Source organism: Rhodanobacter fulvus Jip2 (assembly GCF_000264315.1).
Lineage (GTDB): Bacteria > Pseudomonadota > Gammaproteobacteria > Xanthomonadales > Rhodanobacteraceae > Rhodanobacter > Rhodanobacter fulvus.
Genome location: NZ_AJXU01000028.1, coordinates 228,252 through 398,253, shown reverse-complemented (window position 1 = coordinate 398,253; position 170,002 = coordinate 228,252). Strand labels below are relative to the sequence as shown.

Here is a 170,002-nt window from a genome sequence, read left to right as displayed (position 1 = left end):
CCGTTCACGGGGGAAGGTGCCGAAGGCGGATGGGGGCAAGCTCGTCTCCACCCACCCACACCCCACCTTTGCTAGATTCAAAACCATTCCCCCCATCAGGCACAGGACGCATGACCACTCTTCCCGTCGACGCGCACGATCCGGCGGCTGCCGGCGACAACCGACTGGTCGTGGCCATTTCCTCGCGTGCGTTGTTCGACCTCGGCGACAGCCACTCGCTGTTCGAACGCGACGGGCTGGATGCTTATCGCAACTTCCAGATCGAGCACGAGAACGAGATCCTGCAGCCCGGCGTGGCGTTTCCGCTGGTACAGAAACTGTTGGGGCTCAACAAGCTGGCCGGTGACGTGCCGCCGGTCGAGGTGATCCTGCTGTCGCGCAATTCCGGCGACACCGGTTTGCGCATTTTCAACGCGATACAGCATTACAAACTGGAGATCAGCCGCGCGGCCTTTACCAGCGGCGCGCCGACGTCGGATTACATCGCGCCGTTCAAGGCGGATCTGTTTCTTTCCGCCAATGCCGAAGACGTCGGCCGCGCGCTCGCCGCCGGTGTAGCCGCCGCCACCATCCTGCCCAGCACCGCGCCGCCGCGCGCCAGCGAGCAGTTGCGTATCGCGTTCGATGGCGATGCCGTGCTGTTTGGCGATGAGGGCGAACGCGTGTCGCGCGAGGAAGGGTTGGAAGCGTTCCATCGTAGCGAGGCCGAGCATGCCGCCGAGCCGCTTTCGGTGGGCCCGTTTCGCGGCTTTCTCACCGCGCTGCACCGCTTGCAGGCGGCGTTTCCCGCCGAAGACTCACCGATCCGCACGGCATTGGTCACGGCCCGTTCCGCGCCCGCGCACAAGCGCGTCATCCTCACCCTGCGCCGCTGGGGCGTGCGCATCGACGAGGCACTGTTCCTGGGGGGCCGCGACAAGGGGCCATTCCTGGATGCCTTCGGCGCCGACATCTTTTTCGACGATTCCCCGGCCAACGTGGAATCCGCGCGCATGCATGTGGCGACGGGGCATGTGCCCCACGGCGTTAGCAACCGGTGACGCAAGTCCATGGCGGCGGATGACGCCTGTCACTGGAGCGGCCAGGCGCGCGACTCTGCCGTATGCGCACGGTCGTGAACGGAGAGATGAGCATGCGTGCGAAAAGCAATACGAGCAGGCATCGGGTTGATCCCGGCCTTGATGGTGATCCACGGCATGCAGTGGAAGCCGCGGACTGAGGGCCGCGTCACACCACCCGCGTGCGCTTCCACCAGCGGGTGACCTTGTCCTCGCGTATGAAGGTGAACAGGCCGGCGCCAAGGATGATGGCAATGCCGACCGCCATGGGCCAATCCAGCTGGTCGCCGAACAGCACGTAGCCCAGCAGCACGGCCCACAGCATCTGGCTGTACTGGGTGGGTGCCACGTGATTCGCCGGCGCCCGGCGCGTGGCCAGCATCAGCAACACCGCGCCGAGTGCGGCAAGCAGGCCGTAGCCGAGCAGCAACAGCCATTGGTCCAGGTGCGGCCAGCTAAAGTTGGTCAGCATCAGCATGCCGGCGAGCGTCGTCGAGCCGATCACGCCGGCGCCGTACAACGTGATGCGTTTTTCGTGCGGCCCGGACAGGCGCAGGGCAATCATCGAGATGGCACCGGCAAGGCCGCAGACAAGCGCGGCAAGATGGCCGGCGCCGAGTTCGCGGAAGCCCGGCCGCAGCACCACCAGTACACCGAGGAAGCCAGCCACTACCGCCGACCAGCGGCGCCAGCCGACGTGTTCCTTCAGCACCAGCACCGACAGGATGGTGACGAAGATCGGCATCAGGAAGATCAGTGCGAAGGCCTCGGCCATCGGCAGCGCGGTGAACGCGATCACGGCGGCGGTGGTGCCGATGGCGCTGGCGACTGCGCGCACGACCCACAAACCCTGGCGTTGCGCGAGCAGAACCTCGCTCCAGCGGTCGCCCTCTCCCTTGATGAAGGGCAGTGCGCTCAGGCCCAGCAAGGCGCCGAAAAATACCGCTTCATAAGCAGGCAGCGAGCCGTGCAAGAGCTTCACGAACGCGTCGCTCAGCGCGAAGGCGGCAAAGGCCAGAAAACCGAGCAGGATGCCTTTGAACATGGGTATCCGAAGAGGGGCAGGGAAGCTTCGATCGCAGCATGCATGCTGCGCGATGAGCGGGGCGCGACGATTGTCCCACGGCCCTGCCGCTGCGCCTATCGCCGATGCTGCAGCTTGCCATGACCGCTCCGGGTGGCCGGACTAGAATGCGGAGCTTGCCTTGACCTACGGACTCCATTGCATGGCTACCCGTCTCGACCCGCTCGATCTGTACGATGTTCGTTCGCTGCTCACCGACGAGGAGCGCCTGGTGCAGGACTCCGTCGGCCGTTTCGTCGACGAACGCGTGTTGCCGATCATCGGCGACTGCTTCGACCAGGGCCGCTTCCCGAAGGAGCTGATCCCGGAGATCGCCGGCCTCGGCCTGCTTGGCGCCACCATCCCGGAGGAATACGGCGGCGCCGGCATGAACGGCGTCAGCTATGGCCTGATCTGCCAGGAGCTGGAACGCGGCGATTCGGGCCTGCGCAGTTTTGCGTCGGTGCAGAGCTCGCTGTGCATGTACCCGATCTTCGCCTACGGCAGCGAGGAGCAGAAGAAGCATTACCTGCCGCCGATGGCTGCTGGCGAGGTGATCGGCTGTTTCGGCCTGACCGAACCGCACGGCGGCTCCGATCCGGCCAACATGAAGACCAACGCGAAGAAGGATGGCGGCGACTGGGTCATCAACGGCGCCAAGATGTGGATCACCAACGGCAACCTGGCGCACATCGCGATCGTGTGGGCGCAGACCGAGGACGGCATCCAGGGCTTCGTGGTGCCGACCGACACGGCCGGCTTCAAGGCGCAGGAAATCCACAAGAAGATGAGCCTGCGCGCCTCGGTCACCAGCGCGTTGTTCTTCGACAACGTGCGCGTGCCGGACAGCGCGCGCCTGCCCAACGTGAAAGGCTTGAAGGGTCCGCTGGGCTGCCTCACGCAGGCGCGCTACGGCATCACCTGGGGCCCGATCGGCGCCGCACAGGCCTGCCTCAAGGAAGTGCTCGACTACACCGCCCAGCGCATCCTGTTCGGCAAGCCGCTGGCGTCCAATCAGGCGGTGCAGCTGAAGCTGGCCGACATGGCCCGGCGCATCACCACCGCGCAGCTGCTGTCGCTGCAGCTCGGCCGGCTGAAGGACGCGGGCAAGATGCAGCCGACCCAGGTGTCGCTAGCGAAATGGAACAACTGTCGCATGGCCATCGACATCGCACGCCAATGCCGCGACATCCTCGGCGGTGCCGGCATCACCACCGAACATTCGGCCATCCGTCACGCGTTGAACCTGGAGTCGGTGATTACCTATGAGGGCACCGAGACGGTGCACGAATTGGTGGTGGGCCGCGAACTGACTGGCATCAATGCGTTCTGATTTGTTGGCGCTTCTTCCGAAGGCCGGGCGAGGGTAGCGAAGGCATGACACATTTTGGTCCGACGCTGGAAACCGACCGCTTGATCCTGCGCCCGCCGTGTGCCGAGGATTTCGACGGCTTTGCGGAGTTGCAGGGCGACGCCGATGCGAGCCGGTTCATTGGCGGGCCGGTGACGCGGGCGGAGGCATGGCGGCGCTTTTTGTGGCAACCGGGCGCCTGGTTCGTGCAGGGCTTCGGCATGTTCGGCGTGATCGAGAAGGACAGCGGCCTGTGGATGGGCCAGATCGGCCCATGGAAACCGGAGGGTTGGCCGGGCAACGAGATCGGCTACGCCTTTCATCCGCGCGCCTGGGGCAAGGGCTATGCCACCGAAGCCGGTGTTGCCGCCATCGACTGGGCGCTGGACACGCTCGGTTGGGACGACATCATCCATTGCATCGACCCCGGCAATGTCGCCTCGCAGAACGTAGCGAAGCGCCTGGGCTCGACGATGAAAGGCCAGGGCAAACTGCCTCCTCCGTACCAGGATATGACGATGGATATCTGGGGCCAGAGTCGCGAACAATGGCGTCGGCGCCGCGCATGAGCCACCTCACGCCCGCGCTCTATGCCACCCTCGCCGAAATCGTGCCCGACCTGCATGTGCATTGCGTCGATCCTTGGTGCCTGATCGGCAGCACGGCGGCCCTGCTGCTCGGTGCGCAGGCCAGCGTGGCGGACGTGGATGTGCTGACCTCGCGCGCCGATGCCGAGGCACTGATGACGCTTTGGGCGCCGCGACGCGAGCCCGCGTTCACCCCGCCGGACAGCGATCGGTTCCGCTCGCACTTCGCCCACTTCCGCTTCCCCGGCGCGCCGGTCGAGGTGATGGGTGCGCTCGAACTTTTTGCCGATGGCGGTTGGCAACCGGTATGGCCAGACAAACTCGTGCTCATCGGTGTGGGCGGCGTGGCCGTGCCGGTGCCATCGATCGATGACCAGATTCGACTCTGCGAACGCTTTGGCCGCCAGAAAGATCTGAGCCGAAAGGCGGCGTTGCGCGCCTTGATGGCGCCATCTTTCAGCCTGCCAATGATGCCGCCGCATTGATCCATGCCGCGGCTGTCCAACCAACCCAAGACCATGCCATGACTGCCATCCCATTCGCCCTCGGTGCCCGCCACAAGAATTTCAACCGCGCCGAGGTCGTCGACCAGAATTTCATCGAGTTCGTGCAGCTGTGGCAGGGCGAAGTCCGCCATGCACCGCACGACGACGAAGCCGTGCTGCCCGGCAGTGCGCTGGACGTGCGCGGCTTCCGCGAACTGCTGGAATCGCAGCTGATCAGCCGCCACGTCGACCTGATGGCGCGCGTGCTGCGCGTGCAGAACAAGGTGTTCTACACGATCGGTTCGTCCGGCCACGAAGGCAATGCGATGGTGGCGCGGCTCACCCGCCACACCGATCCGGCGTTCCTGCATTACCGCTCCGGTGCCTTCATGGCCGAGCGTTTCCGCAAGATTCCCGGCATGGATCCAGTTGTCGATTCGGCGCTGAGCTTCGCCGCCAGCAAGGACGATCCGGCCTCCGGCGGCCGCCACAAGGTATGGGGCAGCAAGCCGTTGTGGGTGCTGCCGCAGACCTCGACGATCGCCTCGCACCTGCCCAAGGCGCTGGGCACGGCGGTGGCGATCGAGCAGGCGCGGCGCATCGGCCATCAGCTGCTGATCCCCGGCGACAGCATCGCCATCTGCTCGTTCGGCGACGCCTCCAGCAACCATGCCACCGCACAGACCGCGTTCAACGCGGCGGCGTGGACGGCGTACCAGAAGCTGCCCGCGCCGGTGCTGTTTGTGTGCGAGGACAACGGCATCGGCATCTCGGTGAAAACACCCTCCGGCTGGATCGCGAACAACTACCAGCATCGCGCCAACCTCGACTATTTCTTCGCCGACGGCCTCGACCTGGCCGAAGGCTACGCTCAGGTGCAGCGCGCGGTGGAACATTGCCGCACGACGCGCCGGCCGACTTTCCTGCACCTGAAAACCACCCGGGTGATGGGCCACGCCGGTACCGACTTCGAGATCGAGTGGCGCAGCATCGAGGAGCTTTTCGCGGTCGAGTGCTCCGATCCGCTGCTGCGCTCGGCCGGTATCGCGCTGGAGTCTGGCCTGTATTCGAAGGACGACCTGCTGAATCTGTACGAGGCCACCCGCAAGCGCTGCTTCGCCGCCGCCGAGGACGCGGATTCGCGCCATCGGCTGACTTCGCTGGACGACGTGATGACGCCGCTGGCGCCGTACACGCCGGCGGCGGTGAAGGCCGAGGCCGCGCGCGCCGACTACGCCGAGAAGCGCCTCGCGGTATTCGGCGGCGAGGCGAAGCTGCCGGAGAGCCTGCCGCCGCGGCACCTGGCGATCCAGATCGGCCAGGCCTTGCACGACCTGCTGGCGAAATATCCCGAGGCGCTGCTGTTCGGCGAGGACGTGGCGCAGAAGGGCGGCGTGTACACCGTCACCAAGGGTCTGAACAAGACCTTCAAGGGCAGCCGCGTGTTCAACACGCTGCTCGATGAAACCATGATCCTTGGCCTGGCCCAGGGCTACGCCAACTTAGGGCTGCTGCCGCTGCCGGAGATCCAGTACCTGGCGTATTTCCACAATGCCTGCGATCAGATCCGTGGCGAGGCGGCGTCGCTGCAGTTCTTCTCCAACGGCCAATACCGCAACCCGATGGTGATGCGCGTCGCCTCGCTGGGTTACCAGAAGGGTTTCGGCGGCCACTTCCACAACGACAATTCGATCACCGCGCTGCGCGACATTCCCGGCCTCGTGGTCGGGTGCCCCAGCCGCGGTGACGATGCGGCGACGATGCTGCGCACGCTGATGGCGCTGGCGAAGGTGGACGGTCGCGTGTGCGCCTTCCTCGAACCGATCGCGCTGTACATGACCAAGGACCTGTACGAGGCCGGCGACGGCCAGTGGCAGTTTGACTATCCCTCGCCCGACCAGGCGATGACGCTGGGCGAGGGCCGCATCTACAACGAGGTGGCCAACGACCTGGTGGTGTTCACCTTCGGCAACGGCGTGCCGATGGCGCTGCGCGCCGCGCGCACGATCGAAGCGGAGCTGAAGTGGAAGGTGCGCGTGGTCGACCTGCGCTGGCTGGCGCCGCTCAACGACGCCTTCATCGCGGCGCAGGCATCGAGCGCCAAACGCATCCTGGTGCTGGACGAGGGCCGCAAGAGCGCCGGTGTGGGCGAGGGCGTGATCACCGCGATCGTCGAAGGCGGCTGCGGCGCCACACCGTTGCGCCGGGTCGTGGGCGCCGACACCTTCACGCCGCTGGCGAGTGCCGCCCTGCTGGTTTTGCCGGGTGTGGACGATGTGGTGGCGGCCGCCCGCGACCTGGCGTAATCGAGCCAGAGGCTTCAGCAGACGTCAACGTGGGCGCCAGCGGCGAAAGCCTGTTATCGGCCATTTCCATCGATGATATGCAACCGCGGACGCGCCGAGTGTGGCGTGGCGACACGATGCAGGAAGGTGCGGTTGCGGCCACCCAGCTTGGCCTTGTACATGGCCTGGTCGGCACGATCCACCAGTGACGCAACGGTGTCGCCGTCGACGCGCATGGCGATGCCGATGCTGATCGTGAGCCGCTGTTCTCCCTCGTCCACCGGAATCTCCAGCCGGTGCACGCGGCGGCACAGCCGGGTGGCCACCTGCATCGCTTGCGCCACCGTGGCACCGGTCAGCAGGACCACGAATTCCTCGCCGCCATAGCGGCCGAAAACGTCGGTGGGTCGCAGCTCCGTTTCAAGCGCTGCCGCCACCGCCGTCAGCGCATGGTCACCCGCGCTGTGGCCGTGGTGGTCGTTGAGCTGCTTGAAATGATCCAGGTCCAGGAACAGGGCGGCCAGTGATTGCGGGGGATCGCCGGCCAGCGCCTTCTCGGCGCGCTCGATCCATGCACGGCGGTTGAAGGCATTGGTCAGCATGTCGCGTTCGGCCAGTACGCGCACGGTGTCGCGGTCGCGGCGCAGCACCAGTGCACGGTCGGCCAGGCCCAGCGACAACACGATGGCCTCGAACGCACCTACGCCAAGCGCAGCCTGGTTGATCCAGCCCAGACTGGACAGCGCGCCATTCATCTGTGCGCTGCTGATCGCCGTAAGTGCCAGCAACGGTACCCAACCGACCAGGAAAAACCACGCATGCCTGGAACCGCGCGCGGCGGCGATGATGGCGGCGATGGACAGCAAGGTGGCACCCAGCAACAGCAGCGGATTGAGCAGCAATGACATCCTCTGCTGGAGCAGCTCGACGCGGCTACCTTGCATGACGACCAGCGCCGCCATGCAGACGGCCAGCCCGCCGATGAGAACACGCAGCAGCGGTGCATAGCGCTGCAATTCGCAGAACCGCACCATGAACAGCGAAGCGAATGCCACCGAGGCGGCGGTGGCTATGGCTTCGAGCGCGGGTGTTATCCCGTCCAGCCAATGCCACTCCAGCGGATGAAACAGGAAGCCGCTCTGCGCGGCCTGTATCAGCGCATAGCAGAGGATGTAGCCCGCGTACCAGGCGTAGGTGACGTCGCGCAGCATCAGCGAAAAACACAGTGCCATCAGCACCATCGCCAGCATCACGGCGAAACACGCGGTGGCGAAAACCAGCCAGTTGGCGTCCTTCTGCAGATATTCGCCCCACGGCTGCAGATCGAACCGTACGGGTGCGGCGACGGCGGCCGTGGGTTCGAACTTCAGCACGATCGGCATGGAGGGCGGTTGTGTTGTCGGCACGTACCACGCCAGCCGCCCGTGGCCATGGATCGGTGTCGAAAAATCCCTGCGCGACAAGGGGGCGGCGACGTCGGTTGCTGCGGGATAGACGGAAATGACGCCGGCCGGCGGCGGGTAAATCGCCAGCACCCTTTCTTCATCTATCCAGGGAGGCTGCGGGGCAAGCACGACCCAACTGCCAAGGTTGCTGCGCGGGAACTGCTGCAGCATGGCGGGATCGAAGCGGGTCAGCGTGCCGTCGTGAAAATCCTGCAGTACCTGTTGCGGCGTATCGCCCGCATGCACCGTGCGCCACGCGCCATCCAGTGGCGTGGCGGCGCGGACAATGCCAATCGACAGCAGGCTCAGCATCAGACAGCCGAGCCACGGGAGGTGGCAAAAAGCGCTGATTGTTTTCGACCTAGCCATCGACCGTTCCTTGAACGTTGACTTCCCCTCACCTGACTATGCGTATTCCTTGCAGCAAGTCCGTCATGCCCGGAGCATGCGCTTTGGCGTCTCTCCATTGTTGCACGGGGCGGGGCGGCAAGAAAGCCTGAAAAATCAGTGTGATCCGTGAGGTTGGCAAAGCAATCGGCGTGCCATGGGGGCGTTTCGGCCCGAACCGGGCGTCATCACGGTGCCTGACACGGAGGAACCTATACTGGTCGGCGCATCAAACTGGACCTCAACCTCTCGGAGCCAAACACATGGGCAAGATCAAGGTAGCGGTATTCGTCGGCAGCCTGCGCAAGGCATCCATCAATCGCCGGTTGGCGCTCGCCGTGGAGCGGCTGGCGCCTGAGGGGGTGGAGTTCGAGCACATCCGAATCGACAACTTGCCCCTCTACAACCAGGATTTCGACGGCGATTACCCGGCCGAGTGCCAGCGCCTGAAACACCAGGTGGAGGCCGCCGACGCGCTGCTGTTCGTTACCCCCGAATACAACCGCTCGGTGCCCGGCGTGCTGAAGAACGCGCTTGATATCGGGTCCCGACCCTGGGGCACCAACTCGTTCGCAGGCAAGCCGGGGGCGGTGATCGGCGCCTCGATCGGCGCGGTGGGCAGCGCCATGGCGCAGCAGCATCTGCGCAACACGCTGGCCTATCTGGACGTGTCAACGCTGGCGCAACCCGAGGTTTTCGTGCATTTCAAGGACGATACCTTGATCGATGAGAAGGGCCACGTCAGCAACGACGGCACCGAAAAATTCCTGCAGGGTTTCGTCGACCGTTACGTGGCATGGGTGCGCCGGCACCTGGTCTGAGCGTCGCAACGGCTGCAGCCGCCTGGTCATGGCGCCAGACGACGCGGTTTTGGGATGCCGGAAAACCCCGTAATGAAGGGAATCAGGCGGCGTTCGCCTGATCTCCCATCTCGGCCGGTGCGTCCGATCGCAGTTTCGCCTTGAGGTTTTCGGCCAGGCGCAGGCTCAACGCGACGATCGTGAGTGTCGGAAACGCCCAGCCGCCGGTCGGGAACACGGAACTGCCGGCCACGTGCAGGTTGCCTACGCCATGCACCTTGCCATGACGATCGACCACGCCCCTCTTCGGGTCGTCCGCCATCCGCGTGGTGCCCAGGTGATGGGCGGTGGTGTACATCGGCGGTACCTGGCTGCCGTCGCGCAACCAGGCCTCCGGCTCGAAGCGCCCCCCGCACGCACGAGCCACGTTCTGGCCGAACATTTCCGTCGCGACGCGGTAGGTATGGAGGTCGAGCTCGGTGAGCCGCCAATCCACGCAGATCTTCCGCAGACCCAGGGCATCCCGGTCATCGCAAAGCATCACCCGGCTCTGGGGATTCGGCGCCTGCTCGAAAAAGCCGACGAGATCGACATGATCGCTTTCCACGCTGGGACGATCGTTCAACTTGTTCACAAACGCCCGCAGGATATCGACGGCGCCGATACCGGTACGCAACGCCAGCATCGCGGACGAGGCGTCGGACGGCTGCACCATTCTCGGGCGGTGGTTCAAGGCAGTGCAGAGTCGCTCCTCCACCGTCGGCTCGCCCCCGGTACGGCGCCAGCTGGCACGCAGTTGCCGCAAGGCCTGCAAGCCACGGGGTACCGTTCTTTCCACCGGAAACGCGTGAACGCGTGCGTTCAACAGCTTGCGGACACGCTGCGCCTCATCGGAGAGCGTGATCTCCGGATAGGAGGGGACATCTCCCTCGCCCAGGTCACGGTCATACGGTCGTAGAACCTGATCGCCACCCACGCCGAAAATCGCGCCTAGCCTGCTACTGGGGTGGTCCATGAAATAGCGGCCGACCACATCGTGGTCGTTGCCGAGTCCATTGGGTGCCACGGCATTGGAAAGCAGCAGCGCTCGCGCGTTCTCCAGGCCACCACAAGCCAAGACGTAGTGGCGCGCGCGAACCATGCTGCGGCGTCCGGCGATCGAGCCGATAGCGGCGCTTTGCACGGCGCTGCCACCGGGCGAGGCCCGCAATTCCAGCAGGTTCGCGTGCAGCAGCACCCGGATATTCGGCGCGCGCTCCAGTTCGCCGCGATAGGCGTCGCTGAAGATCACGGGGGTGCTGACGAATGTTCGATTGACCAGCCCGCTGGCTTCGTCGAACGCGATGGGCGGACGTGGCGATGATTGGAGAAACGAACCCGATTCGAAGGCCTTCTCGCCAATGCCGCAGAACTTCTGCGCCCGGCGGTAATGTGGTTCGAGCTCGGCGTAGGAAATGGGCCAGCCGCTGTGCGGTACCCAATCACGCGCGGCCAGGTCGAGTTCGGCCAGTGGAATGCAGCCGCCGCCCCAGAGATTGCAGCTTCCGCCGAACGCCCGCATGCGTGATGTCGACGCGTCGAACGGCAATGGTCCAATGGACGAACCTTCATACAGCGCCTGCGTTTCATGCTCCCCAGCAAGGCCGCCACCTTCGATGAGACAGACATTCACCGACGTCCCCACGAACGACTGCGCAATGGCGATGCCTGCCGGTCCCGCGCCGATGACGCAAAGATCAGCTTCGATATCTGCGGTAGACAAACCATCCTGGTAGTCGACTATCACTCGCGGATCTCCCTGACGCACGGTTATGTGCCGCCGTCCCTGCTGCCCCCAGCGGCGGAAGTATATGCAAGTTTCCCGACGGGATTGTATAGGCCGTTGGCCCGGTGGTTCGAGCGCTCCGTCGTCAGCAGGGATTCGGCGGAAGACGTTGATGCACGGCGCTTGCGGCGATTGCCGCGTGGCCCACTGCCACGCTGATCTGGTTGAGCCCGCTGACCACGTCACCGATGGCGTACAGGCCATCCACGCTGGTGTGCATCCGCTTGTCCACGTGCAGCTCGCCGACGTCATTGAATCGTGCACCCAGCGCGCGAGCCAGCCCGGATTGCACGTCGGCGCCCAGCACCGGATAAAGCGTGTCCAGGTACAACGGTTCGCCATGGGCGAAATCGGCACGACAACCCTTGTCGGAAAGCGACAAGCGCATGGGTGCGGGATACACGGCGATGCCGATGCGCTCGGCGCGCTCGCGCCATGCGCTGTCGACGGCGCCGGATCTGTCCATCATCAGGGCGACGACCCGGCGCGAAAACGTACGCAGGTATTCGGCGTGATCGAGTACGACGGCCGCTGGGGCAAGTACGCCGATCACCTCGTCGCGTGCTTCGTAGCCATCGCAAACCGCGCAAAGGCGCACCACGCCACGGTGGATGGCGTCCTCGACATTCGCCATGTCGGGCACTCGATCCACCACGCCGGTAGCGAGGATCAGATGGGGCGCGCGCCATTCGCGTTGTCCGTCGCTGGCCACGAAAACGGCATCCCGCCTCAGCAGCGTTTTCACCCGCGTCTGCGTGATCGGCGCACCGTATTCCTGCGCATGCGCGCGGTAGCGTGCCAGCAATGCGTTGCCGGCCACGCCAAAGGGAAAGCCCGGGCAATTGTGGCTGGCCGGAATCCAGCGGGCGCGGCTATGCCCGTCGTCCAGCACCACGATGCGGCGGCGGAACCGGGCCAGATAGGTCGCTGCCGTAAGCCCCGCCGGGCCGGCACCGATGATCAGGCAATCGTGGAGGTCGTCGGCGTGGGTCATGAAGCCGCCCTTGGAGAAAGGCCCCAAGCTTGCCCGCCCACCGTGAATGCCGCGTCAGGCACGCACGCGCAACATCCTTCGAACCACGCGGTCACGGCCCGTCGACCGCAACCGCATTACAAGGGGGACGCTTGCATCCCGCAGGCTTTCCGGAGACAGGGCATGGATCACAATCGCGTGGACGGCACGAAGCATCAGGTCAAGGGCGCCGTGAAGCAAACCGTCGGCAAGGTCACGGGCGACAAGCTGAAAGAAGCGGCCGGTGCCGTGGAAAAACATGCCGGCAAATTCCAGAAGGAGGTAGGCAAGGCCACGGATAACGCCGAGCGCGAGGCGGATCGCCGCCACTAGCGGGCGCGGGTGGCGGCCATTGCGTCGACGGTCGCGGCCACCCGTCCCAGGTACGGAGGATCGACGATGGCGAGCGCGGATTCGGCGCGCCAGCGCATGGTGCGGCGGCAACTGGTTGGCCGCGGACTGCGTGCGCCGCAGGTGCAGCCCACCGCGATGCGTGAGGGCATGCCGGAGACTTATCCTTTCGGGCTGTGAGCGGTCCGCCTGGATGCGGCGGTCTTGCGTGCCGGCGCCTTGCGTCGTGCCGGCATGTCCAGCGTGATCCAGGTCGGCGCGTGATCGCTGGGGTGGGGCAGGTCGCGTACCCAGCGATCGACGTTGGCGTCTTTCAGGCGCGGCGCCAGGTTCGCGTTCAGCAGCAGGTGGTCGATGCGCAAGCCCGCGTTGCGGGGCCAGTGCTGGCGGAAATAATCCCAGAACGTGTAGATGCGTTCGTCCGGATGGCGTGTGCGCAGCGCATCGGTCCAGCCTTGCGCCAGCAGCCGCGCGTAGCAGGCGCGGCTTTCCGGCTGCAGCAAGGCATCCTTGCGCCATGAGCGGGGGTTGTAGATGTCTTCGTCGGTGGGCACCACATTGAAATCGCCCGCCAGGACCACCGGGTGGCCACTCGTGTACAGCCGCGCCGCATGCGTGATCAGCCGCTCGAACCACGCCAGCTTGTAATCGAATTTCGGCCCCGGCTGCGGGTTGCCGTTGGGCAGGTACAGGCAGCCGACCACCACGCCATGAGCCGCCGCTTCCAGATAGCGGCTTTGCCGGTCGGCGGAATCGCCCGGCAGGCCGCGCCGGCTTTCGACCGGCTCGGCGCCGCGGGCGAGAATGGCCACCCCATTCCACGAGACCTGGCCCTGCCACAGGGCGCCGTAGCCGGCGGCACGAATGGCCTCGATGGGAAAGGCATCGTCCGGCGCCTTGAGCTCCTGCAGGCAGACGATGTCGGGCGCTTCGCGCTCCAGCCATGCCAGCAGGATCGGCAAACGCGAACGGATGCCGTTGATGTTGAACGTGGCGAGCTTGAGCGGGGGCACGTACGGCTCCATCCGGTGGGCACCCGGGAATCCTAGCCGGCACCCACGTGTCGGGCGGGTGAGCAAGGCCGGCTGGATACCTTCACTTTTTCGGTACCGGTGTTGTAGTTCGCTGCCCGCACGCCGCACCGGAAATCACGCATGACCGAACCGCCGCCGCGATCCCTCGACACCTCGGCAGGCGCGCCAGCCGCAGGGGACGAACAGGTCCAGCGCGCCTTGCGGCAACGCCCGCGCGAGCCTGGCCGCATCGCGCCGGCGGCGCCGTTGCCGGGTCGGCACAAGCTCTGGCTGGGCGGCTATGCGCTGGCGTTGATCGTGCTGGCGGTGGTGTTCTACGTGTTGCGGCTGCACCCACCCGATTTCGCCGCGAGCTATGTGCCGCTGCTGCGGCGGGCCACGGTCGGTGCGATGGCGATCGTACTGACCCTGGCGCTGGCCAAGCTGGTGGGCGTGTACGCCATCGAGCGGGCCGAGACGGCGGTGACGCGCTACAACCTGCGCCGCATCCTGCGGCTGCTGGTCTACGTGGTGCTGGCCGCGATCGTGGTGTCGGTGCTGTTTGCGAACTGGTACGCGGCGGCCGCATCGCTGGGGTTGATTTCGCTGGTGCTCGGCTTTGCGCTGCAAACCCCGATCACCAGCTTCATCGGCTGGGTCTACATCCTGGCGCGCGAACCGTACCGCGTGGGCGACCGCATCAGCATCGGGGAGGCCACCGGCGACGTCATCGAGGTCACTTATCTGGACACCACGCTGTGGGAGGTTGGCGGGCCGTATGTGTCTACCGACCACCCCAGTGGAAGGCTGGTGAAGTTTCCGAACTCCAATGTACTCACCAGCACGATCTACAACTATTCGTGGCCGGTTTTTCCCTATATCTGGAACGAGATCTCCTTCCAGGTCGCCTACAACAGCGATCTGGAATTCGTGGGCCGCGTGATGCGCGACGCGGCCGAGGCCGAGCTGGGCGAGGCGATGATCGAGCGGGTGCGGGTTTTCCGCGACATTCTTTCTTCCACGCCGGTCGGCGAAGTGCAGGTGCACGAGCGCCCGTCGGTGCTGTTCCGCGTCAACGCCAATACCTGGATCGATGCCATCGTGCGCTACGTGGTGGATCCAAAGCAGGCCGGCAGCGTCAAGTCGCGGCTGATCGCGGTGATGTTGGAGCGGCTCAACGCGCAGCCGGAGCGGGTGCGCTTTCCGAAAGGCGACAACCGGTAACCGTCATCCTTCGCCCGCTTCGCGCACGCGGAACGCCAGGCTGATGCGTGGCCCCACCGGCTGGCGCTGCTTGGGAATCGCGTGATCGTAGTGAAGCTGGGTTTCCCAGCTCATCAGCAGTGCGCTGCCGGCCTCCAGATCCACCTTCAGGACATGGCGTGGCGGCTGCTTGGCGCGGATGGTCATGGTGCGGGTGGCGCCCAGCGACAGCAGCACGATCGGCTGGCCCCTGACGATGTCGGCGAGCTTGTCGTTGTGCGGCGCCACGCTGTCGTGCTGGTCGCGATACAGGTTCAGGCCGATGCTGTCGAACGGCGCGGCGAAGGCGGTGCGAACCAGGTCCAGCGCCTGCCGCAGCGCGTCGGGCAGGGCGGGGTCGTCGGTGCGGAAATGCGCCCGCAGCCGCGGCACGTCGACTTCGCGTTCGTACATCAGGCGCCGGCCGCTTTTCCACGCGATGCCGTCGTACAACTGTCGAAACCACGCGCTCGCGGTCCCTTCGTCGACGAGGTCGGGTGTCAGCACGATGCGGCCGCTGGCATCATCGATCAGCGTTTGCGGACCGCCAGCCTCGAAAAGGTTGCGCTGCATCATGATCAGGCGAACGCAAAGCGCGCGCGACAGAAACGGGTGGAAGGATCGGGCATGCGGATGATGCAATGGGCGAGGGGGATCATCCTGTCGGGATGTGTGGGCAGGCGAGGTGAAGCGGCGACCCGTGGATGAACCTCGACGGCGGAATGGCGCGCATTTGTGAACGAACCGTGCTCCGCTCAGTCGAACCGGTACGCAATGGCAAAAGTGGGGCACGCATTGATGAAGAAGAAAACATCCATTGGAAGCTGGTTGCTGGGCCTGGTCGTGGTGCTGGTCGTGGCAGTACTGGCGTTGTATCTCAACCACAAGGTGCGACAGCGCGGGGCCACCGCCGTGCCGTCAAGCGCGGTCGTCCAGCCACCCACAGCGACACCGCCGCCGCAACATCCGATCACGCAGGCCGCGGTGCCGGCGACGGCATCGACGGCCGCGCTGCCGCCGCTGGGCGGCAGCGACGAGGACGTGGTTGCCGCATTGTTGGCGCTGGCAGGCAACGGCCAGGCGCGCGATTTGCTGATGTCGAACCAGGTCGTGGCACGCATCGTGGCCACCATCGATGCGTTGCCGCGGCGCGCGCTGGGCACCTTGATGTTGCCCGCCCATCCGCCAAAGGGCAGCTTCGCCACGGCCGAAGCCAATGGCCAGCTCACCATGGCCGCGGAAAACAGCGAGCGGTATGCGCCGTATATCGAGGTCATGAAGAGCGTTGACCCGGCGGCGCTGGTGGCCTGGTATGCGCATGCGTATCCGCTGTTTCAGCAGGCTTACCAGGAACTGGGCTACCCGCACGGCTATTTCAATGATCGCCTGATCGAGGTGATCGACAATCTGCTGGCCGCGCCGGAGCTCGCCCAGCCGGCGTTGTTGCAGCGCGTGAAAAGCCACTACGCGTTCGCCGACCCGTCGCTGGAATCGCTTTCCGCCGGCCAGAAACTTCTGCTGCGCACGGGGCCTGCCAACGAGGCGCTGATCAAGGCGAAGCTGCGTGCCATCCGCGCGGCGCTGGTCGGCACCCACCTGCCGGCCACAGGGCGCTCCGCACCCTGAGGTATCCACCCAGAGGCGCCGGGCACGGAGGAATGCCTGGCGCGGCTGGCTAAAGCTTCCGCCTCATCCGCCGATCAGGTATGTGCAGATGCACGGTGTCGCGTGCGGGCGATACGGGACATTCGCGAACGGAGTGGATTGCATGGGGTGAAGCCGTCGGCGGGGCAAGCTGCTTCGGCCGCTCGGCATCTGAGGGCGGAGCAAACGTGCCAAAGCGTCTGAACGATCCATCGGAACTCAAGGTTGGCGAGCCATTGCCGTGCGATGCCTATGACGCGAAGGGCATGCTTCTCCTGCGCCGCGGCCACGTGATAACCAGCGCAAGCCAGATCGAGAAACTGGAACGTCATGCGTTGTGGGCAGGGGTGGCGCCCACCCACGAGTCCGCGGCGCCGGACCTCGACCGAAAACCGTCGCCGCTGTCGCTCATTCTCGGTGCACGACGCCAGTTGCAGTTGTTGTCCGCCGCGCCGGTCGGGGACGACGTCTCCACGCCGCTGTTGCAGCTGGCCGCCACGGTACAGCGTGCCTGCCGGGCCAACGCGGATGTCGCGCTGGCCTCTATCCTGATGCATCGCGAGGGTTCGTACGCCATTCGCCATTCCGTGAACGCGGCAATCGCGTGCCAGATCGCCGGTACGGCCATGTCGTTCAGTGCGGCCGACCTCTCCACCGTGATCGCGGGGGCGTTGACCATGAACTTCGGCATGCTCGATCTGCAGCAACGCCTGCAGGAAGTGGGCGCGTTGAACGACGAACAGCGTCGTGACGTGACCGGGCATTGCGAACGCGGTGTGGACTGGCTGCAGCAGCGCGGCGTTGGCGACGAGCGCTGGCTGGAAATCGTGCGCGACCATCACGAACGCCCGGATGGCAGCGGCTATCCCGCGAGGAAATCCGGCGACGCCATTCATCCGTTGACGCAGCTGGTATCGCTGGCCGACATCTACTGCGCGCGGGTTTCCAGCCGCGCCTGCCGCAGTGCCATGCTGCCCAACGTGGCCTTGCGACGGCTCTTCCTCAACGAGGGTGCGACGGTGAACGAGCACCATGCCGCGCTGTTCATCAAGGCCCTGGGCATTTACCCGCCCGGCACCGGCGTGCGCCTGCACAACGGCAGCATTGCGGTAGTCACGCGCCGGGGCGCCACCGACCGCAATCCGCGGGTGTCCTCGATCACCACCCAGGACGGCTTGCGCATCGGTGCGCCGATCCGCCGCCATGGCGACCCCACGGCTCATGCCGTGACCGAGGTGGTGGATCTCGACGAACTGGGCATGAACGTAAGCATGGAAGCGCTGTGGGGTTCGGACGCCACGCTCTGAGATTGCCCGCCGCGCCGTCGCGCTAGTACGGCGAACCATCCTTGTGGGTATAGCCCGCGTCACCGGCAGGCGCGTGCAGGTCGACATCCGGATAGGTGCACGCGTCCTCCACATGACGGGAGCCGATTTCCAGATACACCGCGTTGACCTTGCCACGATTCAGCAGCTGATGGCCGTCCGCCACGTTTTTCGGAAACGCGGCGCAGTCGTGCGCGTGCAGGGTTTGTTCGCCCGCGTTGGTCACCAGCACCATGTCGCCGGACAGCACGTACACGAATTCGTCCTCGTGGCTGTGCCAGTGCCGCTGGCTGGATGAGGCACCCGGCGGCAGCGTGGTGAGGTTGACGCCGAAGTCCTGCAATTTGCCGGCATTGCCCAAAGCCAGTTTGATGCGTTTGCCGGCTTGTTCGGCGAAGGGGGCGGGATAGTTCGAGCCGGTGCGTTCCGGGACACTGGCAATATCTATTTTCGGCATCATGTACTCCGGTAGGGTTTGAACTTGCCCGATCACTAACATGATCCGCGCTACAGTGCCGTCATGGATGCAGGAGGTTCGTGATGACGCGTTGGCTTTTTCTGCTGGCGATCTTGCTTGCGCTCACTGCGACGGCGGCACCTGCGCCGACGCCTGCCGACTCGCCGATGGTCGCCCGCGTGTCGCTCAGCGGACCGATCGGCCCGGCCGCCGCGGAATATTTCGACGATGCCTCGGAACGCGCCGTCGCCGATGGCGCCGTGGCCATCGTGTTGCGGCTGGATACACCGGGCGGTCTCTCTGAATCCATGCGCCAGATCATCGCCAGCATGCTGGCGTCCAAGGTGCCGGTGCTGGCGTACGTGGCGCCGGACGGGGCGCGGGCCGCCTCGGCCGGAACCTACATTCTCTATGCGGCCCAGATCGCGGCGATGGCGCCGGCAACCCATGTTGGCGCGGCAACGCCGGTAAAACTGGGCGGCAGCACGCCGATGCCGCTGCAGAAGCCGGCAGCGGCGTCCAGTACGGACAAGACACCGGCGTCCGATGATGCCGAGTCGAACAAGGTCCTCAACGATTCGATTGCCTATATCCGCTCGCTGGCGCAGTTGCGCGGCCGTGACGCAGCCTGGGCCGAGCACGCGGTGCGCGGCGCCGCCACCCTGACCGCCAGCGAGGCGGCACAAAAACACGTCATCGATTTCGTGGCGAACGACACTGCCGACTTGCTTGCCAAGGCCAGCGGACGCCGCGTGCAGGTGGACGGCCAGACCATCACCTTGCAGCTTGGCGATGCGACCGTGCGCGATTACGCGCCGGGCTCGCGCAGTCGCTTCCTGGCGATCATCACCAATCCCACCATGGCCTATTTGTTGCTGCTGGCCGGCATCTTCGGGCTCGGGCTGGAAGCGCTGCACCCCGGCGCCATGCTGCCGGGCATCGTGGGTGGCATCGCGTTGCTGGTCGGGCTGTATGCGTTGCAGTTGCTGCCGGTGAACTACGCCGGCCTGGCGCTGATGGCGCTGGGCATCGGGCTGCTCGTGGCTGAGGCGGTGACGCCCACCGTCGGCGTGTTTGGCGTGGGCGGACTGGTTTCTTTCGTATTGGGGTCGATCATGCTGATGAATACCGGCGTGCCGGGTTATGCGGTGAACCTGGGCGTCATTGGCGGTATCGCGGTGTGCGCCGCAGGCCTGCTGGTGCTGGTCGTATGGCTGGTGTCCCGCTCGCGTCGCTCGCTCCAGGTGACCGGCGACGACGCCATGCGCAGCGATATCGCCGAGCTGCTCGAACCGGTGGGGAAAAACAACGAAACCTGGGTCCTGGTGCGCGGCGAGCGCTGGCGCGCCCGCTGCGCAACCGCCTTGCCCGGCGGCGCGCGGGTGCGTGTCGTCGGGCGGGAGGGTTTGTTGTTGCAGGTCGAGCCCCTCTGAAGCGCTCGAAAAGCGGCACCGCGGGCCATTCCGCGATGCCGTTCCAAAAACTGTCGATGGGAGAGAGTCATGTTCGGATTTGTCGGTGTCCTGGTCATCATCGTGATACTGCTGCTGTTCTCCGCGGTGAAGATCCTGCCGGAATACCAGCGCGGCGTGATCCTGACGCTGGGCCGCTATACGGGCACGCGTGGGCCGGGCCTGGTGCTGCTGTTGCCGGTGGTGCAACAGATGATCCGGGTGGATCTGCGCATCACCGTGATGGATGTGCCGCCGCAGGATGTGATCTCGCGCGACAATGTGTCGGTGCGCGTCAACGCCGTGGTGTATTTCCGCGTGGTCGAGCCGGACAAGTCCGTGCTGCAGGTGGAAAACTTCCTGCAGGCCACCAGCCAGCTGGCGCAGACGCGGCTGCGTTCGGTGTTGGGCCAGCACGAGCTGGACGAGATCCTGTCGCAGCGCGATTCGATCAACCAGACCTTGCAGGCCATCCTCGATGAATCGACCGACCCGTGGGGCATCAAGGTCGCCAACGTCGAGATCAAGGATGTGGACCTCAACGAAACCATGGTGCGTGCCATCGCCCGCCAGGCTGAGGCGGAACGCGAGCGTCGCGCCAAGGTGATCCATGCGGAGGGCGAGATGCAGGCGGCCGAGAAGCTGCGCGATGCCGCGGCGATGCTGTCGCAACAGCCGCAGGCGCTGCAGTTGCGCTACCTGCAGACGATGGCCGACATGTCGCACAACGGCAAATCGTCCACCATCGTGTTCCCGCTGCCGCTGGATCTGATCCGGCCGCTGATGGAGGCGTTCCCCGTCATGCGCCCCAAGGATGACGACAAGCCGGTCACCTGGTAACAGGGAAGGGCGCCGGCTGGGAGCGTGGGCGGTAGAAACCAAGGGAGCGAGGCGAAGCGCTTTTGAGTCGGGTTTTTCGATCGTTTGAGGAAGATAGCCGTAGCTATCTGACGAAAAGGAGCGGAAAACCCGGCCAAAAGCGCAAAGCCGCAGCCCCTTGCGTTTCTGCCGTCCACACTCCTGGGCTGGCGCCCTTCGTCGCTATCGATCACGCGGCGCATCAGGCGCACAATCGGCGTTCCCCCTTCAATGCAGGAGTACGTCATGCGTCTGACCGTTCTCGCGGCGTTGCTTGTTCTCGCCTTGCCCTCGGTAACCCTGGCGGAGGCATCGGCCCCCGCCGTTTCCGATGCCGTCGCCAAGGCCGTTGCCGATCCCGCGCGGCAAGCCGACAAGTCCGATGATGCGCGGCGCAAGCTGGCGCAGGTCATGGCATTCACCGAGGTGAAACCGGGCCAGAAAGTGCTGGAGCTGATTCCCGGCAGCGGCTATTTCACCCGCGTATTCAGCGCTGTCGTGGGTGCGCAGGGGCACGTGTTTGCGGTGGTGCCCAACGAATACGCCAAGGTCGACAATGAAGGGATTGCGACGATCAAGGCGCTGGCGGCGAATCCGCACTACGCGAACGTGAGCGTGCTGACCCAGCCGGCGGCAATGCTGCGTGCGCCGGAATCCGTCGACCTGGTGTTTACCTCGCAGAACTATCACGACTATCCGGACCCGTTCATGGGCAAGGTCGACCCGGTGACGCTGGATCGGCAGGCGTTTGCGGCGTTGAAGCCCGGTGGCGTGTTCGTGGTGATCGACCACGTGGCGCCGGCGGGCTCGGGCATGAGCGATACCAACACGCTGCACCGCATCGATCCGGCGATCGTGAAGACGCAGGTGGAATCGGCCGGTTTCGTGTTCGATGGCGAGAGTGACGCGCTGCGCAACCCGGCCGATCCGCACGACATCAAGGTGTTCGACAAGTCGATACGCGGCCACACCGATCAGTTCATGTACCGGTTCCGCAAACCCGCGAAGTGATGGCTGGGCGGGGTCGCGGCGGGACGTGATACGCCCCGCTGCGATACCTTTGCGATGCTTCAGCCGCCGATGACACCCAGCTTGCGACCCACCCGCGTGAACGCCGCGATGGCGCGGTCAAGTTGCTCGCGCGTATGCGCCGCGCTCATCTGGGTGCGGATGCGCGCCTGGCCCTTGGCCACCACGGGGAAGAAGAAACCGGTGACGTAGATGCCTTCGTCCAGCAACGCGCTGGCCATCGCCTGCGCCTTGGGTGCGTCGTAGACCATCACCGGCACGATCGGGTGCACGCCCGGCTTGATGTCGAAGCCGGCGGCGGTCATCTGCTCGCGGAAATGGCGGGTGTTCTCCTGCAGCGTGGTGCGCAGCTCGGCGGCACTGTCCAGCATGTCGAACACCTTGATGCCCGCAGCGACCACGTGCGGCGGCAACGAGTTGGAAAAGAGATACGGCCGCGAGCGCTGGCGCAACAGTTCGATCACCTCCTTGCGGCCGGTGGTGAAGCCGCCCACGGCACCGCCCAGCGCCTTGCCCAGGGTGCCGGTGAAGATGTCGATCTTGTCCATCACGCCGTGCACTTCGGCGGCGCCACGGCCGGTGTCGCCGAGGAAGCCGGTGCAATGACATTCGTCGATGTGCACCATGGCGTTGTACTTCGCGGCCAGCGCGGTGATCTCGGCCAGCGGCGCGATCACGCCATCCATCGAGAACGTGCCGTCGGTGGTGATCAGCTTGGTCCGCGCACCGGCCGCGTCGGCAGCCTGGAGCTGGGCTTCCAGATCGGCCATGTCGCTGTTGGCGTAACGGTAGCGCTGCGCTTTGCACAGGCGGATGCCGTCGATGATCGAGGCATGGTTCAGCGCGTCGGAAATGACGGCATCCTGCTCGCCCAGCAGCGGTTCGAACAGGCCGCCGTTGGCGTCGAAGCAGGCGGCATAGAGGATGGCGTCCTCGGTGCCGAAGAAGGCGGCGATCTTCGCCTCCAGTTGCTTGTGCAGATCCTGCGTGCCGCAGATGAAGCGCACGCTGGCCATGCCGAAACCGTGGGTGTCCAGCGCGTCCTTGGCGGCCTGGATCACCTCGGCGTTGTCGGCCAGGCCGAGGTAATTGTTGGCGCAGAAGTTCAGAACCTTGCGGCCATCTTCCAGTTCGATCTCGGCCGACTGCGGCGAGGTGATGATGCGTTCGGCCTTGAACAGGCCCTGTTCGCGGATGGTCTGGAGTTCGCTGGCGTAACGTGCCTTGGCTGAGTGGCTCATGGGGATTCCGGCCGATGGAAAAGCTCGATTTTGACCGCTTGGCGCGGCGCAGGGAAGGAAGCCCGACACGGTGTGCGAGGCGCTATTGCTTGAGGCTGAAATCCGCGCGCGTGGTCTTGCCCTTGTCGTCGATGCCTTTGGCGTCGAGCTGCGGCTCCCGCAGCGACACGCGCGCGTCGTCCAGCTTGCCCTTCAGCCACGTTTGCACCGCCGCGGCGCGGCGCTCGGCCAGCGCGCGCATGGCCTTGGTGTCCACTGGCACATCGGTTTCCATCAGGCTGCGCATCTCGTCGGGTTCGAGCGACTTCTTCAGGCCGAGGAAGTTGCGTGGCTTGTCCTGCAGGTCGTCGTGGCGATAGGCGCGGCGCAGGTATTTTCCGTACTCGTCGGGGGTGACGTTGACCGCTGCCAATGCGGCGTCGGAGGTGTCGGCGTCCTTGCCTTCGGTGTTCAGCACCTTCTCGCGGCGCACCAGGTTTTCCACCGTGACCTTGCGCAGGCCGTCCTGATCCTTGCCTGGATCGACCCGACCGATGATGCCGAGCTTGAGCGAAGGTTTCTGCTGCAGCAGGGTCACGATCTTGCCCAGGCGCGCCTGCGCCGCCGTGTCGAGCACGGCCGAGCCCGGCGCGAACTCGACATGGCCAAGGTCCTCGTCGCCACCGCCGAAGGCACCGGCCAGCAGGCGGAACGGAGCGGTGGCGGCCTTGGCGATCAGGTTGCCGATGGCGCGCCAGATCAGCCCGCCCATGCTGAATTGCGGATCGTCCAGTGAGCCGGACACCGGCACGTTCACGTCGATATTGCCCTGGGTGTCCTTGAGCAAGGCCACCGCCAGCTTCACCGGCATGTGCTTGATGCCCGGGCTTTCGTCGCGCGCGCCGAAGGTGAGCTGGGTGATGAAGATGTGGTTGTCCGCCTTGAGCTTGCGGTTGTCCAGCATGTAGTGGACGTCCACGTTGAGCTTGCCGGCGGTGATCGGATAGCCGGTGTAGCGGGTGGAGTAGGCGGCGAGGCGGGTCAGTTCGACCTCGTTGGCCTTGCCCTTGATGTCCAGGAAGGCCACCGGTTGCAGCGGGTTGATGCTGCCGCCGATGTCCACCGGCGAGTCGTCGTCCAGCGCCGCCTGCACCGACAGCGCGGCCGGCGGGTCGCCCGGGGTGGTGCCGAACGCGCCGATTCTGCCGGTGAGCTTGGTGAGGTTGGCGGTGTAGTTGGGCTTGATGAAGTTGTCGGTGTAGTTGAGCTGGCCGTTGACCAGGGTGATGTCGCCGATGTGGATGTCGGCCGCGGGCGTGGCTGGCGCGGAGGTGGCGACAGTTGTGGTCGACGTGGCGGCGGGAGCTCGCGGTGGCGGTGGTGCGTTCGGCGTGGTGCCGGCGGCGCGGGTCACCGACACCGGCGCGGCTTCGGGCGAGGCAACCACGTCGGCCAGGTTCAGCTTGCCGTCCGCATTGACGATCATGCGGGCGTAGAACGAGGTGAGCGCGAGGGCGCCGATGTGTATGCGTGGCGCCTCCTCGCCGATGCTGGCGTCGAGGTTCGCGGCGCTGAGCGTGCGCCAGCGCAGGAAGTCGTCGCCGGTAAGCTTGTCCTGCACGCGCACGCGTTCCAGCGCGGCGTTGCCCTGGTAGCGCAGTTTTGATGTATCGCCGCGACCGTCGTAATGCAGCTTGCCGTTGCTGGTGAGCCGGGCGGCGGCCACGGTCACGTTCAGCGGCACGCTGATGTACGGCTCGAAGCGGGCGATATCCAACCGCCTGGTCTCCAACTGCAGGTCGGCGCCCAGAGGCGAGGGACGCAGCTTGCCGGAGGCGGCGAACGTGCCGCGATCGAGAGCCCCCTGCAGCTTGAACGGACGCGCCTCGCCCAGCTTGTCGTCCAGGTTGTCGATGCCGCCCTTGAGCGATTTCAGCTGCAGGCTGACCGGCTTGGCGCCAGCGGCGAAGTCGGTGAAGGCGAGTGCGCCGTCGTCGAGGCTGAGGTGGGCGACGCTCCAGTGCCACGGTTGGTCGTGTTCTGTCGCGACAGCAGCCTTTCGCTGGCCGGTCGGCGGTGCCAGCAGTTCCAGCAGACTGAGGTCACCGTTGTGCTGGCGCTGCAATTTCAGGTCGAGTTTGCTGACGGTGACCGTGCCCAATTGCGCCTGGCGGCTGGCCAGGTCGAGCAGGCGCAGTTCCGCCTGCAGCTTGCCCCAGGCCAGTGGCGTGCCGTGTTCCTTCGACGGCGCTTCAAGCGCGAAGCCACTTACCGTGACGTGCGCATCGGACAGGTGCGCGTTGAACGCCTTGCCCCAGTCGAGCTGCAACTGACCGTCGGCGTCGAGCTTGCCCTTGGTCACCTGCGCGGCCATGGCCGGCGCCATGGCTTGCAACGGGGCCACATCCACCTGCTTGATGCCGAGTCGGGACGCCAGCCGTCCGGCGGCCAGATCCAGCGTGCCTTTGGTCGAGAGCGCACCGCCGCCGAGCCGGGCGGCCAGATCGATCCGGCCAGCAGGGGCAGGTAGCAGGCTCAGGCCCTGCAGCGTGCCGTGCAAGTCATCCAGGTCGAGCTTGTGCCTGGTGGCGTCGGTGTAGTGGAGGGCGCTGCCGGTCAGCGCCAGCGAGGCGATACGCAGATCGGTCGGCGTCGCATCGGGTGCGGCTGGTGCTGAGTTGGTGGTCAGGCTGTCGAAGTTGCTGTGACCGCTGGCCCCTTGGGTGTAGTGCAACTGTGCGCGATCCAGTTGCAGCGCACCCAGGTGATAGCGCGACAGCAGCGGTTGCACGTCGGTCAGTTCGGCGCGGCCGTGGCCGAGTCCGAGGATCGGCTCGCCGTGGTTGCTGGCGAGCGCAAAGTCGTCCAGTTGCAGGTGGCCGGTCAGTTGCAGTTCGGGCGTCGGCCTGGTTTGCGCAAAATGCAGCTCCAGGTCGCCGCTGAGCCGCCCCTTGGGCACGGCCACCGGCAGCCGCACGGGAACGTAGGCCAGGTAGCGCGGCAGGTCCAGCTGGTCGAGTTGGAAGTGCATTACCGCTTCGCGGGTATCCGTGAAGGGTTTGCTGTGGCCGTCGATGCGCAACGGACTGCCATCCACCCGCAGCGACAACAGCGGCTGCACGAACACGTCGGTGTCACTGGGCAGGTTGGCGATGAAGGGGATGCCCAACTCCAGTTGCTCGATGTGATGGTTGGCCTTGGTCAGCTGGTCATCGAACTGGATGTCGCCCGCATGCACGCCGATGTTGGAAAGCGAGAAACGCGCCGGCGACGCTTTCGGGTCTGCGGGCCCGGAAGCGTAGCGGTCCAGCAGGTCGGTGAAGTTGAAGCGCCCGTCGGCCGTGCGCACGATGTGGATTCGCGGGTGCTGCAGGCGCAGCTCGTCCAGCACCGGCGCGCGGCGGAACAGCGAGGTCCATGAGGCGTTGATCACGGCCTCGTCGACGTCCACGAACGGCGTGCGACCATCGTGGTCGGCGATGTGCAGCCGATCCAGCTGCAGGCGCAGGGTGAACGGGTTGAAGTGCACCGCGCTCAGCGTCACCGGCCGTGACAGGGCGGTGCTGGCGCGCTTCTCGATCTGGCCGCGGATGATCGGCGGCGCGGCGAGGAAACCCAGCAGGCCGAACACCACCAGCACGATGGCGGCGATCAGTGCGACCTTGCGCGCGCGATGCGACTGGTACAACTGCCGGGCCTTGTCGCGGGTTGTCGCCAGGCGGGCACCTGCCATGGAGCGAAGGGCATTCATGCGAACTTTCCGGTGGCGTCATGGGCCGGCAACAGCCTGCCGGGCCTTCCCTGCAGCCGATGGCGACCGGCTATGGGAAGTTTACGCAGATACCGTGATGCCGGCGCCGACGGGTGCCGGTGATGGGCCGCAATCTTCAGCTCCAGGAGCAGACGATCTTGCCGCACTGGCCCGCGTCCATCAGGTCGAAGCCGCGCTGGAAATCGTCGATGGCGATCTGGTGGGTCAGCACTTTCTGCAGCGGAAAGCCGGTCAGCACCATTTGCGTCATCTTGTACCAGGTCTCGTACATCCTGCGGCCGTAGATGCCTTGCAGGGTGAGGCCCTTGAAGATCACCTTGTCCCAGTCGATGCCGGCGCCGCGCGGCATGATGCCGAGCATGGCGATCTTGCCGCCGTGGTACATGCAGTCGAGCATGTCGTTGAACGCGCGCGGGTTGCCGCTCATTTCCAGGCCCACGTCGAAACCTTCGATGTGCAGGTCCTTCACCACGTCGCCCAGCGACTGGTTGGCCACGTTGACCACCCGCGTGGCGCCCATGTCGGCGGCGAGTTTCAGCCGGTAGTCGTTGACGTCGGAAACCACCACGTTGCGCGCGCCCACGTGCTTGCAGATGCCGGCGGCAATGATGCCGATGGGGCCGGCACCGGTGATCAGCACGTCCTCACCGATCAGGTCGAACTCCAGCGCGCAATGCGCGGCGTTGCCGTACGGGTCGAAGAACGCGGCCAGCTCGGACGAAATCTGGTCGGGGATCGGCCACAGGTTGGAGGCGGGCATGCTCATGTATTCGGCGAACGCGCCGTTGCGGTTCACGCCGATGCCGACAGTGTGGGGGCACAGATGCTGGCGACCGGCGCGGCAGTTGCGGCAGTGGCCGCAGACGATGTGGCCTTCGGCCGAGACCCGGTCGCCGATCTTGTAGCCGGTGACGCCGGGGCCGATCTCCACGATGCGTCCCACGAATTCATGGCCGATGGTGAGGCCGGGCTTGATCGTGCGTTGGCTCCATTCATCCCATTTGTAGATGTGCAGGTCGGTGCCGCAGATCGCGGTTTTCTCGATCTTGATCAGCACCTCGTTGGGGCCGATCTGCGGCACCGGGACTTCTTCCATCCAGATGCCCTGCTCGGGCTTGCGCTTGACCAGCGCCTTCATCATCTTGGGCATCACGGTTCCATGATCGGCGCGCGCTCTCGCGCATGCTCCGATTATAGGACCGGGCCGAAAAGGGCCGCCTGCCGAAAGTCACGCGACGCCGTTGATGACGCGATGCGTTCAGCCTTTTTTGTCGTCGCGCCACAGCGCCTGCCAGCCTGCATGGCCCAGCCGCTCCAGGGTGGCGATGTTGTTGCGGTAGATGGCATCGGTGTCACTCATCGATTCCATCGCCCGCTCCACGCTCGCCTCACGCAGCAGGTGCAGCGTGGGCCAGGGCGAGCGGTTGCTGAAATTGGTGATGTCGTCGGGACTGCTGTCGGCAAACTGGTAGTCCGGATGGAAGCTGGCCACCTGCCAGACGCCTTCCAGTCCCAGCGTCTGCAACGCCGCGTCGGCCACGTCGAGGAAGTCGTTGTAATCCAGGAAATCGGTGAGCACGAACGGGTGGATCAACAGGCCGGTTTCGCACGCTTCGGGCGTCAGCGCATTCAGCGATTGCAGTTCGCCGCAGAGATCATCGAGCAGTGCGTCGGTGTCGCGCGCATGGCTGACGCGCATGCGCAGCTTGCCCTGCACATGTGGCGCGCGGGCGAACGGGCAGAGGTTCAAGCCGATCACGGCGCGCTCCACCCAGCGCGTGGTATCGGCGATATAGGGCGCGTCCTCGGGCAGGGCGTCGGCGTTGAGGCTGGATGTATCGGGCATGGGCGCTTCCGCGGATGTCGGTGTGGCGGACTATAGCCGGATGGGGGTGCGGCTCGGCGGCGATGATGCCTTGCAAGGCATCGTCGCCGGCCGGATATAGGATGGGTCTCTCCTGCCGATCGACCTCCGCATGCTCAAGCTGCGTTTCGACAATGCGTTTGTCCGCGAACTGCCCGCCGACCCCGAGCGGGGCGCGCGCTTGCGCCAGGTCGAAGGCGCCCTGTATTCGCTGGTCGAGCCCACGCCGGTGGCCGCGCCGCGGTTGCTGGCGTACTCGGCCGAAACCGCGGCCCTGCTGGGTATCCGCGCGACGGACATCACCACGCTGGCGTTCGCCCGGGTATTCGGCGGCAACGCGCTTTTGCCGGGCATGCAGCCGTTCGCGGCCAACTACGGCGGCCACCAGTTCGGCAATTGGGTCGGTCAGTTGGGCGACGGACGCGCGCTCTCGCTGGGCGAGGTGATCAATGCGGCCGGCGAGCGCTGGGAACTGCAATTGAAGGGCGCCGGCCGCACGCCGTATTCGCGCAGCGCCGACGGGCGCGCCGTGCTGCGTTCGTCGATCCGCGAATTCCTGTGCAGCGAGGCCATGCACCACCTGGGCGTGCCGACCACGCGCGCGCTAAGCCTGATCGATACCGGTGAGCCGGTACTGCGCGACATGTTCTACGACGGCCATGCCGCGCCGGAACCGGGCGCCATCGTGTGCCGTGTGGCGCCGTCGTTCATCCGCTTCGGCAACTTCGAACTGCCGGCGTCGCGGGGCGATACCGCGCTGCTGCGGCAGCTGGTCGACTTCACCATCCGCCGCGATTTTCCCGAGCTTGGCGGGCAGGGCGAGGCGCTGTATGGCGAGTGGTTCGGGCAGGTGTGCGAACGCACCGCGCGCATGGTGGCGCACTGGATGCGCGTGGGCTTCGTGCATGGCGTGATGAACACCGACAACATGTCCATCCTGGGCCTCACCATCGATTACGGTCCCTATGGCTGGATCGACAATTTCGACCCGGACTGGACACCCAACACCACCGACGCGCAGCGCCGCCGTTACCGCTTCGGCCAGCAGCCGGACGTGGCCTGGTGGAATCTGAGCCGGCTCGCCGGCGCGCTGGCACCGCTGTTTTCCGGTGTCGAACCGCTGCAGGCCGGGCTGGATCGCTACGCGGCCACCTATGCCGCCGCTGACCGCGCCAACATCGCCGCCAAGCTGGGTCTGCTCGAATGCCGCGATGACGACGTGGCGTTGATGCAGTCGCTGCACGCGCTGTTGGCGCAGGCGGAAGTGGACATGACGTTGTGGTTTCGCGGATTGGGCGACGTCGACCCGGAAGCGCCCACGCTGGCGGCCATGGACGACGCGTTCTACGACGCGTTGAAGCGGCGTGAAGCGGAGCGGCTGCTGGACGACTGGCTGAAGCGTTATGCCGCACGCCTGGCTGACGATCCGCAGACCGTCGCCCAACGCCGCAAGCGCATGCGCGCGGTCAATCCCCGCTATGTCTTGCGCAATTACCTGGTGCAGAACGCGATCGACCAGGCCCAGGCCGGCGATGCCGGCGGCATCCACGAACTGCTCGACGTGATGCGGTGGCCTTACGACGACCAGCCGGGGCGCGAGGCGTTCGCGCAGAAGCGCCCTGACTGGGCGCGGCACAAGGCGGGCTGTTCGATGCTTTCGTGCAGCTCCTGAGACGGGCGGCGTGTTGCCGCCCGCGCGGGTTCGCCCGGTTTATTCCACCGTCACCGACTTGGCCAGGTTGCGCGGCTGGTCCACGTCGGTGCCGCGCAGCACGGCCACGTGATAGGCCAGCAACTGCAGCGGTACGGTGAACACGATCGGCGCGATGAAGCTGCCGCCGGAAGCCACGCGCAACGTGGTGCCATGCTCGGTCATGTCGTCCATGCCGGCTGCACCGTCGGCGAACACGATCAGCCGGCCGCCGCGGGCACGCACTTCCTGCAGGTTGGATTTCAGCTTGTCCAGCAACGGGCCGTTCGGCGCCACCGCCACCACGGGCATCTTTTCGTCGACCAGCGCCAGCGGGCCGTGCTTGAGCTCGCCGGCCGGGTAGGCCTCGGCGTGGATGTAGGAGATTTCCTTGAGCTTCAGCGAGCCTTCCAGCGCCACCGGGTAATGCGCGCCGCGGCCCAGGAACAGGGCGTGCTGGCGGTGGATGAACTCGGCCGCCAGCTCGACGATGGCCGGTTCCAGTTTCAAGGCGTCTTCAATGGCGCGCGGCAGGTGCTGCAGTTCGGCGCACAGCTCGGCATGGCGTGCCGGGTCCATGCCGTTGCGCTGCGCCAGCTCCAGCGCGAACAGCGCCAGCGCGGCCAGCTGGGTGGTGAAGGCCTTGGTCGAGGCCACGCCGATTTCCGGTCCGGCGCGTGTCATCAGCTTCAGGTCGGCCTCGCGCACCAGCGACGACTCGGGCACGTTGCAGATCACCAGCGTGCCGAGATAGCCGCGGCGGGTCGACTCCCGCAGCGCGGCCAGCGTGTCGGCGGTTTCGCCCGATTGCGAAATGGCGACCAGCAACGTGTCCGGCGGCACCACCGCTTCGCGGTAGCGATATTCGCTGGCCACTTCCACGCTCACCGGCAGGTGGGCGAATTCCTCGATCCAGTATTTGGCGACGAGGCCGGCGTGGTAACTGGTGCCGCAGGCGATGATGTGCACGCCGCGCGTACGGCGCAGCAACTCGTCGCTCTCGATGCCGAAGATGTTGGGCAGCACGCCGTGCGGACCCAGCCGCGCTTCCAGCGTATCGGCCACGGCGCGCGGCTGTTCGAAGATTTCCTTCTGCATGTAGTGGCGGTACTCGCCACGCTCGACCGCGTCGGCGGACAGCTCGCTCTCGTGCATGGCGCGTTCGGCTGGCTGGCCGTCGAGGCCGCAGATCCGCACGCTGTCGCGGGTGATCTCGACCACGTCGCCTTCGTCGAGATAGATGATCTTGTTGGTCACCTGGATCAATGCCTGCGCATCGGAACCCAGGAAGTTCTCGCCAATGCCCAGGCCTACCAGCAGCGGTGCGCCGCGGCGGGCGCCGACCACGCGGTCGGGCTCGTCACTGCTGACCACGGCGATGGCGTAGGCGCCCTCGAGCTCGCGGACGGTGGCCAGCACGGCGTCGCGCAGCTTCAGTCCGTTGTTCAGTTGACGATCGATCAAGGCGGCCATCACCTCGGTGTCGGTTTCCGAGGTGAACACGTGGCCGGCTTGCTGCAGTTCGGTGCGCAGGCTGGCGTGGTTCTCGATGATGCCGTTGTGCACGATCGCCACGCGGCCGGCGATATGCGGATGGGCGTTGGCCTGGCTGGGTACGCCATGGGTGGCCCAGCGCGTGTGCGCGATGCCGGTGCCGCCGGGCAGGGGATTGGCCAGGTAAAGCGCTTCCATTTCGCGCACCTTGCCCTTGGCGCGCACGCGCTGGATGGCGCCGCCGGCCAGCACGGCCAGGCCGGACGAGTCATACCCGCGATATTCCAGCGCTTTCAGGCCAACGATCAGCAGCGGCGCCACATCGCGCTGGGCAACGGCAGCAACAATTCCACACATCGGGAAGATCCTTTGGATTGGTAGGCGGCGGGTCGCGGTGACGCGCCGGAAGTGGTCAGTTGACCTTGCGCCGCAGGTAATTCAGCAGGTCGATGCGCGTGATCAGGCCGAGAAAATCGTCACCGTCGACCACGATAGCCACGTGCCCGCGCTCGAACACCGGCAGCAACGCCGTTATCGGTTCACGCATGTCCAGCATCTGCAGGTCGCTGATCATCGCCACGGAAACGGCGTCGCGGAACCGTGTCTCGTCGGTGTGCACATGCATCAGCACGTCCGACTCGTCGACGATACCCACCAGCTTGTCGCCATCCATCACCGGCAACTGCGACACATCGTAGAGTTTCATGCGGGTATAGGCGGTGACCAGCAGTTCGTTCGGGCCGACCACCACCGTGTCGCGCTCGGCAAACGGCCGTAGCAGCAGGTCGCGCAGGTCGCCGTGCTGTTCGCGCTCCAGAAAACCGTTGTCGAGCATCCAGTAGTCGTTGTACATCTTGGACAGGTACTTGTTGCCGGTGTCGCACACCAGCGTCACCACGCGTTTCGGCTCGGTCTGCTCGCGGCAGTACTTCAGCGCGGCGGCAACCAGCGTGCCGGTGGACGAACCACCCAGCACGCCTTCCTTCGCCAGCAGCTCGCGCGCGGTGAGGAAGCTCTCCTTGTCGGAAATCGCATAGGCCTTGCGCACGCGGGAGAAATCGCTGATCAACGGCAGGAAATCCTCGCCGATGCCCTCGACCATCCAGCTGGCGGATTTGGTCGAGAGCGTGCCTTCATTGATGTACTGGCAGAGGATCGAGCCGACCGGATCGGCCAGGATGATCTCGGTGGCTGGCGAGTGCTCGGCGAAGTATTGCGACAGCCCGGTCAGCGTGCCCGAGGAGCCGCAGCCGACCACGATGACGTCCACCCTGCCATCCATCTGGGCGAGGATTTCCGGGCCGGTGGACTGGATGTGCGCGGCGGGGTTGTCCGGGTTGCCGAACTGGTTGATGAAATAGGCGCCGGGCGTTTCGTTGGCAATGCGCTCGGCCATGTCCTGGTAATACTCGGGATGGCCCTTGGCCACATCCGAGCGCGTCAGCACCACTTCGGCACCCATCGCCTTGAGGTTGAAGATTTTCTCGCGGCTCATCTTGTCGGGCACCACCAGCACCAGCCGATAGCCCTTCTGTTGCGCCACCAGCGCCAGCCCGAGGCCGGTGTTGCCGGCGGTGCCTTCCACCAGCGTGTCGCCGGGCTTGATCTTGCCCGCACGCTCGGCGCCCTCGATCATCGACAGGCCGATGCGGTCCTTCACCGAGCCGCCGGGGTTCGCGTTCTCCAGCTTCAGGAACAGCTCGCAGACGCCCGTGTCGAGGTGCTGCGCACGCACCATCGGGGTGTTTCCAATCAGTTCCAGGACGCTTTGGTGAATCGTCATGGTTGCTCCGTTGCAAGAAGGGGTCGGGCGCCATGCGCCGCGTGACAGACGTCAATGATAGCCGAGCAGATGGGCGATTCCGGTGCGCGCGCTACGCCAGAACGGCGGCGGCCCCGGCATCCGTCTTTCGAAGGAGGCCGGGGCCGCGTGTCATGTCAAACCGGGCAGGTTAATGCGTGAGGGTTCTGCGACTTTCCCACATCCGTTCGAGCCGAGCCTTGGCCTGCAGCTTTTCCTTCTTCATGCTGTTGAGGGTGAGGTTATCGATGGGGAGTACGCCGATGTCGGCATCGTGGACTTTGCTGTCGAGTTGCTTGTGTCGTTGATAAAGCCGGCGGAATTCGGCATCCGCCTTCATCAAAGCCTCGACATCGTCACGCTGCTGGTTTTCAAACATGATCCGACCTCCTCGCGAGTGGGCTGGCGGGCGCCTGATTGCGGTCGCCCGCAGACGTATGAACGCATGCGCGCACCAACGACCCGCGCCGGGACTCCGGAATCGCGGGTGGGGATGTGAACGCTGATGGGCATGAATTCAGGTCAGTGACCCATGGGTCAGGGTGCCCATGGGACTTTGACCCTACACCGGCCCGAAGGGGTTAGCAAGCGGGTTTCACGGCTTGTTTGAACGCGGTCAAATTAAAGGAAAAAACCTGTCGAAACAGGCTTTTGCGTTCAGGTTGGATGGATCGGGCGATCGCGCGTTGCAGCGCCGCTTTTTGCTCCTCCCCCTGCTCGCAGGGGGAGGCTGGGAGGGGGTGCCCGGGTTCGCGAGGACGATCAAGAGCGACCCCTCCCAACCCTCCCCTGCGAGCAGGGGAGGGAGCAACGGCACAGCTCGCAGCGGTTACGGTTTCTTGGGTTCCTTCGCGGGTGCCGCGGGCGCTTCCTCGCCGCTTTGCATCTGCGAACGCATCGCCTTGGCCACCTTGGTCGCCAGCTCGGCTTCGCGCCGCGCGGCCCTGGCGACCTTGCTCTGGGCGGCGGCGAGCCGCTTGGCTTTTGCGGCCTCGTTGCGGGCCTGCTCGGCGGCTTGCGAATACGCTTCGCCCTGCTGTTGCAGACGAGCGGTTTCTTCCTGCGCCATCTGGTATTGCATGCGCTGGCGCTCCAGCTCGCGGCGTGCCCGGTCGGCCTCGCGGCGGCTGTTGTCGAGCAGGATCTGGTCATGCTCGCGATCGAGCTGGGTCAGCTTGAGCTGGGCGTCCTGCAACTGCGCCGAGGCCTTGGCCAGATCCACCCGGCGCTCGGCCAGGTACAGCTCATGTGCGCGGTCGCGCGAACGCGCCTGCGCCAGCCGGTTGATCGCATCGTGGGCGCGTCCCTGTTCGGCCTGGGCGTAATTGCCCAGCGTGGGATCGTTGGCCAGCTGGTCGAGGCTGTTGTTGAGGCGGTTGACGTCGATGTCGTCCTGCGCCGCATGCACGGCTTGTGCGCCGGCCAGTGCCAGCAATGCGCCGGCGAAAAGGGTCGGAAAACGTTTCATGGCTGGCTCCCCTGCGCAGTGGGATCGGGAGTCTGGTCAGGCTGGGTCGGGGTGCTGGGTACGGTCTGGAAACCTTCGCCCGGCGCCGGTGCGGTGAGTGCCGAGGCCGCCGGTGCCGGCATGTCGTCGAGTTGCGGGGCGGCATTCTCGGTGGGTGCGTCGTTCTCCGCCGGGGCGGGGGATGACGCGTCCTGTTCACCCTGCTGGCGCAGTCGGGCGTTCTCCTGCACCTTGGCCTGGATCTGCGCGCGCGCCGCACCCAGTCGCGCCTTGGCCCTGGCCAGTTCGGCGTCGGCCCGCGATTCATCGGCCAGGTTGGCGGCGTCGGCATACTTGCGCTGTGCCATGGCGTTCTGTGCCTGCTGGAACTTGTCCTGCGCAAACCCCAGGTCGACCGGCGCGTAATCGGCCGCATCGGCGTCGCGTGCGGCCTGCAACTGGTTCTGCGCCAGGTTCATCGCATTGTCCGGTGGCGGCACGCTGGCGCAACCGCCGACAACCAGCGCCACGCCCAGGGCGGTCGCCATCGCAAAAAGTCGGCGGGAGGCCCGCGCCGGCTGAAAAAAGATGTGCACCATCACATTCCTGATCGAGTTTTGAAGCGTATTGTGTGCAGGCATAATCCTTCATTGCAACGCACACTGTTACAGGGGTCATACGTGGACATCGGTTACTTCCTGAAGCTCATGGTAGACAAGGGCGCGTCCGACATGTTCCTGTCGACAGGCGCCCCCGTGAACATCAAGGTGGAGGGCAAGCTTTATCCCTTGGGCAATACCGGCCTGCCCAATGGCATGGTCAAGAAGATCGCCTATTCGCTGATGGACGAAGGCCAGGTGCCGCAGTTCGAGCGCGACCTGGAGCTGAACATGGCGCTGGCGGTGAAGGACGCCGGCCGTTTCCGCATCAACGTGTTCAAGCAGCGCGGCGAAGTGGGCATGTGATCCGCGCGATCAAGAGCGAGATCCCCAGCATCGACCAGCTGCAGCTGCCGCCGATTTTCCGCGACCTGATCATGGAGCCGCGTGGCCTGATCCTGGTGGTGGGTGCCACCGGTTCGGGCAAGTCGACCACGCTGGCGGCGATGCTGGACCAGCGCAACACCCATTCGTCGGGCCACATCCTCACCATCGAGGATCCGATCGAATACCTGCACCGGCACAAGAAATCCATCGTCAATCAGCGCGAGGTGGGGCTGGATACGCACAGCTACCACGAGGCGCTGAAGAACGCGATGCGTGAGGCGCCCGACGTGATCATGATCGGCGAGATCCGTGACACCGACACGATGGAGGCGGCGATCGCGTTCTCCGAAACCGGACACCTGTGCCTGGCCACGCTGCACTCCAACAACGCCGACCAGACGCTGGAACGCATCCTCAACTTCTTCCCCGAGTCGGCGCACAAGAACGTGCTGATGAACCTGGCGCTGAACCTGCGCGCGGTGATCAGCCAGCGCCTGGTGATCGGCAAGGACGGCCGGCGCATTCCCGCCGCCGAGGTGCTGCTGAACACCCCGCTGATCCGCGACATGATCCGCCGTGGCCAGACCCACGAGATCAAGGAGGCGATGGATCGCAGCCTGCAGGAAGGCATGCAGACCTTCGACCAGTCGCTCTACCGGCTGTACAAGGAAGGCCGCGTGGATCTGGAGGAAGCGCTCAACAAGTCCGATTCACGCGACGGCCTGGCCCTGAAAATCCGCCTGGCCGAAGGCGGCAGCAACGCGGAGCTGGCGGGCAACGACCCTTACGGGATGGGTTTCTGATTCCTCGGGCGGCTCTCTAAACGGGCGCCCACAAAGGACAACGTCCGCGCCTCATTCCAGCGTGGTGCGCCGGGGCGGCTCCTGTGCTTCCTCCACCCGATTGCGATACAGCGCCGCGCGCACCAGCATCATCAGCGTGATCGGCGTGGTCAGGGTGAGGAACACGCCGATCAGGATCTCGTAGAAAATCGGCCGCCCGTGCACCACCGAGAAGCAGAGGATCGAGCCGGCCAGCATGAAGAACGCGCCGAGGGTGGTGCCCAGCGTGGGCGCATGCACGCGCTTGTAAAAATCCTTGAGGCGCAGCAGGCCCAGTGAGCCGGTGAAGGCGAAGCCCGATCCCAGCAATACCAGCACGCCGACCAGTACGGCAGCCCACGGCGGCAAGGCGTCGAGATGGTTCATTCGATCACCTCGCCGCGCAGCAGGAACTTGGAAAACGCCAGCGTGCCGGCAAAGCCCAGCAGGGCGATGATCAGGCCGGCCTCCACGTACAGCTCGCTGCCGGTGCGGATGCCGATGCTCAGCAGCAACAGCATCGCGTTCACGTACAGCGCGTCCAGCGCCAGCACGCGGTCCTGCGCGCGCGGGCCGCGCACCATGCGGATGATCGAGAAGGCCATTGCCAGCAGCAGCAGGTATTGCGCCGCCACGATGGCGAACGCGAGGAAGTCGTGGCTCATGGGCATGAGCCTCTCATCGGTAGGGGGCTCATTGGAAGATCTCCAGCAGGGGCCGCTCGTAGCGCTGCTTGATGGTGTCGATCCAGCTTGCCTCGTCGACCAGGTCCAGCACGTGGATCAGCAACACGTTGCGGGCCGAGTCGTGATCGACCCAGATCGTGCCCGGTGTCGAGGTGATGATGCAGGCCAGCACCGCCAGGCCGTAATGATCGGTGAGTTCAAGCGGGATCGCGACGAAGCCCGAAGTGAACCGCCCGCGCCGGCGCAGCACGATCCACGCCACCGCCAGGTTGGAGCGCACGATGTCGCGCACGACCCGCAGCAGCAGCTTGCCCAGCAGCGGGTAGTGACGCACCCGCGCCCGCGGCGGGCGCAGCTTGCCGAACGCCCACGCCAACCCCAGCGCGATCACCACGCCGCTGACCACCGTGGCCGGCGCCAGGCTCTGCCGCAGCAGCAGCCAGGCCAGCAGCAGGAAGCCGGCCATCAGCGGATGTCGCAGCCAGCGCCTCACGGGAACACCGCGCGGATGTAATGGGCCGGCGCGTGCAACTGCTCGGCGGTGGCCGCCAGGTAGCGCAGCGGCGCGTCGGCCCAGACGCTCAAGGCCAGGCAGGATCCCAGCAGGAGCAGCACCGACACGGCTTCACCCAGGCGAATGGGAGGGAAGGCCCAATCCTCATCGGCCCAGAAGATCTGGATGCCGGTGCGGCACATCGCGATCACCGTGCAGAAACCCGCCACCACTACCAGCGTGAACAAAGCTGTCGCACCGCGTCCCGCGCCGGTTTCCAGCATCGGCGCCAGCAGGGCGAATTTGGCCAGGAAGCCGGACAACGGCGGCAACCCGGCCAGCACCAGCGCGCAGACCAGGAAACACATGCCCAGCAGTGCCACCGGCGCCGGCAGCGTGGCGCGGTGCTCGTCTTCGTCCGCGTACAGCGCCTCACCGGTCGGGTCGTACGGTTCCAGCAAGGCTGTCGCCTCGGTTTCGTCGTCCGGCGCCAGCATGCCGGCCAGCAGGAAGAACGCGGCAATCGCCAGGGTGGAGATCACCAGGTAAGCCAGCGCACCGGCGGTGACCGCCGGATGCTGCAGGCCGATCGCGCCGAGCAGGGTGCCCGAGGAAATGAGCACGTTGTAGCCGGCCAGCTTGCCCAGGTCGCGCGCGCCCAGCATGCCGACCACCCCGACCACCACGGTCGCCATGCCGCCCCACAACAGCCAGGTGTCGCCAAAATCGGCCGAGGCCGGGCCCGCGCCGCTGCCGAACAGCAGCAGGCTCAACCGCAGCAGCACGTAGATGCCCACCTTGGTCATGATCGCGAACATGGCCGCCACCGGCGACGTCGCCGCGGCATAGGTGCGCGGCAGCCAGAACCCCAGCGGCCACATCGCCGCCTTCACCAGGAAGGCCACGCCCAGGATCGCGGCGCCGGCATGCAGCAAGGCGCGCGTGTTGTCCGGTACGGTGGGAATCAGTTGGGCCAGCGCCGCCATGTTGAGCGTGCCGGTGACCCCGAAGATCAGGCTGACGCCCACCAGGAACAGCATCGAGGCAAGCAGGTTGACCGCGATGTAGTGCAAGCCGGCGCTGACCCGACGCGCACCCGGCCGATGCAGCGCCAGGCCATACGTGGCCGCCAGCAGCACCTCGAAGAACACGAACAGATTGAACAGGTCGCCGGTGAGGAAGGTGCCGTTCAAGCCCATCAGCAGGAACTGGAACATCGGCTGCACCGGGCCGCCGGGCTGTTGCCAGCGGTCCAGCGCACACGGCAGCAGGGCCAGCGCCAGCACCGCCGTAAGCAGCAGCATCAGCACCGACAGCCGGTCGGCCACCAGCACGATGCCGAAGCGCGCCGGCCAGTCGCCGATACGGTAGACCGCCGTCAGGCCGTCGCCGGCTGATGCGCCACTCACGCCCATCAGCAGCGCGGCGGCCAGCAACACCAGCGCCACGCAGGAGGCCACGCTCAACGTGGCCACAAGCCGTCGTCGCCGCTCCCCCAGCAATAGTTGCAGCCCGGCCACCAGCAGCGGCAGCACGATCGGCAACACCAACAGATGCGCGCTCATGGCGTGCCGTCCTTGCCGTCGACGTGGTCGTTGCCGGTGAGGCCGCGCGAGGCCAGCAGCACCACCAGGAACAACGCGGTGGTGGCAAAGCTGATCACGATCGCCGTCAGCACCAGCGCCTGTGGCAGCGGATCGGTGTATTGCGCGATGTCGGCGCCCTCGCGCAACACCGGGTCGGCACCCGTGCGCAAGCCGCCGATGCAGAAGATGAACAGGTTCACCGCGTAGGAAATCAGGGTGAGGCCGATGATCACCTGGAACGTGCGCGGGCGCAGCAGCAGCCACACGCCCGAGGCCGCAAGCACACCGATTGCCAGCGCCAGTACCAGCTCCATCAGCGCTCCTCCCCGCTTTCAGCAGCCATTTCCAGCACCCGCGGCCGCCGCAGCGACTGGTGCGCCAGTGCCACCAGCATCAACGAGGTGGCGCCCACCACCACGCAGAACACGCCCAGGTCGAACAGCATCGCCGTGGCCAGCGGCAGTTCGCCCAGCAGCGGCACCTCGGCGTGGCGCGAGTGCGAGGTGAGGAACGGGTAGCCGAACGCGATCGAGCCCAGGCCCGTGCTCACCGCCAGCAGCAGACCGGCGCCGATCCAGCGCAACGGCGCCACCCGCAGGCGCACCTCCACCCAGCGCGCGCCGCGCGCCATGTACAGCAGCACCAGCGCCACCGACACGGTGATGCCGGCGGCAAATCCGCCACCGGGCAGGTCGTGTCCGCGCAGGAACAGATGCAGGCCGAACAGCACGATCACCGGTGCCATCAGCTGCACGATCAACCCCGGGATGCGCAGGTAATCGGCCACCACCGACGTGGTGGCACCGTTGTCGGAAGCCTCGAAAGCCGCCTGCAACCGTTGCTGTGCGGGCGCGTCCACGCTTTCGATCGCCGGACGGAAGCGGCGCAGCAGGGCGAACACCGTCAGCGCCACGATCGCCAGCACGCTGATTTCGCCCATGGTGTCGAAGCCGCGGAAATCGACCAGGATCACGTTGACCACGTTGTGGCCGCCGCCCTCGGTGTACGCGCGCTCCAGGAAAAAGTGCGAGATCGAATCCGCCACCGGATGCAGCATGGCCGCATAGGCCAACGTCGCCAGCCCCAACCCCACGCCGGCGGCAATCACCATGTCGCGGTGGCGGCGCAGGCGGGCACGGCGCGTATCCGGCGCCATGCCGCTGATGCGCTTGGGCAGCCAGCGCAGGCCGAGCAGGATCACGATCGCGGTGACCACCTCGACCAGCAGCTGGGTCGCCGCCAGATCCGGCGCCGACAACCACACGAAACTGATGCACGACACCAGGCCGGCGCCGCCGGTGAGCAGCAGCGCGGCGAGTCGATGGAATTTCGCCTGCGTCGCGGCGCCCACCGCGCAGGCGCCACCGAGCAGCCACAGCAGTGCAAACGCGGGGTCGACACCGGACCCATGCAACGACAGCGGCAGCGACGAACCCCACATCGCCGTGCCCGCCGCCAGCGACGCGGCCAGCACGATCAACAGCAATTGCGGTTGCAGCCGGCGGCTGGGGAACGCACCCTCCAATGCCGCCGGCAACGTGGCGGTGAGCAGCGTCAGCACCCACTCGAACATCCGCCGGCCGCTGAACCGGCCGAGCAGCGGCAGCGTTTCACGCCCCGCGAAATAACCGCGCAGCACCACATAGACGACGCATCCGGCCACCAGCGCGATCGCGCTCATGAACAGCGGTGGGGTCAGCCCATGCCACACCGCCAGGCTGAACGTGGGTGTGTCCTCGCCCAGCACTGAATACGCGGCCGCCCGCAGCGGCGGCCCGATCACCCGCGCCGGCAGCATGCCCACCAGCACGCAGGCCAGCGCCAGCAGGCCGATCGGCAGGCGCATCCAGCGCGGCGGCTCGTGGGGCTGGCGGGGGTAATCGTCGCGCGCGGGACCGAAGAACACGCCCACGGCGAAGCGCAGTGAATAAACCACGCTGAAAGCGCTGGCCAGCACGGCGATCGCGGCGGCGGCCATGTCTACCGCGGGGCCGCGATGGGTGGTCAGCGCCACCGCGAAGAACATTTCCTTGGACAGGAAGCCGTTGAGCAACGGCACGCCAGCCATCGCGGCGCTGGCGATCACCGCCAGCGTGGCCGTGATCGGCATGAAATGACGCAAGCCGCCCAGCCGCCGCAAGTCGCGCGTGCCGGCCTCGTGATCCACCGCGCCGGCGGCCATGAACAGCGAGGCCTTGAACGTCGCGTGGTTGACGATGTGGAAGATCGCCGCCACCGCGCCCAGCGTGCTGCCCAGGCCGATCAGCATGGTGATGAGGCCGAGATGGCTGATCGTCGAATAGGCCAGCACCGCTTTCAGATCCTGCTGGAACACGGCCGCGGTGGCGCCCAGCAGCAGGGTCAGCAGGCCGGTGCCGCCCACTAGCCAGAACCAGGCGTCGGTACCCGACAGCACCGGCCAGAAGCGCAGCAGCAGGAACACACCCGCCTTGACCATGGTGGCCGAATGGAGGAACGCTGACACCGGCGTCGGCGCCGACATCGCCTGCGGCAGCCAGAAATGGAACGGGAACTGCGCGCTCTTGGTCAATGCACCCAGCAGCACCAGCACCAGCATCGGTGTGTACAACGCATCGGCGCGCACCCGCTCGCCGGCCGCCAGGATCACATCCAGGTCATAGCTGCCCACGATGTGCCCCAGCAGCATCATTCCCGCGAACAGGCACAAGCCGCCACCGGCGGTGACGATCAACGCCATGCGCGCACCCTCGCGCGCCGACGCACCCTGGTTCCAGTAGCCGATCAGCAGGAACGAGAAGATGCTGGTCAGCTCCCAGAAAAACACCAGCTGGATCACGTTGCCGGACATCACGATGCCCAGCATCGAGCCCATGAACGCCAGCAACAGCGCGCAGAAGCGGTCCAGCGGATCGTCCGGCGGCATGTAGTAGCGGGCATACACGCCCACCAGCAGACCGATGCCGCAGATCAGCATCAGGAACAGCCAGCTGAAGCCGTCCACGCGCAGCACCAGATCCAGTCCCAGCGACGGCACCCAATGGATGACGTGGCGCAGCGCGTGGCCGCCATCCATCGCCGGATAGATGCCCACCGCCAGCAGCAGGCACGCCGCCGCGGTGGCGATCATCAGCCATGTTGCCCACTGCCGCCCACGCACCATGAGCACGACCACGCTGGCCAGAAAGGGCAGGCTGAGCATGGCGAGTGCAGCGGAGTCGTAAGGCATCGGGCCACCGTTCGGGGAATACGCCGGCAGCACCGGTCGCGCAGCGCACGCATCGCCACGCGCTTCCGCGGACGGAAGGCATGAGTCGCGAAAACGGGCGCCATTTCCCGAGTCTACAGGCCGCGTCGATCTACTCGCAAAGCTCTATAGTCGTTGTGCGCTTTCGGCGTCGAACCGGCCGGGCGCACCATCATGTCAACCTGTCGGGACCACGGAGAGCGCGCATGACCGCGATCGCTTCAAGCCTCGCGCCACCGCAAAAAATACTGCTGGCGACGGATCTGCGCAGCCACGGCGACCGCGCCCTGGATCGCGCCGCGCAACTGGCCCGACAGTGGCAGGTGCCGCTGCATGTCGTGCACGTGCAGTCGTGTCCCGTCGAGGACGAGTTGTCGCCGATCAACCAGCCATCGTGGCGACAGGGCCACGCCAGCCCGGTCCTGGTGGAGCGCCAGATCCGCCGCGATCTGCGCCAGGAGATCGCCGACCTCACCATCCACGTGGCCGATGGCAACCCGGCCGACGCCATTCTCGACACCGCCGCGCAACAGGGCTGCGACCTGATCGTGCTGGGCGCGTCCGAGCCGTCCTCACCCAGTGCGCTGGGGCGCGTCACCGAGCAATTGCTGCGCAAGTCGCCAGCCTCGTTGCTGGTGGTCAAGAGCCGGCCACACGACGCCTACGCCAACGTGGTGGTCGGTACCGATTTCACCGCCGAATCCCGCGTCGGCCTGACCACCGCCGCCCAGTGGTTTCCCGCGGCCCGACTGGCGTTGATGCACGTGCTGGATATCCCGTACACCTCGTTGTGGCTGGACGCGGACCACAGCAGCGACCTGGCCCGCATGGAAATGGCCACGATGCGCTCGTTCCTCGACGACACGCCGCTCGCCGCCGAGGTGAGGGAGCGCGTCGTGCCGATGATCGAACACGGCCACCCGGAAATCGTGTTGCGCGACCATGTCGTGCGGGAAGAGGCGGATCTGGTGGTGATCAGCGCTTTCCGCCGCGGCCTGGCCTTTCATCTGCTGGTGGGCGGCACCTCGCGGCGCATTGTGCCGGCCGTGCCCAGCGACGTGCTGCTGGTGCGGGCGCAACAGTGATCTTGCTCCCCGTACGCGGGAGAGCTGCCGAAAACGCTGTTGCTCCCCCGCCCGCGGGAGGGTCGCCGAAAACGCTCTTGCTCCCCCGCTCGCGGGGGAGCTGCCCGAAGGGCTGAGGGGGAGCTTTTCGCGGGCGTCGAGCAAGAGCGCCCTCATCCGCCCTGTCGGGCACCTTCTCCCGCGAGCGGGAGAAGGGATCGTCAAACGGCGTCCGGCTGCCTTTCCGGCGCGGCTCGCTGGAACGCCTCCAGCTCGTTGCAGGCGGCGTGGATGCGTTGCAACGTGGGGTAGTTTTCCAGCGGCAGCTTCCAGCGCAAGGCGTTGTAGAACTGGGGAACCAGGCAGGCGTCGGCCAGGCCGGGGGTGTCGCCGTGGCAGAAACGGCCGGTGGCGGGGTTGTCGGCCAGCATCGCTTCCAGCGCGTCGAACCCCGTCGCGATCCAGTGCCGCGACCATTCCGCGCGTTGCACGTCGTCGGCACCGAACTGCGCTTCCAGGCGTTGCAGCACACGCAGGTTGCCCAGCGGATGGATGTCGCAGGCCACCGCCATCGCCAGCTCGCGCACCCGCGCGCGGCCGCGGCTGTCGGATGGCAGCAGGGCCGGTTCGGGGAAGGTCTCGTCCAGGTATTCCATGATCGCCAGCGACTGGGTGATGGCGCGGTCGCCGTCGAGCAGGCAGGGGATCAGTTGTTGCGGGTTCAAGGCGCGGTAATCGGCGCCATGCTGCTCGCCGCCGTCGCGCAGCAGGTGCAGCGGCTGGTAGTGGTAATCCAGCGCCTTGAGGTTCAGCGCGATGCGTACGCGGTAGACGGCGCTGGAGCGCCAGTAACCGTACAGGGTCAGGGTAGGGCTCAAGGCGCGTCTCCTGCAGGTGGTCCGGAAGGGTGCCCCGGTTTGCGTCAGCGCGGGCCGCGCCGGACAATAGGCGGTTCCTGCCCGGCCGCCCTGGCCCGGGCGGTCATCCAAACATATCACTGGAGTCCTGCCGTGTCCGTCACCCGCATGAGCGATCTCGATCTGCGCGACAAGCGCGTATTGATCCGCGAAGACCTGAACGTGCCGATCGACAACGGCCACATCACCTCCACCCAGCGCCTGGACGCGGCCCTGCCCACGATCCGCGCCGCGCGCGATGCCGGCGCCAGGGTGCTGGTGCTGTCGCATCTGGGCCGTCCGAAGGAAGGCCAGTTCGATGCCGACTCTTCGCTGGCGCCAGTGGCCGCCTGGCTGGGCGAGCAGCTTGGCTCGCCGGTGCGGCTGGTGACCGATTACCTCGATGGCGTGGACGTGGCGGCCGGCGAAGTGGTGGTGCTGGAAAACTGCCGCATGAACGTGGGCGAGGGCAAGGACGACGACGCGCTGGCGCAGAAATATGCCGCGTTGTGCGACATCTTCGTGATGGACGCGTTCGGCACCGCGCATCGCGCCCAGGCTTCCACCCATGGCGTGATCAAGTTTGCCCCGGTCGCCGCGGCCGGCCCGTTGCTGTCGGCGGAACTCGACGCGCTGGGCAAGGCGCTGCAGGAGCCCGCGCGGCCGCTGCTGGCAATCGTGGCCGGCTCCAAGGTTTCCACCAAGCTGACCTTGCTGGACAACCTCATCGGCAAGGTCGACCAGCTCATCGTGGGCGGCGGCATCGCCAACACCTTCATCGCGGCGATGGGCCTGCCGATCGGTAACTCGCTGTACGAGCCCGACCTGATCGACGCCGCCAAAAAGGTGCTGGCCGACGCCAAGGCGCGTGGCGCCGAAGTACCGATGCCGGTCGACGTGGTGGTGGCGCCCACGTTCTCCGCGCAGGCGCCGGCCACGGTGAAGGCGGTCGACGCGGTCAACGATGACGAGATGATCCTGGACATCGGCCCGCGCACGGCGGAAATCTACGCCGGCCTGATCGCGAAGGCGGGCACGGTGGTGTGGAACGGGCCGGTCGGCGTGTTCGAGTTCGATGCGTTCGGCAAGGGTACCGAAACCCTGGCGCGCGCCATCGCCGCCTCGCCCGCGTTCTCCATCGCTGGCGGCGGCGACACGCTGGCCGCGGTGGACAAGTACGGCATCGCCGACGACGTCTCCTACATCTCCACCGGCGGCGGCGCGTTCCTGGAATTCCTGGAGGGCAAGGAACTGCCGGCGGTCACCGCCCTGAAGGCGCGGGCCGCCAAGTAATGCTTTGCCTGTTCGACCTCGACGGCACCCTGATCGATTCCGAGCTGGGCATCTTCAGCTGCATCCGGCACGCGCTGGCGCAGATGGACGTGACCGCGCCCACGCCCGAGGTATTGCGCGACTGGATCGGCCCACCGCTGCACCAGGGCTTTGCCGCGCTGATGGACAACGACGCGGCGAAAGTCGCGCTCGCCATCGATCACTACCACGACCGCTTCAAGGCGATCGGCTGGCGCGAACACGCGGTGTATCCCGACGTGGCGCGCTTGATCGATGGCCTGCAGGCCGCCGGCCACACGCTGGCGGTGGTCACCAGCAAGCCGCGGCTGCACGCTTTGCCGATCGTCGAGAGCCTTCCGTTCGGCGATGCGTTCCAGCACGTCTACGGCCCCGAGCCGGGCAACCCGCATTGCGAGAAGGCGTCGATGATCGGTGCCGCGCTGGCCGATTTCCGCTGCGTGCCGGAACACGCGGTGATGATCGGCGACCGCCGTTTCGACATGGAAGGGGCGGTAGCGAACGGGGTTCGCGGCCTCGGCGTGCTGTGGGGTTTCGGCAGCCGCGAGGAGTTGACGCTGGCCGGCGCGACGGCGATCGCGGCCGACCCGAACGAACTGGCTGGCTTGCTCGCGCCGGCGGCGACGATTGCCGAACCCTAGGAGTCTGAGCGGCAGAAGTGCAGATCGCCGTGGCTTCTTGCCTTCCCGAACCGTCGCCCATGCATTTGCACCTGTGGGAGCGGCTTCAGCCGCGATGCTCTTGCCTCCAGGCGACAAGCCGAGAGCATCGCGACTGAAGTCGCTCGCACATGGGGCGGCACCGTTGTCGGTGCGATTCAGCCCGGCCGCCGCGCACCCAATGTCACCAGCAGATCCTGCGCAGCCCGCGCACGTTCCGTCGCGCCCGGCAGATCCATGATGATCTTCAGCTTGTCCTGTCCATCCAGCTTGTAGATGCGCGGCTGGCGCTGGATCAGGTTGATGATGGTCATCGGGTCCACTTCGGGTTTTTCGCGGAACACGATGCGCCCGCCGGCCGCGCCCAGATCCAGCTTGCGGATGCCCAGCGGCGTGGCCATGAGTTTCAGCGTGGCCACCGCGAACAGCTGCTTGGTGGGCGGCGGCAACAGGCCGAAGCGGTCGATCATTTCCACTTGCAGATCGCGCAGGTCGGCGTCGTTGCGGGCGCTGGCGATGCGCTTGTACAGGGTCAGGCGGGTGTGCACGTCGGGCAGGTAGTCGTCGGGGATCAGCACCGGCAGGTGCAGTTCCACTTCGGTTTCGTGTTCGCTGCTGAGATCGAAATCGGGGATCTTGCCCGACTTCAGCGCGCGCACCGCGCGGTCCAGCAATTCGGTGTACAGGCCGAAACCGATCTCCTGGATCTGGCCGGATTGTTCGTCGCCCAGCAGCTCGCCCGCGCCGCGGATTTCCAGGTCGTGCGTGGCCAGGGTGAAGCCCGCGCCCAGTTCTTCCAGCGAGGCCAGCGCTTCCAGCCGCTTCTGCGCGTCGGCGGTGATCGACTTGCGGTCGGGCACCACCAGGTAGGCATAGGCGCGATGGTGCGAGCGGCCCACGCGGCCGCGCAATTGGTGCAATTGCGCCAAACCGAAACGGTCGGCGCGGTCGATGATGATGGTGTTGGCGGTGGGAATGTCGATGCCGGTTTCGATGATCGTGGTGCACACCAGCACGTTGAAGCGCTGGCGGTGGAAATCGGCCATCACGCTTTCCAGCTCGCGCTCGGGCATCTGGCCGTGGGCGATGCGGATGCGCGCCTCGGGCACCAGCTCCTCCAGCTCGCGCACGCTGCGTTCGATGCTCTGCACCTCGTTATGCAGGAAATACACCTGGCCGCCGCGCGACAGCTCGCGCTGCAACGCCTCGCGGATGGTGGCCGGGTCCCACGCCGCGATGAAGGTGCGCACGGCGGTGCGGTGCGCGGGCGGGGTGGCGATCAACGACAGATCGCGCAGGCCGGCCATGGCCATGTTCAAGGTGCGCGGGATCGGCGTGGCGGTCATCGTCAGCAGGTCGACTTCGGCGCGCAGCTTTTTCAGCTGTTCCTTCTGGCGCACGCCGAAACGCTGCTCCTCGTCCACGATCACCAGGCCGAGATTCTTGAACTTCACGTCGGGCATCAGCAGCTTGTGCGTGCCCACGATTACGTCGATCTGGCCGTCGGCCAGCCGCTTCAGCGCCTCGTTCACTTCCTTGGTGGACTTGAAGCGCGACAGCACGTCCACGCGCACGGGCCAGTCGGCGAAGCGGTCGGCGAAGTTGCGGTAATGCTGCTGCGCCAGCAGCGTGGTGGGCACCAGCACGGCCACCTGGCGGCCGGCGGTGGCGGCGGCGAACGCAGCGCGCAGGGCGACTTCGGTTTTGCCGAAACCCACGTCGCCGCAGATCACCCGGTCCATCGCGCGCGGCGCGGCCAGATCATTCAGCACGGCTTCGATCGCACTTTCCTGGTCGGGCGTTTCCTCGAACGGGAACGCGCGGCCGAATTCCTCCACCAACTGCCGGTCGATCGGTAGCGACTCGCCGCCGCGCGCCTCGCGCTGAGCGTAGATCGCCAGCAACTCGGCGGCCACGTCGCGCACTTTTTCGGCGGCTTTCTTGCGCGCGCGCTCCCACGCATCGCCGCCCAGCGAATGCAGCGGTGCCAGCTCCGGCGCGGTGCCGGAGTAGCGGCTGACCAGGCCCAGTTGCGCCACCGGCACGTACAGCTTGTCGCCCTTGGCGTATTCGATGGTGAGGAACTCGCCATCCATGCCGCCCACATCCATTGACACCAGGCCCTGGTAGCGGCCCACGCCGTGATCGACGTGCACGATCGGCGCGCCGATGGTGAGCTCGGTGAGATCGCGGATGATGCTTTCCGGATCGCGCGCGGTGCCGCGGCGGCGCTTGCGGTCGCGCTCGCTGCGAACGCGTTCGCCGTAGAGCTCGCGCTCGGTGAGCACGGTGATGGCGGGCTTGGTAAGTGCGAAACCCTGCTCGAGCCCGGCAATGGTGATGGCGAACTTCGCTCCCGCCTCAGCGGTGGCGACATTGGCTCCCTCTCCTGCTTGCAGGGGAGGGCTGGGGAGGGGTGCTTTTGATTTTGCTTCAGCTTCCCCGCCAGCGCGGGCAACCCCCTCCCGACCTCCCCCTGCAGGCAGGGGGAGGAGAAAGTCAGCCCAGCTTTCCACATTCTGCGGCTTCAACCCCGCAGCAGCCAGCGTCTCGATCAACGCCTCGCGCCGCCCCGCCGAATCGGCGGCGATCAGCACGCGGCCCTTGTAGCTGGCCAGGAAATGCCGCAGCGACGTGCCCGGTTCCTCGCCCTTGCGATTGAGCGGCACATCCGGCGCGGGCTGCGTGCCCACGGCCACGGCATGCTCGTGCCCCGGTTCGACCACTTCCACCCGCAGCCGCTTGTTGAGCTGGGCGCGCCATTGCTCCGGCGGCAGGTACAGCTCGGCCGGCGGCAATACCGGACGTTCGATGTCGTGGGCGCGCTGGTCGTAGCGCTCGGCGGTCTGCGCCCAGAACTGGTCGGCGGCTTCGCCCACGCCTTCACCCAGCACGAACAACGCATCGTCGGCGAGGTAGTCGAACAAGGTGGCGGTTTGTTCGAAAAACAGCGGCAGGTAGTACTCGATGCCGCCGGGCGTCACGCCTTCCTTGATGTCCTGGTACAGCGGGCAGCGGCGCACGTCGATGGGGAAGCGCTCGCGCAGGTTGCTGCGGAACGTCTTGGCCGATTCCTCGGTGAGCGGGAATTCGCGCGCGGGCAGCAGTTCGATCCTTTCCACCTGCTGTTGCGAGCGCTGGCTCTCGGGGTCGAAGCTGCGGATCGATTCCACTTCGTCATCGAACAGCTCGATACGGTACGGCTCGTCGCTGCCCATCGGGTAGATGTCGATCAGCGCGCCACGCACCGCGAAATCGCCCGGTTCGGCCACCTGCGGCACGTGGCGGTAGCCGGACGCTTCCAGCCGCCGCTGCTCGTGCGCCAGGTCCAGCTTCTGGCCCTTGTCCAGCACCAGGCCAGCGCCGGTGATGTGGCTGCGCGGCGCGATGCGCTGCATCAGCGTGGCCACCGGTACCACCAGCACGCCGCGCTGGGTGGATGGCAGCTGGTACAGCGTGGCGATGCGCTGCGACACGATTTCCGGATGCGGGCTGAACGCGTCGTAGGGCAGGGTTTCCCAGTCGGGGAAATGCAGCACCGGCAGCGCGCCGCCGAATATGCGCAGCTCGTCTTCCAGCGCCCGGGCGCGCTGGGTGTCGCGGGTTACCGCCACCACCAGGCCGGTGTGCGAGCGCGCCGTTTCGGCGATCAGCAGGGCGCGCGCCGAGCCATCCGGCGGCGTCCAGTAGCGGCGCTGTTTCGGCGTGGTAGGCAGGGGCGGGTGCGGCAGGGCTTTCGACATAGAAGAATCTTGCCGCTGGCGTCAGCGTGCCCGGTGACGCGGGCACGCCCGCACGCGCGGCGATGCGTGGAGACAAGCGTGCAAGTGTAGCGTGCCGCGCGATCCGTTCAGCGCGCTGCGGGGCGTAACATGTCTTGCACCGCCGCATAGTCGCCGTCGTTCGGCAACGCCGGAAGACCCAGCAGATGCGCCATCAGCGGATAGACGTCGACGTTCGCGAACGGCGCCGTGGTGATGCCAGGGCGGAAATCCGGCCCGTGCGCCACGAACAATGCCTGCATCGCGGGCGCGGCATTGTCGTAGCCGTGCTCGCCCACGCTGACGCGGCCCTTGTGGCTGGCCAGGTACGCGGTGGTGGTGATGCGCCAGCCCACGTGCGCCGAACACAGCAGCTGCGGCACGCGGGCGTTGTGGCCATAGGCCAGCCGTGCCGGTACGCGCGTCTTGTCCCAGCAATCCATGTTCGGTTGAGGTTGTTCCAGCTTCGTCTCGATACGGGCGAACGCGGCCTGCGCGGCAGGCGAATCGGACAACGCATTGAAGCCGGCCAGCACGCCGAGGCTCACGGTTTGCACCTGGTCCAGCGGGATCAGCTTGTCGATCAGCACGCTGTTCTGCAGCGGCACGCTGGCCATGCCGTGGTCGGACAGCACGATCAGGTTGACGCGGTTGAACAGGCCGCGCTGCCGCAGACCCTTCACCAAGCGCGCCAGCGCGGCATCGGTACCGCGCAGCGCGTCGTCCACCTGCGGTGAATCCGGGCCGTAACGGTGGCCGGCGTGGTCAACGCCATCGAAATACAGGGTGAGAAAACCTGGCCGCTGGTTCGCGGGCAGATCCAGCCATGCCAGCACCTGATCCACGCGCTGGTCGGGTGTGACGGCGCCGTCGTACGGCTTCCAGTAATCCGGATGGTGGCCGTGGATATCCGCTTCCGAACCGGGCCAGAACATGGTGGCGGTGCGCAGGCCGTGGCGGTCGGCGGTCTCCCAGATCGGTGTGCCCTGATCCCACCAGCGGCCGTCGCTCACCGCCTGCCGGTTGCCCAGCGAAAACTTGCCCAATTGGGGATCGAACATGGTGTTGTTGACCACGCCGTGGTGATCCGGGCGCAAGCCGGTGACCAGCGTGTAGTGGTTGGGAAACGTCAGCGACGGAAACGAGGGCTGCATCGACTGCGCGCGCACGCCATCGCGCGCCAGCATCGCCAGCGTCGGGCTCAGGCCGCGCGTGAGGTAGTCGGGACGGTAGCCGTCGATCGAGATCAGCAGGAGCGGATGCGCACTGGCGGTTTTGTCCGCGCTGGGCGGCTGCGTGGCGCAGCCGGCGCCGAGCGCCAGCAGCAGCGCGCACAGCAGGCGAAACAGGATGTTCATGTGCAATGCCTGAAAATGGAGCGGAACGATTCCTCCATGATCGCGCAGATGCATGACCATGACATGGCTACACACCCGTCTTGATGCACGTATCCGCTGGCTCGCCGGCCTCGGCCTGGCGCTGCCGCTGGGTATGGCTCTGGCCGCGCCGCAACAAGCCGTGCAGCACAAACCGACCACGCCACCTGTTCCCAGAACCGCGCCGCCGCTGCGGGTAGCACCCATCCCGCCGCGGCCCAATCTGCAATTCCAGCAGCAGGTGCAGCAACAGCAACTGCGCAAGGAGTTCCAGCAAAGCCAGCTGCGCGGGCAACTGCAGCAGAGCGTGTCGGACGTGGCCCGGCAGCCCTATGCGAACAACCCGTCCGCCGGCCGGCAGTTCGACCGTGCGGACGATGCGCGACGCGACCGTGATCGCGCTCAGCAGCAAAGCCTGATCGATCGCTACTGGGGCGTGCCGGTGCCGCCGCCGGCGCCAGCGCCGGCAAACAGCGGCGGGTGAAGCCGCTCCCGCAAGAAGCTACGCGAACAAATCGCCAGCCGGCGCCGCGCGTTCGTGGTCCAGCAACAGACGCTTGATTTCCACCCCGCCGCTGAAGCCGGTGAGGCTGCCATCGCGGCCGATGACGCGGTGACACGGCACGATGATCGGCAACGGGTTGCGGCCGTTCGCGGCGCCTACCGCCCGCATGGCGCGAGGCCGGCCGATGCGGGTGGCCAGGTCCGCGTAGCTGATCGTGACGCCGTAGGGGATGCGCGCCAGTTCCTCCCACACCTCAAGCTGGAACGGGGTGCCTATCGGATGCAGCGGCAGGTCGAACCGGCGGCGTTTGCCGGCGAAGTATTCCGTCAGCTGCGCGCGAGCCATGGCGATCGGCGTCGAGGCGTGTGCCGCGGTTACGCGGATCCAGTGCGGCGGGATAACCAGTGGATCACGCTCGTGCTCGAACCAGATGCCGCGCAGCCCATCGGCGTCCGCCACCAGTTGCAGGCGACCGACCGGGCTGGTCATCTCGTCGTGGTGAATCGTGTCGGTCGGGGTTTTCATGGGGTTTTCTCCGATTTCTTCGAACGCAGCGCGGGCGGCGCATCCGTCGTGCCGCGCCACAGGTGGATCACGGTGTACGCGCGCCAGGGTCGCCACGCCTCGGCGCGCTGGCTGAGCGCTTTCGTGCTCAGCGGGGTCGGGTCGGTGGTGGCGGCGCGGCGCAGGATCAGGTCGGCGGCAGGGAACGCGTCCGGTTCGCTCAGTGCGCGCATGGCCATGTAGTGCGCCGTCCATTCGCCGATGCCGGGCAGGGCAACCCAGCGGGCCACGAATTCGTCCAGCGACTGATCCGCACGAAAGTCCACGCGCCCGTCCAGCAAGGCCTGCGCCATGCCGCGCACGGTGGCGGCGCGCGCGGTGGTGAGGCCGACTTCGCGCAGCTCCGCCTGCGCCAGCACTTCCGGCGTGGGGAACAATCGCTCCAACCCCGGCATCGGCGCTTCCGCCAGGGGCTGGCCCCAGCGCTGCACGATGCGTGTGGCCAGCGTGCGCGCCGCCGCCACGCTGATCTGCTGACCCAGGATCGCGCGCACCGCAATCTCGAAACCATCCCAGCCGCCGGGCAGGCGCAGGCCTGGCCGGCGTGCCAGCAGCGGGCCGAGGATGGCGTCGTCACGCAGCGTATCGGCGATGACTTGCGGGTTCGCGTCCAGGTCGAACATCCGCCGCAGCGTGGTCACCACGCCAAGCAACTGGCTCGATTGCGGGCAATGCAGTTGCAAGCGCAGCGCATGCTCGCCCGGCCACGCACTGAGCCGCAGCCAGCCCGGCGCGTCAGCCGGGCCGAACACGCGCGCATAGCTGTCGTCATCCACGCGCTCCACGCCGGGCATGGCGCGCGTGCGCAGGAACGCCAGCAGCTCACCGAACGCGTACGGTGGCCGGTAGCCCAGCCGCAGCACCAGCGCGTCGCCGGCGGCCGCGCGTGGGTGGCGGCGCAGTTCGCGTGGCGCGATGCGGTTCGCCTGGGCGAACGCGGCGTTGAAGCGGCGCAGGCTGCGGAAACCCGACGCCAACGCCACCTCGGTTACCGGCAGCGCGGTTTCCGTCAGCAATTGCTTCGCGAACAACAACCGCCGCGTGGTGTGCACGCTGATCGGCGGCGCACCGACGCGCTCCACGAACAGCCGCCGCAATTGACGCGCACCGACGCCGACGTGGGTGGCCAGTTGCGGCAGCGAGCTTTCCTCCAGCGCGCCGCTTTCGATCAGCTTCAGCGCACGCGCCACAACGTGGTCGCCGCGCTGCCATTGATCGTTGCCCGGCGAAAGCTCCGGCCGGCAACGCAGACAGGGACGGAACCCGGCCGCTTCGGCCGCGGCTGCATTCGCGTAATAGCGCACGTTCGCCCGCTTCGGCACGGGCGCCGGGCATACCGGTCGGCAATAGATGCCGGTGCTGCTGACGGCAGTGAAAAACAGCCCGTCGAAACGCGCGTCGCGGCTGAGCCGGGCCTGTTCGCAGATGTGCGGGTCGGGCAGGGATGAGGTGATGTCCATGTGCGCAGGCTAGCACCGCGCACCGGTGCAGACTCGCCGTTTTCGGACATCAATGCGGCGCGGTTCAGTCGAGCGAATCGCCCGCGGATTCGCGCGCGGATTCGGCACCACAAGCGACGTCGATCGCGCGGCGCAGTTCGTTCGCGGTGTAGGGCTTGGAGATCGCCGGGATCGACGTGTAGCGTGGTGGAATCTCCACCCTGGAGCGGCAACTGGCGATGATGCCGGGAATGCCGCGCTCGGCCAGGCGGTCCAGCAACGGGAATGCCGTGATGCCCTGCAATTGCAGGTCGACCACGGCGACATCGAAGCTTTCCGTGTCCGCTGCTTCCATCGCCAGGTCGAACGTGGCGATGCAGCGAACTACTATGCAGCCCAACCGCGCCAGCACGTCGGCAAGCGTGCCGGCGAGCAGAAAATCGTCCTCGAAAACCATGACGCGCAACCCTGTCATGTCCATTTGAGCGCCCTCTGCCGCGCTGGCGGCATTCCCCTGGGGAGATCCAGCATACGCAGCGGCGGCGCCGTGTGCCAGCCACCCCACAGCCGCCCGCACCCCAGCGCAATCAGATGGTTATCTTGTTCAGCGCGGCCATCAAGGTGTGGATGCGGAACGGCTTTTCCAGCACCGTCAGCCCGGCGTACGCGGCCGGAAGCTGACTGGCGCCGTAGCCGGTCAGCACGCAAACCGGTATGTGCCGCGATTTCAGCGAGGGCAACAGCGTTTCGGTGGTGGTTGTGGCCAGGCGATAATCGATCAGCGCCACGTCCGGCTGCGACGTCCGCAGCAGGCCGATGGCCGCCGACACGGTCGCGACCGGTCCCAGCACGTGATAGCCACCGTCTTCCAGCGCGGCTTCGAGCGTGGCGGCAACCAGCAGTTCATCCTCCACCACCATGACGACCGGGCCATCGGGATGTGCCGCGTTCATGCTCGTGCTCCTGGGGCGCCTGCCGTGGGGGCAGGTGCAGCGTGGCCCGCAATCCTCCACGCGCGTAGGTGACAGTGCTGTGACCCTGCAGCTCGTACGCCAGTTGGCGCTCCACCATCAGCATGCCGAAACCCCGATGCTGTGGCGCGACCACGGGCGGCCCGCTGGATTCGGTCCAGCGGATGTCGATGGCATCAGCCTGGCCGGCAGGGTTTTCCCAGCACACCTGCACATGCCCGTTCGCAGTGGACAGCGCACCGTGTTTCAGCGCGTTCGCCGCCAGCTCGTGGATGACCATGCCCAGCGCCAACGCTTCGCGCGGGGTGAGATTCAACGTCGGCCCGTCCAGCGAGAACCGCGATGGATCGGCGTGGGCGGCCAGGGCTTCGCGCACCAGCTCCTGGAACGGCAGATGCGACCAACCCGCTTCCGTCAGCAGCTTGTAGGTGCGCGCCATGGCCTGCAGCCGGTCCTGGAACGCGTCCAGCACGTCCTCATCGACCGCTTTCGCCAGGGTCTGGTTCGCCACGGCGCTGACCACCGCCAGCATGTTGCGCACGCGGTGGTTGAGTTCGCCGATCATGGTCTCGTGTCGCGCATCGGCGTCGGCCAGTTTCCTGTTTGCCGCCGCCAACGCATCGTTCGCGATGCGCAGTTCCTCCGCCAATTGCGTCACCGTGGGCATGTCCGGGTTCTCCGATGAGGCGACCGAGTGTACATAGCACCAGGTGACCGTCGATTCACGTCCGAGCAAGCCCCCGGTGACGGCTCGCGCTTCAGTGCGTGACCTATACTGCTTTGTCTTCGTACGGAGGCCCATCGATGAGCGCACCCACCCGCATCGACACCACTCGCGTGATCCGCGCGCCGCGCGGCACCGAGCTCACCTGCAAGAGCTGGCTCACCGAAGCGCCGTTCCGCATGCTGCAGAACAACCTCGATCCCGAGGTGGCGGAGAACCCGGCCGAGCTGGTGGTGTACGGCGGCATCGGGCGCGCCGCGCGCAACTGGGAATGCTTCGACGCGATCCTGCTTGCGCTGCGCGAGCTGGAGGACGACGAGACCCTGCTGGTGCAGTCGGGCAAGCCGGTCGGCGTGTTCCGCACGCATGCCGACGCGCCGCGCGTGCTGATCGCCAACTCCAACCTGGTGCCGCACTGGGCCACCTGGGAGCACTTCAACGAGCTCGATAAGAAAGGCCTGATGATGTATGGCCAGATGACCGCCGGCTCGTGGATCTACATCGGTTCGCAGGGCATCATCCAGGGCACCTACGAAACCTTCGTCGAGATGGGCCGCCAGCACTACAACGGCAGCCTGAAAGGAAAGTGGATCCTTACCGCCGGCCTCGGCGGCATGGGCGCGGCGCAACCGCTGGCCGCCTCGCTGGCTGGCGCGTGCAGCCTCAACATCGAATGCCAGCAGAGCCGCATCGACTTCCGCCTGAAGACCCGCTACGTCGACGAGCAAGCCAGCGACCTCGACGACGCGTTGGCGCGCATCGACAGGTATACCCATGAGAGCCGCACCAAAGCCGGCGAAGCGAAATCCATCGCGCTGCTTGGCAACGCCGCCGACATCCTGCCCGAGCTCGTCAAGCGCGGCGTGCGCCCCGACGCCGTCACCGACCAGACCAGCGCGCACGACCCGGTCAACGGCTACCTGCCGCAGGGCTGGACGGTGGAACAGTGGTTCGAGCGCCGCAAGGCCGACCCCGTCGGCACCTCGCGCGCTGCCAAGCTGTCGATGAAAATCCACGTCGACGCGATGCTCGCGTTCCACGCGCAAGGCATCCCCACCTTCGACTACGGCAACAACATTCGCCAGATGGCCCAGGACGTCGGCTGCGAAAACGCGTTCGCGTTCCCCGGCTTCGTCCCCGCCTACGTGCGCCCGCTGTTCTGCCGCGGCATCGGCCCGTTCCGCTGGGTCGCCCTCTCCGGCGACCCGGAAGACATCTACAAGACCGACCGGAAAGTGAAGGAGCTGATCCCCGACGACGCCCACCTGCACAACTGGCTGGACATGGCGAAAGAGCGCATCAGCTTCCAGGGATTGCCGGCGCGTATCTGCTGGGTGGGGCTGGGGTTGCGCGACAAGCTCGGGCTGGCGTTCAACGAGATGGTGCGGAAGGGGGAGTTGAAGGCGCCGGTGGTGATTGGGCGTGATCACCTGGATTCGGGGTCGGTGGCGTCACCGAATCGGGAGACCGAGGCGATGAAGGATGGTTCGGACGCGGTGTCCGACTGGCCGTTGCTCAATGCGATGTTGAATGTGGCGGGTGGCGCGACGTGGGTTTCGTTGCATCATGGGGGTGGGGTGGGGATGGGGTATTCGCAGCATTCCGGGCTGGTGATCGTGTGTGATGGCACGAAGGAAGCGGACAAGCGGATTGCGCGGGTGCTTTGGAATGATCCGGGCACCGGGGTGATGCGGCATGCGGATGCGGGGTATGAGATTGCGATCGGTTGCGCGGTTGAGCAGGGTTTGAATCTGCCGATGATCGGCTAGACCCAACGCGCCAGGACTGTGAAGCACACACTCCCCCGCAGCACATCCGTCCACGGCCTGGTCGAGACGTGGTTTGGCGATGCGTTTTCGCAACTGCATCCGCTGCTCCAGCAATTGCACCGACGTGGTGGGACGTTGTCTGGCCCAGTAGAAGTCCGAACCGGCTCAGGCTTGGCGGGCTGGTTTGGTCGCCGACTGGCGCGCTCTCTCGGTATTCCAGAGAGTTGCGAGCGATGTGCCTTTGAGGTCCAGATCGGCAGCAACGACAAACAGATGTTCTGGCGGCGCACATTCGCTGGGGATGCGCGCATGCTGTCGGTGTTCGAACCGGTGGGCGCGTGGCCCAATGGTTACTGGATTGAGCAAACCGGCGCCGTGCAATTGCGGCTTGCGGTGGAGATCATCGACGGCGGTTGGTATTGGCGATTGCGGCAGGCACGTTTTTGCGGCGTGCCACTTCCACGGCACCTGCTTCCGACCACCGCGGCCTGGAAACGCACCGAGAACGGCCGGTACCGTTTCCAGGTGCAATTTTCGTTGCCATGGTTGGGCACGATACTGGCCTACGGTGGTTTGCTTGATGCCGAACGACTCGGAGAGCCGCATCATGTGGGTGAATGAACTGCTGTCGTACTGGCTTCAGGCGCCTTGGGCAATCGCCCTAGTCATGGCGACTTGTGTGCACATGACTATCTATTTTGCGGGCGCTGGTCTGGGCAGCTACTTCACATCAAACCTGTGGCCCCGGTTGCACTTGGGTCAGACCATTGACACCCATCCGCCTCGTCCCAAACAGGTGATGGGTGAAATTCGCAACGGCATCGTTGCCTGCTTGGTCTTCGGCGTCATCAGCCTGAGTTACCGCGCACTTTGCACGGGACTGTGGCCGGCATCCTGGCCAATGGGGTTGCTACAAATCACGGCGTTCGTGGTGTTCAACAACGTGTACTCGTACGCGACCCATCGGATGTTGCACTCTCGTCAGTTGATTCGCATCCACCGAGTGCACCATCACTCCGTACGAGTTACACCGTGGTCCGGCTACAGCGTGCATCCAGTTGAGGCCGTCATCATCGGCGCGACGCTGCCGTTGTTCATGCTGGTCGTACCGCTGGGTATTGGCACCGCTTTTCTGCTGCACGCTTTGGGCATGTTGTTCACGACCTGCATCCACTGCAATTATGATCTGATGCCCAATTGCCCAGACGGAAATTGGATCAAACGCCTTGTCGATGACCCGGGCTACCATCGACTGCACCACACGCGCGGTAACGTAAATTACGGATTTACGTCTCGGGCCATGGATCGACTGTTCCGCACAATTGGCTAGTCTGCGGCCGCGAAACCGGGACAGGCAAAGCGGACGAGATCGTACGAAATCGAAATCGGGACGGAGGCAAAAAACGGGGTCAGGTTCACTTTGGGAGATGATGTAAGTGAACTCGGCCCCTTCCTCTAACCGTTCTTCTGAAATTGGCGGATTAGTTGATGACTGACGAGAAGGAGCGTGCTGATCTATTCCGTGCAAATCGCTTCGATGTCGAGCACGCACTCAGCATGTACGCGTATAGCTACGTGAACCTCCCAGCAGTGGGACTCTACGACGTGGAGGCTCTTCGGCCGTTTGCGGAAACCATCGAGTCCTGCCACATATACTTCATTGGCTATCTACCGCGCGTTTTGGTGTCGGATTCAGAACAGCATGATCGAACAGTTTCGATCCACTTGGATTGTCTCGGTGAACGCAGATCAGTTAGTTGGGAATTTCCCGAAGGAGCTTGCCTTAGAAAAGTTGACGGATTTTGGTTCGTAGAGGGCCAAGATGGTCAACGCTATGCACCCACCGACGACCAGATTCTCGTCCGTCTAAGTCAACAACATGCTCCCTTGGAATTTGACGTCAGATACATAGGTCAATCCTTCGGCCGAGATGGCTCTCGCTCAGCACTCGACAGGCTTCTCAGTCACGAAACGCTTCAAAAGATCGCTCTACGGCAAGCTCCTCCGGGACATCAGATCGCTCTGATTTTAGTGGAGGTCCAGCCCAACAATCAGCTTGTGACTGTTCTCAGTCCTCACGCGGATGAACTAGATCATGATGGGTCTAGAATCCAGGCGGGGCTCGACAAATTATTCGGAACGAGTGAACGGGAGAGGGTGGCTCTATATGAAGCGGCGATGATTCGCTACTTCCAGCCGGAGTTCAATGTCGAATTTAAGGACAGTTTCCCATCCACGCGTCTGAAAATCCTGCAGGATTGTTACGAAAAGGACTTCTCTGCAGTTATAGCGGAATTTTGTTTCGACAATATTCCGTTTGTCTTGCGATCAGAGAAAGTTGCCGCCGCCTATTATCATGTCGCGAAATACAACCTTCACTCTGAAGAGGAACGACGTACCTTCTTTTCGTTCTGACCGTTCCAGAGATTAGCCTCGCAAAGAAAGGCCGGGCTTTCGCCCGGCCCTTCATAGCACTAGATACATCAACCTTTCGATTTAGTTGGATCGTCCTTACGCTGGTAAGTCCGTTCCTCCTGAATCTTCCCGTCTTCCTTGTGGATTTTTACGGACCCCACTTTGTCGTTCATAAATTCACTGGTTTTGTGAACGATCTCAGCCTTGGTGTCAGCTCTGATCGTGGCGCGCTCAGCACCTTGTCCCTTGAGCTTCCAGCCATCACTGTCTTTGGTGATGTGATAGTTCTTCATATGAACCTCGCTTACGGTAGGTGACTGCCACGTCGTGCCGTTTGACACAACGCCCGCTTCATCAGTACCGTTCGCTTGCTGTAGCACTCGGGACTGACTGCGGACTTCCGTGGCGCTTCCGAGTTCACCAAGCGCCGATCAGCGACTAACTGACCGGCGCTTTTTTTGTGAACTCGGCCCCATCATAACGGCATACATCTCACCAAGCGAGACAACAAGTCTGTGGATAAGCTGTGCATTGTTGTGGATAAAAAAGACGGAGTGGGCTTCAGTTCGGCGTTGCTTTTAATGAAGGGTAGTTTTAGGTGTTGGTTAATTTTTGACCATCAAAGCTGAAATCGCCATCTCCGAACGTACGGTAGGCAATTACGTAGGCGGTTGTAGCCATTCCATTTCAGCAACTCTCGCGCTTCTCCGCTCCACGCTTTTCCACCCTTGACGACTGGTATCCACCTTCGCGTCAGCCAACCTCTACACCACAACATCCCTCGCACCGACAGCCAACCGCTACCACCTCTGGCATCGTTCCCGCGCCCCCACTCTCGGCAATGAGCCGCTAGATGTCGCGGGCACCACCGGCCACCTGTCCACGCAACGGAGCTTGCGCGAAGCGCAGGCGGCCCCATCAACCGATACGGAGATCGTGATGTCACAGAACCTGATTTCGCTGGCCTTGACGGCCGACCAGCTGACGGCCGTGGAGGGCGCGCTGGCCACGCTGGAAGAGAACCTCGCCGGGCTGATCGCGCTGCAGCCGGCGCAGCGTCGGTCGCTGACCAAGATGGGCGACAAGTCGGAGGTATTTTGCCGGCAGGCGCTGAAGCTGCTGCAGCAGAACCCGCAAGTAGTGCCGCCCAGCCTCGACGTGGCTGAGGCGGCGGCGGACCTGGTTGCGTTCGACCAGATCGGCAGCTTCCTGCTGCGCCTGACCCGGCTCAGCGAGCGCGCCGAGGACACCTCGACTGCGCTGGGCAGCGACCTGATGAGTTTTGCGCTGGAGGGCTACGGTCTGCTGAAGGTCAGCGGCAAGAACCAGGGCCTGGAAGACCTGCGCCGCGACCTGGGCGCCCGCTTCGCTCGCGGCGCGGCGCGCACCACGCCCGAGTCGGCGTCCGCCACCGCCTGATGATCCAGCGCAACATGTAACAGGGTGACCACGCGGCCCGGCGCATGAGACGAACCACCTCATGCACCGGGCCTTTTTTGTGCCGGCGCCACGCCATGCGCCCACCGCGAGCGCCGGATCGGCGCGCTGGCCCGACTTGCCGTGCCGCCCACCAGCCAACTTGCTCGACCCACCGGGATCCTTTCCCGACTCACCGAGCTATTTGCTCCGCCGTCCGGGCTTTTTTCTCCACCCGCCGAGCCTTTTGCCCGGCGCGCCGAGCACCCGCAGCCGGCGCGCCGAGTCATTTGCTCGAGCTGTCGAGCGTTTTACCCGGGACGCCGAGTTCTTTTAGCCACCGGCCGAGTTTCTTTACCGGCCCGCCGGCTACCTGAGCCCTGCCTGCCGGGCTATTTGCTCGGTCCGCCGAGAAATGATCTCGGTCGATGCAGCCGGTTACGCCAGCAGCCGAGCGCTTACGCCAGCGCGTTCGGAGAATCTTCCGGCCTGCCGGGATTGCCTACCGAGTTCTGGCAGGCCTGTTGCTTGCTTGGCCAGGTTGAATTGCCCCAGGTCGCTCCATGCTTAGGCTAGTGCCGTTGATTCTCATGCTTGGCATCATCCCCGGCCTGTCGCTGGCGCAGAAGCATGAGCCTTCAACGTCACATGCTGACGCCGTCGGTGTGGCGACGCTGGTGGAGAAGGGCAGCTATACGAACCGCGAGGGGTTCGACGTTCATCGCCCGGCCCATACGACCACGGGGGCGATTCCATCGGGTGCAACTGCACAATGTCGGGACGGATCGTTCAGCTTCAGCATGAGCCACCGCGGCACCTGCTCTCATCATGGAGGCGTTGCCCGATGGCTATGAGCGCAGTGCAGGAAAAAGGTGTCAGGGACAATTTCGAGGCGGCAACGGAACCCATGAAAAAGTGTCACTGACACCATTCTTTCGACACCATTCGTTCGGCTGCGACCCGCTTTGATCTCGCGTCGTTGGCATTGCGCCAACACCCATTTTTCCGCAAAAAAAGGGAGGCGCACCGCGCCTCCCACCATGAATTTATATCAGCCACCGGGGCTTGCGGCAAGGCTCGCCGCGTCACCTAAGATCGCCGGCCTGCCGATCGGGCAGCAAGCATGAGGCGCGCCGGGCGATGCATGACGACGAGTGGGTTCCGGTTACCAGTGAGAATTGCGACCGGGTGGACGGGCCGTTCTATCACGGGACCAGGGCGGATCTTTCGGTCGGTGATTTGCTGACTGCCGGGTTCACCTCCAATTACGACGGTCGCGTCGTGATGAACCATGTCTATTTCACTACCGTGCCCAAAGGGGCCGGTCTTGCCGCGGAGATGTCGCGAGGCGAGGGAAGGCCGCGGGTCTATGTCGTCACGCCGATCGCAGCGTTTGAAGACGACCCGAACGTCACGAACAAGAAGTTTCGCGGCAACCCCACGCGGTCGTATCGCAGCGGATTGCCGCTGAGGATCGTGGGCGAGCTCGAAAGCTGGGAGCCCTACGAGGTGGAGTTCGTGCTGGAACTGAGGCGCCGCGTCGAAGGCGGCATGGGAGAGATCATCAACTGAGAGGATGGGGCGAAAAAAGGGGGCGAGGCAGAGCAGCCGCAAAAAACGGTGTAATCATTCTTTGAGCTCTTGTTGGCTCCGTCCCCCTTTTCGGTCAGTCGTTTTGACGAGCAGCGGAGGGACGATCCGCCTTGTCGGCATCGACTTCTTCGCGGTCGCCATCTATCGATCGTGACGCAGCAGGCAACATCGACGCGAATACCCCATCGCGGCGGATCAGCCCGTGGTAAAGCGCCGCTCCCATGTGCGCCAGGAAGGTGAGGAACAGCAGCATCGCGAATGCGCCGTGCAGGTGGCGCAGCACGGCGAAGGCGACCGGGCTGGTGGGGAAGATCGGTGGCAACCGCAACGCGTCGCCGAGCATCACCGGATAGCCGCCGGCCGATAGCATTGCCCAGCCGATCAGCGGCATCGCCAGCATCAGGAAGTACAGCAGCCAGTGCGAGGCCAGCGCCGCGAGTTTCTGCAGCGCGGGCAGGTCGGCCGGCAACGGCGGTGGCGGATGGCGCACGCGCACAGCCAGCCGGATCACCGCCAAGAGCAGGATCGCGATGCCGAGCGGCTTGTGGATGGCGAGCAGCCATTCGTGCCGCGCGGAGACGGTGGCGACCATGCCGACGCCGATGAACAGCATCGCCACGATCATCACTGCCATCAGCCAGTGCAAGGCGCGCGCGGCAAGTGTGAACCGGTCGGGGGCGGCGTTCATCGGCTCGTCTCCGGCTTGGGCGCGGCGGTGCCGGGCAGGTGGGCTTCCTCGCTGGTGCGGCGCAGGTACGAGTCCGCGTAGGCGGCGGAGCGGGCGGGCAACAGCGGATCGTCGGAAGCCTCGATGCCGGCCGGCAGCACCAGCGGGTCGTAGTTGATGTCGCGGCACGGGCCGCTGGCTTGCGGCGCGCTGCGTTCCAGCACCAGCGTCCCCGCGTCGATCGTGCGGCGGTCGTCCGGCCAGGTCTTCGTCGCGTCGTTGGTCGGGTCGCCCGGCTTGGCCAGGGTCACCTGCAACTGCCAGCGTTGCGGGCCATGGGCGAGGCGTTCGGTGAGGTCGGCTGCAAGGTAATTCGCGCCGCCCGGCGTATTCGCGACGCTGCCGACATCACTCGCCTCGGGCACCATGCGCCAGCGCACCGGATGGTGCTGGCCGGCCGCGTCGACGAACACGAAGGCATTGAGGCCCCAGTAACTCTCCGTGGCGAAGCTTGCCGACGGCTTGGCCGTTTTCGCCCAGGCGCGGAACGCTGCGGTTTCCGGGTGGGCTGCAAAGAATGCAGCGATTTTCGCCGGATCCGGCTTGCCGGTGACCGGGTCCGGTTGCTTCGCCTGCAGTTGCGCGTAAAACGCCTGCGGCGTAGCGACCGGGAACACCGGCATGCTGTTCATCCCGGTACGCCATTGCTGCCCGTTCGCCAGCGTGAAACGCAGCGCCATGCTGCGGATCGGCACGCTGGAATCCGGCGCATACGGGTTGCCGCCAGGTATCGCGAAGCGCCCAACCACCGGCGTGCGCTGCCCCGGCGCGAACACCTCCGCGACGGAATACGCCTGCGCCTGGCCGCTGCTGTCGAAGTGGCCGACCACGCACACGCCTTTCGCATGGTTGCGGCGATAGCCGGCGAACGTACCGGCGTCGTGCTGCAACTGGTTCACCAGCTTCTTCGGCGTGAGCCGATGCGGTGCGAGCCAGCCGCCAACGTAGCCGAACGCTACGGCGACAATGGCGACGGCGCCGATGATCAGGCTCCACGCGCCGATTCGGCGGGGCGGCACATGGAGTGGTGCGGGATCGTGCATGTTCGACTCCTGGGCATGTCTGCGAACGCCATTCGCTGGCGTTGCCGTGTCGCAAGGTGGCGGAGGGCGCTGGCTGCGGCGCGGCTGCTGAGGGGTATTCGCTCAGCCCATGCGATTCGTTACATGCACCCTGGTGCGGGTATTTGCCGGGAGGATATCGTTGCGGGGCGGGTGATATCGTCACGCGGAGGCTGTAAACGGATAAGCGCTGTCGCCGCCATTCTCTGAAAGTGGGAACAAGCGTGAAAAAACTAATCGCACAGAGTTTCGTGTTGTCCGTTCTGGGCGTGGCGTCCCTGGGGGCGAAGGGATCTCCGCAAGATTTACCGCCGCCACCGCCACCGCCGGTCGCGACCATGCATGTCGAGAAGCCCGTGATTCGGGGCGGCGATCCTGGCCCAGTGCCAGCGATACAGTCGATCTACGCCGCCTACTCGAAATATGAAGTGGTCACCATGGAGGCCGGGCATGGTAACCAGAACATGGATCAGTTCATCTACAGCTTACTGATCGACAACCATTTCCCGGGGCGTATTCAAGACATAGTCGTCGAGTGCGGGAATTCTCTGTATCAGCCCTCGTTGGATCGCTATATCGCGGGCGGGAAAGTCGAGGCTTCCGAAATACAGCGAGTATGGCGAAATACCTCGCAACCCATGTGCGCAGTGTCGAGCTTCTATGAGCAGCTATTTCCGCTGATACGTCGGCTAAACCAGAGGCTGGCTCCGGAAAAGAGGGTCCGTGTCATAGCGGGAGACGTTCCGATCGACTGGAATCGTGTGCGGACCCGTGATGATTTGATGCAAGCACCTCAAGACCGTGACGGAAGCATCGCAACAATCATGGAAAAGGAAATCCTGTCAAAGCACCGCAAGGCACTGATGCTTTTTGGCATCGACCACCTCTACCACGGATCGGTCGGGGATGCCGATGCGCTTGGTGCGGTAGGACGCTATGAGCGCAAATATCCCGGAATCACGTTCGTAATTGCCGATCACACGGGATTCGGAAACGGTACGCCTTACGAGCGTTTCAATAATGAGCTGGAGCAGCGCATGTCGTCCTGGCCGGTGCCATCAGTGACGACCCATCTGGCAGGCTCATGGCTGGCCGACATCCTGGACAAGACGGAGTCGGCGGGTGTTGTAACAAAGATGCGTCTTGGTGAGGATGACAAGATGATCACCAGTGTTGCCTCCGTAGCCAATGGTCGGGCGTTCGCAACAATGGTTGACGCGTATCTCTACCTTGGTCCGCGAGACCTTCTGCTGAATGAGACGGTGCCCGCGCACGTCCTCCTGGATAAATCGTTCGTAGCCGAAATGCGTCGTAGAGCCGCGTTGATGGGGGATAGCGAGGTTACTGACCAAGCTGATCCCGACAAGGTGTCGGCGGCTGGATATAGTCCTTTTTACTATGAGGGTAACCCGTAGCGAACAGAAAAGGGCAGGTTCATTCGAATTAGAGAATGAACCTGCCCTTCATTCAGCGCCGACCACTCCCCTCAAATCACCTCGGCGTAAGCCGATACAACCCGCCCGGTTTGGCGTCCTCCACCATCCACAGCGAGCCATCCGGCGCTTCTTCGATATCGCGGACGCGTTTGCCGACGTCCCAGCGGTTGGTGGCGGTGGCGCCGCCCTTGGCGTCGAAGGTGACGCGGATGATGGTTTCGCTGGCAAGGCCGCTGATCAGGGCGCTGCCGTTCCATTGCGGGAACATGCTGCCCTTGTAGAACATGATGTTGCCCGGCGCGATGATCGGTACCCAATAGATCACGGGTTTGACGAGATCGGGGCGCGTGTCGGGGCTGGGGATGGGTACGCCGTCGTAGTTGACGCCATACGAGACCAATGGCCAGCCGTAGTTCTTGCCACGCTTGATCAGGTTCAGCTCGTCGCCGCCGCGCGGGCCATGCTCGAGTTCCCACAGCCGGCCATCCGGTCCGAAAGCAAGACCATAAGGTGTGCGGTGGCCGGTGCTCCAGGTCTCGGCGGGCGTGAGGTTGGGGCCGGGGAAGGTATAGGTGCTGACCACCGGCGCTTTCTTGGCCGCTTCGGTGTCGGCCGGCGGATCGATCAGCGGGATGCTGCGGGCACCGACCTTGCCGGCCCACGGGTTGCCGGGCGCGGGTTTGCCGTCCAGCGTCAGCCGCAGGATCTTGCCGACCGGCTGGTCGGGATCCTGCGCGGGGGTGAAGCGCTGGCGGTCGCCCACGGTGAGGAAGAGGTATTTGCCATCCGGCGAGAACGCCACCGCGGCGCCCGCCTGGCCGCCCTTGCCGGTGGGCATCTGGTGCCACAGCACCTGGAAGTTGTCCAGTCGGGGTTGCTTGTCATCCAGCACCAGCTGGCCACGGCCCAGCGCCAGGCCGCCGCCGTACTCACCCGGTGCGACATAGGTGAGGTACACGTTGTGGTCCTTGGCGTAATGGGGCGAGAGATAGACGCCCAGCATGCCGTTCTGGCCCTGGAACCAGCTGGCCGGAACGCCCTTGAGTTCGGTCTTGTCGCCCTGCGGCGTGACCAGCTGGACGCGGCCGACTTTCTCGGTCACCAGCATGCGGCCATCGGGCAGGAAGGCGATCCGCCAGGGCAGGTCGAAGCTTGCCACCTTGGTGATGGTGAAGGGGAGGTTGGGATCGGCGGGCTGCTCGCCTGCGTTGGTCTGCGCGTGGGCCGTGCTTGTGAGCAGAGCCGCAAGAAAGACCGCGTTCGCCAGCTTCATCATTTGCATATGTCCTTGCGTCCGGATGATCGAACATCTTAATGGGGTGGGGTTGTCCGCGGCGACGCCTCGACCCGGCGAAAGCGCGGGGCAGTGTGCATTTTCCGGTACCGGGTCGAAACTGCCCCTATCGGCAGGCCATCAGCAGGCGTTCGCGCGGCCGATCGCGTAGCGCAAGCCACGCAACAGGTGCGCGCGGAAGACGGCATCGGCGTATTGCGCGTCGGTGTGCCCGAGGCCGGTGTACCAGGCACGTCCACCCAGGCGGTTCGAGCACCAGGCGATCGGGTGGTCGGCGCCCATCGTGCCGCCCTGGTAACGGCTTTCGTCCACGGTGGCGATCACGTTGACGTCGGCGCGCGGGTTGCTGCGGTAGTTGTACAGCTCGTCGGTGGTTTGCCAGTCAGGTGCCAGCGCGGCTTCGTCGCCCTCGAACCGCACCAGGGTGGTCTGCAGCCCCTTGGGATGGCTATGGAACCAGGCGCCGACGAGGCGGCCGTACCAGGGCCAGTCGTACTCGGTGTCAGCCGCGGCGTGCACGCCCATGTAACCGCCGCCCTTGCCGATGTAGCGCTCGAACGCCGCCTGCTGGGTATCGTCGAGCACATCACCGGTGGTGCTGAGAAACACCACCGCATCGAAGCGGGCCAGGCTGGCGTCGTTGAACAGGGACGGGTCATCGCTTTGCGTCACTTCGATGCCCTCCGCTTGCCCCAGTTCGCGCAGCGTCTGCACGCCGGTGGGAATCGACTCGTGGTGGTAGCCGGCTGTGCGGGTGAACACCAGGATGTGCGGGGTTTCCGCGGGCGTCGCGCTGGCGCTTGTCTTGCCGAGCGCGTCGGTGGCCGGTGATGTGCAGCCGGGCAGCAGGGCCATGGCCAGTAGCAGGGTGATGAGCAGCGCGGGGATGGTTTTCATGCGTCGAGTGTGACTTGCTTTGGCGCCGGATGCACTTCACCGTCATGCGCCGGAACAGAGGACGCCGGGTATCGACGTCCATTACGGTACCGGGTCAGGGAATACCGCAGACAAGCCATGGCCGCACGAAAAACTGAAAACCCTCCCTCCACCGATCCCGCGGCCCTGGCCGAGGAGCTGCGACACGCCGTCGGTACGTTCGTGCGGGCGATTCGCAAAAGGACGGCTACCGAAAAATCCGCGCAATCCGACGTGCTTGGCCTGCTTGAGCGCGAGGGGGCGATGAACGTGGCGGCCCTGGCGCAACGGCGCAATGTGACGCATCAGTCGATGCGTGTCGCGGCGGCGCAACTGGTGGCGGATGGATTGATCGAGCGCAGACCGGATCCGGATGATCGGCGCAGCTGGTTGTTGTCGCTGTCCGGCAAGGGCCGCACCCGGGTACGCCGTGATCGCGACGCCCGCGCCGCGCGGATCGGCCAGCTTGTCGAAGCCACGCTCTCGGCGGCGGAGCAGCAGCGGCTGCGTGCATCGATCGAACTGCTCAACCGGATCAGCGCCGCCGCGGACGACTGAGCCGGTCAGTTTTTCAACTGCGCCAGTACCGCCGCCAGCGTGTTCAACCCCCAATGCTCGGCGTAGCGTCCGTCGACGACACGAACAATGTCGATCACGTCGATCGCGACCGCCCGCCAAGTCGCCTCCATGCCCAACAGCGTGCCGACGTGGGTGCCGCTCACGGTCTTGCGCGTGGTGACCTTGTCGCCCTCGGCGACCTGATCGTGGATGGTTACGCGCAGCTCGCCCAGCGCCGGGCGCAGCACGTGCTCGAACGTGTTCCACAGGCTTTCCGGCCCATCCGGCGCACCCGCTGGGGCCGACCGGTTGACGAAATCCGGGTGGATCAACGCATCGAACGACGCACGGTCGCCCTTGGCGATCACTTCTTCATTGAACCGTCGCACCACGGCCTTGATGGCATCGGACGACATCGCACGCTCCTGTTTGTTCGCTGGTTCAAATTGTACAGTGCAACTGTATAAATTCAGCGACGCCAGGCGGGTCTGTCGATGACGGGTGCTCAGTCCCGAGGCTTGCGTCGGGCGCGCCTCTTCCGGGTGGTAACAGACCCTGCACTGGTGCCTGGGTGCTCCATCTGCTCCAGCCAGGCGAGGTCATCGACGTAGGCCAGAAAAGCGCGCAGGTAGGCGGGTGACAGTTCGCGCATGAGTGCGATGGCGCGACTGGCCAGCGCGGTGGAGTTGAGCGGGCCGGCGTCGGTGGCGGTGTGGGCGACGGACTGCTGCAGCTGGCTGTCGGCGCGGAGGGTGGACCAGAGCTGGCGGAAATCGGCGAGGGCAGGGATGTCCGGATACGCAGCGGTTTGTGGTGAGGGTTCGCGGGCGAGATCCGCGACGAGGTCGCGCAGGCCTGGCTGCGACGGGGCGGGCGGTGTTTTGTCGAGCGCGGCGGTGTCGGCTGCGCGCAGCTCGGCCAATCGCGTTTCCAGGGCGCGGCGCGCTTCGCCGCCAAGGTTGGCGGCGCGCTGTTCCATGGCGGCAATCAGCTGCGCGTGGATGGCCGAGGTGGTGTCAGCGGGCATGGCCGGTATCGGCGTCTTCCGGCGCGACGTTGGCGGCCGAGGAGCGGGGGATCGGGGCGATTTCCACGCGGCGGTTTTTTGCGCGGCCGGCTTCGTCGGTGTTGGCGCTGACCGGTTGCTGCGCGCCGAAGGCGGCAGCGAACACGGCGTTGGCGGGTACGCCGGCGGCGATCAGCGCGCGGGCGACGGTGAGGGCGCGCTGGGCGGAAAGCTCCCAGTTGTCGGCAAACTGGCGGTTGTCGCCGTGCACGGGCTGGTCGTCGGTGAAGCCGCTGACCATCAGCAATTCGTCGCGTGATTGCAGGTACTGCGCCAACGGTGTGGCGAGGCTCTGGATGAGCTGGCGGCCGTCCGGCTGCAACTGGTCGGAGTTGAGTGCAAACAGCAGGTTGCCGCGGATGCCGATGCGGCCGTTCACCAGGGTCACGCGGCCTTGCGCCAGCGGCGTGGCCAGCGCCTGTTCCAGCGTGGTGCGGCGTTGCAGTTCGGCCTGGCGTTGCTGCTCGGCGACTTCAAGTTTGTGCGACAGCTGCAACTGCACGCCGATCACGCCAACCAGGATCAGCACGAACGCGCCCAGCAGCACCGACATCAGGTCGCCGAAGGCCCAGATGGGGGCGGTGGATTCGGCGTCGGCTTCGACGTCGTCGCTCATGCCTTCGCCGCCTTGCCCGGCGCACGCTGGTCGGCGAGCTGCTGCATGTCGGCGATGATCTGTTGTTGCGAGAGCACGCTGAGCTCGACCACTTCCTTCGCCTGGGCCACGTAGTAGGCGAGTTGCTCGTCGCTGCGCGTGAGCGAGTTGTCGAGGGCGCCGGCGATCTGTTGCAGGCGTTCCATCAGCGCGTCGTTCGCCTGGCCGAATTGCGCCACGCCGGCGCCGAACGCTTCACCCAGGCTGGCGACTTCGACGGCGCTGGCGGTGACTTGTGCGGCGGCGGTGTCGAGCTTGCCGGTTTCGGTTTCGATCTGGGCGGCGAAGCGGGTGCCCACGCGGTCGAGCAGATCGGCCGAGGTGCTGACCAGGGCGTCGACGGCGCTGCGTTGTTCGGTGGAGGCGTGGTTGACGGCGTCGAGCAGGGTTTCCAGCGTGGCCAGCAGGCGGCTGCGCTCTTCCAGCATGGCGGTGTCGCGGACCATGCTGTCGGAGAGTTTCTGGCGCAGCTCGCCGACGACTTCGGCGGCCACGCGCGGCGCTTCGGAGGCTGCTTCGACCAGGCGGGCGATTTCCGCGAGAGTCTTGCTGGCGGCGGCTTCAGTTTGCGTGGCGATGGCGCCGGCGGTTTGTTCCAGCGTGTCGCAGATGGCTTGTTGATGGCTGGCAGTAGCGTCGCCGGCCGCTTCCCACCGAGTGCCCAGTTCGGTGCTGAGGGCGTCGAGTTTCTGCGCCCAGGCGGCCAGGCGTTCGCCGTCACGGCTCTCAAGCGCCGCCTGCAATTCCGCATGCGAACGGTCGACCGCCTGCACCAGTGCGGCCGCGTGCGACTCGAAGGTTTCGCTGGCGGCGGCCAGTGCCTGTCGGTTGCCTTCGGCCAGTTCGGCGTGGACCGCGTCCTGTTTCGACAGGGCGTTTTGCCAGGCGTCGGCCGCGCGGTCGGCGCTGGCGTCCAGGCGGGTGGCGACGCCGTCCAGCAAGGTGGACGAGCGCTGCTCGAAGGTGTCGGCAAAGCGGGCGAGGGCGTTGCCAAGATCCTTTGCATGGGCCTCGTTGGTCTGCCGGTGCTGGGCGAGCGCGTCGTTCCAGATGCCGGTGACGGTGCGCGCAGTGGTATCGAAACCGGTGGTGAGGCCATCGAGCTGGCGCTGCACGGCGTCGCCCACGCTGGCCTGGATGGCGGTGCTCTCGCGGGCCAGGCTGGCCAGCGTGGATTCGACCACCGGCTGCAACACGCTGGCGGCGGTACGCGCGCTGTCGACCACGCTTGTCTGCAGCGACTGCTCGACCGAGCGGGCCAGTCGCGTGTACGCCTCTTCGGTATGGCGATGGAAAGCTTCGCGGTCGGCGTGCTGGCGCTCGTGGGCGGCGGCGCCTTGCTGCTCCAGCGTCGCGGCCATCGCCTGCAGGCGCTCGACCAGGGCGGGCATGGCGGCGGCCTGTTGTTGCAGCAGGCGGAAGGAGGCCTCGCGCTGGTGTGCCTGCGAGTGGATGCGCAAGGTGGTGGCTATGCGGGCATCCAGCGCTTGCACCGTTTCCAGCCGCTCGCGGCGGACCAGCGCCGAGAGCAGGCCGAGCATGGCCGAGCTGGCGACGCCGGCGATGGAGGTGCCGAAGGCGAACGCCAGGCCGTTGACCGGCGCGGCCAGCGAGCCGCGGATCGCCTGCAGGTCGCTGGCGCTGCCCAGCGCCGTGCCGGTGCCGCGCAGCGTGGCCATCATGCCGAGCAGGGTGCCGAGCATGCCCAGCAACACCAGCAGGCCGACCAGGTACGGCGTCATCGCCGGCGCCGGCAGCGCGCTGCGCTCGCCTTCCACGCGCAGGCGCACGGCGTGGCGCAGGTTGGGATGCAGGCGTTCCAGCCAAGGGCCGAGCTCGGTAGGTGGCTCGGTCAGTTCATCCACCGCCTGATGCAGCGTGGCGGTGGCCTGCCGGTAGCGGAACAGCTCGAACGCGCCGGCGAGATAGCCGGCGCCGATCAGCACGGCGATGGCCGTGCCCAATGGGTTGTTGCCGACGTAGCCGATGACGATCCAGCCGATGGCGGCGAGGCCCAGCGTGAACACGGAAAGAAGAAGCAATCGTTTGAACATGGTGTACCGGGTCAGGAGGTGCGTAGCGCCGCGAGCAGCGCGTCCACCGGTTGGAAACGAAGATCCAGCTCGGCCAGCAACACGCTGCGCATGTCGCGGCGGAAGCTGTCGAGCCAGGTGGTTGAGGTGTCCGCCGCGGTACGCAAGCGTTCGAAGCGTTGGCCCAGCAGCTCGGGCACCTTGGCCAGCAAGGTGTGCTCGCGCGGGGTGATCGCCACCTCCATCGCGGCGTCCACTTCGGCCAGCTGGCCCATCCCGGGTGACGCCGCGAGCGCGTCGCGCAGCTTGCCGCGCAGGCGACCCACGGCGGCCTGCGTGGCGCGCTGGCGGCTGAGGCAGAGCTGGCGGAACGCGGCGTAGTCCGCTTCGGCGGGCGCCGCAGGCGCCAGCAGCGGGGCATCCTCGACCGCCGCCGTCAGCACCTCGCGTGCCCGCGCGCACTCGGCGTGCAGGTCGTCCGGCGCCACGGCGGCGATCGCGGGCTCGGCCGGCCGGGCGTCGAGCGCGGCAGCCAGCGCCAACGCGTGCTTCCAATCCAGCCATTGGCCCAGCCGGTCGGGCAGCGACGGGCGGGCGGGTGCCAGATCGGTTTCGGCCAGGCGTGCCAGCAGGCGGATGAAGGTGGGCCCGCGAACCGGCGGACGGAGTGCTGCTTGGGCCATGTTTTCCGGGGCAAATCGGGCAGTTTAACCCGGCCGGGGCTGTCGGCGGTTGACCTTGTGTTATCGGGCGTGACCGGCCTGTACGGCGAAGCGACCGGCAATTTCGGATACTCGCCGTCCATCGGCATTCGAAGAAGAGGAGTTGCGCCATGACTGCATTCACGGGCGGCTGTCTGTGTGGCGACGTACGCCTGCGCGCCACGGGCCAACCTTACCGGGTGGGGCTGTGCCACTGCCTCGATTGCCGCAAGCACCATGGGGCGCTTTTCTACGCGGCGGCGATCTTTCCACAGGACGCGGTGGCCATCGAAGGCGAAACGCACGATTACGCCGGGCGGCACTTTTGCCCCCGCTGCGGCTCGTCGGTTTTCGCCCGCTTCGACGACGAGATCGAGGTGCACCTGGGGACGCTGGATGCGCCCGATCAACTGGTACCGACCTACGAGAACTGGACCATCCGCCGCGAACACTGGCTGCCGCCGTTTGCGCTGGCGCATCACTACCCGCGCGATCGCGAGCACACAGGCCGGCACGAGGACTAGCGTTGCGCTGCTTCACGTCGGCGGCGCCGATCTGCAACCGCCATCCCGGTTGATCCCGCAGGGCTGGGTACAATCATCCGTTGCTCCAGGTTTGATGAAACAACCCAAACGTTCGCCGCGAATCCATCAGGGAAACAGACGACCCATGCTCAAGGCCACGCTTCTCGCTTTCACCCTGTTTGCCGTTACCGCGCTGTCCGCGACGGCGGCTCAACCCGTCGCCGATCCACTCGCTCCCGCAGGCCATTGGACCGGCGCCACGGCAGGGCGCGCCGCCACGCCGCCGATGGGCTGGAATTCGTGGAACGCGTTCCGTACCGACGTCGACGAGGCCAAGGTGATGGGCACGGCGAAAGTGCTGGTCGACAGCGGGCTGCGCGATCTGGGCTACATCTACGTGAACATCGACGACGGCTGGTGGCTGAAGCGGCGCACCAGTGACGGGCGCATGCAGGTGCGCACGGCGATCTTCCCGTCGGCGAAGGTTGGCGGCAGCGAGACATCCAGCTTCCGTCCCTTCACCGACAAACTGCACCGCATGGGGCTGAAGGCCGGCATCTACACCGACATCGGCGGCAATTCCTGCTCGCAGGCGTACGACCTGCATTCGCCCAACCTGCCCGAGGGCACCACCGCCGAACGGCAGATCGGCCTGCGTGGCCATGTGCAGCAGGACATCAAACTGTATTTCGCCGATTGGGGCTTCGACTACATCAAGGTCGACGCCTGCGGCATCAACGTGTACGGGGCGGACAGCCCTGTGGTGAAACAGCACAAGTACAACGTGTACCCGCCGCTGATTGACCAGGCCAGCATCAACCGCACGGATATCCCGGCCGTGCGTGCGCTATACCAGCAAGTGGCCGATGCCCTGGCCGCCAGCAATCCCGATGGCGACTACGTCTATTCCATCTGCGCCTGGGGCGCCGCCGACGTGCGGTCGTGGGGCAAGGACGTGGGCAACCTGTGGCGTACCAGCGGCGATATCACGCCGCAGTGGGGGCGCATGCTGCACACCTTCGACAGCGCCTCGACGCGCGCGCTGTACGCCGGCCCCGGGCACTGGAACGACCCGGACATGCTGTTCGTCGGCCACGGCGATTTCGACGTGCACCACCTCACCGAAGCGCGCACGCATTTCTCGCTGTGGGCCATGATCAACGCCCCGCTGATCATCGGCTACGACCTGCGCAATGCGCCACCGGCGCTGATGAGCATCTGGTCAAACAAGGACATCGTGCGGGTCAACCAGGACCGCGGCGGCCACCAGGCGGTACTGGCCTACGACTCGGACGACGTGCAGATCTTCGTCAAGACGCTCAGCGATTCCGGCACCAAGGCCGTGCTGCTGCTCAACCGCGGCTCGGGACCCGCCGAGATCACGCTCACGCCCGCGCAGCTGAAGATGGTGGGCGATGTGGCGCTCACCGACCTGTGGTCGAAAAAGACCATGACGCTCACGGGCGGCGAGCAGACATTCACCTTGCAGCCGCGCGAATCGCGCGTATTCGAGGCGAAGGGAAAACGGCAGCTTGCCGATGGCATGTACCTGTCGGAAATACCCGGCGCCATCAACATCGCCCGCGATGGCGTGGCCGTACCCTTGCCCGATCCGATCGTCCATCGCATGAGCAACCCGTGGGGCGCCACCACCAATGGTGGCGAGCGCCCGAGCTACGGCGGCTGGGGCGGCGCCCGCGCCGATGCCACACCGTACGACCAGGCGTTGACCGTGGATGGAACAGTCTTCACCTCCGGCATCGGCATCCTGGCCAATTCGCGCATGGAAGTGAAAGCCGCCGGCTTCAGCCACTTCGAGGCAAAGGTGGGCGTGGATGATTCCACCCGCAACCTGAAAGACAAGGTCGTGTTCCAGGTTTTCGGTGATGGCCACCTGCTGGCGCAGGCGACGGCGGCTTATGGGCAGGCGGCGCAACCGCTGACCGCCGACCTCGCCAACGTGAAGATCGTCGAGCTCGTCGCGCGCAACGATGCCAGCAGCAGCGACCTGCCGTTGGTGGTTACCTGGGGCGATGCCGCGTTGCGGGAATGACGACAGGGCAATCCCGGGCTGCTGGTTTCGGAAATGATCGGCGGCACCGGCTCGAACGATGAGGCCTGCGCCACCGTGCGCTGGCAGGCAATGCCTGCCGGACGGAGGAGCGGGCGCTAACCGATCGCCGGCGGTGGGGCGGGATAGCGCTCGACGTACGACTCCCCGTGGCTGCCTTCATAGGTCACGTGGCGTTCGACGAAATCGACTTCATAGCGGATCACGCCCGCCTGCCAGGCGGCCAGCAGGAATTGCGGAAACGTGCTTTCCCCAGCCTGATCCGCACGGATCGCGGCCACCAGCGCCTGTTCGTCAAAGGGCGGCACGTCGAAACTCCCCGACATCAGCGGCGTGCCTTGTTGCATCACGCTGCCGAGTTGCGTCAGATACAGGCTCGCGCATGCGGGCAAATGCCACACGTTTCGCGTTACGCCGGCGCGCCTGAGGGTTTCGGCCAGGTAGGGGAACCCGCCCACACGCGGACGTCCAGCCATCGCCCGTTCCTGTGCGACCTGCAGGTTGGAAATAGCCTCACTCATCGTGTACCTCCCGGGTGTGTTGCAAGGGATCGAGCCGTGACGCTGGGGGCGCCGCCTAGTCGACCGGTACAGTGTCTATCGCGTGAACATCCGCCAGCTTTTGAAGCAGTCGCCGCAACTCGATCCTTTCGGCGGTATCGAGTCGGCCGAAGAAGTGCTCGTCGTTGTCGTCGGCCATCGCCCGCAATCGCGGCAGGGTGCGCTTTCCGGACGGGGTAAGCGAAAGCAGTTGTGCGCGATTGTCCCGCGGACTCGACACACGCACGATGCACTGTTTCCTCGCCAGTTTGTCGACGATTTTCGAGATAGCGCCGCGGGTCATGTGCATGGCGTCAGCCAGATTGGCCGCCGTGATGTCAGCGCGACGTTCGATATGGTTCAGCGCCACCCACTCCGCGACGGAAAGCTGCCTGACCTGGAGGGCGCTGGCGAAGCTTCCCGAGACATGATTGGAAACAAGTCGAAGCCAGTAACCCAGGTGGATTTCGAGGGGCTTGTCCGGTACCGCACGGCTTGCCTGTTCCTTCATCTTCGGTCCTGCCCATGGTTTCCGTGGAACCCATGATGGTTTCCATGGAAACATGATGTCAAGCATTCCTGCGACGGGGGTACGGTCAAATCTGTCCGTATCGTCCCCACGCGTTGTATCGTCTGGGTTTCGGTCAGCCCATGCCGTACCGCCCCGTGGCTCAGGCGGAGGCAGAGTCGAACTGACGTGTGTGATCGCTGAGGGAAGAATTCGTGGATATTGGTGATCGCTATCGGCTCCTTGTCGAATCGCTCGAAGACGTTGCTGTTTACATGGTGGACGCCGAGGGGCGCATCGAAAGCTGGAACCGCGGCGCCGAACGGTTGACCGGCTATTCGCGGCAGGATGCGGTCGGCATGCCGGTAACGGCGCTCTATCCGCACGAACAGCACATGGCGGTGTTGTCGGACGCCAGGTCGGCGTGCCAGAACGGCGTAGACGGTCGGAAGATCGTGGGCGAGCTTCGCTGCAAGGATGGCTCGTTCGTTGCGGCTTCCATCACGGTCCAGCCGGTGTGCGATGCCACCGGCACGCTGCTGGGGTGGTGGGAGGTCGTGCACGATCTTTCCCAGCAAAACGCCGATGCCGATGCGCACGAGTTCACCGAGGAACAATTCCGCCGCCTGGTGCAGGGGGTCATCGACTACGCCATCTACATGCTCGATCTGGAAGGCAATGTTCACTCCTGGAATACGGGTGCCGAGCGCATCAAGGGCTACCGGGAACAGGAGATCATCGGGCGGCACTTCTCGACGTTCTATACGGAGTCCGACCGGGCTGCCGGCGAACCCGCGCGGGGCCTGGCGCATGCGCTGGAACACGGTCGCTTCGAGAACAAGGCCTGGCGCGTGCGCAAGGATGGCTCCCTGTTCTGGGCGCATGTGGTGATCGACCGGGTCGACGACAACGACGGCAACCCGATCGGCTTTGCGAAAATCACCCGCGACGCGACCGAAAGCCTACGGGCCGAGGAGGCGCTGGAGGAGATGCGGCGGGCGTTCCATCGGGCGCAAAAGATGGAGGCGATCGGCCAGCTGACCGGCGGCGTGGCGCACGACTTCAACAATCTTCTGCAGGTCATCAGCGGCAACCTGCAACTCCTCAACGATGACGTTGCGGACAACGATCGGGCAAGGCGGCGGATTGCCAATGCCATGGCCAGCGTGGCGCGCGGATCGAAACTGTCCTCGCAGTTGCTGGCGTTCGGTCGTCGCCAACCGCTGACGCCCAAGGTCATGAACCCCGGCAAGCTCGTCCGTGACATGGACGACCTGTTGCGGCACACGCTGGGGGAGGGTATCGAGATCGAAACCGTCATCAGTGGCGGGCTCTGGAACACGTCCGTCGACCGGACGAATCTGGAAAACGCCATCCTGAATCTCGCCATCAACGCGCGCGATGCGATGGACGGCAGCGGCCGGCTGACCATCGAGGCGGGCAATGCCTATCTCGACGATCAATACGTCCGTCGCCAACATGAAGTGAAGGCCGGACAATACGTGCTCATTGCGGTGACGGATACCGGCTGCGGCGTGCCGGCGGATCTGCTGGAGAAGGTGTTCGAGCCGTTCTTTTCCACCAAGCCGGAAGGAAGCGGCACGGGGCTCGGCCTGTCGATGGTTTACGGGTTCGTCAAGCAGTCGGGCGGGCATGTCCAGATCTACAGCGAAGTGGGCTATGGCACCACCGTGAAGATCTATCTCCCGCGCAGCATGCAGGCGGAGGAAGCGCAGGGCACGAGCGCGCCGGACCTGATGCGCGGGGGCACCGAGTCGATCCTGGTGGTGGAGGATGACGAAGCGGTGCGGGAGACGGCTGTCTCGCTGCTGCGCAACCTCGGCTATCGCGTCCTGCAGGCGCCCGATGCCCGCAGCGCGCTGTCGATCGTCGAAAGCGGTGTGGCGCTGGATCTGCTGTTCACCGACGTGGTGATGCCCGGAACGATGCGAAGCCCCGAGCTGGCCATCAAGGCGCGCGAGCGCATGCCGGATCTCGCTGTGCTGTTTACCTCGGGCTACACCGAAAACGCCATCGTTCACGCCGGCCGACTCGACGAGGGCGTGGAGCTGTTGAGCAAGCCTTATACGCAGGAAGCGTTGGCTCTGAAACTGCGCGAGGTGCTTTCCGCACGGACGACGCGACGGCCCGCCGACACGGTGCTTTCCGCGCAGCCCCGGCCATCGCGCGCCACCCATGCGGGACGGTCGAGGATCCTGCTGTGCGAAGACGACGTGTCCATTCGCTCCACGGTCAAGGACATGCTGGAATCGAGGGGGTATGCCGTCGTGGAAGCGGGCTCGGCAGAAACCGCCATCGAGAAGCATCGGCGCGAGCGGATCGATCTGCTGGTCGCGGACCTGAGGCTTCCGGGTTCCTCCGGTATCGATCTGATGAAGACCCTCCGGAAAACCACCGCGGAGTTGCCCGTGGTCTTCACCACCGGTCGCTTCGACGGGGATGCCGATCTGCTGGATTCGCGAACCAAGGTCCTGCTCAAACCGTATAGCGGGGATGCCCTGGTGCAGACGATCTCGCAGTTGCTGGCATAGGGCGTCGCGCGAGCTAACCGGGCAAGCTGACCACCGGCACGAAGCCGCCAAAGATCATCCGCTTGCCGTCGAACGGCATGTCGCTGGCGCCTTCCAGCCGGGGATCTTTCATGAACTTTGCCATGCCGGCATCGCGGGTGGCCTTGTCAGGCCACTCGATCCACGAGAACACCACCGACTCATCCTCCGTGGCCTGCACGGCGCGCCGGAAGTCGGTGAGTTTGCCGTCGGGTACGTCATCCCCCCAGCACTCCATGACGCGCGTGGCGCCGAATTCCATGAGGATGGTGTCGAACGTGGTGGCGTGCGTGGTGAATGCTTCGCGCTTGGCGTTGGGCACGGCGATGATGAAACCGTCGATGTAGGACATGGCTGCCTCCTTGGGTTACGGCGGGCGGTGGGGCCGATTTCTTGTATCGACGAACGAGCGCGCTGGATCGACATGGAGCTTGCGGGTTTCGATTTGCAGCACTGATTCCGAGCGAAAGCCAGGCAACTGGCCTGACTTTCGCCGGTGGAACGACGAACGCTTTCCGCTATTGCTTGTTGGCCACCAGCGTGATGCCGCGGTTGGTGGGTTTGTAGGTGGACACGGTGGTCATCTGCTTGCCGTCCGGCGACACCGTCATCTTCGATATCGAAGTGAGCTTGCCGTCCCGGTAGTTGGTCTCCTGCAGGGCATCCCCCACCATTTTTACCGCGACGGTGTCATGGTCCGGGTCGCCCGCTACAGCGACCGGCTTGCCGCCGAGCTTGGCTGTGTAGGATTCACCCAGCTTGTTGGACATGGTCACCGTGTCGCCGTCGACCTTGTAGGTGGAGGTCAGCCTGTTCTCCGAGGCGCTCTGGTAGCTCGCAATCTGCCAGGAGCCGGCCAGGGCGTTCGAACCCGGTGCCCCGTCGCCCACGCGCGTCAGGGTTCCATGGAACGTCGCGTGCTTGCCGCGATCGGACGTGGCCACGAAGGTGGCGGTCTTGCCGTCCGGGGCCACCGTATAGGTGCGGGTGAAGACGACCTTGCCGTCCTTCTTGGCAGTCTGCTCGACGACGTGGTCGTTGACGACCTTCACGGCCATGTGGTCCATGTCCGGTCGCCCGCTGATGGGCTGGTCAGTGCCGTCGGCCTTGATGTGGATGGGCGGCGCGCAATTGCAGGTGTACAAGCCGTCCTTGAGCGTCATCACCTCCGCTGTTCCGGAGCCGTGGATCTTGCTGACATCGATCTTCCATGTGCCATCGAATGCACTCGCTGCCATCAACGGAAACGGCAGCAGCAAGGCGGTCAGCACCAACATGTTGTTCATCAATCTTTTCATCGCAAGCCCTCGCATTGATTGATACCACGGCCGGGATCTACTCGAATCGCTGAAACCCCCATACATGCCGGGGATGCTTCCTTCTCGAGCCCCAGGGGCGGGGACGGTACTCCGAGTCATGGCTGTGTGCGCGTGCCAAGGGGCGGGCGTGAGGGCGCAAAGGATCAGGAGCAAGAGCGCCCTTCCGCCTTCGGCACGTTCCCCGCGGAGCGGGGGAAAGAAGCTGGTGTGATGTGGCCGCGATCAGCCGCGGCGGGCGGCCTCGATCGCCGCGATGTCGATCTTCGTCATCGTCATCATCGCGTCGAACGCACGCCTGGCGGCGGCAGGGTCGGGGTCGGTGACCGCGGCGGTCAGGGCGCGCGGGGTGATCTGCCACGACAGGCCCCATTTGTCCTTGCACCAGCCGCACTCGCTGGCCTGGCCTCCGTTGTCGATGATGGCGTTCCACAGGTGGTCGGTTTCAGCCTGGTCGTCGGTGGCCACCTGGAATGAAAACGCCTCGTTGTGCCGGAATGCCGGGCCACCATTCAAGCCCAGGCACGGAATGCCCATGACATTGAATTCGACCGTCAGGATATCGCCCTGCTTGCCTGCCGGGTAATCTCCCGGCGCGTGATGCACGGCGCCCACGGCGCTGTCCGGAAATGTTTTGGCGTAGAAGGTGGCGGCGTCCAGGGCGGTGCCGTCGTACCAAAGGCAAATGGTGTTCTTGCTGGTCATGCGGGTTCTCCGGGTCGAAAGCGGCGGAAAGCACTCCTACTCGAATGGCACTGACTTGAACGCAAAAGCCTCACTTTTCGTCATTCCCGCGAAAGCGGGAATCCAGTGACTTCAAGCTGCCAGAGACGCTGGATCCCCGCTTTCGCGGGGATGACGAGCTTGAGTCAGTGCCATTCCACTCCTACTCCATGTCGACGAACGGCGCGCGTGTGGATCGACGCGGGCCACGCACGCGCGTTCCCGCGGCAATGGCGGCCGACCAACCCGCGGTGGCAGGAGCAACCGAGGCGCTCCCGAAGTTTTGTTTTTTCCGTCGTGGCACATGCGGGTTGCTGCCGAGCGGCGCCGTCCATTGTCTGCCAGATGACGACGAGGCGATCGCGCAAGATGTCTGCTCGACACTGCCTGTGCCGAGCGCGGCCTGGCATTTCCTGATCCAGATCATGGGTGCGTGTTCCGTACGGGTATACGGTCGCAGACCCCGACGCCCGCGTGGACGCCGTACCACGTGCGATGGGATGGACGATGCAGGCAACTGTCACGGCACAGCATTCGGCGGTGAGCGCGGAAGATGATCGCGCATTGGCCGCCGTGTTCTCGGCATACACCGTTTCGGCCACCTGCTGGCTGCTGTTTGCCACGGCGGTGGGGTTGCTGCTGGCCTTCAAATTCGGTGCGCCGGATTTCTGGGCGGCGAAGTACCTGACTTTCGGGCGATTGCGGCCGATCCACACCAACGACACGTTCTATGGCTGGGCCAGCATCGGCCTGGTCGGGCTGGCGTATTACGTGGCCGCGCGCAGTAGCGGCACGAAGCTGTACAGCATCAAGCTGGCCTGGATCGGCCTGGCGCTGTTCAACCTCGCCGCCGTCGCCGGCACCATCGCGCTGGAGCTGGGTTACAACTGGGGCGACCTGGAGTACCGCGAGTGGCCGTGGCCGATCCGGCTGGTATTCCTGGCCGCGCTGCTGGTGACCGGCTGGAATCTGATCGGCACGGTGGCGCGACGCACCACCGAAGACATCTATCTTTCCAACTGGTACACGGTATGCGGGGTGCTGTGGACCTGCGTGATCGCGATCGTCGCCACGCTGCCGTGGTACCAGCATGGGCTGGGGCAGGTCGCCATTTCCGGCTTCTACATGCACAACGCGGTAGGCATGTGGTTTACGCCGCTGGCGTTGGGCGTCTTCTATTACGCGATTCCGAAGATCCTCAGCCGCCCGATCTATTCCTATGCGCTGGGCGTGTTCGCGTTCTGGACCAACCTGCTGTTCTACCCGCTGCTGGGCGGACACCATTTCCTGTTCAGCCCGCTGCCGTGGTGGTTGCAGACCACCGCGATCGTGTTCAGCGTGGCGATGCTGGTGCCGGTGTGGGGCGGCAGCGCGAATTACCTGCTGACGATGCGCGGGCGTTACCGCGACATGACGCACTCGTATCCGTTGATGTTCATTTTCGTGGCCGTGATCGGCTATCTGTTCGGCTCGACCCAGGGCACGGTCGAGGCGTTCCGCTCGATGCAGGCGATCTGGCATCTCACCAACTTCACCGTCGGGCATTCGCACCTGACCATGTATGGCTTCGTCACGTTTGCGGTGTGGGGCGGCATCTATGCGCTGCTGCCGCTGGCTACGCACAAGAGTCCCGGCCGGCTGGGCATTGCGCTGCATTTCTGGATGGCGCTGGTGGGCAGTTTCATCTACGTCATCGCGCTGTCCATCGGCGGCACCATCCAGGGGCTGGACTGGCTGCACCAGCGGCCCTTCATTCAGTCGGTGACGGACATGGCGCCGTATTGGGTCTGGCGCGGCGCCGGCGGCTTGCTGATGTTCCTGTCCCACATCGTGTTTGCATGGAACGTGTGGCGGATGACGTCGGGGCAGACCGGTAATGCCGGCTCGCCCATCCTGGCTCGCACCGAGGGGGCCGCCGCATGAAAAAGTTGCTGCAGATTGCCGGCGGCGCACTGCTTGTCTACATCGTCATCGTGATGGGAATTGCGGTGATCCCGGCCATCGACCTGTCGAAAACCCCGCCGGGCCCGGGCGTGAAGCCGTTGACGGCCTTGCAGGCGGAAGGCAGCGCGGTGTACGCCGCCAACGGTTGCGCGTATTGCCACACTCAGCAGGTGCGTCCGCTGGCCGAGGACAAGGTGTTTGGCCGTCCATCCGCGCCGGGCGATTTCGCCTACCAGACACCGGAGCTGCTCGGCTCCGAGCGTACCGGGCCGGATCTCTCCACTATCGGCAGCAGCAAACCCAGTGACGTGTGGCAGTACATCCACCTGTTCGACCCGCGCGCGGTGGTGCCCGAGTCGGTGATGCCTAACTTCAAGTTCCTGTTCCATGTGGTGACCACCGTGCCGCCCGGCGAGACGGCCGTGCCGGTGCCGGCCGCGTTTGCGCCGAAGCAGGGCGAGGTGATCCCGACCCGGCAGGCCAAGGCGCTGGTGGCCTACCTGTTGTCGCTGAAACAGACGCCGATGCCGGGCTACGCCATGAACGGCGGCATGGGCGGCATGACCTCGGCGGCGCCCGCAGCGGCACCGGCACCAACCGCGGCTGCCAGCGGTGGCTACAGCTACGACGCCGCCAAGGGCCAGAGCCTGTTCATGGCCAACTGTTCCGCCTGCCACCAGGCCACCGGCGAAGGCATCCCCGGCGCGTTCCCGCCGCTCAAGGGCAACGCCGCGGTGGATGCGGACAATCCGACCCTGCACATCCACACCGTGCTGCAAGGTGCGCACGGCGTCACCATCGGCGGCGTGGCCTACAGCAGCGTGATGCCGCCGTTCGCCGATCAGTTGAGCGATGCGGACATCGCCAACATCGTCAACTACGAGCGCAGCTCGTGGGGCAACCACGCCAAGCCGGCGACCGCGGCCGACGTGGCTGCCGTGCGCGCCAAGGGCCCGTGAGCAGGAGATCGTCATGCATCATGCTTTTCTCGGGCCGTTCTGGGGCAACGTCGCCATCATCGCGATCGCCGGCGCGATCACCATCGGTTGTTTCGTCGCGATGTTCTGGATGATCTTCCGGCCCGGCGAGAAAGACCCGCATCACGCCAAGTACGAAATCCTGCGCAAGGACCGTTGAGGAAATCCGCCATGTCCAAGTCCCACGTACGCGTCTACCTCGACGACGATCTGCAGCCGGTGGTGGACCACGAACTGCCGACCGCGCTGACCCTCGATACCCGCAAGCTGGCCGACGGCCCGCATCGGCTGATCATCCGCGCCGAGGATCACAGCGGCGCCGAAGGTGTGGAGGAAATCCCGTTCCACGTGCAGAACGGCCCCGGCATCATCGTGTCGGGCTTGCGCCCGGGCTCGACCCGGCGCGGCGAGTTGCACCTGACCGTGGATGCCTTCAGCACCGACGATCCCTTCGACCCGCGGCGTGCCGAGGCGCGTTCGTCGATCCCGGTATGGGTGTGGGTGATGTGCCTGTTTGTGGTGGCCTGGGCGGTCTTCTACGCCGGGCGCATGTGGGATGTGCCGGCGCAATACCGCGACACACCCACCTACGGCCCGCCGCCGGCACAGGCCGCGCCGGCGACGACGCCACGCTGATTCGGGCGCGGAGAAAAAGGGACGCCGTGGCGGCCATGGAGCCACCACGGCACCGGTGAGTCAGACGGCAGCCGTCGCCGCGCGATCCGCGTTGTGGGGATACATCGCGTCGAGGTATTCCTGGTCCATCTCCGTCTTGAACGTGTGCGCATCCTTCAACGCTTCGGCGCGCTGGGCGGCCGGGCGCGCATTGACGCGGTCGAGGAAACGTTTGACGTGCGGAAAGTCGCCCCAGCCCTGTTCGCCAAACATGAAGGGCAGGGCGCGCGCCCAGCCCCACAAGGCCATGTCGACGATGGTGTATTCCTCGTTGACCATGAACGTGCGGGTGGCCAAGTGCTCATCGAGAATCCGCCAGTGGCGCCGCGCTTCGAAGTCGTAGCGATGGAGCGCGTAGGCCTTGGGCTCGGGGGCGAAGTGCCTGAAATGCACCGCCTGGCCGGAGAACGGACCGATGCCGGTGGCGATGAACATCAGCCACGAATACATCCGGCTGCGAACTTCCGGCGTGTTCTCGGGCAGGAACTTGCCGTGCTTCACCGCGAGATAAAGCAGGATCGCCGTGCTGTCGAAGACCACGGCATCGCCGTCGACCAGGGCCGGGGTTTTGCCATTGGGGTTGATGGCGCGGTAGGCGGCGCCGTGCTGCTCGCCTCTGGCCGTGTCGACCGGCACCATCTGGTAATCAAGCCCGGATTCTTCGAGAAACAGGGCGACCTTGGAGGGGTTGGGAGACGGGTGGTAGTAGAACTTCATGAGGTTGGCCTTGGTGGGTGGGGTGGTGGAGGGGCGCCGGGTTTCCCGTGTGGCGCAGCGCAAGCAGAGTGTCTGCGTTTGCACATGCCGCAACCACACCATTCACCGCAAAGTTGGATTGCGTTTTCGGCAAGCTTGTCGACGCCCGCTGGAACGCCGCCGATGGCATCGCCGTCAGGAGCTTCCCCCGCTGTCGATGCGCATTGCCATGTGCCATGCGATGACGGAACGCACCGCCGCGCTTCCACCCCCGCGCCAAGTACGCGAGACTTTGCTGCCATGCACACGGCAACCCAGCGGAGATTCAATGAGCTTGGCGCGACAGGGAGTCAGCTTCTTGATGGTCGGACTCGGTCTGTTGACCGCCGACTGGGCGGTGTTCGTGGTGTTGACGGCGCTTGGCACGCCGGCCCCGGTGGCCAATGTTCTTGGCCGCATAACCGGTGCGCTGCTGGGTTTCTGGGCGAATGGCCGCTTCACGTTCGGCACACCCGACACCCGGCTCGGCCCCCACCGGTTTCTGCGCTTCCTGGCCATGTGGCTGCCGTTGACCGCGCTCAGCACCCTTTTGGTCACGGCGGTGGAAGCGAAACTCGGCTTGCAGATGGCATGGCTGGCAAAGCCCGCGGTCGAGGCCTGTCTTGCCGTCATCAGCTTCGTCGTTTCACGCCATTGGGTGTATCGGTAAACGCGGCGCCGCGGTTCAACGTCTTCGCCGGTTGATGCGTCGACGCCATCGTCGCCATGCAGCGGGCAAGCTGCATGCACCAAAGCAACGGAACACGTGCCAATGACAGAACAACGCGATCCGACCGATCTGGACTATCTCACCTGGGTGGCCGAGGGCAGGGCAGCGATGGTGCCCGCCGACGTCAGCGCCCGTCTGCTGGCAGCGGGGCTTCTGGTGCAGACCGGTCGCGACAAGGTCGATCGCCAACGGTTCGAACTGAGCCCGGACGGGCTGGACCATATCCGTTCGAGCGATCAATGACGGACCGAGCCGACTTGCTTGCGAGGGTCGGCAGCGCGATGACCACCCGCCCGATCCCCAGCCGTTCGCGCTGAGCGTAGCCCGCGCAGCGGGCGGAGTCGAAGCGCCATCCACACCATCATGAGAAGGGAATCGTGACCAGGTTGCGCTGCCACGGCAATGCCATGGTTTGCGCCGCGAATGGGCGGCCGCCTCAGCCACCATTGGCGTCTTCATAACCGCTGCGAAAGGTCATCCCGTGAATCGACGCGACCTGCTAAAAAACACCTTGATGGGCGCATTCGCGCTGACCCTCCGCCCCGGCTTGGCCTGGGCAGCAACCGCTGACCAGGCCACCACACAGTTCACCGCACTGGAGCGCAAGCATGGCGGCCGGCTCGGTGTTTCCATCCTCGACACGCAGAGCGGCCACCGCATCCAGCATCGCGCTGGCGAGCGTTTCCTGATGTGCAGCACGTTCAAGTGGCTCGCCGCTGCCGCCGTGCTGGCGCGGGTGGATAGCGGCAAGGAGCGACTCGATCGTCGCGTGGTCTATGGCAAGGACGTGTTGCTGAGTTACGCGCCGATCACCAGCAAGCACGTGGGCGCACCGGGCCTGAGCGTGGCCGACCTCTGCGCGGCCGCGGTGACCTTGAGCGATAACACCGCCGCCAACCTCCTGCTCGCCAGCCTGGGTGGCCCAACCGCGATCACCGCATTCGCGCGCAGCCTGGGTGATGAAACCACCCGGCTCGATCGCATCGAGCCCGAACTCAACCTGGGCCGTCCGGGCGATATCCGCGACACCACCACGCCGGATGCCATGCTGTCCGATCTGCACCGCGTTCTGCTGGGCGACCGGCTTTCCCTCGCATCGCGAGGCCTGCTGCTTCAATGGCTGCGCGAATGCACCACCGGTCTCGACGCCCTGCGCGCAGGCCTGCCCAAAGAGTGGACGGCCGGCGACAAGACCGGCAGTGGTAGCCAGGGCGAGACCAACGACGTGGCCATTATCTGGCCACCCCAACGCAAGCCGCTGCTGGTGACCGCGTACTACGCCGGCTCCCGCGCCGAGCCAGCGGAGCGCAAGGCGGTGCTGGCGGCGGTGGGGCATATCGCGGCGTCGATGTAGCCATCACGATGTTTCCCGGAGGCGTGGCTGCGACCGTCGTTGCCGCATACCCTTGGCCGGATCCGTCCGCTCACGGTCCGGCACGGTGCTCGTTGGCGGTCGGTCGCCTGCCTAGAGTGACGACTCCCCCAACGATGGAGCCGTCCCCATGTCCGATACCCCCGCCTTGCTGGTCATCGACGTGCAGCAATCGTTCCTGCACGCACCGTACTGGCGCGAGGACGATGTGCCGGTATTTCGCGAGAATCTGCTGAAGCTGATCGATGCGGCGGTCGCGCGCGGCTGGCCGGTGGTGCGCATCCTGCACGAGGATGGCGACGCGCATTTTTCCGCGGCATCGGGCCTGGTCACGCCGATGGCATGGGTGCCGGAGGCGCACGACGTGGTCTTCCGCAAGCAGGTGCACAACGCTTTCACCGGGACGCAACTGGAAGCCTGGCTGCGTGAGCGTGGTATTGGGCGGCTGATCATCAGCGGCATCCGCACCGAGCAGTGTTGTGAAACCACCACGCGGGTCGCTTCCGATCTCGGCTTCGCCGTCGATTACGTCACCGAAGCCACGCTGACCTTCCCGATGGTCCACGCCGGCAGCGGCACTCGCTACGATGCGCAGGACATCAAGCAACGCACGGAACTGGTTCTGGATGGCCGTTTTGCCCGCATCTGCACCGTCGATGACGTCCTCGCCGATCACTGAGGTGTGCTTCGTGCTGCCGCCGGACCTGATCCTGCTGGATCTGGCCGGCGCCGCCGACGCCTTTCGCATCGCGGCGGCGATGGGCCTGCCGGTGCGCCTGCGGCTGATGGCGCCGGTGGCGGCGGGCGAGGCGGCACCGACCGCGCTGGGCGTGGGTCTTGCCGGCGTCGAACCGCTGCCGGCGAAGCTGCCCGAGCACGTGTTGATCGTTGTCTGCGGCGCCACCGGCAGCACCGCGCGCCTGTTGTCGTCGGCGGCGGGCCGGACTCTGATCGCCTGGTTGCGACGCCATGTCGTCGCCGGCCGGCCACTGGCCTGCGTCTGTTCCGGCGCGCTGCTGGCGGCGGCCGCCGGCCTGCTCGACGGACGGCGCTGCACCACGCACCACAGCCTGCTCGACGAGCTGCGCCAACTGGCCCCGGCGGCCGAAGTGCTGGACAGCCGCGTGTTCGTGGAAGACGGCGAGGTCTGCACCAGCGCCGGCATCACCGCCGGCATCGACCTCGCGCTGCATCTGATCGCCAAGCTCGGTTCGCCGCGCCTGGCCGTCGCCGTGGCGCGGGAAATGGCCGTCTACATGCGCCGCGCCGCCGGTGACCCGGCACTGTCGCCCTGGCTGGAAGGACGCAACCACATGAACATGGCCATCCACCGCGTGCAGGATGCGCTGCTCAAGGCGCCCGCGCAGGACTGGCCGCTGGCCCGGCTGGCCGACATCGGCCATCTCAGCGTGCGCAGCCTCACCCGCCACTTCCGCGAAGCCAGCGGCATGTCGGTCAACCGCTACCACGCACGGCTGCGCGTAGCTCTGGCGCGGCAGGCGCTGGCCAATGGCGACAACGTGGAGCAGGCGGCCGAACGCGCCGGCCTGGGCTCGGCGCGGCAGCTGCGTCGCTTGTGGGCCGCACATGCTGACGATCTTCCATCGTCGGTGCGGCAACGCGGTTGAGCGCCTGAGGCAAGTTTTCCGACCGCCGCTATCGAGCGTCAGCGCTACCGAGTGCGAAGTCGAAACCCGTACGCGTTGGAAATGCCTGAGCTTCCTTATGCTGCTGCGCTATGCTCAGTCGGAGTTCCGGGGGGAATGGATGACCACGCAACGCTGGCTGATAGCCGCCGCCTTCTGCATTGCCTTTACCGGCTAACACCGTCAACACGCCGCCCGCAACAGGCCGGCGCGACCAACCCGCTCGCCACCGTCGGCCACCTCGCCGGCATCGAAGCCGCCGGCCTGACCGGCGACCAGCGCGCCATCCAAGGCCATGTCGACGCTATGCACAAAGACATGATGCGCTCCATGCATCTGCCCGATCCCTCGCGCCCGATAGACCACGAAGCCGGCCGCGCCGCCGTGCGCCCACTCCAAGGCGTTCAATCCGTCGTGTGGATCGACCGCAGCAACCTGCTGGTGATGGTCGGCGGCGGCCAATACCGCCGCATGGACATCATCGACGATATCCGCCTCGCGTTGGAACCGCTGGGCGACACGTTAGGCGTGGTCGTCAACCTGCAGGACGTGATGGCGACGACGTCGGAAGGCGCGGATACGTTGTCGCGGAACTGCCAGTTGAGGGCAGGGCAGCGGGCGATGTTGCAGCCGAAGCGGCAGGTGGATGTGCTGGATCCGGAGGTCAGGCGAGTGTTTCGGGCGCAGCAAGAACGACGCTAATACCCAAATCAAAAATCAGGCGCCACGAATGCTGCGAACCGACATTTCCCTTGAACTGAACATCGGTTTTGTAGGCTTCTCCGCGGTCACCAGTTCATCCGCTCCAGCGATGATTGCTGTGGCAACGTGAGCTGCGTCCATTGGTGCAATTGAATATTGTGACGCCTGATCTATGGCAATCTTATGAACGGTTTCGTCATACCACACGCGAGAAGCAACTTTAAACCACTCTTCATAGAAGGTCACTTGCTCCGCCTTATGCTTCATGGGCTGCGGAAGAACTTCCAACTCAACAAGCGGACTGAAGACATACTCGATCCCTTCTTGCGAAATTTCAGCAATTGCGCGACGCGCGACATCATCCTCTGCTGCCTTAAGTGCAAGCATTAGTACGCAGGAATCGATGTAGACTTTACGCGTCATGCATCTCGTGCCAAACGAAATTCGTCCATGATATCTTCACTGGCACAGGTCACCATGCCTGCAGAAATTGCAGCTTCGCGGAGCGCAAGTAGCTTAAGGCCAAAAGGACTCAATGACGGGCCGGTAGAGGCGACTTTCTTAATAGGGGTCGCTGGCGACCAAAGTGAACTATTAATTAGTTCAGATGCTGACGTTGACCAAGGCGACTGTGACGGCGCGCTGGGTCGGATCGGAAGCGGGGGCGTCGCTACCGAGCTGTTGACTGCAGCGCCAGGTGCAAATAGCAGCACAGCTGCGGTCACGCTGTTCCTGAGCACGTCTGAAACACATACGTTAGGCATAATCCCCCCTGAATCTGCCGGCTAGACTATAGGCTGATTCTATAGCCATATCTATCATCGTAAGGCTTTCATCAAGCGATGCTTTCGATTCCACATTTTCGTTATAGGATCGACGATTATTGAAGTCTCCAGCTATAGAAATACCCGTAGCAATGCGAGTCTCTTTGGGGAATCGCCCAGATAATGCATCGGCGTCTGGCCACATTGCGACATTGGAGACAACGGTATTGTTGAAATACGTTTCGTCTACGTTGTTCGAAACGCGAATCATGATCTCATTTGCATTGCAAAGGTCGAGGTCAGACGACAGCAAATTGCGCAGTGCGGCCATAACCTCTTCATTGTCGTTCGAATCGGACATTATCTGTAGCTGGGTACCTATGCCGACGAACGATGCGTCAATCTTAATGCGACTAAGCATTTCAAACAGCACATGCGCCCTTCTTTTTAGATAGTCAGCGCATCTTCCTCGCTCGCGCTGCCAATCATCAGAGTAGTTGACAGTGAGCGCCATGGACAACTGGGAAACAGCAATCGTACTAAACCCGCTGACGGCATTGAAGACGATCCGAGGCACTTCTGGGCCCAAGTCGTCGGGGATCGGGAACAACTGTGGGGCTCCGTAGCCACCTGGACAGCCCGCGTTGAGCGCATCTTCCAACTCGTTCGCTGCCCGGCGTATCGTCTGGACCCTCGGAAAATGAACCGAAAAAGAGTGCTGATGCAGTAGAGGGGCAGCGAGCATGTGGTTTCCCCGTTCGCCGAAATGAATATTGACTGTCGGCTATTATCAGTCAGCCTGCGTGTTATGGCTACTCGGTCATGAACAGCCGGAACACGCGCGGCGGTAGTTTTGGCCAGCCTACTGGATACATGCGCTGTGCGGGAAGACTCCAGATTCCTACGGTGTCTTCAGGTTCTGGCTTTTACCCAGTGACTACAACGCGTCCAAGATTCCCGCCGAGCCTATGCCGGTGTCGGTATTCATGGTCACCATGTCGGACTTCTCTTCCTGCGGCGCATGACGTACACCAGCCTGGCGATACACACTGCACCAGTCACAGCGAGCGGATGACCGGGCACGATAGCTGATCTTAAGGGGAAGTCTGCGCGAAGGCTTTCGCCGGAAGCTGGGAGGGAAACTGGGACGGGGGAAATTAGCCGCAGGCATCTTCACATCTCCTGTATCGCCTCGGCACTCAGCTTCACCCCCAGCGCCTGCACGACCTTCATGATCGTGGCGAACTCCGGGTTGCCTTCGGCGGACAGGGCCTTGTACAGACTTTCGCGGCGCAGGCCGGTGTCGCGCGCGAGTTGGGACATGCCGCGGGCGCGTGCAACCACGCCGAGGCTGTCGGCGATGAAGGCGGGGTCGCCGGTTTCGAGGGCGACGGAGATGTACTCGGCCTGGGCTTCGGGGGTGGCAAGGTGTTCGGCGGGGTCAAAAGGGTGGGTTTTGGTACGCATGTTTCACCTCACAGGCTGGCAGCGAGTTTCCGGGCTGCGTTGATGTCCTTGCGCTGTGTGTCCTTGTCGCCACCGCAAAGCAGGATGACCAACAGCTTGCCTTGCTGCACGTAGTAGACGCGATAGCCGGGACCGTAATCGACTCGCAGTTCCTGCATTCCATGGCCGCCGGCTGCCTTGTGATCGCCGAAATTCCCGAACGCCATCATGCGGATGCGCGACGCGATGCGAGCTTTGGCACGCTCGTCGCGCAGGGCATCCAGCCATGATGTGAAAGCGTCGGTCCTTCAAACTTCGATCATGTGCAAACTGTATCCTTTGGGAAACATGCCGTCAACCATGGGATACGCCGCGACCTCGACTGGAGAAGGCGTGGCAAGCGGGTCAGGGCCACTCAAATGCAAACGGCGCCGTATCGCTACGGCGCCGTTGCAGTTTCAGATTCCGGCCTTCGTCGGAATGACGAACGGGCGAATTACAGCGCCTCGAAAATCCCAGCGGCGCCCATGCCGGTGCCAATGCACATCGTCACCATGCCGTACTTCTGTTTGCGACGACGCATGCCGTGCACCAGCGTGGCGATGCGCACCGCGCCGGTCGCACCCAGCGGATGGCCCAGCGCGATGGCGCCGCCGAGCGGGTTGACCTTGGCCGGGTCGAGTTTGAGGTCACCCATCACGGCCAACGCCTGGGCAGCGAAGGCTTCGTTGAGTTCGATCCAGTCGAGCTGATCCTGGGTGATGCCGGTCTGCGCGAGGGCCTTCGGAATCGCTTCCTTCGGGCCGATGCCCATGACTTCGGGCGGGACGCCGGCGACGGAGAAGCCGACGAAACGGGCCAGCGGCTGCAGGTTGTATTGCTTGATGGCCTTTTCGCTGGCGAGCAGCACGGCGCCGGCGCCGTCTGACATCTGGCTGGAGTTGCCGGCGGTGACGGTGCCGCCGAACTGGCCGTTGCGGAATACGGTGCGCAGTTTGGCCAGCACTTCCGCGGTGGTGCCGGCGCGCGGGCCTTCGTCCTGGTCGATGACGCGGTTGTCGGTGGTGATGTCGCGGCTGGCGAGATCCGGGTAGTGGTCATCGAGCTGGAATGGGGTGATCTCGTCCCTGAATTCGCCGGCGGCCTGGGCGGCCAGTGCGCGGCGGTGGCTTTCGACCGAGAACGCGTCCTGTTGCTCGCGGCTGACTTTCCACTGCTTGGCCACGTTCTCGGCGGTGATGCCCATGCCGTAGGCGATGCCGATGTTCTCGTCCTGGAAGATGGCCGGGTTCATGGCGATCTTGTGGCCCATCATCGGCACCATGCTCATGCTCTCGGTGCCGCCGGCGAGCATCAGGTCATCCAGTCCCAGGCGGATACGGTCGGCGGCCATCGCCACCGATTGCAGGCCGGAGGAGCAGAAGCGGTTGACGGTGACGCCAGGCACGGTGTGCGGCAGACCGGCCAGCAGCAGGCCGATGCGCGCCACGTTCATGCCTTGCTCGGCCTCGGGCATGGCGCACCCGATGATGACGTCGCCGATCTGGTGCGGGTCGATACCCGGCGCCTGTGCCATCACGGCGCGGATCACGTGGGCGAGCATGTCATCCGGGCGGGTGTTGCGGAACACGCCGCGCGGCGCCTTGCCGACCGGGGTGCGGGTGGCGGCGACGATGTAGGCGTCTTGCACTTGCTTGGTCATTTGCTTTCTCCGAAAGCCGGGATTCGGGATTTGGGATTCGGGATTCGTCAGAGCGGTTCGACGTAATCCGGATTCTTTCGCGTGACCCGGTATTTCAAATGGTTCGGTGGATGCGTTGAAAACTGCGGTGGGGATTCGGATTGGCGGCTTTGCCGAATCCCGAATCCCCAATCCCGAATCTCAGTTCCTGAGCGGCTTGCCGGTGGTCATGGTGTGGGCGATGCGCGCCTGGGTCTTTTCGGTTTTCGCCAGCTCCACGAAATGCTTGCGCTCCAGTGCCAGCAGCCATTCCTCGTCGACGGTCGAGCCGCGTTCGATCACGCCGCCGCACAGGGTGTCGGCGATGCGGGTGGCGATGTCGACGTCATGCGGCGAAGCGAAATAGCCGGCTTGCAGGTTGGCCAGCGAGGCCTTGAAGGTGGCGGTGCCGACGTCGCCGGCGACCGGGATCGCGCGCTGATACAGCGGTGGGCGGTAGCCGCTTTCGGCCAGCGCATTGGCGACCTGCTTGGCGACGTAGAGCAGTTCGTGGGCGTTGAACACCACCACATCGCTGTCGCGCAGCAGGCCCAGATTTTTCGCCTCGAAGGCGCTGGCGGAGACCTTGGCCATCGCCACGGTTTCGAACACCTTCTTCAATTCCTCGAACGGATCGGCCGGGTTGGCTTTCGCGGCGCGCACGGCCAGCTCGTGCAGGCCACCGCCAGCCGGCAGCAGGCCGACGCCTGCCTCGACCAGGCCGATGTAGCTTTCCAGTGCGGCGACGGTGCGCGCCGAATGCATCTGGAATTCGCAGCCGCCGCCGAGGGCGAGGCCGCGCACGGCGGAAACCACCGGCACCAGCGAGTGCTTGATGCGCATGCTGGTGCGCTGGAAGTTGGCGACCATGTGTTCGAAGTCGTCGAACCTGCCGTCCTTCAGCAGGCCCAGCGCGCCCTTGAGATCGGCGCCGGCGGAGAACGGCTCGGCGTCCTGCCAGATCACCACGGCCTTGAGCTTTTCCTCGGCCACGCCGATCGCGTGCTGGATGCCGTCGAGCACATGGTCGTTGACCGTGTGCATCTTGGTCTTGAACGAGAGGATGCCGATGCCGTCGTCACCCAGCGTCCACAGGCGCACGCCGTCGTTCTCCCACACGGTGCTGCCCTGGTCGAACTTCTCGCCCAGGATCGGATCGGGGAACAACTGGCGCTGGTAGACCGGATGCTGCGAGCGCGGCTTGTCGGCGTTGGCGCTGGCCGAGTACGAGCCGTCTTTCGAATGGACGCCTTTACGGCCGTCGGTGACCCAGGCGGGCAGGGGAGCCTTGCTCATCGCCTTGCCGGCGGCGATGTCCTCATTGATCCAGCCGGCGACCTGCTGCCAGGCGGCGGCCTGCCAGGTTTCGAACGGGCCGAGCTTCCAGCCGTAGCCCCAGCGAATCGCGAAGTCGACATCGCGCGCGGTGTCGGCGATGTCGGCCAGGTGGTAGGCGGTGTAATGAAACAGGTCGCGGAAGGTAGCCCACAGGAACTGCGCCTGCGGGTCGCTGGAGGCACGCAGCTTGCCGAACTTCTCGGCCGGGTCCTTGATAGCCAGGATAGCGGCGACTTCATCGGACGGTTTCTGCTCGGACGGGCGGAAGTCCTGCTTTTCAACATCCAGCACCAGGATCTCTTTGCCGACCTTCTTGTAGAAGCCGCCGCCGGTCTTCTGACCCAGCGCGCCTTTCTCGATCAGCCCGGCCAGCCACACCGGGGCCTTGAAGTATTCGTGCCACGGATCGTCGGGCAAGGTGTCGGCCATGGTCTTGATGACGTGGGCCATGGTGTCCAGACCGACCACGTCAGCGGTGCGGTAGGTGGCACTCTTGGGACGGCCCAGCGCCGGACCGGTGAGCGCGTCGACGGTGTCGAAGCCGAGCTTGAACTGGTCGGTGTGGTGCATGGTGGCCAGCATCGAGAACACGCCGATGCGGTTGCCGATGAAGTTGGGCGTGTCGCGGGCGATCACCACGCCCTTGCCGACGGTGGTGACGAGGAAGGCTTCGAGGCCGTCCAGCACGTTCTTGTCGGTAAGTTTGGTCGGGATCAACTCGACCAGGTGCATGTAGCGCGGCGGGTTGAAGAAATGCACGCCGGAGAAGCGATGGCGCATTTCCTCCGGCAAAGCCTCGGCCAGCTTGTTGATCGACAGGCCCGAGGTGTTGGAGGCGATGATCGCCGTCTTCGACAGGTGGCCGGCGATCTTCTTGTAGAGGTCGAGTTTCCAGTCCATCCGCTCGGCGATCGCCTCGATCACCAGGTCGACGTCCTTCAGGTGGTCGAGGTCGTCGTCGTAATTCGCCGGGATGATCGAGGCGGCCAGCGCCTTGTCGGCCAGCGGGGCAGGCGACAGCTTGGCCAGGTTGGCGATCGCCTTCAGCGCGATGCCACTCTTCGGGCCTTCTTTCGCGGGCAGGTCGAACAACACGGTCTCGACACCGGCATTGGTCAGGTGCGCGGCGATCTGCGCGCCCATGACACCGGCGCCCAGCACGGCCGCCTTGCGGATGCGCAGCGCGGAAGGCGTCGAGGGGGATTGGCGGGGGGATGTGGTCATTGGCTTCTCCGAAAGTACCGACATGAAGTGCCGAGCGAGGTCCTGACTGACGCACCCGGATCTAGGGATGGGTGAGCCCGGCGACGGCGAAACGAATAAGGTGCTGGATGGTTTGTTCGAGATGTGCCCCTTCGCTGACATCCTGCTTGCGCTGGATCATGCCGAAGCCGGACATGGCGTGGGTCAGCGCGCCGGTGACCAGGTCGATGCGCCAGTACAGCTCCTCCTTGCTGAGATGCGGCAGCAGGCGGGCGAACTCGGCGGTGAACTGGCGCATCACGTGGCCGTAGTTCTCGGACAGGAACTGGCGCAGCGAGTCGTCGTGTTCGGCAAAGGCCCGCGCCAATACGCGCATGAACAGGGAGCCGCTATCCTCGTGGGACAGCTTCAGCGCAGGGCGGATGAACGCGTCCAGCACGTCCTCGAGGCGGTCGTTGCCGCTTTCCCGGGCGCTGCCCAGTGCAGCGAGCCGTTGTGCGTTGAGCGTATCCAGTCGACGCCGGAAGACCTGCTCGACGAGCTTGTCCTTGGAGCCGAAGTGGTAGTTCACCGCGGCCAGGTTCACGCCGGCCGCGGCGGTCAGCTGACGTAGCGAGGCGCCTTCGAAACCGCGTTGGGCAAACAGGACTTCGGCGGCGCCGAGTATGCGTTCCTTGGTCGAGCTTGAGCGATTCACGATGGCTTTCATCCGTCAGCGGTGAACAGGCGTTCAAACGATCGTTTGAGCATACGCGGCCCACTTCACGAACGTCAAACCGCCACGCTACTTGCAAACTGCATATGACTTGCGTATGAGCTAGAATCTGTCAGACTTTCCGGGGCTAAACCCTCAATCCTTGTAAGGTTTACGTCACCGCCGGCCGTTCTGGCCGACCCTCTTTATCTTTTTTATCCGTCACCGGAGCAGATTCGTATGGCGCTGGAGCGCACCCTTTCCATCATCAAACCCGACGCCGTCGCCAAGAACGTCATCGGCCAGATCTACGCCCGTTTCGAAAAGGCCGGCCTCAAGATCGTCGCTGCCAAAATGAAGCAGCTGTCGCGCCAGGAGGCCGAAGGCTTCTACGCAGTCCATCGCGAGCGCCCGTTCTTCAAGGCCCTGGTTGATTTCATGATTTCCGGCCCGGTGGTGATCACCGCGCTGGAAGGCGAGAACGCCGTGCTGGCTCATCGCGACCTGATGGGCGCCACCAACCCGAAGGAAGCGGCGCGGGGCACGATCCGCGCGGATTTCGCCGATTCCATCGACGCCAACGCGGTGCATGGCTCCGATGCCGTGGAAACCGCCAAGGTGGAAATCGCGTATTTCTTCGCCGCGACGGACGTCCTGTCGCGCTGAGCGATCCCCTGTTTGTGAGGCATGCGTTGTGAATCAGGTTGTGGCCAATCCACCCGAAAAGGTCAATCTGCTCGACTTCGATCGCCGGGGTCTGCGTGATTTCTTCACGCAGATCGGCGAGAAGCCGTATCGGGCCGAGCAGGTGATGAAGTGGATCTACCACGACCTGGAAGACAACTTCGAAAACATGACCGACGTGGGCAAGGCGCTGCGCGCCAAGCTCACCGAGGTCTGTTACATCGGCGCGCCGAAGACGCTGTTGAACAAGGTGGCCACCGACGGCACACACAAGTGGCTGCTGGGCATGGATTCGGGCAACGCGATCGAGACGGTGTACATCCCCGAGCCGACGCGCGGCACCTTGTGCGTGTCCTCGCAGATCGGCTGCGCGCTCAATTGCGGTTTCTGCTCCACCGGTGCGCAAGGCTTCAACCGCAACCTGTCCACCGCCGAGATCATCGGCCAGGTCTGGGTGGCGGCAAAACAGCTGGGCAATGTCACTCATCAGAACCGCCGCATCACCAACGTGGTGATGATGGGCATGGGCGAGCCGCTGGCCAATTTCGACAACGTGGTCAGGGCGATGCACCTGATGCGCGACGACCTTGGCTTCGGCCTGGCGTCCAAGCGCGTGACGCTTTCCACGGCGGGCATGGTGCCGCTGATCGACCAGCTTTCGGCGCAGATCGACGTCTCGCTGGCGGTGTCGCTGCACGCGGCCAATGACGAACTGCGCACGGAGCTGATGCCGATCAACAAGCGCTATCCGATCGCCGACCTGCTGGCGGCTTGCGATCGCTGGATCGCACGCAAGCCGCGCACCTCGATCACCTTCGAATACACCTTGATGAAGGGCGTCAACGACCAGCCCGAGCATGCGCGCCAGCTGATCAAGCTGATGCGCAAGCTGCCCACCTGCAAGGTCAATCTCATTCCGTTCAACCCGTTCCCGGGCACCCAGTACCAGCGCTCGGACGCCAACGACATCCACGATTTCCAGACGCGGCTGCTCAACGCCGGCGTACTTACCATGCTGCGTCGCACCCGCGGCGACGACATCGATGCCGCGTGCGGTCAGCTGGCGGGGCAGGTGACCGACCGCACCCGACGCAGCGCCGATATTCGCAAGCGGCAGGACGAGGGGGCATTGCATGCGAGCTGAGCGGGTTCTGGTTGTCGCCTTGGCATTGACCCTGGCGGGTTGTGTCACGACGCACACCGACAGCAGTGCGTTGGGCGCGCACATGCCCAAGACGTCCAAGGCTCAACAGGCCGTCGATGCGGCGCGGGTACATACCGAACTGGGCCAGCGCTACATGGCCAACGGCGACCTGCAGGAAGCGCTTGGCAAATTGACCAAGGCGCTGCAGTTCGACCCTGATTACGCGCCTGCGCACACCGTCATCGCGGTGCTGTACGAGCGGATCAACAAGCTCCCCGAAGCCGAGCAGCATTACCGCAAGGCGGTTGCGCTGGATCCGACCAAGGGCGCGCCGAACAACAACCTCGGCGCCTTCCTTTGCCATACCGGCAGGGGCAGCGAAGCGATCGGCTATTTCCGCAAGGCTGTTGCCGATCCCTTCTATCAAACCCCGGATGTGGCACTGACCAACGCCGGGGTGTGCCAGATGCAGATGAGCGACTCCAAGGGTGCGGAACAAAGCTTTCGTGACGCGCTCGTGCGTAACCCCAAGAGCGCCGAGGCACTATATCAACTGGCAAACTTGCTTTTTTTGAGCAATGATGCCTTTCACGCCCGCGCGTTTCTGCAACGCCGGGAGGGGCTGGGCGCGGCTGACGCCGCGACCTTGAAACTCGGTCACGATATCGAATCTCGTCTGGGCGACCTGGAAGGCGCTCGCACTTACAATCAGCGTCTGCAAAGCCGTTTCCCGGACTCGGAACAGGCGCGTGCTCTGGACAACAACGTCAGCCAATGACCATGCAACCCAATTTCCCTGGCCAGGATGCCAGCGAGTCGATCGTCTTTGATGCTCCCCAAAATGCGGAGCCGGCTTCAGCAGCAACCCTGGGAAGCGCCAGTTTCGGCGCCCTTTTGTGTGAGGCGCGTGAAGCGCGGGGGCTGGAAATCGAAGCCTGTGCCCACGCACTCAAATTGCCGGTCCGGATGTTGCGGCGGCTGGAGCGCGATGATTATCAGGACATCGATTCCAAGGTCTATCTGGCCGGTTACATCGGTAAGTATGGCCATTATCTCGGCATGGAGCCGGCGCTGATCCAGACCGAGCTCGACCGCATCAAGCAGACCGAGCCCACCCTGGTGGCCACCGGCGGTATTTCGCATTCACGTTTTCTGCTCGACCGTTACGCGACGGCCGCCACGTATGTGGTGCTGACCGCCGTCATCGTGGTGCCGATGGTGTGGATGGGTGTGCGCGGCACGCTCAATCGCGACCTCAGCCATCTCGCTCCCCTGGATGCGACGCCGGTTGCGCAGGTTGATTCCCCGGAGTCCACCGTGAACGACGCAGCCCGGCTGCCGAGTCATGTGGCGCTGCCACCTCCGGTGCAGGAACAACCCCTGCTTGCCTCGATGGCCGCTTTTCCGAACCTCGACAGCAGTGCAGCGTCGAAGAAGTCGTCCGTCCTGGCCCCGCCCGCGGCGGTCGAGACAGGTGTGGGCAGCCACAACCTCGAGCTCAGCCTCACCTCCGCCAGCTGGGTCGAAGTGACCGACGCGGCTGGTGTGCGGCTGGAATACGGTTTGCTGCCCGCGGGCAGTCACAAGATCTATCAGAGCGACAAGCCGCTCGACGTGCGCATCGGGAACGTTTCCGGCGCCAGCGCCACCATCGATGGGCATCCCGTTGGCCTCGATGATTTCCGGCACGCCAACGTCGCGCACTTCGGCGTTGAAATCCGCGACGGCAAGGCCACCCCGACCGCCCTCTGATCCACGCGCCCGGCTCCGTCCGGGCGCCACATTTCGGTTATGCTTGCCCATTGCCCGCCCGGTACCGAGCGGTATCGGTGGGCTTTTTGCTTTTATCTTCCACGCCGGCTTCCGAACACGCCGGCGGGGCGCGGACTTCCGAAGGATTTTTGCATGGCATTTGACGCATACGACGACTACGAACAGAGCGAGCTGGTACTGAAGTGGCTGCGCGAAAACGGCATGTCCATCATCGTGGGTATCGTGATCGGACTGGTCGGCATCTTCGGCTGGCAGCAGTGGCGCAGCCATCAGGCGCGCAGCCAGGGCGAGGCGGCGGAAATCTACCAGCAGCTGCAAACCGCACTGGCCTCCGGCAAGACCAGTGCCGCGGATCAGCTTGTCGACAAGATGATGAAGGATTTCGAGAAATCGTCGTTCACCGTGTTTGCGGTGAGCGATCGCGCGCGCCAGCAACTGGAGGCCAACCAGCTGGACAAGGCCGAAGCCTCGCTGCAGTGGGCTGCCAGCCATGCCGGTGATGAGGTGCTCAAGTCGCTGACCGAATTGCGCATCGCCCGGGTCGAACTGGCGCGTGGCAATGGCGCGGCCACGCTGACGGCACTCGACCGCATTCCTGCCGGGCAGTATCAGGGGCTGAGCCAGGAACTCCGCGGCGATGCACTGGTCAAGCTTGGGCGTATCGACGAGGCGCGCAAGGCCTATCAGGGCGCGTTGTCGATACTGACCGAGGCGGCCCCGCAGCGTGCCGCCTTACAGATGAAACTCGATGATCTGGCCGCGGCCGGAAAGCAGGGCGCATGAAATCCGGATCCATGAAACGACATTCGCTGGGCCTGCTCGCCATTGCGGCGACGTTTGCCATCGCCGGCTGCCATTCCTTCAAGAAGGAAAACATCCAGCCACCGACACCGCTGCCCGACCATTTCAAGCCGACGGTGCAGGTGGAAAAATTGTGGAGCAACAGCGTCGGTGAAGGCGCCGGCGACAGTGGCGCGCGGCTGCGCCCGACCGTGGTCGACGGCGTGCTTTACGCCGACAGCACCGATGGCAAGCTGGTGGCGATGGATGCGGTCAGCGGCAAGAAGCTCTGGTCGAAAAGCTCGAAGACCCACGGCTGGTTCGGTTGGGGCGACAAGAAGCGCCCGGACGCGTTTTATGCAGGCGGCCCGGCGGTCAGCGGCGATCTGCTCGCCGTAGGCACGCTGGATGGCCACGTCTATGGCATCAACGCCAAGGACGGCAGCCCGCGCTGGGATGCAACGCTCAACTCCGAAGTGCTGGCCTCGCCGTTGATCGATGGTGGGCTGGTGCTGGTGCGCACGCAGGATGGCCGCGTCTATGGTCTGGATGCCGGCACCGGCGAACGTCGCTGGGTGTACGACCAGGGCAGCGTGCCGCTGCTCAGCCTGCGTGGAAATGGCGCCTTGCTGGCCGCCAACGGCGTGGTGTTCTTCGGCACCGATGACGGCAAGCTGGTTGCGCTGCGCGAGGACAACGGCGAAAAGCTGTGGGAGCAGAAGCTCTCCACCGGCGAAGGCCGCACCGACATCGAGCGCCTGAATGACGCCGACAACGGCATCCTGCTCGACGGCACCACCCTGTATGGCAGCGCCTACCACGGCAATCTGGTGGCCATCGACGGCCCCAGCGGCCGCCCGTTGTGGGCTCACCAGTTTTCCACGACGGATGGGCTTGCGGTCAATGGCAATGCCATTTTTGCCGTGAACGACGAATCGCAGGTTTGGGCGTTCGACAAGAACAGCGGCTCCGATATCTGGAAGAACGACGCGCTGAAGTACCGCTGGGTCACCGGCCCGGCCGTGCAGGGCAATTACGTGGTGGTGGGTGATCTGGAAGGCTACGTGCACTGGCTGCAAACCGGCGACGGTGCGCTCGCGGCCACCAAGCGGCTTTCCCGGAAAGCCATCCGTGCCCAGCCGCTGGTGGTGGGTGACATCGTTTACGTGGAAGACGTGGAGGGCCGCATCGGCGCCTACCGTCTGTCCGCGCGCTGATCCGGGAACCGACCTTCCATCATGTTGCCTGTCGTCGCTCTGGTTGGTCGTCCCAACGTCGGTAAATCAACCCTTTTCAACGTGCTGACGCGCAGCCGCGATGCGCTGGTGGCCGATATGCCCGGGGTTACCCGGGATCGCCATTACGGCATTTGCCGCAGCGGCGAGCGGCCGTTTGTGGTGGTCGATACCGGCGGTCTGTCCGGCGTCGAGGACGCCATGGACGTGCTCACCGCGAAGCAGGTACGCCTGGCGATCGAGGAAGCCAACATCCTGGTCTTCGTGGTCGACGCCCGCGACGGGCTGCTGCCGCAGGATTACGTGATCCTTGGCGAGCTGCGCCGCAGCGGCAAGCCGATCATCGCGGTGGCCAACAAGACCGACGGGCTCGACGAACAGGCCGTGCTGGCCGAGTTTTCCGCTTTCGGCATCGCCACCACCTTGCCATTGTCGGCGGCGCACAACCGCGGCACCGATGAACTGATCCGCGTCGTGCTGCCGTTGCTGCCGGCCGACGAGGAAGACGCCGCCGAAGCCAACGGCGAGGATGGCACCATCCGCGTAGCCATCGTCGGTCGCCCCAACGCCGGCAAATCCACGCTGATCAATCGCCTGCTGGGTGAAGAGCGCCTGATCGTGTCGGACGTGGCCGGCACTACGCGCGACCCGATCCGCGTGCCGCTGGAACGCGACGGCAAGCGCTATACCTTGATCGATACCGCCGGCATCCGGCGCAAGGCGCGGGTCGAGGAGGCGGTGGAGAAATTCAGCGTCATCAAGACACTGCAGTCGATCGCCGCAGCGCAGGTCGTGGTGGTGATGATCGACGCCCGCGAAAACCTGGCCGACCAGGACCTCACCCTGATCGGCTATGCGATGGACGAGGGCAGGGCGCTGGTCATTGCGATCAACAAGTGGGACGACATGGATCAATACCAGCGCGACGAATGCCGCCGTGCGCTGGACCGCCGGCTGGTGTTCGTCGAGTGGGCCAAGCAGGTGCAGATTTCCGCACTGCATGGTTCGGGCCTGCGCGAACTGATGCGTGCGGTGGTGCGCGCGCATGCCTCGGCGACCAAGGTGCTGGTGTCTTCCGACCTCACCAAGACGCTGGAAAAGGCCTACGAAAGCTACCAGCCGCCACTGGTGCACGGGCATTCGCCCAAGCTGCGTTTCGCGCATCCGGGCGGCAACAACCCGCCCACCATCGTGATCCACGGCACCCGCACCAAGCACATCGCGCCGGCCTATCAGCGTTACCTGGAAAACTTCTTTCGCAAGCGCTACAAGCTTGAGGGCACGCCGATCCGCATTGCCTTCCGCGAAAGCGAGAATCCGTACGCCGGCCGCAAGAAAGTGCTGACCAAGGAACAGGAACAGAAGGCGCGACGCCGGGTCAGCGACCTGATCAAGCGCACCCGCTGAGGTTGCGCCGCCCCACGGCGCCCTTGCGGTGCCAAGCCTTCGGATGAGCCGCGGTGATTACGTCATGTCCGTGCGAATGAGTGCGTGCACGACTGCGTCCATCGGTTGTCCGCGCACCCACAATCGATGGCGGGCCAGGGTTTCGAACTTTGCGCCGATTTTTTCCGCAGTGCGCTGACTGGCGCCATTGTCGGGCAGGGTGACGATCTCGATCCGGATCAACCCCAACTGCTCGAACCCGAAACGAGCCACCAGCGATGCGGCACGCGCCGCGATGCCTTCTCCCTGGCGCGATTGGCGCACCCAGTAACCCAAATTGGCGCTGTGATGCATCGGGTTGCGTTGATTGAGCCCGACGCCGCCGAGCAATTCGCCGCTGCGATCGTCGAACACCGCAAAGGCAAAATCTTCCGCGTTCGCCCAGCCCTGTTCGCAATAAGCGACCCACGCGCATGCATCCTCCAGCGCGTAACTGGCGTGGCACCAAGGCAGCCAGCGGCCCACCGTGGACAGCGAGTTCTGCGCGGCATCACACAAAGCCTCGGCATCGCGCGATTGCCAGGGACGCAGGCGCAAACCCTTTCCGGCGAGTTCGATGGGCGGCACGGTCTCCGCAGGCATCCAGGCTCCCTTTTGTTTGTGTGCGTGTCGGCTAGCATCGATAATGCCTGCCTTTATCGACAGGCACGATCATGAGCGCACGCATTCTCGACGGCAAACGCATTGCGCAGGAATTGCTGGGGCGCATCGGCCGGCGCGTTGCGGCGCGCAAGGCGCTCGGCTTGCCGCCGCCCGGCCTGGCGGTGATCCTGGTGGGGACGGATGCCGGCTCGCTGGTGTACGTGCGCAAGAAGCGCGAGGCCTGCGATCAGGTCGGGTTCCGCTCGTTCGCACACGACCTGCCGGCCGACACCACCCAGGAGGCCTTGTTCGCGCTGATCGACCGGCTCAATGCCGATCCGGAGGTGCACGGCATCCTGGTGCAGTCGCCGCTGCCGCCGCACATCGACGAAGACGCGATGGTCGACCGGATCGACCCGGCCAAGGATGTCGACGGCTTTCAGGCCATCAACGTGGGGCGCCTGGCATTGCGCCGCTTCGGCTTGCGCCCGTGCACACCCAAGGGCGTGATGACCTTGCTGGGACACACCGACCGTCCGGTACGCGGGCAGCATGCGGTGGTGGTTGGCGTATCCAATCACGTGGGCCGCCCGTTGGTGCTGGAATTGATGATCGCCGGCTGCACCACGACCTGTTGCCATCGTTTCACGCAAGACCTGGAAAGCTTCGTGCGCCAGGCCGACATCCTGGTGGTGGCGGTGGGCAAGCCGGGTCTGGTGAAGGGCGACTGGATCAAGCCCGGCGCGGTAGTGATCGACGTGGGCATCAATCGCCTGGACGACGGTCGGCTGGTGGGCGATGTGGATTTCAAGGCCGCTGCGGAGCGCGCCAGCTGGATCACGCCGGTGCCTGGTGGCGTGGGTCCGATGACGGTGGCCACGCTGCTGGAGAACACGCTGGAGGCGGCGGAAGCGGGCGCTGTTTCCACGCGATCCGCCTGAAAAAGGCGCGATTGTTGGTGCGCCATCTGGCGAGCAGCATGGTGGGACGCGTATAATCCCCTCTTTGCCAGCGGGACTTTTCGCATGCGCATCCTCGCCGAGGCCTTGACCTACGACGACGTTTTCCTGGTTCCGGGCCACTCCCTCGTGCTGCCGCGCGACGTCGACACCTCCACCCGGTTTACCCGCGACCTTCGTCTGAACATTCCCATCGTGTCGGCCGCGATGGACACCGTGACCGAAGCCCGTCTCGCCATCACCATGGCGCAGAACGGCGGCATCGGCATCATCCACAAGAACATGACGGCCGAGCAGCAGGCGGCCGAAGTTCGGCTGGTGAAGAAATTCGAGGCTGGCGTGATCCGCAGCCCGATCACCGTGAACCCCGAGACGTCCATTCGCGAAGTGCTGCGGCTGACCCACGCGCACAACATTTCCGGCGTGCCGGTGGTCGAGGGCAGCAAGCTGGTCGGCATCGTCACCAGTCGCGACCTGCGCTTCGAGCGCAAGCACGATGATCCGGTGCGCAACATCATGACCCGCGAGGACAAACTGGTGACCGTGCGCGAAGGCGCCAGCCAGGACGAAGTGCTGTTGCTGCTGCACAAGCACCGCATCGAGAAGGTGCTGGTGGTCAACGACGCGTTCCAGTTGCGCGGGCTGATCACGGTGAAGGACATCCAGAAGGCCCGCGACAACCCCAACGCAGCGAAGGATCACCACGAGGCGTTGCTGGTCGGCGCCGCCGTTGGCGTGTCCGGCGACACCGAGCAGCGCGTGGCCGCGCTGGTGGATGCCGGTGTGGACGTGCTGGTGGTGGATACCGCGCATGGCCATTCGCAAGGCGTGATCGATCGCGTGGGCTGGGTGAAGAAGCGCTACCCGAAGGTGCAGGTCATCGCCGGCAACATCGTCACCGGCGAGGCGGCGCGAGCGCTGCTCGACGTGGGTGTGGATGCCGTCAAGGTTGGTGTGGGCCCGGGTTCGATCTGCACCACGCGCGTGGTTGCCGGCGTCGGCGTGCCGCAGATCACCGCCATCGACATGGTCGCCACCGCGTTGAAGGACGAGATTCCGTTGATCGCCGATGGCGGCATCCGTTATTCCGGCGACATTCCCAAGGCGCTTGCCGCCGGCGCGTCCAGCGTGATGCTCGGTTCGATGTTTGCCGGTACCGAAGAATCACCCGGTGAGGTCGAGCTGTTCCAGGGCCGCTCGTACAAGAGCTACCGCGGCATGGGCTCGATCGGCGCGATGGCGCTGGGGTCGAAGGACCGCTATTTCCAGGAAGAGGCCGACGCGGACAAGCTGGTACCCGAAGGCATCGAAGGCCGCGTGCCGTATCGCGGCCCGCTGCGCAACATCATCCATCAGCTTATCGGCGGCCTGCGTGCCTCGATGGGCTACCTTGGTGCGGCCACGATCGAAGATGTGCGCAACAAGGCGCAGTTCGTGAAGGTGACTTCCGCCGGCGTCACCGAGGCGCATCCGCACGACATCCAGATCACCAAGGAAGCGCCGAACTACCGGCTTAATTCCTGAGTGCCGGGATTCGGGAATGGGGATTCGGGATTCGGAAAAGCCGTATGCCGAGCCCGCCCGGTTCCTGATTCACCCATCCCTACGCACAGCGCAGCCATGACCGAATCCCGAATCCCGAATCCTCAATCCCGGCTTCACGACGACAAGATCCTCATCCTCGATTTCGGCGCGCAGTACACGCAGCTGATCGCGCGGCGCATTCGCGAGATCGGCGTGTATTGCGAGATCTGGGCGTGGGATCACGACCCGGCGCAGATCGCGGCGTTCGGCGCCAAGGGCATCATCCTGTCGGGCGGTCCGGAATCCACCACGCTGGCCGACGCGCCGAAGGCGCCGCAGCAGGTGTTCGATGCGGGCGTGCCGATCCTCGGCATCTGCTATGGCATGCAGACGATGGCGGCGCAACTGGGTGGCGCCACCGAAGCGACCGAGGCGCGCGAATTTGGCCATGCAAGCGTGGACATCATCGCGCCCAGCCGCCTGTTCAATGGTCTCAACGACCATCCGGGCGACCACAAGCTGGATGTGTGGATGAGTCATGGCGACCACGTTGCCACGGCGCCGCCCGGTTTCGTGGTCACCGGCCGCACCGCGCGCATCCCCGTCGCAGTGATGGAGAACGACGACAAGGGCTGGTACGGCGTGCAGTTCCACCCGGAAGTCACCCATACCAAGCAGGGCGAGCCCTTGCTGAAGCGTTTCGTCAGCGAGATCTGCGGCTGCGCCACGCTGTGGACGGCAGCCAACATCATCGACGACCAGATCGCCCGCGTGCGCGAACAGGTCGGTGACGATCACGTCTTGCTGGGGTTGTCCGGCGGCGTCGATTCCTCGGTGGTGGCCGCGCTGCTGCACAAGGCCATCGCCGATCGGCTGACCTGTGTGTTCGTCGATACCGGCCTGTTGCGCTGGAAAGAGGGCGACCAGGTAATGGCCACGATGGCCGAGCACATGGGCGTCAAGGTCATCCGCGTCGACGCCGCCGACCGCTACTTCACCGCACTCGAAGGCGTGGCGGATCCCGAAGCCAAGCGCAAGATCATCGGCGGGCTTTTCATCGAGATCTTCGACGAGGAATCGGCAAAAATCACCGCCGACGGCAGCAAGGTGAAGTGGCTGGCGCAGGGCACCATCTACCCCGACGTGATCGAGTCGGCCGGCAGCAAGACCGGCAAGGCCCACGTCATCAAGAGTCACCACAACGTCGGCGGCCTGCCGGCGCACATGAAGCTGAAGCTGGTCGAGCCGCTGCGCGAGCTGTTCAAGGACGAGGTGCGCCGCATTGGCGTGGCGCTGGGCCTGCCGCGCGCGATGGTCTATCGCCATCCGTTCCCTGGCCCGGGCCTGGGTGTACGCATCCTGGGCGAAGTGAAACGCGAATACGCCGAGCTGCTGGCGCAGGCCGACGCCATCTTCATCGACGAGCTGCGCAAGGCCGATCTGTACGACACCACCAGCCAGGCGTTCGCGGTGTTCCTGCCGGTGAAGTCGGTGGGCGTGGTGGGCGATGCGCGCGCGTACGAGTGGGTGATCGCGCTGCGCGCGGTGGAAACCATCGACTTCATGACGGCGCACTGGGCGCACTTGCCGTACGAGTTCCTTGGTACGGTTTCCAACAGAATTATCAACGAGTTGCGTGGTGTTTCTCGTGTAGTTTATGACATCAGCGGCAAGCCGCCGGCAACAATCGAGTGGGAATAGGGAAATCAGTCACTTGTGCGCGTCCAAGGAGGCCGGCAACTTGCCGGCTTTCTCATGTATGAACCACAATGCATTGAAATGACTGACGAAAATCCTGAAACCCCAAGCGCATTTTCGGCGGCCGACGTCCAGCACATGCGTCATGCCCTGCAACTGGCGGCGCATGCCCGCGACGCGGAGGGCGAGGTGCCGGTCGGTGCGGTGCTGGTGCAGGGAGACGAGGTGGTCGGCCTGGGCTGGAACCGCAACATCACCCTGCACGATCCGACCGCCCATGCCGAAGTGATGGCGATGCGCGCGGCCGGCGAGAAGCTGGCCAATCACCGTCTGACCGGCGCCACGCTGTACGTCACCCTGGAGCCGTGCGCGATGTGCGCGATGGCGATGATCCACGCCCGGCTCGGCCGCGTCGTCTACGCCGCCGTCGATCCCAAGACCGGCGCTGCCGGCAGCATGTTCGACACGCTGGTGGACGCCCGCCACAACCATCGCATCGAGGTGGCCGGTGGCCTGCTGGCCGAGGAATCGGCCAGCATGTTGCGCGAGTTCTTCCGCGCCCGCCGCTGAACGATCAATCCGCCGCGACAGTGGCCAGGGTTCCCTCGACCGGGCTGTAGGCATGGCTGTCGAGCAATTGCAGCGGCATACCCCACGGCGACTTGAAATCGAGCACCATCCGGCCCGCCAGCGGACCGGAGGTCAGTCGGTGGGGCGACCCGTTTACCGTAGCGCCTTCGCGACGCAGCCATTCGCCGCCATGCCGCACGTCGTCGGAGACGAACCGCAAGGGCTGGCCCGGCGCGGTGGAGGCGTCGTGGTTGTCGAACAGTTCCACGATGGAACCCGTGTCGCAGGACAGCAAACGGGAGGTAGCCGGCTTCTTCGTGAAGCTCGGACCGATCACGTGGCAATCCAGTACATCCTGAAAGAACGCGACCGCCTGGGCCAGATCCGGCACGCCAACCCGCGCGTAGCCGGTGCCATACAACGTGGCCGCGCGGGCACCCGACGACGCGATCGCCGCCAGCGCGAGGACGAACAACAACAGCGTGGGCAATAGCCCGGAAGATAGTGATTTGCGCATGGCGCGGCACTCGAATGTGCGTGAGTGTCGATAGATGGGCACCGGCGAGAGCAGGCAAAACCCCGCAATTCATGGCCAATGCGTTTCCCGGTGCGAACGATCGTTCCCGTCCAACGTGGCAATCATCGAAACCGAGCGGGGTTAAACAGATACCGTCAACCGATGTCGGGGGCGTTGCCCTGTTCGATGGCGTTGCGCCTTGCTTTCCACACTTCCGCCGTTTGCGGCTTGACGAACAGCGTCAGCAATTCCGCGTGTGCAGCCTTGGCGCCTTTCTCGATACGGTGGATGCAGGCTTCGATCTGCGGGGTGGTCAGCGCATCCTCGAACTCGGCGCTCAATGCGGCCACCACCTGGTTCGGTCCCATCTGCATGGTCAGCACGCCGTTGGCACAACGCACGCCGGGGTCGGCAGCGGCAATCGCCAGGATCGCCTCGCGCACCACCGGATGGGCCGGTTCGCCCAGCAGCAAGCCCTTGCTTTCGCGGGCCAGCAAAATCGCCGACACGGTCAGCACCAGCGCAATACCGATCGATGCCAGACCATCCAGCCGTGGCTCGTCGAACCACTGCGAGCTGAGCACGCCGACAAAGGCGATCAGCAGGCCGAGCAGGGCGGCGCTGTCTTCCAGCAATACCGTGAACGTGCTGGGATCCTTGCTCTGCCGAAAGGCCTCGAAGTAACCGAGCTTGCCCTTGTGCCGACGGAACTCGCGCAGCGCGATCACCCATGACGTGCCCTCGAAAACCGCCGAAACCGCCAGCACGATGTAGTTGATCGCGGGGTTGGTTATCGCCTCCGGCTGACGGATATGCGCCACACCTTCGTAGAACGACACGCCCGCGCCCAGCGCCAGCACCAGCAGCGCCACGATGAAACTCCAGAAATACAGCTCGCGGCCATGACCGAAAGGGTGAGCATCGTCCGGCGGCGCCTTGGCCCGATGCAGGCCGTACAGCAACAGCACCTCGTTGACCGTATCCACCAGCGAATGCACACCCTCGCTCAACATCGCCGAGCTGCCGGAGAACGCGGCAGCGACGAATTTGCTGACGGCGATCAGCAGGTTGCCGCCCAGCGCGACATATACCACCACTTTGGTGCCGGAAGCGGTGGACATGACGGGTCTCCTGGGCTGCGTGGTGCGGCGGGAAGGTATCGCCGCGATGAGCGGTCGAACCATCTTGCAGTGCCGGTTTTCCACGGAAAGTGAACGCCTTCGATGACAGAGAGGCCGGCTTGTTCACCGCGGGAAACACACCGATCGCGCGAGCGACGTTGGATTGCGGGGGTTTCGAACAAATATTGAGGTCACCACGCGCCCGTCATGCGTCACCGTGATTCGGCGCAAACCATGGAAAAACTCCGATGAAACGTCATCTGCCCATTTTGTTGCAGCGCAAGCGCTCCGAGTTCGATGGCGCTTCCCATGCCACCGCGCCGGCGGCCCAGCGCGTATCGATTACCGTGCCAGCCGAACTGAACGGGTACGACTGGCTACGACGGATCAAGAGTGCGCGAGTGGTTCGCGTCTCCGAGGCTTGAAGCAGCGACGGCTCTGCAATGCGCTGCCATCAATTGGCCCAGCTGCTGCCGCACCACTGGTTTTCGCAGGGCTCGCCATCGCCGTCGCCGTCCATCAGGGTGCCGGGGCATTGTCTGAGGAAGTAAGTAGCTTCAGCGCATGAAGTCATCTGCGAACAACGGGTGCGTCCGTCGCAGCTGAAAGTTTGAACGGGCATCAAGGGCCTGGCTTGAATCGCATGCGGCACGGGTTCCGGATATTCGGTGTGCTTCGGCGCGAGCCATCCATAGCCGTACCAACCGGCGGCGCCAAGCGCCAGCAGACTCAGGATGGTGATGACAGTGCCAGAGCGGCGCGGCGCAGGTCGTGCGCCGCGTGCCGCGTGGCGTGACCTGGAACTGCTGGCGCCAGGACGCATGACGCGGACGGCGCGTTTTTTCCCGTCCTGGCGAAGATCGATCTCGAATGACACGAGCTCGCCGATGCGTGGTCGGATGCCGTCGCGCGGGAAGGCGGAAACATGGACGAAAATCTCCTCCATACCCGCCGCCGGTTCGATGAAACCGAAGCCCCGGTCGTCATTCCATTTCACCAGCGTTCCGTGCGTTCGCATGGGTGTGGCTTCCTTCACTTGTGATCACGGCAGGACGTCGCGGGATGTTCCGGCGGGGGCGTCGATACCGTCAAGCGACGCGTACGTTCTCCCCCAAACGTCATGGCCGATTCGTGACCTCTGACCCTTCGTGGAAAGTGTAGACGCGACATACGCTGCGCGCGTCGATTCGGTTCCGGTGAAGGTGATTCCATCGGCAGCAGATAGACACCTCAACTTCGCATGAGCTGGTTGCCAACCCCATGGCAGCTCATCCCCACGCATGGAAAACAAGAAGGAAAATCCCATGAATCATTTCAGCTCCCCCTCTCCCCGTCATTTCCATCCGCGCTTCTCCTTCCGTGGCCTGGCGGTTGCGGCTGTCATTGGTGTCTGCGGCATGGTGGGATCTGTCGCTGTCCAGGCGCAGGCCACCGCGGGCCACATCTTCGGAAAGGCACCGGCGGGCGACACCGTGCGGGCGAAAAGCACGACCAACGGCATGCAGCGTCACGTCGAGGTGGACGAAAAAGGCCGCTATATGCTCAGCTCCCTGCCGGTTGGTGTTTACACGGTAACGCTGGAGGAAAACGGCAAGCCCGTGGTCAAGCACCTCAATGTCGGCGTCATCGTGGGTCGCGGCATCAAGGTCGATTTCGATTGCACGCAAGGCGAGTGCGGCCAGCTTGCCAACAACCAGTGATGTTGGCGGCGTGGCCGGCGAAGATCATGCCGGACCGTAACCGGCTGCGCTGAGTCGTATCGTCACGAAGTGCCCGGCGCCGAAAGTCGCCGGGCACTTGCGGTTCTAGCGCAGGATTTGTCGATATTTCCGCCGTCAGGTGACAGCAGAAAATCCTGCAGCGCGGCGTTGAAATCACGGGCTGATTCGATGTTCACGGCATGGCGGCCGGGCAGGGACAGGTGGCGGCCGTCGGCCACACCGTCGGCGATGGCTTGCAGGTCGGCTGGAGTGCATACCGGGTCGTCATTGCCGGAGATCGCCAGCAGCGGTGTTTCGATTTGCCCCAGCGCCGCTCGCAGATCGGCGCCTGCCAGCGCAGCACAGCAACCGCGATAGCCGTCGACCGACGTTCCGGCAAAGCGCTGCAGGATGTCGCGGACCACCGCGAGGTGGGAGGCGTTGAAGGAAGGGGTGAACCAGCGTTCGGCGGTGGGTTCCAGCAGCGGCGCCAGGCCGTGTTCGCGAACTTGCTCGCTGCGAGCCTGCCAGCTCTCGGGGGTACCGATGCGGGCCGCCGTCGCGCAGACCACCAGGCGATCCACGCGATCGCCGGCATGGATGCCCAGCCACTGGCCGACCATGCCGCCGATCGACAGGCCGCAAAAATGTGTGCGGCCGATCTCCAGTGAATCCAGCAGCGCGAGTACGTCGCCGCCGAGGTCGGCCATCGAATACGGACCGGGCGGTGCGCTGGAGGCACCGTGGCCACGGCGGTCATGGCGCAGCACCCGGAACGAGGCCGACAACATCCTGACCTGCGCATCCCACATGTGCAGGTCCGTGCCAAGCGAGTTGCAGAACGTCAGCCACGGGCCGCGTTCGCCATCGATGCGGTAGCGCAGGCGGTGGGTGGGGAGGTCGAGGAAAGCCACCGCGTGCCTCAGACCCGCTCGACAGCCAGCGCCAAACCCATGCCCACACCCACGCACAGCATGGCCAGGCCGCGCTTGCCGCCGCTCTTTTCCAGTTGGTGCACGAGGGTCAGCGCCAGCCGCGCGCCGCTCATGCCCAGCGGGTGGCCCAGCGCGATCGCGCCGCCGTTGGGGTTCACTTGCGGCGCGTCGTCGGGCAGGCCCAGCGCGCGCATGACGGCCAGCGACTGGCTGGCAAAGGCTTCGTTGAGCTCGATCGCGTCGAAGTCGCCGATCTGCAGACCCAGACGCGCCATCAGTTTTTGCGTGGCCGCGACCGGGCCGATGCCCATGACGCGGGGTTCGACGCCCGCACTGGCCATGCCCAGGATGCGTGCGCGCGGGCGCAGGCCGAAACGCTGGATCGCTTCTTCGCCAGCAATGACCAGCGCGGCGGCGCCATCGTTGATGCCCGAGGCGTTGCCGGCGGTAACGGTGCCGCCCGGGAGCAGCGGCTTCAGTCTGGCCAGCGCTTCGGCGGTGGTGTCGGCGCGCGGGTGTTCGTCGGTGTCGACCAGCTCGGTCTGCCCGCGACGGGCACCGGGCACGCTGACCGGGATGATTTCCTCGGCGAAGAAACCCGATGCCTGCGCCGCGGCAGCACGTTGCTGGCTGCGCAGCGCAAACGCATCCTGGTCGGTGCGGCTGACACCGTAATCCGCGGCCACGTTGTCGCCGGTCTGCGGCATGGACTCCGTACCGTAGCGCGCATCCAGCGCCGGATTGACGAAGCGCCAGCCCATGGTGGTGTCTTCGAGTTGCTGACCGCGCCCGTACGCGCGGTCGGCCTTGCCGATGACGAACGGGGCGCGGGTCATCGACTCCACGCCGCCGGCGATCGCCAGCTCCATTTCGCCCGTGTGGATTGCGCGCGCGGCCTGGCCGACAGCTTCCAGCCCGGAAGCGCACAGCCGGTTGAGCGTCACGCCCGGTACCGAAGCCGGCAGGCCGGCGAGCAGCAGGCTCATGCGGGCGACGTTGCGGTTGTCCTCGCCGGCCTGGTTGGCGCAGCCGTAGAACACTTCCTCGATCGCCGCCGGATCCAGGCCAGGGTTACGCTCCAGCAGTGCCTTGAGCGGCAGCGCGCCAAGGTCGTCGGCGCGCACCGCGCGGAGGATGCCGCCGTAGCGGCCGATCGGCGTGCGCACGGCATCGCAGAGGTAGGCGTGGTTCATTCGATCATCTCCAGTGGCAGGCCAGTCAGTTGGCGCACTTCGTCGAGGCTCACGCCCTCGACGAGTTCGACCACGCGGGCGCCCTGCGGGCCCAACGCGAACACGCCGACATCGGTGTAGATGCGCGATACGCAGCGCAGGCCGGTCAGCGGATAGCTGCATTCGGCAACCAGCTTGCTTTCGCCCTTGCGCGTCTGCAGTTCCATCAGCACGAACACCTGCTTGGCGCCGATCGCCAGATCCATCGCGCCGCCCACGGCGGGGATGGCGTCGGGTGCGCCGGTGCTCCAGTTGGCCAGGTCGCCGTGCTGCGAAACCTGGAACGCGCCCAGCACGCAGATGTCGAGGTGGCCGCCGCGCATCATCGAGAACGAGTCGGCGTGGTGGAAATAGCAGCCGCCAGTGAGCAGGGTCACCGGCTGTTTGCCGGCGTTGATCAGGTCCGGATCTTCCTCGCCGGGCGCGGGAGCCGGGCCCATGCCGAGCAGACCGTTCTCGCTCTGCAGGAAGATCTCCTTGTCCGCCGGCAGGTAGTTGGCAACCTGGGTCGGCAGGCCGATGCCGAGGTTCACGTAGGCGCCCTCGGGGATGTCGCGCGCCACGCGCGCCGCCATCTGCTCACGGTTCAAGCGGCTCATGATTTGCCTCCTGCAGCGACCACGCGGTGCACGAAGATGCCAGGTGTCACCACCGCCTCGGGATCGAGTTCGCCCAGCGCTACCACCTCGGAAACCTGGGCGATGGTGCATTTCGCTGCCATCGCCATCAGCGGGCCGAAGTTGCGCGCGGTCTTGCGGTAGACGAGGTTGCCCCAGCGGTCGCCGCGGTCCGCCTTGATCAACGCGAAGTCGGCGTGCAGCGGGTATTCCAGTACGTAGTGCCGACCGTCGATCTCGCGCGTTTCCTTGCCGGCGGCCAGCTCGGTGCCGTAGCCGGTGGGGGTGAAGATCGCCCCCAGCCCGCTGCCGGCGGCGTGGATGCGCGCGGCCAGGTTGCCCTGTGGGACCAGCTCCAGCTCGATCTCACCGGCCTTGTAGGCGGCGTCGAAATGCCACGAGTCGGTCTGCCGCGGGAACGAGCAGACCACCTTGCGCACCCGCTTGCTGGCGATCAGCGCGGCCAGCCCGGTGTCGCCGTTGCCGGCGTTGTTGTTGATGATGGTCAGCCCGCGCGCGCCATGCGCGATCAGCGCGTCGATCAGCTCGTCGGGCATGCCGGCGGTACCGAAACCGCCGACCATCACCGTTGCCCCGTCGGGGATATCGGCCACCACCGAAGCGTAGTTCCAGCGTGACTTGTCGATCATCGTGGTGCCTTGGAGTTGGTGAAAAATTCAGGACAAGGATGGGAGCAACATGCTGTTCCTTCCCCCGCTTGCGGGGGAAGGTGCCGAAGGCGGATGGGGGTGCGCGGCAAAGCCGCGTGCGTTTGACTTTTCACACCGAACGAAGAGCGCCCCCTTCCGCCCTTCGGGCACCTTCCCCCGCAGGCGGGGGAAGGAACAGAGTGGTGCTTCTTGGCTCCATCACAGCCTCTCAGCCTTCCGCGCGCACGCGCGCTTCGTTGATCTGGTTGTCGATGCCGTCGACCAGCCGGGTCAGGGCGAAGTCGAACTCGATCTCGGCGAACGGGCCGTCCATCTGGTTGGCCTTGATGCTGGCCTCGTCGCTGCGCTCGGTGACCTTCGGCACCAGGCCTTCGCGAGTGGCGTAGGCGAAATCGTCGTTGAGCAGCGGATCGCCGTCGATGTTGATCTGGGTGGTCAGCTTGCGGTGGTCGGCGGCGCTGATGAAGAAGTGGATGTGCGCCGGACGCTGGCCGTGGCGGCCGAGCGCGCTCAACAGTTGTTCGGTCGGGCTGCCCGGCGGCACGCCGTAGCCGCTGGGCAGGATGCTGCGGAAGCGGTAGCGACCCTGGTCGTCGGCGATGATGGTGCGGCGCATGTTGAACGGCGCCTGCTTGCTGGTGGGGTCGAAGTGCGAATAGAAACCGCGCGTGTCGCAGTGCCATACCTCGACTTTCGCGCCCGGCGCCGGCTTGCCATTGGCGTCGTACACGGTGCCGTGCATGACCAGCGGCTGGCCGTCGGTGTCGCGGCCGTCGTCGAGCCGCGCAAAGCCCTGCTCGACCGGCGCACCGGCTACGTACAGCGGACCTTCGATGGTGCGCGGGGTCTTGCATTCCACGTTGGCCGCCGCGTCGATCGCGTCCAGGCGCAGGTCGAGGAAATGATCCAGGCCCAGCCCGGGGGAGATCAGTCCGGCCTGGCCGGCGCTGCCCAGTTCGTTGAGCCAGCCGACGGCGGTCCAGTATTCGTCCGGGGTGATGTCCAGCTCGTCGATGGCCTTGAACAGGTCCGACAGGACGCGGTGGATGATCTGTTTGGCGCGCGGGTTGCCTTGGTCGTTGTCCAGTCCGCTGACGGTCTGCAGGAAGTCCTGGACTTCCGGGGTATCGAAGATCTTGATGTTCATGCGTGTTCCTCGTTCCGGTTGCTGTGGGTCAGTGGGTTTGGGCGTCGCCGTCGGGCTCAGGCGTCGCCGTCACGCACCGACGAGGGATGGCGGCACAGCGGGGTCACCGCGATCCGCATGTGGGGGAACAGCGGCAGCCCGGTCAGCAGCTGGTGCAGTTCCTCGTTGCTGTCGACATCGAAAATGCTGTAGTTGGCGTACTCGCCGGCCACGCGCCAGATATGGCGCCACTTGCCGCTGCGCTGCAGCTCCTGTGAGTACGCCTTCTCGCGCGCCTTGATGTCGTTGGCGACTTCTGCCGGCAGGTCGGCGGGGATATGGACGTCCATTCGTACCTGGAAAAGCATGGCTCAACCTCCCTTGGTGGTGTTGGCGAGGCTCACCGTGCGCGTGGCACGGTCGCGGCGGAAGAACTGCACGCGGTCTTCGTCCAGGCTGATGCCCAGGCCGGGGCCGGCCGGCACGGTGAGCTGGAAGTCGCTGTAATCCAGCGGCTCGGCGAGGATTTCCTCGGTCAGCAGCAGCGGACCGAACAGTTCGGTGCCCCATTGCAGATTGGCAAAGGTGGCGAACACGTGGGCCGAGATCACGGTGCCGACCGCGCCTTCGAGCATGGTGCCGCCGTACAGCTCGATGCCCGCGGCGTCGGCGATCGCGGCAACCTGCTGGGCCGCGTACGCGCCGCCGGATTGCTCCAGCTTCACCGCGAACACGTCGGCGCCGGCAAGCTTGGCCAGCTCGAATGCCGAGCGCGGTCCGTGCAGTGATTCGTCGGCCATCAGCGCGACCGGGAAGCGTCGCACCAGCCGCGCCAGCGCGCTGGCAGTGGCCACCGGCTGCTCGACCAGCTCGCAGCCGGCGTCAGCCAGCGCGGCGATACCGCGCGCGGCCTGCAATTCGCTCCAGGCCATGTTGACGTCGACCCGCACCGCGCCACGCTCACCCAGCGCGCGCTTGATCGCGGCGACGTGGGCGACATCCTCGACCACGCTGCGCGCGCCGATCTTGAGCTTGAACACGTTGTGTCGACGCAGGTCGAGCATCCGCTCGGCCTCGGCGATGTCGCGCGCGGTGTCGCCCGATGCCAGCGTCCACGCCACCGGCAGGCGCTCGCGACGGCGACCACCCAGCAGCTCCGACACCGGCAGGCCGGTGCGCTTGCCGTGGGCGTCGAGCAGGGCGGTTTCGACCGCGCTGCGGGCAAAGCGGTTGTCCTTGATCGAGCGGTCCAACTGCGCCATCAGCGCCGGCACGCGGGTGACATCGGCGCCTTTTAGCAACGGCGCGAAATAGGTATCGACCGCCAGCTTCATGCCTTCGGGGCTTTCCCCGCCGTAGGCCAGCCCGCCGATGGTGGTGCCTTCGCCGACGCCAACCACGCCGTCCGAACAATGGATGCGCACCAGCATCAGGGTCTGGCCGTTCATCGTGGCCACCGACAGGCGATGCGGGCGGATGGTCGGCAGGTCGAGCAGCACGGTTTCGATGCGCTCGATCGTGGCGGCGGGGTGCTTGGCGGGGGCGGGGGAGAGTTTCATGACAAGTCGGTTATCGGCCGTCCGACCCCTTGCCGTCCAACACTGAATAGCTCTTCATGAATACCTTGAAGGTATAGTTGGGCTGAAACAGGCGCTACTGAGTCATTCCATACCGTGCCTTGGTTTATCCGGGGTATGAAAACTTAACGGGTAAATCAGCCATGGACCTGCGCCAGCTCCGCTATTTCATTGCCGTCGCCCGCGAGCGCAACTTCACCCGCGCCGCTGAAAAACTGCACATCGCCCAGCCGCCGCTGAGCCGGCAGATCCAGTTGCTGGAGGAGGAACTGGGCGTGACCCTGATCTCCCGCGCCAGCCGGCCGTTGCGGCTCACCGATGCGGGCAAGCTGTTCCTCGAACAGGCGCTGCAGATCCTCGGCCGGGTCGAGCAGATGAAGGCCGCGACCCAACGCGTGGGGCATCAGCAGCGGCGCGTGTTCTCGATCGGCTTCGTGGCTTCCACCTTGTACGGCGGTGTCCCGGCGCTGGTGCGCGAGCTGCGCAAGCACGCCCCGGAGCTGGACATCCAACTGGTCGAGCTGATGTCGGTGCAGCAGATCGAGGCGCTCAAGGCCGGGCGTATCGACATCGGCTTCGGCCGCATCCGCCGCAACGATGCAGTGGTCGAACGCACCGTGCTGCGCGAGGAGCGTCTGGTGCTCGCCGTGGCGCCGGGCAGCCGGCTGGCCGACAACGATGCGCCGGTAGCGATTGCCGAATTGGCGGGCGAGGACCTGATCGTCTACCCGAAAGGCCAGCACCCCTCCTTCGCCGACCAGGTGCTTGCCCTGCTGGAGGACCACGGCGTGCGGCCCGGCAACGTGCACGAGGTCAGCGAGATGCAGATCGCGCTGGGGCTGGCCGCGGCCGCCACCGGCATCTGCGTGGTGCCATACACCGCCAGCCTGCACCGCACCGATCTGCACTACCGCGTGATCGACGACGAACACGCGACCTCGCCGATCATCCTCAGCCACCGCCGCGACGACGACTCGCCTTACATCGTGTTGATCAAGCAACTGGTACAGGAGTTGTACGCGGCGTCACCGCCCTGGCTGGGTCCGGCGGGCGGCAACCTGTAGGCCAGCGGTGCCCCACACGCGATGAGGAGACCATCATGGGATTACTGGTAGACGGCAGGTGGCAAGACCAGTGGTACGACACCGGCAGCACCGGCGGGCGCTTCGAACGTTCGGCAAGCCGGTTCCGCAACTGGATCACCGCCGACGGCAGCGCCGGGCCATCCGGCCAGGACGGTTTCAAGGCGGAAAGCGGTCGCTACCATTTGTACGTGTCCTACGCCTGCCCGTGGGCGCATCGCGCCTTGGTGATGCGGGCGTGGAAAGGCCTGGAACAGCACATCGACGTATCCGTGGTGCATCCGTTGATGCTGGAAAACGGGTGGGAACTGCGCACCGACTTCGCGGGCGCGACCGGCGACCGACTCTACGGATTCGGCAAGCTGTACGAGCTGTATCTGAAGGCCGACCCGCACTACAGCGGCCGAGTAACGGTACCGACGCTGTGGGACAAGCAGCGCGAAACCATCGTCAACAACGAGTCATCGGAAATCATCCGCATGCTCGGGGCAGCCTTCGACGGCATCGGCGCACGGGCGGGCGATTACTACCCCGACGACCTGCGCGCCGCCATCGACACCATCAACGCGACCGTCTACGACAACGTCAACAACGGCGTCTACAAGGCCGGCTTCGCCACCAGCCAGGAAGCCTACGACGAGGCGGTCACCGCGCTCTTCGCCACGCTGGAATCACTCGAGCAGCGCCTGGGGCAACACCGTTACCTCGTCGGCAACACGCTGACCGAAGCGGACCTGCGCCTATGGACCACACTGGTGCGCTTCGACGCGGTGTACGCGACGCACTTCAAATGCGACCGCAAGCGAATCCGCGACTATCCCAACCTCGATGGCTTGCTGCGCGACATCTACCAACTGTCTGGCGTGGCTGACACCGTGTGGATGGACCACATCCGCCACCACTACTTCCGCAGCCACAAGTCGATCAACCCGTACGGCATCGTATCGATCGGCCCGGTCCCCGCGTTCGATGCTCCGCATGATCGCGATCGGCTGGGCGAACGGGAGATCCGGGGCGCCTGAAACCTTCGGCCTTGGCTGCAGATACCCGGCTGGGTCGGTTGCGACCCGGCGCGTGCGGCATGGCGTCATACGACGAGCCTTAATGTTGCCTGGCCTCGATACCGTCAAACAGCTTGTTGATCGCGCCGTAATCCAGCGCCTTGCCGGATACCTGTTTGCCCTCGCCATGCAGGAAACTGTCGGCGAGTCCGGCCACGCAATCCAGGGTCGCGATCGAAATCGACGCCCCTGCACTCAGTCGCCGCACACCCAGAGCGGCCAGTTCCGGAACGCTGGGTAGGCCCGGCCGGCTCATCACATTCAACGGCAACCCCGCGTTCGAGACGATGTGGCGGATATCGTCGGCATCGACCACACCGGGCACGAACAGGTTGTCGGCGCCAGCCGCGCGATACCGCGCTGCACGGGCGAGGGTTTCCTCGACGCGCCGGTCATCGCTGGCGAGACCACGCAGATAGACGTCCGTACGGGCGTTGACGAACAGGTCGACACCGCGCTGAGCGGCCATACGCTTGATCCGTTCGATCTTGCCGGCGAGCAGGTCAGGACTGTCGGCGCCATCCTCGATATTGATGCCGACCGCACCGGCGTCGATCACGCGGGCGACGTTGTCGGCAACGGTCGCAGGATCGCTGGCGTAGCCGTCCTCGAAATCGACGCTGAGCGGCACTCGGATGACGCGGACGATGTTGGCGATCGTGGCAACCGAGTGCTGCACGGGTAACCGGCTGCCATCGACGTAGCCGTTGGCCCACGCCACGCCGGCACTGGTGGTGGCGATGGCCTTGGCGCCGAGGCTTTCGATCAGCCGGGCACTGCCGGCGTCCCATGCATTGGCGAGCAGCAGCAGGCCGTGCTGGTGCAATTGGCGGAAGGTGGCTGCGTGATTGGCTGTTGTCATCGGGATGACTCCGGAGTGAGTTGGGGAATGGCCGCATCGAGTTTGCCGTGAGGCGCGCTGGACACCAGCGTATTCATCGATGCGGCAACCGCGCCATGTACAGCAATACACCCGCCAGGCTCTTCAGGTCCTGGTTGTTGTGTGCCAGCACCCGGCGCAGGTTTCGTGCGGAACCGCCGCGCAGGTAGGTGAGCCAGGCGGCGGGGGCTTCGGAACCGGGCAGGTCGTCCTCGCGCACCACGCCGAGCAGTTCGCGTTCGGCGGTGGCCAGGCGGCAGTTTTCCCATTGGCCTTTCCAGTGGCGGCGCACGGGATGGAGCAGATCCAGATGGCCCAGGCCGGTCAGCGGGTCGGGCAGGCGCGCCAGGCGGTAGCGCGTTTTCAGCAGGGGCGAGTCGTAGCATTTGCCGTTGTAGCTGACGAGCACGGTGTCGTCGGCCAGCCAGCTGGCGAAGGTGCGCAGCATGGCGGTTTCGGCGGCCATGCTGGTGATGGTGAGCTGGCGGATGCGGAAGCGGCCGTCGTGCCAGTCGGCGGCGCCGATCATGAAGGCGCGGGTGCCGGTGCCGCCGGCCAGGCCGGTGGTTTCGGTGTCGAAGTGCAGCAGGCGGTGGTGATGCACCGGCTCCATGCGGGCGAAGCCGGCATCGATGATGGCGGGCGGGGCGAGCCAGTCGACATGGGCTTCGGTGTAGCGCAGGCCGGGGGATAGCTCGATGCCGGGAACGTCGCGGTCGCTGGAAGCCAGGTACGCCGGGCCACGCTTGAGCTGGGCGTGCCGTTGCAGCAGGCGGCGGAGGTCGGGCGAGAGCGACGATGGCGCGGCGGCTTTCGGTTTTCCCGCCGGCCAAAGGGATGGCATGCCATCGATTCGGGGGACGGGGGATGGGGTGGCGTGGCCCTTCGACTTCGCTTCGCTACGCTCAGGGTGAGCGGGGCCTTGAGGCGGCGTGTGCCCTGCATCTGCGCGCAATTGGCGCAGCTTCGCACTCAGCGCACTCATAGCGCCACCAGCAATGCGAGCACACGCAGTGCCAGCGACTTGGCCGTATGGACGGCCAGATCAACGTTCTCGTCGGCGGCCAGAATTGGCCCCACGCAGGCGGGGCAGCCGGCGTGGCAATCGCAGCGTTCGATCAGGGTGATCGACTGCGTGATCAGGTCTTCGCGGCGATGGAACAGCGGCTCGCTCTGGCCGATGCCGCCCGGGAACGCGTCGTACAGATAGACGGTGGGCGTGAACGGCGCATCGGGCGCCAGCGCCATCGGCTGGCCGTCGCTGCCGCGCAGTTGGCCGCGGCCGCTGAGGTCGGCGCTGACGAACCAGGCGCCATCGCCGCTGCCAACCGATTTCTGCAGGTCGCGCGCCTCGGCCATCACCGCCACCGTGGCCACGATATGCAGCGCGTAGGCGGCGCCGAGGAAACCATCCAGCGCCTGTTGGCGATCATCGAACGCGGACGCCAGCACCGCCTGCGACAGCTGCCACCACACTGCGGTGGTGTGCAGTTCCTGGTCGGGCAGGTTGACCGGGCCGTAGCCGATGTTTTCGTGCGTGTAGAAGCGGATTTTCTTGTAGCCGGGCACGCGCCGCACCACGTGCACCTCGCCGTGGTGGGCCTGGCCGCGGCCGGCGCCGGCGCTGTCGAAACAATCGAGCACTTTCAGCTTGGTGTAGTCGATGGCGTCGGTGTAGTAATCGACCTGGGTGCGCGTGACGTAGGCCTTGCGGCCTTCCCAGTCCAGCCGTTCCACCTGGTAGGGCACGGACTGGATCATGTGGATGGCGCCTTCGTACAAGGTCACCGGCGCGGCGCTGTAATCGACTTCGGCGATGATGGTCTGGCGGCCGTTGGTGCGGTCGACCACCACGAAGTTGCCGTCGGCCACCGAGCGCAATGACACCGCGATGGCGGGGTAGCTGTCGGCGATCCACTCCCAGCGATCGCCCTCGCGATGCAGCACGCCTTCCTCGCCCAGCACGTCCAGCCACGGCGTGACGATTTCAGTGCCGAACATCTCGTCGCCCACGAACGGCAGTTCGAACGCGGCGCAGCGGATGTGGTCGAGCAGGATCAGCGGCTGATCGGGCTGGATGCGCGCGTGCTCGGGCGTGGCACCCTGGAAGAATTCCGGGTGTCGCACCAGGTATTGATCGAGCGGATCGGAGCTGGCCACCAGCACGCCCAGTGCCGATTGCTGGCGCCGCCCAGCGCGGCCGAAGCGCTGCCATGTGGCCGCCACGGAGCCGGGATAGCCGTTCAACACCACCACGTCGAGCGAACCGATGTCCACGCCCAGCTCCAGCGCCGAGGTGCTGACGATGCCGTCGACGCTGCCCGCGCGCATGTCGCGCTCGGCGGCGCGGCGCTCCTTGGGCAGGTAGCCGCCTCGATAGGCGCGGATGCGTGGGGGTTTGCGCGGGTCGTGGTCGAACACGTCCTTCAGGTATTTGGTGAGCACCTCGACCATGCTGCGGCTCTGCGCGAATACCAGCGTCTTCAGGCCGGATTTGATCGCCAGCCGCGCGATGCGGTTGGTCTGCGAACGCGCCGAGGCGCGCAGGCCCAGGTCCGGATTGATCACCGGCGGATTCCACAGCAGCACGTGCTTCTCGCCGGCCGGCGCGCCGCTTTCAACGATGGCGGTGACGGCATCCTCGATCAGCGCTTCGGCATGCTGCTGCGGATTGCCGATGGTGGCCGAGCACAGGATGAATTGCGGGGTGACACCGTAGAACGCGCACACGCGTTTCAGCCGGCGAATCACGTTGGCCACGTGCGAGCCGAACACGCCGCGATAGGTGTGCACCTCGTCGATCACCACGTAGCGCAGGTTTTCGAAAAACTGCGCCCACTTGGTGTGATGCGGCAGGATCGCCTGGTGCAGCATGTCCGGGTTGCTGACCACGATATCGCCATGCAGGCGGATCGCCTGGCGCGCATCACCGGGCGTGTCGCCATCGAAGGTGAACGCCTTGACGCCCAGTTCGCCGGCCTGGTTCAGTTCCAGCAATTCGGCCACCTGGTCCTGCGCCAGCGCCTTGGTCGGGAACAGGTACAGCGCCTTGGCGTGCTGCTGCATCGCCGCGCTGATCACCGGCAGCGTGTAGCACAGCGATTTGCCCGATGCGGTGGGCGTGGCCACGGCCACGTGCGCTCCGGCCTGCGTGGCGGCCCACGCCTCGGCCTGGTGGCTGTAGAGCTGGTCCACGCCACGGCTACGCAGCGCTTGCGCCAGGGCCGGTGGCAAGTCGGCCGGCAGCGGCGCGTAGCTGCCGTCCTGCGCCGGCACCACGAAGGCGCCGGTGATGCGCGCGGCATAGCGCTTGTTGAGCCGCTGCGCCAGCGAGCGGCCGTCGTCGGGGCTGCGCAGCACCAGTTCGTCGGCGGCGTGGTAACGGTCGGGCAGGGCGTTCATGGGCGGATCTCGGCGGGCAGGGCGGCATGACAGCAAGGGGTGGTCTCATCCACTGAGATCACGCGGAGCAAGACTGGAGCCGCACCGCGACGTTCATCTTTCTCTTCTTCATTTTCACCACAAAAGGTGAAAAGATACCAGCCATGACCCTGCAGCTCACCGCCCGCCAATCCAACATCCTGGATTTCATCCGCGACCGCCTCGACCACACCGGCCAGGCGCCCACGCTGGAGGAAATCGGCCTGGCGATGGGGCTGGCCAACGTCAGCGCCGTGCTGAAACACGTGCGCTCGCTGGAGGCGAAGGGGCGGCTGCTGATCGAGCCGAACCGCTCGCGCGGCATCCGCCTGGTGACCTCGCACGATCCCATGGACGCGGACACGATGGAGCTGCCATTGGTCGGCCGCATCGCCGCCGGCGAGCCGCTGTTTTCCGACGCGCGGGTGGAGCGCACGCTGCGCGTGTCCAGCTGGCTGTTCCGGCTGAAGCCCGATTACCTGGTGCGCGTGGTGGGCGATTCGATGCGCGACGAAGGCATCCTCGACCAGGACATCGTGGGCGTGCACGCCACGCCGGTGGCGCGCCATGGCCAGGTGGTGGCCGCAAGGGTGGGCGGCGACCGTTTCACCATCAAGCGGCTGCACTGGCAGGGCGACGTGATCCGGCTGTTGCCGAACAGCCCGGGCTACCAGCCGATCGACCCCGACCCTACCGAGGATTTCGCCATCGAAGGTCTGTTCGCGGGCCTGTTGAGGGGCAGCTGATGGGCGCCGTGGTGGCCTTGTCCACGCTGCTGGATGCGCAGCAGGTCTGGCGCGGGCGCGCGGCGCCGATCCCGGTCGGCGAGCAGCCTACCGGTTGGGCCGAGCTCGATGCCGCGCTGCCGGCCGGCGGCTGGCCGGCGGCATCGTTGTCGGAGATCCTGCTGCCGGCCGATGGCGTGGGCGAATTGCGGCTGGTGCTGCCGACCCTGGCGCGGCTCACCCAGGGCGCGCGCACGGTGGTGATCGTGGCGCCGCCGTACCTGCCCTGCGTGGCCGGCTGGCAGCAACAGGGCGTGGACATGCGCCGGGTCGACATCGTCACCGCCGGTGACAACGACGTGGCCTGGGCGATGGAGCAATGCCTGCGTTCGGGCAGCTGCGCGGCGGTGCTGGCGTGGCCACGCCAGGCCGACGACCGCACGCTGCGACGGCTGCAGGTGGCGGCGGATCACGGCCAGGCGCTGGCGTTCGCCTTCCGCGATCGCAAGCACCTGCCGCACGCGTCGCCGGCGGCCCTGCGGCTGGAGCTGGAAGCTGCGCCCCGCGCCCAGGTGTGGGTGCGCAAATGCCGTGGCGGATCGGTGCCGGCACAGCCGGTGCCGCTCGGTCGCGCGCTGCATTGATGGCCGGCCGTCATGTTGTGGGCCTGCATTGTGCTGCCGCACCTGGCGCTGGACGGCGTCCTTCGGCGTCGACCCGACGCCGGGCCGCTGGTGCTGGTGGATGGCCCCGTCAACGCGCGCAGCATCGTTTCGGCCAATCGCGAGGCCCGTGAGGCCGGCTTGCACGTCGGCCAGCGGCTGAGCGCCGCGCAAGCCTTGCTGACCCGCTTCGATGCCTTGCCGTACGACCGCGAGGCGGTGGATCGCTGGCACCGTTTCCTGGCTGCCGTGGCGTACCGCTACAGCTCCGAGGTGAGCCTGCTGCCGCATGCGATCGTGCTGGAGGTGAGCCGCAGCATGGGCTTGTTCGGCCCCTGGCCGCGGCTGGAAGCGATGCTGCGCGCGGACCTCGCCGCGCTGGGTTTTCGCCACCGCATCACCGCCGCGCCCACGCCGCATGCCGCGTATGTGCTGGCGGGCGTCAGCGATGGTCAGGCGGTGCTGACGCCCGATACCTTGCGCCGCGCGCTGCAAGGCGTGCCGATTGGCAAGAGCCGTTTGCCGGCGGCGGCGACGGAAGCCTTGCCTGGCATGGGCATCCGCACGCTGGGTCAGTTGCTGGGCCTGCCGCGCGATGGCCTGCGCCGCCGCTTCGGCGTCGAGTTGCTGGCGGCGCTGGACCGGCTCACCGGCGAGCTGCCCGCGGGGCTCGATGCCTATCGTCCGCCCGACGTGTTCGACCTGCGCATCGAGTTGATGCACGAGGTGGAAAACATCGCCTCGCTGGTATTCCCCCTACGCCGCATCACCGGTGATCTGGCCGCCTATCTGGCGGGTCGGGATGGCGGTGTGCAGCGATTCGTTCTGCGGCTGGAACATCGCGACGGCAAGGTCACCGAGGTTCCCGTAGGCCTGCTCACGCCCGAGCGCGAGCCCGGCATGTTGTTCGAACTGGCACGTGGCCGGCTGGATCAGGTGCAGTTGCCCGAGCCGGTGCTGGCGATGCGGCTCATCGCGCGCGATCTGCCGCCGTTCGTGCCGGGCGGCCGCGACCTGTTCGACGAACGCCCCGCCAATGCGCTGCCGATCGAGCAACTGCGCGAGCGCCTGCGCGCGCGGCTGGGCGATCGCGCCGTGCATCAGCTGGACAGCACCACCGACCCGCGGCCGGAGCGGGCGCAAGCCGTTGCCGGGCAAAGCCCTTGTGGGAGCGGCTTCAGCCGCGATGCTTTTGCTTTTACGAATCCCAAATCCCCAATCCCAAATCCCGGCTCAAAAGCATCGCGGCTGAAGCCGCTCCCACAACAGCCGCTCCCACAAAGCGACGAGCCGCGTCCCACCTGGCTGCTCGATCGCCCCATCCCCTTGCGCGGCACCGCGCCGCGCATCCTTTCCGGCCCCGAGCGGCTGGAAACCGGCTGGTGGGATGGCGGCGAGGTGTGCCGCGATTACTACGTGGTGGAGACGTCGCTGGGTCAGCACGCATGGGCGTTCTGCGCACCGGGCGAGCAGGCGGGCTGGATGCTGCAGGGGTGGTTCGCATGATGGATTACGCCGAACTGCATTGCCTGTCCGACTTCTCCTTCGGCCGCGGCGCATCGAAGGCCGGCGAATTGTTCGAGCGCGCCAAAGCCTGCGGTTACAGCGCGCTGGCGATCACTGACGAATGTTCGCTGGCGGGCATCGTGCGCGCGTACCAGGCCTCGACCGAGCTCGACCTGAAGCTGATCGTGGGCGCGGAATTCCAGTTGGAGGACGGTCCCAAGCTGGTGCTGCTGTGCGAAAACAAACAGGGCTATACCGAACTCTGCCGCTTGATCACGCGCGGACGCCGCGCTTCGGAAAAAGGCAACTATCGGCTCACCCGCGCGGATATGGAAAACGGCTTGCCGGGCACGCTGGCCTTGTGGCTGCCGCCAGCGCAGCCGGATATCACGCACGGCCGCTGGGTGCGCGATACCTTCGGCGAGCGCGCCTGGCTGGCGGTGGAACTGCATCGCGGCCCCGACGACGCGGCACGCCTGCACGAACTGCAGCGGATCGGCCACGCACTGGATCTGCCCCTGGTGGCCAGCGGCGACGTGCACATGCACGTGCGCCGCCGGCTGGCGCTGCAGCACACGCTCACCGCGATCCGCCATCGCGTGCCGATCGCCGAGGCGGGCGCGCTGATCTTCCGCAACGGCGAACGCCACCTGCGCCGCCGCGATGTGCTGACCGAGCTCTACCCTGGGGCCTTGCTGCAGGAAAGCGTGCGCATCGCCGAGCGCTGCACCTTCCATATGAGCGAGCTGAATTACGACTATCCGACGGAGTTGGTGCCGGAAGGTTATTCGCCGTCCAGCTGGCTGCGTCATCTGGCCGAGGAAGGCATCCGCTGGCGTTGGCCGCAGGGCGCCAGCGCGAAAGTGCGCAAGCTGATCGACGACGAGCTGGCGTTGATCGCCACGAAAAAATACGAGGCGTTCTTTCTCACCGTATACGACATCGTCCGCTTCGCACGCAGCCAGCACATCCTCTGCCAGGGTCGCGGCTCGGCCGCCAACTCCGCCGTGTGTTTCGCGCTGGGCGTGACCGAGGTGGATCCGGAGGTCAACAACCTGCTGGTGGCGCGCTTCATCAGCGAGGACCGCGACGAACCGCCCGACATCGACGTGGATTTCGAGCACGAGCGGCGCGAGGAAGTCATCCAGTACATCTACAAAAAGTACGGTCGCGAGCGTGCCGCGCTGGCCGCCACCGTGATCTGTTACCGCGGCCGCAGCGCGGTGCGCGACGTGGCCAAAGCCCTCGGCCTGCCGCTGGACCAGGTCGACCGGCTCAGCGATGTTTTCGCGCGAGGTTGGGGCGACAGCACGGCCGAGGAGCGGTTGCGCGAACAGGGTTTCGATCCCGACAGCCCGGTCATCCGCCGCGTGCTGAAACTCACCTACGAGTTGCTCGGCATGCCGCGGCATTTGTCGCAGCATGTGGGCGGCTTCGTGATCTCCAACACCACGCTGAGCGAGATGGTGCCCGTGGAAAACGCGGCGATGGCCGACCGCACGGTGATCCAGTGGGAGAAGGACGACCTGGATTACATGCGCATGCTGAAAGTCGATTGCCTGGCGCTGGGCATGCTGACCTGTCTGCGCAAATGCTTCAGCATGCTGCAAAGCGAGCATGGCGTCGTCACATCCATCGCGACGATTGCCAAAGCCGAGGAGAACGACAAGGACACCTACGAAATGATCCAGCGCGCCGATACCGTCGGCGTGTTCCAGATCGAAAGCCGGGCGCAGATGGCCATGCTGCCGCGGCATCGGCCGGAAAAGTTCTACGACCTGGTGATCCAGGTGGCGATCGTGCGGCCTGGGCCGATCCAGGGCGACATGGTGCATCCGTACCTGCGACGCCGTAATGGCGAGGAAGAAGTCGACTATCCATCGCCGCAATTCAAGGCGGTGCTGCAACGCACGCTCGGCGTGCCGCTGTTCCAGGAGCAGGTGATGCAACTGGCCATCGTGGCGGCCGACTTCACCGCTGGCGAGGCCGACAAGCTGCGCCGCTCGATGGCCGCGTGGAAACGCCATGGCGGACTGGAGCCGCATCGCGAAAAACTGATACGCGGCATGTTGAAGAACGGCTACACGGCAGCTTTCGCCGAGCGCATCTTCGAGCAGATCAAGGGTTTTGGCTCCTACGGCTTCCCCGAATCGCACGCGGCCAGCTTCGCCAACCTGGTGTATGCCTCGTGCTGGCTGAAATGCCATTACCCCGCCGCATTCGCCTGCGCGCTGCTCAATTCGCAGCCGATGGGTTTCTACGAGCCCAGCCAGATCGTGCAGGATGTGCGGCGCCATCGCGTCGCGGTGCATCCGGTGGACGTACGCTTCAGCGATTGGGATTGCACGCTGGAGCCGGACCCGCGCGGCGATGCCGATGCCCGCGCGATCCGGCTGGGTCTGCGCATGGTGCGCGGGTGTTCCGAAGCCGCCGCACTTCGCCTCGTTGCGGCGCGCGAACAACGCGCCTTCACCGACATCGCCGACCTGTGCGCGCGCGCCGGCCTCGATCGCCGCCATCAGGAACTGCTGGCCGATGCGGCGGCGCTGCGTGGGCTGGCCGGCCATCGCCATCGCGCGCGCTGGGCGGTGGCCGGGGTCGAGGCGCAGCTGCCGTTGTTCGGTGCCCAAAGCCCGGCCGAGCCGGCCGTGATCCTGCCGTTGCCCACGCAGGCGGAGGATACGCTGGCCGATTACGCGCGCACCGGCCTCAGCCTGGGCGCGCATCCGCTGCGGCAGATCCGCGCCCGCTTGAACGCAGCGCGTTGCATCGACGGAAAGGCGCTACGCAAACAGCCGCACAACAGTCACGTGCGCGTGGCCGGTCTGGTGACGTCGCGACAGCAACCGCAAACCGCCAGCGGCATCATCTTCGTGACGCTGGAAGACGAACACGGCCTGATCAATGTCGTCGTATGGCGCCACGTGGCCGAGGCTCAGCGCCTGCCGCTGCTGCAAGCGCGCCTGCTGGCGGTGGAAGGGCAGTGGGAACAGGTGGAAGGCGTCAGCCACCTGATCGCGCACCGGCTCAGGGATCTCACGCCGCTGCTGGGTGCCCTGGATGCGCGCTCACGGGATTTCCATTAGTCGCACGGCCACTGTGTTGTAGGAGCGCACCCTGTGCGCGATGCCTTTTACGGGAATCGGGAATCGGGAATCGGGATTCGGGAATCGGGATTCGGGATTCGGGATTCGGGATTCGGGATTCGGGATTCGGGATTCGGGATTCGGGATTCGCAAAAGCAAAAGCAAGATCAAGAGCTCGCGCACAGGGTGCGCTCCTACAAGGGTTCGGACGATCCCGTCGGCGAGCGGCTGTCCTCGGGGTGCGTGTCCTGGCCGGTGACGCTGCGATAGAAGCCAACCGCCAGGATCGCGACCAGGGCGGCCATCAGCACGATAAGCCCTATCCACCGACGGCGATTTTTCATGACGGCCTCCTGCTGCGCTTGTGGATCAGGTTGAACATCACGCCATATCCGCCAGCACGGCGACCACGTCACGCAGGTCGGCTACCAGTTCCGCGTAAGCCTGATGGCGTTGGTCGGGCTTGGGCATGCGCAGCACCGCGGAAGGGTGCCAGGTCGCCATGCCGCGTACCTCTTCGCCCAGTTCGCGCCATTGCCCGCGCTCGCGGGTGATGCGGAAGGCATTGCCGAACAGTGTCTGCGCCGCCATCGCGCCCAGTCCGATCACCACGCGCGGCTGCACCCGCGACAGTTCGGCCGCCAGCCACATGCGGCACGCCGCCTGTTCGGAGGCGTTGGCGCGCTTGTGCAATTTCGCGTTGCCGCGGTTTTCGTATTTGAAACGCTTGACGGTATTGGTGAGATAGAGCGCCCCCCGATCCAGCCCCGCCTCCTCCAGCGCACGGTCCAGCAGGTGCCCGGCGGGGCCTACGAACGGCGCGCCCGTTTCATCCTCCTGCTGCCCGGGCTGCTCGCCGATCAACATCGCCGCTGCGGTGGCAGGGCCTTCGCCGAATACCGTCTGCGTGGCGTTGCGCCATAGCGGGCAGGCGCGGCAGCCTCTGGCCTTGCGGCGCAACGTCACCAGCGCGCCCGTGGGGATCTCCGCCACGGGCTTGGCCAGCGGAAGGGTAGGGGCGCTGGCAGCCTTCATCGGCGCATCAGAAAACGCCCAGCAGCAACAGCACGATGACAATGATCACGATGATGCCCAGGCCACCCACGGGACGATAACCCCACGACCGGCTGTACGGCCAAGCGGGAAATGCGCCGATCAGCAGAATGATCAGCACGATGATCAGCAGAAGTGACATCGACATGAGAGCGTCCTTGTAGTTGGGCACGAAGCGTGCGGAGAGGCGGCAGGCGCTGCCTGTCGCGGCCTGCACCATGGCAAGCGGCTCGTGCATGCACCGTCAAAAAAACTTGACGTGGCGTCCATGCGGAAAGTCGCAAGCTGCGCGCTCCCTCACCCCAGGAAAGCGCCATGACCGAGTCCGAAAAATTGAGCGGCCGTCGCATTGCCATGCTCGCCACCGACGGGTTCGAGCAATCCGAGCTGACCGAACCCAAACGCTTGCTGGAAACGGCCGGCGCCCAGGTGGATGTGATCGCGCCGGGCGGCGCCACGCAAATCCGGGGTTGGGACAAGAAGAACTGGGGTGACCCGGTAAACGTGGATGTAGCGCTGCAGGATGCGCAAGCGGACAACTACGACGCGCTGATGCTGCCCGGCGGCGTGATGAACCCGGACAAGCTGCGACTGGAACCGGCGGCGATCGCCTTGATCGGCCAGTTCGGTACCTCCGGCAAGTTGATCGCGGCGATCTGCCACGGGCCATGGACCTTGATCGACGCCGGCCTGGTGGACGGCTGCAAGCTCACCTCGTGGCCATCGTTGCGCAAGGATCTGGAAAACGCCGGCGCGCAATGGGAAGACAGCGAAGTGGTGCGCGACGGCCAGCTGATCACCAGCCGCAAACCGCAGGATATCCCCGCGTTTTCCGGTGCGGTCATCGCGGCATTGGAGCAGGCTGACGCCGTGTAGATCGTTCTTCGTCGTTGCCCTTCGACTTCGGCCCTGCCGGCCTACGCTCAGGGTGATCGGTGGCGTGTAAGGCATGCATTTGGTTCACCACCGATCATGCGAATGCCGCGCGCTTCCAACACCGATCACCCTGAGCGTAGCGCAGCGAAGTCGAAGGGCGCCCCGAAACCTGCATCAAATCACGCTTACTTGGGCTGATCCGGCTTGCTCTCCGGAACATTCTGCGACTCGTGCGGGGTATCCGCGTCGGGCATTTGCGCGGGGTCGTGCTTCGGTCTTGGCTGCGGCTCGGGATAGCCCGAGGTACCTGGCGGTTGTTTCGGTCGATCCGTATCCGGCATGAGCGGCTCCGTTCAGTGGCGGGGTTTGAGTGGACGTCCCTATCGGTAGATCAGGCGAGGCGCTTCATCACGTTGTCCAGGTTCTGTTGCACATCGTCGATGCCTTTCCACGGGTCCGAGCGCAGTCGCGCCAACCGCTTGGGCGTGGAATGGATGTCGAAATCGTGGCCGCTTTTCAGCTTGCCCAACTCGCTCCAGCGCAGCGGCACGGCCACCGGTGCACCGGCACGGGCGCGCAGCGAATACGAGGCCACGCTGGTGGCGCCGCGACTGTTGCGCAGGTAGTCCACGTAGATCTTGCCGTTGCGCTGCGACTTGGTGGCAGTGGCCACGAAATCCAGCGGATGCGCCTGCGCCAGGGTGGAGGCGAATGCCTGCGCGAAGCCTTTCACCATCGGCCAGGGGCAGCCGGGATTGAGCGGCACCACCACGTGCAGGCCCTTGCCGCCGGTGGTGCGCAGGAACGATTCCAGGCCCAGTTGCGTGAGCAGTTTGCGCACCAGGCGGGCGGCGGCCACTACGCGCTCCCATGCCACGTTGTCGCCGGGGTCCAGGTCGAACACCACGCGGTTGGCCTTGTCGGGATGCTCCACGGTCGAGCCCCAGGGATGGAATTCCAGCACGCCGAACTGCACCAATTCGATGATCGAGCTGGCGTCCAGCGGGTAGATGTAGACGGCTTGCGCGCCGGATTCTTCCTTCAGCTTGGCGCTGCCCACGTGTTTCAGTCCCTGCATCAGGTGCTTCTGGAAGAAGCAGGTCTTGTCAGCACCCTCCGGGCAGCGGATGACCGAGGTGGGACGGTCGATCACACCGGGCAGGAACCACTTCATCACCGCCGTGTAGTAATCGGCCACCTCCTGTTTGGTGATGCTGCCTTCGGCAAACACCACGCGGTCGGGGTGGCTGATGGCGATGTCGGCGGGTTGGGTGGCATCGCGGCGCGGTTTGCCCTTCGCGGTCTTCTTCGCCGCCTTGCCTTTGCCGGTGGCGCGGTCGGAGTCGAGCAGGTCGGCGGGGTTCTTGTCGGTACGCATGGTTTTCAGGCTCGGTTGGCGCAGCAGGTTCTGGTTGCCGATGCCGCGGTAGTACACCTCGGCCACGGCAACCGGTTTGATCCAGCGGGCGTTGCGCAGCAGCGGATCCACGCCGGCCAGTGCCACCGTGGGTTTCGTGCTGCCTTTTTCGTCCATGGTTTTGCTCAGCGCGCGCAGCTGCTCGTCGGAAAAACCGCTGCCCACGCGGCCGGCATAGATCCAGCCCTCGGGCGTGTCGGGATCGGGCCGGGCCAGCAGCAGCGAGCCGAAACCGCTGCGGCTGCCCTTGGGTGGCGTGTAGCCCACCACGGCGAATTCGTCGCTTTCCAGCCGCTTCACCTTGATCCAGTCGTCACCACGGCCCGGGTGATACGTGGACTTCACGCGCTTGCAGATGATGCCTTCCAGCTGTTGTTCGGTAGCCATCTGGAATACCTGGTCACCGTTGCCGATCGCGTGCGTGCTGAAGGCCAGGTGCGGCGGCGCGTGCACCGTCAGTTGTTGCAGAAGGTCCTTGCGGTCGAGCAGGGCGACGCGCGACAGGTCGTGGCCCTCGAAGTAGGGCATGTCGAACAACATGTAGACCAGCGGCGATTGCATCTCGCCGGAGAGGGTTTTTTGCAGCGCGTTGAAATCGCTTCGCCCCTGCGCGTCCAGCGCTACCAGCTCGCCATCCAGTTGCGCCGATTGCAGTCCCAATAGCTCCAGCGCCTGCACGATGTCGGGCAGTTTGTCGTTCCAGGGCAGGGCATTGCGCGACCACAGCTTCACCTCGCCGCCGGCGATCGCCGTGAGGATGCGGTAGCCGTCCCATTTCACTTCGTGCAGCCAGTCATCACCGGCTGGCGCCGTGTCGCGCAGGCGGGCCAGTTCGGGTTTGAAGAAGTCATTGCTGGCGTTGGCCTTGCGCGCGCCATCCAGGCCGGCGGCGATTTTCGCCAGGCGGGCGCGCGGGATCTTTTTCGTGCCCTTGGGAATGGCCTTCCTGCGCGCCGTGGACTTCCTGGCAGCGGCCTTGGTGGCGGGGGTTTTCGCGGCGGCCTTGGTGCTGGCGATCATCTTCTTGTCCAGTAGATCGTCCGCCTCCACGTCACCGGCGAACGCGTCCTTGGCCTTGATCAGGAACCATGCCGGCTGGCGCTCCTTGCGGCCGCTGCGCACCAGGTGCCAGCCACCCTTGAGGCGCTTGCCGAACAGCTCGAAACGCAGGTGCCCTTTCTGGATTTGCGCTTCGGCGTCGCCCTCGGTGGTCCACACGCCCAGGTCGAACTGGTCGACGTGGCCCTTGCCATAACCGTGCTCGATGTCGCCTTCGAACGTGGCATAGGCCACTGGATGATCTTCCACCTCCACCGCCAGGCGCTTCACTTCCGGGTCGTAGCTGGGGCCCTTGGGCACCGCCCAGCTTTTCAACACGTCGCCCACCTGCAGCCGGAAATCGAAATGGCGGCGACTGGCGTGATGCAGTTGCACCACGAACAGCGAACGGTGCTCCGGCGCCACGGCCGCGTCGGGCGCGGGTTCGCGGGTTTTGCTGAAATCGCGCTTGCGGCGGTATTCCTGCAGTTCGGTCATCGTGCTTGTCCGGCGAGGGGCGCGTATCCATGCGACGGTGGGGTGATCAGCCGGTGGGGCCGCCCATCACCGGAATCACCGCGCCGGAGATGTAGCTGGCGCACGAGGGCGCGGCCAGGAACACGTAGGCGGGTGCCAGTTCTTCGGGCTGCGCGGGGCGGCCCATCGGGTTGTGCTTGCCGAAATCCTTCACCTTTTCGGCGGGTTTGTCGGCCGGGTTCAGTGGCGTCCACACCGGGCCCGGCGCCACCGCGTTCACGCGGATGCCGCGCGACACCAGGTTCGACGCCAGCGCCTTGGTGAACGCGTGGATGCCGCCCTTGGTCATCGAGTAGTCCAGCAACTTGCTGCTGCCGAACAGACCGGTTTCCGAGCCGGTGTTGATGATCGAATCGCCGCTGCCCAGGTGTGGCGAGGCGGCGCGTGCCATGTAGAAATAGCCGTACAGGTTGGTGCGCAGGGTCTGATCCAGATGCTCGTCGGTGACGTCCTCGATGGACTCGGCGTGCTGCTGGAATGCGGCGTTGTTGACCAGGATCGACAGCTTGCCGAACGCCTTCACCGTTTTCTCCACCGCGCTCTTGCAGAAGGTCGGATCCTTCACGTCGCCACGGATCAGCAGACAGCGCTGGCCTTCCGCTTCCACGTAGTCGCGGGTTTCGGCGGCGTCCTCGTCCTCGCACAGATACACCACGGCCACGTCGGCGCCCTCGCGGGCAAACAGCACGGCCACGGCGCGACCGATACCCGAGTCGCCACCGGTGACGATGGCGGTCATGCCGGTCAACTTGCCGCTGCCGGCATACGTGGGTGCGGTGAACTGCGGCCGTGGGTCCAGGTCATGCTCGCTGCCAGGTTTGGACTGGTGCTGCTTCGGCAGCGGATTTTTCGGCTGCTTGCGTTCGCCGGTTTGCGGCGCGCCCTTCTTTGCCGCTTTCGCGGACTTGGCGGGCTTGTCCTGTTCCTTGCGTTCTACGCCGCGCTGAATGTCCCGCGCTTTCTCCGCGGTCTCGTGGGTGCGGGATTTTTGTGCGGCTTTTTTGCTGGTGGCCATGGTGAAACCTGTTCGGTGGCAGGAACCCGGACGCTACCCAGCATCCCGTTGATCCCGGGTGAAAAACTTGACAGCCCGTCCACGAGCCAGTGGCCATAGTCAAGTAGCGAATTCCTCGCTGGAGCACACACCATGGCGCGTCCCATCTGGACCGGAACCCTCTCCTTCGGATTGCTCAACGTGCCCGTCTCGCTGATGTCGGGCGAGCGCAGCGTGGATCTGCATTTCCGCATGCTGGACAACCGCAGCAACACGCCGGTGCGCTACGAGCGCGTCAATGCGGAAACCGGCGAGGAGGTGCCGTGGAAGGAAATCGTCAAGGCCTTCGAGTACGAAAAAGGCAGCTACGTCGTGCTGGATCCGGACGACATCAAGTCGGCCTCGTCCGAGGGGCGCGAGGCGGTGGAAGTGAAAACCTTTGTGGATGCCGGATCGATCGGGCCGGAGTATTTCGAGAAGCCGTACATCCTGGTGCCCGGCAAGAAGGCCGAGAAGGGCTACGTGCTGCTGCGCGAGACACTCAAGCGCACCGGCAAGATCGGCATTGCGCGGGTGGTGATCCGCACCCGCGAATACCTCTCCGCCGTAATGCCGCGCGACAACAGCCTGCTGCTGATGCTGATGCGCTATCCGCAGGAGCTGGTGGATGCCGGCGACTACAAGATCCCCGAGGGCGAGGTATCGGACTACCGCATTTCGTCCAAGGAAATGGACATGGCCGAGCAGCTGATCGATTCGATGAGTGACGCATGGACGCCCGGCGACTATCGCGACGAATTCCGCGAACGCCTGCGCGCGGTGATCGAGAAGCGGCTCAAGTCCAAGGGCGTGGTCACGCCGCCGTCCGAGGACGAGGGCGAGATGCCGGAGAACGCCAGCACCAACGTGGTCGACTTCATGGCGCTGCTGCAGAAAAGCCTCGAAACGAAGCACCGCACCCCGGCAAGGAAAGCCGCCGCGAAGAAAGACAGCGGGGAAAAGCCACCGCGCAAGACGGCCACCAAAAAATCGGCGGGCAAGAAGACCGCCAGCAAGAAGAAGCCGGCAGCCAAGGCGGCGAAGAAAACCACGCGTCGCAAAACGGCCTGAGGACGCAGGGCCGCGCCCTCGTGCGTCAGCCCTCGACCGGCCGAAGGTGGTTGCGCGCATGCGCCTGCCGCTCGCGGCATGGCGCGTGGTCGCATTCGCAAGGCGCACCCGCGCTTGCACCCGGCCTTTCGATTTTCTGGCGGCAATAATCGCTGCAATAGGGATCGTCCACCCGCGTCTGGCAGCCGCACGCGGGATGGGCGCAGCGCTGGTTGATCTCTGCGTCCATGCGGATCAGCCCGCCTCGCCGTGGGCACGCAAGGGGCGCTCGGGAAGATCCGGGTTGTGCGGCTCCACCGGCGGCAGCCCAGGTTCCGGCGGCGTCTGTACCGGTTCGCCCGGCTGGGTGGGGTCGGTGGGTGTCGGCGGTGACGGCGCCGGTGGCACGTACTGCATGTCGCTGCCGCCGAGACCGGTCACACAGCGTGGATCCGTGACGACGATATCCATGTTTGCCTCGCAGATCGGGGGGAGGGTCAACCAATGATCGCAAGCCGGGCCAACGTGCCGGGCCGCGTACTTTCGAATGTGCGCAGGATGCCGCCGCAAAAGTCCCTGTGGCGTGATGAATCGATGGGGAATGTTTTGCTGCGCGCCAGGGGCATAAACGAGGCCTACACGACGCGCTGATTAAATTGCGAGCCTCCCCGATCCCCCGGAGTTCAAAGAAAATGAATGGTGGAATTTCCCCCGGCGCGCACCGCCGAGTCCGTCGCTTGCTGCCGCTTCCACTGGCGTTGCTCGCTACCGCGGCGTTCGCCCAACAGTCGCCTGCGCTCGATCGCGTCAACCTGTCGGTGGGCGGCTACTACACGCACATGGATACGGTCATCGGCGCCAGCGACAAGAGCGGCGACAATTACGGCGCGGTCGATCTGGAAAGCGATCTTGGTTTCGACGCCCACAGGACCACGCCGCGCGTACGACTGGATCTGCTGATCGGCGACCACCAGGGTTTCTCGTTCGATTACTACAACGCGCATCGAACGCGCTCCAAATCAATGACCCACGATTTCTCCTACGGCGGCAACGACTACCTCGCCTCGGCCAGCGTGCGCGGCAAGCTCAACTTCAACTTCGGCAGCGCGGCGTACCGCTGGTGGATCGGCAGCGGCAACGACGTATTCGGCGTGGGCCTGGGTGCGGCCTATTACGGCATCCATGCGGGCATCAGCGGCGAAGCATCGCTGAACGACGAAGTGGTGCAGGCCTCCTCCAGCTCCAACGAGACGGCGTGGGCGCCGATGCTGCAATTGGGTTGGCGCCACGCATTCGACAACAACGTGCGCATGTACGTGGACCTGTCCGGCGTCAAGCGCAACAGCAGCCGTCTGGGCGGCCATATCTACAACGCGTCGGTGGGCGTCGAATGGTACCCCTGGCAACACGTGGGCTTTGGCGCAGAGTACGGCTACAGCAAGATTTCGTTGCATCAGCACCGGGAACGCTTCAACGACAGCCTCGACATGAAGCTGTCGGGGCCGTCGCTGTTTGCACGCTTCCGGTTCTGAAGCAGGAGCGCCCTCATCCGCCTGCGGCACCTTCCCCCGCAAGCGGGGGAAGGGAAACGCTCGGATCGAGCCTCCCGCGCGACGCTCTGCCTTACCCTTCTCCCGCTACGCGGGAGAAGGTGCCGCAGGCGGATGAGGGCGCTTTTTCGCTACCGCCGCAACTCCTGCTCCACATCGTCCGCCATCACGCCCACCTTCTCGACGGCAGCGCGCAGGCGCTCGGGCGTGGTGTTCCATTTGGACGTCCAATATCGCACTTCGTAATCCTCGCCCAGGTTCACGCGCTGGGCATCGGCGGGTGCGCGCAGGTTCTTGTCGTCGCTCATGGCATCGATCCTCCGGAGGCTCACGACAGATGTCGCATGTCCGGGGTGAACGCGTCGTCGATCCATCAGCGCGGGGGGTGGGTATCGTCGGTGGGTTCCGCCTGAGGCTGCGGCTTGACCGGCTCGCCACGGGCGACGGACAGGCCATGGGTGAGTTCGGCACCCATCAGCACGATAATGGCGGCGTAGTACACCCAGGTAAGCAACACCACCAGCGCGCCGGCGGAGCCGTAGGCGCCACCCACGCTGGCGTGCCGGATGTACAGGTCGATCGCCCACTTGCCCGCGATGAACAGCACCGTCGTGAGCAGCGCGCCACGCCACGCGTCGGCCCAGGCGATCCGCGCATCGGGCAGCACGCGGTACATCGCGCCGAACGCGGCGATGAAAACCAGCACCGAGATGATCCGCTCGGCGATCGTCCAGGCCAGTGAATCGGCGGGCACGAAGATGCCGATCGCCGTGCTCACCACGAACGACACGATCATCAGGAACGCCACGCCGATCAGCAGGCTGATCGCCCGTGCCCGTGCCCACAACCAGGCTGTGATGGCCTTTCCCGGTTTCGCCTCGATGTTCCAGATGGCATTGAGCGCACCCTGCAGTTGCGCAAACACCGCCGAGGCGCTGAACAGCGTGATGCCCAGCCCCGCGATGCCGGCGATGTTGCCCAGCGTCGGCGTCGATTCCGCGTTTTGCAGCACCAGCGTGATGGCGCCAGCGGCCTTTTCGCCCAGCATCGTGGCCAGGCCATCGGTGAGCTGTCCCTGCCACTCCGGACGCAGCGCCGCCAGCACCCACAGCAGCAATACGATCAGCGGCGCAAACGACAGCGCCGAATAAAACGCGACGGCGGCGGCGCGGGTCAGCAGCGCGTCGTCGCCCACGCCACTGATGGCCTTGCGCATGGCTACGGCGAATTGCGATACGCGCATGGGCGTCCCTCGATGACGGGTGCGATGGGGATCGCATGGTGCTGGTGAACGCAGCGTTTTACGTTCGCCGCGGCTCAGGGCACGCGCAACGTTTCGCGGCCGCGCACGAATATTTCTCGCTCCGCCTACCTGCCGGTGCCGACACTGCAGGCCCGTACCGAGGAGCACGCACCATGACCCAGGATTCCCGCCACAACCGCGACGATCATCCGCGGCCGGACGACACAGCCAGCCCCGTCGATTCGCCCGCGCAGGCTGCGGATGCGGCCCGGGACGATACCGGCACCGCACCGCAAGGCGACACGCGGCGCGTGGGTGAAAGCGGCGTGGGCGCGCAGCGCGATGAAGCGTCCGAATTCACCACGCCCACGGGCGACGGAAACTATCGGAAGGTGGGCGACCGCGACGTCGGCATCACTGGCGAGGACGAAGCGCAGCAATGACGCGCGGAACGGGGCCGCTGCGGAAAGCCGGCCCCGCCCGGTGATGCGGCCTGAGTGCTCGGGCCGCCGCGCTCAGGCCGCGTGCAGCATCTGCTTCAGGTCGCGCATCTGGTCGTGGCCGCTGCGCACCGAGGTATAGACATCGGTGATCGCCGACAGGGCCGGCGGCGACAGTGCGTTGTCGTTCATCGCTTCGTCGAACTTGTGCTTGATGTGGTCCTCGCCGCGTTCCACCTCGTCCACCACGGCGGTGTTGTCGGCGGTGGTGATGCTGGTGCGCAGGTTCACGAACATGCGATGCGCCGAGGCCAGCACGGTGCCGTCGTCCTCGGGCTCGCCGCCCAGCGAACGCACGCATTGCTGCAGCGTCGAGGCCGCACGGCGGCGTTCGCTGGCGCGTCCCTGGAACAGCGACACGAGCTGCGCGCTCTTGGCGTCCTTGGCCGCCTCGGCATAGCCTTCGGCGCTGTCCAGGGTGGTTTCGACGAGACTGTTCAGTACCTTGATGTCGTGATCGTTGTTCATGGTTCAGTGCTCTCCTTGGGTGCCGGCGTCGGGCGCCGATCGGGTTGTGGCGAGGGGGAGTCGCCGTGCCGTCGGCAGTAGACAAGCCCGCGCGTGACGACGATGGCTAGGCAACGTTCAACCTCTGTCAGCATTGATCGCGCCGCATGCGCTATCCATTGACCTTGCGCTGACGCGACATCCAGCACGATGCGCGCCCCGCCCCACGCGGCGACACCACCGCGGGAGAGGCCAGCCGACATCGCGCCGCCATGGGGCCGTTCCCGGACCTTCATCGAGGTAATCGCCATGCGCGCATTGACCTATCACGGCGCCCGCGACGTCCGCGTCGAAACCGTTCCCGACCCGGCCATCGAACAAGCCGACGACATCATCCTGCGGGTTACCGCCACCGCCATCTGCGGCTCGGACCTGCACCTGTATCGCGGCAAGATTCCCGCGATGAAGGACGGCGACATCCTGGGCCACGAGTTCATGGGCGTGGTGGAGGACGCCGGCCCCGAGGTGACCGCGGTGCAGCGCGGCGATCGCGTGGTGATCCCGTTCGTGATCGCCTGCGGCCAATGCTTCTTCTGCGCGCTGGAGCAATACGCTTGCTGCGAAACCACCAACACGGTGGCCGGCGCCACCTTGCTGGAGCGCTCGCACATCACGCCGCCGGCGGCGCTGTTCGGCTACAGCCATCTCTACGGCGGGGTGCCCGGCGGTCAGAGCGAACTGGTGCGCGTACCCAAGGCCAATGTGGGCCCCTTTGCGGTGCCGGGCAGCCTCGACGACGAGCGCGTATTGTTTCTGTCCGACATTCTGCCCACCGGCTACCAGGCTGCGGAGAATGCCAGGATCAAGCCAGGTTGCAGCGTGGCCATCTTCGGTGCCGGCCCGGTCGGGATGATGACCGCCGCCTGCGCGCGGCTGATGGGCGCCGAAACCATCTACATGATCGACCAGGTGGATTACCGCCTGCGCTTCGCCGCCGATACCTACGGTGTGATACCGGTCAATTTCGACCAGGACGACGACTTCATCACCACCATCATGGAGGCCACCCAGGGCCGCGGCGTGGATGCCAGCATCGACGCCATCGGTTTCGAGGCCAAGGGCAGCGCGGTGGAAACCACGCTCACCGCGATCAAGGCCGAAACCAGCAGCGGCCACGCGCTGCGCCAGTGCATCGCGGTAACGCGGCGCGGCGGCGTGGTCAGCATCCCCGGGGTTTACGCCGGCTTCGTGCACGCGTTCATGATCGGCGACGCGTTCGACAAGGGGCTCAGCTTCGCGATGGGCCAGACCCATGTGCAGAAGTACCTGCCGCGCCTGCTGCAATACATCGAGGACGGCGAACTGCAGCCGGACGTGATCATCAGCCACCGCATGAAGCTGGCCGACGCCGCCCGCGGCTACGAGATGTTCGAGGAGAAGGAGGACGACTGCCGCAAGATCGTGCTGACGCCCTGAATGCTCAGCCGGACGCCATCAGCGCCGTCGATGGCCGCGTATCCAGGCGCAACGATTCGGACAGGTAACCGATGGCGTTTCGATTGCGCTCGTCCGTGATGCTGGCCATGCAGTCGCGCGGCACCATCACCTTGTGCTGGCGGATGTGCGCGTCGCTGGCGGTGCTGAGCACGCAGCCGTCGCCCGCGATGCCGACCACCACCAGGCAGGTGGCCTCGATCTCCTCCAGCAGGGTTTCCATCGGCGTGCCATAGAACGCGGAATGGCGCGGCTTCAGCACGAAGTAATCGTCCGCCACCGGCCTGACGGCGCGGCAGACCGCGCCGCCGCGCGCGTCGCTGGCGCAGCAGTGCTCCACCACCTGGCGGAAATCCGATCGCCACTGGCCGAAGTTGTCGTTGCAGAACACCACCGGGCAACCCATCGCCGTCATGGCCTTGCGCAGCGCCTGGATCGCGGGCACCACCTTGCGCGTGTGGCCGAGCAAGGCCTCGCCGCCCTCGAAATCGAAGTCGTTGATCATGTCCACGATCAGCAGGGCGGTGTGCTTGTCGATCTTCAGGGGCTCGGGAGACGCGGGCATCGTCACGTCCACAGCAAGGGGAACGCTACGCTGAACCGCGGCTCATGAAAGCGCCGCGAACGCGTGGCATGACTTTCCGCAACACGCATTTTTTGACGTGGCATTGATGCGCCATGGGCAAGTCTGGCCGTCCTCCCAATGCATCCATCCGACAAGGATGTCGGCGAGCTTCGCCGACCGTTTCCCCGGGGATTTCCAGCATGGCCGGCCCATCGGCCTGACCCTCGTCGGCATCGCTTGCGCCCACCCGCGACACCCGATGGCAACACGCATCCGGCATCCGTGGACGAACAGGCAGCGATGTGCTTCGAGGCCCACCCGCCACAGGAGAGCTCCATGTTTGCCCACAACAAGCGACTGCAATATTCCGTCCGCGTTTCCGAGTGCAACCCCGGACTCGCCAACCTGATGCTGGAACAGTTCGGCGGCCCGCAAGGCGAACTGGCCGCCGCGATGCGCTACTTCACCCAGGCCCTGGGCGAGGACGACGCTGGCCGCAAGGACATGCTGCTGGACATCGCCACCGAGGAGCTGAGCCACCTGGAAATCATCGGCACCATCGTGGCCATGCTGAACAAGGGCGCCAAGGGAAAGCTGGCCGAGGCGGTCGAGGAAGAGGCGGCGCTGTTCCGCTCGCTGCAGGGCGCGGGCAACGACTCGCACGTCACCCAGGTGCTGTACGGCGGTGGCCCGGCGCTCACCAACTCCGGCGGCCAGCTGTGGACCGCGGGCTACATCGACAGCCTCGGCGAGCCCACCTGCGACCTGCGCTCCAACATCGCCGCCGAGGCTCGCGCCAAGATCGTCTATGAGCGCCTGATTAACGTCACCGCCGATCCGGGCGTGAAGGAGGCGCTGGGTTTCCTGATGACGCGCGAGATGTCGCACCAGAAATCGTTCGAGAAGGCGTTGTACGCGATCGAGCCGAACTTCCCGCCGGGCAAATTGCCCGGCATGCCGCAGTTCGCCAATACCTATGTGAATACTTCGCAGGGGGAGGGCGACATGCGCGGTTCGTGGAACAGCGACGAGAATTTCGATTACCTCAGCGATCGCGAGAAGTTCCTGGCGATGGATGGCGGCAGCGGCTTGCCCGAGGTCACGCTGACGAAGGACGAGCAGGCCGTGCTCAACCAGATGGCCCGGCGTACCCAGTCCGACCCCAACCTCGACCCGGTCACTGGCGTCGACCTGGGGTCCGGGAAAAACGGCAAGAAGGGCGGCAAAAAGACCCGCTCGAAGTAGTGGGCCGGGCAAGGCCGGGGCATGCTTGCATACCGGCCTTGCCGTGTCGGCGGCGCACTCAACCCAACGCCGTATCCAGCATCATCATCATCACGAAGCCCACCATCAGGCCGCCGGTGGCGAAGTTCTCGTGCCCCTGGCGGTGTGACTCGGGGATGATTTCGTGGCTCACCACGAACAGCATCGCGCCCGCGGCGAAGCCCAGGCCTACCGGCAGCAGCAGCGGGAAATCGACCACCACGCCGGCGCCTATCAGCGCACCTACCGGTTCGATCAAGCCCGACGCCATGCCCACCATCACCGAATAACCGCGCGCATAACCGGCGGCCATCAAGGCCACCGCCACCACCAGGCCCTCGGGAATGTCCTGGATCGCGATGCCGGTGGCCAGCGCCAGGCCGTGCGCGGTGTCGGTGCCGGCAAAGCCCACGCCGATGGCCAGGCCCTCGGGCAGGTTGTGCAGGCAGATGGCGAACACGAACAGCCACGCGCGCTTGATCCGCTGCGACGACAGCCCCTCCGGCCCCTTGATGAAATGTTCGTGCGGCACGATCCGGTCCAGCAACAGCAGCAACGACGCACCGACCAGGATGGACACCGCCACGATGCCGCCCGCATGCCATGGCCCGGCGCCGTGGCTTTGCGCCGCGTGGATGCCGGGCAGGGCCAGCGAAAACGCGCTGGCCGCCAGCATCACGCCGGCACCGAAACCGAACATCGTGTCCTGCGTGCGCTGCGCGATGGTGCGCGCGAACAGCGCCGGCAGGGTGCCCACGGCAGTGGCAGCCGCCGCCACGCAGCCGCCGAGAAAGGCCGCCAGCAGCGGTGAGATGAATGGATTCACGCGCGGTCAGCGTGCGCCGGTGGCGCCGGCAGGAACAATCGGTAAAGCATGCGGATTCCCCTATGAAACGTTGGAACGCGTACAAGCATGATCCACGCCGAATCGCTGGAATGTGAACGTCGGATACCACCAGGCGACGGCTTGCCGTGATCGAGTAGGCCTGTTCTCCGCAGGCCGGGGCACGACGCCATGGCGATTGACGCTGTCTTGATCCGACGTAAGGGAATCTCGTGCTCTCCACCCAACTCCCCAGGGACACCTTTATGGATGCCATCAAACTGCTCACCCAGGATCATCAGGCCGTTCGCGCACTGCTGGGCGAACTGGCCGAGACCACGCCACGCGCGGTGAAGAAGCGCGCCGAGCTTCTGTCGCAGATCGCCACGCAGCTGAAGGCGCACACCACCATCGAGGAAGAGATTTTCTATCCCGCGTTCAAGGCGGCCGGGGAAAAGTCCGACGATGCCAAGATGTACTTCGAGGCGATGGAGGAGCACCGCGCCGCCGGTGATCTGGTGTTGCCCGATCTGCAAGGTACGGCTCCGGACAGCGAGAAATTCTCCGGCCGCGCCAAGGTGCTCAAGGAACTGGTCGAACACCATGCCGACGAGGAAGAGAAGGAGATGTTCAAGCGCGCGAAGAAGCTGATGAGCGCAGCGGAACTGAAAGCCCTGGGTGAGCAGATGGAAACGCGCAAGGCCGAGTTGCTGAAGCAGTTCAAGAGCGAAGCGAAAGCGGCGGCATAGACGGCCAAAAGAGGGTGCCTCCCGGGGGGGTCGGTCCTGAATGTCGGGCTGCGGCAAGCGGAGCAAGTCATGAATGCACAACGCGTCCCATCAAACCACATGCAAGGCGCGCGATCGTGACGCCGCTGGATCGGCCGCTGAAGCGGTCCCTGGCCGTTGGTGACGAGACATATACGCTCACCATCGACCCGCAGGGGTTGAAGCTGGTGGAAAAGGGCCGCCGCAAAGGACTGGAGCTGTACTGGTCCGACCTGCTGAATGGCGATGCCGCGCTGGCGGCGGCGCTCAACGCCGCCGTGGCCGGATCGCCTTCGCCCTGATCCCCGGACGAGGCCGGCAAGGCGCGGGTTATCATCCAGCCATCGTGATTTCGGAGACCAGCCGTGACGGGGAAACAGGCATCAGCGCGGGATTACACCGGCCCGCAACCGCCGTCACGTTGCGAACTGGGCCACTCGTTGCTGGAGGCAATGCCGGGCGCGGCCTTCGTCTGCGACCTTGCCGGCTCCGTCATTGATTGCAATGCGCATGCACGCGCGTTGTGGGGCGATGCCATGCGCGATGGCGCCGCGGGGGAGGGCTTCTTTCCACCGCAGTCGACCGGAGCACCGCCGGATGCGCCATCCGCCGAGAGCCCGATGGCACGCGTGCGACGCCAGCAACAGCCGCTGCGTGATTTCGAAACCCTGGTTCAACCCGCGGATGGCCCACCGCACCGCGCCATCGCGAGCGTGATTCCCCTGGTCAACGACGATGGCGCGCTGTGGGGCGTGGTCAACAGTTTCCAGGTGGCGGACGTCGAAGCCACGGTCGAAAGCGGCGTGATTCCCCACGCCGATCAGGTGGATGGCCATAGCCATGATTTCAGCGACGCCGCGCGCCAGCGCGACCAGCTGTGGCGCAGCGTGCTGCAAGCGTTGCCCGTGGCGATCTACATGACCGACGCCGAGGGCCGGGTCACGTTCTTCAATGATGCCGCCGTCCACTTCGTGGGGCGCACGCCGAAGCTGGGCGAGCCATGGTCGATCAGCTGGAAACTGTTCCACCTCGATGGCCGGCCGATGCCGCACAGCGAAGGCCCGATGGCCACGGCCTTGCGCGAGGCGAGGCCGCTGCACGGCGCAGAGGCGATCACCGAACAACCCGGCGGCCTGCGCCTGGCATTCAAGGCTTACCCCACGCCGTTGTTCGACGACGCCGGCCAGCTGGTCGGCGCGGTCAACCTGATGGTGGACATCACCGAGCATCGCAAGATCGAGCAGGCACTGCAGGATCTGAACAGCACGCTGGAAAAGCGCGTGGTCCACCGCACCAACACGGTGGAAAAGATGTTCATGAAACTGCACCGCAGCGAAAGCCATTTCGAGCTGCTGGTGAAGAATGTCACCGATTACGCCGTCTACATGCTCGACCCCGACGGCCACATCATCAGCTGGAACGAAGGCGCCGAGCGCGTGAAGGGGTATGCCGCGGCGGAGATCATGGGCCGGCATTTCTCGACCTTCTACACGCCGGAAGATCGTGACGAGGGCATCCCGGAGGCCGCGCTTGCGGCAGCCCGGCGCAACGGCAGTTTCGGCGTCGAGGGCTGGCGCGTGCGCAAGGATGGCAGCCGCTTCTGGGCCAGCGTGGTGATCCACACCACCATCGACGAAGGCCGATTGGTGGGCTTCGTGAAGATCACCCGCGACATCACCGAACGGCGCGAGCACGAACTGGCCCTGATCGAAAGCGAGCAGCAGGCGCGCGGCGTGATCGACACTGCGCTGGACGGCTTTGCGCAACTGGACGAGGCTGGCCGCATCACCGAGTGGAACCCGCGCGCCGAAAGCCTGTTCGGCTGGGATCGGCTGGACGTGCTGGGCCGCGACTTCGTCGAGCTGGCCATCGCGGCCAAGGATCGCGAACGCTTCCTGCAGGCACTGCCCACGGTGACCGGCACCACGCTGCAGCACGGTGCCGACGACCAGTTCGAGGCCGTGCACCGTGACGGCAGGACCTTCACCGTGGAGTTCCGCATCAGTGCGCTGCGGCTCAGCAGCGGTGACTGGTTCAACATCTTCATTCGCGATCTCAGCGAGAAGATCCTGGTCGAGTCGCAACTGCGGCAGGCGCAGAAGATGGACGCCATCGGCCAGCTCACCAGCGGCATCGCCCACGACTTCAACAACCTGCTGCAAGGCATCATCGGCGCGCTGGAGCTGGTCGAGATGCGCGTGCGCGACAACGACGACGAGCGCCTCGGTCGCTTCATCAACGGCGCGCTGACCTCGGCCAACCGGGCCGCCGCGCTGACCCACCGCATGCTGGCCTTCTCGCGGCGGCAGCCGCTGGACCCGCGGCGCGTGCAGGCCAACCCGCTGATCGCCTCGATGGAGGAGTTCCTGCGCCGCACGATGGGCGAGCACATCCGCATCGAACTGGACCTGACCACCGACCTGTGGGCCACGCTGTGCGACCCCAACCAGCTGGAGAACGCGCTGCTCAACCTCGCCATCAACGCGCGCGACGCCATGCCCGACGGCGGCTTGCTCACCGTGCGCACACGCAACGTCGAGGTCGATCAACTGCGCGCCCGCACCTGGCAGGTCGGTGACCGCGGCCAGTACGTGGGCATCGAGGTGTCCGACACCGGCACCGGCATGCCGGCGGACGTGGCCGGGCGCGCGTTCGATCCGTTCTTCACCACCAAGCCGAGCGGCAAGGGCACCGGGCTGGGCTTGTCGATGGTCTATGGTTTCGCGCGTCAGTCCAACGGCCACTGCGAGCTGGACAGTCATATCGACCAGGGCACGCGCATCACCCTCTACCTGCCGCGCACGAGCGACGACGAGACCACCACGTCAGCGCCGGCAGCGGACGCGACGCATCCGGAAGGCAGTGGCGAGGTGGTGCTGGTGGTGGAGGACGAGGAGATGGTTCGCCTGCTGGTGGTCGAGGTACTGCACCAGCTCGGCTACCAGGCGCTCGAAGCCGTCGATGCGGAAGCAGCCATGCGGATCATCGACTCCAGCCAGCCGATCGACCTGCTGGTGTCGGATATCGGCTTGCCGGGCATGAACGGTCGCGCGATGGCGGGGGCGGCGCGCCAGCGGCGGCCCGGCCTCAAAGTCCTTTTGATGACCGGCTACGCCTCAGAGGCCGCAGTGCCCGACGGCTTCCTGGAGCCGGGCATGCAACTGATCACCAAGCCGTTCACCGTCGAACTGCTTGCGCGCCGGATCGGCGACATGATCGGCGGCGGCGTGCAGGCAGGTGCGGCGGAAAAGGTTTGAAGACGCGGAGCGCGGGGAGGGAAAACGGCGACCGGGCAGACACCAGCTTCCGCGTTCCCTCCACCGTTCGGGCTGAGCGTAGCCGCGTAGCGGCGAAGTCGAAGCCTCCCCGCGATCCCGCCCTTCGACTCCACCGCTGCGCGGCTACGCTCAGGGTGACCGGTTTGAGGGAATCCCGATTCCCCATTCCCGATTCCCCATTCCCCGCCTTCCAGAAACTTCACCCCCGCATGACTTCCGCGGCGCGAAGGTAGCTGCCTGTTTTTTGCCGCTCCCCTCGCGTCCGTTCGCGACGCAGGCCGACGGCCACCGGACTTCCCGGGATCCACGTGCCAGCCGATCCCAACCTCTTCATTGCACATCCGCGAGGACCCTGCCATGAGCGAAACCGTCGGCGATTTCATCCTGCAACGCCTTACCGACTGGGGCATCAAGCGCGTGTTCGGCTTTCCAGGCGACGGCATCAACGGCCTGATGGGCGCGATGGGCCGGGCCGCCGACCGCTTCGAATACGTGCGTGTACGGCACGAGGAAATGGCCGCGTTCATGGCCGGTGGCCATGCGAAATTCACCGGCGAGGTGGGCGTGTGTTTTGCCACTTCCGGCCCCGGTGCCATCCACCTGCTCAACGGGCTCTACGACGCGCAAATGGATCACATGCCGGTGGTGGCGATCGTGGGGCAGGCCACGCGCTCGTCACTGGGCAGCGATTTCCAGCAGGAGGTGGATCTGCAGACCTTGTTCAAGGACGTCTGCGGCTATGTGGAAACCGTGGTGTCGCCCGTGCAGGTGCGTCACGTGATCGACCGCGCCGTGCGCATCGCGGCGGCCGAGCGCACCGTCACCTGCGTGATCCTGCCGAACGATCTGCAGGAGCTGCCCGCGGTGGAAAGCCCGCCGCGCAAGCATGGCGACGTCTACTCCGGCATCGGCTATGCCAACGCCCATCCGGTGCCCAGCGATGCCGACATCCAGGCAGCCGCCGACGTGCTCAATGCGGGACGCAAGGTGGCGATCCTGGCCGGCGCGGGTGCGCTGGGCGCGGGCGATGAGGTGGCCGCGGTGGCCGAACGGCTGGGCGCGGGCGTGGCCAAGGCGCTGCTGGGCAAGGCGGTGCCGCCCGACGATCTGCCGTACGTCACCGGTTCCATCGGCCTGCTGGGCACCAAGGCCAGCTGGCAGATGATGAACGACTGCGACACGCTGCTGATGATCGGCACCACCTTTCCGTACTCCGAATTCCTGCCCGAGGATGGCCAGGCACGCGCGGTGCAGATCGACATCGCGCCGCGCAACGTATCCATGCGCTACGCCACCGAGGTCAACCTGATCGGCGACAGCGGCGAAGTGTTGCGCCGTTTGCTGCCGCTGCTGAAGTCTAAACCCGATCCGGGCTGGCGCGAGCGGATCGAGTTGAATGTGCGCAAGTCGTGGCGTGCGCTGGAAGCCAAGGCGATGGAGCCGGCCAATCCGATCAACCCGCAGCGCATCTTCTGGGAGCTGTCGCCGCGGCTGCCCGACAACGTCATCATCTGCGGCGACTGCGGCTCGCACACCAATTGGTACGCCCGCGACGTGAAGCTGCGCCGCGGCATGATGGCGTCGCTGTCGGGCAAGCTGGCCACCATGGGCAGCGGCATGCCGTACGCAATCGCCGCCAAATTCGCCTATCCCGATCGTCCGGTGCTGGCGATCGTGGGCGACGGCGCCATGCAGATGAACGGCAACGCCGAGCTGATCACCGTCAAGGAATACTGGAAGCGCTGGGGCAATCCCTGCTTCGTGGTGATGGTGCTGCACAACAACGATCTGAACCAGGTGACCTGGGAGCAACGCGCGCTGGCCGGCGATCCGAAGTTCTCGGCCGCCCAGGATGTGGAGGAATTTCCGTACGCACGCTACGGCGAGATGCTGGGGTTCAAGGGCATCCGCGTGGACAAGCCGGAGGACATCGCCGATGCGTGGGAGCAGGCGTTCAGTGCCGATCGACCGGTGGTGCTGGAGTTCATCAGCGACCCCGACGTGCCACCGCTGCCGCCACACATCAGCTTCCAGCAGGCGCGCGCGTATATGACGGCGCTGACCAAGAATGACCCGGATGAGCTCGGCATCATCAAGCAGAGCCTGCGGCAGGTATTGGCCGGCATCCTGCCGCATGGCGACAAGGACGACAGCGACAAGGCCGGATCGTGACCGCGACCCCGCCCATCGCGGCGGGGCGCCGGATCGCCAGCGTCGAGGCCAGCGCCTATCGCATCCCCACCGACGCGCCGGAAGCGGACGGCACCATCGCCTGGGACGCCACCACCCTGGTGCTGGCGCAGGTGAGCGCGGGCGGCCAGGCCGGGCTGGGTTACACCTACGCTCACCCCGCTGCGGCGGCGTTGATCGCCGACCCGCTGCGCGGTTGCCTGCTGGGCGCCGATGCGGATGATATCCCCGCCGCGTGGGCCGCAATGAACCGCGCCTTGCGCAACATCGGCCGCCCCGGCGTCGGCCTGATGGCGATTGCCGCCGTCGACCACGCCTTGTGGGACCTGAAGGCGCGGCTGCATGAAACCTCCGTGCTGCGCCTGCTGGGCGCGGCGCGCGACGCGGTGCCCGTGTATGGCAGCGGCGGCTTCACCTCCTACACGACCGAACGGTTGCAGCAACAACTCGCCGGCTGGGCGAAAGAGGGCATCACGCGCGTCAAGATGAAAGTCGGCAGCCAGCCGCAAGACGATCCGGCGCGCGTGCACGTCGCACGCGAAGCCATCGGGCCCGAAGTGGATCTGATGGTGGATGCCAATGGTGCATACACGCGCCAGCAAGCCTTGGCGTTGGCCGATGCCTACGCGCGGGAGCAAGTGTGCTGGTTCGCGGAGCCGGTGTCGTCCGACGATCTGGAAGGGCTGCGGCTGTTGCGCGATCAAGCGCCGCATGGCATGGCGATCGCAGCCGGCGAATATGGGTGGGACACGTGGCACTTCCGCCGCATGCTCGCCGCCGGCGCCGTCGATGTACTGCAGATCGACAGCACCCGATGCGGCGGTTTCAGCGGTTTCCTGCAGGCCGCATCGCTGGCGCGGGGCTTTGGCGTACCGGTCTCCGCGCACTGCGCGCCGACCCTGCACGCCCACGTATGCAGCGCACTCGACAACGTCCTGCACCTGGAATACTTCCACGACCACAGCCGCATCGAGGCGATGTTCTTCGATGGCCTGCCCACACTGCGCGAAGGCGCGCTGCGGGTCGATGCGGATCGTCCCGGCCTGGGCCTGGTACTGAAGCAGGCCGACGTGCAGCGTTATCGCGTGGCAAGCGATCAGGGGGCCGGTCATGTCCACTGATCCGCGGCCGAGCGCCAGCATGAACCAGCGCACAGACGACCCTGCCTTGCGTCCGCCGCGCCAGGGGGACACGCAGCGGCTGGGCTCGCGTCGTGCCAACAACGCCTCGGCCGAAGGCCTGCCGTTGCCGCCGCCACGCGTGCACCACAGCCACAGCAGCGACGGTGCGTTCTCCACCGCCGCGGCGGCCGCGCTGTCCAACGACCTGCGACAGCATGTGAAAGGCGAAGTCGGCTTCGACGACGGCAGCCGCGCGCTGTATGCCACCGATGGCTCGATCTACCGCCAGGTACCCATCGGCGTAGTGATGCCGCACGACGTGGACGACGTGCTGGCGGTGTTGCGTATCTGCGCCACGCACGACGCACCAGTACTTTCGCGCGGCGGCGGCACCAGCCTGGCCGGGCAGTGCTGCAACACCGCGGTGGTGATGGATTTCTCGCGTCACCTGGATCGCATCGTGGCGATCGACGTGGACGCGCAACGCGCCAGGGTGGAGCCCGGTTGCGTGCTCGACGACCTGCGCGATGCGGCGGAAAAACACCACCTCACCTTCGGCCCCGACCCCTCCACCCACGCGCACAACACGCTCGGCGGCATGGTCGGCAACAATTCCTGCGGCGTGCATTCGGTGATGGCCGGGCGCACCGCCGACAACGTGCATTCGCTGGACATCGTCACCTGCGACGGTGTGCGCATGCACGTCGGCCCGACCAGCGACGACGAGCTGGAGGCGATCATCCTTGGCGGCGGGCGGCGCGGCGAAATCTATGCGGGGCTGAAAGCCATCCGCGACCGTTACGCCGACCTGATCCGCGCCCGCTACCCGAAGATCCCGCGTCGCGTATCCGGCTACAACCTGGACGAATTGCTGCCGGAAAACGGTTTCAACGTGGCGCGTGCGCTGGTCGGCACCGAGGGCACCTGCGTCACCATCCTTGAGGCCGAGTTGCGACTGGTGCCCAGCCCACCCGTGCGCTCGCTGCTGGTGCTGGGCTATCGCGACGTGTTTCTCGCCGGCGATCACGTACCGCAGATCCTCGGGTTCGGGCCGATCGGTCTTGAGGGCATCGACGACGCGCTGATTGCCGACATGAAGCGCAAGGACATGCATCCGAAGGATCGCGCGCTGCTGCCGCCGGGCGGCGGCTGGCTGCTGGTGGAATTCGGCGGCGACAGCAAGGATGAGGCCGACAGCAAGGCACGGCGCGTGATGGACGCGCTGAAGGGCAGGGACGACGCGCCCAGCATGAAGCTGTTCGATGACCTGGCCGAGGAGAAGATGCTGTGGCTGATCCGCGAGTCCGGCCTCGGCGCCACCGCCCGCGTGCCCGGCCAGCCGGACGGCCATCCGGGCTGGGAGGATGCGGCGATTCCGCCGGACAAGGTGGGCGCCTACCTGCGCGGCTTCCGCGCGTTGCTGGCCAAATATGACTACAGCTGCGCGCTGTACGGTCATTTCGGCGATGGCTGCATCCACTGCCGGATCGACTTCGACCTGTCCACGCCCGAAGCGGTATCGCAATGGCGCGCGTTCATGGACGAGGCATCGGACCTGGTGCTGAGCTTTGGCGGCTCGCTTTCCGGCGAGCACGGCGATGGCCAGGTGCGCGCGTCGTTCCTGCCCAAGATGTTCGGCGATGAACTGGTGCGCGCGTTCGGCGAGTTCAAGGCGCTATGGGATCCGCACGGCCGCATGAACCCCGGCAAGATCGTCGCCCCCAACCCGATGGACGCCGACCTGCGCACTGGCCCCGGCTACCGGCCGCCCAAACTGAAAACCCAGTTCGCCTGGCGCGACGACGGCAGCAGCTTTGCCCAGGCCACCCGCCGCTGCGTGGGCGTGGGCAACTGCCGCAACAAGCGTGGCGGCGTGATGTGTCCCAGCTATCGCGCCACCCACGAGGAGAAGTATTCCACCCGCGGCCGCGCCCATCTGCTGTTCGAGATGCTGCAGGGCGACCCGATGCATGGCGGCTGGCGCAGCGAACCGGTACGCGACGCGCTGGACCTGTGCCTGGCCTGCAAGGGCTGCAAGAGCGATTGCCCGGTGAACGTGGACATGGCCACCTGCAAGGCCGAGTTCATGTCGCATCACTACCGCCACCGGCTGCGCCCGCGCGCGGCGTATGCGATGGGCCTGATCTTCTGGTGGGCGCGCGCCGCCTCGAAAGTGCCCTGGCTGGCGAATTTCCTCTTGCGCGCACCGGGCGTGTCGCGCGTGTTCAAGGCGATCGGCGGCATCGCGGCGGAACGCACCCTGCCGCATTTCGCCAGCGAGACATTCCGCGACTGGTTCTTCGCGCGCCCACCCGGTGACGCGGACAAACCCGCCGTGGTGTTGTGGCCGGACACCTTCAACAACTACCTGCATCCCGAGCCGCTGAAAGATGCCGTCGCGGTGCTTGAATCGATCGGTTACGCCGTGCGCGTGCCGCGCCCCGCGGTGTGCTGCGCGCGGCCACTGTACGCGGAAGGCATGCTGAATCTGGCACGCCATCAGCTGCAAGACAGCATGCGGGCGCTGGCCGCGGACATCGACAGCGGACTGCCGGTGGTGGGGCTGGAGCCGTCGTGCGTGGCCAGCTTCCGCGACGAGCTGCCCAACCTTTTCCCCGGCGACGAGCGCGCCCACTGGCTGTCGCGCAACACGTTTCTGCTCAGCGAATTCCTGGACCAGATCGGTTACGCGCCACCGGTGCTAAAACGCAAGGCGCTGGTGCACGCGCATTGCCACCATCACGCGGTGATCGGCACGGATGCGGAAAAGCACCTGCTCGGCAAGCTGGGACTGGACGCAGAATTCCTCGATGCCGGCTGCTGCGGCATGGCCGGCTCGTTCGGCTTCGATGCGCGCCATGTGGGCGTGTCGCGCGCCATCGGCGAGCTGCAACTGCTGCCCGCCGTGCGCGCGGCCAGCGCGGACACCTTGATCATCACCAACGGCTTCAGTTGTCGCCAGCAGATCGCCCAATGCACGGGCCGCGAAGCCATGGGCCTGGCGCAGGTGCTGGCGATGGCGCTGCGGCAGCACGAAGGTACGGCATTCCAGCCACTCGATACGGACGGCCGTTGAACGGTCAGCAACACGGAGGCAAACATGCAGCACAAATTGATCCACGACGACGGCAGCAAGACTTGGGCGGTGATTCTGGAAACGGGCGATGAAGTCACCGCTTGCCTGCAGTCGTTCGCCACGGCACAGAAGCTCAGTGCAGCGCACCTCACCGCGATCGGCGCGTTCGAGCGCGCCGTGCTGGGCTACTTCGAGTGGGACAAGAAAACCTACCGGCGCAACCCCGTGGACAACCAGTGCGAAGTGGTGGCGTTGCTGGGCGATGTGGCGCTGAAGGATGGCGAGCCGAAACTGCACATGCATGCCGTACTGGGTCAACCGGACGGCCAGGCTTTGGGCGGCCATTTGCTGGAGGGCCATGTGCGCCCGACGCTGGAGGTCGTTGTCACGGAGACACCGGCGCATCTGCACCGCCGCTTCGATCCCGACGCAGGTTTGGCCCTGATCAGGATGGATGCGGATACGCCGTGAGCGCTGCAGCGAAGGCGCGATTCAGCCGTCCATCACGCACTGGTCACCGCGCCGCCACCAAGATCGACGGCATCCGTCGACTGCGCAGGAGGTGACATGAAGACACGTCACGTATTCACAACGCCCGACGTCCGCGGTGCCGAAGACGCGGTCGATGCGCTGCGCCGCGCGGGCATTCCGAAAGAGGATATTTCGCTGATCGCCAGCGACAGCATCGAGAAGCAGGCCATCCCCGACGATCACCAGGAGACCAGTGGCGACTTCGCGGGCGGCGGCGTGAAAGGTCTGGTGGGCGGCGGCGCCAGCGGTCTGCTGGCAGGCATCGTGGCCGTCACCATTGCGCCACTCGGCCTGACGCTGGCGGGCGTGGCGGCGATGACGCTGGTGGGCGCAGCCGTCGGCGGCTGGATGGGCATGCTCACCGGCACCGAGGAGCCCGATACCGTGCGGCGCACATTCGAGGACGAGATCGCCGCCGGCCATGTGCTGGTGGTGGTGGATGGCGACAAGGAGATGCTGGCACGCGCCGATGCCGCGCTGGCGGCCACGTCCGCCACACCATTGCCGTACGACAAGCCCACCTTGATGTCGTGAGCAAGGGCGTCCGCGCGTCACGGCGCGGGTGGTTCCCGCGCGATCGCGCGGTGTTGCAATGGAACATCCATGGGTCAGGTTTTTCATCCGCGCTTCGGGTTGTACGTGCAACTCGTACTGCTCGTCGTTCTCGTGTCGCTGGTGGGCGGCGCCCTGATCTGGCGCGCGAGTACCGCCGAACCGCATGGTGTCGGTGAACCGGTGGAGCAACCCGTGCCTTTCAGCCACAAGCATCACGTGGGCGATGACGGCATCGATTGCCGCTATTGCCACAGCTCGGTGGAGACCAGCGCCTTCGCCGGCATCCCGCCGCTGTCCACCTGCATGACCTGCCACTCCCAGCTCTACACCGACACCGCCGCGCTGAAGCCCGTGGTCGATAGCTGGCGCCACGGCGTAGCGTTGCATTGGCAGCGCGTGCACCAGTTGCCGGACTTCGTGTATTTCAATCACAGCATCCACGTGGCCAAGGGCGTGGGCTGCGTCACCTGTCATGGCCGGGTGGATCGCATGCCGCTGACCTGGCGCGCCAAACCGCTGTCGATGCAATGGTGCCTGGACTGCCATCGCGCACCGCAAAAATACCTGCGCCCGCGCAACAAGGTGTTCGACATGACCTGGCAGGCGAAGGATCAGGCTGCCCTGGGCATGGTCCTGGTGCGTCGCTACCACATTGATGCGCGCCGCCTGTCCGACTGCTCGGTGTGTCACCGATGAGCCGCGCCACGACCCCCGCCGCCGATGTCGCGATGCAGGCGCTACGCCAGCGCATGGATGGCATGGATGCGCGCGGCCCGCGTTTCTGGCGTGCGCTGGAGGAACTGGCCGACGACGCGCACTGGCGCGACACCCTGCACACCGCGCTGCCGCAACTGGCGGCGCTGGCACCGATGGATCGGCGTCGCTTCATCAAGCTGCTGGGCGCTTCGCTGGCACTGGCCGGACTCGCCGCTTGCAGTTCGCCACCGCAGGAGCAACTGGTGCCGTGGCTGCGCCAACCCGAAGGCATGGCCGCCGACACTGCGCGCTTCTACGCCAGCGCGCTGGCCTGCGCGGGCGACGTGTGCGGCGTGCTGGTGGAAACGCACATGGGCCGCCCGACCAAGATCGAGGGCAACCCGGCACACCCGGCCAGCCTCGGCGGCAGCGCGCCGGCACTGCAGGCGGCGGTGCTGGAACTGTGGGACCCGGACCGTTCGCAAACGCCGCTGCATCGTGGCGTAGCCGCCACATGGGACGAATTGTTCGGCGAGCTGGCCACGCTGTCGACCGCTGAAGGCCGCGGTTTGCGCGTGCTCAGCGGCGCCATCGTCTCGCCCACGCTGGCGGCGCAGCGCGATGCCTTGCTGCAGAAATTTCCCGGCGCCCGTTGGCATCAATACGAAGCGGCAGGGCAGGGGCAGACGCTGGCTGGCACCGCGCTGGCGTTCGGGACGCCGCTGCAACCGATCCATCACTTCGACAAGGCCCGCCGCATCGTGGCGCTGGATGCCAATTTCCTGGGCAGCATGCCGGGCCGCCTCGCTTACGCCCGCGCCTTTGCACAGCAACGCAAACCGCCGCAGATGAATCGGCTCTATGCGGTGGAGCCCACGCCTTCGCTGACCGGCGCGATGGCCGATCATTGCTGGCCGCTGGCGCACCACGAGGTCGGCGCTTTCGCGCGCCAGCTTGCCGGTTTGCTCGGCGTTGGCAGCGCCGCAGGCGCAGGCGTCGATGAAAAGCTGGCACGCGCCGTGGCCGATGACTTGCTCGCCCACAAGGGCCAGTCGCTGGTACTGGCGGGCGAAACCCAGCCGCCGCCGGTGCACGCGCTGGCCCATCTGCTGAACCAGGCGCTGGGCAATATCGGCCACACGGTGGATTACATCGCACCGACTGAAACAGCGGATTCCGCCGATTCGTTGGCTTCCCTGTGCACGGCAATGAACGCAGGCGAGGTCGGCACACTGCTGGTGCTCGATGCCAACCCGGCTTACGACGCGCCTGCCGATCTGCCGTTTGCGCAGGCGATGACCAAGGTGCCGCGACGCATCCACCTCGGTCTTTATCGCGACGAGACGGCGCACTTGTGCGACTGGCATTTGCCGATGGCGCATGCCTTGGAAAGCTGGTCGGACCTGCGCGCCTGGGATGGCACGGTCAGCATTGTGCAGCCGCTGATCGAGCCGCTGTATGCGGGCCGTTCGATGCACCAATTGCTGGCGGCGATGCTCGGGCAACCAACGGACATCCGCGCCTTGCTGCAAACGCGATGGCATCCCGACGACGATGAAAGCTGGAACCGCAGCCTGCGCGAGGGCCTGATCGCCGACAGCGCCACGACGCCCGCGAAACCACCTGCCATCGACGCCGGTTTTCTCGCGGCGCCCACGTTGCCGCCAGCATCACCTGCCGAATTCGAACTGCTGTTTCGCCCCGACCCCACGCTATGGGATGGCCGTTACGCCAACAACGGCTGGCTGCAGGAATTGCCCAAGCCACTGAGCCAGTTGACCTGGGGCAACGCGGCCTTGATCAGTCCCGCGTTGGCGGCCGAGCGCAAGCTGGCCAACGGCGACGTGGTGGAGTTGCGCGTGGGTGATCGACAGCTGCGCGCACCGGTGTGGATCATGCCGGGGCAGGCCGCGCGCAGTGTCACCGTTCACCTTGGCCATGGCCGCCGGCATGCGGGGCACGTGGGCGATGGCGTGGGTTTCGATGCTTACGGCTTGCGTAGCCATGCCGCGCCATGGCGCGAAGGCGGCTTGCAGATGCACGCCACCGGCGAGCGTATCGAGCTGGCGGCCACCCAGCATCACCATGCGATGGAAGGCCGCGCGCCGGTCCGTGCGGGCACGCTGGCGGAGTATCTGCAAAACGCGAAATTCCTGCAGCCGGAGGAACCGGCCACGCCACCCAGTCTGTACCCGCCGAAACCGCCCGGCGAATATGCGTGGGGCATGGCGATCGATCTCAACGCCTGCATCGGCTGCAAGGGCTGCACCATTGCCTGCCAGGCCGAGAACAACATCCCGATTGTGGGCGCCGATCAGGTCAAACGTGGCCGCGAAATGCACTGGATTCGGGTGGATCGCTACTACGAAGGCAGCGCCCACGCGCCATACACGCATCACCAACCGGTGCCGTGCATGCATTGCGAACATGCGCCCTGCGAAGTGGTGTGCCCGGTCGGCGCCACCGTGCACGACGCCGAAGGATTGAACCTGCAGGTGTACAACCGCTGCGTCGGCACGCGCTTCTGTTCCAACAACTGCCCATACAAGGTGCGCCGCTTCAACTTCCTGCAATACGCTGACGTGAAAACCGAAAGCCTGAAAGCACAGCGCAACCCGGATGTCTCTGTGCGCAACCGCGGCGTGATGGAGAAATGCACTTACTGCATCCAGCGCATAGAAACCGCCCACATCGCCGCCGACCGCGACGACCGCAAGATCGCCGATGGCGAGATCGTCACCGCCTGCCAGGCCGCGTGTCCCACGCAGGCAATCACCTTCGGCAACATCGCTGATCCCGACAGCGCAGTGAGCCACGCCAAAGCCTCGCCGCTGGATTACAGCCTGCTGGCCGAACTCAATACGCGGCCGCGTACCAGCTACGGCGCGCACCTGCGCAACCCGAATCCCGCGCTGGGGGACGACGCATGACCGACGCCCTCAACCGCGCACCACTGCTGGCGCCCGGCCAAAGCCTGGCCGGCGTCACCGACCACGTCAGCGACATCGTGCTGACGCGTCCCACCGGTCGCTTGTGGCTGGCCGCATTCGCGCTGTCGCTCGCCCTGATCGGCCTGCTGGCCACCGGCATCGTGTGGCTGCTGATGCGCGGCGTGGGCATCTGGGGACTGAACATGCCGGTGGCATGGGCATTCGCGATCGCCAACTACGTGTGGTGGATTGCGATCGGCATGGCCGGCACCTTCATCTCCGCTGCGCTGTATCTCACCCGCCAGGACTGGCGCAGCCCGCTGACGCGCTACGCCGAAACGATGACCGTGTTCGCGGTATCGGTGTCGGGCATTTTTCCGATCCTGCATCTGGGCCGCCCGTGGTTCTTCTACTGGCTGGCGCCGTACCCGGACCGCATGAACGTATGGCCGCAATGGCGCAGCTCGCTGCTGTGGGATTTTTTCGCCATCGTGGCGTACCTGATCGTGTCGGTGCTGTACTGGTACGTGTCGATGATCCCCGACCTGGCCACGCTGCGCGACCGCGCCGCCACCCGCGGCAGGCAGGTGTTCTACGGCCTGCTGGCGCTGGGCTGGCGCGGCGAGGCGCGGCACTGGAAACGCTTCGAGACATTGAGCCTGCTGCTGGCCGCGCTGGCGGTGCCGCTGGTGTTCTCGGTGCACTCGATGGTGGCGCTGGATTTTTCCGAAGGGCTGCTGCCGGGCTGGCATTCCAGCATCTTCCCGCCGTTCTTCGTGGCCGGCGCGCTGTTCTCCGGCTTCGCCATGGCGATGGTGCTGGGGTTGCCGTTGCGGCACTGGTTCAAGCTTGGCGATTTCATCACCCCGCGCCACATCGACAACCTGGCGAAGATGATGCTGGCCGCGGGACTGTTCGTCGACTACAGCTATTTGATGGAAATCTTCACCGCGTTCTACGGCATGGATCGCTATGACGTGGCGATGACGATGCAGCGGTTCAGCGGTGCGTACGCGTGGGTGTTCTGGACCACGATCGTGTGCAACGTGGTGGCGATCCAGGCGCTGTGGTCGCGGCGGGTGCGTGCCAGCCACGCGGCGCTGTTCGGCATCAGCGTGCTGGTATTGATCGGCATGTGGTTCGAGCGCTTCATGCTGATCGTCAGCAGCCTGTACCACGACTTTCTGCCGTCGAGTTGGGGCATGTTCTATCCCACGTTCTGGGATCTTGCGTTCCTGGCCGGGTCGATCGGTTTGTTCTTTCTGCTATTTCTGCTGTTCGTGCGGGTGCTGCCGATCGTGTCGATGTCGGACATGCGCAAGTTGGTGCATCGGCTGCAGGGTCCACGGCCATGACCGACCCGAACGTCTACGGCTGCATGGCCCAATTCGACAGCGCCGAGACCTTGCGCGGCGCCGCCTTGCAGCTGCGCCACGCCGGTTACACCCGGCTGGAGGCGTATTCGCCCTTTGCCGTGGAAGGCCTGGCCGAGGCACTGGGGCCGACGCGCAGCCGGCTGCCGTTGCTGGTGCTGCTGGGTGGATTGGTTGGCGGCGTAGGCACGCTGGCGCTGCAGTACTACTCGGCGGTGATCGACTATCCGATCGATGTGGGTGGCCGCCCGGCGGCCAGCTGGCCGGCTTTCATTCCCGCGGCGCTGGAGATGACGATCCTGTGCGCGGTGCTGGCCGGCGTGGTCGGCATGCTGCTGGGCAACGGCCTGCCGCGGCTGTATCACCCGGTGTTCAACGTGCCGCGCTTCGCGCAGGCCAGCCGCGATGGTTTCTTTCTCGTGATCCGCGCCGACGATCCGCACTACGACAGCGACCACGCACGGCAGGCATTGATCGACCTGGCGCCGCTGTCGGTCGACGAGGTGCCGGCGTGATCCGCCGTGCGCTCGGCGTGCTGGTCATCGCCCTGGCGCTCGGCGGCTGCGAGCGCGGCATGCACGACATGTACGACCAGCCCAAATACAAATCGCTGGCGCCCAGCCCGCTGTTCGCCAATGGCAACTCCGCCCGCACGCCACCACCCGGAAGCGTGGCCAGCGCGGCGGGCGAGGCGGCCGACAGCAGCGGCGGGCGACTCGGCGCGTTGGCCACTGCCGCATCGGTCGGCCCCGCCTTGCCGCTGGGCGGGGAGGGCCGCAGCCTGGCGCAAGGCGACATGGGTGCACGCGCCGAAGCCAACCCGCTGCCGCTGACCATGGCGCTGCTGCAGCGCGGGCAACAGCGCTACGACATCTATTGCGCGGTCTGTCACGGGGCGGCGGGCGATGGCGATGGCATGATCGTGCGGCGCGGTTTTCCGGCACCGCCCACCTATCACAGCGAACGCCTGCGCGACGCGCCAGACAGTCATTTTTTCCAGGTGATCACCCACGGTTACGGCGTGATGTATCCCTACGCCGACCGCGTGTCGGTACACGACCGCTGGGCCATCGTGGCCTATATCCGCGCGCTGCAATTGAGCCGCCATGCGCCGGTGCATCAACTGGATACCAGCGACCGTGCGCAACTGCAGAACAGCGCGGCGGGAGCCAGCCGATGACGCTCGCGATGGACAAGCGGCGCATGCGGCGCATCCATGTGGCGATGGCCTGCGTGGCTTCCATCGCGTTGCTGCTGTGTCTTCTGCTGGGCTGGCATGCGCCGCGGCAGGCGCTGCTGTCGTATCTGGTGGCGGGCATTTTCGGCCTGTCGCTGTCGCTGGGATCGATGGCGCTGTTGATGGTGCATGTGCTGACCGGCGGCGCGTGGGGCTATTACCTGCGACCGCAGTTGCTGGCGGCGTTGCGGCCATTGCCGTGGCTGGCGGTGTTGTGGCTGCCGCTGCTGCTGGGCTTGCATCTGCTTTATCCGTGGGCGGCGCCGGGCGCCATGGCCGATGCCGCGTTGCGCCGGCAGGCCTGGTATCTGAACGACGGCTTTTTCATCGTGCGCATGCTGCTGTGTTTCGGATTATGGCTGTGGCTGGCCTCGGCCTTGCGACGGCGGCTGGATCGCGCCGACGATGCGGGCTTGTCGCGCTTCGCGGCGCTGGGGTTGATCGTCTACCTGCTCACGATGACCACGGCCGCGGTGGACTGGGTGATGTCGCTGGTGCCGGCGTGGCGATCGTCCATCTTCGGCTTGATCGTGGCCACCAGCCAGGTGCTGGCCGCCGCCGCGCTGGCGGTGTTGTACGCCGCGCTGCGGCATCGGCGCGACGATACGCCATCACATCCACCTGCCGAGCCCGCGTGCTTGCTGGGCGACGTGGGCAACCTGATGTTGACCCTGGTGCTGGCGTGGTCGTACCTGGCGTTCATGGATTACCTCACCGCGTGGATCGGCGACCTGCCGGCGGAAACCGTGTGGTATCTGCCGCGGCTGAAAACCAGCTGGAGCGCGCTGGGCGTGGCGCTGGTGGTGTTTCATCTGGCCGTGCCGTTCGCGGTGTTGTTGTCACGACAGGCCAAGCACCGTGCGGGCTGGTTGCTGGCGGTGGCGGCGCTGCTGTTGGTGATGCATTACGCGTATCTGTTCTGGCTGGTCGTGCCCAGCTTCCGACCCGGCGGGTTTGCGCTGGCGTGGAGCGACCCGCTGGCGTGGCTGGGCATCGGCGGCTGGTGGTGGGTGGTGTTCGATGCGCGGTGGCGCGCCGTCGTGCAGCCGAGTGCGTCCGCTGCGAGGGTGTTGCCGTGAATGACGTCCATCGTCATGAAAGCCCGCTGGTCGATGCGCGCCTGCTGCATCGCGTGGGTCTCGGCCTCGGCGTGGGGCTGGTGTTGATCGCGGCGCTGATGTATCCGCTGCTGCGCTACTGGCTGGCGCCGCAGATCACCGCCGGCCTGCAGGCACCACCACCCGCGCCACGATTGCAGGCTCATCCCGCGGCGGATATTGCCGCCGAACGTGCACAGCAACGGCAGCGGCTGGAGAGCTACGGTTGGGTGGACCGCGAAACCGGCATCGCGCAGATCCCGATCGAGCGGGCGATGGCCTTGCTGGTCGCAAGCCATGCGACACCCGCAGCGGCGGATGATGCGCCGGGGAATGCCCGATGATCCGGCGCGCCGTCATTGCCTGTGCCTGCCTGTGGCTGACGGCAGCCGCGGCCGCGCACGCACCGATGGCGCCGGCCGATCTCGATCAGCGCGCCGGTTTCGACCAGCGTCTGGGCGCGCAGGTACCGATGGATCTGCACTTTCGGGAGAGTGACGGGCCATCACGTTCGCTGCGCCAGATCGCCAATGGCAAGCCGATGTTGCTGGCCATGGGCTATTACCGTTGCCCCAACCTTTGCGATGCGGTTCTGCACGGTCTGTCGCACGCCGTGGCGACGCTGACGCTGCGGCCAGGGCAGGATTTCGAGGTGGTGTTCGTCAGTATCGACCCGCGCGAGCAACCCGCTGATGCCGCCGCCAGCCAGCGCATGCTGGCCCGCGCGCAGCCGTCAGCGAAAGTCGATCAATGGCATTTCCTGACCGGTGATGAAACAGACATCCATTCGCTGGCCCGTGCAATCGGCTTCCGCTATTTTCTCGACCCGCGCAACGACCAGTACGCGCACGCCGCCGGCGTGGTGGTGCTGTCCGCCGAAGGGCGCGTGACGCAATACATGTTCGGTGTGGACTACCCGCCGCGCTCGCTGCGGCTGGCACTGGTGGATGCCTCGCGCGGGAAACTGGGCAGTCTGGTGGATCAACTGGTGTTGCTGTGCTGTGGTTACGATCCCAGCACCGGCCGCTACAGCTTGCTGATCGGGCGCGTGATGCAGTTCATCGGCATCGGCTTTGCGATCGTGCTGGGCGCCACCGTGCTGTGGCTGCATCGACGCCGGAGGACGGCATGATGACGATGGCGCCACCGCAGGCCTCCACCCTGGCCGGCAGCGTGGACACGCTGTTCGACGTGATGCTGGCGTTGACCGGCACGATATCGGTGGCGGTGTTCGTGGTGATGATCTTCTTCTGCGTGAAGTACCGCCGCCGCAGCCACGCCGACCGCAGCAACGCCAACCAGACCCGGCTGGGCGTGGAGGTGGCATGGACGGTGGTGCCGTTCCTGATGTTCATGGCGCTGTTCGGCTGGAGCATCAGCCTGTGGAGCCGCATGCGCACGCCGCCGGCCGATGCGGCGCCGATCTACGTGGTGGCCAAGCAGTGGATGTGGAAGGTGCAACACCCCGGCGGCCAGCGCGAAATCGACAGCCTGCACGTGCCGCTGGGCCGGCCGATCCGGCTGGTGATGACCTCGCAGGATGTGATCCACGATTTCTACGTGCCCGCGTTCCGGCAGAAGCAGGACGTGCTGCCGGGGCGTTACACGCAGCTGTGGTTCACCGCCACGCGAGAGGGCGAATACCCGCTGCTGTGCTCGCAATATTGCGGCACCGACCACGCCCGCATGACCGGCAACGTCACCGTGATGAAACCTGCCGACTACGCCCGCTGGCTGCAGGCGCACGCGGGCACCGGGTTGGCGGAGCAGGGTGCTGAACGGTTCCGCCGTTTCGGCTGCAGCGGCTGCCACGGCAGCCAGTCCAGCGTGCACGCCCCCGATCTGGACGGGCTCTACGGCAGCACCGTGCCGCTGGCCGATGGCAGCCAGGTGCGCGCCGACGATCGCTACATCCGCGATTCGATCATGCTGCCGCGCAAGCAGGTGGCGGCCGGCTACGCGCCGATCATGCCCAGCTATACCGGGCGCATCGGCGAGGACGACGTGCTGGCCCTGATCGCCTATCTCAAATCGCGCCATGCCACGACGGAGACTGCACGTGAACAGCATTGAATCCGCCGTACCGCCGCCGCGCAGCTATCTCGACGATGGCCACAGCCTGCGCTCGTGGCTGTTCACCCACGACCACAAGCGCATCGCGATCCTGTACGCGCTGGCGATCACGTTCTTTTTCTTCCTGGGTGGCTTCGCCGCGATGCTGATCCGGCTGGAGCTGATCACCCCGGCCGGCGACCTGTTGACCGCCGACGCATACAACAAGGCGTTCACCTTCCACGGCGTGGTGATGGTGTGGTTCTTCCTGATTCCGTCGATCCCCGCCACGCTGGGCAACTTCCTGCTGCCGATGATGATCGGTGCGCGCGACATGGCGTTTCCGCGGCTGAACCTTTTCAGCTGGTACCTGTACATGATCGGCGGGCTGTTCACCCTGGCCATGCTGGTGCTGGGCGGCGTGGATACCGGCTGGACGTTCTACACGCCGTTCTCGACCATGTTTTCCAACGGCCACGTGATGCTCACCGTGGTGGGCGTGTTCGTGGTGGGTTTCTCGTCCATCCTCACCGGCATCAATTTCATCGTCACCACCCACAGCATGCGCGCGCCCGGGATGACCTGGATGCGGCTGCCATTGTTCGTGTGGGCGATGTACGCGGTGGCGCTGGTGATGGTGCTGGCCACGCCGGTGCTGGCGATGACGCTGTCGCTGATCGCGCTGGAGCGGATCTTCGGCGTGGGCATTTTCGATCCCGCGCTGGGCGGCGATCCGGTGTTGTTCCAGCATTTCTTCTGGTTCTATTCGCACCCGGCTGTCTACATCATGGTGCTGCCGGCGATGGGCGTGGTCAGCGAGCTGATCACGGCGGGCGCGCGCAAGCGCATCTTCGGCTACCGCTTCATGGTGTGGGCGATCGTGGGCATTTCGGTGGTGGGGTTCCTGGTCTGGGGGCACCACATGTTCGTGGCCGGGCAGTCGATGTACGCCAGCATGGTGTTCTCGATCCTGAGCTTCATCATCGCGGTGCCGTCGGCGATCAAGGTCTTCAACTGGACGGCCACGCTGTACAAGGGCCGCATCGATTTCAACGCACCGATGCTGTATGCGCTGGGCTTCGTGGGCCTGTTCATGCTGGGCGGCATGACCGGCATCTTCCTGGCCGCCACCGCGCTGGACGTGAGCCTGCACGACACCTATTTCGTGGTGGCGCATTTCCACTACATCATGGTCGGGGGCTCGGTGATGGCGTACCTGGGCGGCATCCATTTCTGGTGGCCCAAGGTCACCGGGCGGCTGTATTCGCAGGCATGGGCGCGGTTCGCGGCGATCCTGATGTTCTTCGGTTTCAACCTCACGTTCTTCCCGCAATACCTGCTGGGCTACGAGGGCATGCCGCGGCGCTACCACGAGTACCTGCCGCAGTTTCAGGTGCTGAACATCCTGTCGTCGGCGGGCGCGTCGATCCTGGCCGTGTCCTACCTGCTGCCGCTGGTCTACCTGGGCTGGTCGCTGCGCCATGGCCCGCGCGCTGGTCCCAATCCATGGCGCGCGAAAGGGCTGGAATGGCTCACCGACTCGCCGCCGCCCACGCACAATTTCGAGGTCACGCCCGTGGTCAACGAAGGGCCTTACGCGTATGAGGACGCATGAGCACCGAAAGCGCCATGTTGGCCCAGCAGTTCGACGATGCCGCGCAACAGCGCGAGGCGTCGGCGCTGGGCATGTGGACCTTCCTGGCTACCGAGGCCTTGTTCTTCGGCGTGCTGTTCGCCGGCTACACGGTATGCCGCGTGCGTTTTCCCGCGGCGTTCGCGGCGGGCAGCCGGCACACCGACATGCTGCTGGGCACGATCGAAACCGCCGTGCTGCTGACCAGCAGTTGCGCCGTGGCGCTGGCGTTGCGCGACGTGCAACTGGGCGGCCGGCGCGTCGCCGCGTGGTTGCTGGTGCTTACCGCCGCGCTGGGCCTGAGCTTTCTGGTGATGCACGGCTTCGAGTACTACAGCGAATACCGCGAAGGGCTGATACCGGGCATCCGCTACACCCAGCAAGGGCCGCTGGCCGGGCCGATG

Annotated in this window: 163 protein-coding genes and 2 pseudogenes (1 of these 165 running past the window's edge); 85 read left to right on the top strand and 80 right to left on the bottom strand. The window is 65.5% G+C overall.

The window, feature by feature from the left end; all coding sequences use genetic code 11:
• The first annotated feature begins 110 nt into the window (after positions 1-110).
• Positions 111-1,040 (top strand): 5'-nucleotidase, encoded by a 930-nt coding sequence (locus UU9_RS07185; RefSeq protein ID WP_007081072.1) that lies wholly within the window; start codon positions 111-113, stop codon positions 1,038-1,040.
• A 187-nt stretch (positions 1,041-1,227) separates the two neighbouring features.
• On the opposite strand, the gene UU9_RS07180 is transcribed toward UU9_RS07185, so the two are convergent.
• The gene (locus UU9_RS07180) at positions 1,228-2,103 is read right to left on the bottom strand and encodes a DMT family transporter (protein ID WP_007081071.1); all 876 of its coding nucleotides are present in this window, start codon (positions 2,101-2,103) and stop codon (positions 1,228-1,230) included.
• Positions 2,104-2,284: 181 nt separating this feature from the next.
• On the opposite strand from UU9_RS07180, the gene UU9_RS07175 reads away from it, so the two are divergent.
• Genes UU9_RS07175 through UU9_RS07160 form a run of 4 tightly spaced genes read left to right on the top strand, consistent with a single transcriptional unit; the run spans position 2,285 to position 6,850 of the window.
• Positions 2,285-3,454 carry an acyl-CoA dehydrogenase family protein gene (locus UU9_RS07175; RefSeq protein WP_007081070.1) on the top strand — a complete coding sequence of 390 codons (1,170 nt, stop codon included), beginning with the start codon at positions 2,285-2,287 and terminating at the stop codon, positions 3,452-3,454.
• Positions 3,455-3,498: 44 nt separating this feature from the next.
• Entirely contained in the window at positions 3,499-4,041 is a 543-nt protein-coding gene (locus tag UU9_RS07170) for a GNAT family N-acetyltransferase (protein WP_007081069.1), read from the top strand.
• Positions 4,038-4,544: a nucleotidyltransferase family protein gene (locus tag UU9_RS07165; protein WP_193385293.1), complete on the top strand. Its 507-nt coding sequence runs from the start codon at positions 4,038-4,040 to the stop codon at positions 4,542-4,544. The genes UU9_RS07170 and UU9_RS07165 overlap by 4 nt, the downstream gene beginning before the upstream one ends.
• 38 nt (positions 4,545-4,582) lie before the next feature.
• Positions 4,583-6,850, top strand: a complete 2,268-nt coding sequence (locus tag UU9_RS07160) for a thiamine pyrophosphate-dependent enzyme (RefSeq protein ID WP_007081067.1) — start codon at positions 4,583-4,585, stop codon at positions 6,848-6,850.
• Positions 6,851-6,903: 53 nt separating this feature from the next.
• Here UU9_RS07160 and UU9_RS07155 read toward each other — a convergent pair whose 3' ends face one another.
• Complete coding sequence (locus tag UU9_RS07155; RefSeq protein WP_007081066.1) at positions 6,904-8,586, bottom strand: sensor domain-containing diguanylate cyclase; 1,683 nt, start codon at positions 8,584-8,586, stop codon at positions 6,904-6,906.
• 338 nt (positions 8,587-8,924) lie between these two features.
• Between UU9_RS07155 and UU9_RS07150 the strand changes: the two genes are divergently transcribed.
• Complete coding sequence (locus UU9_RS07150; RefSeq protein ID WP_007081065.1) at positions 8,925-9,482, top strand: NADPH-dependent FMN reductase; 558 nt, start codon at positions 8,925-8,927, stop codon at positions 9,480-9,482.
• A gap of 82 nt (positions 9,483-9,564) precedes the next feature.
• On the opposite strand, the gene UU9_RS07145 is transcribed toward UU9_RS07150, so the two are convergent.
• Together UU9_RS07145 and UU9_RS07140 are read right to left on the bottom strand one after the other, a co-directional pair.
• The gene (locus UU9_RS07145; RefSeq protein ID WP_050982404.1) at positions 9,565-11,247 is read right to left on the bottom strand and encodes a GMC oxidoreductase; all 1,683 of its coding nucleotides are present in this window, start codon (positions 11,245-11,247) and stop codon (positions 9,565-9,567) included.
• Positions 11,248-11,371: 124 nt separating this feature from the next.
• Positions 11,372-12,280 carry an NAD(P)/FAD-dependent oxidoreductase gene (locus UU9_RS07140; RefSeq protein ID WP_007081063.1) on the bottom strand — a complete coding sequence of 303 codons (909 nt, stop codon included), beginning with the start codon at positions 12,278-12,280 and terminating at the stop codon, positions 11,372-11,374.
• 162 nt (positions 12,281-12,442) lie between these two features.
• Here UU9_RS07140 and UU9_RS07135 point away from each other — a divergent pair, with 162 nt between their 5' ends.
• Complete coding sequence (locus UU9_RS07135) at positions 12,443-12,631, top strand: CsbD family protein (protein WP_007081062.1); 189 nt, start codon at positions 12,443-12,445, stop codon at positions 12,629-12,631.
• Here UU9_RS07135 and UU9_RS17885 read toward each other — a convergent pair.
• Both UU9_RS17885 and xth read right to left on the bottom strand, forming a co-directional pair.
• Positions 12,628-12,801 (bottom strand): hypothetical protein, encoded by a 174-nt coding sequence (locus tag UU9_RS17885; protein WP_156804220.1) that lies wholly within the window; start codon positions 12,799-12,801, stop codon positions 12,628-12,630. The genes UU9_RS07135 and UU9_RS17885 overlap by 4 nt on opposite strands.
• 9 nt (positions 12,802-12,810) lie before the next feature.
• Positions 12,811-13,662: an exodeoxyribonuclease III gene (xth, locus tag UU9_RS07130; RefSeq protein ID WP_050982412.1), complete on the bottom strand. Its 852-nt coding sequence runs from the start codon at positions 13,660-13,662 to the stop codon at positions 12,811-12,813.
• A 141-nt stretch (positions 13,663-13,803) separates the two neighbouring features.
• On the opposite strand from xth, the gene UU9_RS07125 reads away from it, so the two are divergent.
• Complete coding sequence (locus UU9_RS07125; protein ID WP_007081060.1) at positions 13,804-14,886, top strand: mechanosensitive ion channel family protein; 1,083 nt, start codon at positions 13,804-13,806, stop codon at positions 14,884-14,886.
• A 3-nt stretch (positions 14,887-14,889) separates the two neighbouring features.
• Here UU9_RS07125 and UU9_RS07120 read toward each other — a convergent pair whose 3' ends face one another.
• The gene (locus UU9_RS07120) at positions 14,890-15,477 is read right to left on the bottom strand and encodes an alpha-ketoglutarate-dependent dioxygenase AlkB (protein WP_202799805.1); all 588 of its coding nucleotides are present in this window, start codon (positions 15,475-15,477) and stop codon (positions 14,890-14,892) included.
• Positions 15,478-15,702: 225 nt separating this feature from the next.
• On the opposite strand from UU9_RS07120, the gene UU9_RS07115 reads away from it, so the two are divergent.
• Both UU9_RS07115 and UU9_RS07110 read left to right on the top strand, forming a co-directional pair.
• Positions 15,703-16,530, top strand: coding sequence for a DUF3014 domain-containing protein (locus tag UU9_RS07115; protein ID WP_007081058.1), 828 nt, complete (start codon positions 15,703-15,705; stop codon positions 16,528-16,530).
• A gap of 206 nt (positions 16,531-16,736) precedes the next feature.
• Positions 16,737-17,855, top strand: a complete 1,119-nt coding sequence (locus UU9_RS07110; protein WP_007081057.1) for an HD-GYP domain-containing protein — start codon at positions 16,737-16,739, stop codon at positions 17,853-17,855.
• A 22-nt stretch (positions 17,856-17,877) separates the two neighbouring features.
• Here UU9_RS07110 and UU9_RS07105 read toward each other — a convergent pair whose 3' ends face one another.
• Entirely contained in the window at positions 17,878-18,330 is a 453-nt protein-coding gene (locus tag UU9_RS07105) for a cupin domain-containing protein (RefSeq protein WP_007081056.1), read from the bottom strand.
• 83 nt (positions 18,331-18,413) lie between these two features.
• Here UU9_RS07105 and UU9_RS07100 point away from each other — a divergent pair, with 83 nt between their 5' ends.
• From UU9_RS07100 to UU9_RS07090, 3 genes are all read left to right on the top strand, one after another.
• Complete coding sequence (locus UU9_RS07100; protein ID WP_007081055.1) at positions 18,414-19,763, top strand: NfeD family protein; 1,350 nt, start codon at positions 18,414-18,416, stop codon at positions 19,761-19,763.
• 69 nt (positions 19,764-19,832) lie between these two features.
• Positions 19,833-20,621: a slipin family protein gene (locus tag UU9_RS07095; RefSeq protein WP_007081054.1), complete on the top strand. Its 789-nt coding sequence runs from the start codon at positions 19,833-19,835 to the stop codon at positions 20,619-20,621.
• Positions 20,622-20,885: 264 nt separating this feature from the next.
• Positions 20,886-21,650, top strand: coding sequence for a class I SAM-dependent methyltransferase (locus UU9_RS07090; protein WP_007081053.1), 765 nt, complete (start codon positions 20,886-20,888; stop codon positions 21,648-21,650).
• Between the two features lie 59 nt (positions 21,651-21,709).
• On the opposite strand, the gene kbl is transcribed toward UU9_RS07090, so the two are convergent.
• The 4 genes from kbl to UU9_RS07070 all read right to left on the bottom strand — a co-directional run bounded on the left by kbl (position 21,710) and on the right by UU9_RS07070 (position 28,506).
• Positions 21,710-22,909, bottom strand: coding sequence for a glycine C-acetyltransferase (kbl, locus tag UU9_RS07085; RefSeq protein WP_007081052.1), 1,200 nt, complete (start codon positions 22,907-22,909; stop codon positions 21,710-21,712).
• Positions 22,910-22,991: 82 nt separating this feature from the next.
• Entirely contained in the window at positions 22,992-26,639 is a 3,648-nt protein-coding gene (locus UU9_RS07080; RefSeq protein ID WP_007081051.1) for a DUF748 domain-containing protein, read from the bottom strand.
• A 136-nt stretch (positions 26,640-26,775) separates the two neighbouring features.
• Positions 26,776-27,798 (bottom strand): L-threonine 3-dehydrogenase, encoded by a 1,023-nt coding sequence (gene tdh, locus UU9_RS07075; RefSeq protein WP_007081050.1) that lies wholly within the window; start codon positions 27,796-27,798, stop codon positions 26,776-26,778.
• 120 nt (positions 27,799-27,918) lie between these two features.
• The gene (locus tag UU9_RS07070) at positions 27,919-28,506 is read right to left on the bottom strand and encodes a DUF1415 domain-containing protein (RefSeq protein ID WP_007081049.1); all 588 of its coding nucleotides are present in this window, start codon (positions 28,504-28,506) and stop codon (positions 27,919-27,921) included.
• Between the two features lie 130 nt (positions 28,507-28,636).
• Between UU9_RS07070 and UU9_RS07065 the strand changes: the two genes are divergently transcribed.
• Positions 28,637-30,196 (top strand): protein adenylyltransferase SelO, encoded by a 1,560-nt coding sequence (locus tag UU9_RS07065; protein ID WP_007081048.1) that lies wholly within the window; start codon positions 28,637-28,639, stop codon positions 30,194-30,196.
• 39 nt (positions 30,197-30,235) lie between these two features.
• On the opposite strand, the gene glmS is transcribed toward UU9_RS07065, so the two are convergent.
• The 5 genes from glmS to UU9_RS07040 form a co-directional block, all read right to left on the bottom strand.
• The gene (gene glmS, locus UU9_RS07060) at positions 30,236-32,065 is read right to left on the bottom strand and encodes a glutamine--fructose-6-phosphate transaminase (isomerizing) (protein WP_007081047.1); all 1,830 of its coding nucleotides are present in this window, start codon (positions 32,063-32,065) and stop codon (positions 30,236-30,238) included.
• Positions 32,066-32,120: 55 nt separating this feature from the next.
• A complete protein-coding gene (locus tag UU9_RS07055) occupies positions 32,121-33,491 on the bottom strand; it encodes a pyridoxal-phosphate dependent enzyme (protein ID WP_007081046.1) in 1,371 nt (456 codons plus the stop codon).
• 169 nt (positions 33,492-33,660) lie between these two features.
• Positions 33,661-33,888 (bottom strand): HP1242/YdcH family protein, encoded by a 228-nt coding sequence (locus UU9_RS07050; RefSeq protein WP_007081045.1) that lies wholly within the window; start codon positions 33,886-33,888, stop codon positions 33,661-33,663.
• Between the two features lie 450 nt (positions 33,889-34,338).
• A complete protein-coding gene (locus UU9_RS07045) occupies positions 34,339-34,977 on the bottom strand; it encodes a hypothetical protein (RefSeq protein WP_007081044.1) in 639 nt (212 codons plus the stop codon).
• Positions 34,974-35,504 (bottom strand): DUF4398 domain-containing protein, encoded by a 531-nt coding sequence (locus UU9_RS07040; RefSeq protein ID WP_237710242.1) that lies wholly within the window; start codon positions 35,502-35,504, stop codon positions 34,974-34,976. Before UU9_RS07040 ends, UU9_RS07045 begins: the two co-directional genes overlap by 4 nt.
• A gap of 132 nt (positions 35,505-35,636) precedes the next feature.
• Between UU9_RS07040 and UU9_RS07035 the strand changes: the two are divergent.
• Positions 35,637-36,745: pseudogene (locus UU9_RS07035) on the top strand (PilT/PilU family type 4a pilus ATPase).
• 51 nt (positions 36,746-36,796) lie between these two features.
• On the opposite strand, the gene mnhG reads toward UU9_RS07035, so the two are convergent.
• Genes mnhG through UU9_RS07005 form a run of 6 tightly spaced genes read right to left on the bottom strand, consistent with a single transcriptional unit; the run spans position 36,797 to position 42,736 of the window.
• Positions 36,797-37,150 (bottom strand): monovalent cation/H(+) antiporter subunit G, encoded by a 354-nt coding sequence (mnhG, locus tag UU9_RS07030; RefSeq protein WP_007081042.1) that lies wholly within the window; start codon positions 37,148-37,150, stop codon positions 36,797-36,799.
• Positions 37,147-37,428, bottom strand: coding sequence for a K+/H+ antiporter subunit F (locus UU9_RS07025; protein WP_007081041.1), 282 nt, complete (start codon positions 37,426-37,428; stop codon positions 37,147-37,149). The genes mnhG and UU9_RS07025 overlap by 4 nt, the downstream gene beginning before the upstream one ends.
• Before the next feature lie 28 nt (positions 37,429-37,456).
• Positions 37,457-37,942: a Na+/H+ antiporter subunit E gene (locus tag UU9_RS07020; protein WP_040670407.1), complete on the bottom strand. Its 486-nt coding sequence runs from the start codon at positions 37,940-37,942 to the stop codon at positions 37,457-37,459.
• Complete coding sequence (locus UU9_RS07015) at positions 37,939-39,507, bottom strand: monovalent cation/H+ antiporter subunit D (protein WP_007081039.1); 1,569 nt, start codon at positions 39,505-39,507, stop codon at positions 37,939-37,941. The genes UU9_RS07020 and UU9_RS07015 overlap by 4 nt, the downstream gene beginning before the upstream one ends.
• Positions 39,504-39,842 carry a Na+/H+ antiporter subunit C gene (locus UU9_RS07010; protein ID WP_007081038.1) on the bottom strand — a complete coding sequence of 113 codons (339 nt, stop codon included), beginning with the start codon at positions 39,840-39,842 and terminating at the stop codon, positions 39,504-39,506. Before UU9_RS07010 ends, UU9_RS07015 begins: the two co-directional genes overlap by 4 nt.
• On the bottom strand, positions 39,842-42,736 hold the full coding sequence (locus UU9_RS07005) for a monovalent cation/H+ antiporter subunit A (protein ID WP_040670406.1): 2,895 nt from the start codon (positions 42,734-42,736) through the stop codon (positions 39,842-39,844). The genes UU9_RS07010 and UU9_RS07005 overlap by 1 nt, the downstream gene beginning before the upstream one ends.
• Before the next feature lie 224 nt (positions 42,737-42,960).
• On the opposite strand from UU9_RS07005, the gene UU9_RS07000 reads away from it, so the two are divergent.
• Positions 42,961-43,839, top strand: a complete 879-nt coding sequence (locus UU9_RS07000) for a universal stress protein (protein WP_007081036.1) — start codon at positions 42,961-42,963, stop codon at positions 43,837-43,839.
• A gap of 200 nt (positions 43,840-44,039) precedes the next feature.
• Here the strand turns inward: UU9_RS07000 and maiA are convergent, their stop codons facing one another.
• Entirely contained in the window at positions 44,040-44,696 is a 657-nt protein-coding gene (maiA, locus tag UU9_RS06995) for a maleylacetoacetate isomerase (protein ID WP_007081035.1), read from the bottom strand.
• Positions 44,697-44,828: 132 nt separating this feature from the next.
• On the opposite strand from maiA, the gene UU9_RS06990 reads away from it, so the two are divergent.
• Together UU9_RS06990 and UU9_RS06985 are read left to right on the top strand one after the other, a co-directional pair.
• Positions 44,829-46,007 carry a phosphoglycerate kinase gene (locus UU9_RS06990; RefSeq protein ID WP_007081034.1) on the top strand — a complete coding sequence of 393 codons (1,179 nt, stop codon included), beginning with the start codon at positions 44,829-44,831 and terminating at the stop codon, positions 46,005-46,007.
• A complete protein-coding gene (locus tag UU9_RS06985; protein WP_007081033.1) occupies positions 46,007-46,666 on the top strand; it encodes an HAD hydrolase-like protein in 660 nt (219 codons plus the stop codon). Before UU9_RS06990 ends, UU9_RS06985 begins: the two co-directional genes overlap by 1 nt.
• Before the next feature lie 176 nt (positions 46,667-46,842).
• On the opposite strand, the gene mfd is transcribed toward UU9_RS06985, so the two are convergent.
• Together mfd and UU9_RS06975 are read right to left on the bottom strand one after the other, a co-directional pair.
• Entirely contained in the window at positions 46,843-50,427 is a 3,585-nt protein-coding gene (mfd, locus tag UU9_RS06980) for a transcription-repair coupling factor (RefSeq protein ID WP_007081032.1), read from the bottom strand.
• A 107-nt stretch (positions 50,428-50,534) separates the two neighbouring features.
• Complete coding sequence (locus tag UU9_RS06975) at positions 50,535-51,803, bottom strand: alkaline phosphatase family protein (protein WP_007081031.1); 1,269 nt, start codon at positions 51,801-51,803, stop codon at positions 50,535-50,537.
• A gap of 58 nt (positions 51,804-51,861) precedes the next feature.
• On the opposite strand from UU9_RS06975, the gene UU9_RS17285 reads away from it, so the two are divergent.
• Complete coding sequence (locus UU9_RS17285; protein ID WP_156804219.1) at positions 51,862-52,305, top strand: hypothetical protein; 444 nt, start codon at positions 51,862-51,864, stop codon at positions 52,303-52,305.
• 18 nt (positions 52,306-52,323) lie between these two features.
• Here the strand turns inward: UU9_RS17285 and UU9_RS06965 are convergent, their stop codons facing one another.
• The 5 genes from UU9_RS06965 to UU9_RS06945 form a co-directional block, all read right to left on the bottom strand.
• Positions 52,324-52,851 carry a methylated-DNA--[protein]-cysteine S-methyltransferase gene (locus tag UU9_RS06965; protein WP_007081029.1) on the bottom strand — a complete coding sequence of 176 codons (528 nt, stop codon included), beginning with the start codon at positions 52,849-52,851 and terminating at the stop codon, positions 52,324-52,326.
• Complete coding sequence (locus UU9_RS06960) at positions 52,848-54,350, bottom strand: AlkA N-terminal domain-containing protein (protein ID WP_007081028.1); 1,503 nt, start codon at positions 54,348-54,350, stop codon at positions 52,848-52,850. The genes UU9_RS06965 and UU9_RS06960 overlap by 4 nt, the downstream gene beginning before the upstream one ends.
• Before the next feature lie 64 nt (positions 54,351-54,414).
• The gene (locus UU9_RS06955; protein WP_162098771.1) at positions 54,415-54,804 is read right to left on the bottom strand and encodes a response regulator; all 390 of its coding nucleotides are present in this window, start codon (positions 54,802-54,804) and stop codon (positions 54,415-54,417) included.
• Between the two features lie 112 nt (positions 54,805-54,916).
• Positions 54,917-55,282, bottom strand: coding sequence for a response regulator (locus UU9_RS06950; protein WP_007081026.1), 366 nt, complete (start codon positions 55,280-55,282; stop codon positions 54,917-54,919).
• Positions 55,233-55,967 (bottom strand): sensor histidine kinase, encoded by a 735-nt coding sequence (locus UU9_RS06945; protein WP_007081025.1) that lies wholly within the window; start codon positions 55,965-55,967, stop codon positions 55,233-55,235. The genes UU9_RS06950 and UU9_RS06945 overlap by 50 nt, the downstream gene beginning before the upstream one ends.
• Positions 55,968-56,104: 137 nt before the next feature.
• On the opposite strand from UU9_RS06945, the gene hutU reads away from it, so the two are divergent.
• From hutU to UU9_RS06925, 4 genes are all read left to right on the top strand, one after another.
• Positions 56,105-57,793 (top strand): urocanate hydratase, encoded by a 1,689-nt coding sequence (gene hutU, locus UU9_RS06940; protein WP_007081024.1) that lies wholly within the window; start codon positions 56,105-56,107, stop codon positions 57,791-57,793.
• 18 nt (positions 57,794-57,811) lie between these two features.
• A complete protein-coding gene (locus UU9_RS17510; RefSeq protein WP_083838934.1) occupies positions 57,812-58,414 on the top strand; it encodes a DUF4166 domain-containing protein in 603 nt (200 codons plus the stop codon).
• Entirely contained in the window at positions 58,374-59,123 is a 750-nt protein-coding gene (locus UU9_RS06930) for a sterol desaturase family protein (RefSeq protein WP_083838933.1), read from the top strand. Before UU9_RS17510 ends, UU9_RS06930 begins: the two co-directional genes overlap by 41 nt.
• 158 nt (positions 59,124-59,281) lie before the next feature.
• On the top strand, positions 59,282-60,208 hold the full coding sequence (locus UU9_RS06925) for a hypothetical protein (protein ID WP_007081021.1): 927 nt from the start codon (positions 59,282-59,284) through the stop codon (positions 60,206-60,208).
• Between the two features lie 68 nt (positions 60,209-60,276).
• Here UU9_RS06925 and UU9_RS06920 read toward each other — a convergent pair whose 3' ends face one another.
• Positions 60,277-60,501, bottom strand: coding sequence for a DUF2188 domain-containing protein (locus UU9_RS06920; protein WP_007081020.1), 225 nt, complete (start codon positions 60,499-60,501; stop codon positions 60,277-60,279).
• Positions 60,502-61,147: 646 nt separating this feature from the next.
• Here UU9_RS06920 and UU9_RS06915 point away from each other — a divergent pair.
• The 3 genes from UU9_RS06915 (at position 61,148) to arr (ending at position 63,196) form a co-directional block, all read left to right on the top strand.
• On the top strand, positions 61,148-61,627 hold the full coding sequence (locus UU9_RS06915; RefSeq protein ID WP_007081019.1) for a hypothetical protein: 480 nt from the start codon (positions 61,148-61,150) through the stop codon (positions 61,625-61,627).
• Between the two features lie 587 nt (positions 61,628-62,214).
• Positions 62,215-62,478 carry a DUF3761 domain-containing protein gene (locus UU9_RS17505; protein ID WP_156804218.1) on the top strand — a complete coding sequence of 88 codons (264 nt, stop codon included), beginning with the start codon at positions 62,215-62,217 and terminating at the stop codon, positions 62,476-62,478.
• A 286-nt stretch (positions 62,479-62,764) separates the two neighbouring features.
• Entirely contained in the window at positions 62,765-63,196 is a 432-nt protein-coding gene (gene arr, locus UU9_RS06910) for an NAD(+)--rifampin ADP-ribosyltransferase (RefSeq protein WP_007081018.1), read from the top strand.
• 94 nt (positions 63,197-63,290) lie between these two features.
• On the opposite strand, the gene UU9_RS06905 is transcribed toward arr, so the two are convergent.
• Together UU9_RS06905 and UU9_RS06900 are read right to left on the bottom strand one after the other, a co-directional pair.
• Positions 63,291-63,905 carry a cytochrome b gene (locus UU9_RS06905; protein WP_007081017.1) on the bottom strand — a complete coding sequence of 205 codons (615 nt, stop codon included), beginning with the start codon at positions 63,903-63,905 and terminating at the stop codon, positions 63,291-63,293.
• Complete coding sequence (locus UU9_RS06900; protein WP_007081016.1) at positions 63,902-64,987, bottom strand: catalase family peroxidase; 1,086 nt, start codon at positions 64,985-64,987, stop codon at positions 63,902-63,904. Before UU9_RS06900 ends, UU9_RS06905 begins: the two co-directional genes overlap by 4 nt.
• A 242-nt stretch (positions 64,988-65,229) precedes the next feature.
• On the opposite strand from UU9_RS06900, the gene UU9_RS06895 reads away from it, so the two are divergent.
• Positions 65,230-66,420 carry a TraB/GumN family protein gene (locus UU9_RS06895; RefSeq protein WP_156804217.1) on the top strand — a complete coding sequence of 397 codons (1,191 nt, stop codon included), beginning with the start codon at positions 65,230-65,232 and terminating at the stop codon, positions 66,418-66,420.
• 76 nt (positions 66,421-66,496) lie between these two features.
• Here UU9_RS06895 and UU9_RS06890 read toward each other — a convergent pair whose 3' ends face one another.
• Both UU9_RS06890 and UU9_RS06885 read right to left on the bottom strand, forming a co-directional pair.
• Positions 66,497-67,717 carry a PQQ-dependent sugar dehydrogenase gene (locus UU9_RS06890; protein ID WP_007081014.1) on the bottom strand — a complete coding sequence of 407 codons (1,221 nt, stop codon included), beginning with the start codon at positions 67,715-67,717 and terminating at the stop codon, positions 66,497-66,499.
• A 138-nt stretch (positions 67,718-67,855) separates the two neighbouring features.
• Positions 67,856-68,632 carry a ThuA domain-containing protein gene (locus tag UU9_RS06885; protein WP_007081013.1) on the bottom strand — a complete coding sequence of 259 codons (777 nt, stop codon included), beginning with the start codon at positions 68,630-68,632 and terminating at the stop codon, positions 67,856-67,858.
• A gap of 117 nt (positions 68,633-68,749) precedes the next feature.
• On the opposite strand from UU9_RS06885, the gene UU9_RS06880 reads away from it, so the two are divergent.
• Positions 68,750-69,208: a MarR family winged helix-turn-helix transcriptional regulator gene (locus tag UU9_RS06880; RefSeq protein ID WP_007081012.1), complete on the top strand. Its 459-nt coding sequence runs from the start codon at positions 68,750-68,752 to the stop codon at positions 69,206-69,208.
• 5 nt (positions 69,209-69,213) lie between these two features.
• On the opposite strand, the gene UU9_RS06875 is transcribed toward UU9_RS06880, so the two are convergent.
• From UU9_RS06875 to UU9_RS06855, 5 genes are all read right to left on the bottom strand, one after another.
• Positions 69,214-69,624: an ester cyclase gene (locus UU9_RS06875; RefSeq protein ID WP_007081011.1), complete on the bottom strand. Its 411-nt coding sequence runs from the start codon at positions 69,622-69,624 to the stop codon at positions 69,214-69,216.
• A gap of 89 nt (positions 69,625-69,713) precedes the next feature.
• On the bottom strand, positions 69,714-70,235 hold the full coding sequence (locus tag UU9_RS06870) for a DUF2894 domain-containing protein (protein WP_007081010.1): 522 nt from the start codon (positions 70,233-70,235) through the stop codon (positions 69,714-69,716).
• Complete coding sequence (locus UU9_RS06865) at positions 70,225-70,890, bottom strand: OmpA family protein (protein WP_007081009.1); 666 nt, start codon at positions 70,888-70,890, stop codon at positions 70,225-70,227. The genes UU9_RS06870 and UU9_RS06865 overlap by 11 nt, the downstream gene beginning before the upstream one ends.
• On the bottom strand, positions 70,887-72,983 hold the full coding sequence (locus tag UU9_RS06860; protein ID WP_007081008.1) for a DUF802 domain-containing protein: 2,097 nt from the start codon (positions 72,981-72,983) through the stop codon (positions 70,887-70,889). The genes UU9_RS06865 and UU9_RS06860 overlap by 4 nt, the downstream gene beginning before the upstream one ends.
• Positions 72,984-72,994: 11 nt before the next feature.
• Positions 72,995-73,645 (bottom strand): DUF3348 family protein, encoded by a 651-nt coding sequence (locus tag UU9_RS06855; RefSeq protein ID WP_007081007.1) that lies wholly within the window; start codon positions 73,643-73,645, stop codon positions 72,995-72,997.
• Between the two features lie 149 nt (positions 73,646-73,794).
• On the opposite strand from UU9_RS06855, the gene UU9_RS06850 reads away from it, so the two are divergent.
• Positions 73,795-74,187, top strand: coding sequence for a GFA family protein (locus UU9_RS06850; protein WP_007081006.1), 393 nt, complete (start codon positions 73,795-73,797; stop codon positions 74,185-74,187).
• Between the two features lie 145 nt (positions 74,188-74,332).
• Positions 74,333-76,240, top strand: a complete 1,908-nt coding sequence (locus tag UU9_RS06845; protein WP_007081005.1) for an NPCBM/NEW2 domain-containing protein — start codon at positions 74,333-74,335, stop codon at positions 76,238-76,240.
• A 116-nt stretch (positions 76,241-76,356) separates the two neighbouring features.
• On the opposite strand, the gene UU9_RS06840 is transcribed toward UU9_RS06845, so the two are convergent.
• Both UU9_RS06840 and UU9_RS06835 read right to left on the bottom strand, forming a co-directional pair.
• Positions 76,357-76,779: a DUF1398 domain-containing protein gene (locus tag UU9_RS06840; protein ID WP_040670401.1), complete on the bottom strand. Its 423-nt coding sequence runs from the start codon at positions 76,777-76,779 to the stop codon at positions 76,357-76,359.
• A gap of 55 nt (positions 76,780-76,834) precedes the next feature.
• Positions 76,835-77,308: a MarR family winged helix-turn-helix transcriptional regulator gene (locus UU9_RS06835; RefSeq protein ID WP_007081003.1), complete on the bottom strand. Its 474-nt coding sequence runs from the start codon at positions 77,306-77,308 to the stop codon at positions 76,835-76,837.
• 212 nt (positions 77,309-77,520) lie between these two features.
• Here UU9_RS06835 and UU9_RS06830 point away from each other — a divergent pair, with 212 nt between their 5' ends.
• On the top strand, positions 77,521-79,857 hold the full coding sequence (locus UU9_RS06830; protein ID WP_040670399.1) for a PAS domain S-box protein: 2,337 nt from the start codon (positions 77,521-77,523) through the stop codon (positions 79,855-79,857).
• A gap of 13 nt (positions 79,858-79,870) precedes the next feature.
• Here the strand turns inward: UU9_RS06830 and UU9_RS06825 are convergent, their stop codons facing one another.
• The 4 genes from UU9_RS06825 to UU9_RS17880 form a co-directional block, all read right to left on the bottom strand.
• On the bottom strand, positions 79,871-80,227 hold the full coding sequence (locus tag UU9_RS06825) for a DUF1428 domain-containing protein (RefSeq protein ID WP_007081001.1): 357 nt from the start codon (positions 80,225-80,227) through the stop codon (positions 79,871-79,873).
• Positions 80,228-80,393: 166 nt separating this feature from the next.
• A complete protein-coding gene (locus UU9_RS06820) occupies positions 80,394-81,161 on the bottom strand; it encodes a hypothetical protein (RefSeq protein ID WP_007081000.1) in 768 nt (255 codons plus the stop codon).
• 255 nt (positions 81,162-81,416) lie between these two features.
• Positions 81,417-81,896 (bottom strand): VOC family protein, encoded by a 480-nt coding sequence (locus UU9_RS06815; protein ID WP_007080999.1) that lies wholly within the window; start codon positions 81,894-81,896, stop codon positions 81,417-81,419.
• A gap of 181 nt (positions 81,897-82,077) precedes the next feature.
• The gene (locus tag UU9_RS17880; RefSeq protein ID WP_156804216.1) at positions 82,078-82,341 is read right to left on the bottom strand and encodes a hypothetical protein; all 264 of its coding nucleotides are present in this window, start codon (positions 82,339-82,341) and stop codon (positions 82,078-82,080) included.
• Between the two features lie 80 nt (positions 82,342-82,421).
• Between UU9_RS17880 and UU9_RS06810 the strand changes: the two genes are divergently transcribed.
• The 4 genes from UU9_RS06810 to UU9_RS06800 are packed head-to-tail and all read left to right on the top strand — an operon-like array spanning position 82,422 to position 85,471.
• Positions 82,422-83,837, top strand: coding sequence for a cbb3-type cytochrome c oxidase subunit I (locus tag UU9_RS06810; RefSeq protein ID WP_007080998.1), 1,416 nt, complete (start codon positions 82,422-82,424; stop codon positions 83,835-83,837).
• Positions 83,834-84,817: a cbb3-type cytochrome c oxidase subunit II gene (locus UU9_RS06805; RefSeq protein WP_007080997.1), complete on the top strand. Its 984-nt coding sequence runs from the start codon at positions 83,834-83,836 to the stop codon at positions 84,815-84,817. The genes UU9_RS06810 and UU9_RS06805 overlap by 4 nt, the downstream gene beginning before the upstream one ends.
• Positions 84,818-84,830: 13 nt before the next feature.
• Positions 84,831-84,995 carry a hypothetical protein gene (locus tag UU9_RS17875; protein ID WP_156458329.1) on the top strand — a complete coding sequence of 55 codons (165 nt, stop codon included), beginning with the start codon at positions 84,831-84,833 and terminating at the stop codon, positions 84,993-84,995.
• Between the two features lie 11 nt (positions 84,996-85,006).
• Positions 85,007-85,471, top strand: a complete 465-nt coding sequence (locus UU9_RS06800) for a hypothetical protein (protein ID WP_007080996.1) — start codon at positions 85,007-85,009, stop codon at positions 85,469-85,471.
• 60 nt (positions 85,472-85,531) lie between these two features.
• Here UU9_RS06800 and UU9_RS06795 read toward each other — a convergent pair whose 3' ends face one another.
• A complete protein-coding gene (locus UU9_RS06795; RefSeq protein ID WP_007080995.1) occupies positions 85,532-86,227 on the bottom strand; it encodes a glutathione S-transferase family protein in 696 nt (231 codons plus the stop codon).
• Between the two features lie 307 nt (positions 86,228-86,534).
• Here UU9_RS06795 and UU9_RS06790 point away from each other — a divergent pair, with 307 nt between their 5' ends.
• The 6 genes from UU9_RS06790 to UU9_RS06765 all read left to right on the top strand — a co-directional run bounded on the left by UU9_RS06790 (position 86,535) and on the right by UU9_RS06765 (position 90,695).
• Positions 86,535-86,915, top strand: coding sequence for a GtrA family protein (locus UU9_RS06790; RefSeq protein ID WP_040670397.1), 381 nt, complete (start codon positions 86,535-86,537; stop codon positions 86,913-86,915).
• A gap of 102 nt (positions 86,916-87,017) precedes the next feature.
• A complete protein-coding gene (locus UU9_RS06785; RefSeq protein WP_007080993.1) occupies positions 87,018-87,218 on the top strand; it encodes a hypothetical protein in 201 nt (66 codons plus the stop codon).
• Between the two features lie 238 nt (positions 87,219-87,456).
• Positions 87,457-88,329 carry a class A beta-lactamase gene (gene bla, locus UU9_RS06780; RefSeq protein ID WP_040670395.1) on the top strand — a complete coding sequence of 291 codons (873 nt, stop codon included), beginning with the start codon at positions 87,457-87,459 and terminating at the stop codon, positions 88,327-88,329.
• Between the two features lie 148 nt (positions 88,330-88,477).
• The gene (locus UU9_RS06775) at positions 88,478-89,026 is read left to right on the top strand and encodes a cysteine hydrolase family protein (protein WP_007080991.1); all 549 of its coding nucleotides are present in this window, start codon (positions 88,478-88,480) and stop codon (positions 89,024-89,026) included.
• The gene (locus UU9_RS06770) at positions 88,974-89,975 is read left to right on the top strand and encodes a GlxA family transcriptional regulator (RefSeq protein WP_237710241.1); all 1,002 of its coding nucleotides are present in this window, start codon (positions 88,974-88,976) and stop codon (positions 89,973-89,975) included. The genes UU9_RS06775 and UU9_RS06770 overlap by 53 nt, the downstream gene beginning before the upstream one ends.
• 135 nt (positions 89,976-90,110) lie before the next feature.
• Positions 90,111-90,695 carry a hypothetical protein gene (locus tag UU9_RS06765; RefSeq protein WP_237710240.1) on the top strand — a complete coding sequence of 195 codons (585 nt, stop codon included), beginning with the start codon at positions 90,111-90,113 and terminating at the stop codon, positions 90,693-90,695.
• 15 nt (positions 90,696-90,710) lie between these two features.
• Here UU9_RS06765 and UU9_RS06760 read toward each other — a convergent pair whose 3' ends face one another.
• The 7 genes and pseudogenes from UU9_RS06760 to UU9_RS06730 all read right to left on the bottom strand — a co-directional run bounded on the left by UU9_RS06760 (position 90,711) and on the right by UU9_RS06730 (position 97,875).
• A complete protein-coding gene (locus UU9_RS06760; RefSeq protein WP_007080988.1) occupies positions 90,711-91,118 on the bottom strand; it encodes a type II toxin-antitoxin system VapC family toxin in 408 nt (135 codons plus the stop codon).
• A gap of 333 nt (positions 91,119-91,451) precedes the next feature.
• Positions 91,452-92,204, bottom strand: a complete 753-nt coding sequence (locus tag UU9_RS06755) for a hypothetical protein (protein ID WP_007080987.1) — start codon at positions 92,202-92,204, stop codon at positions 91,452-91,454.
• A 428-nt stretch (positions 92,205-92,632) separates the two neighbouring features.
• Positions 92,633-92,926, bottom strand: coding sequence for an addiction module antidote protein (locus tag UU9_RS06750; protein ID WP_007080986.1), 294 nt, complete (start codon positions 92,924-92,926; stop codon positions 92,633-92,635).
• Between the two features lie 8 nt (positions 92,927-92,934).
• Positions 92,935-93,198, bottom strand: a pseudogene (locus tag UU9_RS06745) (type II toxin-antitoxin system RelE/ParE family toxin); the annotation flags it as partial.
• 203 nt (positions 93,199-93,401) lie between these two features.
• Positions 93,402-94,607 (bottom strand): acetyl-CoA C-acyltransferase, encoded by a 1,206-nt coding sequence (locus tag UU9_RS06740; protein WP_007080984.1) that lies wholly within the window; start codon positions 94,605-94,607, stop codon positions 93,402-93,404.
• 180 nt (positions 94,608-94,787) lie between these two features.
• The gene (locus tag UU9_RS06735; RefSeq protein ID WP_007080983.1) at positions 94,788-97,187 is read right to left on the bottom strand and encodes a 3-hydroxyacyl-CoA dehydrogenase/enoyl-CoA hydratase family protein; all 2,400 of its coding nucleotides are present in this window, start codon (positions 97,185-97,187) and stop codon (positions 94,788-94,790) included.
• Between the two features lie 61 nt (positions 97,188-97,248).
• On the bottom strand, positions 97,249-97,875 hold the full coding sequence (locus UU9_RS06730; protein ID WP_007080982.1) for a TetR/AcrR family transcriptional regulator: 627 nt from the start codon (positions 97,873-97,875) through the stop codon (positions 97,249-97,251).
• Between the two features lie 225 nt (positions 97,876-98,100).
• On the opposite strand from UU9_RS06730, the gene ndk reads away from it, so the two are divergent.
• The 7 genes from ndk (at position 98,101) to der (ending at position 104,883) form a co-directional block, all read left to right on the top strand.
• Complete coding sequence (ndk, locus tag UU9_RS06725) at positions 98,101-98,526, top strand: nucleoside-diphosphate kinase (protein WP_007080981.1); 426 nt, start codon at positions 98,101-98,103, stop codon at positions 98,524-98,526.
• Between the two features lie 28 nt (positions 98,527-98,554).
• Entirely contained in the window at positions 98,555-99,688 is a 1,134-nt protein-coding gene (rlmN, locus tag UU9_RS06720; protein WP_007080980.1) for a dual-specificity RNA methyltransferase RlmN, read from the top strand.
• Between the two features lie 19 nt (positions 99,689-99,707).
• Positions 99,708-100,466, top strand: coding sequence for a type IV pilus biogenesis/stability protein PilW (gene pilW / locus UU9_RS06715; protein ID WP_237710238.1), 759 nt, complete (start codon positions 99,708-99,710; stop codon positions 100,464-100,466).
• Positions 100,463-101,440 (top strand): helix-turn-helix domain-containing protein, encoded by a 978-nt coding sequence (locus tag UU9_RS06710; protein WP_193385292.1) that lies wholly within the window; start codon positions 100,463-100,465, stop codon positions 101,438-101,440. The genes pilW and UU9_RS06710 overlap by 4 nt, the downstream gene beginning before the upstream one ends.
• Before the next feature lie 153 nt (positions 101,441-101,593).
• Positions 101,594-102,244, top strand: a complete 651-nt coding sequence (locus tag UU9_RS06705; RefSeq protein WP_007080977.1) for a YfgM family protein — start codon at positions 101,594-101,596, stop codon at positions 102,242-102,244.
• Positions 102,245-102,255: 11 nt separating this feature from the next.
• Positions 102,256-103,458, top strand: coding sequence for an outer membrane protein assembly factor BamB (gene bamB / locus UU9_RS06700; protein WP_040670392.1), 1,203 nt, complete (start codon positions 102,256-102,258; stop codon positions 103,456-103,458).
• 21 nt (positions 103,459-103,479) lie between these two features.
• Positions 103,480-104,883 carry a ribosome biogenesis GTPase Der gene (der, locus tag UU9_RS06695; protein ID WP_007080975.1) on the top strand — a complete coding sequence of 468 codons (1,404 nt, stop codon included), beginning with the start codon at positions 103,480-103,482 and terminating at the stop codon, positions 104,881-104,883.
• 57 nt (positions 104,884-104,940) lie between these two features.
• Here the strand turns inward: der and UU9_RS06690 are convergent, their stop codons facing one another.
• Complete coding sequence (locus UU9_RS06690) at positions 104,941-105,489, bottom strand: GNAT family N-acetyltransferase (protein ID WP_237710237.1); 549 nt, start codon at positions 105,487-105,489, stop codon at positions 104,941-104,943.
• An 86-nt stretch (positions 105,490-105,575) separates the two neighbouring features.
• Here UU9_RS06690 and folD point away from each other — a divergent pair, with 86 nt between their 5' ends.
• The 4 genes from folD (at position 105,576) to tadA (ending at position 110,255) form a co-directional block, all read left to right on the top strand.
• On the top strand, positions 105,576-106,445 hold the full coding sequence (gene folD, locus UU9_RS06685; protein ID WP_007080973.1) for a bifunctional methylenetetrahydrofolate dehydrogenase/methenyltetrahydrofolate cyclohydrolase FolD: 870 nt from the start codon (positions 105,576-105,578) through the stop codon (positions 106,443-106,445).
• Between the two features lie 84 nt (positions 106,446-106,529).
• Positions 106,530-107,987 (top strand): IMP dehydrogenase, encoded by a 1,458-nt coding sequence (gene guaB / locus UU9_RS06680; protein ID WP_007080972.1) that lies wholly within the window; start codon positions 106,530-106,532, stop codon positions 107,985-107,987.
• A 96-nt stretch (positions 107,988-108,083) separates the two neighbouring features.
• Positions 108,084-109,688 carry a glutamine-hydrolyzing GMP synthase gene (gene guaA / locus UU9_RS06675; protein ID WP_007080971.1) on the top strand — a complete coding sequence of 535 codons (1,605 nt, stop codon included), beginning with the start codon at positions 108,084-108,086 and terminating at the stop codon, positions 109,686-109,688.
• 78 nt (positions 109,689-109,766) lie between these two features.
• Positions 109,767-110,255 carry a tRNA adenosine(34) deaminase TadA gene (gene tadA, locus UU9_RS06670; protein WP_007080970.1) on the top strand — a complete coding sequence of 163 codons (489 nt, stop codon included), beginning with the start codon at positions 109,767-109,769 and terminating at the stop codon, positions 110,253-110,255.
• A 4-nt stretch (positions 110,256-110,259) separates the two neighbouring features.
• On the opposite strand, the gene UU9_RS06665 is transcribed toward tadA, so the two are convergent.
• Both UU9_RS06665 and UU9_RS06660 read right to left on the bottom strand, forming a co-directional pair.
• The gene (locus tag UU9_RS06665) at positions 110,260-110,772 is read right to left on the bottom strand and encodes a VOC family protein (protein ID WP_040670391.1); all 513 of its coding nucleotides are present in this window, start codon (positions 110,770-110,772) and stop codon (positions 110,260-110,262) included.
• 155 nt (positions 110,773-110,927) lie between these two features.
• Positions 110,928-111,893 carry a cation diffusion facilitator family transporter gene (locus UU9_RS06660; RefSeq protein ID WP_007080968.1) on the bottom strand — a complete coding sequence of 322 codons (966 nt, stop codon included), beginning with the start codon at positions 111,891-111,893 and terminating at the stop codon, positions 110,928-110,930.
• A gap of 248 nt (positions 111,894-112,141) precedes the next feature.
• Here UU9_RS06660 and UU9_RS17870 point away from each other — a divergent pair, with 248 nt between their 5' ends.
• On the top strand, positions 112,142-112,318 hold the full coding sequence (locus tag UU9_RS17870) for a hypothetical protein (protein WP_156804214.1): 177 nt from the start codon (positions 112,142-112,144) through the stop codon (positions 112,316-112,318).
• Positions 112,319-112,347: 29 nt separating this feature from the next.
• Here the strand turns inward: UU9_RS17870 and UU9_RS06655 are convergent, their stop codons facing one another.
• Positions 112,348-112,911: a cold shock domain-containing protein gene (locus UU9_RS06655; RefSeq protein WP_007080967.1), complete on the bottom strand. Its 564-nt coding sequence runs from the start codon at positions 112,909-112,911 to the stop codon at positions 112,348-112,350.
• 286 nt (positions 112,912-113,197) lie between these two features.
• On the opposite strand from UU9_RS06655, the gene UU9_RS06650 reads away from it, so the two are divergent.
• The gene (locus UU9_RS06650; RefSeq protein ID WP_237710235.1) at positions 113,198-113,593 is read left to right on the top strand and encodes a carboxypeptidase-like regulatory domain-containing protein; all 396 of its coding nucleotides are present in this window, start codon (positions 113,198-113,200) and stop codon (positions 113,591-113,593) included.
• A 62-nt stretch (positions 113,594-113,655) separates the two neighbouring features.
• Here UU9_RS06650 and pcaD read toward each other — a convergent pair whose 3' ends face one another.
• The 7 genes from pcaD to UU9_RS06615 form a co-directional block, all read right to left on the bottom strand.
• Complete coding sequence (pcaD, locus tag UU9_RS06645) at positions 113,656-114,507, bottom strand: 3-oxoadipate enol-lactonase (RefSeq protein ID WP_007080965.1); 852 nt, start codon at positions 114,505-114,507, stop codon at positions 113,656-113,658.
• Positions 114,508-114,515: 8 nt separating this feature from the next.
• Positions 114,516-115,721, bottom strand: coding sequence for a 3-oxoadipyl-CoA thiolase (gene pcaF / locus UU9_RS06640; RefSeq protein ID WP_007080964.1), 1,206 nt, complete (start codon positions 115,719-115,721; stop codon positions 114,516-114,518).
• Positions 115,718-116,359 (bottom strand): 3-oxoacid CoA-transferase subunit B, encoded by a 642-nt coding sequence (locus UU9_RS06635; RefSeq protein WP_007080963.1) that lies wholly within the window; start codon positions 116,357-116,359, stop codon positions 115,718-115,720. The genes pcaF and UU9_RS06635 overlap by 4 nt, the downstream gene beginning before the upstream one ends.
• On the bottom strand, positions 116,356-117,027 hold the full coding sequence (locus UU9_RS06630) for a 3-oxoacid CoA-transferase subunit A (protein ID WP_007080962.1): 672 nt from the start codon (positions 117,025-117,027) through the stop codon (positions 116,356-116,358). The genes UU9_RS06635 and UU9_RS06630 overlap by 4 nt, the downstream gene beginning before the upstream one ends.
• A 229-nt stretch (positions 117,028-117,256) precedes the next feature.
• Entirely contained in the window at positions 117,257-118,195 is a 939-nt protein-coding gene (catA, locus tag UU9_RS06625; protein ID WP_007080961.1) for a catechol 1,2-dioxygenase, read from the bottom strand.
• A gap of 56 nt (positions 118,196-118,251) precedes the next feature.
• Positions 118,252-118,542 carry a muconolactone Delta-isomerase gene (gene catC, locus UU9_RS06620; protein ID WP_007080960.1) on the bottom strand — a complete coding sequence of 97 codons (291 nt, stop codon included), beginning with the start codon at positions 118,540-118,542 and terminating at the stop codon, positions 118,252-118,254.
• Between the two features lie 3 nt (positions 118,543-118,545).
• On the bottom strand, positions 118,546-119,733 hold the full coding sequence (locus UU9_RS06615; protein WP_007080959.1) for a muconate/chloromuconate family cycloisomerase: 1,188 nt from the start codon (positions 119,731-119,733) through the stop codon (positions 118,546-118,548).
• Positions 119,734-119,894: 161 nt separating this feature from the next.
• Between UU9_RS06615 and UU9_RS06610 the strand changes: the two genes are divergently transcribed.
• Both UU9_RS06610 and UU9_RS06605 read left to right on the top strand, forming a co-directional pair.
• Entirely contained in the window at positions 119,895-120,815 is a 921-nt protein-coding gene (locus UU9_RS06610) for a LysR family transcriptional regulator (RefSeq protein WP_007080958.1), read from the top strand.
• Positions 120,816-120,850: 35 nt separating this feature from the next.
• Positions 120,851-121,855, top strand: coding sequence for a glutathione S-transferase family protein (locus UU9_RS06605; protein ID WP_007080957.1), 1,005 nt, complete (start codon positions 120,851-120,853; stop codon positions 121,853-121,855).
• 79 nt (positions 121,856-121,934) lie between these two features.
• Here UU9_RS06605 and UU9_RS06600 read toward each other — a convergent pair whose 3' ends face one another.
• The 3 genes from UU9_RS06600 to UU9_RS06590 all read right to left on the bottom strand — a co-directional run bounded on the left by UU9_RS06600 (position 121,935) and on the right by UU9_RS06590 (position 126,176).
• Positions 121,935-122,756, bottom strand: a complete 822-nt coding sequence (locus tag UU9_RS06600) for an isocitrate lyase/PEP mutase family protein (protein WP_007080956.1) — start codon at positions 122,754-122,756, stop codon at positions 121,935-121,937.
• 73 nt (positions 122,757-122,829) lie between these two features.
• On the bottom strand, positions 122,830-123,759 hold the full coding sequence (locus UU9_RS06595; RefSeq protein ID WP_156804213.1) for a ribonuclease H-like domain-containing protein: 930 nt from the start codon (positions 123,757-123,759) through the stop codon (positions 122,830-122,832).
• Entirely contained in the window at positions 123,756-126,176 is a 2,421-nt protein-coding gene (locus UU9_RS06590; RefSeq protein WP_007080954.1) for a DEAD/DEAH box helicase, read from the bottom strand. The genes UU9_RS06595 and UU9_RS06590 overlap by 4 nt, the downstream gene beginning before the upstream one ends.
• 143 nt (positions 126,177-126,319) lie before the next feature.
• On the opposite strand from UU9_RS06590, the gene lexA reads away from it, so the two are divergent.
• The 4 genes from lexA to UU9_RS06570 are packed head-to-tail and all read left to right on the top strand — an operon-like array spanning position 126,320 to position 132,173.
• Positions 126,320-126,940: a transcriptional repressor LexA gene (gene lexA / locus UU9_RS06585; RefSeq protein WP_007080953.1), complete on the top strand. Its 621-nt coding sequence runs from the start codon at positions 126,320-126,322 to the stop codon at positions 126,938-126,940.
• Entirely contained in the window at positions 126,940-127,563 is a 624-nt protein-coding gene (gene imuA, locus UU9_RS06580) for a translesion DNA synthesis-associated protein ImuA (protein WP_007080952.1), read from the top strand. Before lexA ends, imuA begins: the two co-directional genes overlap by 1 nt.
• Positions 127,564-127,575: 12 nt before the next feature.
• Positions 127,576-129,087: a Y-family DNA polymerase gene (locus tag UU9_RS06575; protein ID WP_007080951.1), complete on the top strand. Its 1,512-nt coding sequence runs from the start codon at positions 127,576-127,578 to the stop codon at positions 129,085-129,087.
• The gene (locus UU9_RS06570; protein ID WP_040670390.1) at positions 129,084-132,173 is read left to right on the top strand and encodes an error-prone DNA polymerase; all 3,090 of its coding nucleotides are present in this window, start codon (positions 129,084-129,086) and stop codon (positions 132,171-132,173) included. Before UU9_RS06575 ends, UU9_RS06570 begins: the two co-directional genes overlap by 4 nt.
• Positions 132,174-132,367: 194 nt before the next feature.
• Here UU9_RS06570 and UU9_RS17865 read toward each other — a convergent pair whose 3' ends face one another.
• From UU9_RS17865 to UU9_RS18595, 3 genes are read right to left on the bottom strand one after another with little or no spacing between them, the layout of a single operon-like run.
• Positions 132,368-132,517, bottom strand: coding sequence for a hypothetical protein (locus UU9_RS17865; protein ID WP_156804212.1), 150 nt, complete (start codon positions 132,515-132,517; stop codon positions 132,368-132,370).
• A gap of 37 nt (positions 132,518-132,554) precedes the next feature.
• The gene (locus tag UU9_RS06565; protein WP_007080949.1) at positions 132,555-133,208 is read right to left on the bottom strand and encodes a UdgX family uracil-DNA binding protein; all 654 of its coding nucleotides are present in this window, start codon (positions 133,206-133,208) and stop codon (positions 132,555-132,557) included.
• Positions 133,209-133,215: 7 nt separating this feature from the next.
• Positions 133,216-133,464, bottom strand: coding sequence for a DUF3309 domain-containing protein (locus UU9_RS18595; RefSeq protein ID WP_040670389.1), 249 nt, complete (start codon positions 133,462-133,464; stop codon positions 133,216-133,218).
• 77 nt (positions 133,465-133,541) lie between these two features.
• Here UU9_RS18595 and UU9_RS06555 point away from each other — a divergent pair, with 77 nt between their 5' ends.
• A complete protein-coding gene (locus UU9_RS06555; RefSeq protein WP_007080947.1) occupies positions 133,542-134,102 on the top strand; it encodes a type 1 glutamine amidotransferase domain-containing protein in 561 nt (186 codons plus the stop codon).
• A gap of 391 nt (positions 134,103-134,493) precedes the next feature.
• Here UU9_RS06555 and ligD read toward each other — a convergent pair whose 3' ends face one another.
• Together ligD and UU9_RS06545 are read right to left on the bottom strand one after the other, a co-directional pair.
• The gene (ligD, locus tag UU9_RS06550) at positions 134,494-137,055 is read right to left on the bottom strand and encodes a DNA ligase D (RefSeq protein ID WP_007080946.1); all 2,562 of its coding nucleotides are present in this window, start codon (positions 137,053-137,055) and stop codon (positions 134,494-134,496) included.
• A 46-nt stretch (positions 137,056-137,101) separates the two neighbouring features.
• Positions 137,102-138,109 carry an SDR family oxidoreductase gene (locus UU9_RS06545; RefSeq protein WP_007080945.1) on the bottom strand — a complete coding sequence of 336 codons (1,008 nt, stop codon included), beginning with the start codon at positions 138,107-138,109 and terminating at the stop codon, positions 137,102-137,104.
• Positions 138,110-138,241: 132 nt separating this feature from the next.
• On the opposite strand from UU9_RS06545, the gene ku reads away from it, so the two are divergent.
• A complete protein-coding gene (gene ku / locus UU9_RS06540) occupies positions 138,242-139,198 on the top strand; it encodes a non-homologous end joining protein Ku (RefSeq protein ID WP_007080944.1) in 957 nt (318 codons plus the stop codon).
• A 234-nt stretch (positions 139,199-139,432) separates the two neighbouring features.
• Here the strand turns inward: ku and UU9_RS06530 are convergent, their stop codons facing one another.
• Positions 139,433-139,648 carry a hypothetical protein gene (locus tag UU9_RS06530; RefSeq protein WP_007080943.1) on the bottom strand — a complete coding sequence of 72 codons (216 nt, stop codon included), beginning with the start codon at positions 139,646-139,648 and terminating at the stop codon, positions 139,433-139,435.
• A 266-nt stretch (positions 139,649-139,914) separates the two neighbouring features.
• Here UU9_RS06530 and UU9_RS06525 point away from each other — a divergent pair, with 266 nt between their 5' ends.
• Positions 139,915-140,709, top strand: a complete 795-nt coding sequence (locus UU9_RS06525) for an autotransporter outer membrane beta-barrel domain-containing protein (RefSeq protein ID WP_007080942.1) — start codon at positions 139,915-139,917, stop codon at positions 140,707-140,709.
• A 149-nt stretch (positions 140,710-140,858) separates the two neighbouring features.
• Here UU9_RS06525 and UU9_RS17490 read toward each other — a convergent pair whose 3' ends face one another.
• Together UU9_RS17490 and UU9_RS06520 are read right to left on the bottom strand one after the other, a co-directional pair.
• The gene (locus tag UU9_RS17490) at positions 140,859-141,035 is read right to left on the bottom strand and encodes a DUF3606 domain-containing protein (protein ID WP_007080941.1); all 177 of its coding nucleotides are present in this window, start codon (positions 141,033-141,035) and stop codon (positions 140,859-140,861) included.
• A gap of 65 nt (positions 141,036-141,100) precedes the next feature.
• Positions 141,101-141,970 (bottom strand): YihY/virulence factor BrkB family protein, encoded by an 870-nt coding sequence (locus UU9_RS06520; protein ID WP_007080940.1) that lies wholly within the window; start codon positions 141,968-141,970, stop codon positions 141,101-141,103.
• A 173-nt stretch (positions 141,971-142,143) separates the two neighbouring features.
• Here UU9_RS06520 and UU9_RS06515 point away from each other — a divergent pair, with 173 nt between their 5' ends.
• Positions 142,144-142,413: a hypothetical protein gene (locus UU9_RS06515; protein ID WP_007080939.1), complete on the top strand. Its 270-nt coding sequence runs from the start codon at positions 142,144-142,146 to the stop codon at positions 142,411-142,413.
• Positions 142,414-142,485: 72 nt separating this feature from the next.
• Here the strand turns inward: UU9_RS06515 and UU9_RS06510 are convergent, their stop codons facing one another.
• Positions 142,486-142,938, bottom strand: coding sequence for a PA2169 family four-helix-bundle protein (locus tag UU9_RS06510; protein ID WP_007080938.1), 453 nt, complete (start codon positions 142,936-142,938; stop codon positions 142,486-142,488).
• 288 nt (positions 142,939-143,226) lie between these two features.
• Between UU9_RS06510 and UU9_RS06505 the strand changes: the two genes are divergently transcribed.
• Positions 143,227-144,393: a zinc-dependent alcohol dehydrogenase gene (locus tag UU9_RS06505; protein ID WP_007080937.1), complete on the top strand. Its 1,167-nt coding sequence runs from the start codon at positions 143,227-143,229 to the stop codon at positions 144,391-144,393.
• 4 nt (positions 144,394-144,397) lie between these two features.
• Here UU9_RS06505 and UU9_RS06500 read toward each other — a convergent pair whose 3' ends face one another.
• Positions 144,398-144,976 (bottom strand): cysteine hydrolase family protein, encoded by a 579-nt coding sequence (locus UU9_RS06500; protein ID WP_007080936.1) that lies wholly within the window; start codon positions 144,974-144,976, stop codon positions 144,398-144,400.
• Between the two features lie 336 nt (positions 144,977-145,312).
• On the opposite strand from UU9_RS06500, the gene UU9_RS06495 reads away from it, so the two are divergent.
• On the top strand, positions 145,313-146,221 hold the full coding sequence (locus UU9_RS06495; RefSeq protein WP_007080935.1) for a manganese catalase family protein: 909 nt from the start codon (positions 145,313-145,315) through the stop codon (positions 146,219-146,221).
• Positions 146,222-146,279: 58 nt separating this feature from the next.
• Here UU9_RS06495 and UU9_RS06490 read toward each other — a convergent pair whose 3' ends face one another.
• Positions 146,280-147,065: a ZIP family metal transporter gene (locus UU9_RS06490; protein ID WP_007080934.1), complete on the bottom strand. Its 786-nt coding sequence runs from the start codon at positions 147,063-147,065 to the stop codon at positions 146,280-146,282.
• Positions 147,066-147,328: 263 nt separating this feature from the next.
• On the opposite strand from UU9_RS06490, the gene UU9_RS06485 reads away from it, so the two are divergent.
• The 19 genes from UU9_RS06485 to UU9_RS06395 form a co-directional block, all read left to right on the top strand.
• Positions 147,329-147,811, top strand: coding sequence for a PA2171 family ribosome-binding persister protein (locus UU9_RS06485; RefSeq protein ID WP_007080933.1), 483 nt, complete (start codon positions 147,329-147,331; stop codon positions 147,809-147,811).
• Between the two features lie 116 nt (positions 147,812-147,927).
• Entirely contained in the window at positions 147,928-148,131 is a 204-nt protein-coding gene (locus tag UU9_RS06480) for a hypothetical protein (RefSeq protein ID WP_007080932.1), read from the top strand.
• Between the two features lie 63 nt (positions 148,132-148,194).
• Positions 148,195-151,086 (top strand): PAS domain S-box protein, encoded by a 2,892-nt coding sequence (locus tag UU9_RS06475; RefSeq protein WP_237710234.1) that lies wholly within the window; start codon positions 148,195-148,197, stop codon positions 151,084-151,086.
• A 378-nt stretch (positions 151,087-151,464) separates the two neighbouring features.
• A complete protein-coding gene (locus UU9_RS06470) occupies positions 151,465-153,279 on the top strand; it encodes a thiamine pyrophosphate-requiring protein (protein WP_007080930.1) in 1,815 nt (604 codons plus the stop codon).
• The gene (locus UU9_RS06465; protein ID WP_007080929.1) at positions 153,276-154,418 is read left to right on the top strand and encodes an enolase C-terminal domain-like protein; all 1,143 of its coding nucleotides are present in this window, start codon (positions 153,276-153,278) and stop codon (positions 154,416-154,418) included. Before UU9_RS06470 ends, UU9_RS06465 begins: the two co-directional genes overlap by 4 nt.
• Before the next feature lie 19 nt (positions 154,419-154,437).
• Entirely contained in the window at positions 154,438-157,494 is a 3,057-nt protein-coding gene (locus tag UU9_RS06460) for an FAD-binding and (Fe-S)-binding domain-containing protein (protein ID WP_007080928.1), read from the top strand.
• A 24-nt stretch (positions 157,495-157,518) separates the two neighbouring features.
• Positions 157,519-157,965 (top strand): PPC domain-containing DNA-binding protein, encoded by a 447-nt coding sequence (locus UU9_RS06455; RefSeq protein ID WP_007080927.1) that lies wholly within the window; start codon positions 157,519-157,521, stop codon positions 157,963-157,965.
• A gap of 96 nt (positions 157,966-158,061) precedes the next feature.
• Entirely contained in the window at positions 158,062-158,559 is a 498-nt protein-coding gene (locus UU9_RS06450; protein WP_007080926.1) for a hypothetical protein, read from the top strand.
• A 69-nt stretch (positions 158,560-158,628) separates the two neighbouring features.
• Positions 158,629-159,276 carry a cytochrome c3 family protein gene (locus UU9_RS06445; RefSeq protein WP_007080925.1) on the top strand — a complete coding sequence of 216 codons (648 nt, stop codon included), beginning with the start codon at positions 158,629-158,631 and terminating at the stop codon, positions 159,274-159,276.
• Entirely contained in the window at positions 159,273-162,206 is a 2,934-nt protein-coding gene (locus UU9_RS06440; RefSeq protein ID WP_007080924.1) for a TAT-variant-translocated molybdopterin oxidoreductase, read from the top strand. The genes UU9_RS06445 and UU9_RS06440 overlap by 4 nt, the downstream gene beginning before the upstream one ends.
• Complete coding sequence (gene nrfD / locus UU9_RS06435; protein WP_007080923.1) at positions 162,203-163,561, top strand: NrfD/PsrC family molybdoenzyme membrane anchor subunit; 1,359 nt, start codon at positions 162,203-162,205, stop codon at positions 163,559-163,561. Before UU9_RS06440 ends, nrfD begins: the two co-directional genes overlap by 4 nt.
• Positions 163,558-164,094, top strand: coding sequence for a DUF3341 domain-containing protein (locus UU9_RS06430; RefSeq protein ID WP_007080922.1), 537 nt, complete (start codon positions 163,558-163,560; stop codon positions 164,092-164,094). The genes nrfD and UU9_RS06430 overlap by 4 nt, the downstream gene beginning before the upstream one ends.
• Positions 164,091-164,759, top strand: a complete 669-nt coding sequence (locus tag UU9_RS06425) for a c-type cytochrome (protein ID WP_007080921.1) — start codon at positions 164,091-164,093, stop codon at positions 164,757-164,759. Before UU9_RS06430 ends, UU9_RS06425 begins: the two co-directional genes overlap by 4 nt.
• Positions 164,756-165,895, top strand: a complete 1,140-nt coding sequence (locus UU9_RS06420) for a hypothetical protein (protein WP_007080920.1) — start codon at positions 164,756-164,758, stop codon at positions 165,893-165,895. Before UU9_RS06425 ends, UU9_RS06420 begins: the two co-directional genes overlap by 4 nt.
• Complete coding sequence (locus tag UU9_RS06415) at positions 165,892-166,257, top strand: hypothetical protein (protein WP_007080919.1); 366 nt, start codon at positions 165,892-165,894, stop codon at positions 166,255-166,257. The genes UU9_RS06420 and UU9_RS06415 overlap by 4 nt, the downstream gene beginning before the upstream one ends.
• Positions 166,254-167,045 (top strand): SCO family protein, encoded by a 792-nt coding sequence (locus UU9_RS06410; protein ID WP_007080918.1) that lies wholly within the window; start codon positions 166,254-166,256, stop codon positions 167,043-167,045. Before UU9_RS06415 ends, UU9_RS06410 begins: the two co-directional genes overlap by 4 nt.
• Complete coding sequence (coxB, locus tag UU9_RS06405) at positions 167,042-167,986, top strand: cytochrome c oxidase subunit II (protein WP_202799804.1); 945 nt, start codon at positions 167,042-167,044, stop codon at positions 167,984-167,986. The genes UU9_RS06410 and coxB overlap by 4 nt, the downstream gene beginning before the upstream one ends.
• On the top strand, positions 167,973-169,580 hold the full coding sequence (ctaD, locus tag UU9_RS06400; RefSeq protein ID WP_007080916.1) for a cytochrome c oxidase subunit I: 1,608 nt from the start codon (positions 167,973-167,975) through the stop codon (positions 169,578-169,580). Before coxB ends, ctaD begins: the two co-directional genes overlap by 14 nt.
• Positions 169,577-170,002, top strand: the 5' portion of a protein-coding gene (locus UU9_RS06395; protein WP_007080915.1) for a cytochrome c oxidase subunit 3 family protein. The gene runs 222 nt beyond the window's last position; the window shows 426 of its 648 coding nt (coding positions 1-426); the start codon lies at positions 169,577-169,579; its stop codon lies beyond the right edge, outside the window. Before ctaD ends, UU9_RS06395 begins: the two co-directional genes overlap by 4 nt.

Coding starts and splice junctions, on each gene's coding strand:
- UU9_RS07185 (WP_007081072.1), top strand. CDS start 111: ATGACCACTCTTCCCGTCGACGCGCACGATCCGGCGGCTGCCGGCGAC.
- UU9_RS07180 (WP_007081071.1), bottom strand. CDS start 2,103: ATGTTCAAAGGCATCCTGCTCGGTTTTCTGGCCTTTGCCGCCTTCGCG.
- UU9_RS07175 (WP_007081070.1), top strand. CDS start 2,285: ATGGCTACCCGTCTCGACCCGCTCGATCTGTACGATGTTCGTTCGCTG.
- UU9_RS07170 (WP_007081069.1), top strand. CDS start 3,499: ATGACACATTTTGGTCCGACGCTGGAAACCGACCGCTTGATCCTGCGC.
- UU9_RS07165 (WP_193385293.1), top strand. CDS start 4,038: ATGAGCCACCTCACGCCCGCGCTCTATGCCACCCTCGCCGAAATCGTG.
- UU9_RS07160 (WP_007081067.1), top strand. CDS start 4,583: ATGACTGCCATCCCATTCGCCCTCGGTGCCCGCCACAAGAATTTCAAC.
- UU9_RS07155 (WP_007081066.1), bottom strand. CDS start 8,586: ATGCTGAGCCTGCTGTCGATTGGCATTGTCCGCGCCGCCACGCCACTG.
- UU9_RS07150 (WP_007081065.1), top strand. CDS start 8,925: ATGGGCAAGATCAAGGTAGCGGTATTCGTCGGCAGCCTGCGCAAGGCA.
- UU9_RS07140 (WP_007081063.1), bottom strand. CDS start 12,280: ATGACCCACGCCGACGACCTCCACGATTGCCTGATCATCGGTGCCGGC.
- UU9_RS07135 (WP_007081062.1), top strand. CDS start 12,443: ATGGATCACAATCGCGTGGACGGCACGAAGCATCAGGTCAAGGGCGCC.
- UU9_RS17885 (WP_156804220.1), bottom strand. CDS start 12,801: ATGCCCTCACGCATCGCGGTGGGCTGCACCTGCGGCGCACGCAGTCCG.
- UU9_RS07125 (WP_007081060.1), top strand. CDS start 13,804: ATGACCGAACCGCCGCCGCGATCCCTCGACACCTCGGCAGGCGCGCCA.
- UU9_RS07120 (WP_202799805.1), bottom strand. CDS start 15,477: ATGCAGCGCAACCTTTTCGAGGCTGGCGGTCCGCAAACGCTGATCGAT.
- UU9_RS07115 (WP_007081058.1), top strand. CDS start 15,703: ATGAAGAAGAAAACATCCATTGGAAGCTGGTTGCTGGGCCTGGTCGTG.
- UU9_RS07105 (WP_007081056.1), bottom strand. CDS start 18,330: ATGCCGAAAATAGATATTGCCAGTGTCCCGGAACGCACCGGCTCGAAC.
- UU9_RS07100 (WP_007081055.1), top strand. CDS start 18,414: ATGACGCGTTGGCTTTTTCTGCTGGCGATCTTGCTTGCGCTCACTGCG.
- UU9_RS07095 (WP_007081054.1), top strand. CDS start 19,833: ATGTTCGGATTTGTCGGTGTCCTGGTCATCATCGTGATACTGCTGCTG.
- UU9_RS07090 (WP_007081053.1), top strand. CDS start 20,886: ATGCGTCTGACCGTTCTCGCGGCGTTGCTTGTTCTCGCCTTGCCCTCG.
- kbl (WP_007081052.1), bottom strand. CDS start 22,909: ATGAGCCACTCAGCCAAGGCACGTTACGCCAGCGAACTCCAGACCATC.
- UU9_RS07080 (WP_007081051.1), bottom strand. CDS start 26,639: ATGAATGCCCTTCGCTCCATGGCAGGTGCCCGCCTGGCGACAACCCGC.
- tdh (WP_007081050.1), bottom strand. CDS start 27,798: ATGAAGGCGCTGGTCAAGCGCAAGCCCGAGCAGGGCATCTGGATGGAA.
- UU9_RS07070 (WP_007081049.1), bottom strand. CDS start 28,506: ATGCCCGATACATCCAGCCTCAACGCCGACGCCCTGCCCGAGGACGCG.
- UU9_RS07065 (WP_007081048.1), top strand. CDS start 28,637: ATGCTCAAGCTGCGTTTCGACAATGCGTTTGTCCGCGAACTGCCCGCC.
- glmS (WP_007081047.1), bottom strand. CDS start 32,065: ATGTGTGGAATTGTTGCTGCCGTTGCCCAGCGCGATGTGGCGCCGCTG.
- UU9_RS07055 (WP_007081046.1), bottom strand. CDS start 33,491: ATGACGATTCACCAAAGCGTCCTGGAACTGATTGGAAACACCCCGATG.
- UU9_RS07050 (WP_007081045.1), bottom strand. CDS start 33,888: ATGTTTGAAAACCAGCAGCGTGACGATGTCGAGGCTTTGATGAAGGCG.
- UU9_RS07045 (WP_007081044.1), bottom strand. CDS start 34,977: ATGAAACGTTTTCCGACCCTTTTCGCCGGCGCATTGCTGGCACTGGCC.
- UU9_RS07040 (WP_237710242.1), bottom strand. CDS start 35,504: ATGGCGACCGCCCTGGGCGTGGCGCTGGTTGTCGGCGGTTGCGCCAGC.
- mnhG (WP_007081042.1), bottom strand. CDS start 37,150: ATGAACCATCTCGACGCCTTGCCGCCGTGGGCTGCCGTACTGGTCGGC.
- UU9_RS07025 (WP_007081041.1), bottom strand. CDS start 37,428: ATGAGCCACGACTTCCTCGCGTTCGCCATCGTGGCGGCGCAATACCTG.
- UU9_RS07015 (WP_007081039.1), bottom strand. CDS start 39,507: ATGAGCGCGCATCTGTTGGTGTTGCCGATCGTGCTGCCGCTGCTGGTG.
- UU9_RS07010 (WP_007081038.1), bottom strand. CDS start 39,842: ATGGAGCTGGTACTGGCGCTGGCAATCGGTGTGCTTGCGGCCTCGGGC.
- UU9_RS07005 (WP_040670406.1), bottom strand. CDS start 42,736: ATGCCTTACGACTCCGCTGCACTCGCCATGCTCAGCCTGCCCTTTCTG.
- UU9_RS07000 (WP_007081036.1), top strand. CDS start 42,961: ATGACCGCGATCGCTTCAAGCCTCGCGCCACCGCAAAAAATACTGCTG.
- UU9_RS06985 (WP_007081033.1), top strand. CDS start 46,007: ATGCTTTGCCTGTTCGACCTCGACGGCACCCTGATCGATTCCGAGCTG.
- mfd (WP_007081032.1), bottom strand. CDS start 50,427: ATGTCGAAAGCCCTGCCGCACCCGCCCCTGCCTACCACGCCGAAACAG.
- UU9_RS06975 (WP_007081031.1), bottom strand. CDS start 51,803: ATGAACATCCTGTTTCGCCTGCTGTGCGCGCTGCTGCTGGCGCTCGGC.
- UU9_RS17285 (WP_156804219.1), top strand. CDS start 51,862: ATGACATGGCTACACACCCGTCTTGATGCACGTATCCGCTGGCTCGCC.
- UU9_RS06965 (WP_007081029.1), bottom strand. CDS start 52,851: ATGAAAACCCCGACCGACACGATTCACCACGACGAGATGACCAGCCCG.
- UU9_RS06960 (WP_007081028.1), bottom strand. CDS start 54,350: ATGGACATCACCTCATCCCTGCCCGACCCGCACATCTGCGAACAGGCC.
- UU9_RS06955 (WP_162098771.1), bottom strand. CDS start 54,804: ATGACAGGGTTGCGCGTCATGGTTTTCGAGGACGATTTTCTGCTCGCC.
- UU9_RS06950 (WP_007081026.1), bottom strand. CDS start 55,282: ATGAACGCGGCACATCCCGATGGCCCGGTCGTCATGGTGGTGGAGGAT.
- UU9_RS06945 (WP_007081025.1), bottom strand. CDS start 55,967: ATGCCCACGGTGACGCAATTGGCGGAGGAACTGCGCATCGCGAACGAT.
- hutU (WP_007081024.1), top strand. CDS start 56,105: ATGAGCGCACCCACCCGCATCGACACCACTCGCGTGATCCGCGCGCCG.
- UU9_RS06930 (WP_083838933.1), top strand. CDS start 58,374: ATGCCGAACGACTCGGAGAGCCGCATCATGTGGGTGAATGAACTGCTG.
- UU9_RS06925 (WP_007081021.1), top strand. CDS start 59,282: ATGACTGACGAGAAGGAGCGTGCTGATCTATTCCGTGCAAATCGCTTC.
- UU9_RS06920 (WP_007081020.1), bottom strand. CDS start 60,501: ATGAAGAACTATCACATCACCAAAGACAGTGATGGCTGGAAGCTCAAG.
- UU9_RS06915 (WP_007081019.1), top strand. CDS start 61,148: ATGTCACAGAACCTGATTTCGCTGGCCTTGACGGCCGACCAGCTGACG.
- UU9_RS17505 (WP_156804218.1), top strand. CDS start 62,215: ATGCTTGGCATCATCCCCGGCCTGTCGCTGGCGCAGAAGCATGAGCCT.
- arr (WP_007081018.1), top strand. CDS start 62,765: ATGCATGACGACGAGTGGGTTCCGGTTACCAGTGAGAATTGCGACCGG.
- UU9_RS06905 (WP_007081017.1), bottom strand. CDS start 63,905: ATGAACGCCGCCCCCGACCGGTTCACACTTGCCGCGCGCGCCTTGCAC.
- UU9_RS06900 (WP_007081016.1), bottom strand. CDS start 64,987: ATGCACGATCCCGCACCACTCCATGTGCCGCCCCGCCGAATCGGCGCG.
- UU9_RS06890 (WP_007081014.1), bottom strand. CDS start 67,717: ATGATGAAGCTGGCGAACGCGGTCTTTCTTGCGGCTCTGCTCACAAGC.
- UU9_RS06885 (WP_007081013.1), bottom strand. CDS start 68,632: ATGAAAACCATCCCCGCGCTGCTCATCACCCTGCTACTGGCCATGGCC.
- UU9_RS06880 (WP_007081012.1), top strand. CDS start 68,750: ATGGCCGCACGAAAAACTGAAAACCCTCCCTCCACCGATCCCGCGGCC.
- UU9_RS06875 (WP_007081011.1), bottom strand. CDS start 69,624: ATGTCGTCCGATGCCATCAAGGCCGTGGTGCGACGGTTCAATGAAGAA.
- UU9_RS06870 (WP_007081010.1), bottom strand. CDS start 70,235: ATGCCCGCTGACACCACCTCGGCCATCCACGCGCAGCTGATTGCCGCC.
- UU9_RS06865 (WP_007081009.1), bottom strand. CDS start 70,890: ATGAGCGACGACGTCGAAGCCGACGCCGAATCCACCGCCCCCATCTGG.
- UU9_RS06860 (WP_007081008.1), bottom strand. CDS start 72,983: ATGTTCAAACGATTGCTTCTTCTTTCCGTGTTCACGCTGGGCCTCGCC.
- UU9_RS06855 (WP_007081007.1), bottom strand. CDS start 73,645: ATGGCCCAAGCAGCACTCCGTCCGCCGGTTCGCGGGCCCACCTTCATC.
- UU9_RS06850 (WP_007081006.1), top strand. CDS start 73,795: ATGACTGCATTCACGGGCGGCTGTCTGTGTGGCGACGTACGCCTGCGC.
- UU9_RS06845 (WP_007081005.1), top strand. CDS start 74,333: ATGCTCAAGGCCACGCTTCTCGCTTTCACCCTGTTTGCCGTTACCGCG.
- UU9_RS06840 (WP_040670401.1), bottom strand. CDS start 76,779: ATGAGTGAGGCTATTTCCAACCTGCAGGTCGCACAGGAACGGGCGATG.
- UU9_RS06835 (WP_007081003.1), bottom strand. CDS start 77,308: ATGAAGGAACAGGCAAGCCGTGCGGTACCGGACAAGCCCCTCGAAATC.
- UU9_RS06825 (WP_007081001.1), bottom strand. CDS start 80,227: ATGTCCTACATCGACGGTTTCATCATCGCCGTGCCCAACGCCAAGCGC.
- UU9_RS06820 (WP_007081000.1), bottom strand. CDS start 81,161: ATGAACAACATGTTGGTGCTGACCGCCTTGCTGCTGCCGTTTCCGTTG.
- UU9_RS06815 (WP_007080999.1), bottom strand. CDS start 81,896: ATGACCAGCAAGAACACCATTTGCCTTTGGTACGACGGCACCGCCCTG.
- UU9_RS17880 (WP_156804216.1), bottom strand. CDS start 82,341: ATGATCTGGATCAGGAAATGCCAGGCCGCGCTCGGCACAGGCAGTGTC.
- UU9_RS06810 (WP_007080998.1), top strand. CDS start 82,422: ATGCAGGCAACTGTCACGGCACAGCATTCGGCGGTGAGCGCGGAAGAT.
- UU9_RS06805 (WP_007080997.1), top strand. CDS start 83,834: ATGAAAAAGTTGCTGCAGATTGCCGGCGGCGCACTGCTTGTCTACATC.
- UU9_RS17875 (WP_156458329.1), top strand. CDS start 84,831: ATGCATCATGCTTTTCTCGGGCCGTTCTGGGGCAACGTCGCCATCATC.
- UU9_RS06800 (WP_007080996.1), top strand. CDS start 85,007: ATGTCCAAGTCCCACGTACGCGTCTACCTCGACGACGATCTGCAGCCG.
- UU9_RS06795 (WP_007080995.1), bottom strand. CDS start 86,227: ATGAAGTTCTACTACCACCCGTCTCCCAACCCCTCCAAGGTCGCCCTG.
- UU9_RS06790 (WP_040670397.1), top strand. CDS start 86,535: ATGAGCTTGGCGCGACAGGGAGTCAGCTTCTTGATGGTCGGACTCGGT.
- UU9_RS06785 (WP_007080993.1), top strand. CDS start 87,018: ATGACAGAACAACGCGATCCGACCGATCTGGACTATCTCACCTGGGTG.
- UU9_RS06775 (WP_007080991.1), top strand. CDS start 88,478: ATGTCCGATACCCCCGCCTTGCTGGTCATCGACGTGCAGCAATCGTTC.
- UU9_RS06770 (WP_237710241.1), top strand. CDS start 88,974: ATGGCCGTTTTGCCCGCATCTGCACCGTCGATGACGTCCTCGCCGATC.
- UU9_RS06765 (WP_237710240.1), top strand. CDS start 90,111: ATGGATGACCACGCAACGCTGGCTGATAGCCGCCGCCTTCTGCATTGC.
- UU9_RS06760 (WP_007080988.1), bottom strand. CDS start 91,118: ATGACGCGTAAAGTCTACATCGATTCCTGCGTACTAATGCTTGCACTT.
- UU9_RS06755 (WP_007080987.1), bottom strand. CDS start 92,204: ATGCTCGCTGCCCCTCTACTGCATCAGCACTCTTTTTCGGTTCATTTT.
- UU9_RS06750 (WP_007080986.1), bottom strand. CDS start 92,926: ATGCGTACCAAAACCCACCCTTTTGACCCCGCCGAACACCTTGCCACC.
- UU9_RS06740 (WP_007080984.1), bottom strand. CDS start 94,607: ATGACCAAGCAAGTGCAAGACGCCTACATCGTCGCCGCCACCCGCACC.
- UU9_RS06735 (WP_007080983.1), bottom strand. CDS start 97,187: ATGACCACATCCCCCCGCCAATCCCCCTCGACGCCTTCCGCGCTGCGC.
- UU9_RS06730 (WP_007080982.1), bottom strand. CDS start 97,875: ATGAAAGCCATCGTGAATCGCTCAAGCTCGACCAAGGAACGCATACTC.
- ndk (WP_007080981.1), top strand. CDS start 98,101: ATGGCGCTGGAGCGCACCCTTTCCATCATCAAACCCGACGCCGTCGCC.
- UU9_RS06710 (WP_193385292.1), top strand. CDS start 100,463: ATGACCATGCAACCCAATTTCCCTGGCCAGGATGCCAGCGAGTCGATC.
- UU9_RS06705 (WP_007080977.1), top strand. CDS start 101,594: ATGGCATTTGACGCATACGACGACTACGAACAGAGCGAGCTGGTACTG.
- bamB (WP_040670392.1), top strand. CDS start 102,256: ATGAAACGACATTCGCTGGGCCTGCTCGCCATTGCGGCGACGTTTGCC.
- der (WP_007080975.1), top strand. CDS start 103,480: ATGTTGCCTGTCGTCGCTCTGGTTGGTCGTCCCAACGTCGGTAAATCA.
- folD (WP_007080973.1), top strand. CDS start 105,576: ATGAGCGCACGCATTCTCGACGGCAAACGCATTGCGCAGGAATTGCTG.
- guaB (WP_007080972.1), top strand. CDS start 106,530: ATGCGCATCCTCGCCGAGGCCTTGACCTACGACGACGTTTTCCTGGTT.
- guaA (WP_007080971.1), top strand. CDS start 108,084: ATGACCGAATCCCGAATCCCGAATCCTCAATCCCGGCTTCACGACGAC.
- tadA (WP_007080970.1), top strand. CDS start 109,767: ATGACTGACGAAAATCCTGAAACCCCAAGCGCATTTTCGGCGGCCGAC.
- UU9_RS06665 (WP_040670391.1), bottom strand. CDS start 110,772: ATGCGCAAATCACTATCTTCCGGGCTATTGCCCACGCTGTTGTTGTTC.
- UU9_RS06660 (WP_007080968.1), bottom strand. CDS start 111,893: ATGTCCACCGCTTCCGGCACCAAAGTGGTGGTATATGTCGCGCTGGGC.
- UU9_RS17870 (WP_156804214.1), top strand. CDS start 112,142: ATGAAACGTCATCTGCCCATTTTGTTGCAGCGCAAGCGCTCCGAGTTC.
- UU9_RS06655 (WP_007080967.1), bottom strand. CDS start 112,911: ATGCGAACGCACGGAACGCTGGTGAAATGGAATGACGACCGGGGCTTC.
- UU9_RS06650 (WP_237710235.1), top strand. CDS start 113,198: ATGAATCATTTCAGCTCCCCCTCTCCCCGTCATTTCCATCCGCGCTTC.
- pcaF (WP_007080964.1), bottom strand. CDS start 115,721: ATGAACCACGCCTACCTCTGCGATGCCGTGCGCACGCCGATCGGCCGC.
- UU9_RS06635 (WP_007080963.1), bottom strand. CDS start 116,359: ATGAGCCGCTTGAACCGTGAGCAGATGGCGGCGCGCGTGGCGCGCGAC.
- UU9_RS06630 (WP_007080962.1), bottom strand. CDS start 117,027: ATGATCGACAAGTCACGCTGGAACTACGCTTCGGTGGTGGCCGATATC.
- catA (WP_007080961.1), bottom strand. CDS start 118,195: ATGAACATCAAGATCTTCGATACCCCGGAAGTCCAGGACTTCCTGCAG.
- catC (WP_007080960.1), bottom strand. CDS start 118,542: ATGCTTTTCCAGGTACGAATGGACGTCCATATCCCCGCCGACCTGCCG.
- UU9_RS06615 (WP_007080959.1), bottom strand. CDS start 119,733: ATGAAACTCTCCCCCGCCCCCGCCAAGCACCCCGCCGCCACGATCGAG.
- UU9_RS06610 (WP_007080958.1), top strand. CDS start 119,895: ATGGACCTGCGCCAGCTCCGCTATTTCATTGCCGTCGCCCGCGAGCGC.
- UU9_RS06605 (WP_007080957.1), top strand. CDS start 120,851: ATGGGATTACTGGTAGACGGCAGGTGGCAAGACCAGTGGTACGACACC.
- UU9_RS06600 (WP_007080956.1), bottom strand. CDS start 122,756: ATGACAACAGCCAATCACGCAGCCACCTTCCGCCAATTGCACCAGCAC.
- UU9_RS06595 (WP_156804213.1), bottom strand. CDS start 123,759: ATGAGTGCGCTGAGTGCGAAGCTGCGCCAATTGCGCGCAGATGCAGGG.
- UU9_RS06590 (WP_007080954.1), bottom strand. CDS start 126,176: ATGAACGCCCTGCCCGACCGTTACCACGCCGCCGACGAACTGGTGCTG.
- lexA (WP_007080953.1), top strand. CDS start 126,320: ATGACCCTGCAGCTCACCGCCCGCCAATCCAACATCCTGGATTTCATC.
- imuA (WP_007080952.1), top strand. CDS start 126,940: ATGGGCGCCGTGGTGGCCTTGTCCACGCTGCTGGATGCGCAGCAGGTC.
- UU9_RS06575 (WP_007080951.1), top strand. CDS start 127,576: ATGTTGTGGGCCTGCATTGTGCTGCCGCACCTGGCGCTGGACGGCGTC.
- UU9_RS06570 (WP_040670390.1), top strand. CDS start 129,084: ATGATGGATTACGCCGAACTGCATTGCCTGTCCGACTTCTCCTTCGGC.
- UU9_RS17865 (WP_156804212.1), bottom strand. CDS start 132,517: ATGAAAAATCGCCGTCGGTGGATAGGGCTTATCGTGCTGATGGCCGCC.
- UU9_RS06565 (WP_007080949.1), bottom strand. CDS start 133,208: ATGAAGGCTGCCAGCGCCCCTACCCTTCCGCTGGCCAAGCCCGTGGCG.
- UU9_RS18595 (WP_040670389.1), bottom strand. CDS start 133,464: ATGCACGAGCCGCTTGCCATGGTGCAGGCCGCGACAGGCAGCGCCTGC.
- UU9_RS06555 (WP_007080947.1), top strand. CDS start 133,542: ATGACCGAGTCCGAAAAATTGAGCGGCCGTCGCATTGCCATGCTCGCC.
- ligD (WP_007080946.1), bottom strand. CDS start 137,055: ATGACCGAACTGCAGGAATACCGCCGCAAGCGCGATTTCAGCAAAACC.
- UU9_RS06545 (WP_007080945.1), bottom strand. CDS start 138,109: ATGGCCACCAGCAAAAAAGCCGCACAAAAATCCCGCACCCACGAGACC.
- ku (WP_007080944.1), top strand. CDS start 138,242: ATGGCGCGTCCCATCTGGACCGGAACCCTCTCCTTCGGATTGCTCAAC.
- UU9_RS06530 (WP_007080943.1), bottom strand. CDS start 139,648: ATGGATATCGTCGTCACGGATCCACGCTGTGTGACCGGTCTCGGCGGC.
- UU9_RS17490 (WP_007080941.1), bottom strand. CDS start 141,035: ATGAGCGACGACAAGAACCTGCGCGCACCCGCCGATGCCCAGCGCGTG.
- UU9_RS06520 (WP_007080940.1), bottom strand. CDS start 141,970: ATGCGCGTATCGCAATTCGCCGTAGCCATGCGCAAGGCCATCAGTGGC.
- UU9_RS06515 (WP_007080939.1), top strand. CDS start 142,144: ATGACCCAGGATTCCCGCCACAACCGCGACGATCATCCGCGGCCGGAC.
- UU9_RS06510 (WP_007080938.1), bottom strand. CDS start 142,938: ATGAACAACGATCACGACATCAAGGTACTGAACAGTCTCGTCGAAACC.
- UU9_RS06505 (WP_007080937.1), top strand. CDS start 143,227: ATGCGCGCATTGACCTATCACGGCGCCCGCGACGTCCGCGTCGAAACC.
- UU9_RS06500 (WP_007080936.1), bottom strand. CDS start 144,976: ATGCCCGCGTCTCCCGAGCCCCTGAAGATCGACAAGCACACCGCCCTG.
- UU9_RS06495 (WP_007080935.1), top strand. CDS start 145,313: ATGTTTGCCCACAACAAGCGACTGCAATATTCCGTCCGCGTTTCCGAG.
- UU9_RS06485 (WP_007080933.1), top strand. CDS start 147,329: ATGGATGCCATCAAACTGCTCACCCAGGATCATCAGGCCGTTCGCGCA.
- UU9_RS06470 (WP_007080930.1), top strand. CDS start 151,465: ATGAGCGAAACCGTCGGCGATTTCATCCTGCAACGCCTTACCGACTGG.
- UU9_RS06460 (WP_007080928.1), top strand. CDS start 154,438: ATGAACCAGCGCACAGACGACCCTGCCTTGCGTCCGCCGCGCCAGGGG.
- UU9_RS06455 (WP_007080927.1), top strand. CDS start 157,519: ATGCAGCACAAATTGATCCACGACGACGGCAGCAAGACTTGGGCGGTG.
- UU9_RS06450 (WP_007080926.1), top strand. CDS start 158,062: ATGAAGACACGTCACGTATTCACAACGCCCGACGTCCGCGGTGCCGAA.
- UU9_RS06445 (WP_007080925.1), top strand. CDS start 158,629: ATGGGTCAGGTTTTTCATCCGCGCTTCGGGTTGTACGTGCAACTCGTA.
- UU9_RS06440 (WP_007080924.1), top strand. CDS start 159,273: ATGAGCCGCGCCACGACCCCCGCCGCCGATGTCGCGATGCAGGCGCTA.
- nrfD (WP_007080923.1), top strand. CDS start 162,203: ATGACCGACGCCCTCAACCGCGCACCACTGCTGGCGCCCGGCCAAAGC.
- UU9_RS06430 (WP_007080922.1), top strand. CDS start 163,558: ATGACCGACCCGAACGTCTACGGCTGCATGGCCCAATTCGACAGCGCC.
- UU9_RS06420 (WP_007080920.1), top strand. CDS start 164,756: ATGACGCTCGCGATGGACAAGCGGCGCATGCGGCGCATCCATGTGGCG.
- UU9_RS06410 (WP_007080918.1), top strand. CDS start 166,254: ATGATCCGGCGCGCCGTCATTGCCTGTGCCTGCCTGTGGCTGACGGCA.
- coxB (WP_202799804.1), top strand. CDS start 167,042: ATGATGACGATGGCGCCACCGCAGGCCTCCACCCTGGCCGGCAGCGTG.